We start from the raw sequence: 230,686 nt of genomic DNA, 5'->3' as shown, positions 1-230,686 counted from the left end.
TGGGGGATTGCTCTTCCAGCAGGTCCTGTATGAAGTCGTGAGTAACGATAAATTGGGCCCAATGTACCTTCAGTAGATCAAGTTCAACCATGAGTACATTTCGAATGAAAGGCTGTTGTCTGGATACTTGAATCTGGATGTGATGCAATTGAAAAGGTCGAAAAATCATGAGCATACCGGGTTCAAGAGAGAAAACCTGACCTTCGGTTATCAACTGCCCATATCCTTCGTGAATATAGGTTATCTCCAGCTGCGAATGAGCATGGAACACTTCGCGAGACGTAGTGTTGGATGTACGACGACAGACCAGATTAAATTGTTCTCCCAGAAAAATGGACTTCATAAATGCCTCCCTTATCATGCGCAAGATAGTTTTATTTTAGCACAAGATGAACGCATAAAAGCGCTTTATTATTGTGTATTGTGAAGGGAATAAGGGAGGTATGCAACGATGTTAAAAGTGGCGATTATCGGAGCAGGTGCAATTAGTGGAGCACATATCTCAGCATATTTGGCATTCCCTGAGCGATGTCAGATTGTTGCTGTGGTCGATATCTACGTGGAAAAAGCACAGAAGCGAATTAATGAATATGGTCTGGAAGGTGCACAAGCAGTCACGGATTACACAGAGTTACTTGCCCAAAACATTGATCTGGTATCAGTCTGTACACCACCGTATACGCATGCTCCCATTGCGTGTGATTTCATGCAAGCAGGTGCGCATGTGTTGGTCGAAAAACCGATGGCATCTTCCCTGGAGGAAGCGGATCTGATGTTGAGAGCAGCGCAAGAAAGTGGCAAGTTACTATCTGTAGTAGCACAGAATCGGTTTACGACACCGATGATGAAGCTAAAAGGTGTACTGGACAGTAAACGGATGGGACCGATTGTACATGTGCAGGTCGATTCGTTCTGGTGGCGGGGCCACAATTATTATGATCTGTGGTGGCGCGGGACATGGGAAAAAGAAGGCGGAGGCTGTACGCTTAATCATGCGGTGCATCATATTGATGCCATGCTCTGGATGATGGGACCTCCAGTGGAACTACAGGCGATGATGGCAAATACGGCACATGATAATGCCGAAGTTGAGGATATATCCATGGCGATGCTTCGCTTCCAGGAAGGGGCGCTTGGCATGATTACCAGTTCCGTCGTACATCACGGAGAGGAGCAACAGTTAATTTTTCAGGGCAAAGAAGCTCGGGTATCTGCACCTTGGAAAGTGGTTGCTTCTACCGCGCGGAATAACGGATTTCCGGAACCGAATCGAGAGTTGGAACACCAGATTCAGAAGCTCGCTGACGAATTACCGGAGGTCACTCATGTCGGTCACGCTGGGCAAGTTGAGAATGTGTTAAACGCTATTGAGACAGGATCACCCCTTCTGGTAGATGGCGAAAGTGGTCGGAATACGCTTGAACTGATTGTAGGCATCTACAAATCTGCAAGCACGGGGGAAAAGGTTGTTTTCCCACTAGGAGCGGAAGACGCATTTTACACAAGAGAAGGAATTATGCAACATGCCGTACACTTTTATGAAAAAAAGACGACGGTGGACAACTTTGAGGATTCGAGTATTACGCTAGGCAGCAAGTTGGATTCGTAGTATTTTACTTGAAAAAGATGCCCCTTCACATCAAAGTAAGAGCGGCATCTTTTTTTGTACTAGGTCGAGTACACCCACATGACCATAAAAAATCAATATACTTGGTTTTTCCATCCATTTAACTGGCAATCACTTCAAGATAATAATCTCCATAGTCAGGGATTGGATCAATGAGAGCTACAATCAGTCTCGTAGTCGTGTGGGGGAAGAATGGGGAGAATCAGTGCTGTTTTGTTTCAGCTTTTGAGTGTGTTGGATCAGCCGAAAGAGAGTGAAAATGTAGCGTTTTCACATTTAGCGGATTCACGTCATTTGAAACACTCGGAGAAGATGATGCGGTGGATTGAAGAGCATTTCGAATATGAGATGAGATTGGATCAGATGACGGCAGAAGTTTACCTGTTAAATCGTATGCTTCCCGCATTTTTCATCAAGAGACAGGTAGCAGCGTTACGGAACACGTTAAAGCTCGAAGGTTGCAGCAAGCCCACTTGCTCCTCTCCTTGAGACAACAACACTTTCGGTGGAGGAGATTGGCAGACGTGCCGGATCTCCGAACGGATGCATTTCATCCAGTTATTTCGCAAATCTGCCTGGGCGACACCACTGCATTATGGCAACAATTTGAACGGAACAGTAAGCATTAATTTGGATTGTAAAAATAGCGTTATTACGTCTCTACTACACAATTAGTATTTACCGTTTGAAGTAAATAAATCCCGGATGCGGATTGCACTAGCCAGTTGCTAAATGCGATACTCCACCTCCGGGATTGCACTTCGGTAATCTTCAAGCTAAATAAACATTAAGGATTCCTCAAGCTGTTACAACCACTTATCAGCCCAACGTTCCACGGCGCTTAGCGCTCTCCCCAGTTCCGTTCCTTTTCGTGACAACATATATTCAGTTCGAACTGGACGTTCCGTGACCACATGGCGAACCACAAGTCCTTCTTCCTCCAATTCCTTCATTCGCTCATTTAACACACGTTTGCTCAAGTCAGGGATATAAGCGTGAATCTCACTGAAGCGTTTGGGTTCCTCCATCAACGCATGGATAATGAGGGCTACCCATTTTCGGCCAATGATCTGATAAGATTGTTCCACTTTTGTGCATATTTGCTTGGCATTCTCATCATCGCTCATGATTGTACTCCTTTGATTTAGTATTGCTTGTAATATCATTAGTATACTTATTGTAACCTACTTGTCCACAGGCCATATGTGTAAAATGTCACATGCCAATTGTTCTTAATGTTACCACATAAAGCGTTATCATCAAATAAAAACCCTATAAACACTGGAGTTCACAGGTTCGACACGATTGTTGACGAATTGTGACGACAGGTGTAATATGGGTAACGTTAATTCAAATGGTTACAATTTATAACCTAAACACAGGTTGTGGAGAGAAGGAATGTTCCATGGTTGAATTCAGGTGCAATATATAAAACGGAGGCAAGGCGGGGAACACACCCACTTATTCCGTCTTTTGTCATGCTTGGATTTGAACATTTTGCAACATCATATACTATACTGCACAGATCACAGGAGGCACTCCAATGGATGCAATGACATTTGTCCTGTTCGGGGCAACAGGCGATTTAGCCAAACGCAAGATTTACCCTGCATTATATAACTTGTACATGGATCAGAAAATGCCGAAATCCTTCTCCGTTATTGGATTGGGACGACGTGAATTGTCGGATACGGACTTCCAAGCGAATGTTGAAAAGTCTCTGCAAGAATTCTCACGTCAGACGCCGGAAGAAGCATCTCAGGTTCGTGATTTCATTGGAGCTTTCCGTTATTGTTCTTTAAATAATACGAAGCTTGAAGATTACACCAAACTGTTGGAACTGGTTCAACAGCGTGAACAAGAGCTTAACATTCCCGAAAACCGCATGTTCTACATGTCGGTGGCACCAGAATTCTTTGAGCCAATCGCATTAAACATTCAAGAAAGTGGCCTGGGTAACACCAAAGGCTGGAAGAAACTGATTATCGAAAAACCATTCGGACATGATTTGCAATCGGCTCGTGATCTGAACGAAAAACTGAGCAATACCTTTGCGGAAGAAGAGATCTATCGCATTGACCATTTCCTCGGTAAACCGATGGTTCAAAATATTGAGACGCTCACCTATGCAAATCCGGTGATTCAGGCGTTGTGGTCTAACCGTTATATTGCCAATGTACAGATTACGGCAAGTGAGACGGTAGGTGTTGAAGAACGTGCCGCGTATTACGACCAAAGCGGTGCCCTTCGTGACATGTTCCAAAACCATATGCTTCAGTTGCTGATGATGATTGGTTTGCATTTACCAAAACGTTGCACACCCGAAGAAATTCAATTCAAAAAGCAAAAAATTGCTGAAGCACTTCGTCCGTTGACAAAAGAAAATATCGCTTCTGAAGTTGTTCGTGCGCAATATGCAGCAGGTGAACTGCAAGGTTCCTCGGTTGTTGGATATCTGGACGAGCCGGGCATTCCAGCCGGATCTCAGAACGAGACCTATGTTGCCGCAAGACTGTGGATCGATGATCCATTCTGGAGCGAAGTTCCTTTTTATATCCGTACAGGTAAACGCCTGGCTGAGAAATCCACCCGAATCGTTGTTGAATTCAAGGCACCACTGAAGACCGGTCATGAATCCGAAAATACAACGGAACCTAACCTGCTGACGATTGAAATTGGTCCGGGAGAAAGCATCTCGCTTCAATTAAATGCGAAGAATCCATTGAACCATGGTGAAGTGGAACCAATGCATATGACCTTCAACTCAGGTAAACGTAACATCCCTGAAGCTTACGAGAATCTGATCTTTGACGCAATGCGTGGCGATTCCACCTTCTTTGCTCACTGGAACGAAGTGGAGCTGGCATGGCAATGGGTGCAACCGATTCAGGAAGCATTCGAAGCAGGCAGCGTGCCACTGGATACGTACAGTGCAGGTTCGCATGGACCAGAGTCAGCAGATCGCCTGACCGCAGCAGACGGTTACCGTTGGTGGTAAGTGAAAAGAAAAAGTGAGCATAAGAGAGAAGAGAATAGTAAAAACAACAGTACAATCCGTCCTGCTCACCCATAAACATTTTGCCTTTTCAAAAGACCACCTTCCGCTCAGCGGGATATAGAAAACGAAATGCTCCTATTCGTCTAGAGCCTGTACTCCAGAGCGAGTTGGGTCGTATGTTGCAATTCAATTCTGATATAAAAACAGTATTAATTACGAATCATACCGTTCCAATTTTGCATAAGCCCTTCCGGTTATGTTTGCCGGAAGGCCGTGAAAATTTTTGAATATAGATTAGCGGTTCAATTTTTGAAAATGGGTTGGCTTGAACGCTGAGAATGTAGTGTAGGGGACGAAATCGATTCTGAAGAAGCGTAGCGTTCGCCTTTATCCTTGGATTTTCTCCTATATAGGAGATTCAAAAAATCTGGGGATAACAGCGATCAAAAGAACGATTCGTGACCGGAACGGATACTTCGCCAAACTTTAAGCACTTATTTCTAATTTTGAACGCAAATGAAATTTAAACATTGTTCATAACAGGAGGATTTTGAAATGAAACTTGGACTTGTCGGATTAGGAAAAATGGGATTGAACCTGGGTAGAAACTTGATTGATCACAAACACGAAGTGGTTGCTTTTGACCTGAACGCTGAAGCAGTTAATGAAATGAAAGAATATGGCGCTGAAGGCGTATCTTCTTACGCAGAGATGGTGGCTTCGCTCGAATCCCCACGTGTATTGTGGATCATGGTTCCCCACAACGTAGTAGACGCTGTGCTGGCTGAAGTTAGCCCATTGTTGTCCAAAGGGGACATCATTATTGAAGCGGGTAACTCCCACTACAAAGAATCCATCCGTCGTTACGAAGAGATGAAAACTAAAGGCATTCACTACATGGATGCAGGTACATCTGGCGGTATGGAAGGCGCACGTAATGGAGCATGTTATATGATCGGTGGAGACCCGGAAGCTTGGGCAATCGTTGAACCGGCATTTAAAGACACTTCCGTGGAGAATGGCTACCTGTATGCTGGTAAAGCGGGAAGCGGTCACTTCCTCAAAATGGTTCACAATGGTATCGAGTACGGTATGATGGCATCCATCGGTGAAGGTTTTGACGTATTGGAGAAAAGTGGGTTTGACTTCGACTTCGAACAAGTGGCTCGCGTATGGAACAACGGTTCCGTTATCCGCTCTTGGTTGATGGAGCTGACAGAACGTGCCTTCTCCAAAGATGCCAACCTCGATGAGATTAAAGGTGTAATGCACTCTTCCGGTGAAGGACGCTGGACGGTAGAAACGGCATTTGACCTTCAAACCGCTACACCGGTTATTGCGTTGTCCTTGCTGATGCGTTATCGTTCACTGGAAACAGATACATTCACAGGTAAAGTGGTAGCAGCATTGCGTAATGAATTTGGCGGTCACGCAGTAGAGAAAAATTAATTTTATATATAACTGTTAACATATGATGAACATCGGGTAATGACTTATATCGTGTTTACGAATTCATCAAGTGGAGGGAACATATCATGAAATTTTTCTTGGATACAGGGAATGTGGAAGAAATCAAACGGATCGAACGTCTGGGTCTGGTGGATGGAGTCACGACTAACCCGTCTTTGATTGCCAAAGAAGGTCGCGTATTTAAAGAAGTCATTCAGGAGATCTGTGGCGTTGTTAAAGGGCCGGTCAGTGCTGAAGTCATCGGTCTCAAAGCCGAGGATATGTTGAAGGAAGCTTATGAAATTGCAGAATGGGCACCGAATGTAGTCATTAAATTGCCGATGACCGAAGATGGGCTGTACGCTTGTCATGAGTTGACGCAAAAAGGGATTAAAACCAATGTAACGCTGATTTTCTCCGCAGCACAGGGTCTGATGGCGGCGAAAGCCGGTGCAACCTATATCAGTCCATTCGTTGGTCGTCTGGATGATATTGCGGTGGATGGTATGAAATTGATTCGTGATCTGCGTCTGATTCTGGACATGTATGATCTGCCTTCCGAGATTATCGCAGCAAGCATTCGCAATATCAAACATGTAGAGGATGCAGCCCTTTCCGGTGCGCATATTGCCACCATTCCGGGTTCGCTTCTGCCGACACTCTGGAAACACCCACTGACGGACAGCGGGATTGAACGTTTCCTGAAAGACTGGGAATCTGTTCCGAAATAAAAGGATAGACATGGCCTGAATCTTTGGGTGGTCTAAACGTAAAGCCTTTTGCCTTGCAGAGTAAACTGCAGGCGAAAGGCTTTTTTAGTCTCTGTTTATGTAGTTTCCGATTTGCGGTTAGTTTAAACAATGAGGAGTACTTGTCCCTTTCATGTTGTTGTTACTTTCTATCCAGTGTCCACGTACTGTCCTTCTTTTTCGGGACAACGGTGCATAAGGTTAACATATAGCCTATAGCTCATCCCGTAGGGGAGGGACACTTCGATGATGAGAAGAAAATGGCGAAGCCGGAGACGCCGTAAGCCACCAAGCGGCAAACGCAAAATGTGGTTGATCATTCTATTGGTCACCGCGTTTTGTTTGATGCAGGGCTTTGCTTATGTGGATAAAAAGATGAAGCCCCCCATCATGCACTTGGCCAAGATCAGAGTGAAGCAGATTGCGACTGAAGCGATCAACAAGGCGATTACAGCACAGGTTGCAGATGGCAAAACCAACGAAGGACTGATTGACTGGAAGACGGATACCGCCGGGAAAGTGTCCGGTTTCATGCTGAACTACAATGAGCATATGCGAATTACTGCAAGTACGATGAATATTGTGCAATCCACGCTGCAGAATGTACACATGTTAAAAGAAAAAATCCCGCTGGGGCAGGCGCTGGGCAGTCCGGTGTTGGCTTCATTTGGCCCGAGTATACCGGTTCGTATTGAGCCCCAAGGCGCTGTCAAAGTGGACCTGAACACCCGTCAGCAAAATGCGGGGATTAACATGATTTTGGTGGAAGTGTACATTCACATTATTGCTGAGGTCGCGGTCGTGGTTCCATTCGACATGGAGCCCGAAACGGTTGATACGGAGATCCCGATTTCCTACCTTCTGGTTGTCGGGGATGTGCCAATGTATTATTACGATAATCAGGGCAAGCCAGTGGGCACTAACGGCAGTAACGCCCCAGCTATTGCGCTGCCATCAGGTCATACGGGTGTATCAAGCGGTAATGGAGTAACTACGAATCCGCCTAGCCAGAACCAGCAACAAACGCCGTCAGACCATTTGCAAGGGAATGAACTTGAAATTGAACCGGATGATCTGCCTGATGTGAATGGGGGATTGCAGCTCAATAAGGACGCGCACCCATGATACACACAAATTTGAATTGTAAAACAAAGAAAGGGGCCTCTATTAAAGAGGTCCCTTTTTCGCTTTGCTGATCGTGCATATCCTTCTTTTACTTACTTTTCTTGTTCTTTTGTTTGCGTTCATCCTGTTCCCAATGTTTCAGCTGTGGATAAGGATCAAACGACCATTCGTGCAGTCCACTGTCCCGGTAGATCCCATAGTGCAGATGTGGAGGGAATTTGCCCTGTGTCCCAGGTTTCCCGTAACCCGAACTGCCCACCCAACCTACAACCTGTCCGGGGATCACAACTTCACCGATGCGTGCACTTTTGTCAAAACCCGAGAGGTGAGCGTAATAGTGATAATGGTTGTTCAAATCCCGGATACCGATGCGCCAGCCGCCAAACGGGTTCCAGCCTTTGATTTCCACGACTCCGTAACAGGTACTGCGTACAGGCAGGCCATGCGGAGCGAAAATATCTGTTCCCTCATGAATGCGATAACCGCCCCAGCTTCTTTTTGTCCCCCAGGTACTGCGATAGGAGTAGTTGGTTCCGAGCGGGACCGGAAAGGCATGTCCGAATAGGTCCAGATTGTCAAAATGCTCATATAACTTCGCGAATTGCTGTATCCGTTGCACAGCACGGGAGTTGTGATAATATTCCCACAAGGCAATGTTGAAGTCCTCTTGCTTGTTTCCGTAACCTTGAATAACAGAAGCCATGCTGTACAGCACATCCTGATCATTGTTGGCATCTGCTTTACCGTCTCCTGAACCATCACGTCCATATCCTTTGAAAAAAAGAATGGATTCCGGATGTTGATCCGTCTCATCGGGATTTAACCATCCTCTCCAGGCCGGAGGGGTCATGAAGATACCTGTAAGCCGTTCTGGATGCTTGCGATCCTTTGGGTGTGCACGAGTAATCGTTCGTTCATACTGATCAATTGCGGCAAGCCTGTACCAGGGAATCTGTGTCATCTGACCAATGGTTTCATATAAATGGCGACGTGCAGCAAAAATTTCTGCGGGTTTTAACTCGGCAGCCTGTGGTTTGGGAGCGGCCTCGGCGGGTTCACTGTAAACTTCAACAGGCAAGAATGGGAGAAGCAGAGTACCTGCAAGTAATGTTTTGATCCAAAAGCGGTATGTGTGCCTGAAGGTCAAGCGTTGTTGCACTGGGAAGCAGCCCCTTTCCATTAGAATGATACAAGGTACCCGATGAACCAAGCTAAAGGTTAGCGTTCTTCAAAAGTTCTCATTTTATCCATGTAAACTCTTGGGGGGAATCGAATTATACAAATTGTCCATATCGGGCATGAATGCACAAGATGTGACAAATGGGGGTTTTTCCAGCGCTTTCATGGTATAATATGTTCCGAGCAACAGCCTAACTTCAGTAGAAAGAAGGTTTATGCATTGGCTAAACGTGTTAAAGAACCGAAGCCGGATTGGATTCGGATCAAATTGACAACCGGCGATAACTATCAGGAAATGAAAACGATGATGCGTTCCAAAACGCTGCATACGGTATGTGAGGAAGCGCGGTGTCCGAATATTTATGAATGCTGGGCCAATCGAACGGCCACTTTTATGATTTTGGGCGATATTTGCACAAGGGCATGCCGTTTTTGCGCGGTGAATACTGGCTTGCCAACGGAGCTTGATTTGCAGGAACCAGAACGTGTGGCGGAAGCAGCAGAGCAGATGAATCTGCAACACTGCGTAATTACAAGTGTAGCCCGTGATGACCTGAAGGATGGGGGAGCTACGATCTTTGCAGAGACGGTGAAGGCCGTACGGCGGCGATTGCCATTGTGCAGCGTTGAAGTACTCATTCCAGACTTTCTGGGTGATCGGGAATCTTTGCAGATTGTAATGGATGCCAAACCGGACATCCTGAATCACAATATTGAGACAGTTGAGCGGTTGTCAGACAAAGTGCGTGCCAAGGCGAAATATAAACGTTCACTGGAATTGCTTGCTCGTGCCAAAGAAATGCAACCTAACATCCCTACGAAATCAAGCATCATGCTTGGTGTAGGTGAGGAATATAATGAAATTTTATCAACAATGGATGATCTTCGTGCGGTGAACTGTGATATTATGACGATTGGTCAATATCTGCAGCCATCGGAGAAACATCTGTATGTTGAAAAGTATTATCCGCCAGAGGAGTTTGCTGCATTGAAACAGGAAGGATTAAAACGTGGATTCAGCCACGTCGAGTCCGGCCCGATGGTACGCAGCTCCTACCATGCGCATGAACAGGTGAAATCGGCTACCAAGCATGCTGAACAGGCGGCAACACACGCGTGATGGAGGATACCGGATTGGAAGAAGAAAAAATTACAGAACAGATTCAGGACCAACTTCAGGAACAGATCAAGGAGCCGGTTCAGGAATCGGTTGTTGAATCAGTTGTTGAATCAGTTGAGGAAAAGCCCAAAGAACCGGTCATTGTACAGATCGGCGGCAAAAATTATGAAATCGTCCAGAACCACAAAGAAGGCTGGAATCCAGAGGTCTTCCGTGATCGTTACAGTGAAGTGCTGGAGCGTTATGATTATATTATCGGGGACTGGGGTTATAGCCAGTTGAGGTTAAAAGGTTTTTACCGTGATAACCATCCAAAAGCGACAAAGGATTCCACGATCGCCAGTATGGTGGATTATATCAATGAATATTGTAACTTTGGCTGTGCGTACTTTGTACTTCAGAAGAGCAAGGATCAGCCTCAAGCCAAAGCAAAAAGCGGTTCCTGAGAAGGACCGCTTTTTTGCTGTGTTTATTTTAGTCAAGAAATGCCGTGCGAACCCGGTTCCAGAATGGATAAGGGCGGAAACGTGCGAAACTGACCTTGTGACTGGATACCTGACAACGGACGGAGATCAGATCCTCCACCATCACATTCACATGATCAATGGTCATCAGTAACCGCTGATCCTTGCGGGAGAAAATATCACAATGATGATGCTTGGGCAAAATAACCGGTGAACCAAGTGTCCGATAGACCCGGTTATTAATCGATGCAATCTCCGCAATCTGAATTGCCTCGATGGTCGGATGAACCATGGCACCGCCAAGGGCCTTGTTGTATGCCGTGCTGCCTGATGGCGTGGATACACAGATGCCATCCCCACGGAACATCTCAAATGTCACATCGTTAATATCGACCTGGGCCACGACGGTACCGTCTACACCTTTTAACGTAAATTCATTAAGGGCGATGTATGAGGTATTCCCCGACTTTTTCCGAATCTCAAGCTCCAGTAGCGGGTATTGCACAATGCGTGGTTTGAGACGCTCCGGATCTCCTTTGCCACTCATCAGCCTGACTAACTCCCGTAATTCTTCCTTCTTCCAATCGGCGTAAAAGCCGAGATGGCCTGTATGAACCCCAACAAAAGCAATATCCGGAATACGGTCGATGAAATTGTGAAATGCCTGTAGCATCGTACCATCGCCCCCGATGGAGATAACAATCTCCGGCGATTCTGCATCCAGCTTGAACCCTTCTTCCTTCGCCAGCGCGTGAAACTGCTGACTGAGATCAATCGATAACTGGTCTCCGCGGTCTTGAACATAGTATCTCAAGATGAAAGCTCCTTTGTGGTCATTATACTACCGATGATAATCAATTCCGCGGAAGAACACAACGTTTGGGCGCATATTCAGTTAAATATAGATGAATCGTTGACTTATTTTTTGGCATGTCGTCTAGGCTTGAGAATGGAACTTAATATCGCAAGGAATAACAACAACACGATGAGGCTTACAAAAACAATCATTCCTGATAAGAAAATCAGTCCCCAGTCCGGTGTATACGTTGATAACGATGGGATGAAACCGGGCTCCATAAGAACGGGTGAAGAGGAACGCCCTATCATGGGTGTCCACAATAGCAGGACCAGCACAGGTGCGATTAGCGCATGAATTGCTCTGGCAAATAGAAAAGGACCGTATCTCATGGGAGTGTTGCTAAGAACACTCATAATCTGTGCATGGACGGATAATCCGCCCCAGGAGAGAACAAAGGCTGCTGCAGCTACTTTATAGACGAGTGGGATGGATGCCCCGGCACTCCCGGCCTCTTTGTTCCCCAGCGTTACTTCAAACAGCCCGCCAACCAAGCTAGGAGATAAGGATGGAGGCAGCCCGCTATGTCGTAACAATTGCTCGGTTATCCCGTATAACCCGCCAAGCCAACCGGTCTGGACAAGTAGCTCCATCATGACCGAGAAGAATACAACCAGCCCTCCTACGATAATAATAAGGCGAAGGGATGAGGAGACTGCCGTGCGCAGCAGTTCACCGAATGCCCGTCCGTCAGCCTTTCTTGCTTCATGCATCGCATAGATGGCCCGGACCAGTCTGTTTCTAGGTATCCCCTCCGATGGAGATGCAGAAGAGATGTCTGGTTGTGAGCTTTCCGCTGTACCCCCGTGAAAACGCATGAGCATACCCACCAGAAAAGCTGCAGCGTAATGGCTCGCAACCAATACTGGAGCAATGGCGACATTATGGAAGAATCCAACTGATACCGCTCCAATCATGAAGATCGGATCGGATGATGTAGTGAAGGCAACGAGCCGTTCTCCTTCTTCCCGGGTAACCAGCTTTTGTTCCCATAACTGGGCGGTCAGTTTAGCCCCTGTAGGATAACCGGATGCACAGCTCACGGCAAATACAAAACCACCGCTTCCGGGAACACGAAACAATGGACGCATCAGTGGATTCAGCAAGGTACCTAGAAAATGAACAATGCCAAAGCCGAGCAGCAGCTCGGACAGCACCAAAAAAGGAAAAAGGGAGGGAAACAATACGTCCCACCAGATGGACAGTCCGCGTACACCCGCATGCCAGGTTTCCGCTGGATACAAGACCATTAACACACAAAGGATCAGGAGAGCGAGTGTGACCAGGACATGGGTGAGTCGTTGTGAAGCAGCCATGAATTCTTCTCCTTTATTTTTGGAATGGTCGGTGTGCGAAGTCTGTGATGTTATTGCCATCAATATATGAAAAAAAGTGGACAAACAGTACAAAATTATACGTAGAAAGCGCTTGCAAAAGTGGCTGTGTTTTTGAGTGATGTGTGCTAAAATGAGAAAAACGCCTGAACGTCACCTAATTGTCTCCAAGGTGGAATTCAATTCGGATGGAGTGATGATCATGAGTCTTGTCACCGGAATCCTGGTCTGTGCTTTTGTATATGTGATACGTGCCTCGTTGGTACGCTCTGAGGAAGAGGACTGGCGGAGTTATTAATGGAATATCTAGTGCGCCAACCTATGCGGTTGGCGCTTTTTTTGTGTTATGTTTTGAAGAAAGTCCTATATACAGGTGGCAGGTTACATGTCCTGATGAATTCATGTTATATAGGACTTTTTGGTTTTTTTTGATAGAATGGAGATAAAGGCTTTTGGAGCCTGGTTATTGTTACTGTTTTCACAATGTTCACGGAACGTGTAATATATGGCAAAATTCGACATCAGAAAGGGGAATCAGACGAATGAATCCCAGTTTGAGTATTTATGACAATCTTGGCGGTGAGAAAGGTGTTCGCGCACTGGTCGAGGCCTTTTATCCAATCGTTCAGCAGAATGAGCAGCTGGCTCCGCTTTTCCCGGAAGATATTCAGCCGGTCATCGACAAGCAGTATATGTTTTTGTCTCAGTTTTTTGGAGGCCCAGGGCTGTTTTCCGAGGCGTTTGGACATCCGATGATGCGTGCCCGTCATATGCATTTTGAAGTGACGGTTGAACGGGCTGAGGCTTGGCTTGCATGTATGGATCAAGCCTTAACACAGATTGGTGTGGAGGAGCCCTTGCATTCGTTTATCCTGCAGCGTTTATCCGGGCCTGCACATCATTTTGTGAATACACCATAGTTCCGAATATGATTACGAGCGTACGGGAGAGGGATGGGAGAGATTGGAATTAGAGCCGCTGTATAAGGTGAAAGTGACCTGCCATTATTGCGAAACCGAGTATGAAACCTCACGGGTAAGACCGAGTTTGAAAAGGCCCTACCGGACGGATTCGGATTTTTGTGCGTACTACAAGCTGGAGAATCCAGATTTTTATGTGGTTCGCATCTGTCCGCAGTGCGGGTTTGCCTCGACGGAGAACGCAACGGAGCATTTGAATGATGCTCAGCGCAAGGCTTTTAAGGAACAGATCGGTAACCGCTGGGTTAAACGTGATTATAGCGGAGCACGAACACTGGAACAGGCGCTGGCTACGTACAAGCTTGCCTTGCTATGCGCACAGGTTATCCAGGAGAAAGATCGTGTCGTCGCTGGTCTGTTGCATCATATAGCTTGGTTGTATCGTTATATGGAGGACCATGCACAGGAACATCGTTTTCTTGAATTTAGCCTTGAAGCCTATGTAAAGGTGTTCGAACGTGAAGGAACGGGTGGCAATGAAGCCAAACTGTTGTATTTGCTCGGGGAATTGAACCGCAGGGTAGGGCGGTTTAATGAAGCAGTGCAATGGTTCAGCAAGGTCATTCATGACAAGCGGATCACAGATGCGGCCATGATTCGTGCTTCAAGGGAACAGTGGGCTCTGCTGCGTGAGCAGATGATTTCAAGTAAGTTGGAACTCCCTGAAGAGATGCTGGAAACAGACAAAGAGGCTGCAAAGCGCAGCCCCCTCTAAGTTGATCTTACATTAGTTACGGACAGGACGGCTGGATAACAAATAGTCACTGTCGTTGTCGATCACGGTCATGCTTGTATTACAGCAGGGAAAGACCAGTAATTTCTTTTTGCCTTCGCGAATGAGCACAAGCTCTTTGGGTTTGAGGGGGAGCAGCACGTTGCTTGCATGACAATAGGGACATTGCTGTACATAGATGTCTCCCATCACAATATCGTAAGGCCAGCTGTTCTCAAACGGAATCATTCTTGTTCGCCTTCTGATGCGGAAGGTTTGGAGGCTTCTTGTTTGGCAAGTTCCGCAATCTTCTGCATCAGGATATGTTGGGGCATGTGCATCAGGTGCTCCAAAGGTACGCCCAGGGATTCTGCTAATTTGACGGCTGTATCAGCCGATACTTGTAAAGGTTTCATACGTTTACCTCCTGAAAGTTACTATAAGTATTTCTCTAGTATAGAGATATGGCACACAGAAAACCAGTTTTTAATTCAATCCTAACCATCCAATTTATAGAGAGAGGTGCCTTATTAAATGAAAACGCCATTACACCCCGTATGGGATCTGGAGTCCATTTTTAGTGGAGGTTCTTCCTCCGAGACATTCGCTGCGTATCTGATTGAACTGGAAGAGGATGTACGTAAACTGCAAAATCTGTTGAACGAAACACCTGCACCGACTTCATTAGAAGAGACGGCTGCATTTGATCCGATTTTGGAACTGCTGCAAAGCTGTTATATCCGCATATCGGAAGGTTCTGCGTTTGTATCCTGCCTCTCATCGCAAAACCAGAAGGACAAAAAGGCAACCCAGCTTCAGGGCGCCATCAGTTCTATTGCAGCGATGCTGAACGGCAGCAAATCGAAGTTCGATAATACACTCAGTCAGACATCGGATTCGGTGTGGGACGCTTGGATTGCTCGGGAAGATATTCAGCCGCTGGCATTTGTACTGAACGAGAGTCGCACGCTGGCTCGTGAGAAGCTGTCGCCTGAACTGGAAGGTCTTGCTCTGGATCTGGGTGTGGATGGTTACCATGGTTGGGGCAAATTCTACAACACGATTGTCAGCAAGGTGAACATTCCATTTGAGCAAGATGGGGAAACGGTGATGCTCTCCGCAGGACAGGCTGCCAACAAGCTGAGCGATAGTGATCGGAATGTACGCGAGACGGTATTCGCAAACTGGGAGCAGGCTTGGACCGATGTCGAAGATTTCTGCGCTGACACGCTGAATCACCTCGCGGGATTCCGTCTGAAGTTATATGAGAAACGTGGCTGGGATGATATCCTCAAAGAACCTCTGGCCATTAACCGGATGTCACGTCAGACACTGGATACGATGTGGGATGTGATTAACGGTGCCAAACCTGCGCTTGTTCAATATCTGGAGCGCAAGGCAGAACTGCTGGGGGTAGACAAACTCAGCTGGAGCGACGTAGATGCACCTGTAGGTAAATCGAGTGGCAAAATCACTTACGATGAGGCAGCCATCAATATTGTTGAGCAGTTTGCCAAGTTCAGTCCTAAACTTTCCTCATTTGCAGAGATGGCTTTTGAGAAACGCTGGATCGAAGCAGAAGACCGTCCTGGCAAACGTCCAGGTGGATTCTGTACGTCTTTGCCACTTAGCAAAGCAACTCGAATTTTCATGACCTTCTCCGGGACACCGTCTAATGTGTCGACCCTTGCGCATGAACTTGGTCATGGATATCATCAACACATTATGGAAGAGTTGCCTGCATTGAATCAACGTTATGCGATGAATGTGGCTGAGACAGCGTCCACGTTTGCTGAACTGATTGTAGCTGATGCCCTGGTGCAGGCGGCAACAGATGAGCAAGAGAAGCTGGCTTTGCTGGAAGACAAGATACAGCGAAGTGTGGCTTTCTTTATGAACATCCATGCCCGGTTCCTGTTTGAGAATCGTTTCTATGAACAACGCAAAAAAGGCTTGGTCAACGCGGATGAATTATCAAAATTAATGGTGGAGGCGCAGCAGGAAGCGTTCTGCGGTGCACTTGCATCAGATCACCCTCATTTCTGGGCATCCAAACTGCACTTCTATCTAACTGGTGTACCGTTCTATAATTTCCCATACACGTTCGGTTATATGTTCAGTGCGGGAATCTATGCAAGAGCACAGCAGGAAGGTACAGCATTTGCAGATAAATATGATGATTTGTTGCGGGATACAGGGCGTATGACGGTCGAAGAACTTGCTCAGAAACATCTGGGTACCGACCTGACACAACCGGAATTCTGGCAAAATGCTGCGGACTTGGTTATTGCCGATATTGAGCAGTTTCTACAGATGACAGCAACCGAAAAATAGGTTGAACATATATAAAAAGGCTGAAATCCCGTGTTAACAGACTCGGGATTTCAGCCTTTTTTTGTACTGAATCCTCATTTTCGATTCTCGAAGATTTTGTCGTAATTAAGTGAAAAAGCTCAGTTTAAGGAAGTGAAATGGCAATTAATTGTGCAAATCATAGTTAGAAATACCCAACTTTGCCGTTCTTTGTTGAATGAGCACATATGATGTCATATAATGAGTCATAAGTCCTTGATGTATAGGACTATAAGCATATAAGGAGAGTGTTAATATGAAAATTGATGAGCTTTCATTAGCGAGACAGTTGGATTTGGTATTCAAAGAACTTGATCATGAGTTATCAGGGTTAGATTCAGGGGTAGTTTTTGTGCAAATACGAAACAACGTAATTGGGAAATTCGGTATTCGACATAATCCGATAGCTGGACGAGATGGGCAGATGGATGTGGAGGAAGGGGGGCTAAATGAAACCCAGAGAACTTCTTTCCGGGCAATGGCATTGGAGACGTTGAAATTCAAACGCAATTGGACACATGGCGAAATATCGTACGATTTCACAGTAAGACAAGGTATGATTTTGGTAGATGCAACGATGGAGTCTAATTACAATATGGCAAGCTTGATGATTCGTTACCCTAGAACCAATACATACAAGGATTCAGATATGGAGTCGACCTCATAATTAGTTACACAAGAGAAAGCGGCACTTCCGAAGAAGGCCGCTTTTGTTTTTTAACGCTACTTAAGCATTAATTACGAGCTTACGAACGACCCGATAATTGCTGCTCAGCGATTTGTACCAGACGTTTAGTGATGTATCCACCCAGAGAACCTGTCTCACGGGAAGTATAGTTACCGTAGTAACCATCTTGTGGAATCGTTACACCCAGCTCTTGTGCAGCTTCCATTTTCAATTGTTGCAATGCAGCATTTGCTTGGGGAACGACCAGGTTGTTGGAGCGGCTACCGCTACCTTGGTTTTGACTTCCGTACATATGTGTCACCTCCTTATGGCTTGGTGATGTTAGTATGGTTAGAGAATACGGAAATATACATGATATGGCGTAAGGGAAAATATGGATAAATATCAGTGCACAGGACACATAAAAAAGCCGACCCAATGCGGGTCGGCAAGTTGTATTTGGATATCAAAATATAGGGTGATATGCGTAAAAGTAACATAGAAGATGATCAGCTCGCTTAGTCGGTAGGAGGTATAACCTCAATACGTGTAAATAACTCAACAGGCTGTTCCGGTTCCAAACGAATCAACCCGGTTTGTTCATCCGATAAAGCCAAATTAGGTGCATCAGGTAGCCATGTGTACGGTTCAATGCACAAAAACTGATCGGATTCACCTTTGGTAAAGAGAACCCAATGTTTGAAAAATGCTTCATCTGCTGAATATTTCAATGTATATCCATCTTGCCTGCGTAAGTAAGCCGTAGCCGGTTCACCTTCGGTAGCTTTCAACAGGGTATCCCAGTTACGTCCCTGCAAATTGATGCCTTCGTTCAGAGCAGACCATTCACCCAGGGATTCCAGTTCACCTGTCGGTAGTTGTTCTTCATTCTGTCCGTATATTCCGGAAACAGGTAGTTGCAGTGTCCAGTCGGCAGGTTTGCCATCTAACAAAAACCATGTATGATATCCCATCCCGAATGGAGCAGGTGTTGAGCTCAGATTGGTGACTCGCAGACGCTGGCTAAATACAGCGTTTTGCAGACTGAACGTCATCTCAAGTTTCAGGGGAATCGGGAATTGGGCCATCCAATGCTCTTCATTTTCGGTCAGTAATTCAGTCGTAATAGCACAGCCGTCTTCATCTTCCTCAATGTCACTGACACACCAGGATTGGGTACGGTGGAGACCGTGAATATGGTTGTCATTCGCCGTGTTCTGATCGAACTGGTAACGAACACCTTCATATTCGAATTGTCCACGATGAATGCGCCCTGGTGGAATCAGAAGAGGAACGCCAAAATGGTACGGCTTCTGCAGATAAAAGGCAAGATCGTCTTCATCCGGACGGCGGACGACATCTCTGTCCTGCACTAAATCGCGAATAGAAATAATATTATTTCCAAGACGCGGCAGCAGGGTGATTTCCAATTCACGGCTATGTAGGATATACGTGTCGTAACCATTCCATTGGCCTTTGGTCACTTGTTTCATATCGATGCTCCTTTTCCCACTTGAAATCTGTCTGCAAGCAGTCGTGATGAAGCTACTGCTGCAGGCGTGTCGTTGTGTACATGCCAGCTATTTCCTGCGCTATTTCGTGTGAAGCAGGCAACAGGATAAGCAATTCCATCATAACAGATTTTGATGTCTCGGGTAAAAAAGTTCAACTCATTTTGACATTCGCGCCTGTGCGCATTAAGATGGAACTCTGAAAGCATTTATTAGAATTGAATGACATGAAATCGATGACAGGGATAAGTAGGCCAAGAGAATCCTCTTCAGAAAGCCGGTGGTTGATGTGAACCGGTGTGAGCTCTTTACCGAATGGACCCTTGAGTGTAGGTTTGAACAGGTTAAGCCAGAGATGGGCTTGCCTCACTAGAGTCTGCCGTATAATCCACGTTACGGAACAATGAAGGCATTTCATCGGCTTGACTTGATTCAGAGTCAGGAGCAATCGAAGAAATGCGAATAAGGGTGGCACCACGGTCTCACGTCCCTTGCGGATGTGGGGTCTTTTTGCGTTCGCAGAGAATAGCAGGAGTTTATATATATAATCAGGGAGGCGTTATGGGTAATGAAAACAGTACTTTCAGGTATTCAGCCAAGCGGTAAGCTCACATTGGGCAACTATATTGGTGCAATCAAAAATTTTGTAAAACTCCAGCATGACTATCAATGTCATTTCATGGTAGTTGATCTTCATGCCATCACCGTGGCTCAGGAGCCAGCAGCATTGCGTGAACAGTCAGAAGCAGTAGCTGCACTGTTTATTGCAGCAGGTATTGATCCGTCGAAATCTAACGTATTTTTGCAATCCCATGTACCGCAGCACGCAGAATTGGGCTGGTTGATGACAACGCTGACCTCCATGGGTGAGCTTGAACGGATGACTCAGTTTAAGGATAAATCATCCGGTAAAGATTCCGTTGGTGCGGGACTGTTCGTGTATCCATCATTAATGGCGGCTGATATTTTGTTATACAATGCTGACCTTGTGCCAGTAGGTGAGGACCAGAAGCAGCATCTGGAACTGACACGTGATCTGGCAGGACGTTTTAATCACCGTTATGGAGAGTACTTCACCATTCCAGATCCGTATATTCCGCAGGTGGGTGCTCGGGTCATGTCACTTGATGATGCCTCTTCAAAGATGAGCAAAAGTAACCCTAATGCTGGCAGCTATATTGCCCTGCTGGATCCGCCGGATGTGATTCGCAAAAAAATCAGTCGTGCCACTACAGATTCGGGACGTGAAGTCGTATATGATCCGGCAAACAAACCGGAAGTCAGCAATCTAATGAGCATCTACGCTGAATGTGCAGGTATGACGCTTAAAGAAGTGGCTGAGCGTTATGAAGGCAAGATGTATGGTCCGTTCAAAAAGGAACTGGCTGAAGTGGTTGTATCTGTGATTGAACCGCTACAACAACGTTATAATGAGATTCGTGAATCTGGCGAATTGGCGGATGTTCTGGATACGTCAGCCCGTCGTGCAGAAGAAGTTGCTGCTCAAACGTTGGATGCAGTGAAAGAACGTATGGGATTTGTTCCAAGACATAAACAGTAGTCCTGAACAAGACCTTCATATTTCACGCAATGAATAGTTAACATGAATAAAGAGGAGCCCTATTGAAGGACTCCTCTTTATTTTTGTGCGTTCATTATTGAACTTTATTGAACTATCAAATGACCTGCTCACGAAGTGGGCTCTGAAGCTGAAGCAGCCGATTGAACTTCCTGACGTTCTTTTTTGGCACGAATCACAAATCCCCAGCCAATGTTGGCGATGGACAGGACAAACAGTAGTGCAGCAAACCAACCGGAGTAGGAGATCATAATTGCTGAAACCGTTAACAAGATAATCGAAGAGAATGCGAACCATAAGGATAAGCCTTTACTCATTGGGAAAAACCTCCATCTACAAATTTAGTGAAATTCCGTATAACCTGAAGCCTACGAGCCATAATAATCTTGCAAGCTTGCAATACATTACAGACACAGATTGAAAGGAGATTATAAATTATGGCTCAAGGATCTCGTTCTTCAAACAACTTGGTGGTACCTCAAGCGACTGCAGCACTGCAACAATTGAAAATGGAGGCTGCACAGGAACTGGGTGTAACTATCCCACAAGACGGTTACTACGGTAACTACACTTCCCGTGAAACAGGATCTTTGGGTGGATATATCACCAAACGTCTGGTACAAATCGCTGAGCAGTCTCTGGCTGGGTCTGGCAAATAATTTATTTTAACCAACAGCAACAAAACAGGATAAACAGAAAGCCCGGGGCGGAAACGCACCGGGCTTTCTCGCGTATCAGTTCCTAAGTTTGATTGTGCCTTGCCATGCTCACTTCGTCAAGGGCGTGCAGATAAAAGTTTTTTATCCATCTTCTCATCGCTTAACCAGCCTACATACGTATCAATCGTTTCAAAATTCCGATCCATCACAATCACAGCGACAAATGGATATTGTTTCCGGTGTCGATAACGTACATCTGCCCACCGGACCTTGTAACCGGCAGGCAGTTCTTCAACCTCTGCCACCGCATAGGAGGTGAAATAGAGGAAGGCACTGACTTCCGGTGATTTGCGTGAAGCAGCAACGGCCGCATGAGTAGAAGAAGAGGCGTGCAGACTCCATGCCAGATTAGAACCATCCATTTTACCGATCACATAACTGCCGTCCTCAACTCGTTTAACCACATGCCAGCGGTTCCAGGATATCGTTGGAATGACGATGTATCTTGCCTGCTCTGGGCTGTTGTCGAGACGTCTGACTTTTCTGACTGCTTGTGCACGAGCAATCGTTCGCCATATATAATATAAAGCGGTCAAACTATACAACGTAACGAAGAGTGGTGCAGGGGCGATCAGATCAAAGGCCCATAACAGAATAGCTATGACATGTGTAGTGAATAGAAACGGATCAAAAATATGAATGATGTTCCAGGCGATCCAGCGTTCCGTAAAAGGCCGGGCGGCTTGGGTTCCGTAGGTGTTGAACAGATCGGTGAATACGTGAAAGCCTACGGCCACAGCGGTCCAGGTGGCAACGTGTCCAATAGGGACATCAGGGAATATCAGTGCAATGACGCCGGTGATGAGCAAAACCCATAACAGGAGAAATGGCAGAGAGTGTGACAAGCCCCGATGATTCCGGATGTAAAGCGAATTGCTTTTGAGACGTAAAGCAGTATCAATGTCAGGGGCCTGGGAACCGGCGATCGTGCCAATCATTACCGCAGCTGCAAGCATGGGACTCGCTGCGACGACAGGATCGACATAAGCCAGACCGGCTAGACCAATCCCCATGACAAAATGTGTAGAGGTATCCATAAACGTCTCCTTTGTGTGGTGTATCGTTCTAAGGCATATTACTTCTCTATCTAGGTGATACCCATATATAGTGTATAATATCCGTCTGTCAGGATGCAAAACATCCCTAATTTCAAATTTATGACAATAAACTGTATTATACCCAATAAATGTACGTAGTTTGTCAAACTATTTTGGTGTTTCCTATGATAAACTTTATATCGGATACTGAGAGAAGTTGCATCAGAGAATACGCGGTCGGATATGTTACATAAATATTTATGGGCATTGTTCCTTTTAACCGTTACAATAATATAGAATCTCATAAAAAGTAGGTTTCTTTGAATACATATGTCACAGTAGATGGATGAAGCGAAACAAACGTGATTTTGGGTTCACATATGTATGCGTATTCATAAGAGAAGATACAGAAGGGACGAGGAAGATGCTGAAAAAGTACAAATGGACATGGATGCTGCTCGGGCTCGCACTGATAATGGCTGTGTATCTGATGTGGGGCACCGTATTTGCCAGTAAGGAAAAATTACCCGAGATTCGTGAAATCCAATCCTTTTCTATGGAAAATGTAGATGGCAGTACGGTATCACTGGAGGATACGCAAGGGAAAGTCCGATTGTTCTACTTTTATTTCACCAGTTGTCCGGATGTCTGCCCGATTACGACCTTTACGTTATCCCAGGTGCAGGATCTGTTGAAAGAGGACGACACCTTTGGTAAAGATGTCTCATTTGTATCTATTTCATTCGACCCCAAAGTCGATACAAGAGAGAAGATTAAGACGTTTGCAGACCGTTTTCACGCGGATTATTCCGGATGGTACTTCTTGCGAGGGGATATGGACAAAACCAAACAGTTGGCCAGGGAATCATTCCAGATCCTGATCGATGGGGAGAGTAAGGATGATTTTGCCCATATGAACATGATTGGTCTGGTGGATGAGAACAACCAGCTGCGCAAGGTATATAATGCGTTTAATACAGAGGACGTTGTGCCAGCTGTCATTGCTGAGGATATTCGCAATCTGATTAAGGAATAATCATCTGATACTCATATTGTAAAGGCTGCCTTCAGGTTGGATATCAACCCAAAGGCAGCCTTTTGGTATTTCATTTTAAAAGGAAGGATGTTCAGGGTATTGGATGTATGTCTCTAACCCGGCTTTCTCCAGCTGGGCAATGATATACTCATCAGGTGTTCCTTCCACACCCGCATATCCTCGTCGTGTATACATCTGTACTGCATCCGGGAAAGCATCCCGAAGTACACCTCTAATTTTTTTGCCGGAACTGTCATTATCCATAAATAAAAAGACTTCATCGTAACCGACTTGCTTGCGCAGGGTCTCCAGCTTGAGGGAATTAAGTGTTCCAAACGTACATAGAATGTTGATTTCGGGTCCAACCAAACGTTTCAGTTTGCTTCGGTCATTCTTACCTTCCACAATGACATGAATAGGCATGATATTCACCTCTTGTTCGAGAGCTTATGTCGACATTCCCCGGGAAATGTTGCAGCGAAAATCGACTGATTATATAAAATGGACTCCTTTCTTTACGCGTTTGCTAACTGGAGAGAACAACCCATCAAGACAATTCTCTGAAATCTTATCTCATGTGCATCATTAGGTCAGTAATAGCTTGCAGTGGCCGTTCCGGTTACGGATCGTTCTTCCGATCGCTGTTGTCTCCATATATTTCTGATTTGCTTTTATAAAGTTAATATTTGGAGACAAAGGCGAACGCTACCGCTTCTTCAAAATCGATTCCGTCCCCTTCACTACTTTTGGCTAATTGTTCAACCTTAATGATCTTCAATAAGATAAAACCTTCGGTGATTGTAAAAGATAGATTTCCCAGTTAGCTTTTATCAACGTGTAAAACGTTAGTCCATTTTATATAGTTTAGCTGTAAATGGGGGAATGATGCAAAGCTAATGAAAATACAGGCCTAGTTGCTGTTATAACGGTAGGGAAGAAGAGATTGATACAGGCCTAATTTAATATACTTTTCGGATCGGACAGGGGAGCTTCGCGTTTGGATGTATAGTATGGAAGCAGTAGTATACCAATCATTAACAAAAGAAACGCGATGAAATAGGGTGATAACCCGACACGAAGTTGCCCGGCTGTGATGGGGCCGATGAAAGAGCCGATGGAAGTGGCGATGGATTGCAGCGAGAAAATGCGGCCTAACCTGCTTCCTCCGCTCAGACGGATAAATAGGGTAGCCATAGCTGGAAAAATAATGCCTTTGGACATCCCGAGTACAAATAATACGGTAGACAACGGGATTTGCGGAATGGCGGCCATTACAAAAAAACACAAGGACATCAACAGCACACCCGCAACCAGACGCAGTTTGGGGGAATACCGGTTGAGAAATAACATGCTGAGGGTGAAGAGTGCCCCAATACTGATTATAGAGAACAGCAGTCCGGTAGACATGATGGACGATTGTCCTCCGCCCCGCAGGGGTAATTCGAAGAAGAGAATCCCTTGGGCACAGGCAATCACCAGAGGCAAGGCAAAGTATCGCCAGGACACCGGCAGGAATGCACTTGTGGCATCTGCTGGTGCAACGTCAGGTTTGGCAGGTTCCGTTACTCTCTCCTGCTGCTTGATGATGCCACGAGGCATCGTCATGAAAGCAATAACACCAGTGAGAATAAGCAGATAGCCCAAGCCTGAAAATGTAGCCGAGAATCCCATGGAACCTACAATGATCGCACCGGCTGCTGGTGATACCACAGATGCGAGGGTATGTACTACCCCGTGACCCGACATATACTTCCCTTGTTTAACCGGATCGCTGGATAACTGTGCAAGCAGGGCGAGACATGCAGGAGACAGGAAGGCCAGTACAAACCCGCTGATGGAACGCAGCGCCAGTAGTTGCCATGGTGTCTGGACATAGGCTTGCAGGAGCAGGATGAATCCTGCACCGAGCAGACTGAATACAATGTAGCGGCGACTGCCATGTTTATCGATTTGTGTTCCAGCAATCAGATTGCCAGGAAGATGTGTTAAGGAATAGATGCCCATCATCCAGCCAATGAAGGTAGGGGCGGCTCCCAGCGAGATGGCAAAAGGAGTCAGAATGGGATACTGGGCGTGCAAATCAAATACGGCAAGGAACAAAAACAGGTATAGCCAGATGGCCGTTTTCACATAAGCCCCTCCTTGTTAAGCGATGCATGTTCAAACTACAGGTCTTGAACGTGTTCCCCGTTCTCCCGGAAGAACCTCATGGTACTACTTGTACGCCCGGCGGGACGAACTTAGACCGTTTATTTTTAAGGGAGAGGGCTTAGCTGACAGCAGCTTCGGAAATCATGTATAATATTCGGGAGTGTTACGAATGAATTCTAATACGGAAGGTGTAGTCATGAACATAGAAGTAATCAAAGAGTTTGTGATGCAGAACTGGCTGGTGATCGTGGTTGCATTGATCATATTGTTCTTTGTTCTGAATGTGGTCAAAACCGTATTGAAATGGGCGATTGCCATCATCATTATTGCGGCTCTACTGATATACAGCGGCATCTCCATTGATCAGATCAAACAGACAGTAACAGAAGTACAATCCAGCACGATGGATACATTGAAGAAGGAAGCAACCAGCATGATGCTTAAGGAGGCTTCCAAAGCGAAATACGTCAAAGGACAGGATGGAGCGTTCACCATCACAAGTCCCAATGTGGAGATTAAAGGCAGAACTCAATCGGATAAAGTCGATGTGACCTTCCGCGGAATTTCACTTGGCGAATGGAAACTCGACAATGAAACGATACGTACGTTTGTCGAACAGGCACAGGAGAACAACAAAACAGCACCAGCATCGTAGTAAAGGGGGAATCGGTACGTGCTGCAGAATTGGCTGGACAGCCTGAAGGAATTGAATGGCATCACGATTATGCTGTTGCTGATTGTGGCTGCTTCATTATTGCAGGGTTGGTCCAGAGGGGCTTCGCGTTCAGCAGGCAGACTCTTTGGGTTCCTGATGGATGGCATTATGGCGGTCATTGGTATTCTGTTGTCGATCGGTTTAACGTTGTGGCTTGCGCCATATGTACAGCAGTGGCTGTCTGAGTATGCTTCAGCCATGCCTAACCGTGAGTTGAACCGGTGGGAACAGATGTATTATACGTTGGTTACGGCGATTGCAGATTTTCCGCTAATGCGGTTCGCTGTATTATTTGTACTTAGCTATGGACTCATCCGACTGATTCTTGGGTTTCTCTCATCATTTATTTTTAGCAGCAGGCAGGGGTCAGCTGAGGAAAGTGCGCCTAAAGGTATGTTTAGTCGGTTGACGGGTGCAGTCATTGGCACGATCATAGGCTCCGTCCGCGGAATGATTGTCATTGCGGTTTTGTTCATGATTGTCAGTCTTTACCCTGGAAGCATGTTCAGCCGATATGTGGAAGCATCTCCGATCTATATGCAAGGGGCCAAATCGGTTATCGAACCTTTGTCCGGCACGTTCATTAAGGACAAGCTACCCGTATTTACGCAGGCTGTGCAGAAGGAACTGGGCGGCATCCTGCAACGCAAATATGAAGTCATAGACCACAATATTCCGACGGACATTGAATCTGCAGCGAGTGAGATTGTCAAAGGCCAATCGACAGATGAAGCCAAAGCAAAAGCGCTATACGACTGGGTAGGTTCACGTATTCAGTATGACTATGGTAAAGTGGATGACTATGAGCAAAAGGGCATATGGCATGAACAGAATCCACAGAATACATTTGATACACGTAAAGGCGTATGTATTGATTATGCACGTCTCTATGCGGTAATGGCCCGTTCACAAGGACTTGAAGTCAAAGTGGTTACAGGACTTGGTTATAACGGTCAGGGAGGGTACGGTCCGCATGCGTGGAATGAGGTGTATTTGAGTGATTCCGAGAGCTGGGTTCCGCTTGACCCGACATGGGCGATCAGTGGAGACTGGTTTAATCCTCCGAATTTTGCCGACACCCATCTAAAGGATCAATCAGCTTAGCAATACAACGGACATGGGTCCGGAATATGACGACGTTGCCAGGTTATCATGCCGCGAAGAATCAGTTTGAGCGGTATGCATCAAGTCATGAAAGAGGTAGGATGGATGAAAAAACATTCCAATGAGAAGGATGAACTTACGGACAAACGGCGCTTCAGTTACCGAATGAACGTATTTTTCTTCGCTTCCTTTGTTATTTTTAGCGTTATTATTGTACGCTTGGCCTTTTTGCAATTCGTGGAGGGCCCTGAACTTAGTCAGGAAGAAGCAAGTAACATTACCAAGGATGTACCACTTCCTCCTGTGAGAGGCACGATCTATGATTCTACAGGTGAGGTGAAGTTGGCTTACTCCAAGCCCATTCAGTCTCTCTACCTGACACTGTATAAAAACTATGGGGATGTTGATGGGAAACCGAGTCCTAACATAGGGGAAGTGCAGGATATTGCAACTCGGTTGCATGATGTGTTTGAACAGTACAAGCTGAAGGATTCAGAGTCACTTACAGTGGAGAAAATTATTGAAGAGATGGACTTGAACTCCCGCAAAGCGAACGGTTTTATGCCGCGTCTGATCAAGAGTGATCTGTCCGAGGAAGAAGTTGCTTATTTCCTACAGCACAAGGACGAGTTCAAAGGTATTCAGATCGTCGAGGAGAGTGTACGATTCTATGATCCGGATACGGTAGCGGTTCAGACCATCGGTTATCTCAAGAAGTTCAGAAGTTCGAAGTCCTTGAACAAATACAAAGAGGTGGATGAGGCCAATAAAACGCAAACGGATCCGGGCCTGGTGTATACGGAGAATGAATTTGTAGGTTTTGATGGACTGGAGTTGCAATATCAGGATGCACTCCGCGGCAAAAGCGGATATACATCCGTTGATGTTGATTTGCGTAATTTGCCTGAAGGTGTAGCAGGTTCTACCCCGCCGCAGAAAGGTTACGACCTGATTTCCAGCATTAACAAGAACGTTCAGGTGAAAACAGAACAGGCTATTACAGACCAGCTGAGCTGGCTCCATCGGAATCCGGTATCCGGTAAATTGCATCCAAATGCGAAGACGGGATATGCCGTGGCGATGGAAGTGGATTCGGGAAAAATTGTAGCAGCTGCCAGTATGCCTGATTACGACACCAATGTGTGGAAAACAGGCGGTGTAAGTACAGAAGATTATGAAAAAATAAAATATATTTATCAGAATGGTACGATTCGGGGCTTCCCGCCGGATGACTCTGGTAAACGGGCGGAATCTGTTGTGTTGCTCGGTTCAACGATCAAACCACTTAGTGTATTGATCGGTTTGAAAGAAGGTTTCTTCACTACAAATACCGTATATTCGGATAGAGGTTCAACGACCTTTGGTGGAGACAATCGCAGAGTGCAGAACTCATCAGGGCATGTGTATGGTGCAATGTATCCTCGTGATGCGATTCGTCATTCCTCAAACGTGTTTATGATCGACGAGATCGGGAAGAAACTGTATTCGAAGTATGGTGCAGAGGGTGTTGACGTATGGGATAAATATATGGAGCAATTCGGTCTTGGTGTATCTACAGAGGTAGATTTGCCTAATGAGCGGCCTGGTCTCAAAGAATACATGGAAAGCTCCGAGAGTTCCTTGACCAAGTTGGTATATGCCTCCTTTGGTCAGCAAGGAAAATATACAACTATGCAGTTAGCACAGTACACCACAATGCTTGCGAACAAAGGAAAACGGATGGAACCACAACTGGTTAACGAGTTCCGGGATTCGGAAGGCAACGTGGTCAAGAAAGTAAAACCGAAGGTACTGAGCACGGTGGAGTTTAACGACGCCTACTGGAACGAAGTGCAACGAGGCATGGCTACCGAAGTTTCGGCATTTAGCGGCTTCCCTTATGATTTCGCCAGAAAAACAGGAACATCGACGCAACTCGTCGGCGGTAAACTGGTGGATAACGGGGTGTTTATCGCCTATGCCCCACGTAATAATCCAAAGCTTGCTGTCGCTGTAGTTATCCCCGAAGGGGGCTTTGGATCAAGCAGTGCGGCTCCGGTTGCACGTGCGATCTTCGATGCCTATGACGAGGAATTCGGTCTCGACGGTGTACCGAAAAAGGACAAAAATAAAGAATCAGATTCGGAATCAGGCACACAGTGATGTGAGGCATTGGTTACAGAGGGGACCCTCCGTGGGTCCTCTTTTTTGTTTTTACGCGGAGAATGGATCGTAAGAGTGAACTAATTAGTTGCATTAATATGTAACCATATGAGCTGTACCACGTTTATATAAGGGAAGGGTAAACGCGATCCGGAGAACGGGATAACGTTGATATGTCAGTGTTTACATTGAAATCCGTAGATTGGGTAGTGTAACGGTTCTGTTTACGAAAATGTAACCAAATATTGAAAGACGTGACAGCTAACCTTTGGTAGACTTGTATGAGAAAGGATTAAATATGGATTGAACACGTTCACAAGACGGATTAAATATTTTATTTTTATAGAGGAACGGGAGAGGCTTAAAACATGTTTAACCGATTGAGGAAGAAACCCATGACTGAGGAAGATACACCCGTCAACAAGCCTTCCACCGCAAGGCTGAATCTGTTTTTTTTCGCGGCATTTGTCATATTCAGTATCCTTATTTTCAGGTTGGCCTTTGTGCAATTTGTGGAGGGTCCTGAACTGACGTATATGGAAACGAGTCGTAATACCAAAGACATTCCACTCGCACCTGTTCGTGGTCCCATCTATGATGCGACAGGGGAAGTCGCGCTGGCTTATTCCGAACCTGTACAGTCCCTGTATGTGTTGTTGTACGAGGATTATCGGAATGATGAACGTAGACAGGAAGCAGAGGAGCTGGCTCATGATTTGGCGGCTGTGTTTAAGCAGTTTAATCCAGGGGACAAAGAGCAGCCGGACGCGGAAGAGATCATCAAACGATTGGATCTGGATTACCAGAAAACGTTCGGGTATGTGCCAAGATTGGTGAAGTCGGATCTATCGACTAAAGAAATTGCCTTTTTTATGGAGAAAAAAGCAGAATATCCAGGTGTTATGGTGCTGGAAGAAAACATAAGAAAATATGACCCGGATGGCGTAGCGGTTCAGGTTGTCGGTTACACAAGAGAGTTCAAACGAGCACCAGATTCCATTGCCAAATATAAGGCAATCCGCGAGGGGGCAAGTACCCAGCGTGATCCTGGTCTTGTGTACCATGAAGAAGAGAAGGTTGGCTTCGATGGGCTGGAGCTTCAATATCAGGAAGAACTCCGTGGACGAAGCGGATATCAGTCCATTGATATTGACGCACGTAATCTGCCAGATGGGACGATGTTACAAACACCACCGGAGAAAGGCTACAGTCTGGTTTCCACCATTAACAAGGAAATTCAGATGGCTGCACAAGAGGCGATAACGGACGAATTGCGCAGACTTCCCAAGGCAATTACCGGATACGCAGTAGCCATGGAAGTGGATACGGGGAATGTGGTAGCTATGGCAAGTATGCCAGATTATGATCCGAACGATTGGGATTATGACAAAATCAAATATGTATTCCGGAACGGAACCACTGAATCGTTCCCACCGAATGATGCCAAGCCTAGTCGGGCGGAATCCGTTGTACTCCTTGGATCAGTAATCAAGCCGCTAAGTGTGCTTATTGGATTAAAAGAGGGATTATTTACAGCAGGAGAGACCTATCATGATCAGGGATATGCGGTTTTGGGGAAAGACGGGCGACAAGTGAAGAACTCGCATTCTGCGTATAATGGTTCTATTACGGCGAGAAGAGCGATTGAGAAATCCTCCAATGCCTTCATGATTGATATGGTGGGTAAACGTTTGTTACGTAATTATGGCTCAGAGAAAGGCATCGATGTCTGGCACAAACACATGCAGGAATTTGGCTTGGGTGTGTCTACGGGAGTAGATTTACCAAGTGAATACCTGGGTACACTGGAATATAAAAAGGATCATGAATCAGCTCTAACACGTTTGGCATTTGCCTCCTTTGGACAACAAGCCAAGTACACCACGATGCAACTCGCCCAATATACCACGATGCTTGCGAATAAGGGTAAACGGATGGAACCACATCTGGTGAAGGAAATTCGTGACGCGGACGGTAATGTGGTGAAAGAGATCAAACCTAAGGTGCTCAATGAAGTTGATTTTGCCGATGCGCACTGGAATGAAGTGCACAAAGGTATGGTTACCAAAGTAAGTTCATTTGACGGTTTCCCATACGATTATGCACGGAAAACAGGAACATCAGAGCAGGGGACCGGACCGAACAAAAAAGAGAATGGTGTATTTATTGCCTTTGCACCACGAGATAATCCGAAGCTTGCTGTAGCTGTTGTTGTACCGGAAGGTGGATTCGGGTCAGTCAGTGCTTCACCGATTGCACGGAAAATTTTCGATGCATATGATGAAGTGTATGGTCTCGATGGAACGCCGAAAGGTAAGAAAGACGAAGGAAAAGACAAAGAGTAATGCAAAAGAACCTCGCGGAAGTTAGCTCTTTTAACATCGTGACCGAAAGGTTTATGAAGTGAATTAAATATATTTGGACAGGCAGGGGAAATAATCCCTTGCCTTTTTTTTTGGCTTCGGATAAAATTTGCACAAGGGAAACATTATTAGTCTTGATTAAAATTTAATACCTTGTACAACAAAATTAGATGTAGACAAGTATTTTAGGAGAGGGAAAGGGGACGATTGAATTGTTAATGGTGAAAATGAGGAGTATTCAGAGGGGGGTCATTACGCTAGCGGCTCTGGTTCTGGTTATTGTACTTACGGCATGTTCCAGTGATGCAGAGACGAGCAGTGGTGGCAAGTTACAAGTAACCGCTACAACGGGAATGATCGCTGATGTAGCACGTGAGGTAGGCGGGGTATATGTTGATGTTACCGGGCTAATGGGCCCGGGAGTTGATCCCCACTTGTACAAGGCATCCCAAGGTGATATTCGCAAGCTGGAACAAGCAAAAGTCATTTTCTATAATGGACTGCATCTTGAAGGCAAAATGACAGACATTTTGGAGAAAATGTCCTCAAGCAAGCTGGTTACTGCTGTTACAGAGACTATTCCAGTCGAGGAGTTACACTCAGGCAAAGATACAGGCGGCACCGAATATGATCCACACGTCTGGTTTAACGTCAGCCACTGGATGCATGCGGCAGAAGCCGTACGCGATACGCTCGTGGAGGCGGACCCGGGCCATGCGGAAGAGTACAAGGCTCAGGCAGAGGCGTATCTGGCGAAGCTCGAAGCACTGGATGCCGAGGTGCGTGAGAAGATTCTGGAGATTCCGGAAGCAAGCCGGGTATTGGTTACGGCGCATGATGCATTTGGATATTTCGGTCAGGCTTATGGCATGAAAGTGATGGGGCTTCAGGGCATCAGTACAGCAGCCGAATATGGTGCAAAAGATGTTAGCGAACTGCGGGATTATCTCGTGGATAACCATATCAAAGCAGTATTTGTTGAATCGAGTGTACCTGCAAAAGCGATGGAAGCCATCATTGCCGGAGCAGCTCAAAAAGGCCATACGGTCAGCATTGGTGGAGAACTGTTCTCGGATGCCATGGGGGCTGAGGGAACGGAAGAAGGCACATACATCGGTATGATTCGCCACAATGTTGAGACGATTGTAGAAGCCCTGAAATAATGAATCACATGAAGAGAGGAGTTACAGGATTATGGAAGATACAACTTTATTGGAACAAACTCCTAAGAAACTGAACAATAGTCACTTGCAGGGAACGCAGCCAACATCGGCTCCTCTCAGTGTGAGGGATCTGGCCGTTGCGTATCACAAAAAGCCGGTGCTTAGCAGCGTATCCTTCGATATTCCGGAAGGACAGCTCATCGGAATTCTCGGACCAAATGGTGCAGGGAAATCAACACTGATCAAAGCGGTTCTGGGACTGGTACCGAAGATGCATGGTGAGGTACGGATCTTCGGACAATCGTACAGGGAGCAACGTCGCCGCATCGGTTATGTGCCCCAACGGGAATCGGTGGACTGGGATTTCCCTACACATGCGCTCGATGTGGTGATGATGGGACGGTATGGTCATCTGGGCTGGTTCCGTCGTCCGGGGAAAAAGGAGCGGGACTTGGCGGCACACTGCCTGGAGCAAGTAGGCATGGGCGACTACATGTACCGCCAGATCAGTCAGCTGTCCGGTGGACAGCAGCAGCGTGTCTTTCTGGCACGGGCACTGGTGCAGGACGCAGATCTTTATTTCATGGATGAGCCGTTTGCAGGTGTGGATGCTACAACGGAGAAAGCTATCATTTTACTTCTGGAACAGCTGAAGAAAGAAGGAAAGACGGTACTGGTCGTTCACCATGATCTGGCGACAGTCGAGGAATACTTCGACCATGTGCTGCTGCTCAATGGACGACTCGTGGCTGGCGGACCGACAAGCGAAGTATTTGTACCGGATACACTGCAAGAGACGTACGGAGGCCGGATTGCGATGATCGGAAGCCGGACGGAGAAAGGCCAGGTGTAGTGCATGTGGAACTGGATCATTGCCATCTTATCTGACCCCAATACACGTTGGATATTGCTTGGCTGTCTGTTGTTAGGATTCAGTAGCGGAATTATTGGCTCCTTCACCTTTCTTCGTAAACAGAGCCTGATGGGGGACACCCTTGCTCATGCTGCTCTGCCCGGAATCTGTATTGCGTTTATGTTAACGGAAACGAAGTCCGTAGGCTTATTTCTGTTCGGTGCTCTGGTGGCTGGCATTGTGGCTACATTTGGAATTTCGTGGATTACACGTTACTCCCGGATCAAGCAGGATGCGGCGATGGGGATCGTGCTGACCGTATTTTTCGGGGTTGGCGTAGTCATGCTTACGCGCATTCAGCATGGGGCGAGTGGAAGCCAAAGCGGACTCGATAAATATTTGTTTGGACAGGCGGCATCCATGGTCATGACGGATGTCTATGTCATGGGGGGGGTATGTCTCGTGTTACTGATTGCCTGTCTTGCCTGGTTCAAGGAATTTAAGCTGGTGAGTTTTGACCAGGGTTTTGCACGAGGCATGGGTCTGCCAGTTGCCATGCTGGAGCAGCTCATTCTGCTCTTGACGGTGATCGCGGTGGTTGCCGGGATTCAGGCGGTGGGTGTGGTGCTTGTCGCGGCCCTGCTGGTGACTCCGGCTGCAGCGGCACGCTGCTGGACCGACTCCCTTGCACTCATGGTATTATTGGCAGGCATATTTGGTGCATTGAGCGGAGCGACGGGTACCATCTTCAGCACGCTCGTGCCCAATCTGCCGACAGGACCTGTAACGGTTCTTGCGGCTACGGTGCTGTTTGCCGGATCAGCCTTGCTCGCCCCACGTCGTGGATTGTTAGCCCGACGGTTGCGTAGTATTCAGGCAAAGTCCGCATATATGCGTGAAGAGCGAGCTACACTCCAGACTCTCGCCGCACAGCGAAATCAGCAGGAACGGGGGGAGATGTAATGGCAACGTTTTGGATTATCTTGACGGCCGTTTTGGTATCTTCTGCTTGCGCCATTCTGGGTTGTTTTCTGATTCTGCGGCGAATGGCTCTGGTCGGTGATGCGATCAGCCATGCGGTTCTCCCCGGTATTGCGATTGCTTTCCTGTGGAGCGGTTCCAGAGATTCGTTATGGATGCTACTTGGTGCAACAGTGTTTGGATTACTGACGGTGTTCTTCATACAGAGTTTGCAGGCAGGTGGACTGTCGTCTGATGCCTCGATCGGAATTGTGTTCACAGCACTCTTCGCAGTAGGAGTCATTCTGATTAGTCTGAACGCCCAGCATATTGATTTGGATCTGGACTGTGTCTTGTTCGGAGAGATCGCTTATGTACAGTGGGATACGCTAACCCTTGGAGGTACCGATGTCGGTCCGAGGGCAGTCTGGATGCTGGGTATCACTTTGCTAGTCATCCTCGTCGTTATTGGGCTGTTCTACAAACAGTTCAAGCTGTGTGCCTTCGATCCGGCGCTGGCTGCGGCCTGCGGCATTCCAGTAGTGCTGTTCCACTATCTGCTCATGGGACTTGTTTCGATGACGTCCGTAGCTTCATTTGAAAGTGTTGGTTCGATTCTCGTGGTGGGCATGCTGATCGTACCAGCGGCGACGGCTTACCTGCTCACAGATCGTCTGGGCAAAATGATACTGTATGCCGTCCTGATCGGAGCAGCATCTTCGGTTGGAGGTTACATCATGGCATACGCCCTGGATGCTTCCATTGCGGGCTGCATGGTAGCTGTTGCTGGAATTCTGTTTGTTCTTGCACTGCTTCTGTCACCGAAACATGGCATCGTATTCCGTTACGTTCGTCGCAAATTCGCGGCACGTTAATTCATAGAGATTGTTAGCCGCCTGCTTTGCAGGCGGTTTTTTATGATTGGACTGTGAACGAAGAAAAATTCAATAGCAGCCCCTCCTGCTGGAGTGAGCTGCTATTGGGATGCCTAAAGGTGGCAATGAGGTAGATGAATATAACAATCCTTACGGTTTCAAAGGCACCCGATGAACCCCTTGGCTTCCTCCCGGTGCGGTTCCGAGATACACATATTTCCCTTGGTTTACGGCCGTGGTGATGCCATACAATGTTCCTTCTGGATCATGCCAACTACGAATAAGCTCTCCTTCTGGTCCATATTCTGCAACAAGTCCGTGTTTCACCGGGGCACTGGCTCCATTTAACAAGGACTGTGGAACTTTGGACATCGTCGCTGCTAACCAAGGGTGACTATGCATGTAATCGGCAAAAGACAGACGGGTTGTGAATACCCCTACCCAGAAGTGTCCCTCTGCGTCACGGGTGATATTGTCCGGAAACCCAGCCAGATTCTCCGCAAAAATATCAGAGGTGCCTTGTTTGGGACCCTTCAACCAGTACCTGGTCAACTGGTAATGATACGATTCTGCGACTAGCACGAAGTCTTCTTCGGCAGACAGTACCACCCCATTGGCAAAATATAAATCCTTAAGCAGAACGTTCGTCTGTTTGGTCAGTGGATCATATTTCAACAATCGTCCATGCGGTTTATTCTCGGCAATTTCTTTGAACATGACTTTGCCATAGTTAGAGGTATCGGAGAAATAAATAGATCCGTCTTGCGCGATGTCCAGTTCGTTCGCCAGGTAGATCGGCCCCCCATCTACTTCAGTGGTTAGTACTTCGATGTTTCCGTTCGGTCAATGGACAGGAGCCCTTTCTGAATATCCGCCACAATCAAATTTCCGGCAGCATCAAATTTCAGGCCGTTAGGTGTTCCATGGGTATCAGCGAATACCTCTGCTGGCTGTGCCTTGTCTTCGGCGTCAAAGGTTACTCTGTAGATTTTGCCGTCGGAGTCACCCGTATACAGTCGCCCTTCTTTGTCAAAAGTGATAAATTCCGGGAACTTCGCGCGGCCGGTAACCAATTCAGCGGAGCTAAGTTTGTTGTTCTCTTTCCAGGGACCCTCCTTCTCAAAAGAAGGAGCAGCAGGTGCAGACCAAACAGCGGGTTCTACCGGGGCGGGCATTAGCAGGAATACAACGATTCCCAGCACAATTACCCCTAGCAGAGTCAGGCTCCATTTACGAATTTGTTGACCAGTGGATCGTTTGCGTTGTTTTTGTTCTGTTGACATATTAATCCTCCTTAATACACTGTTTCTTTTGGGGAACAACGTTACCGAAACTCCAAAAAAATATAAAATGAACTCAAGACCATTTTCAGTAACATTGTTTCCTATAAGAATCATAGTAACCAAAAGAAAACGATTGTGTCAAATTCTTTTTTTTATCATGATGACTTCATTGACAACTTTTCTGCTAATGGTTAGAATGCCTGTTAGAAGTCGGAAACGTGATAACTAATTGAAGGTGATCCTTATAAGTAACGAAGACAAGCCCTCACCATCCAAGAGGCGGGCATTAAAAACATATCAGCAAGCTCGCCTGCAAAATACGGAAAATCTCCGTAAGCTTGTGGTTGATGCGGCTGCAACCATTTTGGAGGAAGAAGGTCCGGAGGCTGTTACTGTACGCAGAGTATCGCAAAAGATGGGCTGCTCCACCAAGATCATTTACAGTTTGTTTGTCAATAAAGAGGGCCTGGCCCAGCAGTTGTATCTGGAGGGCTGCAAATTGCTCGCCAAGCGTTTGGAAGAAGTGCCGCCGTCCTCTGACTTCTTGCAGCATTTACTGGATTTGGGGGAAGCCTTCTGGCAGTTTGCGCAGGATTATAGTAGCTACTATAAGCTGATGTTCGGAGGGGCTTTTGCAGAGTTCAAGCCGGATGCAGAGAGTATGCAGGGAACGATGACTGCCATACACCGCTTGCTGATTCTAATTAGCACTGCCCAGAAGCAAGGACAGATTTCGGACCAGGAAGAGACCGAAACTCTTGTTAGTACTATATGGGCATCGCTGCACGGTGTAATCCACCTGTATATGGGCGGGTTCCTTGGTGATGTAAAGGCAGCCCATACCGTATATAAACAAACCATGAATCTGATGTCCCAATCCTTGTTTGCAGTATCCAAGCAAGACAGAGGAGCGGACAGGGGATAATTGGATTTAATCTTGGCTACGGGTTAGGCAGGGAAAACAGGCAGATTGACTAAGGTTAAGCTAAAAGCGGTTCATCTGTAGGAGATGGATCGTTTTTTATTTAGGAAATTATATATTACATAAAATGTAATAACTTCGAAGTGTAATCCTGAGCGGGTTATTTTGTTGCAGGTCGACGATCTGTGGTAAAATGTCGTTAGCTGTGACGTCCGGAGCGTCCGATTTTGCGGATGCCGGGCGATCTTGTTGTGAGAGAATGTTTAAAATTATATAAAGAGAACCTTTAAGTTGAACTGGAGAACCATTGTGGAACGTAGAGGGCAGAAAGGATCTAGAGAAGGGAAATTTGTTTATGAATTTCCTTCTTGATAGTAGGTGTTATGAGCTCTAAATACAAAGGTGATGTAGTGAAGGGGGCGGAATCGATCTGAAGAAGCGATAGCGTTCGCCTTTGTCTCCGAATTTCTAACCTTTAAGAAGAGAGAATCTAGAAAATTCGGAGACAACAGCGATCGGAAGACGATCCGTACACGTAACGTTACCTCGTATAATCTCAATACACTAAAGAAAAAGGTAATTCTGAAACAAAGATACTACGACTCGAAAGGTTTTCTGCCCGCTTAGTGCCTGAATGGATATCCATGAGTTCAATTTGGAGAGAGACAACCTAGGAGGAAGAACTGTATGAGTGAATTGAAATACAAATTGCTTGCATTGGATATGGATGGAACATTACTTAACGATAATCATGAAATTACACAGGAGACCGCCAAGTGGATTCAGATTGCCATTCGTCGGGGTGTACATGTGTGCCTTTCTACGGGAAGAGCTGTATTCCATGCGATGCCTTATGCGGTCCAGCTTGGGCTGGAGACACCGATGGTAACCGTTAACGGTAGTGAAGTCTGGAAAGCACCGCATGATCTGCATATGCGTCATCTGATGGACCCGGCATTGATTCGTAAAATGCAGGAGATTGGTGAGAAATATAACAGCTGGTACTGGGCATACTCCGTGGAAGAGCTGTTCAATCGTGATCGCTGGACGGACAATATTGAAGGTCTGGAATGGCTAAAATTCGGCTTTAATACCGAAGTGGATGAAGCTCGTCACCAGATCATGATGGAACTGCAACAAATGGGTGGTCTGCAGATGACGAATTCTTCACCTGTTAATATCGAGATCAACCCTGCTGGCGTATCCAAAGCAAGTGGTGTAGCAGAAGTCTGCAAACTGCTGGGTATCGAGATGTCCGAAGTTGTTGCTGTCGGAGACAGTCTGAATGATCTGGCTGTCATTGAGGCGGTGGGTCTGGGTGTAGCAATGGGCAATGCGCAGGAGCAGGTCAAGGAAGCGGCTGATCTGATCGTAGCGAGTAACAATGAAGACGGTATTGTTGAAGTGATCCGTGAACATATTTTGAAGGGGGAGTAACCTTTGCTCGCAACCATTGCCTGGATTTTAATTGTGCTGCTGTTTGCAGTGGGGATGGCTGGAACGGTATATCCCATATTGCCTGGTGCTGTAGCGATTTTCTTTGCGTTTCTGGTCTACGGCTGGTTCTTCAGCTTTGATCCGTTTGGTGTGTGGTTCTGGATCATTCAGATTCTGATTGTTGTTGTGTTGTTTGTGGCTGATTATGTCGTCAGCGCATGGGGTGTGAAGAAGTTCGGTGGCTCCAAGTTATCGACCACGCTGAGTACCATTGGTGTTATCATTGGACCATTTGTCATTCCGGCATTTGGACTGGTGCTGGGACCATTTATCGGTGCTTTTATCGGGGAACTGATTGGAGGGTCTTCACCTTCCAAAGCGTCGAAAGTTGGATTTGGTTCCGTCGTGGGGCTATTTACGAGTACTGTGATGAAAATTATTTTGCAAATCGTCATGATTGTTCTCTTTATTATCTGGGTGGTAAGATTCGCCTAAACGTTCAGGATTAGCTTCAACGGGATGCACGTCCGGTGTGGAGGAAAGAAGGGGAATTCGTTTGTCTAAGAAAGAAACATTCATTAGGGGTACGCTCATTCTGGCGGCCGCTGCACTGATCGCAAGAGTACTCGGATTGGTTCAACGGGTGCCGCTTGAGCATATCCTTGGAGATGTCGGTAACGCATCGTTTACGATCTCCAATACGGTATATTTAATGCTGTTAACTGTAGCAACGGCGGGCATACCGAGTACTCTGAGTAAAATGGTATCGGAACGTTATGCGCTCGGACGCGCGGGTGAAGCTCAACAGATCTACCGTGCAGCCCTGATCTTTGCGGCTGTTGCCGGGGTAGTCATGTCTGCTTTATTGTGGTTCGCGGCACCTTATTATGCTACATATGTCTCCAAAGTACCGGAGTCGGTCAGCGCCATTCGCGCCTTGGCTCCAGCCTTGCTGCTGTTCCCGGCCATTGCGATGATGCGTGGATATTTCCAGGGACGCGGCAACATGACAGCGGGTGGTATTTCACAGATTGTTGAACAGTTCGCCCGTGTAGGTACAGCCATTATCGTGGCTTATGTCATGCTGCAATGGAATTATGATGACCAGACGATTGCTGCGGGTGCCTCATTTGGTGGGGTATTGGGAAGTGTGGGTGCCTTCGGTGTCATGCTGTACTTCACCTTGAAGCTGCGTCGTAGCGACCGTGCGGCCCAATTGAATTACGAGCGTGCAGAGCAACTGCCGATGCGAGGTATCTACAGTGATATCTTCAAGCTGTCTATTCCAATTGTGCTGTCTTCACTTGCGGTTCCAGCCATTAACTTCATCGATTCATCCCTTGTGGTACCACTGCTTAGCGGCCAGATCGGACTCGAAGAAGCGACTGGTGTACTTGCGATCCTTGGTGCGAAGGCCCAGAGTATTGCGGGTATTCCTCCGATTCTGGCGATCGCTTTGAGTCAATCGTTGGTGCCTGTCATATCGGCAGCATTTGCCCGCAAGGATGAAGCGCATCTGAAGAGTCAGGTTACACTAGCGTTGCGCATTTCGATTCTGACGGGAATGCCGATTGTCATTGCACTTTGTGCGGCAGCCTATTCGGTTAACGGATTGCTGTTTAGCAATCTGGATGGAACACCGATCATTGCCTTGCTGACATTCGGTACCATTTTCCAGATTACGATGATGACCACCAACTCCATTTTACTAGGGGTAGGGAAACCACGGATTACGATGATCAGTGTCGCAGCAGGTGTTGTGATCAAACTGATCGCAAGTCTGATTCTGGCGCCGATCTTCGGCATTTACGGCATCATTATTGCAACGGCCCTCTGCTTCTTGGTCATCACGTACCTGAATCTGCGGGTCCTTCGTAAAATCGTTGATTTCTCCATCATGGGAGAGCGTTGGAAAGGGTTTATTATTACAGTGTTGCTTGCAGCAGGTGTAGGATTTGCAGCGAACTGGATTGGCAATATGATCTTTGGACTCTTCCTTCCAGCACGTGTATCCTTCTTGCTTACCTGCCTTGTGGTTGGTGTGCTTGTTGTGGTGGTGTATCTGGTTCTCATGGTTGTGCTGCGTGTATTGCGCAAGGACGAACTGGGCAGTTACCCACGTATTCTGCAAAAAATTCTTCGTCCACTTATGCGTCTTCAACGTGGAGCTGGGCAAAGAGCTTAAAATGCAAGGAGTACCATTCAAGCATTACTATTTTGTGAAAATAGGATACAAGCTCTGTCTGCTGTTAAGCGGACAGGGCTTTTTGTATAGATAAGGAGAGCTGAGCGACTGAACTTTACATTAGTCCAGCAAGCGAGGACTAGCGGTACATCGGTGTTCACATCATCCGTCTTTGCCTGCTCTATATGATCTTTAGATTAGTGTGTGATGGCTTTAGCATCATGAGCCAGTGCTGTTTTCAGCATGCCATACCGGTGTTCGTGACTCATCTCGAATAGCCATGGACGCCGCGGTGCCGTCAGATAACCGAGACAATCCCGAGTCTGAAGCCAGTCCTGTCTGGTGATCGGTTCATAAGGCGTGTCTCCCCATACGGAGAGCAGTTCCGGACTATATAATCGTTGCCCTTCGGGTAGCCATTCCTCATCCAGTAATGCCTGAGCGTATAATGTATGTTCACCTGCCTCGTCTTCACGATTGGTAAACAGGCCAGGCCAATATTCAGCGCGCGAACCACGATGGGGAACCAAACGTGCGAACTCCAACACTTGGGTGTGTACCTGTTCCATACCAAACAACAGAGCATATAGGCCTTTGCCAAACATGATTCGCTCATCCAACTTGCCAAAATGTTCAATGACGCGTCCTGCGAGTCCTGCTCCCCGTCCAAGAGGAAAGACGATATGATTCAGACCCGCCAGATTATGCAGATGGAATGCGGGTTTGGAAAGTACTTCTTTTTGAAAATAAGGATGCTGCACGACTCGGCTCTCGATATAGTTCTGCTCATTAATAATTAATGCCACACTTAGCAGTGAACTGCATCGTTCCAGCCAAAAGCGTTCCCAAAACGGCGTCATAAACGCCGATACGTGAAAGTGCGACAAGAGATGGAAACAGCTTCGTCCGATGCGACGGCTGTTCATATACAGCAGAAGCTGGGGATATGCATCCTGGAAAATGAGTGCATTGCATCGCTCCAGCAGCCGATACATACGCTCGCGATCGCTTTGATTCTGCAGATTATGCATCAAGTCACTCTGAAGATCTGTCATGTGATATCCGCCGTTGCGAGAGACCATATGGGCCAGCAGTGCCCAATGCAGTTCGGGATATTGCTCATAACATTCCAGATAGGCTGCCGTGCGGGTGATATTACTCCGATTGTGCTCCTGGGTCAGTGTCTTAATCTCTTCCAGAATGATGCAATTTTCTTCACAGACGAGTGCGCTTTGAACCTGGTCCGTGCGTGCAAAAGATTTGCTGCTGCCAGGTAACAAACGCTCCACCTCAGACTGTAAGGCAGCTGCCGTATCGGTATCCCACTCGATGTCACGCAAGGGGTGACGCAGCTGTGCTGAAGCTTGCCATGCAGCCTGTTTGCCACGCCATATTTCCCGGGCAGCACCCGGAATTGAACGAACCATCTGCAGGAGGGACCCGTGATGTTGTTCGCTGGAAGAATCGGTTCTGGTGGAAGTCATGATGTGACATCCTTTCGTTATGTTCTGGGTTTAATTTCACAGACCATGTGGTTATTCTAAGTATGCGCTGATTATTTGACTTCCACTCGCCAATTTGCTTCACTTAGGGTAAGACAAGGTACAGAAAGGGAGATGAACCGAATGGAACAGATTACTTCCAAACCGGCTTTTGATGTAGCCATCCAATCCCCACGTTTGACGATTGCCGTATTCAAGGCAGACTGGTGTGGTGACTGCAAATACATCGATCCGTTTATGCCTGAGGTTGAAGAGAAATATGCACGTGAGCTGACTTTGATTGAAGTCGACGTGGATCAGGTTGGAACCGTTAGTGAAGAACAGAATATTCTTGGCATTCCAAGCTTTGTGGCGTATACAGATGGCCGCGAACTGGTACGGTATGTGAACAAGCTGCGCAAGTCGAGAGAAGAGATTGAGCAGTTCCTGGATCGCGCAGTTGAGGTGTACAACACGATCCATAAATAATGTTATATAAGTTTGATAAATTTACATAGACACTCCGATGACAGAATAACCTTCCGATCGCTGTTATCCCCAGATTTCTTTGATCCCTTTTATAAAGGGGGAAATCTGGGGATAAAGGCGAACGCTTCGCTTCTTCTGGTTATTTCTGTCCTCTCCGTTATTGTGTAAATGTTTAATTGAACTTATATAAAAGTATGACAGGTTCATGTCGTAAAAGGGTATAATAAAAAGAACGCCATTTCTCTTGAAATAGGGAAATGGCGTTTATGTGTTCGACATGTTCTATGTAAGAAACGTTTCTGTACATATCCCCAATGACCTGCGGGTCATTATTTCACCAGACGTTAACATTTTGTCACAAAGCGCGACGTCAATGAACATTTTATCCGGTATAATGAATTTAGTTGTGAAATAAGTGTCAAAGTACCGAAACAAGCGGAGAATATTCTTCGCCATCTTAAACCAACAGCGGGTGAGAAAAAATTGAAACACTTAACTTTGTTTAAATGGTTAACCGTATTAACCTGTCTTGTCATGTTTCTGGCCACTTTTGGTGGAGGCATTGTAACCAAAACGGAATCGGGCCTTGGCTGCGGAACGGAATGGCCTTTATGTAACGGAAAACTCGTTCCCGCACATACTGTGGCTTCACTCATTGAATATTCCCATCGCGCTGTAAGTGCACTGGCTGGACTGTTGTCCATTGCCTCGTTTGTGGCTTTTCTGCGATTCGGCAAGTCACGCCGTGACCTGCAATTGTTTTCTTTCTTAACTCTGGTATTTGTTATCGTCCAGGGAATCATGGGGGCTTTTGCCGTCGTCTTCTCCCAATCTTCAGCAGTCATGGCACTGCATTTCGGCTTTGCACTGATTGCTTTTGCCAGTTCCCTAATGATGGCGCTGGGCATAAGGCAGGAGGCCAAAGATGGTGGATTGGAGCGCCTGAACAAATACCCTCGGGTCACTAAAAAATTCAGGAATCTGGTCTGGTTCTCCACCATTTACACATATCTCGTGGTATACACGGGTGCATTTGTGAGCCACACGGATTCTGCCGGCGGATGTTCCGGATTTCCGCTCTGTAACGGGCAGATTATTCCTGAGCTTTCAGGTGGGGTAGCGGTTGCTTTTGCTCACCGTGCAGCAGCTGCGTCGCTCGTGATTGTTATCGCAATCCTGGGTCACTTCGCTTACCGTAATCATCCGGACAACAAGGAAATGCGTACTCTTGGTGTGGTATCCGTTGTTCTTATTCTGATGCAAGTAGTCATTGGTATTTTCATGATGGTGACAATGAACCGTCCGGAAGTATACATGTTCGTAGCTCTTGCTCATATGCTGGATATCGCCCTATTGTTCGGAGTCTTAACGTATATGAGTTTCCTGGTGTACAAGCTGCATCGCCCGGTTAATCGATTCTAAGATATAGCTCCATTCTTGTGGGCTAAACATGAAAGTTCACCATCCAGTGATGTACATCATTGGACAGGTGGACTTTGTTTGATGTCAGGGGGATCAGGGCAACCTATGGCAAGCAGCAATTACACGGAATGGATGATGTGTTACGTTTACGGTGATGAATTCTTGTTGATTTGGAAAAGAGGAGGTTAGATATGCTGCGAACGTTGTTGGGGGAAAAGCCACGTATAAACGAAGGTAAATTGAAGGCAGCGATGGACGCAATGGCGCATACGCTTGAGCTATTTCAACGACAAATGCATGTGGACCATGATCCCACGCATGACTATCGGAAGCTGTATGTGTGGACGCAGGGACTCATCTCCTCACTGGATGAACTGGAGCAAAGCTGTTTCGCTGCTGCTCATTTTCGCAAAAAGGTCGTTGCAGGTTCAACGGACGATATGACGCCGACTGAAAAAGCCGAGTATGCCCGGTATGTGTATTTCTACAAAGATGGCTTTATCCGCTGCTTTGCCATTCTGGATAAAGTAGGCACGGTATTAAATGAAATATTCCAGCTGAATACTTCCAATACCAAAGCGCATTTTTCTTATTTTACGGTGTTAAGGCAGTTCGATTATGCGAGGGAGCATCATGATCTTGCGTTGCAATTAATACAGATCAAGGACTCTTATCGTGAACCGATGAGCAAGCTGCGCAAACGACGTAATATGGAAATTCACTACATGAACTCTGAAATGCATGATGACCTGTGGCAGTTACATCAGACCCTGCAAGGTAAAGTGAAATTGGAGGATCTGAATCAGCATGTGCAGGAAATGCGTCAGGGCGTGGATATGGTCTGTGAAACGTTAACAGCCTCTTATAGTTATATCAACAAAATATGGAAAAGAAATAATTCCCTTTGACAAATCGGAATACTTGGAATATACTGAGTTTCAATTAGAATGTTACAGTGACAAAGATTGAACTGATATTTCAAAAGTTACGTTCACATTATAAAGCATAAACTACATGAACTTATAAAATCCTACAACAACATATTTCTTATCGAGAGCGGCGGAGGGACAGGCCCGATGAAGCCCGGCAACCGATTTGTAACGACATGATACATGTATCATTCGTTATAGATGTTAGGTGCTAATTCCTACAAAATGGTGCGAGACACGATTTTGGCAGATGAGAAGGTATATTCTTTCACGTAAAGAGCCCTCTTTGTATCTGCAAAGGGCTCTTTTTTTGTACTTTAAGGGGAGTTTTCCTTTAGATCGGGTAAAGATACATGTAGGTGGTTGGAAAGGGGCAAGTGCGATTGATTGAATTAAAAGGTTTAACGAAAACGTACGGCAAAGGGGCAAAATCTACAACAGCGTTGTCCAAGCTGAATTTGAGCATACAAAAGGGCGAAATCTACGGAGTGATTGGCCATTCCGGAGCGGGCAAAAGCACATTGATTCGCTGTATTAATTTGCTGGAACGGCCTACGGAGGGTGAAGTATGGGTTGACGGAATCAACCTGACTGAACTGAGCAAAACCGAATTACAGCAACAGAGACGCAAAATTGGGATGATTTTTCAACACTTTAATCTGTTATCCTCGGCAACGGTATATGACAATGTAGCTTTTCCACTAAAGCTTGTGAATACACCCAAGGAAGCCATTGATCGCAAAGTGAAGGAAATGCTGGCACTGGTTGGTCTGGAGCACCATAGCAGCAAATATCCGGCTCAATTATCGGGTGGTCAGAAACAACGTGTAGGGATTGCGAGAGCACTAGCAAGTGATCCGAATGTACTTCTCTGTGATGAGGCTACTTCAGCACTTGATCCGCAGACGACAAATTCAATCCTGAAGTTACTACTCGACATTAATGAAAAGTACAACCTTACGATTGTACTGATTACACATGAGATGCATGTCATTCAGAACATCTGTGACAAGGTGGCTGTCATTCATCAAGGTGGCATTGTGGAACAGGGACCTGTAACAGACGTGTTCCTGAAGCCGCAACATGCGATTACGCGGGACTTCATGATGCGTGACCAAGAAGCTGGACTTGCTCTGGAAGAGACCGCTCTGGCGAATGCAGGCGTTGAATTGCAGGCAGGTGTTGCTTCCAAACTTGTGAAGATATCTTTTCTGGGTAACAAAACATATGAAGCGATTTTGTCCAGAACGGTACGTAAAACGGGAGTGGATTTTGCCATCCTGCAAGGAACGATCTCTACGATTAAACAGGTTCCTTATGGACAGCTGACCGTTCGGTTCGAGGGTGATTCAAATGCGATTGATCGGACGATATTAGAATTAACCGCTGAGGGACTTGATGTGGAGGTGCTTCGTTAGATGGATTTTTCAACCGTACGTTGGGAAGAGGTTGGTAAAGCTTCCATAGAGACACTGCAAATTTTGGGTGTATCAGGCTTGTTTACCGTTATCTTAGGTTTACCGCTCGGAGTACTGCTGTTCATGACAGCCCGATCTGCTTCGATTAAGTCACGGGCAGTGTACACTATACTATCCCTGATTGTGAATATTTTGCGCTCAGTCCCATTTATCATATTGATTGTTGCTCTTATTCCATTCACTCGTATACTCGTTGGTACAGCTACAGGAGTGTTAGGTGTTATACCACCTTTAGTTATTTCAGCAGCTCCTTACTTTGCTCGATTGGTGGAGACAACGTTGCGAGAAGTTGATCGGGGTGTCATTGAAGCGGCACAGTCGATGGGTGCATCGACCGGACAGATTGTAAGACGGGTGTTACTGCCTGAGGCACTGCCTGGACTGCTTGCTGGTATAACGATCACCATTGTTACGCTCGTCTCCTATACGGCGATGGCGGGCATGGTTGGCGGTGGAGGTCTGGGAACACTGGCAATCAACTATGGATACTTCCGTTATCAAAATGAAATCATGATTATATCCGTAGTGTCGATGATCATTCTAGTGCAAATTCTCCAGATGGCTGGAGATCGCTTGGTTACATTTTTCACCAGGAAATAACACATAGATAACATGATGGATATGCATTTATGCGGATGCCACATGAAAAATGATTAGAGAAGGGGTTTTACACATGAAAAAATGGTCTTTTGCTTTACTTAGTCTTATGTTGATTGCGGTTCTCGCAGCTTGCGGAAACAACAAGGACTCGGATAGCGGCGCAGACAATTCAGCAGGTGCACCACGCACGGTTGAATTGAAAGTTGGAGCTTCACCTACACCACATGCAGAGATTCTGGAAAGCATCAAGCCTGAACTGGAAGCACAAGGTATTCGTTTGCAAGTCGTTACATTTAATGACTATGTACAACCTAACCAGCAACTTGCTGACAAAAAATTGGATGCAAACTTCTTCCAGCATCAGCCTTACCTGGACACAGAGAATAAAGAACGTGGATTCAACCTCGTTTCTGTAACACCTGTTCATGTTGAACCTTTTGGCGGCTACTCCAAGAAGATTAAGTCTTTGGATGAATTGGCTGACGGCGCAAAAGTAGCAATTCCAAATGACCCATCCAATGGTGGACGTGCACTGTTGCTGCTCGCGAAGGAAGGTATTATTACGCTGAAAGACAACACAAATATTTCATCTACGATTCAAGATATCACAGCCAATCCGAAGAACCTGGATATCATCGAGCTGGATGCAGCCATGATGCCTCGTCAATTGGATGAAGCGGATCTGGTATTCATCAACGCTAACTATGCGCTTGAAGCGAACCTGAATCCGGCTAATGATGCTTTGCTGATCGAAGATCTGCAAGGTAACCCATACGCAAACATCCTCGTTTCCCGTGAGGACAACAAGGATGCAGATGCAATCCAAAAACTGGCTGCTGCTTTGCACTCCGAAGAAGTGAAAACATTCATCAAAGAACGTTATAAAGGTGCAGTTGAACCTGCAACTGAATAATTCACAATATGTATGATATGATGTGAAGCTATTAACAATAAGCCGTATATCTCTCCAGAAGAGATATACGGCTTATTTTATGTTTCCTAAGTGGGTGCTGACGTGGGGATCAACTTAAGTCAGAGTTTTTCCGGTTTATCAGCGCTAGAGTGATGTCCAGATTGGCGGTAATAGGATAATTCATTCTGATCAGCATACTGCTGCTCATCTGCTTCTTGCAGGTACGTCCTCTCGGAGGGAGAGAGTGTTTCTTCTTCTGCGTGTGAGCTTTTGATCTTGTATCTGATCCAACCGATTAGCCCAAGAAGGACAACCAGGATCAAAGCCCATCCTTTTTTGAGCAAAAGAAGAGCACTGAATTTCTGGGAAGCCGTGTACCCGATCCCGCCCATCAGAAGACTGTTGAGCCCTATGGTGGATGTTTTGTCAGTCGAAGCATTGTACTCCTCGTAGGTATATCCTGCATTGATACTAATTTGATTAAGGACAGTTTCCTCGAATGCCTGGCGGCTCTGTTGAAAGTTAGCCGTATCTGTAACCAGAATGGCTGTAATGTACCCTTCACGCGTCAGGAGCTTTACATTGTAATTGACCATGGCTTGCTGATCAGCGTTCTTGAAACCAAGGGAGTAAACCAACTGATGTTTGGTACTGTCATATGCCGGTTCGATTTCCCACCCCGTTATGTACGTTCTATATTCAGGATCAAGTTCTCTGTTATCTTCTTCTGTGCCTCGGATATAACTGTTTAATAGTTCTTCGGCACTCAAATTCTGATCGTCATCATGGATATGACCTGTTTTCACGTACTCAAACACAACATACCACGAGCCAAATTCACTATTGCTGGTTAGGCTTCCGATTTCATTCCCATTAGGCTTCCCATCGCTGTTAAGTATCGAGCGTTGGGTATTGTCCTTATCCAGATAGGAATGGCTCTCAGGGACTTCCAGGGTGGCCTTACCGTCCAGAGAGACAGATGCTGGTCCAGTAATCCAATCATACTCATCAGGTGCTTGTTCAGTCTCATTTGCGGCTGATACCTGTAAGGCACTAGAGACTGTGAACAAACTCAACATTAAAAGTGTAAGAAATGATATCCATCTTTTGTTATTCATTCATGTAGAGGTCCTTTCGGGTTATATCCTCGACAGTACCATAGGTGTTTGATTTCGATCAAGATATATTTGGAATTAAAGGTGGATAATCCCTTGTGGATAAGTGAGTTGTAGGAGGACGATAAATCTTTTATACTGGATAGTGACTGCTCTTTGAAGAGGGGGATGAACGTGAAGGGAAAGATTGCCCTCATAACGGGAAGTGCCAAAGGTCTTGGTAAAATGACGGCCCTCAGTCTGGCAGATCAAGGGTGTCATATTGCCCTTAACTATGTACACAGTAGAACAGAAGCTGAGGCTTTAAAGGCTCAGATTATAGCCAAGGGTGTGCGGTGCATTGCCATCCAGGCTGATATATCCAAGGTGGAAGATATCTCTTCATTGGTTGAGCAGGTGGAAGGCAATCTGGGCAGCATTGATATTTTGGTGAATAACGCGGGTCCATTTGTCCGTGAACGACGATTATTTGCGGATTATTCTGAAGCTGAGGTCCAGATGCTTGTGCAGGGAAATCTGTTGGGACCGATGTTACTGGATCAGCGTGTATTGCCAGAGATGAGACGCAAGCAATGGGGACGCATTATCCATTTTGGCTTCAGTCATGCTGGAGAAGCAAGATCTTGGCCTCATCGCGCCGTATATGCGGCTGCCAAGGTGGGTCTGGTATCTTTTACAAAGACACTCGCGGTTGAAGAAGCCCCGTATGGAATTACGGTTAACATGATATGTCCAGGTGACATTCGTGGTGCGAACAAAGAGAAAACGATTGATGAAATGGCAGGCATCACCGATGTCGAAACGCCAAGAGGGCGACCAGGCAGCGGTGAAGATATTGCACGAGTGATTACGTATCTGTGCCTTGATCATTCCGATTTTATAACAGGCAACATTATGGATGTATCTGGAGGACTTGATCCGATTCGTCCAACCATACAGCGCGAGGATACTTAAAAGGTGAATTGAAGGATTGTACGTGGAAACCCGTCAATGGGACAGATGAAATGGACTCTCTGCATATGCACACAAAAAAAGAGCCCTCCGCTTCATGCGAAGCGAAAGGCTCTTGAGGTTTATTTCGTGAAGGATTGATTAGAATACTTGTACGACTTCTTGTACACCCTCTACTTCTTCGAGAAGGGCACGTTCAATCCCGGCTTTTAAGGTAATGGTGGAGCTTGGGCAACTGCCGCAGGCACCGACCAGTTTCAGCTTAATGATGCCGTCCTCCACGTCGACCAGTTCCACGTCACCGCCATCGCGCTGCAGGAACGGACGAAGTTTATCAAGCACATCAGATACCTCATCATACATGGTGCTTTGTGCGTTTTCGCTCATATTGTTCAACTCCTTTCCTTCCTATATTATATTACAAATGGCCACAAATTAAAATGGTCAAACAAAGCAGGTGAACCTAAATGAGACCGATTATTGAATTTTGTGCCAATAATATGCATTTTGGCACAGATGAAGTCATGGATCAACTGGAAGAAAATCCAGACTATGACGTGATTGAATACGGCTGCCTCACCAACTGCGGCCAATGTTCCATGACTCCGTTTGCACTGGTGAATGGTGAAGTTGTCATCACGGACAAAGTGGAAGATCTATATAACGCCATTCTGGCCAAAATTGCCGAAGCCGATGTCTGGGACGAGCTCGATCTCGACTAACCGAGATGGCGCTTGGACATCCAGAGCACACCACTTTTCAAAATACGAGGTACACGTCCCATCATGGACGTTTTGCCCATCAGCCCAAACCCAGACTTCTTGCCGAGTGCACCCAGTGTGCCACGAAGCTTGAGTGGATGTGGATTGGGCTTTTCGCCTTTCCAGAGGGCATGCTGAATATGGGCGATCTGCTCACCCTGTACTTCCGCAGCTTGACCGCTAGGTGCATAAGGTACACTGGCACAGTCACCAACGACATACACATCGGTATATTCCGGGATTTGGTAGTATTCATTCAGGACGACACGTCCTTGAGGGTCTTTGGTCACGTCCAGATCCTGTACCACTTTTACGGGCTGAATGCCTGCAGTCCACACGACAGCATCCGTTAGAATCTGTTCATCCCGGTTATAGATAGCATTAGGTTCAACACGTGAAATGGCGATATGCCCGCGTGTCTCTACCTGATGTTCGTTGAACCATTCATGCACATACACGGATAGACGTTGCGGGAAAGCGGATAATACACGTTCACCACGATCCAAAATGCTGATGTTTAGATCCGGTCTGCTCTCACGAAGTTCGGCTGCCATCTCGACACCACTTAATCCACCGCCTACGATATGCACATTGCCATAGGCTTTGACTTCATTAAGGCGAAGGTAGGTCTCGCGTGTTTTGCTAAAGCTCTGAATGGTACAGCTATAATCTTCGGCACCTAGTGTATTGTGGAAACGGTCCGTACAACCAAGTCCAATGACAAGTTTGTCGTACACGAGCGGGTCTTGGCCATCAAATTCAATCTGACGCTGTTCCAGGTCAATCGAAGTAACTTCTCCATAACGGTAAGTGACTTTATCGCTCACTGGAAATTGGATACGCAGGTCATAATCAGATACGGTTCCTGCTGCGAGTGCGTAATATTCGGTCTTTAATCCCTGAAAGGGGCTGCGGTCCACCAAAATAATTTGTGTATCGGATGGAATTTTACCCTCCAGAAGTTCCTTGATGATGGTGAGGCCGCCATAACCGCCTCCAAGAATGACGAAATTTTTCATGACTCGGCTTCCTTTCTGCATCAGTCCCACTGAAATGGGGCTGTAAACTGTGGAGCAGCTATGCAATAACATAGCTGCTCCTTTTGTTTGGTTTTGAATAATTGAAAAGTAGACATTGAAAATTGAAGATATTATTCAGCAGTTTGCACCACTCGAATTCAAACGTCTCCCTATAATGAAAGCTGCGTTCTGGAGTGGTGCTGGTGCAAATATTGTTTGTGGATGGAGTTATGTCCTATTCGTACACTTGAATTTCATTGTAGAACGTATCACGTTCTACCGGAATACGACCTGCACCCTTAATGAGCCATATGAGCTCTTTACGTGTAAGGCCTTCAGGTGTGAGTGCACCTGCCGCATGACTAATCCGTTCGCGAACGATCGTGCCGTGTGCATCCGAAGCACCGAATCCAAGGGCAACTTGAGCTAGCTGTGGACCGATATTAATGAAGTATGCTTTGATATGATCGATGTTATCCAGCATCAGACGGCTGATCGCAATCGTTTTGAGATCCTCATAAGCCGAGTTACGACGCATAATGCTCGCGTTTTTACTTTTTGGCTGCATGGAAAGCGGGATAAAGACCATGAATCCGTTGGTCTCGTCTTGCAATTCACGGATCTGCACCATATGGTTGACCCGGTCCTCATAGGATTCAATCGATCCATACAACATCGTAGTATGTGTACGCATGCCCAGGTTATGAGCAGTACGGTGCACCTCAAGATAACGATCGACGTTCGCTTTGTCTACACGCATTTTTTTGCGATATTCATCCGACAGAATCTCAGCGCCGCCACCAGTCAATGTTTTCAGACCTGCTTTTTGCAGCTCCTGCAGAACTTCCTTAATACTGAGTCCGCTGATGCGAGTGAAGAAATCGATCTCGGCTGCCGTGTAGGCTTTCAGCGTAACATCCGGATATTTCTCGTTTAAAGCACGCAGGGAATCGACATAATACTGAAAAGGAACATGGTTATTATGTCCGCCCACAATATGGAACTCACGCACGCCCGGATGAATATGCTGTTCTACATAATCGATCATTTCCTGACCGGATAATGTATAGGAGCCTTCTTCACCCTGGTCTTTACGGAAATTACAAAAAGCGCAGTGGGCTTCGCATACGTTCGTAAAATAAAGACTCATGTTTTCGATGAAATATACTTTCTTACCATTTTTCCGCAAGTTGGCCTCATTGGCCAGCTGGCCCAAAGTCAGCAAATCATCTGTTTCATACAGATATACGCCGTCTTCTACGTTCAGCCTTACGCCGTTCTGCACTTTCTCAACGATTTCAGCCATTCTTTTGTCTGTGAACGGTGTTACCAATGTAGACATACTGTTTCCTCCTGTTCTTAACCGGATTTGAGTTGTGTGTAGGATCTGTATACAGAACTACATAGCAAAGATGCGGTCAACTGCCGCCTTCTTATATGGACTAACTCTTATTTACCCGGTGCAGCGTGTGCTGCGTACGTAAAGCTAATTTTTTCATTAAAGTGAGTCCTGTGACTCTATATGCATTGGGGACTGCGGACAGTCTCGAAATGTGAAAAAAATTACAACTCTATATATGATCGTCACCTGAATAAGTCATAGCAAAATATCGACATTTCAGAGCGACCACCTATTCATTATAAACCTCGTGTCGCGGGGGTTCAATACACTGGGAAGAAAAAGGAGTAGAGGGGGAACGCGGAAAGAGGCAAACATGACTTGAGACCCTTGACGGGGTGGAGTATAATTTAAAGAAGAGTTAATGAAAGGTTGTTCAAAAAGTACGCTTTTGATTACGAAGGATGCCTAGCGGCATCTCAGCGTCGAATATGGGATTCAGCCGAAATGTCCGTTGCTCACGTAGTTTTGCCTACGCTCCGCTACTCCATTTCTATCTTCATCCCATCTTCTTGGTACTGAAAAGCGCCCTTTTGAACATGATTTTATATGAAAAAGGAGAGTGACCTGGCATGATTAACATCAGCGAAACGGCTGCTGACAGATTGAAAGAAATGCTTGCACAGCAAGAGACACCTGGTATGTTCCTGCGTCTTGGCGTAGCACCGGGCGGTTGCACCGGATTTTCGTACGCCATGGGCTTTGACGATAAAGAGTCCGATGAGGACCTGTATATGGATATTCAGAGCATGAAGGTTGTAGTCGAGAAGGAAAACCTGAAATACCTGGATGGACTTGAAATTGATTTTGAAGAGTCCGGTATGACGGGTGGTTTCACTATCCATAATCCGAACGCGGTAGCCACTTGTGGTTGTGGATCTTCTTTCCGTACGAAGGAAGACGCGGGCGTACCTGATAAAGATTGTTAAACTGGCGCGGTTTTGAGCGCATTCGGTAACGGATGACGGACGCAAGCATGTAACGGTAGCCTTACCAGTGCAGATTGTGAATTGCGCAGATATTTCGGTAGGTTAACAACCCCGGAAGATGAACGTTATCAATCCTTGAAATGGCATTTCAGGGTTGTGAATCACGACCTCTATGACGTATTAGTCTCGTACTAATTACGTTGTGGAGGTCTTTCTTTTATGGTCCGAAAAAAGGAAGGGTTCCACTCTGAGGCGGAAATCACCACTATCTTGCTAATGTACATAGAAATTCGAATGATATAGATTAAAACAACCACTCAAGGTTTTTCTAATTTCAGTCCTGTTTTCTATAACAATATGTAAGTATCGCTGAAACAAAAAAAGTACTGATTGAAGTTGTAAGTTGCAATCAGTACTTTACATTAGTTAATATGTTGTTCTCCAAAATATTCTTTAGCTAGCTAACTTCATTTGAATTATGGCTGCACGATTTTGTCGAGATAATAATTCTGAATCCATCCCCAGGCTTGATATTTGTAACTATAGACATAGAGGTATGTCATCCCTTCTGCAACAACACTTTCCGTTCCGCCATAAACTACATCTCCGTAAACATGCGAACCAATATTTACTCCAGTTGGTGAAGGTGTTTTTCTAAAATTAGAATAGTCATTCACTCTATAGTATGAAGATAGAGCCAGTATGGATACATCTGAATTAGGTAATTCTTGAGTGATAGATGTTGCCTGTGTAGGTTGGATTACTGTATTACTAACATCTTCAGAAGCAAAGACTCCAGAAACAGGGATTAACATCGATGCAACTACGGATGTTGCGATGAATTTTTTTAACATGGCTAAACTCTCCTTTTTTTTGAATAGATTATAATTCGCTAAAATGAGTAAAATCACCGAGTGAGATGAAATAGAGTTATCTCTGATTACAAACAAATGCAGAAGAGTAAACTTAAATTATAAAATCAATTAAACCTCCTTATGTTTACTTTTTTTCTTTTATATCCCATCCCACATATATAATGTAACATATATAATGTAACATATATATGATGGAAAAATATTGTAAAATATGTGTCATTTTTTCCATATCATTTAGGTTATCTATTCCAAATTAAAATGTAATTTATATAGCTGTATGTGGAAAACTCTATAACTACGCTCTTTTTCATAGTCTATAAATAGATAAAAAAGGAAAAATATCGAAGTGATTTTATTCATATCTTTATAAATTAGAAGATTAAGTTCAGTTTGTGGGTATCCTTTAATAAGAATACTGTCTGAGAGAGGAGAGTTGACAAACCTAGTTGTAACAACTATAGTTACAATATAAAGTTCAAACATAAACATTATCGATAATTTAAAGGAGAGATCATAATGAACATTGCAATCATTGGTGCAACAGGCAAAGCAGGAAGTGTAATTTTGAAAGAAGCAGCAGACAGAGGGCATAAAGTAACGGCAATCGTTCGTAATGCATCCAAATTGGAAGATAAAAGCCTGAATACGCTGGAGAAAGATGTATTCGATCTTACAGCAGAAGATGTTAAAGCATTTGATGTGGTTGTAAATGCATTTGGTGCACCAGCGGGTAAAGAAAACCTTCATGTGGAAGTAGGACAAGCGTTGATCAACATCCTGAAGGATGCACCAAACACTCGTCTGATCGTTGTGGGTGGAGCAGGAAGCTTGTTCACAGACGAGTCCAAAACATTGCGTGTCTTTGAATCCCCAGGATTCCCGGATGCTTACAAAGCAACTGCAACGAACCAAGGCCAAAACTTGCAGGATCTGCAAGCATCTTCAGGTATTCAATGGACATTCTTGAGCCCGGCTGGATTCTTTAATCCAGAAGGCGTACGCACCGGCAAATATCAAGCAGGCAACGACGTTATTCTCGTGAATAGCGAAGGCAACAGCTACATCAGCTATGCAGACTATGCAATCGCTTTGGTTGATGAGATCGAGAATCCACAACACAAAAACGAGCGTTTTACCGTTGTTGGTGAAGTGAAGTAACACTTTTAAATGATAATATGGAACATACAAACGGACGCTGATCTCCACAGATCTGTGTCCGTTTTTTTATGTTATCAAAGAGGGAAGTTCTGCAATAACGTTAGACAGGTTAGATGATCATCGCTCAACTTCCAACTACTCCTTTGAATCTATGTTATATTATTCTAAAGATGGGAAGATAATGTGATTACGTGAAAGCTATCTTCTCTTCATTGGAATTTCTGCGAGTTCAAAAGTATAAGGGAGTGAACAGTTGTGAAGATGTATTCTAAAGGAGTCATACTATTGATATTTGTGGTTTTAATGATTAGTGTATCGAGTGGTTCAGGGTTATCCCAATATACAAACGTTAAAAATACGATGAATCAATTTCACATTACTTCTCTTTATCCGAAAAATAAGAATGGACAGACATATGGTTCTGCCGCATATGCGACTTCTCCAGAAACGGAACCTGATTTAATCTTGGCTACTGGTGTGGATGGTACAGAAGGATATCTGCTGAAAAAAGACATGGATGGCGAGCAACCAAAAACACCTGAAGAAGCTATTGCGATACAGAACAGCAGATCACCAGACGGATGGGATATTCCACTGTATGACAAAGATGGTGAAACCGTAATTGGCGTGTTTCATGTTGGAGGAAAGTGAAAGTAACCAAAATAGGATCAAATGTGATGCTACCATACATAGACGATTCTTTTCTGAATGGCTTCCTACTACAGGATATGAACAGGTCGACGGAATGGAATTTGAAATTACTGGTGGTAAAGATGGACTGAATTTTGTTGAGTTATGGTTTGCTGTAAGAAAAATATCTTAGTTTTATTTCTTTTAGATTAGTCTTGAATGGTAACTTAATAAAGACAAATGGAGCAACCAACTGTGTCCGATTGGTTGCTTCGTTGTTCATTCACCTAACGGCCAGGGGAAATGCAACATTTTTCCTGTTAAAGAGGTCAATAAAGATGTACGAATTAATGTTATGAGAAGAAGGTGGATAAACTGAAGCTTCGTATAATCATGTTGATTTTTTTTATCTCTACCGTGTTTTTTATTTCTGATGTACAAGATGTTAAAGCCTTGTCATGTGCCGAATCGGGAGGTCCCCAAGAACAGTTAGAAATATATGATGGAGCTGTTTATGGTGAAGTAAAGCAAGTAAAGGTCGACTTGAAGCAAGAGGGGTTTACGGGAACCAAAGAGAAAATTAGATATATTTTAGTGGAAGTTGAGAGGAGTTGGAATACTGAAGTTGACTCTCAACTAATTATCGGAACTAACTTCACATGGGGATTTGATTTCAAGGAAGGTAACAAATACTTAATATACTTTAGCGAAGTGGATGGCGAATTAAGTAGTAGTCCGTGCAGTTCAACCATCGAAATGAACAATATTAATCAAGCAACTGAACTATTCGGGGAAGGCTTTCCACCAAAACAACAAGTAAACGTAGAACAAAAAATGTGGTTTATGTTTGAGCAAGATATTGATTTGTTTATCGTAGGTGTGGTCGTATTTGCGGCGATCTTTACCTTCATCATGAGAGTAAGAAAGAAAAAGCACAAAGTATAATTTGGTAGCGCTAAACGGGGAATTTTGCTCAAAGAAAAAGTCATTTGAACTAGGCATGGATTCCTGTATGACCTATTACCCCCTTTACTTAAACGAGGATCGAGGCGTATAATCCGTTGAGATATCAGAGCAATAAGAGGGGATACAGTTATGAATAGTGGATTAATCAACGCGATCATTGCGTATATCATGTGGGGAGTTCTCCCGCTGTATTGGAAGTTGTTTGAAAATGTACCGGCAGGTGAGATTTTATCGCACCGGGTTGTCTGGTCATTTGTCTTTATGGGGATTTTCGTTGCCGTCCAACGTCGTTGGAGTGACATGAAGCGCATTCTGACCAGTCGTTCGACCCTGCTGTCCCTTACCGCGAGTGGGCTGCTAATTGCTATTAACTGGCTTATCTTCATTTGGGCCGTTAACAACGGTCATGTCGTTGAGACAAGTCTGGGCTATTATTTGAACCCGTTGCTGAACGTGTTACTGGCGGTTGTCTTTCTTCATGAAAAGCCAAACCGTGGACAGTGGCTCGCGATTGCCATCGCTGGTGTCGCGGTGCTTATCATCGCCATCGACTACGGACGTTTCCCATGGGTAGCGATCTCGCTGGCCGTGTCATTTGGCTTGTACGGTCTGGCGAAGAAAAAGATTAAGCAAGACGCTTCTGTGGGTTTATTTTCGGAGACAGCTGTAGTTCTACCCGTCGCACTGGGCTACTGGATCTACTTAGCCATAGTAGGAAAAGCAACGGCATGGACGTTACCTGCGCCGATGTTCTTCGAACTGCTGCTTTCCGGTGTGGTGACGGCGCTGCCGCTGCTGTTCTTTGCAAGGGCGGCTGCTCGGATGTCGTTGTCCACACTAGGCTTCGTACAGTATATTGGGCCGACAATCATGCTGATCCTGAGTGTGTTTGTGTTCAAGGAAACGGTCTCGCCAGTTCTGCTTGTTGGTTTCGCACTCATCTGGACAGCGCTTATCGTATACGCTGCCGCATCGATACGTGCTACGAGACTCGCTAAGGTAAGCTGAACAGAGGTATCTGAATCGTTATAAATGCCCTTTCTGCCAATGAGGTGGAGAGGGCAATTTTTTGTTTGTTGGGGAGCGATAGGTCGATAAAAACTAAAAAGGAAGGCTGATCAACGTTATGGTAAAATACAGGAGTAGTAATCAAAAATAGTAACTAAAAATAGTAACTAAAAAGAGTAACCAAAAAGAGTAATCGAAAAACGAGGAGGCGACAGATAGATGATCGTTAATGACCGTTACCGCAAACATGATCCATTCTTTGTAAAGAATGCTGTAGTTCAGATACTATTTCAGTTTGCAGTTTCAGCGATAATCGGTATTATATATGGGTTCATGATGGTCAACGAAACGATAGGTAGATATATTAATAAACTATTACCAAGCACGGATGGTCCGGATCTTCATTTATATCTGCCCGTTGTGGTTACAGTGTTTATCTACTCGTGTTTAATTCAAAAGAGACAACGGATTTTACTTGAAAAAATCTCATTTAGTTGTCTCCATATTTTGGTTGCCCTGCTAGGCTGTATTTCTTCAGTTGTTGTGTTATTGGTGATCTAATCTAAATCCTACGTATCTACACCTTCAGCCCCATCAACTGCATCAATGACGCCGACAGCAAGTGTTGTTACCGCAGCAGCAGCTAAAAGATTCTTGGCACCAAGCTTCACTCGGTCCTTATCTTCCTCTTTCATGCCCACAACAACATCTTTACCGCTGTTATATACATACTTGGCTGATATCGCTACACCTTTTGCAGTATTGGTTACGGCACCTCCAATATCGGCAAGCCCCGCGTCTATGGCGGTATCATCTTTTCGAATTGCACCACTGGCAAGATCATATGTCCCGCTAGCCAGTTGTCCAACGGTTTTGCCTGTATTAATCGTAGCTTTTTCTACGCCGTTCCCGATTTCTTTGATAAAGGGGCTACCCGCGATTTCACCAACAACCCTCACACTGCCGCCCAACACTTTTCCGGTAACTTCCCCAGCTAACTGACCGAACCCTTTTAAAAAGCTCATCCATATGCCTCCTCTCCAATTAGAAGTTGATCCTATGTGTTATCTCAATAAACTTATTATATTCATATGTAAGCCAAAAGAACATCAGTCTCCAGCCCGAGTGATGCCCCCCTCCTCGATTGATTGCGACACGCTTTAGGAGTGCCCGATCAGGAGCAGCAAGGTAGTGGAGGGGGCGGAATCGATTCTGAAGAAGCGGAGCGTTCGCCTTTATCCCCGGATTTTCCCCTAATAAGGGAATTCATAAAAATCTGGGGATAACAGCGATCATAAGAACGATCCGCCACCGGAACGCCCACCACGCTACCCCCTCAACGCACTTCATCGCCAAAAGGCGCTAATCCCCCCGGGAACAGCGCCTCAAGCTCTTGTTTTACCTTACTACTTACCATTTGACTACCCACGGTTTTAGAAGTGTCTCAAGGAGCAGCAAGGTAGTGGAGGGGGCGGAATCGATTCTGAAGAAGCGGAGCGTTCGCCTTTATCCCCGGATTTTCCCCTTATCAGGGGAATTCATAAAAATCTGGGGATAACAGCGATCATAAGAACGATCCGCCACCGGAACGCCCACCACGCTACCCCCTCAACGCAATCCAACGTAAAAAAAGGCGCTACTCCCACCGGGAACAGCGCCTTCCGCCTTTCGGTACCCTAATAACTTGCCTACACACGGTTTTAGAAGTATCTCAAGGAGCAGCAACGTAGTGGAGGGGGCGGAATCGATTCTGAAGAAGCGGAGCGTTCGCCTTTATCCCCGGATTTTCCCCTTATCAGGGGAATTCATAAAAATCTGGGGATAACAGCGATCATAAGAACGATCCGCCACTGGAACGCCCACCACGCTGCCCACCAATTCACTTCTACCCACCGTACCTAGTCAATAAATCCTTCCATGACAACAGTCGGCATCATATTGGACTGCCATGCGCCTTTGCCGTAGCCGCCGTTGTATCCTGGTGTAGCCTGAGGCTCCCAGTAGAATACACCTTTACCTTTGCCATTGGGCAGATTACGGATTTGGTTTTTCATCGCAGCAACAAAACTTTTACCAGCTGCAGCCTGGTTATTGTCCATGCCAATTTCGGAGATGATGATCTCTTTACCATAACGGTTAATCATATCCTTGGCGTTGTTTACCGTATTTGTCACAGCAGTGTTCCAGCCGGAAGCTGAAGGATAGAGGGACATGGCAATCATGTCAAAGTTAGCTCCGTTATTAATCAGACCACCAATATTCCATACATAGAGGGCGTTATCATCTCCACCTGCCAGATGCACAATGGTTTTGGTGCCGCTGCTCAGGGACTTCACTGCGTTATGGCCTGTGTTCACCAGCCACGCATAGTTTTTCATGTTGGTGGATGCTTTGCCATCTTCCCATAACATACCATTGCTTGTTTCATTCCCGATCTGTACCCAGTCCGGGGTAACGCCTTTGCTTTGCATCGCCGTCATGACATCACGTGTGTGGTTCCACACCGCATCCATGAGCTGTTGAAACGTGTAGTTTTTCCAGGCAGCTGGTTTGGTTTGTTGACCAGGGTCTGCCCATGAATCGCTATAGTGCAGGGTAAGCATTACACTCATGCCAGCATTCTTGGCACGTTGTGCGAGTGCAGCCGCGCGATCCTTATTCATGTAACCGTTCCCATAATCATTCGAAGGATTAACGAATACCCGAATGCGAACGGAATTGATTTGATAGTCTTTTTTCAAAATATCAATGATGTCGCGCTGTACGCCGTTTTTATCTTTCCATTTGTAACCCTGGGCTTCCATTCCGGGAACCCAACTGATGTCGGCTCCTTTGGCGAAACTTGGTGCTGCGCTGGCATGCTGACCTGCGGGCAACATGATGGAGGTGAATAACAAAACAAAAGCCAACATGATGGATGTCTTGAAACCCCTTACATTTTTGAACATTACAAGATGCCTCCTCGGATTTAGGTTGAGTTGCATCCTAATTATAGCCATCCTGGTTTGCTCTACTAAAGGGTCCATTTCCAATATTTTGGGTGTTTTCTCAACCTCTCTACAGAAAAAGAGAAAACAAAAAGCCGTCCGAAGACGGCTTTTCTACCCGTGGCGCTTTTTGAAACATTGATCCGTATCCCGCGCCTCCACCAGACTCTTTTAATTTGAGCTAGTGGATCGGGTAAGGGACACGTTCAACATGACATTAGAAATGTTGACGCACCTCCTTTCCTTGTGGCAAGAGTATACAACACCTTGTTTCGGAAAGCTAGTCTTTTTTACGTATTTAAGCAAAATTATTTTTCAGTTTGGAACATCGTGATATCTCGTGCATAATGGCTCTTTGTTCCGTCATTGTTTCGGATGCGCACACTGTCTTCACTGATCCGCTCCACAATGCCACAACCGACCTCGCAATAGACACCAGCCGGGTCTTCCTGCCACGCGCTTACCATACATTGGGATAGTGCAGCCGTGAAAAACTCTATATTTTTTTGTAATGTTCTAGGTTTGTTGGATTTCATTATATACTCCTTTAATCAACTATATTTGGAATGAGAACAAGCAACCGGACCAAATCACACTGTACTTCACTTTACTCTGTCTATTGACCTTTGTAAAGGGATGGAAAAAGTTGCGGCCATGAGGTATCATTTACATAAATTTTACGTAGCGTTTACACTGCGCTGACGCTTGATGTTGATTACGAATAGTACAATTATATGAGAACTTCTAACCAAGAATAGATATGCAACACATTCGGAGGCCATACATGCATAGAGACGTCAAAACAGGTAACTACGTTAATCGTGATTTGAGTTGGGTTGAATTTAATCGGCGCGTACTTCAGGAGGCCCAGGATCCAACAACGCCTCTGCTGGAACGCATGAGATTTCTCGGCATTGTCGCTAGTAATCTGGACGAGTTCGTCAGTGTAAGGGTGGCGGAGACAAAAGAGAAGATCAAGGCCGGATTCACGCAAAAAGATTTTACAGGATACACGCCTTCGGGATTGTACCGCAGATTGATCAAACGAACCGGGACCATGGTCGCCGAACAGTATAAAACGTATCGTGAACTCATTCGTATACTCGCCAAGAAAGGCGTGAACATTCAGGAATATACAGATCTTAATGTGACACAGCAGCGCGCAATGGACCAGTACTTTCATGAAATTATTTTTCCGGTACTCACACCGATGGCGATTGACCAGAGTCGTCCGTTCCCGCTGGTACACAACAAGTCTGTCTATCTGTCCGTGATGTTACAGAAGGAAGGGGAGCAAGAGGGCGAGCCGTTTATGGCTATTGTTCAGGTACCTTCCAATCTGCCGCGGGTAGTTCAGGCTCCCATTCGGGCGAATAGCAAAAAGAAAACATTCATACTGATTGAAGATCTTATCAAACATCATATCCATACGCTCTTCAGCGGATATATCTCACTTGCTGCACAGGAATTCCGAGTCACCCGTAATGCGGATCTGTTCATTAATGAAGAAGAAGCGGAAGATCTGCTTGAGGCTATTGAAAAAGAATTGCGCCGCAGACGCCGCGGGGCTCCTGTACGACTGGAAGTCTGCAAGGATTTTCGTCCGGATGCTTTATTAGAATTGCAGGATGAATTTGATATTCAGGACCCGGTATATGAAATTGATGGACCACTTGATCTGAGTTTTCTGGCGGGATTCGTGGATAGTCTGGAAAGTTTCTCACATCTGAAATACAGTCCGGTGAAGCCAGTCTACCCCCTTGAGTTTCTGCCTAGAGAAAGTCATTTTGAGCTGCTGCGCAAACGCGATGTACTGGTGCATCATCCGTACGAATCGTTTGAACCAGTCACTGATTTTATATTGGAGGCTTCGGAAGATCCAAGAGTTCTGGCCATCAAGATGACATTATATCGGGTCAATGGCGACTCACGTCTTATTCCGGCACTTGCACTTGCCGCTGAAAGTGGTAAGCAGGTCACGGTGGTGGTGGAACTGAAAGCCCGGTTTGATGAAGAGCGCAATATTGCTTGGGCTCGGAAGCTGGAGAAGGCCGGTTGTCACGTGGTTTATGGACTAGTTGGACTCAAGACCCATGCCAAAATCATTCTTGTCGTACGCAGGGAACAGCAGGGTTTAAGACGTTATGTTCATGTAGGAACCGGTAACTATAATGAGAGTACAGCCAAAGTGTATACGGACGTGGGACTGTTCACCTCTAATCCGATTATTGGGGAAGATGCATCCGAATTGTTCAATGAGATTACCGGATACTCCGGTCCGAAGGCATTGCAGGCGTTCCGCGTAGCTCCAGATGGGATGAAGGATGAGCTGTTTGCACTGATTCGAAGAGAAACAGAGCATGCGCTGAAAGGCAAACCTTCCAGAATCATTGCCAAGATCAACTCCTTATCCCATCAGGAAATGATTGATGAATTGTACGAGGCTTCTCAAGCCGGCGTTCAGATCGATCTGATTGTGCGTGGTGTATGTTGTCTGCGTCCAGGGGTGGAGGGACTCAGTGAGAACATTCGGGTCATTAGCATTGTGGATCGCTTCCTGGAGCATTCCCGGTTGTTTTATTTTGAAAACAGCGGCAATCCCGATGTATTCATCTCCAGTGCAGACTGGATGACACGTAACCTGAATCGAAGAATTGAACTGATGTGTCCCGTATTCGATCCAGAGTTGAAAAAGATGCTGGTGGATATTCTTAATCTGTCGCTTATGGATAATGTCAAAGCCAGAGAACTTATGCCTGGTGGCAATTATGTATTTGTAAAAAATGAAAAGCCCCCGCTGAGAAGTCAGACGGAGGCCATGGGTATTATCCCTTGGAAGCCTGCTGAATGGAGTGCGTTAACGTAACTCCCCAGGCTTCCTTCAGATCCTTGACGGCCTCTTCCAGGCCATCAAGTTCCAGTAACGGCTCAGCTGTACAGGTGAATTGCACCTGCAGCGAGTCGTTTTCTTTTGTTGCTTTGATCGCAGCGATGCTCTCAGATCGATTAATGGCTTCGACTACGCGCAGCAGAGAGCCAATTCGATGAGCATGCCGCTCATCCGAGTTTTTCAGAATGTCCCGGTGCTTATTCAGCAGCTGGGGCGTTCTTTTTTTGGGATGATAATCAGCTGCACTGGCACTTAGAATGGTCTCCCGATGAGAAAGTCCATAGATGCTTGCATTCATAATCCAATAGGCCGAATGCTGTGTATAACGGAAATAGTTAATTTGCTTACCTGCCATGTGCAGCATGGAGGATGCATACAGGATTCGGGCATCTGCTTGATCAGGAGGGGTACCTTGTAATGCCGTATACAGGGTGACCATATCCTGATGAATCCGTTGCAGACGTTTCTCTGGAATAGGCGGACCAAAATGGATAAAGTTGCGGATACTGTCCTTCAGCGCGTCTGGAACGACCGGCTGACCTCCAGCCATGTAATCTCGCAATAACCCGTCTCGTAGACCCGCGCCACTAACCACATAACGATCTCCCTGTATTAACTGGAAGATTGTTCGCAGGATCAGTACGCCAGGCACAATGATGTCTGCGCGATCTTTGGCGAGCCCAGGTACCTTTTTGCGTTGTGCTGAGGTGAGATGTGGCAAGGAGCGAGCGATGTTCTCCATCGCTTCCTCACTGATCTCATAATGATGGCTGACAGGCAAAGAATACTGGGTACGCTTTTGTTCCACTTTGGCGAGTGTACGCATTGTGCCGCCAAGTCCGATGAGTGGCAGACCAGGATGCTCACGAATCCAATCCTGTCCACGGAGAGCCTCAATGACTTCGTTGCATAATGCATGTGCATTAACCTCGGTCCACTGATCTTCGCCCCCGTAACGGGCATGTGAATTCACTGCACCAATGGGGAGGGAGATGCTATGTAACCTTTTCCGATCCCGAAAGACCGTGATCTCTGTGCTGCCACCTCCAATATCCACGACGTAACCGTCTGCCAGATCAATGGATTGAGTGACACCAAGGAACCCATAATAGGCCTCCCGATCTCCCGATACACATTCAATGGTAAGTCCCGTCTCTGTCTCCAGCCATTCAATAATCTCCAGAACATTGCTTGCATTACGAATGGCAGCGGTAGCTGCTGCGCGAATCAGTTTGGTCTGATACGCTTCACAGGTCGCTTTGAATTGACGCAAGATGGTAATGGCTTTATCCAGAGAATGGCGCAGAATGGTTCCATCGGACTCAACAACGCTGCTCAGACGAGCGGCATATTTGTCTTCATGAATGATGCGATAGGCTGCGTCCTGATCCAGTTCATATATAACTAGACGAATGGAGTTCGAGCCGATATCAATAATTCCTAAGGTTTCATTAGTACGTGTCATAAGCATCTCCTTCTACAGAGTTCAACTACCCAAAGTGAAGAAGGGCAGCCATGGCTTCCGGTGAACCCGGCGGTGTGGCAGAGAAGGGCGTAGTTAACATAACAACAATGATAAAGACGATGAAACAGGCAAATATAAGACAACTCACGGCAAAGCCGCGATTACGCTTTTGCATAAACAGTCGAATACCTGTGACAAAGAGAAGTACCGTAACAGCTACCAGAACGATCGACATTGCAAAATAGGCTACGCCATAAAGTGATTTGAAAAATGCTTCCATTTGTTCTTAACGCTCCTTAGATCCTCATATTTAAGCCCTTCCAAGCCATTCCTTAGTAGCATACGACAGATTGACTTGTTTGAAAAGCAAACCGGGCGCTTGTTCCCGTTTCCGCCATCACCCCTGGGACAGGTTACATGGAAAAGGGGCCTTTGCCGTGGACAGACATCCAAGAAAGCAAGGCTTCTGTTGAGTATGTATAAGGAAGGACTATGGTTTCAAGGAAGGAGATCAACCCATGTCGAGACAACTTGCAAGCAAATGGCGGAAGACAGCGGCTCTGATGAAATACCCGATAGCTGCTGTCCATATCCCACAGACCAAGGCATTCAACCCGGGTAATCTGCTGCAAATGCTCAGTCGTTATGGAATGGTGTATGTCAAACCTATTGTCGGTGGTGGAGGTTACGGTGTCATCCGGGTATCGGCGAGCGGTGGGGCTTATCGATACACCCATATGAAAACGACCCGTTCTTTCGCCAGTTTCAGTCAGATGTATCGCTCTCTGGTGCGTGTAAAGGCTAGACGCAGGTACTTGATCCAGCAAGGCATTCATCTGGCAACGATTCAAGGGAGACCTGTTGATTACAGAGTCAAAGTAGTCAAAACCGAACGAGGCTGGGTATTCCGTTCTTTAGTAGGACGACTCGCTCGTCCCGGGCTCTGTGTGACGAATCTGAGCAAGGGTGGCACCATGTTATCAGGAAGGCGAGCTCTTGGTTTATCCCTGCCACATATATCCGGTCGGCACAAACGCCGGGAGATGCGTTCACTTACACTGACATGTACGTACATTATGGAAAGTCAGTTCCCTGGTGTAGGTCAGCTTGGATTTGATTATGGACTGGATTATTCAGGCAAGATCTGGATTTTGGAAGTAAATACCAGACCCCAATAGAAAATGAATGGGAAAGCTCAAGAAAATCCAAGAAAAACCGATAATATATAGAAGAAAACGTTATGAAAACCGTTTGAAATTTTACATTACCGGGTAATTTACTCGCAACAAGTCTTGAAACTATGAATTTATTCCAAAAAAAATACGCTGATAAACGTTCTGACAGTAGTACAAACTTCCTGTGCATAAATATTGTCCACACTATACACGTTGATTACTCTATATATTTTCCATTTATCAACAAACTATGCACAGGATTTCCACATATCGTTGTGGATAACAAGAACGCTTGTTCTCTATATGAATCTCTGATATGATAGTTTTGAGGAAAAAAAAGGAAAGGTTGTGGCGGGAAATGGCTATGTTATCCGATGAGATGTTGTTGGATTCCTACCATAAAGCGATTGAGTTGAATCTCGAACGAGATTTCATCGCACTGCTGTTGGCAGAAATCCATAAGCGCAAACTGGGTACCGACGTATCTGCCATTCTTCACTAGAGATCCTCATTGCAGGCAATGTTACAGGTTTCCGGACAAGTCCCATAGTGAGACAGGCCATGGCGTGCTCGTCTGACAATGGTGACAGTACATCACATGATTGCAAACGTTTTCGACTTCGTCTGCCGTGTCAGAGGAAGGTTGGAATACGTAGGGGCTGTATGGTCCGGTGTAATCATCCAATTTGCCGCATTCTAACAGTCCCTGAAGGCAGTGGGGGCAAGCCTGCTCCGGTACAACCAGACCGTTACACAGCGGGCATATATAAGACAAGGGTATCCCTCCTGATATGGATTCACTCAGGAGTAAGATACCCTTTTTTGTATCAATATATGTTATTTCAGCAAAACTAGCGTTTCATGTTACTGCTGTGTCCTGGGGACAACTTGGCATCCGGATCGAAGTATACCTTCGCATTGTTGACAGCTGTTGGAGCTTCGCCGAATCCGACAGCGATCAGTTTCAGTTTACCCGGGTATGTTGTGATATCACCGGCAGCGAAGATTCCTGGAATGGATGTTTCCATGCGGGAATCAACAACGATGGAGTTACTATCAATTTCGATTCCCCACTCGGCAATTGGTCCGAGAGAAGAGACAAATCCGAAGTTAACGATCACATCATCTACTTCGATTTCCTGAGTTTCTTTGGTTTTAACATGGGAAAGGGTTACTTTGGTAATCGTGTCATCTCCGTGAAGTTCCGTGATTTCGGTCGGTGTAACGACATTTACCTTGGAATTCATCAGGTTTTCGACACTGTGCTCATGCGCACGGAACTTGTCCCGGCGATGGATCAGCGTCACTTGCTCAGCGATAGGCTCCAGCATGAGTGCCCAGTCTACCGCGGAGTCACCGCCGCCACTGATCAGTACCTTTTTGCCAGCGAAGGCATTCAGATCACTGATGAAGTAGTGCAGGTTGCTCTTCTCGAACTTGGCAGCACCTTCAAGCTCCAGGCGACGTGGTTCGAATGCACCTACACCAGCTGTAATAATGACGGCTTTGGCATGATATTCATTCTCATCCGTCTTCACGATGAAATGTTGTTCATCCTTTTTCTCCACCGATACAACCTTTTCTTCAAGGCGGATGTTCGGGTTAAAATGATTCATTTGCTCAACCAGGTTATTCACCAGTTCCTGAGCCGTTACTTTCGGGAATCCGGCTACATCATAGATGTATTTCTCCGGGTAAAGAGCGGCAAGCTGTCCGCCAAGCTGTGGCATACTTTCAACCAGTGTAACGGATGCCTGACGCATCCCACCATAAAACGCGGCGAACAGACCCGCAGGGCCTCCACCGATAATAAGTAAATCAGTCATATCATGACTGGAATTTTGTGCAGTCAAGAATCAACAACACCTTTCATATTTTAATAGGTAGTTAACAGAAAGAATGTGCAGGCTACGGAAATCGTAACCGGCATGGGTGCTGAACTGTCTTTCCTATTATAAACGGTGTACTCAGGGTTGCAAAGTTAGCTGCATCACGAATCAGAGAATAATTGATGAAGATCAGATGAGAATAGGATGAAATTGGAAATGAAAGGTTATGAAAAATAACAAAAAAAACCTTGATCTTTACTTGAAATACAGATATCCTTGACCTGTACTATGTGTTTTTTTGTCTAATTTAGAGTCAATATGTAATATGAAGAGAGATCCCGTGTTTTGTAGAATCTTGTGGTTAATTTCACAACTTAAAACGATAACTTGCATACAAACGGATCAATTTTGATGCAAACGTTTAAATAAATTCGCGAAGTTAACATTTGTCGTCATAATGGGCAAGACCTCATCAATATTTGTAAGTATGTGCATTTTGCATCTCACCCAAGATCGGGCTGATGCAAGTGAAACCGGAAGGGGTATAGACATGAGCAGTATTCCCAAAATCGTCATCCTCGGCGCGGGCTATGGCGGGATTCTGACAGCCCAGCGGCTGCAGAAGGAATTGAACTATAACGAGGCCGATGTCACATTGGTGAACCGGCATGATTATCATTATATTACTACACATCTACATATGCCGGCAGCCGGCACGGATACCATTGAGCATGCAAGAGTGCCCATTTCCAAGCTGATTGATGAGTTCAAGATTGATCTGGTCAAGTCTTCCGTGAAGGAGATTCGTCTGCAGGATCGGAAGATTATTCTGGAGGATGGTACGTTATCCTATGATTATCTGATTATTGGACTAGGCGGTGAGCCTGAGACCTTCGGTATTCCGGGGATGCTCGATCACGCCATGACAATCCGCAGCATTAACTCGGTCAGACTGATTCGAGAACACATCGAATATCAATTTGCGATGTACAAAAACGATAATAAACGAAATCGTATTCGGTTTGTCGTAGGTGGAGCGGGTTTCAGTGGTGTTGAATTCGTAGCTGAACTTGCAGATCGTATTCCACAGCTGTGCAAGGAGTTCGACGTGAATCCAAAACATGTGCACATCTATAATGTAGAGGCAGCGCCTTCGGCCTTGCCTGGATTTGATCCGGAACTGGTAGAACATGCGATGAATGTGCTCAAGAAGAAGGGCGTTACTTTCAAAATTGGTGTTCCAATCAAGCAATGTCTCCCGGACGGGGTTATTGTGGGTGAGGGTGAAAAACTCGATGCGGCTACAGTCGTATGGACCGGCGGTATTCGCGGTAACTCACTGCTTGAACAGGCAGGTCTTGAAGTGATGCGAGGACGTGTGAAAGTAGACGACTACTTGCGTGCTCCAGGGCATGAGCATGTCTATGTCATTGGTGATAATTCACTTGTCTTCAACGCTGAAGGACGGCCTTATCCACCAACAGCCCAGATTGCGATGCAGCAGGGTGTGAACTGCGCCAAGAACGTCGTGGCATCCATTCGCAAGAAACAGCAACAACCTTTTGTATTTACGAGCAAAGGCACGGTTGCCTCATTGGGTAAAGGTGAAGCTATTGCCGTTGTAGGCGGCAAGAAATACAAAGGCTGGAAAGCAGCTCAGTTGAAGAAGCTGGTTGATCTGCGTTATCTGTTCATCATTGGTGGTATTCCGTTAGTCCTGAAGAAAGGGCGGTTTTTTGGATGAGACATTGCAGTGTTCAGGTCCGGGGACTATTAACACGTGAAGAGCTGGATCGTTACAACGCCCTGATGCAGGTCGGTGGTTATCTGGAGGAACAGGATCAATATGATCTGGCCTACATTGTGCAGAAAGAAGTGGATATTCTCATTATGCCTGCGATTGAGCGGCTTAAAGAGAAGGGACGTGACCGTGACCGGGCCACAGCCGAGTTCCTCGAGTCGCTGAAAGCGGTAGATGAAGAGGACGAGGATTAGAGACATAACCTTCCAATCGCTGTTATCCCCAGATTTTTTGATTCCCTTTTGTTAAAGGGAAAATCCGGTGATAGCGTATGCTTCCGATGCAGCTTTCTTTCAGAAAGCTTTTAGGCGAAGTGGATGCTTTCGAAGTAGCTTTCTTTCAGAAAGCTTATAGCTTCACTTTTTTAGGTTTTTTCTGTCCTTTCCGTTTTTATGTAAATAAATAGTTCAAACAATATAGATCTAAATCAAGCTTGAGGTAGTAGAATATTGATAGATAATAAAGCACCGCAGACAATATCCTTAATAGGAGATGTCGCGGTGCTTTATTGTGCTTTGTGCTATTTTTACAGCTTAAGCATGTCTTCCAGTGTTCCTTCGTTCAACAGACTTCCCACATAGAACGAACCGAATTCGCCATAACGGGCGCTAACTTCATCGAAACGCATCTCATAGACAAGCTTCTTGAACTGAAGTGCGTCATCCGCAAATAACGTAACGCCCCATTCCCAATCGTCGAAACCGACAGAGCCGGTAATGATCTGTTTTACTTTACCCGCATAGCTGCGGCCAATCATGCCGTGACTGCGCATCATGGTGCGACGCTCGTCCATGGACAGCATGTACCAGTTGTCATTCAGCTCACGTTTTTTGTTCATTGGATAGAAGCAGATGTATTGCCGTTGTGGCAGAACAGGTTTCAGACGGGCGATAATATCCGGATTTTGCATCGGGTCTTCGCCTTCTTTGCCAAGATAGTTGCTCAGTTCCACTACACTGACGTATGAATACGATTTGGTTGTGTATTGGGCAAACATCGTTTTGTTAAACGCGTTCTCAACAGCCTTCAGATCTTCCAGCGTTTCACGCAGGTGCATCATGACGAGGTCTGCTTTTTGACCTACAACCGTATATACAACGGTACTTCCTTTGGATGAATCCTCGACTTCTTTCCATTCTTTCCAGAATTCCTGAAGCTCGTCCAGTGCAACAGCGCGTTCTTCATCATCTGCTGCTTTCCAGGCGGCCCAGTTAATCGAGCGAAAATCATGCAGGGCGTACCAGCCCTCCAGTGTTGATGCGGCTTCGTTCATTGGTTGTGTTCCTCCTGCAAGGTATATTTCCAAATCCCTATAAGAGGTTGTTCAAAAAGTCCGCTTTTGATTTTGAACACGCACTATTAAGGGACGGGTGATTGCTTTATCGTTTACATTGTATCCCAACATGAAGCAGAAGGGCAAATGAACAGAGTATAAATATAGGGAAATTTGTCCAGAAAGTTCGTTGCTTCGCCACATTTTTTGCGGTACACTAACTACTATCCAGAAGTGAAACCTGAATGTGTGAAAGAAGAGGTGAATGTCGTCCGATGCAATTTATACCTGTGTTGGTATTGATGGTATTATTTTTCGTTATGATGTTTGGTATCGGTTTCATTCTGAACATGCTGATGAAGACAACCTGGTTTCCTTCCTATCTGTTCATTATTGTAATTCTACCTATTGTTGTGTACTCTCTATGGGATCAGTCGTCATCTCTGATGTCACATCTGGGTTCTTTCCAGATTGTAGACTATATGACGGGCATCGCTGGACTGGCTGGTGCGGTAATCAGTGGCTGGACGATTCAGAAGTTACGTTTGGGTGGGTACAGAATGTTTTAGATTGATGGAAAGAGGTAACACATGCCACTGTAATCGCGTGAAAGTCTTGTCTTTGTCGTAAACGCTTACGAGTACAAAGGGAAGGCTTTTTTGCTGTTCATTTATATTAGAAGGATTATTGTACACTTGTACTTCATATACATCTGGAGAACATTCTCTTTAGATATTCCCTTGTATTCTGCGGCTACAGCTTTTATAGTATTCTAGCGGCTCTCGACATTTTTATTTTAGAAATTTGCTAAATTCGGCGAAAACGTGAATGATGTCGACCTAGGACGAAACGGAGCGAGAACAGGCCATCTTTTTACCTGTTTTTGAGCATTTGATGATCAGACATTTATGATAGAATAGATAAACATACTTTTGGGGAGAAGGAGATCAGGCTATGCGCATGAAGAATCTGCACCATTATACTGAACATCATCGCTACTGCGTATACAGGGAGTTTGGACTTAGCGCCCTGGATGACCGTATGCTTACAGGAGCATATCAGCCCATGGTAGGTGCTTTTGCGGTTGGCTTGTATCGGCTGTTGTTTCAGCATCTTCCCGGTGAACAGGTCGGTTATTCGCCGCTTGAACAGCAACGGAGGCTGTTCATGACGCTTGGCTTGGAGCCAAGTGAGAAAGGGCGCAAATATTTGTTAGAGCAGACATCCAAGCTTGAGGCAGTGGGGCTACTTCAGACATCACGCCTATATATACCGGAAAATGATGATTACATCTACGAATATGAGCTGCAACCGCCGCTCTCTCCGGCAGAGTTTTTCCGGACACAGCATTTGACACTGCTGCTTCGTGACAAGATAGGTAAATTCGCCGTCCTTTCCCTGCGTTCGGGTTTCTCGGCAGTGGAAAATGGGGACGCGCCTTATCCGGCAGCCAATAAAGAGAATATTTCCGTTCCCTTTTACGATATATTTGAATTGAATACCCACGTGATTGATTACGAGTTGGAGCAGGCTTTGTCGGAAGTATCAACTACGGCCCAGCGGACAGGCACGAATGATGCAGCGGAAGAAAATAGTTTGAACTATGCCGACATTATTTTGCGTTTCCCGCGGGAGTCGGTCAATCGTCGTCATGTGGAACAGTTGCGATTTGATCACGAACAACTAGGCATTGTAAATTATGTAGTGAACAAATTCAACCTCAGTGTGCAGGATGTATGCCGTCTGTTGGACGAAGATGATATTTTCAGTCCACAGGGCCAGCTGATTCTGGATGATCTTCAGCATAAGGCGAGTATGCAGTTCAGACAGACGAAGAAGCGCCATGAGCAACAGACTGTACAGGCAGCCAAGGTCGTGGCACTGAGACAGCATATGGAGGAGCCTGAACGGAAAGAAGACTCCGGTGAACCACCCGTTGAGCATGGAGTGCAGATGGAATATTACGTCGAAGTGCCTCCACAATTTATGACCAAGTGTGATATTCATCAATATAATATGATGCTGCGCAATGAGCCATACACACGTCTGTTGCAGACATTTTTCCCGGGCGCAGTACCGGACAATCTGATCGATATATTTGAGAAAATTGATCTCAGCTACAAGTTACCTGGCGAAGTCATCAATGTACTGATTCATTATTTGATGGCATTACTTGTATCCGGCGGAGAGCAGCGGATTAACCGTAACTTTGTTGAGGCCATAGCCTCCAACATGTTGCTTAAGCAGGTAAACTCATATGAGAAAGCTGTGCAATATATTCGTGATCAGGCCAAGGTCAAAGGCAAACAGGCTGCTGGTGCAGCTGGAACCCGTACCCGTACATACGGCAAAGGAACCAAAGCCAAACCCGAAATTCCAATTGTACAAGATATAAGCACCGATGGGGACGCCGTATCCGAGGAAGAGTTCGAAGAGATGATGCGATTTGCCCAGCAGATGCAGGCGAGTAAGCAAAAAGGCACTTCTTAAATTTAATAATAAAGACAAAAAAGCGAGTCCCCGATTAATGGAGACTCGCCTTTTTGTTATATAAGTTGAACGAAAGAAACGTATTTTCCGTCCAATCCAATTTATTATTTATTTTGTAGGATATTTATCTAATTTGAACCACTGCTGAAATTCTTTTTTTGTGATTTTTTTTACAGGCTTAACTTTTTTGGTTTCTGTATCATATCTGAAAAGAATCCATTGATCTGAAGGATACTCACTAATATAATCCATATTCTTTCCGTTCTTATGCCATAAAATTAAACCGGTGCTAATATAGTTGGTTGTACGAGGGAGATAAACAAAACGGTCTTTCTTAGTGTCGTATATTGCTAACGTGCTTTTCTCCGTATTTCCGTAAGAAAATGCAATGATGTCTTCTTTTGGTGACCAATTATATGATGAAATGGTTTCTACATTTTGTTTACCTGCTTTTTCAAGACGTTCGTTAATAATTGTGTAATTTCCTGTTTTAAGGTTCACGAGAATGAGGTTGCTGCCAGCACTTTTTTCTACTTGGATAGCAATCCATTCATTTGATGGAGATTTAACAACACTAGTGATATCCAATAATTTAACCTCAAAATCTCCTGTTTGTAGGGTGTACTTTTCTTTATCATGAGTAACTACAATGGTGTCAATGATGTTCTGCTCAAAATCGGCAGCAGCATCTAGCTTTAAGATGTTCGCGGTTATCGTGATGTTGTCACCTTTCCAGACAATTTTATTTGAGCCGGTCGTTTTTTTTAACTTAGGTATACTCTGGTATGTCGAAGAGTTCACAGATGTTGAGTCAACAGCAATGTGTGCTACTTTATCAGAAGTATGAAACGAAGATGATGCTGTTGATAACGTGCCTAAGCTACCTAAAACAATGACGCTTGATAATAAAACATTGGTGTATTTCATTACTATCTCTCCTTCATTTTGGGAAGTCGGTTACATGATGTGATTCCCTCCAGAACTACTCCAATCTTTGCTTATCATTATAAATTTGTAAAGATATGAAATCATAGAGATGATATGAAGTGAGATTTCAAAAAAGGGTGATTAGTCCTGTAAGTAACAAACCTGAAAGATTGAATACATATTTATTTTATATTTATGTGGCCTTCTGACTCTCTCTGGTGTCTAATTCATTGTAAATCAAGAGGAGGTTCTTACCATGTCAGGAGCTCATGACACAAAACCTGTTTATCCGGATAAACAGGAAAGTATCACTAACTTTGAAAACACTTATGAGCTGTATCGTCAAAGAATTTGCAACTACTTTTCCCTGAAATTGAACCCGATGGTTGCAGATGATTTGACTCAACAGGTGTTTTTAAAAGCAGTCGAGAATCTTCACCGATTCCAAGGGAAATCAAATTTATTTACATGGATATTCAAGATTGCTCAGAATACAGTGAAAAACGAATATAGAAGATTATCGCGAAAAAAAGAAACGCCGTTTGATTTTACGGGATATGAATCACAGTCGATCTCCCTAGAATTTACGAAGTATGTTGATTTTCGAATTGATATCGGAGTTGCGCTGAAAAAGTTAAATGAAACCGACCAGGAAATCATTGCATTACGCTTTTTTGTGGACTGCACATTGCTTGAAATTTCTAAGATTGTAGGGATGCGTGAGAGTGCAGTAAAGAACAGACTCTATAGAGCTTTGGAAAAACTTAAAAAGGAACTGAAAGAATGGGGAGGCGTTACGATCATGTCTATTCAAGATTTGATTTCAATTGTTAATAAGGGTAAAAACGAGGGATTGAACAATACGCCTAATAAAGTACACCATGATTTGTTCAATGAACTAAGTGATCATATTGAACGAATCTCGTTAAAGTACAATTATCATCCATCGCGAAAAGTAACGATTGAAGTATATCCTGATATGCCATCGTTTCACCAAGCGGTCGGAGAAGCAGATGCTCCGAATTGGTTCATGGGTACCTATGAAGGGAGTATTCTTAAAATTGTATCTCCATTAAATCCAGGACCGGAGCATACCTATCAATCGATTCTTAAAGGTACGGTTCACTTGTTCACCATGTGGCTAATAAGTGAAATCAATCCGAAGGCTCCGAAATGGATAAGGCAAGGAATTGGTGGATATGAAGCCAAGCTGATGACTCAGGACTATATTGAAGGTACAACAGAAGAGGCTATTCACAATTTAGAGATCCCAACGTTCGAACAATTAGATAATGATACCTGGGATTTCGAAACGATGAAAGGTTTTCAGTTTTCGTTCCTATTTGTGGAGTTTGTTGTTCAACAATATGGAATAGACCAGTTAAACACATTGATCCGTAACCCTGAGGATTTTAATGGTATCTTTCAATGTTCCGAGAAGGAATTGCATCAGAAGATGGTAGAGTTTATAAGTAAGTAACCCATACAAAAATGTATGTTGCCCGGGGGAAGAACCGGGCTTTTTTTAACGGGGTTATAGTTATGTTAAATGTACTATCAATTAATTGGATTATTTTGTATAATGCATATAAAAAGAGGTTGTTTATGAATCCTATGGATGAATGTAAATAATACATATGGAGGTAATTAAGTTTGAAAACTCACTACTATTTCAGTTGGTTTAATCATTTTTTTCCTGAGAAGCTGGTCCATTGTTTGCAGGAGGATATACAAGACAGAAAATCGCTTGTTATGATTAGTGCTGATCCGTCTGGTTATACAGATGAGCAAGTTAACTTTGATGATATTTCTGAATGGACATGGTTGAATCAGGCTAACATTATTTTTGATGAATATCATTTCATCGATTACCGTATGCAGAAAGAAGATGCTCAGCGATTCATTCAGAACGCTTCTGTCATTTTTTTATGTGGTGGATATCCTGTTTTGCAGAACGATTTTTTGGTGGAATATGAATTATCGGATGTTATTAAGAATAGCAATGCCATTATAATGGGTGCCAGCGCCGGTGCGTTAAACATGGCTGCAAAATGGTTAAGCTTGAATAACACGGATGAAGTTGAAACAAGTACTATTTATGATGGTATTGGCTTTGATCATTTTGCCTACGAATCTCATTCTCAACGCGATTACGCAACGTTTGTTCAAGGCTACCTGTTCCCCTTGTCTGAAGAAATTGATATTTATGCGGCAGAACAGGAGAGCGCTATACGTGTCGAGGACGGCAAAATAGAAATAATGGGACCAGTATATTTAATTTCCCACTCAAAGATTCAGAAGTTGGTTGAGACGTTCTAATTAGGGTGAGTGGCTGGGGACCTTACATAAGTAATTCCTTTTGATGTATAAAATCATGACTTACAGCAACCTCTCTATGAGTGGAATACTGTTTGTAAACAGATGCAATCTTAACATTCCTAGGACCTATAGTCGGCAGGGTATCAAAGTGATCATCTGCTGTTTTCAACTAGCGGACGGACAATAGGAGCGTTGCAGAAATGGTGACGCTCCTTTTTTGTATACCTTTATAGAAAGTAGAGAACAGGAACAATATGATATTAGGATGATGAGCTCCTCATTAAGCTAACGGGCAGGTTAACTCAATGCCATCTTGCGAATAAGAGGTGTAATTTTTATTGACTGAAAGCGTTGTTAATACCCATGGCAAGCCAAGTTTGCACGGATTCGGCTTCAGGCTTCCAGCCAAGCAAGTTTCGAGCATGCACAGAGCGATTCGGCAATTCGTCGCAAGTGTATATTGAGCCAGAAGGCCAAATTCAGCAACCGCTTCTTCCAGAGACCAGCTCACCGTGCGTCCCTCATATCCAAGCGCCTCACTCACGTAACGGCTTAGATCACGGAACGATTCCTCGCCATTTTCTGCGAAAAAGTAAGAGGAGGAGGGCGCTTTGTCTAGCGCAAGAAGATACAATTGGGCCAAGTCACGAATATGGACATTCGACCATCTGTTCAGACCTTTGCCAATATATACTCCGGCCTTCATTTCTTTCGATTTCTGTACAATCATTGGAAGCTGAATGCTGTCTCTTGGAAGTCCGAGAGACGTTCCATATACCATCGAAGGTACGATGACAATACCTCGCACTCCTTGATCGACCCCTGCTTTACGCACCAGCTCATTGACTCGAATCGATTCCAAGTCCCTTGTTACAGGTGTTTCTTCGTTATAGATTTGCTCGCTCTGGAATTCGCCCTTGGCATCATCCCCAACGTTGCCTGAACCGGATGTGTGAATTAATGGCTTTCCTGTACCGCGCAAAGCGGTAATAAACGTCTCAATAGCCTTGCGGTGAGCAACGTCAGCTGTATGAATCACTCCATCGCTCCGTTTTGCGTAATCAGCCAGTATTTCCGTATCTCCAAGTGTGCCCACGACAGGCTCCACTCCAAGCTCTTTCAGCTCGTTTATTTGGCTGGTGTTCCGGGTCAGACCATAAATAGAATACCCTGCATCGAGCAATACTTTAGCTACAGAACTTCCTATATATCCGGTAACGCCTGTCATAAATATTTTCATCGTTCGTCATCTCCCTAATCTAAGTTCTTAAAAGTAAAGTGATACGATCTGTCACTGCCTCCTATACTTAAATTAATAATTAGATATTACAGATATTTTATATCTGTAATAGAGGTAAAAAAAGGTGCGTGATTCAGCTTGCATTCACACAAAGTCGAGTTAGGAATAATTCATTTGCGCTCCTATTATCGACTCATCGAGTCCATAATCGACGACTTAGCTCATTTTAGGGCTACGCATTACATATGTCAAGTACCGCGCTCGCCTAAACCGGCATAAAACTTCAAAGCTATTCGCAATTTCTTTGTTAGCTTTATATCGTTCTCGTGCCAAATGTTTTTAACAACGATTCCGGTTTTTCGTTCTGCAATTATCTCAGCTCGGCCGATGAAGCTATCAACATTAGGAAATCCTCTGCATATTATTTCAATAAATTTCTACTTCGGTTTCCTTTTGAAAAAATGAAGTGATTGCTGACCTCCTAGCAGTAAAGGATATTGAACTAACGAAGAAACGATAGCTCAATTTAACTAAGAAAGCAGCTGATCCATGTGATCGGCTGCTTTTGTTAATGCTAACAGGCAGTATAGCGAAATAAAGTGTGTTGATTCAAGATCGATTATAAATTCCTTTCTAACAACGCCCCCACTCGTTGTGCCATATAGTGAGGGGGGGAGGGCTTTCCATTCTTGAACCACCATTCCACTACCCCTACGATAGCAGCTCCAAAAAATTGAATAATCACATCTTCAGCGTCACCGTCACTTAATCCTTGAGAATCTCCTTCGGTTATGTTTTCAACATTCTTTAACTCTTGGAGGACAAACTCAAGGAACCGACTGTGAAAAAAAGGACCTCCTTGATTCGCCAACATCGTTGAAAAGAATAAATAATGACTCTCAAAGTACTCGAACCATAACAATACCGTATCATAAAAAACGGTATTATTAGCTGCTAATTCACAGAGTTTCCATAGTTCGTTAATATGTTCTTCCATTAGCTTATCTAGAAGATCAAATTTATCTATGTAGTGAAGATAGATGGTTCTTCGGCTAACATTTGCCCTATCGGAAATTTCTTGTATAGTAATTTGGTCGATTTTTTTTTCAATCATCAGTTCAATCAGAGCTTTTTTTATCGCTTCTTGAGATTTGATTATTCTTCTATCCACCTTAGACACTGTGATTCACCATGCTTTCTGATATAAATTACACAACTTCAAATGATTTGTGAATAAATGCACGAATTACAGTTATTTGGTAATTGCTGACGCATTATTTTTTTGTTTATGATTATACACAGTTGTTACCTAATACTCCAGAGTGCATTTTTCTTTGGATATTAACCAGTAGGAGCCGATCTTCTTCGCGGTTGGCAAGCTGCGTCAAAGCTTTGGCAGCCACCGGTGCTGTCTAGTAAAGCAGCTATGAATAGAAGTAATAATTATCACATTCGAAGGGGGAACTACTTAATGAAGGTAACAGTAATAGGAGCGACGGGTGCGACTGGCAGGAAAGTGATAGAGCGAGCACTTGATTTGGGGCACGAGGTTGTAGCCGTGGCTCGCCGGCCGGAAGTCATCGCCCCCACAGCGCGCCTCAGCGTCCGACAGGGAGATGTACTCGATATGCCGAGCATTGCCAAGGCCTTGGCCGATACAGATGTGGTAATTAGTTGCATAGGTCCTACCGGAAACTTTTCGCAGGGTACCGTCATATCGGAGGGGATCTCGAACATCCGCAAAAACTTTTCGCCAGGAACCATCATGTCGGTGGGCATTACAAACATCCTGGCAGCCTGTCAGAGCGCCGGAGTTAAGCGATTCGTCATGCAGAGCGGCATTGGTCTGAGCGATGGAAAAGAACTTTCAGCACTAAATCGCTTGGCCATAAACATATCGGGTCGTATTTTCACGAAGGCGGTTGAGGACAAGGCCATTGCCGAGCGTGCAGTACAACGGAGCGAATTAGATTGGATCATTGTACGACCGCCAGCTCTTAGCGACGTAGCCGCCACTTCGAAATATACGGCAGGCCCCTCGACCCGCATTTCTCCGCTACGGCCACTTTCCTTCGCTGACTGCGCCGACTGCCTCGTAAGGGCGGCGACGAATGAGCCAACCTGGGTCAGGAAGATCGTTAATGTTGGGCGATAATGGGGTTGTCTTAAACGGAACGTTAGTTTTCGTTATTCTAATTTTGATATTTCTAAGTATTGTTCTTTTGAACTCTTTGCCCGTTTTTGGAGCAAGACCGACCAGAAAGAAGAAAAGCCAATTCCAACAATCCAAGAACTTCGTAAAAGGGAATTTTAAATATCCTATTGAATCGCGTGTCGACTATAGACTGAAGGTGTTACTACCACTACTTTGTGAAATCGCGAAAGGAGATTCTAATGCGCGACCTAAAGAACAGCTTCAAGTTCAAAGGATAACAAAAATCTTTTTTCTCAAGAAGCATGGATAATGCATCGGTTACATGGTTCGGACACTCTACCTCATTAATCCAACTGGATGGCAAGTTATTATTGTTAGACCCGGTATTTACGGACTATACCTCTCCCTTTAGATTTGGTAGCAGGCGTTATAGTGAACAAATGCCAATCGAAATTGAGGAACTTCCAGAAATTGATGCTGTACTTATATCACACGATCACTATGATCATCTAGATTATCGAGCAATCAAGAAATTAACAAAGTAAGAAAGTTTCTTGTCCCTCTCGGAGTAGGCAGCCATCTTGAGAGATGGGGGGGGATCTAATTGGCTGTCTGTATGTTTTGATCCTTTGCGATAGAGTTTATTGTTACGGGGAACGTTAGTTGAACAAAACTTAAAATGGCATCAAAGTGATTAGCTGCTGATTTCAACTAGCGGACTGACAATACGGATCGTTGCAAAAATCCGAACGATCTTTTTGTATACATTTCGGGACGAGAATGATGATGCCAATTAAGCTAGAATGTAGGTTACGGCAACTTTGGTAAACTCATGCGTTAAATCTCAGTCGCTAACATACTCGAGATCAACCAATACAGCCCTTCAACTTCCTTTGGGAAGTGAAGGGCTGTACGTTTCTTTTTTGTTATGCAGGCGGGCGCGAAAATACCTTGTAGTGTTACCTCAAAATCGTAGTAGCCTGGTTACCCGCATAATCTTCAATGACCAGCTTCAATGAGCTGTTGCTGGACGATGGCGTGAAGGTCAGTTCACTCAGCTTTGTTCTTCCCCGAATGATATACGGGAATTTTTGCGATACGTAAGTGACTCCGAACTCGCGTGCCACCCCATTTTCATATACATAGATCTTATACCAGTCCTCCAGATCCGGGAGGGCTAATGTGTACTTTCCATCTTTTACCGTGACCTTTTCCTTGGCGTATGGTGTAATCTGAAGATCTGCCAGCTGTCCGGTATGGGTTACCGGGTTCTGCCCGCCAATGGCGATGTTCAGCACGTAATGCTCACCGTTGGTCGGAAGTCCGGTCAAGACGGCAGACTGTTTTCCTTTTTTAACCTGAAGTGACTTGGTGAAGGGTTCTTTTGTGTATTCGGTTTGTAATGTGAGCTGAATTGACTCGTTGCCTTTACCATTGTTTTTATTTTTATCCTTATCCGTATTCTTATCTTTATCTTTGCCCGTATCTTTCGCTTTCTTCGGGTTTTTCCAGCTTACAATAGCATCGCCATTCTTTTTGAATTTCACATCCATATTCTGAACGGCTGCATTCAGATCGTAAGACAGGACGGTTGCTTCACTTTCGGTACCATCTGCACCAACAGCACGTATAGACAGTTCACCAGACGGCTGTTTTAGCGATTTGATATAAAAAGTGGAATCATACACGCCGCCAACATAGGCGCCATTTTCATATAAATTGTATTGTTTGACCTCTGAATAGTCCTTCATGTCCCATGCAACAACCAGTTCGTCGGTGTTGGTCAGTGCCTTGGCAATATGGAATCCGGTCGGTGCATCCGGTACAGCCGCTGAACCGTCGAACATGCGGATCTCGCCAATATTCATCTGGTAATTCTCAATTGTCTTACCGTTCGGGTCGAAGGATAATCCTATAGCGGCAATGGTTTTTCCTTGATAGGCGCTCAAATCCAGCGAAGTTGTCTTCCAACCTGTAGTATGCTGGCCTGACTGAGGCACTTCCACATTGACCACGTTGGATGGATCATCTTCGAAGATCAACCCAACATGCAGGGAGGAAGCGTCACTAGTCGACGGTTTGTTATACGTCAGTTCCAGTTTCGATTGTCCGTTGACGGACAGGTCGGTCTTGTACAGGCGCAGGAAGTTCTCCGCGTTCAGTGTGCCGTTCACCACGAGAGAGCTGCCGCCATTAAACGCGCCAATGGAGTCATAGTTGTACCTTGCGCCTTTCTCATAAGAGGGACCATAGTCAAAATCAACACTGAGCTTGTCACCTTCGCTATCCATCCACCATTGCCAAGTGACAGGGATATCCTGAATGTTGATGTTCGACCATTCTTTATCGTTCGAGACAGCGCCGTCTTCATAATATTTCAGACCGTGGCCCGTATTGAAGCTGGTCGCAAAATTAGAGCCGTTGATAACGGAGCGTTCGGTCAGATACGCAGCGATTCCATCCCAATTTGCACCGGAAGCATACACATCCGACAGATCGGCAGACGCATTACGACGTGCATCTGTCGGGTCTTGATTTGGACCAGACCACCAGGCACGATTACGTACAAAGGTCATCCACTGGTACTCATCTTCCGCACGATGATTGGTGCTACCATCGCCCATCTCTTCATCCAGAGCGTTGTGGGTGAAGTCGGCACCTAATGTCGCGATGCTGTTCATGGGTTGACCGTTCTCATCCAGGTTATGGCGCAGGTCATAGGATTGCTTCCAGCGGCCGAACTTGTCATGTCCACCTTCGACACCAGCAAATACGGTTTCCAATGGATCCAGTCCCAGACTAAGGGCATGATCACGGGAATCGCGGAGCATCTTGTGGTTCCATACATAATTCAGGAAGATGGAATCCGAGACTCTGCCGAGAACGGAATCCTGTACAAAGGGGCTGTTGAGCCCATTGAATTGGTTCTGGTATTGAATTTTGCCTGTTGTATTGATGGTGGAATCATACCACTGAACGTACAGGCCTTCATCTCTTAGATATTTCATGAATTTCTTGTAGGAAGGGATATCCTCAGGGGCTACACCCCGGGCAACCTCTTCCTGATTGAAGAAATATCCATCGTAGTTGTAGTATTCTGCCATCTCGGCCAGTTTCTCGGCCACAGGGAAGTTACCGTTTTCATCCTGGATCAGCATTTGTTTGTACGTCTGTGGTCCACGGTCATTGTCCGAGAAAAAGATGTTGGCAATGGACTTAACGCCATTTTTGTGGGCTGCATTGGTGTAGGCCGGATTCGGAATGTTCAAAATACCAAACTCGAAGTATTTCTCCGTCCACTCTTTACTCGGGTCATACAGTTCCTCAGGTACTCCCGCAGAGGCCATGCCGTGCCAATAGCTGTAGTAGTCTGTATATTGCCAATAATTAAACAGATACTGGCTGAATTCATTGGTATAAGGTGTGCTATCAAAGAATGCATTGCCGTAATCACCACTCATCGTGAATAGCTGGGTGTCTGGACTAAGCTCAGGATAAGCCTGTGTAGCAGTAAACGCTTCATTACGGGGCTGCAAGGGAACATGGGCACGAAGCAGGTCACCATGGATATCACTTTCCGGTGTCCAGTTCAGAATCTGGGCCGAGGTGTACCCGTGTTGATAGGGCTGATTCACCCCTTTGGCACTTTCACCGGTGTAAGGGAGCGTGTCTCCGGCATAAACGGATGATGCAACAACTTGTCCAAGCAGAGCCGTGGTCAGGACCATGGCAGTGACCTTGGGAATGATGCCTTTTGCTTTGAGTTTGCGTGTCATGCTGTTCCTCCTTCAAGTGGAATGAATGTAAGGTATTCTTTTACACAAAGCTAAACTTATGGTTAACGATAGTGGATGAAAGCGTTTTTAAATAGGGTGAAATTAAAGAAACACAGATATAAACTAAAGAAAAGTTCCGGGTGACAAGTTAATGTCAGAAGCCTGGTGATATAATTCAATATAAGTCGAACTAATCATTTACACGAAAACGGAGAGGACAGAAGAAACCTGAAAAAGCGAAGCGTTCGCCTAAAAGCTTTCTGAAAGAAAGCTGCATCGGAAGCATACGCTATTACTGGATTTTCCCTTGGGAAAAGAGAATCGAAAAAATCTGGGGATAACAGGGATTGGAAGGTTATTCTGTCATCGTAGTGTCAGTGTAAGTAATCTTTAGTTCAACTTATATAGTCAGGAAAACAGCATCGGAGGGAACATGCGAATTGAAAATTGTTAGCGTTTACAATAATTTCTTCAAAAATAATATGTTTATGAAAATGCTCCTGATCTTTTCGATGATATCTATTGTCACGATCATTACGTTATCTTATATCATCTTCCTGTCGGTGTCCGACTCCACGATTCGCCGGGAACTGGCGATCCAGAAAGCGGCGATGGAACATGTGGATCGATACATTCATCAGCAGTATGAATCGGTGCAAAACATGGTGAGGGACATGCATCAGAATGAGGCGCTTTCCGCCAACATTACGTACCTGATGAATCATTCGTACGCTGAATATGTTCAGCACATGACCAATGGATATTACGCCAACCAGGACGACTATTCGGCCGATGTGTTGAAACATTTTCAGAATATTATGGATCGCAATTCGCAGATTAATCAACTCATGTTGTATAGTGCCGAGCAGCAGGATCTGTCTACCTTTAATCAACACAAGCAGTTCCGCAAGCTGGACGCCAATGTAGCTCACTCCTATATTCCGGACGTGATGGCGATGGAAACGCCCAATATCAGTGCACCCAATTACTGGATTCGCAAAGAGATCAATCAATGGGACCCTGCGCTCTACTCCATCCGCGTACCAATTAACAATACACAGACTCTTCGGAATCTGGGCCAATTTCTTGTTTTCTTTGACTCAGAAGGAATCGGTAATGCGCTGGATAACTACGAGAGTAATCTCAAGGGAGAAATCGTGGTGTTATCGGCGAAAGGGACCGTGTTATTCGACTCCAACAATCATTATTACGGGAAGAAGTATCCCTACGTGAATGTGGCCGATTCGCTGTTTGATCAGACGGATATGGATTCAATGAAAAAGGAGCAGAACATGTACGTGAACAAGTTTGTCTCCGCGGATCAGGGTTATGTGGTCATTGGTACCGTTCCGGTGGAAGAGATGGCTGAAACCTATGCGGGCATTCGCAATACCATCATCTCGATCAGTATTGTGTGTATTTTATTTGCTGTGCTGGTTCCGGCATTTTTCATTATTAACTTTGCCAAACGAACCCGCCGAATTATTCGCTTCACCCAAAAAGTGAAATACGGCAACTTCACGGCTCGGATTGATGATCCGCGTGATGATGAACTGGGGCAGATCTCCCATAGCTTCAACGATATGCTGGACGAGCTGAATCTGTATATTGAACGGGTCTACAAAGCCGAGATCAAACAGAAGGAGACCGAGCTGGTCGCATTACAGGCGCGCATCAACCCTCATTTTCTCTACAATACGCTTGAAGTGATTCGGATGAGGGCCATATCCCAAGGGGCGAGAGATGTTGGCGAGATGATCTATAGTCTATCCGTATTGTTCAAGAGCCTGGTACAGCAGAAGAAAAATTATACGCTGAAGGATGAGATGGAAGCTTGTCGCTTGTATCTGGAGTTATTCCGAATCCGCTACAAGGATATTTTCATATACACGATCCAGATCGATGCTGCTTATTATCAGCACCCTGTGGTCAAACTTTCGCTGCAACCTATCATTGAGAATTATGTTGTACACGGCATCCAGACAGAACGTTCGGATAACCGATTATCGATTGTTGTGGAAGAGACAGATGATGTGGTGCAAGTGGAAGTGAAAGATAATGGCAAAGGCATTGATCCGGCACGCCTGACGGAAATCCTTGAAGAACTGGAACGTCCTGAAGAGTCTGGTCAGATGTTCGGGCTGCGCAGTGTCCATAGTCGATTGCGCTTCCTGTATGGACCAGAGTTCGGTATCACCATAGAGAGCACCCTCGGAGAAGGAACACGAATCAGGGTGCGTTATCCACATACAGAAGGGACAGGTGTTTAACATGTACAAGGTGTTTATTGTGGACGATGAGCCATTCATCATTGAAGGTTTATACGATATTGTGGATTGGTCTTCATTTGGTATGGAAATTGTGAGCCATGCAGGTAATGGGCAGGCAGCGTTACAAGCGCTCTCCACTCAGCCTGTGGACATTCTGATCACGGATATATCCATGCCACTCATGAATGGTCTTGACCTGATTCGGGAAGCAAGGCGAGTGCAACCCGAGATTAAGGTCATTATCCTCAGTGGTTTCAATGAGTTCGAATATCTGAAGGAAGGCATGCAGCTGGGGATCGAAAACTATCTGCTCAAACCGATTAATGTGGAGGAACTGGAATCCACGCTGAGCAACACGGCGTCCAAGCTGGATCATACGTTATCACCTCAAGCCGATGATGCGTATGGTATCCAGATTCTAAAAGATAACATTCTTCATCGATGGCTTACGGGACAGATTGCAGCTACCGAATTTGAAGAACGTGCCCAGTTTATGAACCTTTCGCTAGATGCACCTTACGTTGCTGTGGCTGTCTTGCGGGACAAAGGGCAGACAGCTGGCATGTTTGAACGCGTTGAGGAAATGCTGAGAGACAAACGTCATTTGAACGTATTTCATGATATCGATGGAGACATCGTCATTATTGCCAATATTCAGGGTACGAGTGACGAGGAACAGGAGCTAATGGATGGCCTTCAGGCATTATCTGATGCGATAACCCTAACCCATCCGGCGGCACGCATTGGAGCAGGCAGATTGATGAAAGGGTTATACCATGCGCCGACCAGTTATGCGGAGGCCAAAAAAGCACTCCAGTATGTGATGATTTATCCCGACCTTAAAGTCATCGACCATGCCATGCTGGAAAGGTGCGGAAATTCAACGGCGAGCTTTTTCATTGAATGGAGGGAGTATGCCAAACTCATTCTGTCCCGCAATACAGAACAACTTGCCGACCGGATTCGCATGGATTTTGAACAGCATCGCGATGGGCTTACACCTGGGGAGTTACAAAATACCGCACTGGAAGTTGTGATTCGCTTCAAAATGGAACTGGAGAGTATCAAACACTCGGATGAGTCTGCCATATACCAACAAGGGCTTCAACTTGTACTGGACAGTGGCACTTTTGATGAACTCGTGCGGGCACTTCAGCAGGTTGGGTCGCAGACGATCCAATCCCTATTGCAGGATCTGAAGAATCCGATTGTGAACCAGGTGCTTCAGCATATCGACAAACACTACGCAGAAGAGCTTTCCCTGAAGCTGCTGGGTGCCCATTATCATCTGCATCCGGTGTATTTGGGACAATTGTTCCATAAGGAGACCGGGGAGACGTTTGCCGAATATATCAACAAATACCGGATTGAACGTGCAAAGGAGCAACTACGCAATTCCAATCTGAAGGTACATGAGATCGCCCGAAATGTGGGGTATTGGGAGACGGGATATTTCTATAAACAGTTCCGCAAATATGTGGGAATTTCACCGACTGATTTCAAGGTGTTTGGTTAATTCGGTGACGGGTAGATCCAACTATGCGGACAGAGAGCCAAGAGACATATCGGGAGCAGGAATGGCATGGATGAAAATCATGGCATATGTTACCCGGCATGTCTCTTTCATGTAAGCGATTTATTTAAACAGGTACAAAATAGTTGTCCAAGGACGATTTCTCTTTAATTTGTACCTCGAAAACTTAAGTTTATCTTCTTTTTGTAAATGCTTTCATTCGATAAGGTTAAAGCAGTTAGTAAGTAGAGCCTAAGGGAACACGAAAAGGGAGGATCAAAGAAATGAGTAAACAAAGAAAACGCTTCTCACTCGTTCTTGCATTGTTAATGGCCGTTACACTTGTTCTTAGTGCCTGTGGAGGAAGCAAAGATGCTTCAGAATCCGGGGGAGCTGGAGATGACGCGGTAGAGTTGATCTGGTATACCATCGGTACCCCTCAGAAAGACGTCAATAAAGTGATGGAAGAAGTGAGCAAGTATACCAAAGAGAAAATTAATGCCACGGTAACGATGAAGATGGTTGACTGGGGTGACTACCCGCAGAAGATGCAGGTTAACGTAGCATCCGGTGAGCCAATGGACATTCTGTTCACTTCTTCTGGTGGATTTGATTATGTACAAAATGCCAGAAAAGGTGCATTCCTCGAACTGGATGACCTGCTTGCTGAATACGGTCAGGATCTTACCAAGACCATTGATCCTGCATTCCTCAGCGGTTCCAAGGTAGATGGACACAATTACGGAATTCCAGCCAACAAAGAGCTGCCACAACAAGAGGTATGGCGCTTTAACCAAATGCTGGTTGATAAATACAAGCTGGATATCTCGGGCGTTCGTACGTTAGACAGTCTGGAGCCTCTGCTCAAAACAATTAAGGAAAACGAGGCAAGTGTAACACCATTTGCCATGGATAAAAACTATGTTCCTTACGTGCCTTATGACTATGTCATTCAGAATCTGCCGATGGCAATCAAGCTGGATACAACAGACTATAAGCTTGTAAACATACTGGAAACACCTGAAATGAAAGAAGCACTTACCACGATGCACAAATACTACAAGGCTGGTTATGTGTCGGCAGAAGCGGCAACAACAGGTTCCACGAACGACCTGACAACATCTGGTAACTGGTTCCTGGATCGTGCACAGACTCAGCCGCTCGCGGACAATCAATGGTCTGCAAGTTACGGTTATCAAGTCGTTTCCACACCTGCAAGTGAAGCAATTATAACAAATACATCTGTACAAGGTTCCATCATGGCCATCTCGGCCAACTCGGAATATCCGGAGAAAGCAATGGAATTCCTGAACCTGCTGAATACAGATCCTGTGCTGCGTAATATGGTGGACTCCGGTATTGAGGGCACACACTACAAAAAAGTGGATGACACACATATGGAAAATCTGCCTGAATCGAAAAACTACGATATGCCTTCATACTCCCTTGGGAACAACATGCTGCTCCATCTGAACAGCAATGACCCCGATAACAAATGGGATGAGTTCAAGAAGTTTAACGCTGAAGGTGTCAATTCCCCGATCCTCAGCTTTAACTTTGATGCAAGCAATGTATCTGCCGAACTGACGGCTGTGCAGAACGTGAAAGAACAATATTGGGCAGCACTGATGACAGGTACACTGGACCCGGCAGCTAATCTGGATCAAGTGATTGAGAAGTTCAATCAAGCCGGACTGGAGAAAGTAATGGCTGAAGCCCAAAGCCAGCTGGATGCCTGGAGAGCGGAAAACAAGTAACAGTACATCGTAAGGATCGGGCGGCTGCTTATCGCGTCCGGTCCTTTTTCATTCAAGCCTGAAGGAGGATATCCACAATGACTACATTTTTGAAAAACCTGATTAGAAACCGAGTCATGCTGCTCATGGTGCTGCCAGGCGCCATCTGGTTCTTCTTCTTCTCCTACTTGCCACTTGTGGGCACGGTGGCTGCTTTCAAAGAATATCGATTCAGCCGTGAAGGGTTCTGGGCAAGTCTGATGAAGAGTGAATGGGTTGGCTGGGACAATTTCAAATTCCTGTTCAGCACAAGTGACGCATGGCTCATTACACGCAACACCCTCTTTTATAACATCGCCATTATTTTCCTGGGACTGGTGTTTGCTGTGGCATTGGCAATCCTGCTCTCGGAACTAGTGAATAAACGACTCGCCAAACTGTATCAAACCGGCATGTTTCTGCCGTATTTTCTATCCTGGGTTATCGTTGGTTACTTCGCATTCAGCTTCTTGAGCATGGACCGCGGGATGTTGAATCAGATTATCGGCTGGTTCGGGATGGAACCGATTCAGTGGTACTCTGAGGCAAAATATTGGCCGTATATTCTGGTATTCGTAGCGTTATGGAAAACCATCGGGTATAGCAGCGTTGTCTATCTGGCTTCCATACTGGGGATTGATAAATCACTCTATGAAGCAGCCATGATTGATGGAGCAAGCAAATGGCAGCAGATTCGCAATATTACGATTCCGTTGCTGTCGCCCATCATCACGATTATGACCTTGCTGGCCGTAGGCCGCATTTTCTATGCCGACTTTGGACTGTTCTATCAGGTGCCAAGGGATTCGGGTACGCTCTATTCCGTGACCAATGTTATTGATACGTATGTATATCGGGGTTTGAAAACTAGTGGTGAGATCGGCATGAGTACGGCTGCCGGATTGTATCAATCCGTGGTGGGCTTTGTGCTTGTTATTATCTCCAACTATGTTGTTCGCAAAGTAGATAAAGACAGCAGCCTATTCTAGGACAGGGAAAGGAGTGAACCACTATGGCTCAAGCAAGGCTCGTTAAAAAACGCGACTTCCACCACGTATCCAACGGATGGAACGTGATCATGAACATCATCGCCGGTCTATTTGCTCTGATCTGTGTATTTCCTTTTATATTTGTAGTTATCATCTCGTTTACAGACGAGAAAGCACTGGCCCGTGATGGGTATCGTCTGATTCCGGCAGAATGGAGTCTCGCGGCATATCAGTTTGTCTGGCAGAGTGGGGACACGCTGCTGCGGGCGTATGGAGTTACCATTCTGGTGACGGTACTTGGTACCATCATCAGTCTGATTCTCATGTCGCTGTATGCGTATGCGATCTCCCGCAAGAGCTTCAGGTATCGGAGATTTTTCTCCATCTTTGCAATTCTGACCATGCTGTTCAACGGCGGGATGATTCCAACCTATATGGTCGTATCCCAGCTGCTTGGATTGAAAGATACGTTATGGGCACTGATTCTGCCGCTGGCGATGAATGCCTTCTATATTATGATTCTGCGTACATTCTACTCGACTAGTGTACCGGATGCAGTCATTGAATCGGCGAAAATTGATGGCGCTGGTGAGTTCTATACCTTTATGAAAATCGTGGTTCCACTTTCCTTGCCGGGACTGGCAACCATCGGGTTGTTCAGTACACTCGGTTACTGGAATGATTGGTTCAATGCGTTATTATATATCGATAATCCGAATCTGGTACCGCTGCAATCCATGCTGATGCGGATCGAGTCGAGTATCCAGTTTATCCAGCAGAACTCTGCTAACAGTTCGATGAGTCTGGCAGCCATGCAGTCCATTCCGCAGGATACGTCCCGAATGGCGATGGTTGTGCTTGCTACGTTGCCAATTATATTCGCTTATCCGTTCTTCCAGCGTTATTTCGTACAGGGTCTGACGGTGGGCGCGGTCAAAGAATAACCGGATCACGTTATAGGATTGGAGAGATGCAGATTGATGACTTATAAGGACCAAAGCCAATCCGTAGAGGAACGGGTACAACACCTGCTTAGCCTGATGACCACGGAAGAAAAGGTAGGCCAACTTACGCAGCCATTTGGCTGGCAAACATATACGAATGATCAAGGGAATATCACGTTAAATGAATCCTTTAAACAGCAAGTGGAAAATGGGGGCATCGGCTCCCTCTATGGTGCACTTCGCGCAGATCCCTGGACTGGCGTTACACTGGAAAATGGACTGTCTGCCAGAGAAGGTGCTGAGGCGGTCAATCTGATTCAACGTTATGCAATAGAACATTCCAGACTGGGGATTCCCATTCTGATCGGGGAAGAGTGCTCTCATGGTCATATGGCTATTGACGGAACGGTCTATCCAGTTCCTCTTTTATTGGGGAGCACCTGGAATGTGGATTTGTATCGGGAGATGTGCCAGGCAGTAGCACGAGAGACACGTGCCCAAGGTGGCGCGGTCACCTATTCTCCGGTACTGGATGTTGTGCGTGATCCGCGCTGGGGACGTACGGAGGAATGTTTTGGTGAAGATCCGTTTCTCATTGGAGAGCTGGCAGTTGCTTCCGTGGAAGGACTTCAGGGTGAAAGTCTTGACCGTGGGGATACAGTAGCGGCAACGCTGAAACATTTTGTTGGTTATGGTAGCTCGGAAGGTGGACGTAATGCAGGGCCTGTACATATGGGCTGGCGCGAACTGCTGGAAGTGGATCTGTATCCATTCCGCAAAGCGGTGGAAGCTGGCGCTGCGTCGATCATGCCAGCGTACAACGAAATTGATGGCACGCCTTGCACGGTAAATACGGAATTGTTGGAAGATGTTTTGCGTAAAAATTGGGGCTTTGACGGTCTGGTCATTACGGATTGTGGTGCAATCAACATGCTGGCAAGTGGGCATGATGTTGCGGCAGATGGAATGGAAGCTTCCGTACAGGCGATTGAGGCAGGCATCGATATGGAAATGTCCGGTGAGATGTTTGGGCAATATCTGGTGCAGGCGGTGGCAGAAGGCAAGCTTGATATGCAGGTTCTGGATCAGGCTGCCTCTCGCGTGCTGGCGTTGAAGTTCAGACTGGGCTTATTCGAACAGCCTTATGTGGATGCAGATCGTGCAGCAGAAGTGATTGGCAGTGAAGCTCATGTTGAGCTGGCACGCCAGTTGGCAGCGGAAGGTGTTGTACTTCTCAAAAATGAGGCTGACACGCTACCTCTATCGATAGCAGATGTGGGCCAGATTGCCGTGATTGGTCCTAATGCAGACCAGGCTTACAATCAACTGGGCGATTACACATCTCCGCAACCGAAGTCCAAAGTGGCAACGGTACTGGATGGGATTCGCAGTAAGCTGGCTAATCATGTGGATGGGCAAACGGAGAAGAGTTCTGTTGGTACTTTGACTGGTGACAACAGTACAGATCAGGTTCTTTATGCGCCAGGCTGCCGGATCAAAGGTGATTCGAAAGAAGGATTCGAGCGTGCGATCGAAGTTGCCAGTCAAGCAGATACGGTCATTATGGTGGTTGGCGGCTCCAGCGCGCGTGACTTTGGAGAAGGAACAATTGATCTGAAGACGGGGGCTTCCAATGTGTCGGATAACTCTTGGAATGATATGGAGTGCGGCGAAGGGATCGACCGGATGACGTTGGGTCTTGCCGGAGTACAGTTGGAACTCATTCAGGAGATTCACAAGCTCGGCAAGAAACTTATCGTTGTTTACATTAATGGTCGTCCCATCACTGAACCTTGGGTGGATGAACATGCCGATGCAATTCTGGAGGCGTGGTATCCGGGTCAAGAGGGCGGTCATGCCATTGCAGATATTTTATTCGGTGATGTGAATCCGTCAGGCAAATTAACGATCTCCATTCCGAAGCATGTCGGCCAATTACCGATCTATTATAACGGCAAACGTTCCCGAGGCAAGCGTTACCTCGAAGAGGACTTAGAGCCACGTTATGCATTTGGATACGGACTGAGTTATACCACATATGAGTACAGCGAACCGAAGCTGAGTGCTGCATCCATGACAGCTGGTGATATGGTTTCGGTATCGGTTAATGTGACCAACACTGGCCGTTATGCCGGTGCAGAAGTTGTACAGATGTACATCTCTGACGTGGTCAGCTCACTAACTCGTCCGGCCAAGGAACTGAAGGGGTTCGCAAAAGTGAACCTGGAGCCAGGAGAGACACAGACCGTGGAATTCCACATCGGGGCCGAGCAGCTTCAGTATATTGGTCGTGATTTGAAGCCTGTCGTTGAACCGGGACAATTCCATATTCATATCGGCAGCAGCGTGAACGATACGCAAATGGCCGAACTGACCGTAAGGGAGGCGTAAGACCTTGGAACGTATCAGACGATTTATTCGCGAGTTGTCCGAACATCAGTGGCTGGAGCAATTACAGCTGCGCAGCTGGGACATTACCCGCGCTTATTATAATGTGCCAGGACAGTATGAGGAGCAGGATGAATACCCGGAAGGCCAGAATTTCGAACGCTTTCCGAGCAAACAGGGAACGACCTATTTCTTTCGAACACGTTTAGAAATCCCTGCTACATGGCAGCAAACACCTTATGGGCTTGTATTTGAGACAGGCGGAGAAGGCTTGCTTCGGGTAAATGGACACTCTTATCAGGGTCTGGACCGCAATCACACGTACGTCACGCTTGATCCATCCAAAGTTGGAACCAATCCCGAACTGGAGATCGAGATGTTTGATCCGGTACCTGAACCTGTAGACCCGTTGAATCAACAGGGGGTTATTCAGCCGCCGATCACATCAATTATGAGCCTGCTGGTTAGGCCAAATGAATCGGTTCGCAGTCTGATGTATACGGTCATTATTGTGCGTGATTCGGCTGTGCTGCTGCCGGAAAGTGACTTCAGGAGGGTTCGCCTTTTAGAACTGGTGTATCGTGCGATGGATCAATTTGTAGGCATGTCAGCAGAAGAGATTAAGCAGGGAGAGGGTATTTGCCAGATTGAGAATAATCTGAAGCATCATGTGCGTGAGATTGGCGGAAACGCGGAAGGTCTGGAGCATATGGTGGGACAGTCCCATATTGATATTGCCTGGCTGTGGCCTGTACGTGAGACGGTACGCAAAACGAGCCGTACTTTCTCCACCGTGGATGCACTCATGAATGAATATCCGGACTATGTTTATTCCCAGAGCCAACCCTTACTATATGCGTTTCTGAAGGAGCATGATCCCGAGCTGTACGCGCGGGTGAAGCAGCGGATTGTAGAAGGTCGCTGGGAACTGGTTGGCGGCATGTGGGTTGAGCCGGATCTGAACATCCCAAGCGGGGAGTCCCTGATTCGCCAGATGTTATATGGTCAGCGTTTCTATATGGAGGAGTTTGGCAAGAAATCACAGATTGAATGGCTGCCGGATACGTTTGGGTACTGTGCCTCCCTGCCACAGATTTTGAAGCATGGCAATGTGGAATATTTCATGACAACAAAGCTCGGATGGAACGACACAAATGTGTTTCCATACGATCTCTTCCACTGGGTGGGCATTGACGGCACACCGATCCTGTCTTACCTCAATCATGGTGTTAACGAGCATACGTTGCCGAAGGACATTCATGATCACTGGCAGTCCTACCGTGAGAAAGCGGCTCATCCGGAGCATATGCTTCTATACGGACACGGAGATGGCGGCGGTGGCGTAACACGCGAGATGCTGGAGTATGTGGATCGCGCAGACCTGATGGTTGGACAGCCTGCGAGCCGATATAGCACAGCTGGAGCTTTCTTTGCCGGAATTGAAAAGGAGCAACCTGTACTTCCGAAGTGGCATGGCGATCTGTATCTTGAGTTACATCGGGGAACCTACACGACCCATGCGCGTAATAAGCGCAACAACCGGAAAGCGGAGGTTCTGTATCGAGAAGCTGAGCTGTGGAATACACTCGCTCTGCCAGATATGGAGGCAGATGCAGAAGCTGAAGTGCGTTCGAATCTTCATGAAGGCTGGAAATTAATTTTGCTGAATCAATTCCACGATATTATACCGGGATCGGCGATTACGGAGTCCTACGTCACTTCGAATGAGGAATATGTACAGGTATTTGAATTGGGAAGAACCGGACTGGGTCAAGGAATTGCAGCATTGACAACGGGTATCAACACAGAGGGACCGGAAGGTTCAGTAGCCTATGTTGTATTCAACAGCCTGGGCTGGAAACGGAGTGCAGTCGTTCAACTTCCTGTGCAGGATGGCTTGGATCGCTACGGCATCGATGAAGAAGGCCAGCGCTTGCGGATGGATCAGGAGGATGGCAGTATGTCTATTCTCGTGACAGACATTCCGGCGTTTGGATATAAGACGATATGGCTGGTACTGGAAAATACAAGGGAAACGAATGTACGGGAAATGACCAACCTTGCCGCACGACCAACCTTTAATGATACATGGGATACCGCCTTTTATCATGTGCAGTTCAATGAACGTGGGGAGATCATCCGCCTGTGGGATAAAAATGCAGAGCGTGAGATGTTGAAGCCGGATGAACGAGGCAATCAGCTTCACTTCTTCCACGATCGTCCAACGCTATGGGATGCATGGGATATCGACAGTCGTTATGAGGAACAGATTGCTGGCGAAGTGGAACTGTTGGAGAAAAAGCTGGTGCTGGCGGGTACAACGAAAGATGTCCTGCGTTTCCGCTGGAAGCTACATCAATCGGAAATCACACAAGATATCGTCTTTTATCATGACTCACGGCGAATTGATTTCCAAACACAGGTGAACTGGAACGAAAATCACAAACTTCTGAAAGTTGGTTTCCCGATTGATGTGGTGACCTCCAAGGCTACATTTGAGATTCCATTTGGTACACTGGAACGTCCAACACATCGCAACACAAGCTGGGAACAAGCGCAGTATGAAGTCTGTGGACATCGCTTCGCAGATGTATCCGAACATGGATACGGCGTGAGCCTTCTCAATGACTGCAAATACGGGTACGACGTGCAGGGAAGCACCATTCGTTTGTCCTTATTGCGCGCACCCAAATGGCCTGACCGCACCGCCGATCTGGGAGAACATGAATTCACGTATTCCCTATATCCGCACGACGGAGACTGGAGAACTGCACACACCGTACGTCAGGCAGCTGAGCTGAATCATGAGGTGACGGTACAGCAGGTGAACCAAAAGGGTCAGATACAACAAGAGCAACAGATAGAGCAGGTACAGCAGAGGGAAGAAGTACAGCAAAGCACAGGGACTGGAGTTGATCCAATTGCAGATGCAACTGCAATTGCGGCACCTGTACGTCCAGCAACAGGCTCCTGGATTAACTTTAATAGTAAACATGTTATTCTGGATACCGTCAAAATGGCAGAGGATGGACCAGGCACCGTGCTGCGTTTCTATGAATCGTCAGGCAAACGCGAAAACATCACATTGCAATGGCCACATGCCTTTGAACAGGCGTATCACTCCAACGCACTGGAAGAACCGATCAAACCACTGGCCCATACCAATGGCCAGATTACATTATCTTTTAAACCTTACCAAATACAAACCGTGCTACTGCGGTAAACCTGTTTGCAATATTTTTGAGCTATACATGTTCAACTAAAAATTCACACGATAACGGAGAGGACAGAAAGAATTCGAAGAAGCGAAGCGTTCGCCTTTATCCCCAGATTTTACCCTTTAGAAAAGGGAATCAAAAAAATCTGGGGATAACAGCGATCGGAGGATATTTCTGACCGCGCAGTGGTCCCGTGTAAATTTTTGTTTCATCCTGTATAGCTACACCATTCAATTTGTTTAAGGAGTTGCACTCATCCATGGAACAGTTCAGATTACCCAAAATACCCATGCCGCCTGTTATCTTGCCACAATCTATTCAGGCTGTGCTCGAAGAAGCAGAACAGAAACTGGCTCACCGGCCAAAACTGCTTCAATTATTCAAAAACTGCTTTCCCAACACTATTGAAACAACAACCAAGTTGATGGAGGACGGTACGACTTTTGTGATCACAGGAGATATTCCAGCTTCCTGGCTGCGTGATTCCGTGGAGCAGGTGGTACATTACATTCCGTTTGCAAAAGAAGACGAGGACCTGCAACGCATTATTGGCGGGCTGATCAAACGTCATATCCAGTATGTACACATCGATCCGTATGCCAATGCCTTCAATGAGACGGCCAACGATTGGCACTGGAACACCACGGACGAGACCGAGATGTCACCTTGGGTGTGGGAACGCAAATTCGAGATTGATTCATTATGTTTCGTTGTGCGCCTGGCGTATTTATATTGGAAGGAAACCGAACTGACTGACATTTTCGATTCAAGCTTCAAAGCAGCGATGCGTAAAATCGTGGACCTGTTCAAAGTCGAACAGCATCACATGGAACAATCTCCATATCGCTTCACTCGCAATAACGGTATCCCAACAGATTCCCTGCGCAATCACGGAAAGGGTATGCCAGTCAATTACACGGGTATGATCTGGTCCGGTTTCCGTTCCAGTGATGATGCGTGTGATTTCCACTACAATATCCCTGGCAACATGTTCGCGGTTGTAGCTCTGCGCCAAATGCAGGAGTTTGCCGAGTGGGTGTTCCGGGATATGGAACTTTTGCAGGAATTGAAGGATCTAGAGCAGGACGTGGATCACGGCATTCAGTTGTACGGGATTTATCGTCATCCGGAATTTGGACCGATCTATGCATACGAGACGGACGGTTATGGCAACCACTGTCTCATGGACGATGCCGGTACACCAGGATTGATGTCCATTCCATATCTGGGTTACGTCACAGCGGATGATCCAATCTACCAGAATACCCGCCGCTTCGCTCTGAGCAAAGAGAACCCATTCTATTATGAAGGCAAGGTTGCCAAAGGGATCGGAAGCCCGCACACACCACCAGATTATATCTGGCATATGGGCTTGTCCATGCAGGGACTGACTGCGCAGTCTGCCGAGGAGAAACTGGAGATTATTCGCATGCTTGAAGCGACAGATGCAGATACAGGTTATATGCATGAAGGCTTCCACGCTGATGATCCGACGATTTTTACACGAAAATGGTTTGCATGGTCCAACAGCCTGTTCTCCCAGTTGGTCTATAAATCCATGAAGGATGGCCTGTTATGAGTATCCAACCTAATGATAAAAAGCTGATTATCCTCGCTGACTCTACGTTTCCATTGGATGGTACTTTTCCAACTGAGCAGGCTCTGAATACATGGAAAGCAGTCGAAGAGATCACCGTTGTAAACGCCGAAGAACTCGCAGAGACTTTGAAGACTACAGCAGGTGAAGGATGTCTGGTGAATCTGCATGCACCCTATTTCCCAAAATCCGCCTGGACGGAGATTGCAGCTTACTTGCATCAGGGCGGAAGCCTGATCAGTGTTGGTGGTGCGCCCTTTAAACGTCCGGTTCGATATGAGAATGGGGCATGGGTTGTAGAGTCCGAGCAGACCGCGTATCATCAGGAACTCTATATTCATGAGGCACTGAACGTATCTTCTGCCAATGTGCAATCGTACACGTCATCCGAACAGATCCCGCTTCTCACTGGGAAAGAAGGACTGTTTGAGAAGGCAGATACATGGAATCTGGTTCCACATACAACCAAAACAAGTGATCTGCCTCATCAGATGGGATCATCCGGCCCGATGAGTACGCAGATTTACCCATTACTTCGTGGCATGAGTAAGGATGGACGCAGTGTCGCCGCTCCGGTCGTTCTGTGGGAGAATTCCCGCGGGACTTTCGTTGGTTCACGCTGGATGTTTGTACATCTGCCGCTGACCACCTCATTCTGGACGCAGGATGGAGCTGATGAGATTGTGAAGTGGGCGCAATTCTGTGCGCAAGGTGTAACCGAGTTATCCCTCAAAACGAATTATGCTTCGTATGAGCCAGATGAGCGGGCTGTACTCACACTTCAAGGTCAGATTTTACAGCGAGCAGGCAACAGACTTACCGAGTCCGAGCTGTGGACGTTTGACATAACGGTCGAGCATGAAGATCGCACAAGTGGCATGACAGAGAAGGTATGGAGCCATCGACTGGAGATGGAACTTTCCGGTGAGCAGCGTTTCGAACGTATACTTCTCCCGGTATCCATTGAAAGTGGGCTGTATCGGATCATATGCCACGCGCAGGCACCTGACGGGGAAGTTCGGACCTTGCGTCAAGGCTTCTGGGGACAGGATGCTGCACTGCTGGCAGAAGGGGAACTGATTACCCGCAGCAGGGACTATTTTGTAAAAGACGGACGTCCTCTCCCTGTTGTGGGCATGACCTACATGACCTCCGATGTGGCACGGAAATTTTTGTTTTTGCCAAATGCGGATGTTTGGGATCGAGACATGGCTCAGATGGCCAAAGCAGGCATCAACTGGATTCGGACGGGAATCTGGACCGCCTATCGCAACATGATGCAGGTGGACGGACATATGGCAGAGGATGTGCTTCGTGCCATTGATGCATTTATTTTAACGGCGAAACGCCACGGCTTACAGGTCACGTTCACCTTCTTCTCCTTTACACCGGAGACATGGGAAGGCACGAATCCGTATTTGGACCCGCAGAGTGTCGAGGCTCAGAAACGTTTTATCCGCAGCATCGTAAGTCGTCACACGCACACAACGCATGTGGACTGGGATCTGATTAACGAGCCATCGATGTTCGATCCAGTACGTATCTTCTCAGCTGGCCCACGCTCGGCGAGGGATTCGTATGAACAGCAGGCTTTTGTCGAGTGGCTTCAGCAACGTCATGAGACGATTGAAGCGTTGCAGGAGGCATGGAACATGTCGCCGAAGCAGCTCCCCAACTTTGCAGCCGCGGTGATCCCAGAGGCGGAAGAGATTAATTTTGATGTACAGGACATGCACAAGGCCAAAAAAGGAACACGCTGGCTTGATTATTGTCTTTTCTCCATGGAAATGCACAATGTATGGGCTAGAGAGCTTGTAGGTACGATCAAGGATCTGGTGCCGAATCATCTGGTCACCGTGGGACAGGACGAAGCCCTTGGTGCGCAGCGTCCTTCACCATTCTTCTATGAACGTGAAGTGGACTATACAACGGTGCATTCCTGGTGGTTAAACGATGATCTGATCTGGGATGGCATTTTCGCTAAAACGCCACATAAGCCAAATCTCATTCAGGAGACGGGCATCATGTATGTGGAAACCCCGGATGGACGAGCCAAACGTACGGAAGAAGAGCTTCGTGGCATTCTCGAACGCAAGTACGCCTATGCGTTCTCAACAGGCGGCGCAGGAGCGGTGCAATGGATCTGGAACACCAACTTCTATATGGATAATGCCAATGAGTCTCATATCGGAGCCCTTCGTGCAGATGGTACGGAGAAGCCAGAGGCGGATGTGTCTTATGATTTTGGCCGATTCATGCATGGCATTCGTGATCTCTTTGAAGACCGCGAGCTGGAGGATATTGCAGTGGTGTTCCCGTATTCCAATGACTTCTCCAACCGTGCCTTGGCCTATGATGCCACAACGAAGCTTACTCGCGTGATGTCTTATGATCTGAAACTGCCGTTCCGTGCGTTATCCGAATATCATCTGGAAGCACTGCAGCAGCAGCCACCCAAGCTGATTATCGTGCCGAGTCCACACAATATGGACAGCGATGCACTGCAACAATTGCTCAAGTTCGCGGAGAACGAAGGCACGAGCCTGCTCATCACTGGACCACTGGGGCTGGATGCGTACTGGAAGGCAACTGACCGAGCAGATCATATTGTAGGCAAACGCAGTCTGGGCAACGTGCAGCGGGAAGAATTGCTGAATATTAATGGCGTGAACCACCGGGTGACCTATGGACGGCGTCGGATCGCCGAGGTGGCAAAGGAGACGTTGCTTCATGGGGATAATGGTACAGCAGATGAAGTACACGTTCTGCCTTTGGGCAAAGGGAAATTAATCTGGACTCCACTGCCGCTCGAGTTAAATGGACGGGACGAGCCACTTGCTGAATTGTATCGTTATGCAACTGAAATTTCGGGCATCGAACAGGAGTTGGAATGGATATCCGGTGGGGATATCGCTGGGATCTACGGCCGGAAGCTTAGTTTTTCAAAAGGAAATCTGTATGTATTTGTATCGGAGTTTGTCTTGAACCATGAAGTTCATGTGAGAGATCAACGTACAGGTGTATCGTACTCGTTCCAATTGGAGAAAAATCGTTCGGTGCTGTTTGCCACGGATGCTTCTGGAAAGCTGACTGCGGTGTATCGCCCGGATGAGGTTGAGATTGTACAACAAGACGAAAGAGGTGGGATAACACGATGACCAAGAAAAAGAGAGCACATATTATTTCGCATACCCACTGGGATCGGGAATGGTACTTGCCGTATGAGAAGCATCATATGCGTCTTATTCAGCTCGTCGATTCACTGTTGGATCAGCTTGATGAGGGATCGGACTATAAAAGCTTTTATTTGGATGGACAAACGATTATTATCGAAGATTATCTTCAGGTTCGCCCGGAGCAGAAGGAACGACTGGAGAAGCATATCCGCAATGGGCGGATTGTGATTGGACCATGGTACATTTTGCAGGATGCGTTTCTGACGAGTGGAGAAGCCAATGTGCGCAACATGCAGGTTGGACATAAGGACGCCAAGCGTTACGGCACCCCTTCAAAAATTGGTTACTTTCCCGATACATTCGGATTGGTCGGACAGACTCCGCAGCTGATGCAACAATCAGGCATTGATAATGTGTTTTTTGGTCGTGGTGTGAAGCCTACGGGATTTAATAATACGGTATCGGATGCCGGATATGAATCAAGCTTCTCGGAGCTGATGTGGGAAGGGCCAGACGGATCGAAAGTGCTCGGCGTATTGTTTGCCAACTGGTACTCCAACGGAAATGAAGTTCCAGTAGACGAGGAATCGGCCCGCAAGTTCTGGGAAACCAAGCTTGCAGACGCTGAGAAATATGCATCAACGAATGAGTTGTTGTACATGAACGGATGTGATCACCAGCCGATTCAACGAGACCTGCCAGAAGCCATCCGTATGGCTGAGCAATTATATCCCGATATCGAGTTCATTCACTCCAACTTTCCAGATTATCTGGAAGCTTTGAGAGCATCGTCTGAACATGAGTTGTCCACGGTCAAAGGTGAACTGCGCAGTCAGCGTACTGATGGCTGGGGAACTCTGGTGAACACGGCCTCGGCTCGTGTGTATCTGAAACAGATGAACCAGCTAGGCCAGACTATGCTGGAAAAAGTGGCTGAACCCTTGGCATCCTACGCCTATCTGCTTGGACATGCCTATCCACATGATCAATTGACATATGCCTGGAAAACGCTGATGCAGAATCATCCGCATGACAGCATCTGTGGATGCAGTGTGGATGAGGTGCATCGCGAGATGGTGACACGGTTTGATAAGAGCCGTCATGTGGCAGAGGCGCTGATTGAAGAGAGCACCAGCCAGATTGCTACAGCTGTCGATACCTCCATATTTGAGCGCTACGGCGAAGGTGCCCGGCCTGTCGTGGTATTTAATACAACGGGGTGGGAACGCAGCGGTGTAGTTCAGATGGAACTGGACGCGGCTCGGTTGTATTTCCGGGATGGATATACATTGGAGGAAATGGCGGCACAGATGAAAGCCGTTGACCTGTCAGATCGCATACTGGTAGATGAAGATGGTAATCACATTCCATGTACGGTGGAGGATCTGGGTCTGCAATTTGGCTATGATCTGCCAGATGATCGCTTCCGTCAGCCGTATAGCTGTCGGCGCGTTCGTATTCGTTTTGAAACAGAGCATGTAGCCGCATTTGGCCTGAAAACCTATGCGTTGGTCAACGTTGCGGATGATGCTAAGAGTGGTACTCCGTCGAAAACGACTACGCTGTTGCGTGGTGAACGTGGCATGGAAAATCAACATATGATCGTCACGATTGCAGACAATGGTTCATTCACACTCACAGATAAACGAACAGGTCGGACTTTTAAAGAGCTCGGCGTGTACGAAAATGTGGGCGATATCGGCAATGAATACATGTTCAAGCAGCCAGAGAACGAAGTGGCGCGAACAACACGCGAGCTTCAGGCAGAGATTCGGGTCCTTGAGAATACATCATACTTGGCCTCATTCGAAGTGATCCATCATTGGGAAATACCGGAGTCTGCGGATGAGATGCTGGATCAGGAACAGCGGGAACTGATTTATTATCCACATCGCAAAGCCCAGCGTTCAGCGAAAATGACTCCACTTCAGATCCGTACAGTGATATCGCTTAGTCGTAGTGGAAAAGGTGTCCAGGTGGAGACAACCTTCAACAATCAGGCGAAGGATCATCGGGTGCGTGCTCTTTTCCCAACGGATCTTGTATCTGCTGTTCATCATGTGGATTCCATGTTCGAAATTGCAACACGTGATAACAAGCCTGCACCGGAGTGGCAAAATCCAAGCAATACACAGCATCAACAGAATTTTGTAGATGTAAGTGAACAAGACGTCGGATTGGTCGTTGCCAATCTGGGCCTGAATGAATATGAAGTCCTTCAAGATGGACGTAACACGGTTGCCGTAACGCTGCTTCGTGCGGTTGGCGAACTCGGAGACTGGGGTTTGTTCCCTACACCGGAAGCACAATGCCTTGGTGAACATACATTTCAGATCGAGATCATTCCGCATGATGGAAATGGTGCAGCATCAGGTGCATATATCGAGGCCTATCAGTTCCAGGTTCCTTGGACGCTGGCACAAACCGAAGTACACCCGGGTTATCTGACACCTAGTAACACACCATTTGCATGGCAAGGAGACGGATTGGCGTTTTCTTCACTCAAGGTAAATGAGGATTCCGGTGATGTGATGCTACGCTGGTTCAATATGACCACCAACTCTGCCACGTTAAATCTTGCTGCATCACAGGCGAATCCACAGCCATTCGAAACGGCATACAAGAGCAACATCTTGGAGGAAGAGGGCAAAATGCTCCATTCTCACAGCATAGAAGAGGCATCGACATTATCATTTGCCAGCAAGGAATGGAACATACAGACAGGTTCATGCGAGATCATCACTGTTGGCTTACGGCTCTAATAAAGGTTGTTCAAAAGGCCGAAAAACAGACTTTTGACCACGCACTAAAAGGTACCGGACTGCAAGTGTGCTCTAAACTAGGCATTATGTACGGTGGTGGAAGGGTTACGCTATTTACCAGATGTATCTGTTGAGTTATTGGTTGTTTTTCTATAGAATGAACAGTAGAATTGCTAATGATCGAAAGTTCCTATGCCATCAAGATGGCCATGGGTACACTTCAATTGTTCATTCTATATTGAAACATTAAGGGGGCTTGAAGCCATGGAATCCTTGGGAGGACTGCTTCAGCAGCTGAACCCTGCCTTTCGTGAGCAATCGCGGCGGATTGCGGCGGAATTGATGGAAAATCCGTACGTACGCGAATTCCGCGCAGGTCATCCTGAACTGCAAGATGCACAGCTCATGACCGATCTGAGCAAGCTGTTTCAGTACGCCAAAGACTCTAAGAACTGTGCGAATTGTCCGGGACTCGACAACTGTCCTAACGATTTTCAGGGCCACTTTTGCAAACTGGAAGTAGAACATTTTAACGGTAAACCCGAAATCATAGATATAAAAGCGCCTTGTTCCAAACATATCGCCCGGCAAAATGAACATATCATTAAGCAACGCATTCGCAGTTTCTATGTGGACGAGCGTGCGCTCAGTGCTGGATACAACGACGTGGAGATTATGGGCAAGGATCGGATGCGTGCTCCGGCAGTGAATCAGGTGCTTCGGTATATTAGGGAGACCAAGGAGAACGGATTATCTCCGCAAGGACTGTTTCTTGAGGGAACTTTCGGGACGGGTAAGACGTTCCTGATGTGTTATCTGCTGCATGAACTGGCGGTTGCAGGGCACACGGGTGTCATTATCTATATGCCTGACTTTGTGGAGGATCTGAAATCCATGATTAGTGAAGGGCAGAAGCTGAAGGAAATGACGGATATTTTGAAAAGCTGTGATCTGCTCATTTTTGATGATATTGGGGCAGAGAATCTGAACCCTTGGGTTCGGGATCATGTGATGGGGTCCATTCTGAACTATCGGATGAATCGCAAACCAACGTTCTATACGTCCAATTACAATCTGGATGGGCTTGAAAAACACCTGAGTTTCACCAATCGGGATGGCGAGGAAATGAATAAAGGTCAACGTTTGATGGACCGGATTCGTCCATTCGTGGATGTCATCTCCGTTCGGGGTGAGAATCAGCGTGGCAAACGTTAAACCGGTTAGCTTTTGGTCTGATTTACAAAATGTTCTTCTTAAACGATAAGTAGTCCCAAAAAAAGCCTGGCTTTCGCATTGTTGCGAAAACCGGGCTTTTCTGGTCCTGCGTGAGACCTGTGAGTGTCCTATTCGGTGAGGAATTTGAAGATAACCATACCGAAAAAAATCACTGTCATGAGACCGGCCATGCCGGCAACACCCGCGATCAGATCAAATAGATCGTTCCGGGGTTCCTCGTTCACATGTTCACGCGGGTCGCTGATCCGCACATTTGCATCCATGTTATTGCCTCCTTATGGGGAAACAGCTTGCCCTTATGGGGGCTGAAACCCGGAGTAATTTTAGTATACTTGGAAAAGAAAGCGTTTGTAAAGATTTTGCAGTTGGTATGCCATATCCTCTAATTGTGAAGATTTGATGTTGGGAAGATGAACATTGCAGCGTTCAATTCACAAGTTTGACGTACCTGTGTTATACTGGAAGTGTCGTTCACGACGTTACAGGTTAAAATAAACCGTAAGTATATATAAGGAGGACAATTTCATGGCTATTGTTAACGTATCCGATCAATCCTTCAACGCTGAAGTAGAAGGCGAAGGAACGGTTCTTGTTGATTTCTGGGCGCCTTGGTGTGGTCCTTGTAAAATGCTCGCTCCAATCCTGGAAGAGCTGTCCACAGAAGTTGGCGATGCAGTGAAAATTGCTAAAGTTAACGTGGATGAAAATCCGGAATCTGCTTCCCGCTTTGGCGTAATGAGCATTCCAACTTTGATCTTCTTCAAAGACGGTCAACCGGTAGATAAAGTGGTTGGTCTGAACTCGAAAGATGCGCTCAAAGGAATTATCGCAAAACACCAATAATTTACAGGCTTACACATACGCCTCCGGTTTACATGCCGGGGGCGTTTTGCGTCGAATACCTTTATATAGGGCAATATAAAGTAAAAATATTTTTTATACTTGAATGTAGAGTACAGAACCGATCTGGAGAAGCGAAGTGCTCGCGTTTATCCCGGATTCATCTCTGATATAGTTGGAACTATGTATTTACACAGTAACGGAGAGGACAGAAAAAACCTGAAGAAGCGAAGCGTTCCCCTTTATCAACAGATTTTTCCCTTGAGAAAAGGGAATGAAAAAAATCTGGGGATAACAGGGATTGGAAGGTTGTTCTGTCATCGTAGTGTCAGTGTGAATTATCTTTAGTTTCTTCTTATAGAAAAAGGTGACTCAGAGACAATACGATAACGGATTGGAAGACGGTACTGTAATCAGAATGGCTTAGTGTAACCTTTTATTTATACTTTTTTCGGGAAGGAGGATTCACCGAATTATGGATCAATTCATGAATGATTTGCAGGATCAGGAGAAGGCATTGGAGCAGATTCGCCACAAGCTCGCTTTGCTGCCAGACATGTCTGGTTGTTACCTGATGAAGAACAGTGAAGGCACCATTATCTACGTAGGTAAGGCCAAAGTGCTGAAGAACCGCGTACGCTCTTATTTTATCGGCAGTCATAATGGAAAGACTCAGCGTCTGGTGTCTGAAATCCGTGATTTTGAATATATCGTGACGGGCAGTAACATGGAAGCACTCATTCTGGAGTGTAACCTGATCAAAAAACATATGCCGCGGTATAACGTGTTGCTCAAGGATGATAAGACATTCCCATATCTTAAAATTACAAATGAAAAGCACCCCCGTCTGGAAGTAACCCGGCGTGTGCTGAAAGATAAAGCCAAATACTTCGGACCTTATCCGAACTCGTATGCGGCACACCAAACGAAAAAATTGCTCGACCGCATGTATCCACTGCGCAAATGTGGTGTAATGCCCAAAGAAGTCTGCCTGTACTATCACATGGGACAGTGTCTTGCCCCTTGTGTGAAGGAAGTGGAGAAGGAGCAGTACGACCAGATTTCACAAGAAATTGGTTCATTTCTGAGCGGCGGTCACGAAGAGATTAAGAAGGATCTGCAGCGTAAGATGCAAGAGGCTGCGGAGGATCTTTATTTTGAACGGGCCAAGGAACTGCGCGACCAGGTAATCGCCATCGATGCGATGATGGAAAAACAGAAAATTACGATGGCCGATGCCAGAGACCGTGATGTATTTGGTTTTGCCATTGATAAAGGCTGGATGTGTGTCCAGATTCTATATATGCGTCAGGGTAAAATGATTGAACGTCACGTATCAACCTTCCCGTTTTACGGTGAGGCGTACAGTGATTTCATGTCCTATGTAACACAGTATTACAGCGATAATCCGGCATTGCCACAAGAAATTTTGTTGCCGGAAATGCCCAAGGATCTTGCAACGGATAACGACAGTTTGGATACGGGTTCTGATGCTGATGGATCGGTACCTGCCGCAGTTACGGTGGAGTTCGATCAGACGGGACAAGTGGAGCACAGTTACGCTTCCCAGCCACTGGTTGCTGAGACTCGTGCAGCTTACGGAGGTTCCGCTGAGGCAGAAGGTGAACAACCTGACAGTATGCAAGAGGATGCTCCAATAACGGATACAACTGCTTCTACTGAAAAGCTTCCATCAGGACTGGAAGACCCAACTCAGGTTGCTGCTGCTTTACAGGAGTGGTTGGAGATCAAAGTGCTCATCCCGCAACGTGGATTGAAACGCCAGATGATCACCATGGCCGTGGATAACGCACGTGTGGCATTGGAAGAAAAGTTCCGTTTGATTGAGCGAAATGAAGAACGGACATCCAAAGCTGCCGAAGGGCTGGGACGTTTTATTGGATTGGATCAGCTTCACCGTATTGAAGCGTTTGATAACTCGAACATCCAGGGTACAAACCCGGTATCTGCCATGATTGTATTTACCGATGGTAAACCGGATAAGAAGGAATATCGGAAGTACAAGGTTCGTTCGGTTGAAGGGCCGGATGATTATGAAACGATGAGAGAGGTCATCCGTCGCCGTTACGAGCGAGTATTGAAAGAAAACCTGACCCAGCCTGACCTGATTGTGGTTGATGGTGGTAAAGGACAGATCTCGGCTGCGGTCGATATTTTGGAAAATGAGCTGGGGCTGTTTATTCCGGTATGTGGTCTGGTGAAGGATGCGAAGCATAAGACTTCACAGTTGATGATCGGTAATCCACCAGAAGTGATCTCCCTGCCTCGGGATAGCCAGGAATTCTACCTGTTGCAGCGGATACAGGAAGAGGTCCACCGTTTTGCGATCTCGTTCCACCGGGAACAACGTGGCAAATCGATGGTGACATCACGTTTGGATGCCATTCCGGGTATTGGAGAGAAGCGGCGTAAGTTGCTGTTGAAGCATTTTGGCTCTTTGCGCAAAATAAAAGAGGCCAGCGTCGAAGACTTCCGGCCTCTATCTATTGGTGACAAACTGGCAAATCAGATTATTGCAGCACTTCGTGATGAGGAGTCGTAACATACGGCTTCTCTTTTTGTTTTGGATTGAATTTGTAGACCACATATCCAACGATGGCCGGCAGTACAATCCAGAAGAGTCCGGCAGCCATATTCAGGGCATCGCCCATAAAGACCAAGCTGAGTCCCATCAGCAAGCTGTCGAAGATCACATGGGCAAATACAACGGCAATGAAGCCGTGACGCAGCATGATCAGACTGAACAGCAATCCAATCACCATCAGTTCAATGGGACGAGTGATTACTGGATAGATCGGATACAATGTGTGTCCAAGTGCCCAAATGATGGTTGGGATCAGACAGGCAATAAACGTGTTACGCACAATCTTTTGCATCATGCGAATGCCGAACAGTCGATAAACAGTTTCTTCACCAATACCGGCCATCCAGGCCATGATCGGGAAGAGCCAGGCATAGGTCATATTAAATGTAGATTGATCTGCTGACGTCGTTGACCATGTGCCGATGCTTCGCTCCAGAATGAAGAACAGGATGGATTGAACACCCAGTAGAATGAACGCCCACAGGTAACCAGCAACCATGCTGTGAAGTACATATTTTCCATATCCGGGTTCCTTGGCACGAGGCCATGGGTTCAGACCTATTTTACGCCACATGCCGTCACCAGCAACGAGAGACAGATAGATGGTTGCACTCATAACCAGTGTAATTCCTGCCTGCATTAACATCAGGAACGCTAACATGAAGCTGGAAAGTCCTTGTGCCTGAAAGAGTGGAATCATGTTCAGTGTACCAATTACTGAAGCTGCGAAATACACCAGCGAGAGAATGATTCCGCGTTTGAAAGATGTATGTGCTCGGGTCAGAATGCTATAGATGATTGCCAGCACGCCCAGAACAAAGGTCAGGAATGCATAGCCGCCATAAGTCATCCAATTGGCCTGACGTGTTTGATCTTTCACATAATCGGTATGGGATTCAGGGACCGAGAAGCCAGGATCGAACGATCGTACCGCACCCTCTTCAAACGTAAAGTTCAGTTCAAGCTTGGAGTCTCCGATGGCTTTTGCAGAATCTGTATACTTCAGTCCCGCTTCACCATCGCGAGTCTCCAGTTGAAGTGTAGGCACTTCATAACCGAATTCGGTCAGAACGCCAGCCGCGAGCTGTTGTTTCTCGTCCAGAGATATATTGCCTTCAGCAAGTACTTGCGATGTGGTCACTCGTCCACTAACCTGCTCCGCCTCAATGGCGGTATAGAGGGAAGAAGGCAGTTCCCGTTTGAAGCCGACTACTTTTCCTGTTTTCATATGTACGTCAACATTAAGATAACCGCCTTTGTGTTGATCAGGCAAACGAACGCGGAATACATCGTAAGGATAGCTAGTTTCCCATTTCTGGTTATAGGTATCAAGTTGTTTGGTTTTGGCCATATACCCGTAGATATCGGAATGTGTCTGGTAGGTTACCAGAGTTTTTTCATCATCATTTGGCAGTGAATAGTCATTCACAGAAGCTGCGAATGATCGTGCGGATTGCTTCGCCTGCTCCTTGGTTATGAAGGAGGTGGACGGAATTTCTGTCGTTTGTGATGAGGTAGCTGGAAAGATCTGAAATACAAAAAATAGAATCAGGCCAATCGCCGCAAGCAACCCCAGCCGCTTGAAGTTAGCCTTGAGTAGCAAAGGCTGCCCTAAGGGATTCATGTAATGGTGTTCCTCCTTAATCTAATATGGATATTAAAGTTAACATAGCACAGGGCAAGCACCGAATGCCAATGATGTAACGAAAACAGGTGTAAATCCTTGAAAATGAATGAAAAGGACCGAAAGAATCTGATCCATCCGTCGCCATATCTGAGTTCTTCCCTTTTTGGCGGAATTCGATGCTATTTACACAAAAAACGTTTTGTCTACAAACGTCGCAGCGCTTATAATTTTGAAGCAAATGTGCAATGATTCGCATGTCTTTCGCCCAACAAGGGAACGAATAGAATATATTCCAACTTCATTATATATGTCGTATTAATCTGAATCATACTTGTTTAACGTTTGGCAACAGCATTTCAAATGAAGAAGGCTCCACGGGTGTGGAGTTATTTTCATTTTAGAAGAGGTGGAAGATACTCAAGTGAAACTGAATGTTCAATGGATGCGATTATCGCCACCCCGTATTCTTGTGTTAGGATTTGCTGGCATCATATTGGTAGGTACACTATTGTTAATGCTTCCGGCATCCAACCGTAACGGTGACAGTCTTGCATTTATTGATGCGCTCTTTACAGCAACTTCGGCTGTTTGTGTCACCGGTTTGGTAGTGGTGGATACAGGGACTCATTTCTCGATGCTGGGTCAGGTTGTGATTGCGATTCTGATTCAGATTGGTGGACTGGGCTTCATGACAATGTCCACATTGGTTGCCATTGCGTTCAAACGGCGGATTTCGCTTAGAGAACGGTTGATTCTACAGGAAGCGATGAATCAGAGCACGATGGAGGGCATCGTCCGGCTGATTCGGAAAGTTGTGATCTACTCACTCATTATTGAAGGCATATGTGGCACACTGTTTGCCATCCGCTGGTCGTTCGACATGCCGGTCGGACAGGCGATCTATTATGGCTATTGGCATGCGATCTCCATGTTCAACAATGCGGGCTTTGATATGTTTGGCGATTTCCGCAGTCTGACCGGTTATGTGTATGACCCGTTGGTTAATTTTACAGCAATGTTCCTCATTGTCTCTGGCGGTATCGGTTTTGTGGTGTTGTCAGACCTGGTAGATTACCGCAAAACGCGAAAGCTGTCTCTGCACTCCAAAGTTGTACTGTTAACAACTGGATTGTTGATTGTGTTTGGTGCACTTGTCATTTTCGTATTTGAATTCAGCAATCCACGGACATTGGGTGGCCTGAACTGGGGTGGCAAAATTCTCGGTTCATTCTTCCAATCCATTACGCCGCGAACAGCAGGAGCCAATACGGTAGATATTGCGGGGCTGAGACAGGCAACACAGTTCTTTATGATCATTCTGATGTTCATTGGTGCTTCGCCGGGTTCTACCGGAGGCGGGATCAAAACAACGACATTTATGATTATGGCTGGAGCGGTCATCGCCATGATGCGTGGACGTGAAGATATCGTGTTTTTCCGCTATCGGCTCGTACAGGAACGGATTTTCAAGGCGCTTACCATTACATTGCTGGCGCTTTTGTTCATCATAGCTGTAACGATGGCACTGAGTACCACAGAAGACGCCAGTTTTATGATGATCTTATTTGAAACGACATCAGCTTTTGGTACTGTCGGATTATCGCTCGGACTGACGCTGAAGCTGACTACTTTGGGCAAACTTCTGATCTGTTTTACGATGTTTGCAGGAAGGCTTGGACCGATCACATTAGCGTATGCACTTGGGCAGAAAAAGGGTAAAGAGTTATACAGGTATCCGGAAGGCAAAATGATTATTGGATAAATCTATTATTAGTGAGTTATGAAATTGATCTGGATAAGGGGTTCGTGAAGAACAATGAAAACACAGCAGTTTGCGGTGATTGGGCTTGGGCGGTTTGGCTCCAGTCTGGCGCAGGAATTAATGGAACTCGGCTACGAGGTGCTCGGGATCGATAAAAATGAAGAAGTCGTCGAAGACATAAGTGAACTGGTCACCCATGCCGTTGTAGCTGATGCCACAGATGAGGAAGTGCTGCGCTCCCTGGGTATTCGAAATTTCGACTGTTGCATCGTAGCCATCGGGGATGATATTCAGACGAGCATTCTCACTGCCATCCTGCTGAAAGAGCTGGGTGTCAAGACGGTCGTTGCCAAGGCGATCTCCGTTCTTCACGGACGGGCACTCGACAAGCTGGGCATCGATCGTGTCGTTTATCCTGAGCGGGATATGGGCATTCGGGTTGCCCACCAGCTGGTTACCCCGAACTTGCTGGATTACATTGAATTATCCAATGATTACAGTATTGTTGAGATGAAGGTTCCCGCCTGTCTGCACAACAAAACCCTTTCAACCCTGAATGCACGCGTACGTTTTGGTTGCAGCATTGTGGCGTTACAGAAAGAAGCCGGGGTCATTATCGCTCCGACGGCATTGGACTCGCTTCAAATGGGGGATATCATGGTCATCATTGGTAATAATGCAGATATCGACCGATTTGAAGAAGAGGTTATCAGCCAGGAGAGCTGATAATTATCATAAGTTAAAATGGAAGAGCCAGGCGTTAGAGCCTGGCTGATTCAGATCAAAGCTAAGGCGTCGTAGTCCTCCGTGAGGGCAATGGCGCCTTAGCTGTAAAGAGTGCAGCCGTCTCCTTGACCCATTGTCTGGAGGTCTCGCTGAGGTCCTCTTTTTCCCCATATATCATGCAAGTTGTTCTGCGGGTCTGCTGTAATTGAGGCAAATGAACAGAAACCAGATCATTGTCCGCGAGCAATTGTGGACGAAGATATGACTTGGGCAATAGAGCAGCTGCTTTGGCGGAAGGCAGAAGTCGGATGATCGCTTCAAAGGAATCAATCTCCATGCGAATATCCGGCATCACGGCACAGCGCTGGAAGAGATCGTCCGTTAATTTGCGGTACCAGGTACCTTTGGAGAACGTGATCATCGGCAGATCCTGCAAATGCTCCATCCCGGCTTCCTTGCCGGATAAGGGGTGCGTGAGCGGTACAACCAGCTCCAGATGATCATCAAATAGCGGTACGCAGTTCAGCCCCACTTCGCTGATGGAGGAGGCGACAATGCCCACATCGGCTTTTTTGTCACGCACAAACGAGACAATCTCATGTGTTTTACCCGTCAACAGTTTCAGTTCGGCATTTGGATGTTTCTCCATAAAGGCATTGACGAGAGGTGGTAACGTAGTTTGAAGCGTCGTCAGACTGGCTCCGAGTGTAATGGCGCTCTGTTCTTCGTCTTTATACTGGGCCAGCATGGTGAGGAACTTCTGTTGCTGCTGCTTCTGTTCTACAGCGTAGGTATAGGTGAACTGGCCCACACTCGTTAACTCCAGCCGTTTGCCACGGCGGTGGAACAGTGCAACCCCGAGTTCATCCTCCAATTTGGCAATTTTACGTGAGAGTGCGGGTTGGGACAAGTTCAGTAACTTGGATGCACGGTTCAGGCTGGACTGCTCCACGACCGCTGCAAATGCATTTAACTCCTCAAACATGAACAATAACCTCTTTTCCATGAATGTGATTCTTGCCCTTGTTTAATCGTTTTCCATGTTGTATGGCCTGTAAACCCAATGTTTCACTGCTTATACCTATAGGTTATAACATTTAATAATTATATTGCAATTCCATTATAAGAAAAAAAGGAGTAACATGAACCGTGACACAAGTTGTTCACACCTGGGGAAAACGGAACAATTTGTCGAACCTTTTCAGGGAAAAGGATTCGTGTCATGATAAGTGAAATCATTTATGAAAACGTTGTATTTAGCGAAAGGGGATCGACATTTTATGAAAGGGTTTTACTCCAGAAAGCTGCACTCCTTGCTTGGCGTCATTCCGCTCAGTCTGTTTTTTGTTGAGCATTTGGTGACGAACTTCACGGCAGTTGAAGGCGGCAAAGAAGCTTTTTACGGTGCCGTTGCATTTCTGAACGGTTTGCCTCTTGTTATTGTAATTGAGGCATTACTTATCTGGCTGCCGTTGTTCTATCACGGTGTTTATGGTCTTTACATTGCCTATCAGGCCAAGCCTAACGTTGGGCGTTACGGTAATGAGCGCAACTGGCGCTACACGTTACAGAGGGTAAGCGGTATTATTACGTTTGTATTTGTCATCTGGCACGTATGGGAGACGCGAGTACAGATTGCGCTGGGTAATGTATCCCATGAAGAGATTGGCGGCGTTATACATGATGCGGTAACGAATCCGATAACCTTTGCGATATATATGATCAGTGTGGTTGCGGCGTCATATCACTTTGCCAATGGTCTGTGGTCGTTCCTCGTTAGCTGGGGAATCACAGTTGGTCCGCGTGCGCAGCGTGTATCCTCTTACGTATGTATGAGCTTGTTCGCTATTGTTTCCATCATGTTTATTGCTTCACTATTTGCTTTCCGGAGCATTGATTTCCAGACAGCTACTTCGATGATTGACGCAGTAAAAACAGTTCTAATTTAAGCATTTAGCGTATAAATGCTGACTTATAAGGGAGTGAACAGCAATGGCATCAACGAATGTAATTATTGTGGGCGGCGGTCTCGCAGGCTTGATGGCGGCGATCAAATCGGCTGAAGCCGGAGTCCATGTTCATTTATTTTCACTGGTTCCTGTTAAACGATCCCACTCTGTATGCGCACAAGGCGGCATTAACGGAGCGGTAAATACTAAGGGTGAGGGTGACTCCCCATGGGTACACTTTGACGATACGGTATACGGCGGTGACTTCCTTGCGAACCAACCTCCTGTTAAAGCGATGTGCGAAGCAGCACCTGGCATCATTCACTTGATGGACCGTATGGGCGTAATGTTCAACCGAACACCAGAAGGTTTGCTTGATTTCCGTCGTTTCGGGGGAACGAAGCATCACCGTACGGCGTTTGCCGGAGCGACAACAGGACAACAATTGCTCTATGCATTAGACGAGCAGGTACGTCGCTGGGAAGCAGCCGGACTGGTTACGAAATATGAGAACTGGGAGTTCCTGCAGGCGGTTTTGGATGATGAAGGCGTATGTCGCGGGATCGTGGCTCAGGATCTGAAAACGATGAAGGTACAGACCTTCCCGGCAGAAGCGGTTATTCTGGCGAGTGGTGGTCCGGGTATCATCTTCGGTAAAACGACCAACTCTGTAATTAACACAGGTACAGCGGCAAGTGCGGTGTATCAGCAAGGTGTAAACTACGCCAACGGGGAGTTCATTCAGATTCACCCAACAGCCATTCCAGGGGATGACAAGCTACGTCTCATGTCTGAATCCGCGCGTGGTGAAGGTGGACGGATCTGGACGTACAAAGACGGCAAACCTTGGTACTTCCTTGAAGAAAAATATCCATCCTACGGTAACCTGGTTCCACGTGATATCGCGACTCGTGAAATCTTCAGTGTCTGCGTAGACATGGGTCTGGGTGTGAACGGTGAGAACATGGTTTATCTCGATCTGTCGCACAAAGATCCGAAGGAACTGGATGTAAAACTCGGCGGAATCATTGAGATCTATGAGAAGTTCATGGGTGATGACCCGCGTAAAATCCCAATGAAAATTTTCCCGGCAGTCCACTATTCCATGGGCGGTATGTGGGTAGATTACAACCAAATGACTAACATTCCGGGGCTGTTCGCAGCTGGTGAATGTGAATATCAATACCATGGTGCGAACCGTCTGGGTGCAAACTCACTGGTATCTGCGATCTATGGTGGTATGGTGGCAGGACCAAAAGCGGCTGAATATATCAAAGGACTCAAAAAATCGTCCGCCGATATCCCATCTTCCGTATTTGAGAAACACACCAAACAACAAAGCGACAAATACGAAGGCATCTTGAAAATGCAGGGCACGGAGAATGCCTATGTCATTCATAAAGAGCTTGGCGAGTGGATGACAGCCAACATGACGGTTGTACGCTACAACGACAAGCTTGAAGCCACGATTGGCAAGATCAAGGAATTGAAAGAGCGTTATGGCAAAATCAACATGTATGACAGCTCCGGTTGGAATAACCCGAGCGCAGCATTCACTCGCCAACTGTGGAACATGATTGAATTGGCAGAAGCAATGACTCTCGGCGCACTGCTGCGTAATGAAAGCCGCGGCGCGCATTACAAACCGGAATTCACGGAACGTAATGACGAAGAGTTCCTGAAAACGACAATTGCGAGCTGGTCGAAGGAAGGCCCGAAAATCTCGTACGAGGAAGTAGACGTATCTCTGATCCCACCACGTATCCGGGATTACTCCAAGGATTAAGAAGTATCACACTATTCATGTAATGAATAGTTAAACACCTGAACGGAGAGGCAGGAGAACTTTGAAGAAGCAGAGCTTTTTCAAAGTTACTGCCATCAACGTGAGGGAAATGCCCAGAAGAAGCAAGCGCTTAGCGATGGTTCAGAACTTCAATACTGCCATCCACAATGAATTGGAGAGCAGTTTCCAGCAAAGTGACCCTGTATGCACGACGTAGCGGAGGAAGCGGAAATGCCCAGAAGAAGCGAAGCTGAAAGCTTTCTGAAAGAAAGCTACTTCGAAAGCATACTCTTCGCCTTTATCACCGGATTTTAACCCTGGGAAGGGTTGATCAAAAAAATCCGGGGATAACAGCGATCAGAGGGGCATTCCGCTGACGAAGCGTCTCCCGGGCACCAAACCAGTAACTTTGCGCATCAGCAACACCAATCATCGTCACCAGAGGAGGGGACAACGATATGGCGGAACAAGCTACAGCCAACAAAACCGTCAAGTTTATCATCACCCGTCAGGATAGCCCGGAGTCATCTTCGTACAACGAAGAATTTGAGCTTCCGTACCGTCCCAACATGAATGTGATCAGCGCCCTGATGGAGATTCAGCGGAACCCCGTCAATACAGATGGCAAATCCATTGCTCCCGTGTGCTGGGATTCCAACTGTCTCGAAGAAGTCTGCGGTGCCTGCTCTATGGTCATCAACGGCAAGCCACGTCAAGCATGTGCAGCCTTGATCGACAAGCTCGAACAGCCCGTTCGTATCGAACCGATGAAGACATTCCCGGTGGTTCGTGACTTGGTCATCGACCGTAGCCGGATGTTTAGCGCCCTGAAACGCGTAAAAGCATGGATTCCGATCGATGGTACCTATGACCTTGGTCCAGGTCCACGGATGCCTGAGAAGAAGCGTCAGTGGGCATACGAGCTGTCCAAATGCATGACATGTGGTGTATGTCTGGAAGCATGTCCGAACGTCAATGAGAAAACAGACTTTATCGGTCCAGCAGCACTGTCCCAAGTGCGTCTGTTCAATGCTCACCCTACAGGAGAGATGAACGCCGACGATCGTCTGGAAGCATTGATGGAAGACGGAGGCATTGAGGGCTGTGGTAACTCACAGAACTGCGTGCAATCCTGTCCAAAAGGCATTCCACTGACAACCTCCATTGCCGAAATGAACAAACAAACGACCAAGCATATGTTCAAACGCTGGTTGGGAGTTTAATCTCGTCATAACATGTGCAGAAGTGTAATCTGCAACTTAGAAGAAGTCGTGATCCCGTGCAGCAACATGCCGGAGATCCCGGCTTCTTTTTGTGATGAAGCAGAGGAACCGGGCTATCCATGCAGAATATGGTATACTAAGGGGATGGATTAAGAGCGTAGAAGGAGGGGGAGATATGGCAGAGACACCGCGTCAGGGCAGCAACAACTCGCCGTCCCAGCGCTCGCACAAAGCACCAGGTGCAGAAGAGTCTGTGTTTCCTGGAGAAGAAAAGGATCATGATCCCTCTCGCCGAAGTTTCTTATTGCGTATGGTTTTGATGACAGCAGGTGCCAGTTTGCTCACAGGAGGTTATGCCTGGCTTTGGGAGCCGCGTCGTCTGGAAATCAAGCAAGTGGAACTGAAACTTCCGAAGTTTCCAAAGGCATTTGACGGTTTGCGTGTAGTTCAGTTCAGTGATGCTCATCTTGGTTTTCATACTGGGGTGAAAGAGATGAAGAAGCTGGCAGCAACGATGGAGCAGTTGCAACCAGACTTGATTTGTTTTACCGGAGACATCGTCGAGAGGGAAGCAGAGCCGATGCGTGAATGTATTCCGATACTCGCCTCCATGCAAGCCAAGTATGGCAAATTTGCTGTTTTGGGGAATCATGATTATCGGGGCGGACAGCAGAATGAAGTGACAACCATGTTTCGTGAAGCCGGATTCACTTTGTTACGGAACGAACATGTGGTGATTAAACAAGGGGGCGAACGTCTGGCCATAGCTGGTCTGGATGACGCACTTACAGGCAGGCCTGATCCTGCGCAAGCCATCAAGGGATTGGATCATGATGTGTGGAAATTGTTACTTATGCATGAACCGGATTATGCCGATATTGCCACTCCCTATGGTTTCGGATTACAACTTTCCGGTCATAGTCATGGTGGACAGGTACGTTTCCCCTGGATCGGGGCACTGACAACTCCGCGAGGTTCACACAAGTATGTTCAAGGGTTGTATTACACGGATGTTCAGGGGGTATATTACACCACCCAGACACAGATGCCAGTGTATGTGAATCGTGGTTTTGGCATGACTCAACTGCCCATTCGTTTTCTGTGCAGACCAGAATTAACGGTGTTTGAGCTTAAAGGATTAACCACATAAAAGAATATAAGATGAATGTAAAACATAAAGGATTTAACATGAATGGAGGTTATCCAGATGGAACGAATTGCGATTGTATCCGACATTCATGGCAACATGACTGCCTGGGAAGCAGTGTTAGGAGATATCCGAAGTCGTGGCGTGGAGCGAATCTTTTGTCTTGGTGACCTCGTGGGCAAGGGGCCAGAACCAGTACAGGTTGTGGATCAGGTGAGAGCGACGTGTGAACTTGTTATCCGTGGCAATTGGGATGAACTGGTTGCGGTTAACCAAGACAACGAGAACTTTACGTGGCAAGCAGAGCGGCTGGGTGAGGAACGATTGGCTTACTTGGCGGGCCTACCCTTCAGTCATCAATTTCAACTGAGTGGTCGCACCATCCGTCTGGTTCATGCTTCACCTCAAAGTGTATACCATCGTGTACAGCCGTGGGACGCGATGGAAAAGAGGTTGGCAATGTTTGATCCTCCGGCTGATGAGCCTGAGCAAGGTGTTGCAGATGTTGTAGGTTATGGGGATGTGCATAACGCATACTTGCAGTATATGAACGGCAAGTTACTGTTTAATGCAGGCAGTGTTGGTAATCCACTCGATCTTCCCCAAGCTTCCTACTGTATTCTGGAGGGTGAAGACTGCAACGATAACAACACCCCATTCAATGTTCAATTTGTGCGGGTGCCTTATGATATTGAGCGAGAAGTACAGGTTGCGCAGTCGGCGAATGTTCCTGCATTGGATTTCTATATTCGTGAGATTCGTACGGGTATCTATCGTGGGCTGCAGGAGTAGTCAGCATCTGGACCTTTTAGCGTGAGAAATTGAATGATGCAATATATTAATACTAAAATGCGAATACTAAAGTTCGTGGATCAGTTCAAATGGTATTACGCCGGATCATCTTCAGAGCATGCTTGTCTTACCGGACTAGAGCCCGTTTAGGCAAAAGGAGCGATTGTCATGCTTACCCGAAAAATGCTGGTTCAAGGTCTGCCGGTTTTGTGGACAGAGCGTCTTGTCCTGCGATCATTACGTCAAAGTGATTACAGCACATTATCGGAACTCTTTTCCGATCCTCAGGTCATAAGATATGTGAATAGGGGAAGCCAGCCCACGCCAATCAGGGCGAGACGGTTATTGAACCAGATACGGAGCAGTAGTGCCAAGCTGGATTCGTTACATTATGGGATCTGCTGGAGAGGCAAGGAACAGGTGATTGGGATCACCTCATTCCAGCACTGGAATGATCAGAATGGTACCGCACAGATTGGTTATATCCTGAACAGGTCCTGTTGGGGCAAGGGTGTGGCTACCGAGGCGGTACAGCGGCTGCTGCAGTTTGGATTTGACGATCTTCATCTGGGGAGGGTGGAAGCACGTTGTTATGAGGCCAATGTATCTTCACAACGGGTGCTAAGCAAAATAGGGATGTCTTATGAGCGGTCTCTTCCCTCGTTTGGACTGCATGATGAGGATGACGAAGGATCAGAATCCCTGATGGATGTTAAAGTGTACAGTATGTACCGGGAACAATACGCCCGCCCTCTTCAGGAAAAAGACCTGCAAACCCTGGTATCTGACAAGCCGCAATGACATAGAGTAAGAGTAGTCAAACGTGAATGAATCGAACTTCAATCATTTGTTACACAATTGAAATATAGCTGCAATTGAACTCTAACAGACAGGGGGTAAACTTATCTCATGACCCCCTTTTTGATAATAGATAATGCTGTTGGGACCCGCGCGAGCGGGTTCATTTTTTTTGCCCATATAAGTTAACTGTGAAGTATTTACACTGGCCACTCCGATGACAGAATAACCCTTCGATCGCTGTTATCCCCAGATTCTTTGATTCCCTTTTGAAAAGGGTAAATCCGGGGATAAACGCGAACACTTCGTTTCTTCTGGTTATTTCTGTCCTCTCCGTTATCGTGTAAATATGTAGTTTAACTTTATATAATATTTTTTATTTAGAATTAAACCCAAAACCCCCACTGCGCTTGTTAACGCTGTGGGGGTTTCTATGTGGTCCTATATTTTACAGTGATACAACCTGCATCTGTTTCTGCTTGAAGTATACCCAGTCGGTGAATCCGATCTCCTTGAGACGTGTACGAACGTCATCCAGCTCGTCTGCAACGCGCTGTGGTTTATGAGCGTCCGATCCAAATGTCACCTTCACTCCATAATGATGGGCGCGTTCCAAAATGGCATCTGAAGGGTACCAGCCTCCGCTGAGTTTGGTTTTGCCAGATGTGTTAATCTCGATCGCTACGTTGGATTCTGCAATGACCTGCAACGTTTCATCAATAGCCTGATCAGCGATAATTTCGGAGAAAGGTGGATAATTTCCTTTCATTGCATCAATGTGTCCAAGAATCTGGAACATACCACTCTGAGCCGATTGCCGGATCAATGAATAATAACTCTCTTTCACTTCAACTTTGCGAGCATCGCTCAGTCCTTTCCACCGGGTTTTGTTGAAGATACTCACATCCTCGGTATGATGAACTGAACCGATAATATAGTCAAAAGGATACTGTCCCAGTGTGGTACGGTACAATTCTGCATAAGCAGGGAAGTAGTCGGATTCAATGCCGAGCAGTACATCGATTTTACCAGCGTACTCTTCTTTCAAAGCAAGGACTTCTTCCACATAATGCTGCAATTCCGACTTGCCCATTGCGATCCGGGGAAATGCCTGCTCAAGCTCACTGCCAAAGTATGGCGTATGATCCGAGATACCGATGGCCTGAAGTCCTGCCTTAATACCTGCCTCTATATAATCGCGGATGTTGCCGTCTGCGTGACCACAACGAAAATGATGTGTATGAAGATCAAATTTCATATGGAATCCTTCCTTTCTCATGGCTCATAGTCATTCTGAACTGATGAATTGAGTTTCCGGCATACCTTTGAGGTCACTTATGAATTGCTGCATCGCTGAATTAAGGTACCGACTGGACTTATAGATGACACCAACAGGATGACTGACCTCCAACTCACTTAAGGGTATCATTCGCAATGTACCTTGACGCAACTCATGCGCAACAGATTGTTTGGAGATGACAGCTGCTCCGAGATCAATCTCGACCATCCGTTTCACTTCTTCGCTGCTAGACAACTCCATTACAATATTAGGTTCAATGTTATGTTTCTTGAAGATGGTTTCCGTAAACCGTCGGCCTACTGTGTCAGGGGACAGCAGAATCAATGGTGTACTGCGGAGCACATCCACTGCAGCATGTTTTTTCTTCGCCAGCGGATGGGAAGGCGATACAACGAGTTCAAATGTGTCATAGTACAGCACAGATGTATTCAGGTTGGGATTACGCTCCGTGAGATAACCGATACCAATATCAACCAGACCATTCTCGACCTGGGTATAGATCTGTGATGAAGGAAGGGATTGGATACTGGTTTTGATCAGCGGGAATTGATCTTGGAAATAGGATAACACCCTTGGCAAGATCTGAATCGCAATGGAAGTTGTTGTGCCTAATACGATACGTCCCTGAGGCGTTTCATCGAGATCGGACAATTTTTGTTTCAACTCATCAACGATGTCGAGCATCCGTTCAGCGTGCTCCAGGAATACCTGTCCACGGTCTGTCAGGGTAACGGGTTGGTTCCGATCTACAAGAACGGTGCTGAATTCGTCCTCCAGACTTTTGATCTGGGCTGAGACGGCAGGCTGGGTCAGGTTCAGAAGTTCTCCCGCTTTGCGAAAGCTCATCGTTTTGGAAATGGTAATTAGTGTCTCCAGTTGGCTTATGTTCATAGGTGACCTCCTTGCAGGCAAAATAACTTGATTATGTAGTGTTTGGTGCGATGTAATCCCGTAACTGGTTATTGTTCCGTTATCTTAAATTATAGGTGATTCAGGACAGCAGAGCAATGAAGGTAATTCTCAGGATCAAAAGTAGTTCAAGAGACTGTGAAAAAAACGCGAATACAAGAATTTGATTTTTTTAACAGTTGTGAGAAAACAGTAATAAAGTCCTAAATGCCTTTTACCACGCACAATGAACGAAAATCTTTCTTCAAAAGAAGTAAAAAGCTCTGTTTATTCGCTAGAATCAGCTATAAACATTTGCCCCACGGATGACGATAAATTATAGTACACATGGTTTAACGAATTCTTAATGAATTCTTGTACGTGATAAAGTATAATAAATTTAATGAATATGGGACTTTTGGTGTGTGACCAATAACCCAGTGTGAGGGGGACATAGACAGTGAAAGCGGAAGTGATTAATCCTTTCCTGGAATCGGCACGGAACGTATTCGAACAGCTCATCCAGGTTTCGCCTTCCACCGGGAGTCTTGGCGTGAAAAACGTAGAGTACATTGCAGACCATGTCTGGATCGTGATCGGAATGACCGGACAACTTAGCGGAAACATTGTATTTGGAATCAATGAACAAGTTGCATTGAAAATTGTATCTGCGATGATGGGTGGTTTTGTCATTACAGAAATGGATGAAATGAGCAAAAGTGCGATTTCCGAACTGGGTAATATGATCAGTGGTAATGCCAGCACCATCCTGTCGAATCAGGGGGTTGTGGTCGATATTACACCTCCACAAGTAATGAAGTCCGAACACCTGACTGCATTTAGTGCAACGAAAGCACTGAGCATTCCTTTGCTGATGGACGGCATTGGTGAGATGGATATTCAGGTCATGATCTCGTAGAATAGAACCATACGCCTCAAAAGGCAATATGTGTTCAATACGGGAGGACATCACGGATGCTGAAAGATAAGGTAGTGTTTATCACAGGTGCATCGAGTGGTATCGGTGCGCTGTGTGCGCAGATGCTGATAGAAGAAGGAGCCATCCCAATTCTGGCTGCCCGTTCACGGGACAAGCTGGAAGAGATTGGTGCCTCGCTGAAAGGGCAGCATGAATTACTCACACTTGATGTTACGGATAGTGAGCAGGTTCAGGCAGCTGTGGATGCGATATTGCATAAATACGGACGAATCGACATTTTGCTGAACAACGCAGGTTACGGGAAATTCGCAGCGATGACTGAGATGTCTGTACAGGAATTCGATGAGATGATGAACGTTAATTACATGGGCATTGTCCGCTGCACCAAAGCAGTGCTTCCACAAATGCTGGAACGTGGCAAAGGTCAGATTGTGAACGTGGCCTCCATGGCTGGCAAAATTGGTACCGCCAAATCCGCTTCCTATACAGCTACGAAACATGCTGTACTCGGATTTAGTAATGCGCTGCGTCAAGAGCTTCGCAAGACTGGCGTCATGGTGACAACGATTAATCCAGGTCCGATTGATACACCATTTTTCCATCGGGCTGACCCTTCTGGCAATTATGTGAATAATGTACGCTGGATGATGTTGAAACCGGAAGACGTTGCGGGTCATATGATTCGGGCGATGAAAAAACGCAAGGAAGAAGTGAACCTGCCAAGACTTGCTTCTGCTGGCATATGGCTGTACCAGCTATTTCCTCGTCTTGCAGATCGATTGTCGCACGGTGTAATGAATCAGAAGTAAATGTGATACGAGGCATCATATACGGAATGAAAGAAAGGCTCCGCCGAGGGGCTTTTCTTTTTTTTGGCGTGTATATATACAATTCTGGAATAAGATTTGGTACACGGGCTTTTTTCGCATATAATGAAAGGTAATGTGATGACAGGCTTCGGTTTTATACAAGCAACTTATATGTTCAACTAAACTTTTTACACAATAGCGGAGAGGACAGAAATAACCTGAAGAAGTGAAGCGTGCACCTTTATCCCCGGATTTTTCCTTTTGGAAAAAAGGAATCAAAGAAATCTGGGGATAACAGTGATCGGAAGGTTGTTCTGTCCTCGTAGTGTCAGTGTAATTACTCATTAGTTGAACTTATATAACATCAAAATGAATAAATTAAAAGGATGGACATACATGACGAATCAAACATTTGCTTCAATTGGCGTGGAACAGGATCTGGAGGCCATTTTGGCGAAACATGGCATTAACGAACCTTCACCTGTACAGACTCAGACGATCCCGGTTATTTTGGAAGGCCGTGATGTCGTATCCAAATCCCAGACGGGAACAGGAAAAACGCTGGCATATCTGCTGCCACTGTTACAATCCATCAAAATGGATATCAAAGGTACGCAGAAACTCATTATTGCACCTACGCAAGAGCTGGCGATGCAAATTGTACGTGAAGCGCAGCGTTATGCGGAAGAACGTAAGATCGGTGTATTGGGTCTAATTGGTGGTGCAGCGGCTAAACGTCAGATCGAGAAGCTGCGTGAGCATCCACAATTGGTTGTGGGTACACCGGGACGACTGAAGGAATTGATTACACTCAAAAAACTGAAAATGCACAATGTTTCCACCATTGTTATCGATGAAGCGGACCAAGTGTTCCAACTTGGCGGCGTAAGTGACGTAAACTTTGTACTCAAGAGCGCATTGCGGGACCGTCAGTTGATCTTCCTGTCAGCAACCATTGATGAGCATACGGCTGGACTCGCCAAGCGTGAGATGAAAGAGCCTGTTCAGATCGGAATTGAACCGGATCGAGCTACGGCTGCGGGCCTTGAGCATTATTATTTTGTAGAAGAAAACCGGAACAAAATTGACATGCTGCGTCGTCTGGTTAGACAGTACAATCCGGATCGGGCAATCGTATTTGTGAATGCAACCGAAGATATTGGTGAAGTTGAAGCAAAAATGAATCATCTGGGCTTGTCCGCTGCTGCGCTGTATGGGGATGCTGACAAAGTGACCCGCAGTAACGTATTGTCTGCCTTCCGTAATGGAAAACTCCAGTTGCTGATTGCCAGCGAAGTCGCTGCCAGAGGACTGGATATCGAAGGCTTGCCAATGGTCATTAACTATGACCCTGCCTTTGACTCGGAGCACTATGTTCACCGTGCAGGTCGTACAGGCCGGATGGGACGTTCGGGTATCGTTTTGTCCATTGTGGATGAAACACAGATCTTTATTATGCGTAAATTCGCACGCGAACTCGGAATTGAACTGTCAGAACGTGTACTCTTTGGTGGTAAAGTACTGGAGGCTGACCCGCGTCCGGACACGCGGCCTGAGGGACATTCGTTCTCCAGAAAACCAGGACAATCCAGAGATCGCAAACCAGGGCAGGGCAATCGTGATGGGGGAACTAGAGCTACAATCTCCAATTCGCGTCCAGCAGGTAACAAACCAACGAGTAATACAGGCCGCACGGAGCGCGACCAGGATCGTAAAAACAAAGGAGCACCCAAGTGGAGTAAAGACAAAACGCCACGCTCCGAAGAATAGAATCTGACGAAAGGGGTGCAGGGATAGATGGAAAACGTTCAATCGCCTGTTCTGCAAATTAGCGGGTTAAGCGGAGGTTATAGTGCCAAACGGCCAGTCCTTCACGGCATCGATCTGGAAGTTGGACGTGGAGAGATGGTCGGACTAATCGGCTTAAACGGTGCTGGCAAAAGCACAACCATGAAACACATCCTCGGCTTGATGACACCTCAACAGGGCGAAGTGCGAGTGATGGGCAAGAAACGGGACGAGGATGCGCAGATCTACCAATCGGCTATGGCATTTGTACCGGAATCACCCGAACTGTATGATGAGATGACGGTGATGGAGCACCTGGAGTTTACGGCAAGAGCGTACAATGTGTCGGAGGCTGATTTCAAACAACGTACGGAGAAACTGCTGGAACTGTTCCGTATGAATGAGAAAAGTACAAGTCTGTCGACTCACCTGTCTAAGGGGATGAGGCAAAAGGTCATGATCATGTGTGCTTTTGTGGCAGGACCACCACTGTACATCATTGATGAGCCTTTCCTGGGGTTGGACCCGCTGGGAATCCGCTCCTTGCTTGATTTTATGCTTGAGATGAAAGCTTCGGGATCATCCATTCTACTCAGTTCACACATTCTGTCCACGATTGAAAATTACTGTGACCGTTTTATCGTTCTGCACCGTGGGCAGGTTATTGCTCAAGGGACGCTGAATGAACTGCGCTCCCAATTCGGGGAATCGGATGCCACGCTGGAGCACATGTTCTATTCCCTCGTACAAGGCAGGGATTGAGCATGGATCTCAAGCTGCTATGGAAGCAAAGACGCACAGGATTCTGGAACGGAATTCTTCCTTATCTGGGTTATGTGATCCAGAGCGGTGTAGCTATGGTCTTTTTATTTCTCGTCATTGCGTTCTCCGCCTGGTATACATCATTTGTCCAGAACATTCCCGCGGAATTTCCGATTCGCTGGATTGCATTGCTGCTGCTGGCACCACTAGTGTTGTTTAGCAGTTATCGTACATATCTGCTTCCGGCAGATATCGTGTTCCTGCGACCACAGGAATACCGGATGCAGGAATATTTGAAGAACAGCTTTGCCCGGGGCATCATCTATAAAACTCTGGGATTGCTGCTTGTGTTTGTTACACTGTGGCCGCTCTATGTCAGAGCAGATCTGGATGCACGGCCATTTGGCTGGTTCATCGTATTCCTGCTGCTGTGGAAAGGGTTGTCCAGTTATGGAGCATGGCAAGAGCTAAGAATGGTTCAGGTTGGGGCAGCAAGAGGATATCGTCTCTTGCGATGGGCTCTGGCAGTGCTGGCGGTTGGCGCCTGGTTATGGCAACAACCGCAGCGCAGCGTCTGGTTCCTGCTGTTGCTGGCTGTTGTCTACATCGTCGCCCTGCGTATACCGGTGAAACATCGTGTAGCGTGGGAACGACTGATTCAGGTAGAGCAGGGTCAGGCTGGCAGGGTTATGCGGACGCTTGGCTGGTTTGTGGATGTACCTTCATCCGGACAGAAAGTAAGTTCGCGTCGCTGGCTTAGCAAATTGGGGAGTGGTCTTCCCTGGAATGCAGGGAAAGCTTACCGTTACTTGATCACCAAAACGTTTGTTCGAACCGAAGTGTTCTCAATCGTGTTACGCCTAGTTGTACTGGGCGTGTTACTATCCTGGTGGACAGCAGGCAGCTACTTTGGTGTCGGGGTGTATCTGTTCTTCCTGTTGCTTGCAGGTGTACAGCTTGGTGCACTGCGTCGCAGTCATAGTGAATCGTTCTGGATTATGATCTATCCAATCTCGGGTGAGAGTCGTCGTTCTCAGGTGTTGGGATTCATATTCCATCTACATGCACTGGTTGCATTACTCATGTGGTTGCCTATGCTGGCTGCCGGAGCAAGCGGACTGACTGTCACAGGAGTAGCACTTATTTTGGGTATACTGGTGATTGTGATCATGCGGCGTTCGCAAGGTAACAAGTGGTTGAAGGAAGAAGAGGACGAGTAAACGATCGGACACCTGACCAACTCGGATTATTACATTGGGTTCATCAGTGAGAGGTACAAAAGATAACAAAAGAAGGGTATGCCGGGCTGTATCCCGGTATACCCTTCTTTGTGCTGTAATGGAATCATGCAATCAGATCACTTGGTTCTTGCGCAAGTGTGTATTGGTACTAACAGAGGAACGATTTAGTGATAATTACGAGCAAGATGAACAGAACGAGAATGGCACCTGTGTTAGTAAATCCTCCGTAACCGCCGCATCCATAACCGCCTCTTGTATCTTCAACTCCAGACATGGTCATTCCCCTTTCAAGTGGTTGTTTGGCACGCCCTTGCGTACATCGTATATTATGTGCCGTGGGGGTAGGCTGATTGGGCCGATGCCCGGTAAAGCCAGAAATTAAAGCTTTTGGGCAGATAAAACACAAAAGAACCCTTCGTATGTTTAGTGACATGAAGCGTCGCCGTTATACAAAGGGTTCTTATATCATTCAGGGTACAGGTCTGTGTTAACTAAGTCGTCCGCAGATCCTGAACTCCACGATAGATGGTTTCATACAGATCTTCCAATCCGGATTCTTCAATACAGGAGAAGGCGATTCGCAGATCCGATTCACCCAGCGCGATTGTACCCACACCATATTGGTGCAGCAAATGGCTTCGAAGTTCTTCAGCGCCAACTTCTTTCAGCTTCAGGCACATGAAGTAACCGGAGTTGAACGGATAATAGTCCCATGCATCTCCATACTTGCCGCTATCGAGAATGGCTTTTACCTTGTTGGCGCGGCCTTTCATAATCTCGAACTTCTCCTGTTTCTGTGCTTCAAACTCCGGTGCTTTGAGCGCATCCAGTACAAAAGTCTGGGAAGGATGCGGGCCACTGGAGATCGTTGCCCGGATAATACCGAGTGTTTTTTGTTCCAATGCATGCAGAACGGCTGCATCTTCATGAGCATACGTAATGAATCCAACGCGGAAGCCCCATACGAATTCTTCCTTGGTTGCACCATCCACTTTTACGGTCAACACACGTGGATGAATGTTGGCAAGTTTGCCAAACAGGGATTCATGAATGGAATCTTCGAAGAACAGTCCAAAGTAGGCATCATCTGTTACAGCAACCACGTTAACACCGGCTTCAGCTGCCTGAAGAATCGTGTTAACAATGGCATCTGCTTCTTCGGCTCCAGGCGTATAACCTGTAGGGTTATTCGGGAAGTTGAGCAGAACGATGGCTTTACCTTTGTCCTTTTGATCAAGCAAAGCCTGAAGCAGACCATCACTGTTGAAGTTCAACTGATCATCGAACAGGGGATAATGAACCAACTGGCCATGACGACGAATTCCGAAGGTCAGCTCGTAATTTTCCCAGTTTTTATCTGGATATATGACAGCGTCCCCTTCATCGGCGAACAGGTCGGCTACGATACTAAGTCCATGGGTTAATGCATTGGTTACAATCGGATTGCCAAACGTTTTGCCTTCTAGAGAAGGCGTTTCCTTCAGCATCTTGTCTCTCCAAACGGTCCGCAATTCAGGTTTGCCTGCAGGTGGAGCGTAAGGATACAGATCCTTTGGTTGGAATGCAGACAGCTTCTCCTGAATAACCTGAAGATGCATCGGCACACCACCCTCCAGGGCGATACCAATCGTGGCATTATGGGTCTTGGCCAAGCTTGCTGCTTCAGCAGATTGACTCAAAATCCCCTCTTTAGGAAAATAAATTTCTTTGCCAAGCTGTGACAGCATGGAGTAGACGTGACTGCTGCCTGTCTGAATACTTTCGTTCAACTGTTCAGCCAGTGGATTCATTCTTTTCATCCTTCCAAGTCTTTGTGATTCAACTGCCTAACATTATATCACCTTGACATGCCCCCGTCACGGAAATTACGCAATATGACAGTTATATCACTTTACCGCGTTGTTGCAGAGGGTTTTGGGGTGGGTTATCGTTGTATTCGACCTTGGAGTAATCCTCAAGAAATGAAACTTATTGCTGATGAAATGGACAGTATTTCCGCATCATTTCAGCAGTTTCGGCATCTCTTCCTTCATTGCGCTGTTCCAGTTCACCACTGATATGATCGAATCGTTCACTCGAGAGGTTTTGTCCAAATTTAAACTTGGCGCTGATCCGTTCAGGACTAATTCGCACTACGGCTACAGCTTTGAGGTTTCCTGTGTAACGCGAGTCAGTAGCGTCAATGGGTACATATCCGCCTTGCGGCTGGAGTTTCTCCATGAATCGTTGCAGTACCTTACCTTTGATGTCCAGATCTTTAACCGGTTCAGCCTGACCAAAGGCCATAACACTTTTGAAGAAAGAAGTCGCCGGACAAGCCAGCTCAGGATCACTGAAATAAGATGGAATCAGGGAGAACTCTTCAGCTACCGTGAAACTGACCGACGAATCCTGCTTGATCTGTTTCATCTTCTCACCAGCCAAACTGCCGTGAAAATAAAAGCAACCGTCCATATATACGAAATTCAGCGGTGTAACCCGTGGTTGTCCGTCCGGACTGACCGTCCCCAGAAACCCGAAGGAGCACTGATCCAGAAATGCGGTAATTTCCTGTTCTTCATCTACTGTGAATTCTTTCCGTCTCATGTGTATTCCCCCATTATTGAAATGTATAATAGAACGCCATATCTTATGGATAACAATAATTCATACATTGACAATGAAATAGATCCAATTTACATTCACTTTAGTAGGCCAATTAGTCGGGGATCACATAATGAAGACAAATGAGGAGAGGTGCATGATGGAATTGTGGCTGCCGATGGATACCTATGAACTTCAGCATCGATACAAGTATGAGGCACTGTACCATGCGTTACGTGATGCCATTCATGCAGGCACATTGGTGGGAGGCACGCGGCTTCCTTCCACCCGTGAGTTGGCAAAGCAATATGAGATGTCACGTGGTTCGGTAGCTCAGGTATACGACATGCTGCTTGCGGATGGTTATGTCCATGCACATCGGGGAAGAGGTACATTTGTCACCGAAACATTATCCAATCAGGAAAATGAGAAACAGGAAGCCGTTCTCAAGCTGTCTGCCTGGGGCGAACGAGTACAGATGTTGAATACGCAACATGAAGTCCTGCGGACTCAGATGTTTTCACCGAAGCCATCCGTCATTAATTTTCAAATGCAGCGCATGCCTGCAGAACATTTCCCGTTAGGGGAGTGGAAGAGTGCACTCGCAGCGGTTCATCGTAGTGGTTGGCGAGAATCGAGCGGTGCAGCCGGTGATCCGGAACTGCGTGAGGCCATCGCCTCCCATCTCAGATGGACACGTGGTATCCAGGCTGAACCATCTCAGATTGTATTGTTCAGTGGTTCAATGCAAGGCATCACCTTGTTATCTCAATTGCTGATTACGGAGAATACAGCAGTTGTATTGGAGAATCCGGGTTATCCGGGCATCGCCCATGCCGTCAAGTCCTGTGGTGGGCATATCATCCCGGCAGAGGTGGATGCCGCAGGCATTATTCCTCTGCCTTGGGAGGCACAGACGTTATTTGTCACCCCTACCCGGCAGTTTCCAACAGGGGCCGTATTGGGATTGGATAGAAGACGTGCCTTGCTTGCGTGGGCCTCAAAGCGGAATGCAGTCATCATTGAAGATGATTATGACAGTGAATTCCGATGGGGTGGAAGGCCGATTGAACCCCTCAAAGTGCTTGATCGTGAACAGCGCGTCATCTATGTCGGTTCATTCTCACAAACGATGGTTGCTTCGTTCCGACTTGGCTATGCCGTACTGCCACCTGGTCTGGTAGAACCTCTCCTTGCCGCCAAGGCGTTGTATGAACCGGTACCTCCGGCGCTGTTAGAGCAGCGTGCACTGGCAAAATTTATGACCAGAGGGGGTTACCTGAGGCACTTACGGCGGTTAACCCGATTATACGGGGAACGGCATGATTTTTTTGTCCGAGAGATGCAGCTACAGTTGCCGGAGGCATTCAAGATGCAGCTTGGTGATGCAGGACTGCATATCTACGCTACCTGGAATGGTGATGTGGACAGTTATCAGCGGTTTAAAAAGCTTGCTGAGGAGGATGGCATACTGTTTCGTGATGCAGAGCGATATCGGCTGACTTCAGGTCATCCGGCGGCCTGTTTTGCTTTTGCACATCTGGAGAAAGAAGAGATGACAGAGGGAATCCGGCGAATGCGGCTAGCCTGGGAGAAGTGCACATTTTCGTTTCGGTGAATTCCGCTGTATAATGGGATAAGACATTTCGCTCCTGTAGGAGCAGAGATCATATATGAGCAAGTTGTATTTAATCATGCTATACAAGTTGAACTAATTATTTACACGAAAACGTAGAGGGCAGAAATAACCTGAAGAAGCGGAGCGTTCGCCTTTATCGTCAGATTTTCACCTTTGTAAAAGTGAATCAAAAAATCTGGGGATAACAGCGATCGGAAGGTTGTTCTGTCATCGAAGTGGCAAGTGTAAATGTTCTTTAGTTCAATTTCTATAGATACTGAAATACATATGGCCTGGATTGAAGAAGTGAGATTCAGATCAGAATGATGCCATATGCAGAGAGATTAACTATCAAGGGGGAGTGGCGACATGCTGCAGGCATCGCCGTCATCATTTGTTATTTTGCCCGCTGTCGCCAAAATTGTCTGTGAACCGGGCTGGAAGTGGCAGAAGCGCGAAAAACCGATGCAAAACTATGATTTATTTTATGTATGGAGTGGTGAAGGAACGCTTGTACTGAATGACCAGTCGTATGAAGTTGGCAAGGGGAGTTGTTTTCTGTTCAGGCCAGGAGATCATCCTACTGCAACACATAATAAGCAAAAACCGCTGGTACTTACGTATATTCATTTTGATGTGGACGTGCCTGTTGCTGATGTTCCCCAGTCCTATCGCGAGGTACAGGAAACGGTGGAGTTTGAGCACCTGCTGGCACGTTATGTAAGACTGTTCTTATCGGATGTGTACGGACGTGATGAAGAGAGCCGATTGATTCTGAAACAATTGATGATTCATTTGCTGCGCGCCGATACGGAAGAACCTGTGGAGAAAAAGGTGAGCAACCAGTTGTCCGATGTGATCCAGGAGGTCGCCAATTATGTGCGTCAGCATCCGGGGATTACGCATCGGGTGGAAGATCTGGCTGCGCGGGCTGGCTTATCGCCCCGATACTTCTCGATCAAGTTCAAGGAACTGGTGGGATCATCGGTGCAATCTTATATTATCCGCATGCGTATTGAACGGGCGGAACATCTGCTGGTGCATACCGGCATGAATGTGACCGAAGTGGCGGATGCTCTGGGCTACCGGGATATTTTCTTCTTCAGTCGTCAGTTCAAGCAGTATACCGGCAAAAGCCCGTCTGAGATTCGTTGAAATTCTGATGAGAATAACAGGAAACCGTTTCAAGTCTGGAACGCAAGGGTAATGATCTAGCATTCCAGATGACCAAAAGGGGGAACTTGTGATGAACGGAAAACGTCGGGTCCGCAACCGGGGATGCTCTACGAAGGGATGCAATATTTTCCGGAACCGTCTGCGTCGCTTCAAACCGGCAGAGGACTTGCAAGATGTGTGGTTTTGAGGAGAACTCAGCAGACCAATAACGACGGAGCGAAGCTTCGTATTGCATGTATACATGGATGAATATGAATGCATAAAGAGGATGGCGCAATACCTGGTTACAGGTGCTGCGCCATCCTCTTTATTTGCGTATGGACTCATTAGTTCTTCGGTTTCAAACGACCAAGCAATGCGCCCATTTTGACCGAATCGCCTGGCTGTAAGCCCGGGTTTGGTTCGAATGTGCCACTCTGCGTCAGCAGAACAACGGTGGAACCGAATTCAAAATAGGCCAGATCATCGCCTTGTGCCCAGGTACTTGTGTCCGTATCAGCATACTGTATGCTACTCACGTTCATCGCACCTACTTTGACAACCGCCACTTCACCGTAATCATGTGCGATATACGTAATGAGCCGTTCGTTTCGACTAAGCACGGATCTCATATGGGTCAGGCCAAAGTCATTCACGGGATAAACTTTGCCCTTGATGTGTTCGCTCTCTATTTTGCGGCCGCTGACTGGTGCATGAATGCGGTGATAGTCGCGAGGGCTGAGATAGAGGACGAACCCGTACCCGTGCTTGTACTTCTCCAGATGGGGAGAATGGTTTAATAATTCAGCAAGTGTATAATTTTGTCCCTTAACATTCAGGAGTGTCCCTGCAGATATTGGACCGGCTGCCGTAATCTTGGCATCTACCGGGCTGATCAGTGCATGCTCTGAAAGTTCCAACGGGCGCATGCCCGGCTTTAATTTGCGGGTAAAGAAATCGTTCAGTGAACGGTATTCCTTCCAGTCTTTCTCGGCCTCCTGAACAGGGATGTCGTAGGTCCGGACAAAATAAGGGATAAATGCCTTACTTCCCCGGCTTTTGGAGAAGGCTCCCACAGTCCGGGAGATCCATTTGCGCGAAGAAAGCTCGGTCATTAATCGCAACAGCGTTTTTGCCATGAATATCCCCCTTAGGGTTAATGCGAACTTCAAGGCCGGCAAGACCGGCCGTTCTGCATAATATTGACACAGAATGCACACGAAATCAATATAGTCTCCTATCGTATGTCTGCGGTTGTCTCGGAATCCTCGAATTCTGTTCCAGCAGCAGACGCCCATAAGCCATTGGTTTGCTATACGTGGCCTTCCAGTGTTCCGACATTCCCGCCCTGCGAAAACCGTAACGCTGATCCCGTCCATTGCATTCAATAAAATAGATCTGGCCGCTGCGCGTTATTCCGAGATCAAGGCCCAGATCAGCCAGATGTGGCAGACTGGCCGCCAGGTTCTGGGCAATTCGAAGTGCAACAAGTCCGATTCTGTATTCCAGTCGAGCCAGGTCGAAGCCAGGTTCTCCTAATCCAAGGGCCTCTGCGAGCTTCATGACTTTACCGCCCTGTGCGATATTGCTGACAAACGTATGGGCAGGAGCCGCTTTGGCAAACATGCCTGTTATTCCCCAAAGACCATCGCTGCCACGTTGTACAGATACCCGCAAATCGACCGGCCTGCCCTCATAACGTACCAGTGGGATACGCTCTTCAATGAGGTAGGCATGGCGAAAGATCCGCCTTAGGGTGGCGGAAGGAAGCTGTCCTTTGCTCAATCGGAAGGTAGCCCACCCTTTGCGTGAAGCCTTCGTCTCACAGGTTAATTTCCACTGTCCATCTCGCTCGAAGACTCGCATAATACCATGACCGATGCTACCGCTGCATGGTTTGATGACGAGGTCATCATATTGTTCCATCATATAGGCCAGAGATTCTGGCGTAGCTTTAACTGCATGGGGCAGGTGTTCTCGCAAGGCGAGGTCCTGATGAAGCATGTCATGAATGTGATCTTTACGGTACCGGTTGCGAACGTTAAATACCTGAATACCCTGCAACATCAGCTTGGTAATCTGATGCTGTTCCGTCCGGCGAAGCTGGAGTGATCGGTTATGAATGACGGAGGGCAGTGGCATGCGCTCGCGAACATATCTGCCTTCTTTTTTTACATAGGCAAGACATGTTTTTTGATCCGAGTCGATATCTTCCAGCCTCAAAAAGCAGGGGGTTAATCCATAACTGGCCGCTGCCTGTTCATAATTCGCGAGTGATTCCTGACCGGTCCTTCCGGCCGGTATCCCCCGGTACATGCGTGAATCGAACATAATGCCGATCGTTTCTTGGAGCATGACCGTTCCTCCTTCGATGTTATCGCGACCATGGATCGTCCATTCATGGAATGCCGGCCTGTCACCGCATGGCTCAGACATCGCGATAACGCAGACCGGTGTATATATGCATAGCCATGCACTGGTGCTTGCTCAGCGCGTTTTCAGACATGACCTAGACATAATATCCTATGACATGACTGGGACGGGGGCGTGGACAGCCGCCTTTCCTCTGCTGTCCTGACACGCCTATTTCCACGAAGATCATCGAACCTTCCTGTTTTGACGCCTGTATCATTCGTGCTCTGGGATCCGCAAAAGTCATAAATGAAGTGGCAGATGCCCATATGGGAGCATATGATGCCGGAGATGAACGTTAGAGGAAGGAGCAAGCTGCATGAGTAAAAATGGCAAAAAGAAGGTTCCAACGCCGAAACTGCGGCATGTGAGCCCGAAATTTAAGGAATTGGAACTGACTGATCGCCGGGCAGACAAGATGAACTCAGGTTTCACTGTGAATAGGGAAGAACGCTTGAATATGAATAAAAGGGATTCGAGAGCTGTTCAGGAGTCGGAAGAACTCCTATTCGAATCAACGGAGCTACCTGCTTCAACAAACGAGCTGGAAGAGCTAGGGATCGAAGCCAAAATCAAGCCGGAACCCGTAGAGTCTGATCGCAAGGAAGTCGAGACACAAGATAGCTCGGAAAAGCAGATTCAGGTTAGCAGCCTGGCTCCGCTTGCTCTGGAAGAAGAGCAGGATATCAACAAACAGGAGATAACAAGCAAGGACCGGCTGCAGATCCTGAACCAAAACCAGATGCCGGGTCATACCGGACAATACATCTACACGGACGATTTGAGTGAATTTGCTGTTACGGAGAGCAAGTTGGCTCCTTTCTCTGTGGATGCCTCCAAGCTGAAACCGGATGCGGTTGGTAGTGAAGCATTGCAGGATTATGCAGTGACCAGCATTCACATTGCAGATGGGGCAATTGTTTCTGCCAAACTGGCAGAAGCGTCTGTATCCGATGAGCATCTCATTGACGGCTCCGTGTCCGGTCATAAATTACGCAACGCTTCTATTGCTGGTGAGAAAATCAGAGATGGCAGCATTACCTCGCAGAAGCTGGGCAACCAGGTAATCGATTCATCCAAAATTGCCGACGGTTCCATCGGCACAAGGCATCTCAGCCGCATGCTGGTCACGGAAGATTTAATTCAGAATCATGCCGTGACCGGAGACAAAATTGCGATTAGCGGCGTGGATACACGGCATCTCACGGGAGGGGCTGTGCACACGTCCAAATTGGCCGACGATGCGGTGACTACATCCAAAATTCGTGAAGGTGCTGTCTCAGGCAGCAAAATCGAAGAACAATCCATCGAGTCTCACCATATTCAGGCAGGTGCTGTTAAACAGACACATCTGGCAGAAGGGGCCGTCGGTCGTTCACAACTATCTAATGGCAGTATTGGAAGTGACCAAATTGAGGATGGATCCATACAAACAAGACATTTAGCCGAGGGTTCGCTAACTGGAAGACATCTACTGGACGGTTCAATCGGATCAAGCCAGATTCGCGCTCATGCAGTTGGCAAGGAGCAGATCGGCAATGGAGAAGTGGGCAGTGAACATTTGATGGAAGGTGCAGTAACCAGCAGCAAACTGGCAGACCAGTCTGTGGGAACAGCAAAATTGCTGGAACAGTCCATTACGGCCTCCAAGATTTCTGATCAGAGCGTCATTTCTTCCAAAATTGCAGATGAAGCTGTGCAGGGGAAACATCTTGCCAAAGGATCCATTCGTGCGGAACATATTGTCAATCGGGGAATTACGCCGGTACATGTAGACAATGCTGCAATTCACTCCATTCACATTGCAAGTGGAAGCATCGATGCAACACATCTGTCAACCGGTAGTGTATCCGGAGAAGCGCTTGCGGATGGCGTAGTATCCGAGCGGCATCTGGCTGAGGCGGCGGTGGGTACGTTTGAGTTACAGGATGCTGCAGTGACAGACGTCAAGCTCGCAGACGGAAGTGTGACAGAAGAAAAACTTGGAACGGCATCGATTAGTAGCAGAGCACTCGCTCCGGGAAGTGTCGCATCCTCGCATCTTGCGGGTGGTGGTGTTACGGGTACGCATCTGGCTCCAGGCAGCGTGGGGTCCGAGGCCCTGAGACCTTTTGCCGTGAAATCGGAGCATCTGACAGAACATGCCGTAGGTGTACCTCATCTTCAGCCGGGCAGTGTTGAAACAGATGCTATTGCACGGGCGGCGGTCACAACAGACAAATTGGCTCCTGGTAGTGTAACTTCAACCCAACTGGCGGGCGGGTCCGTTTTTCCGCCTCATCTGACGGATCATGCGGTTACCTCCCCCAAGCTCTCACCAGAGAGTGTTGCCACGGATAAACTGGCGGATTTTGCTGTCACGTCAGCCAAACTGGCCGACGGCAGCGTGACTTCTTCCAAGATCATGGCTGAAAGCATAAATGCCAAACATATTCCAGCAGGAACCATACGTGGATATCACCTGAAGCAGCATTCCGTATCCCTGGAACATTTATCGGAAGAAATACGCTCACCGGAATTATTTGCTGATGGCAGTATTACCGGCAACAAACTTCGGCATGGCTGCATAAGTGCGGACCATTTGACAGCAGACTCGGTATCCGGGACAGAACTGCAACAGGCTGCTGTAGGTAGCGAGCACTTGCAGCCATCCGTTGTACAATCCGTTCATCTGGCTGAAGGCAGCGTGAAGTCTGATCATTTGGGGACTCAAGTAGTGAGCTCACAGCATCTGAAGCCAGACATTATTCATGAGGAGCATATTGCTGAACAGGTGGTTACATCGCATCACTTGGCACCCGGATCTGTCGAAACAGACCATCTGGCACCTTTATCCATTACAGCAGCTCACCTTCAGCCAGGTTTGATCAGTGGTTTGCATCTTCAGGCAGAGTCGACAAGTGCTGTTCATCTGCAGCAAGGAGCTGTACATTCCCGTCATATTCAAGATGGTGAGATTCTTCCTCATCATATCCATGAACGCAGCATCGGAACATCTCATCTGGAAGAAGAAGCGGTAAGTACGATTATTTTGCAGGATGAATCTGTAACACGCTCCAAATTAGCAACGGGTAGTGTGGATGGCAGCAAATTAGCTGCAGGAACCGTATCGGCTACTCACATTGCCAATGAAAGTGTGCAAACCCGTCATATCCAAGAAGGCGCAATCCTTGCTGATCATATTCAAGAGTGCAGTATTGGCTCAGTTCATCTGGATGAGGAGTCTGTAAGTTCGGTTCATTTGCAAAATAGATCTGTAACAAGTGCCAAACTGGCGGATGGCAGTATAAACGGCAACAAATTGCTTGAAGGAGCCGTATCGGGGGTTCATATTGCGTCCGAAAGTGTGCAAACCGGGCATATTCAGGCAGGGGCCATTCATGCTGACCATATTCAGGAGCGGAGCATCGGCACAACCCATCTGGAGGAGGAAGCAGTAAGTGCGATTCACCTGCAAAATGGGTCTGTCATCAGTGCCAAACTGGCCGACGGCAGTGTAACCGGCAGTAAGTTGATTGAAGATGCGGTGTCAGGAATCCATATCGCATCGGAAAGTGTGCAATCCCGCCATATCCAGGCAGGAGTAATCCTTGCTGATCACATTCAGGAGCACAGCATCGGCATGCTTCACTTGGAACAGGAAGCAGTAAGTGCCATTCATCTGCAAAATGGATCTGTAACAAGTACCAAGTTGGCCGACGGCAGTGTAACCGGCAGCAAGTTGCTTGAAGGAGCAGTATCAGATATCCACATTGCAGACGATAGTGTGCAATCCCGTCATATTCAAGAGGGAACAATCCTTGCTGATCATATTCAAGAGCGGAGCATCGGCACAGCACATTTGGAAGAGGAGTCGGTAAGTGCCATTCATTTGCAAAATGGATCTGTAACGAGTGCCAAACTGGCGGATGGCAGTATAACTGGCAGCAAGTTACTCGAAGGCATGGTATCCGGGATTCATATCGCATCGGAAAGTGTGCAATCCGGGCATATTCAGGCAGGAGCTATTCATGCTGGTCATATTCAGGAACGAAGCATCGGCACTGCCCATCTGGAAGAGGAATCAGTAAGTGCGGTTCATCTGCAAAATGGGTCCGTCACAAGTGCCAAATTGGCTGATGGTAGCATTAGCGGCAGCAAATTGCTCGAAGATGCTGTATTGGGGAGCCATATCGCATCGGAAAGTGTGCAAACTCACCATATCCAGACAGGAGCGATCCTTGCTGATCATATTCAGGAGCATAGCATTGGTACGTCCCATCTGGAGGAGGAAGCAATAAGTGCGGTTCATCTGCAAAATGAATCCGTAACGGGTGCCAAACTGGCGGATGGCAGTGTGAGCAGCAGCAAACTGCTTGAAGATGCGGTGTCGGATGTTCATATTGCCAATGGAAGTGTGCAATCCCGTCATATCCAGGAGAGAGCCATACATGCTGACCATATTCAAGAGCGAAGCATTGGGATCTCCCACCTCAAAGCGGAATCGGTAAGTGCGATTCACCTGCACAATGGTTCCATAACAAGTGCCAAAATGGCTGACGGCAGTGTGAACGGTAATAAATTGCTTGAAGGTGCGGTATCGGCTATTCACATAGCAGACAAAAGTGTGCAATCTCGTCATATTCAGGATGGAACCATTCTTGCTGATCATATTCAAGAACGCAGTATTCGTACAACTCATCTGGAAGAGGAATCAGTAAGCGGGGTTCATCTGCAAAATGGGTCCGTCACAAGTGCCAAATTGGCCGATGGCAGCGTGAACGGCAGCAAACTGAGTGAGCAGAGTATTACCTCTAATCACTTGAATGCGGGGATTGTAGGTCCAGCGCATTTGAGCGAAGAGATATGGAATGCGATTCGTCAGTTCAGTGGAGAAACGCTGGAGCAACTGGCAGCTATCAAAAGACAAGAGGGATTGCTTCAACCAGAAAATAAAGGTGTACAGCAATCACAGCAGGTCATTGTCGAGGCATTACCAATTGCTGGTCTGGAGCAACAACAAGAGCTGATATCCCAAACAGATCAGCTTGGCGAACCATCGGCAGCTTTGTTCACGACGGAGCAGGCAGATCAGGCTCAGCAACCACAGCTTGAACGGTCACAGGAGATCGCTGGAACTACGGAGTTTATGTTAAGTGAACAATCGATTACACAGGAGCATCTGTGTGATGATGCCGTGGGCAGCAGCCAGTTGCAATCGGGGGCAGTTCAGGCCAAACATCTGGCCTTCCAACCCGTTCGCAGCGTAAGCAAACAACCGGTTGTACAACAATTCGGGATGGAAGCTTTTGTACTGCCAGAGAGTGAAGCATCCACAGAGGTAACTGTTGTTTTTGAAGAATCATTTGCTTCAGAACATTATGTGATTGTGGGCATGAGTAATGATCGGGGATTCCAGATTTCCCTGCTGTCGCAGAGTGAGGATGAAGCGGTACTTGAAGTGTCACGTACAGCAGATTGCAAGCATACGTACGGGTTGTTGTCATGGATTGCTGCGGGACCTTCGCAAGGATAGTGCAGGATTGTATCCGTAATAAACAAATGACAAAAGCGGTGTCCAGAGTTGTCCGGGACACCGCTTTTGGTTGATCTAAGCTTAATCCGTTCGGACGGTGAGGGGTGTCTGAACGTTTTGTTACCATTATGATGAGTACATTATAAGTTCAACCACAATAAAATAAGATTTTACAGGCCTACAGCTTGATACGCTTTGGTAATGGCAGTAGCTTCAGCGGAAGTTGCTCCGTACAGATCTTTGGCTGCTTGAATGGTAGCTGTTTTGGCAGCGGCAAATTTGGACGTTGGTGTCAGGTAGTTCACCAGTGTGCTGTAGAAAATCTGGATCGCTTTATCCCGACCGATTCCGGTAACAGTCACACCATTATGTGTTCCGCCTTGAGCAGCAAGGAAATAGGCTTTATTGATGATACCACTGTTGATATGGACACCGCCGTTGTCCTGTGAGCCTGTGTAGCGATCGCTGTATTTGTCAGGTTGACCGTACAATGTAGGGTTGGAGAGGGAGCGCAGCGCATCTCCTGGAGTGTTAGGTGTGTAGATATCATCACCGAGCAGCCAGTTTTTGCTTTGGATCGTATTACCGAAAATATCGGCAAAAGCTTCATTGAGTGCACCTGGTTCATTGCGATATTCCAGATTGGCTGTATATTCAATGACACCATGCGTCAATTCATGACCCACAACATCAAGGTCACCAGACAGGGATCGGAACGTCGTTCCATCTCCGTCACCAAAGACAATCTGTGCCCCGTTCCAGAAGGCGTTATTGTAATTGGAGCCGTAGTGCACGGTTGATCTGATCAGCAATCCGTTACCATTAATACCGTTACGGTTGAATTTGTTTTTGTAGAAATCATACGTAGCAGCCGCATGAGCATGAGCATCTACACCTGCACGATCGGTCCATACATTATCCGAATCCGTGAGCAAGCTACCAGGCAGTGAGGAGCCATTGTTCGCTGTGTACGTTTGGATGCCATTGCCGCGAGTGGTGTCTTTCAGTTGGAAGGTGCTGCCGGATTGGGTGGTTGTCAGGGTTTTGGTATCTCCAAGTACACCTGTACCTGTTCCGGTGGCAAAGTTAATGAGGTCAAACTGGGATACGATACTGCCATCCACTGCGTTAATGAAATATTTGGTCCGTAGAGGGGCAGGTTCCAGTACGTTTACTTCGGTAATGTAAACCAGATACGTCTGACCATCTTCTTCATGATGGTAGATGTTCAATTCAGCTTGAGGTGTGATTTCCGCGGCACCAAGCTCTCCGATCCGGGAGGTTGCTTCTTCGGTTGCAATACGGATCGCGTCTTCTCCGCTGATCTCGGCTACACCATCATTCGGAATGGCCTGCTCTTCAATCGGTGGAAGATCGCCAAGTGCGGAGCTAACGGCTCCGGTTTTGTCCAGGTGGACTGTCTGTTCTGCACCATAAACCGGGATACCTTTAATATACTGTTTCAGGCGGAAGTGTCTTACGCCAGATGTGTCTGTGTTTCTTTTGACAATTTTGAGCTGGGATTTCACATCGGAATTCAGGAATTGTTCCTGCTGTCCAAGATAATTAAAGATGGTATCATCTGTTCCACTGTTCAATGGAATACCCTCCTCAGAGGCATAAGGGGCCTGAAGTGGAATGGATTGATCAGACACTGGAGCTGCAGTAGCAGAGGATACGGAAGCGAGCAAAAGAGCTCCTCCAAGAATTGTTGGCATAACTTTGGCGAATTTCATAGTAAACTCTCCCATTCTTATACTTATTTTTTGGTTGGAAAATGTTCATGCCAGTCTCGGTTGGAATTCCGTCTGCAACTTGGGCAGCGCGGAGCGTGGGGCTGAACCTGAAGCGTGGAATGAGACAAGAAACGATTGGAACAAAACCGGCTTGGTCTTAGCTCGGGAAGTGTTAAGCACGACACCAAACAAAAGGATAACCGTTTATTCAGTTCAACCCGAAGGTTTAATCGTCTATTGTGTTCCTCTTTCAGCAAAGCCGGGGGTTGTCCAATTGCGCAGGTAGAAGATACGTTCACGGAAAACTGGGGTGTTCAATCCGGGTTTGCGTAAATGACAAATGCAGTGTGTTCTGAACCGCATCACTCCTCTCAAGAGTAAAATGTATCTGCTTAACAGGTTCTGTGAATGAGGTCATCATCTAATCAACCTAAGGTCAATAAATTGATTTAAAAAATATAGGGGAACTTACGTTCACCATAAGGTTATTTTTGTAAATAAAACTGCTTGGAACGTATATTATCACAATGTAAAACTTTGGAAAAGATACAATTTTAGATTTTTGTTAAAATTGTGTCTGAAGTAGGGGAGAGGTAGCGTTTTCCACATATTTTGACGTATTTTGTCTAAAAGCAAGGCCTGTACCCTCGTGTTCACAGGGAGAACCTGCTTAGTGCAAGGACAAACGCCGTTTCCACTGCTCCACGAATACATAGAATAACGTGTACTCCCTTGGCATGCCGATGATCGAATGCGGGAGGTGAAACTGTTGCGTAAAACCCGTGCCACAGCACGTTATGCAACTCGATCCAATGTGACACGAAGAAAAACAGTACTGAAGAAACGAAAATGGAAGTCTGGACACAAAAAGGGTACAAAGGCCTATACGTTCGTTATTCCATCCAAACAGCTGATGTCACAGGCTAAGGATGGAGTAGAGAATGGAGCGGAAAATGGCATGAGTGATGCTCCTTCACACAGGGATGTTTCTCGGCGACCGATGCTCTCGGTCATTATTCCTGCCATGAATGAGGAGAAAAGGATTGGTGCAGTTGTCCGTGAAGCGCGGCGGATATGCCGTGATGCTGAAGTGCTTGTCGTTGTGAATGGTTCAACAGACGGTACGGCTAACGCAGCCAAACGGGCTGGAGCACGAGTGCTCACGTATGTAGAAGCGCTGGGGCATGATGGAGGACGAAAAGTAGGCGCGGCAGCGGCCTATGGTCAGGTGTTGCTATTTACTGATGCAGATATCGCAATTCCCGCAGAGCATCTTGCGCCTTACGTGAAGGCTGTGCTGATGGGAACGGATGTGGCGCTTAACGACTACCATGGGCCGGTCACTCATCATCCCGTTCATCCGGTAGTGGAGGCCAAACACATGTTGAACAGCATACTCGCAAGATCCGATCTCCGGGGGGCATCCATGACAGCTATTCCACATGCAATAAGCCGAAAAGGACTTGAGGTCATGGGCATATCCTCACTGGAGGTTCCGCCACTCGCACAAGTCAAGGCCGTGATCGGTGGACTTCGGGTACGCGCTGTTCATCACGTACCTGTGGGTAGAATGAATGCAGTTCGAAACAAGAAGCGAAGCGGACCTGATCTGCTAAGTCAAGTGGTACTGAATGATCATATGGCAGCGATCAAGTGGATTACGGATACGCTCGGTCCCCGCGGAGGTTATACCGATCTGAAACGTGTTCGCAACCTGGCGAGGTAAGCATGTCGCATCGGATGATGCAGCATGCTGGAGGTGAGGAAATGAAGGGACGTTCAGGGGTTGTCCGCCGCAGGCGGACAACAAATAGACAAACGACAGCAGAAAGAACAGTAATGAACAAGCGTCTTAGGAACAAGAAGCATGTAGATATTCAAAAAAAAAGAAGAAGCCGAGCAAAGTCTGGCCAAGTAGATCTGCACTTGATGTGGAAAGCGGGGCAAGTTGCAGGAAGCGAGGCAAAGGCGAACAACACAGTATCAGAAAAACACGCACGTCTCGTATGGAATGCACACGCGGCGAACGTTGCGGAGCTAAGCAACTTCGAGCTAGCTCTGAAGGCAGGTAAGGCATTTATGCAGGGTTATGCTCAGGCCTCGGGACATTCATTCCAGATCGTGCCACTCCCTCTTCGTCATTCGGCTGCTGCCATTGTCTGTGCCTGTAATGAGGAACACACACTGGGGCAGGTGTTATTGCAACTCAAGCGGTTGCCTCTGACGGATATTATTGTGGTACTGAATGGAACGACAGATGACAGTTTGAAGCAGGTACTAAGGCAGCCGGGACTTACAGTAATCTATGAACCTGATCGGGCAGGACATGATGTCGGCAGGGCACTTGGAGCCAAGATGACGGATGCGGAGACGGTACTTTTTGTGGATGGAGATATGGTCGTCTCGGCTGAACAGCTTGCACCCTTTCTGTTCGCAGTTGATCGGGGACAGGATGTGGCGTTGAATAATCTGACGTCTTTGCTTCCTGCGTTTGCAGGGCAGGATGAGGTAAGCCGGATCAAAGCATATCTGAACCGAACATTAGGCAGGGCAGATCTGGGTTCCAATTCCATGACAGCCGTGCCCCATGCATTGTCTCGTCGTATGATTCAGACCGTGAAACCAGCATCACTGGCCGTTCCACCTAAGGCACAAAGTCTAGCTATTCAGCATGGAATGAACGTCTCGGCACCAAGTCAGGTGGATGTTATTCGTTCCAATCGGTTGCGTCCTGGTAACACGGGAAGTGGGAATGACGTCGCCAAATTGATCATCGGAGATCATCTGGAGGCACTGGCTACATTGCTGGGTACAGGTTGGAATCCAGCCCAGGCACATACACTCTCCCGTGTAGAAGTGGCTTACAGGAGGAACGCCTAATGACACTGACGAGTATGATTATCCCAACGTACAATGGTCTGGATCTGATCAGGCCCTGCATCGATGCCATACGTCAATACTCGGGCGATCCTGCGTCATATGAAATTATCGTGGTAGATAACGGTTCGACGGATGGAACGGCTGAATATTGTGCGCTGGAGCGAATTCGATTTGTAAGGTTCCCGGACAATCGGGGGTTTCCGGCAGCGTGTAACGCTGGACTTCGTGCAGCCTGCGGGGATGAGCTGTTGCTGTTGAACAATGATGTTACGGTCACGCCCCGTTGGCTGGAGAACCTGCGAACGGCGCTGTACAGTGACGCAAGCATTGGGATCACGGGTCCTGTTACGAATTATGCAAGCGGCATCCAGCAGATTGAATTGGCGTTTCGGGACATGGAACATTTTCAGGAGTTGGCCCATTCCAATAATGTTGCGGATTCTTCAAGGTGGAGGGAAGTACGTCGGATTGTCGGTCTGTGCATGCTGATGAAACGAGATGTCGTGGAATCGGTTGGACTGCTTGACGAGGCATATTCTCCGGGACACTATGAGGATGACGATTATTGTTATAGAGCAAGATTGCAGGGATATCGCCTGCTGGTATGTGGAGATGTTCTCGTGCATCATCAGGGAAGTGCCAGCTTCCAGAAGACAGATCCGGTAGCATGGAAACAGCTGCTTGAGCGTAATCGTTCGATTTTTATGAACAAATGGCATGTCGATCCGCTTGAATATATGGACATATCCGATGAAGGAGGGAACGTGGAATGAAAGGTGTAATTCTTGCCGGCGGAACAGGAACTAGACTGTATCCGCTGACCCGGCTCATTAACAAACATCTGCTTCCAGTCGGTAAACATCCGATGATTATGTATGGCATCGACAGGCTCCGCCAGGCAGGCATTGATGAACTATTGATTGTGATCAACAAACATTCCGCCGGGTTATATACAGAGTATCTTGGTGGCGGAGCGGATCATGGGGTGAAGTTGACTTATCGCATTCAGGAAAAGGCAGGCGGGATTGCGGAAGCATTGGACCTGGCAACTTCCTTTATTCTTCCTGGCGAAAAATTCGTTGTGCTTCTCGGTGATAATCTCTTCAGCGATGATCTGAAGCCTTATGTGGACCGTTACATGCAGCAACCTGCTGGTACAGCGCGAGTTCTGCTCAAAGAGGTGGATGATGCACGACGTTACGGGGTCCCTGTTTTTGATCCAAAGCATCCAGAGCGAATCTCTTACATTGAGGAGAAGCCAAGCCAGCCGAAAACCTCTTATTGTGTGACTGGCATATACATGTATGACGATCATGTATTTAACCTGATTCGCAACATTGCTCCGTCTGCGCGCGGAGAACTTGAAATTACGGATGTGAATAATCACTACGCATCTGCTGGCGGACTGGAATACGACATTTTGCAGAAATACTGGAGTGATGCAGGTACATTTGATTCGCTCCAGGAAGCAGCTGTCCGTATGAAAGGACAATTGCCCTAAAATATATGCGACTAATGCTGCCGCTGTGCGGTGCCCCATGGGAGCAGAACATTCTGCGCCGGAGCTGGAAGGATGCTCCGGCGCTTTGCGCAGCGACAATCCTCGTGCATGCCAAAGGAGGGAATGGCGTGAGAGTAGTGACACGCACCGGGGCCGCTAGGGTCTCCGTGTCGGGTAAACCCCGGGGCATCCACCCGGCCGTATTTATGGGCAGTGGCACTCCGGCAGCAGCAGGTACAGGTTCTGCTGGAGTCAAAGGTCTGAAGTCAGGGAAACGTAGTACCCTGACCAAAGCGGGTACATCTGCCGGCGCAGCGCATAAGGCTGCTGCAAGGAAAGCGAGCAGCACAGGCAGTGTTGTTGGCAGAGCAGGCAAAGCTGGCTCTGCGAGTGCGAGCAAAGCGGCAAGAGCCAGCCGCACCGGCAAAGGTAAAGCCGGCCTGCGCCAGGCCACTGCTGGGCGCAGGCGGGCACCAGCGCGGGGCCGGCGTGCCGCTGCCCGCGCCAAGCAGCGCACGGCGATGCGCCGTGCGCCCTTGCCAGCACCGCAAGCCAGCACGCCACCGGCGATGCCTGCCAGCGGTGCTGGCCCCGCCCCGCGCCAGGCGACACACCCGAAGGGTGTCGCCCCCGCGGGGCGGGGAGGCGCTGCCGGCGCGAATGCGGGCAGCGCGAAGGGCTTGCCGCCTCCGCCCGCGGAGCACGCAGTGCAGGCGGAGGCCGTGCCCGGCGGCTACGCCGAGGGCTACCGCGACGGCGTATTCGCCGGCGGGGAGGCGCTGGTGGCGCAGCACATCCCGCCGGATCACATTCTGCCTGCCGTGGCGGCGGCAGATCTGATCGCGGCGGGATTCCGCCAATACGCGCCCAGCCTGGCCCGGCTGTCCAGCCCTCATGAGATGGCTGGACACATCACGGCGGCGCTGGATGCGCAGCGCCCCTTGTCTGTCGTTCGCCTCGGAGATGGCGAACTGCTCACGCTGGCAGCCGATACGGTGCTGCCAGGCCAGGAAGTGCAGGAGCTGGCACCGTTTCTGCCCTATGCAGGGGTGCCATGCTCAACCCCCGACATCCGCGCGATGCTTGCGGAAGCCATACAGGCCGCCGACTGGGTTGGCGTGCCGATCTCGCGGGCACCGACCTTCCAGGGGCTGTTATTCCCGGTATTACGCCACTTCGGGATCGACTGGTCCCGGCTGAAATTGACCAGTTCCACGATCAATTACAGTCTGCATCAGTCCGGCCTGGTGTTGCCCTTGCTGCAAGGACGGCGGGTTCTGCTCATAGGCAGCCAGGCACCAGAGCTTGCGGCACTGCTGCATAGCCGAGGGATTCATGTCACAGGCATCATTGGTTCTGTGGCAGGAGTTATGGATATTCCGAGGGTGATGCAGCAAACCGCAGAACATGCTTTTGATATCGCGTTAGTGGCGGCGGGAATTCCGGCGGTCATTCTGTGTCGGCGAATTGCAGGTGAACTCGGCAAGGTCGCTCTGGACTTTGGACATTTGGCTGACAAACTGGTAACAGGAGAGCTTCAACTCTAGTGGACCGTCCGGGGGCTGGTTATGTGCGTGTTGGTCTCACGGACAAGTGGAAATGGAGGGAGCAACATGAACACACCCGATCAACAGCGCGGGGAAGGACGTCATGGTCGTAACAACAAGGTTAATGCTCGAAATGTTGTCCGTCGAAAGGGTCACAGTCATCTGAACATCATTCCAAATATCAGCACTCACAGTGACAACAGCCGCAGTGAAAACAACCGGAATGGCAGCATAAGCAGCGAAAAAAAAGCGGCACGCCGTGCCACACAACACGATGTCTCGCGATCTGACATGGCAGTCCTGCATGCAGCAGGTCGTCGCTCAATACGGAAATCCAGACGTAAAGGCAAAAGCAGGCGCACACCCAAAGGCGCCAGGCTCTACAAACAGGGGTATACCAGAGGATACAACGAAGGTGTCCGACAGGGACAGAGCTCGTTTGGTCTTGTTTTTGAAGGAGTTAGCATTATTATCCCCACGTACAATCAGCGGGAGTATGTGCTGAAATGTGTGTCCAGTATTGAAAAGCATACCCCTGCCCCCTTCGAGATCATTGTTGTGGATAATGCCTCCAAGGATGGAACTGCCGAGGCCATGCTCCGCAAAGGAGGCATGGTGAGGGTGGCTGCCCTGGATCAGAACCGGGGGTTTGCCGGAGGTGTCAATCATGGGCTGATGATGGCGAGAGGACGACATATCATCGTGCTGAACAACGATACGCTTGTTACTCCGGGCTGGCTGGATAACATGATGACTTGTCTTGCCAGTGATCCAAAGATTGGTGTGGTGGGTCCGGTGACCAACTATATTGGTGGGGATCAGCAGATTGAGGTTCCGTACCGTGAGGTAGAAGAGATGTGGTCTTTTGCCGCCACACATAATCGTCCGGATGCAGACAAACATCGAATAACCGATCGCCTGGTCGGATTCTGCTGGCTGTTCTCACGGGAGCTGCTGGAACGGGTAGGTTATCTGGACGAAGGGTACACGGTGGGCAATTTCGAAGATGATGACTGGATCATCCGGGTGAAGCTGGCAGGATACCAGCTTGCGGTAGCCGGGGATGCTTTTATCCACCACTTCGGAAGTGTCAGTATGAAAGCCTTGGGTGAGCAAGACTTTGCTGTAGTGAATAAGGATAACGAGCAGTTTTATAGCCAAAAGTGGGGAGATCCTCATGCGCTGGTTGCCGAAACCTCTCGCTTGGCTAGAGAACAAACCTCTGGTACCCCATCCGGTCAACAAGAGGATGGTGACACAACCCCAATGGATCCGCGTCAGCGAATCTCAACGCAGGGCAGCCAAGATCCAGCATTACAGTTCAGACACAGTTATGACTTCTACCCGGAAGGTTCGTTCCTGTCCGATGCCAAAGGAGATGTCTATACTCTAACTGGCGGTCGGCGGCGTAAGCTGAACATCCCTGTACCGCGTGGAATATCTCCTGTTCAGGTTGCCAAGCCGGATCTGCTCGCCATTCCTGCCGGAGAAGCACTGATATCAGCGGGGGACGTGCAAAAATGGCCGAGGGAATCACAACAGGTGCATACGACAGCGGTTCATGGTTCTCACAATGGATGGGCAGAAGGAAGTATTGTTGCCGCAGTGGATGCACCCGAGATTCGATATCAGATCAGCGGAGACAAGCGGAGACGATTTGTATCGGTCTATGCCGCAGAACGCTGGGGTGTACATTCCGGGCATATTGTCAGCGTGTCTGCGGACCAACTGAATGCGATGGAAGAAGGCTGGCCCATTATCGCCCCACCTCAGCTCTTGAACCCAGATCTGTAATGTCAGGCAATCTAGTTATGCGAATCAGCAGCATGATGCGGAATGGAAAATGTAGCGGTACCCTGTGGAATCGCTCTGATTCATTCCGCATCCGAATAATTGAAAGATCAACGAATTCTTTTTACAATATGACCAACGCAGTTATCATCAAGCGTAACTTGGGATCATGATATAGGGATAGGGAGGATGCGGGATGAAGAATTCTATAGTCAGACAAGCCGAACAGATTGCCAGTGATTTTTTGCTGGAAAAAGTAACATGCTCACATCATATCATCGGTAAAGGTTTTGTTAATCAGGTCTGCCTGGTGGAGACGGCAAGTCATAAAGTGGTTGTACGCATGAACGATCCAGATACATATTCTACCTTTGTGAAAGAAAAATGGTGCATCGAACAAGCGGCGAGTGCCAGTATTCCTGGGCCAGAGACATTGTCCGTTGGGGTCAACGCTGAACATGCCTATATGATTCAAACGTATGTGGAAGGGGATAACGGGTTGGACACGACAGTGCCCACGTCTGTGATTTGGAGGAAACTCGGTGAGTACACACAACGTATGCAATCCATCCCGGTGGCAGGTTTCGGAAGGGAAATGCATGATCCCGTACAAAACCAATTTTACTCTCCCCCTCATGCAGGATCAGATGGCAGTTGGCAAGGATATGTGCAATACAATATCAATAGTCTCACGGAGCAAGATCCATTGATTGAGCTTGGTGTCATTACGATGAAGGAATCACAGCTCGTAAGGCAGTGGTTCGAACAATTGAAATTGCAAAAGTTCAGCTTTGGTTTATGCCATGGCGATCTCTCCTTGAAGAATACAATCGTAAGTTCAATGGGTGAGATTACCCTTCTGGACTGGGGGAATGCGGAGGTCACCGTCGTGCCGTATGGCGATATCATTCAACTCATGCAATGCCAGCTACGGGGTGAAGGTCCTGACAAGGAAGAATTGAAAGCGTTTTTAGAAGGATATGGGACAGGCACACAAGAGCAAGAGCGCGAACTGAATCAAGCGAGCCGTGTGTTGTTATTGAAAGCTTTTGATACCCTGAGGTGGGCTATAGATCGAAGTCCGGATCAGATCGAGTTCTACACTGATTTAGCAAAACAAGCTTTTAAACAGGTTAAGAGGGGCCAATAGTGATTCATTCCTGTAAAATAAACCATCTTTCAAATTTATAATTTAATCTTTCTATTTGGTTATAGGTTTATTCTATTAGCAGATCCATTGACGCAGGAAGGGCACGGGAGTACATTTAGAGCCATAATTCTTATTTAACAGATGGGAATTGAAGGTCTAGGGCGTTCATATTCAATCGCCCAGATCTTGATCTTAAAACTAATCAGGAGGTATGTCGATGTCATCATCAACCAAAAAAGTCGTGCTGTGGAGCAAAACAGGCTGTCATTTCTGCGGGGAAGTGAAAGCATTTCTGACAGAGCAAAACCAGCCTTTTGAGAACATTGAAGTGCAGGGTAATGACGTGCTGCGTGATGTGCTTGAAGCAAAATATGGCATTCGGCATGTACCTGTCATTGAAGTGGGAGGGGATGGCAAGTTTGAAGCCTTGCTGGAACCTGATCTGGAGAAGCTGGCGGAACTTCTGGCACGAGCGGACGAAGCGGCAGCAGTCTAACGGGAGTTGATATATACCTTTGGAGCAAGCCGTTCCGGCTGCTGCATGATGCAAGATCGCAATTGTACAGCAGCTGGAACGTTCATAAGTTATGGCTTACTTGGGATGTAAATGGTCTTATTTACATCTTCAATGTTCATATAGAAAAAATCTATTAGTCACGCTGTTGACCCTTTAACGGGGCAGTGATAAGATTTGTGAAATTAAAACAAACCAAACTCATAGGAATAGTTAACTTTTAAGTTATTTCGCATACTTAATCAGTTCAGTTGGCCCTTGATCATTCTTTTGAAGATTCTAATCCAAGGAAGGCGGAGTGCATATGACAGCGAAACGCAGTTTGAAATTTGGAGCCATTATTCATGGGGTTGGAGGAAGCAACACCACATGGAGACACCCGGAGGTTCTGTCGGATGCCAGCGTTAACTTTGGATTCTACAAACGTCAGGCACTGAAAGCGGAGGAAGGCAAGTTCGATCTGGTCTTTATCGCAGACGGTCTGTATATTACCGAGAAATCCATTCCCCATTTCCTGAATCGCTTCGAACCAATCAGTATCCTCTCCGCTTTGGCTGCCGTTACTTCACGCATTGGACTGGTGGGCACCCTCTCGACATCCTATAGTGATCCGTTCACCGTAGCCAGACAGTTCGGTTCCCTCGATCAGATCAGTGATGGCCGTGCAGGCTGGAACGTCGTGACTTCTCCGCTGGAAGGTACAGCAAAGAACTATAGCAAGAGCAGTCACCCTTCGCATCCGGAACGTTATCGCATTGCCGCGGAATATTTACAGGTAACCAAAGGGTTGTGGGACTCTTGGGAAGATGATGCCTTTGTAAGAGACAAAGAGAGCGGTGTATTCTTCGATCCATCCAAGCTGCACACGCTTAATCATGAAGGAGAGTTTTTCTCCGTACAAGGTCCGCTCAATATTGCCCGTTCACGGCAAGGACAGCCGGTGATTTTCCAGGCAGGTTCATCGGAAGATGGCAAAACGCTGGCAGCGCAAGAAGCGGATGCTGTCTTTACTGGACACGATACAATTGAAGATGCACAGGCATTCTATAAGGATGTCAAATCACGGGCGGCTTCCTATGGACGTTCTGCACAGGATATTGTTATTCTGCCAGGTATCAATCCCATTGTTGGGCAAACCGAAGAGGAAGCTGAACAGAAATATCAGGAGATCGCGAGCCTGGTTACCATTGATAAAGCGCTGGATTATCTGGGACGTTTCTTCGAACACCATGATTTCTCCCAATATCCGCTGGATGAACCGTTCCCGGAGCTGAATGGCATTGGAAGCAACAGTTTCCGCAGTGGAACCGACAAGATCAAGAAGGATGCCAAAGAGCAGGGATTGACCTTGCGTGAAGTGGCTCTGCGGGCAGCAACACCGCGCAGCAAATTCCTGGGCACACCGGAGCAGGTCGCTGACAAGATTCAGGAATGGTTTGAGACGGAAGCAGCGGATGGTTTCATTATTGCTTCGGAACTGCCAAGTGGATTGTCTGATTTTGTGGAACTCGTTGTGCCGATTCTGCAAGAACGCGGCCTGTATCGTACGGACTATGAACACGATACATTGCGAGGTAACCTTGGGGTACAGATTCCGGTTAACCGTTATACGGCTGCGAAGAAGCAAGTTGTATCTGATTTGGCATAACGGATAGGGAGCGAACGAGCATCTGATGTTGTCTGGCTGTTTTCTCCAACCGGTAATGAAATCAATTACTACGTTTTGTACTGCTTTAAAACCGACTTAATTCATAGGATATATAGAGTATTGGTATAAACATCAATTAAATGACACCTGTATACACAGAGGGGGAAGCGATATGAACAGGTCTATCTCATGGATGAAATATATGGCATTGGCAGCAGTATTGGTGATGGTATTATCCGGTTGCGGAGCGGCGGGAGGCAGCACGAACGTTGCAGCACAGGCTTCGGGCGGGAATCAGGCCGGGCAAGCTGAAGGAGGCAACCTGACTTTTGCACTCGCGACTTCACCGGATACGCTTGACCCTCATCGTAGTGGGCTTGCCGTAACGGTACGCGCCATCCGGACGATCTACGACAATCTGGTCGTGCAGCTGCCTGATGGTTCCATCAAACCTTGGCTTGCCACGGAATGGAGCGTATCTGAGGACGGCAAGAGTTATACATTCAAGCTGCGTGAAGGTGTGAAGTTCCATGATGGTACACCGTTTAATGCGGAAGCCGTGAAATACAATCTGGACCGGGTGATCGACCCAGCCACCAAAGCTGCCAATTCTCTGGCCCTGATTAGACCCTATAGCTCCTCCGAAGTCATTGATGAATATACGATCAAGGTAAATCTGGAATCACCATCGCAAGCCTTTCTCGGCAATTTGAGCCAGGCGCTGCTGGGGATCGTATCCCCTACGGCTGCCCAAAAATATGGCGATCAGCTGGGTAAAAATCCGGTGGGAACAGGTCCGTATACCTTTGTGAAATGGGATGAAAATGCGGATATCGTCGTTGCCAAAAACAAGGATTACAACTGGGGACCTGAGACGGTTGAAAATAAAGGCGCGCCCCATGTGGATACGATCACATTCAAAATTGTACCGGAAGAAGCGACGCGAATCGGAAGTGTACAGAGTAGTCAGGTACTCGCTGCCGAGACGGTTCCACCGCAGAATATCGCTGCATTAAAAAACGATCCGAACCAGCAACTGTTGCAGGCCAACACAGTTGGACTGCCATACACACTCTTTTTCAATCTGCGCAAAGCGCCTTGGGATGATGTGAAAGTAAGGCAGGCGGTACAATCCGCCGTAGATGTGGAATCGATTGTCAAAACATTGTATCTGGGCAACTACGAACGTGCGTGGTCCGCACTGTCTCCTGGAATCCTGGGTTATAATGCATCGCTGGAAGGAAGCATCAACCCGGACATTAACAAAGCCAATCAGCTGCTGGACGAACAAGGCTGGGTGAAAGGTGCTGATGGTATTCGTGCCAAAGACGGGCAGAAGCTGACCCTTCGGTATGTTGATGGTTCGCCCAATCGGGAGAAACGCAATGACATTGCTGCCATTATCCAGCAACAGTTGAAACAGGTTGGCATTGCCGTTGAAGTCGAGATTACAAAAGATATCGCAACAGTCATCTATCAGAACTGGGATTATGATCTCTATGGCAACAGTCAGGTCAATTCCGATCCGAATGCCTTGTATGCTTTCTACCATACGAGTGCAGAGGGCGAGCGTCCGACATTGTCCGGTTTGTCTGATCCAAAGATCGATGAACTGTTAGAGCAGGGAGCGGTCGAGACGGATCCTGATAAACGTGTGGAGATCTATAATCAGATCCAACAATACCTGATTGAGCAAGCGGTAATCTTGCCAATCTATGTATTTCCGTATACGGTCGCAGCATCCAAAAAGGTCGAAGGCATCAAGTTCGATTCGCTGGGGTATCCACTCTTTAACGACGTCCGCATTCAGCCCTAACATGAACGGCCAATCCAGATTCAGGAAGGAGATATCCCGGTATGGTTCAAACGATACTGTCACGACTTGCAACATCGCTTCTGGTTATTTTCGGAGCTTCGGTGCTGGTGTACTGCATCATGTATCTTCTGCCGGGTGATCCGGTTCTGCTCATGCTGGACCCGTCCTCGGCTACCCCGGAGATGATCGAGAATCTGCGGGTCCAGCTTGGACTGGATCAGCCGTTTTACATCCAGTTTGCGAACTATTTCGGTGATATGCTGCGTGGGGATTTTGGTAAATCAATGATCAATTCCGATCCGGTTCTGCCCAAAATCCTGGAACATTTTCCGGCTACGCTGGCTTTGACCGCACTCAGCTCAATCATTGCCATCACGATTGGAATAACACTTGGTGTATTGTCTGCGATTCATCGCAATGGCGTGATTGATTTCGTCGCCCGGCTCGTTGGACTGTTTGGCATTTCCATGCCAACCTTCTGGACGGGGATTCTGCTCATCCTGTTATTCTCGGTACAGCTTGGCTGGTTCCCGGCCATGGGGTCCGACGGATTCAGCTCACTGGTTCTTCCGGCGGCTACGCTGGGTCTCGTGGGTGCAGGATTTATCGTTCGGATGGTGCGGAACAGCATGCTGGAAGTGATCAATGAACCGTTTATTGTGGCATTACGGGCCAAAGGACTTTCGGAGCGTGCCATCATGTATGGTCATGCACTGCGTAATGCGCTTATTCCTGCTGTAACGGTAATCGGCATGCTGATCGGTGATCTGCTTGCGGGCACCGTTGTGGTGGAAACTGTCTTCTCCAGACAAGGAATCGGCCGAATTATTGCGGATGCGCTAATGGCCAAGGATTTGCCAGTGGTGCAAGGGGTTGTCTTCTTTACATCCATTATCTATGTGGTCTTGAACCTGCTGGTGGATATCTCGTATTCGTACATTGATCCCCGGGTTCGGCGTGCAGTCCGCACATGATCATGGATAGAACAGTCAGATGTGTCCTGACGCGGAGTTATGAAAGGAGGAGTTGTTGCTCATGAGCATGAAACCTTTGGCTGGTGACAAAAAAGCATGGGCCGGCAGTGTAGGACGTATCCGTCTGTGGAATCGCCGCCCTTGGCGCTATCGCGTCTCATTCGCGGTATCCCGATTATTCTTTTATGCAGCATTGCTGGTGGTGGTGTTTACTGTGGCATGTGCGATTGTACCCGGCTGGATTGCGCCCTATGATCCAACTCAGATGATGACGGATGCCATTCTGCAGGCTCCTTCTGCTGCGCATCTGTTCGGGACGGACTATTTCGGTAGGGATATCTTCAGTGTGGTTGTGCATGGAAGCAGGGATTCGCTGCTCATTGGATTTACTTCCGTTCTTGTGGGCGGTATTGTCGGTAGTGCTCTGGGTATTATCTCCGGATATGCCGGAGGATTTGTTGATACCATCACGATGCGGGCTGTCGATATTCTGATGGCTGTACCCGGCGTGCTCCTTGCATTGTCTGTAGCAGCTGCTCTCGGGCCAGGACTGATGAACATTGCACTGGCTGTTGCGGTTTCCTCCATTCCGGGCTACGCACGGGTGATGCGTGGGCAGGTCATATCAGTTAAAGGTCTTCCTTTCATTACAGCGACACGTTCACTGGGCGGTTCCAATGCACGTATTTTCTGGAAACATGTACTGCCACATTCGTTGTCACCCCTGCTGGTCATGGCTACGCTGGGCGTAGGGACATCAATTCTAACGGGCTCCGGACTCAGTTTTCTGGGACTAGGGGTGTTGAAGGAAATACCGGATTGGGGCTCATTGCTCTCGCAAGGTAGAGGGTATCTGACGGTTGCCTGGTGGATCTGTACGTTCCCGGGTCTGGCGATCACGTTGTTTGTACTGGCGGTTAATCTGATTGGAGACGATATTCGCGATCGGCTGGACCCCAAAGTAAAAGGAGCGGCTTGACCGCTATTCCAAAATATAAGAATTTATAAGTTTCACCCTATCCATTTTTATATTTCACTGCGAAACGGTAGCTGTGCCACCAGAGGACAGCGACAGCCGTTTACGCTTGAGGAGGAGAAATTCATGTCACATGTTGTCATTATTGCCGGATCACCTTCCAAGCGTTCGCGTTTGACAGGTCTGACGGATTACAGCAACCAAAAATTAACGGAGGCAGGCATCACCGTTGAAGTCATTCATGTTGTGGATCTACCCGCTGAGGATCTGGTGCAAGCCCGGTTTGACAGCTCATTCATTCGTGATGCACTTGCTGTCGTGGAAGCGGCGGATGCAGTTATTGTGGCTACACCGGTATACAAGGCATCATTCTCGGGAGTACTCAAGCTGTTCCTGGATCTGATTCCGCAAGAAGGGTTACGGGGCAAGTTGATACTCCCACTCGTTATCGGTGGCTCTATTGCTCATCTGCTCGCCATTGATTATGCATTGAAGCCTGTTCTGGCAGCCCTTGGTGGAAGACATATCTTGGGTGGCGTGTATGCTGTGGATCAGGGAATCGAACGACTGGATGATGGGAAATTTGTGCTCTCGGCGGATATTACTACACGTCTGGATCGGTCGCTGGATGAATTGTTATTGACACTGGAAAAGGATGGGATTACGATATCGTAAAACCAAGTAAATTTATTGGATAAATCAATATAAGATCAAACGTCTGCGGACGTGGATACGGAGGCGCTCATGAATATCGAGAATATTGAAGCATTTGTATATATCAATCATTATGGAAGCTTCAATAAGGCTGCCGAAGTACTCTTCTTGTCCCAACCTTCGGTCACAGCTCGCATTCAGTCACTGGAAAGGGAGCTGGGCTGCAAGTTGTTTGATCGGCTTGGCAAACAAATCGTGCTGACAGAAGAAGGTCGGAAATTCCTGCCGTATGCGCAGCAAGTGCTGCAAGTGATTCAGAAGGGCAAGCAGAAGATTCAGCAGCGCCGGACAACACCGGATGCTCTTCGGCTTGGTAGTACAGTATCGGTATCCAACTATGTCATTCCCGATTTTCTACCCAAGATCAAGGAAGCTTACCCCGAAATTAATATCAAATTGACGACAGCAACGACGGATCAGCTGATTGCCAAACTGCTTGGTCAGGAGATCGATCTTGCTTTTGTGCGCAAGGTCATGCATCCTGCGATCCGTACAGTTGCTTTTTATGAAGATCCGATCCAGCTCTATGTGTACAAAGGGCATCCATTCATTGAGAGCGGGCATGTCAGCATGGAAGCCATCCGGAATGAGCAACTGGTCTTTTTCGAATGTGGTTCACTGGACTGGCTTCGCATTCACCGGGCTTTCGACTCGCTGGAACATCCGCCGAATATTACATATCATGTCGATAATTCGGAGACGGCGAAGAAACTGGTTATGCAAGGGGCAGGCATTGCCTTTCTCCCGGGACTCACGGTGAAGAAGGAAGTGCAGAATCAGGAGTTGTTCCCCATTCAGGTACATGAGGTGGCTGGTGTATCGTTGCAGATCAGCGTCGTCACGTTAAAAGAAGAATATTCGCCATTGGCAGAGCCCTTCGGGGAACTGCTGCGAAAGTTATAGAGCGTCTAACGATGAATCTGACTTTTACACCAAAACGGAGAGTGCAGAACCAATCTGAAGAAGCGAAGCGTGCGCATTTATCAACAGATTTTTCCCTTGAACCAAGGGAGTAAAGAAAATCTGGGGATAAGAGTGATCGGAAGATGGTACTGCAATCGGAGTGATAAAGTGTAACATCTCCAGTTCAACTTAATAGTGATTCAAGAATAGTGGTTCAGCACAATCAAGGAGGAGAAGGATATGAGTATTCGTGTTGGCATTTTGGATCAGACCCCGATCTATGAAGGGGAAACGGCAGTGGATGCTTTTCGACATACGATTGAGCTGGCACAACGGGCAGAGCAGCTGGGATTCCATCGGTTCTGGGTATCGGAGCACCATGATTCAGGGCATGTTGCAGGTTCCTCCCCAGAGGTACTCATCTCCCACTTGCTTGCGCATACAAAGCGGATTCGGCTGGGGTCCGGCGGAGTAATGCTCCAGCATTACAGTCCATACAAAGTCGCCGAGAATTTCAATATACTCGCAGCGCTCGGACCAGGAAGAGTTGACCTGGGAATCGGCCGTGCACCAGGCGGGTTACCACGTTCGACACAGGCGTTGCAGGAAGGTATTCAGGAAGCCGCATCTCTTCAAGAGAAAATCGTTCAGGTGAAACGATACATCCACAATGAGCCGCTTGAAGATCAGTCGCATCCACTTGCAGGTCTCAGCGCTTCGCCTGTGTCCGACATTCCAGCGGAGCTGTACGTACTTGGAGCAAGTGTTGATAGTGCGGGCATGGCTGCGGAACTGGGACTCCCATATGTCTTTTCGCTGTTCATTAACAGTAATATAGGGGTAGCGCTTGAAGCGATCCGTGTATATCGTGAACAATTCGATCGTTCCCAGGGACGAGAGCCTTATGCTGCACTAGCCATATCGTTAATTGTGGCCGAAAGTGAGGAAGAAGCGGAAGGACTTGCGAGCGAGCATATGCTGGTGAAGATCCATCTGGAGAGTGGGAAGGTGCTGACGGTTGGTTCTGTGGAACAGGCGGAAGAATTCGGACGTCAATCAAACGAAACCTATCGGATCGAGATTTTGGAGCCAAGTGTGACCCGGGGTACGAAGGAAAGTGTAGGTCAGGCGCTGCTGAAGTTCCAGCAGGAGTTTGCTGTGGAAGAGTTCATTGTGACTACAGCTACACGGGACTTTACCAAGCGAATTCGTTCATTCGAATTGTTGCGTGAAATTTTGGCAGAGCAGGGACTCAGTGAATTTGCACTGGAATCCAAGGAAGAAGCAGCAATCGGATAGAAGTAGGCAGTGAAAATAGCAGTGAATATATACGAATGGGAGGCCATGTGATGAAAAGTGATCTGGAACAGCCCAAGCAGCATTCTGAGCAACAAGTACAGGGCCCCGAGCATGAACTGGACGGTGAACGGGCGGAAGAATTCGCGGAACGTTTAATCACCATTCGACGACATTTGCATCGTAACCCGGAATTGTCCGGCGAGGAAAAGGAGACGACAGTTGCCATTCGCGGTTGGCTGGAAGAGGAAGGCGTTCGTATTGCAGACGAATATGTGCTGCGGACAGGGCTTGTCGCTGAAGTGGGTCAAGGGGACGGTCCTGTTGTTGCCTTAAGAGCGGACATTGATGCGCTGCCCATTCAGGAAGAGACAAAGCTGGAATTTGCCTCCCAAGTAGATGGAAAGATGCACGCTTGCGGACATGACGTGCACACGGCAATTCTGATTGGTGCTGCACGATTACTGAAACAGCGCGAGTCCATTCTACCGGGAAAAGTACGGTTGATATTCCAGCCATCGGAGGAAAAAGCAACGGGTGCTCGGCAAGTGATCCAGACTGGCGCATTATCCGATGTTCGGGCGGTATTCGGGTTACATAACAAACCTGATCTCCAGGTAGGTACGGTGGGCATTCGGGAAGGCGCATTGATGGCAGCAGCAGACGGTTTTGTTGTCAAAGTGGAAGGTGTAGGCACCCATGCAGCCGTGCCTGAAGCCGGCATTGATCCAATCGTGGTTGCCGCACATATTGTTACGGCATTACAGGCCATTGTGAGTCGCAATGTGGGAGCACAGGAGAGTGCTGTAATCAGTGTCACCAAGCTCCACAGCGGCACAGCCTGGAACGTCATTCCGGATGAAGCGATACTCGATGGCACAGTGCGTACCTTTGATGAGAAAGTGCGTGCACGGATTCGCGAGCGTTTCAATCAGGTAGTCGCCGGTGTGGCAGCAGCTTATGGCACACGGGCTACGGTTCGCTGGATTCAGGGACCACCTGCCGTGGTCAACGATGAGTCTCTCGCATCTGCGGCGGAGCAAGTTGCAAGTGAGATTGGATTGAATAGTGTTAGACCGCTACCTTCTCCAGCAGGTGAGGACTTCTCTTTTTATCAAAAAGAAGTTCCGGGCCTGTTCCTCTTCCTGGGCACCTCTGGCCCGCATGAGTGGCATCACCCTGGCTTTGATATGGATGAACGGGCTCTGCCGCTGGGAGCACATCTTCTGGCAGCACTGGCTGAACGGGCATTGCACAATGTGCAAGCACATCAGGAGTGAGGGACGCAGTTTATCCCTGGATCATATCCAGATCGAAACGGTTCCGTTCTGCGGCAACCGTTTTTCGTATTTGTTGAATCTTATCAGACGGTGTAATTATGGCTAGGGCTGGCGCAGAAGCGTCAGCTCTGTTTGAGTTTTCTTACAGGAAGAGCAGCTAAAGGTATTGTTAAATTTTATTTTTTTAATGGAAATATTTGTTGACGCTTCCCAAAAAGATGTGCTATATTTTTCTCGACGTTTAATCGTAATAATTACTATTAGATAAAAAAGGAGAACAGGAGTAGTCGCTGCGATGAAACAGGAGATCGATTTTATCAAGTTCAGTCCCACCCAAAACATGACGATTCTGGTTAAAACAGATCATGCAGCCGAGCAATACAGTCATATTGCTACCCGCCTAATGTCGTATGACAACGTTTACGCTGAGCAAGTGGGATTCATTGAACCAACGAGGAGACCGGAAGCTGCTTCTCATCTGGAAATGGCCGGAGGAGAGTTCTGTGGCAATGCCTGTATGGCACTTGCAGCACACCTCGCATCTGAAGCAGGACTGGCACATCAGGAATCTATGGATATCATGTTGGAGGTTTCCGGAACTGACCAATTGATCATGTGCCATGTGAAGAAACAGCAGAACGAATACGACTGCCAGGTAAGCATGCCGATTCCGAAGCAGATCGAACAACGAACAATCCGATACGAAGGCATCGAACTCGATATGGTGATCATCCGGTACGCTGAGTTCATCCATATCGTGATCGAAGTTGATGACTTCGACGATACGATGAAGAAGAGGGCACAGACCCTTGCAAGATTACTGGGACTAACCCTGGGGGATAAGCTGATTGGTATCTTGTTATATCAATCACACTTGGAAGAAATGGCCCCACTCATCTATGTTCCGGAGCTGGACAGTCTGATCTGGGAAAGAGGGTGTGGTTCGGGTACGGCCTCCGTAGGAGCGTATCTCGCATGGAGCCAGCAGAGAGGAATTACTCAGTACATCAAGCAGCCCGGTGGTGCAATCAAAGTGGTGGCCGAGTGGGATGGCGCAGAACTTGGGAGCATTACGATTGAGGGATCTGTTGGCATCGTGGCTCAGGGCAAAGCCTTCATAGATGCTCCAGCAGAATGGAGCGTTGTAAACGCATGAGGGACATGATACATGATCGAGACAACGTATAGGGGGAAAAGAAATGATCACATTGGTCCATTTTCAGACATGTTTGAGTGAATTTGCAGAGAAATTCGATAAGCTTGCGAACAAGTATGATCATACGATTCAGCATAGTGCAGAGCTTGAGGCTGTGATCAATGACTACTCCCGCTTTGTGACTGATCAGAACAATAAGGCAGCCTGGGAACAGTTGGAGCATTCGGAGTTGGAAGAACTGGATTCGCTTGTATGGCAGTTAAGAAATAAATCCGCCCAGTGTGTGGCGATCATGGAGAAATATCGTGCATTGAAGTTAGAGAACGGGGATGTGCAGATTGCCGATTATTTCAAAAATATAGAAGAGTGTATCGATAAAGAATTTGGTAGTTTCCATGTCACCTCCGATTCCAACGTATTGCTGGTAGGCTCCGGTTCATTCCCCATGACACCATTACTCATTGCCAAGCGAACAGGTGCACAGGTTGTCGGGATCGATATTGATGAAGAGTCCATTACACTCGGGCGAAAAGTGGTGGATACACTGGGTACGGGTTTGAAGATTCGTTTGGAGTCAACATTGCTGGAGGATCTGGATTATACCAGGGAAGCAACCCATATCATTTTCAGCTCTACGGTGGCCCCTAAATATGAGCTGCTTGATCAACTGCATGCCCTGACGAATGCGCAGGTGGTTGTAGCCATGAGATACGGTGATCAGTTGAAGTCCTTGTTCAATTATCCCATGAGAGAGACGGACAGCAACAAGTGGAAGCTGGTGGATACGATCCTGCGCCCGGATGATGTGTTCGATATTGCGTTGTATCAAAAAGCATAACCATCCAAGTCAATCCCGATGGAGTCCAGATTGAACTTTGAATATAGGAGGCATATATGAGTAATCTTCAGCGAATTCTGATACTCGGAACCGGACCTGCATCCATTCAGCTTGCGGCAACGCTCAAAGATCATCTCAACTGCAGTATAGGCATTGCGGGGAGACAATCGGTTCGTTCAGCATCCGTATTCTCAGCCCTTGAAGAGAACAATCAACGTATTCAGGTCAGCATTCAAAATGAGAAACATCAATCGCTCGCAGGTGAGTGTTACGTTGATCATGTGTTCAAGGGATATGACACCATTGAGGGTGAATGGGATACACTCATTTTGGCGGTTACCACCGATGCTTATATCGATGTATTGGAACAAATGAAAAATGAATTCATTAAACAACTGAAATGTATCATTTTGATTTCTCCAACGTTTGGGTCGAATCGACTCGTGACCCATTACATGAGAGAGCGGAATGCAGAGCCGGAAGTGATCAGCTTCTCCACCTACCTTGGAGATACCCGTTGGATGCACGAACATCCGTCCAATCATGTGATTACAACAGGGGTTAAGAAAAAGGTCTATATCGGTTCCACTCGTTACCCGTCTGAACAGGTCAGCAAGCTACGCCAAGTGTATGATCGTTTGGGTATTGTGCTGGAAGTGATGCGATCCCCACTGGAGGCGGAAACGAGAAATATCTCGTTGTACGTGCATCCACCCTTGTTCATGAATGACTTTTCATTAGAAGCCATCTTTGGAGATTCGGATATTCAGAAGTACGTATACAAGATGTATCCTGAAGGTCCGATTACACAAGTTTTGATACGGGAAATGCGGGCACAGTGGCAGGAGATTATGAATATTACGGACCGACTTGATATTCAGGGAGTCAACCTGCTTCAGTTCATGACGGATGACAACTATCCGGTTCGATTAGAGAGTATATCACGCCAGGATATCGAGAATTTCAATCAGCTGCAGGTCATTCATCAAGAGTATTTATTATACATACGGTACACCTCATTATTGATTGATCCATTCTCGGAACCCGATTCGGGAGGGAAATATTTCGACTTTTCAGCAGTCCCATTCCGTAAAACGTTTATGAACCGCGAAGGGGAATTGGACATTCCTCGTATGCCCAAGGAAGATTACTACCGCATCAAAATCATTCAGGGCATAGCCAGACACCTCGATGTGAGCTGTCCAACCATTGATCAATTTATCGCCAGGTATGAGGCGAAAATTCAGGAAGTGGTTGACGCACACCCGGACCAGCGCTTGTCCAATGCCTTTGTAATCCAATCCTTTGACGAGGATATTCGCATGATCTGCACCGGACTTGTAAGTAACAAGGTTTAATTACATCTCAAATTAATCAAGTTGAACCTGATGTTTACATCATAACGGAGAGTGTAGAACCAATCTGAAGAAGCGAAGCGGTCGCCTTTATCCCCAGATTTTCTCTATGGAAAAGAGAATCAAAAAAAATCTGGGGATAACAGCGATCGGAAGATGGTACTGCAATCGGAGTGGTCCGATGTAACCTACAAGGTCTGCTTGTAACTTAATCATCAGGAGGAAATGTTGTGAAAAAGGGTCTTACTTTTACATCCATACTATTGCTGGTGTCTGCCATTGCGCTGCTCGCCGGATGCGGACAGAGCCCAAAAGAGAAAGAGAGCGCACAAACGGAGCCTGCCAATAGCCAAGTACAAACGGAACTTATCTATGCTTCTGCCAAAGATATTAATGATATGAACCCTCATCTGTATACAGGCTCCATGCCTGCGCAAGGGATGGTATATGAGTCTCTGGTGGAAAACACCCCTGACGGAATCAAGCCATTGCTGGCTGAATCATGGGATATTTCCGAGGATGGCAAGACTTATACCTTTCATCTGCGACAAGATGTGAAATTCCATGATGGGGAGCCGTTCAACGCAGAGGCGGTTAAACAAAATATCGATGCAGTACAGGCAAATGCCGAAAAACATGCTTGGATCAAGCTGTCTACCAAAATCACGAGTGTAAAGGTAATCGATGAGCATACGGTGGAGCTGACGCTGTCGGAAGCCTATTATCCGGCACTGGTGGAATTGTCAATGACAAGACCTTACGTCTTCATATCACCCAAGGATTTCAAGGATGGTGGAACCAAAGACGGAGTAAGTGGTTTCCACGGCACAGGACCATACAAGCTTACTGCTCATAAAGTCGAAGAGAATGCCACGTTTGAAGCCAATGAAGACTATTGGGGTGGTGCACCTGCAATCAAGAAAATCACATCCAAGGTTCTTCCCGCAGGTGAAACGACATTCCTGGCACTACAAAAGGGAGAGATCAACTTTGTGTTCACCGATGACCGGGGAGCAGATAGTATCGATGTCGAAGCCATGGATCAATTGGCTGAATCTAGTGGTTATCAAGTGGTCCGAAGTGAAGCAATGAATACGAATATGATCGTAGCCAATAGCAGTCGCCAGAATAGTCCGGTTCAGGAAACGGCAGTGCGGGAAGCGTTATGGGTGGGCATTGATCGGGAAACGATCAGTAAAGATATTTTCAACGGAACGCAGACTGTAGCGGACACGCTATTTTCAGCCAATGTCAATTACGCCAAGGTAGACCTGAAGAAACGGGAGTATGATCCGGAATTGGCTAAAAATCTTCTGGACCAAGCTGGCTGGACATTGGCAGATGGTGGAGGGGTGAGAACGAAGAACGGTCAGCCTTTAGCCATGAAATTATACTATGACAGCAACTCGTCTTCACAGAAAATACAGGCCGAATTGATCCAGTACTCCATGAAAGAATTGGGAATTCAGCTTGAAATCTTGGGCGAAGAGTCCACTTCCATTGCGAATCGGAGAGCCACCGGGGAATATGACCTGCTCTTTAATCAAACCTGGGGGCTGGCCTATGATCCACAGAGTACCATTGCTGCATTTACGTCTGATTCAGCATACAAACATACGACAAGCGGAATTGCCGAAGCAGATGAACTATATCAGAAAATCGATGCGGTTATGGTCTCCACGGATGAGGCTTCACGCCAATCCCTGTATGCTGACATTATGAAGATCGTCCATGATGAAGCAGTCTTCATCCCGATTACCAACGGGCGTGTCACCGTAGTCGCTCCTGAGAATCTTGATGGAATCTCATTCAAACAGACCCAATATGAACTACCTTTTGAAAAAATGAATTTTAAATAGAGCGGAGATGGCTATGGGAAGTTATATCGTCAAAAGGATTCTGTTAACCATCCCTTTACTGATTATCATTTCATTTATAACGTTTGTTCTGATTAATCTATCTCCCTTGGACCCGGCGGTTGTGGTGTTACAGGCACAGGAAGTTCCGCAGATCACAGAGGAATTAATTGCCCAGACGAACAAGGCATTGGGGTTCGATCAGCCGTTCATGATCCAGTATGTGAACTGGATCATGGCTGTTGTGCAGTTGGACTTTGGTAACTCTTATGTATCTGGTGAACCCGTATGGTCATTGATGGGGCCGGCTTTTATGAACACATTGAAGTTAACGCTTGTCTCATCGGTATTCATTATTGCGCTGTCCATCCTGCTGGGTGTGATCTGTGCCATGAGAGAAGGCAAGCTGCTGGATCGATCGGTCAGAGGTGTATCATTTTTCCTTACCGCCATGCCATCCTACTGGCTTGCAGCCATGATGATCTGGTATTTTTCCGTCAAGCTGGACCTGTTACCTACTAGTGGCATGGACTCGTATCGAAGCTACATTCTGCCGGTGATTGTAATCACGGTGAGTTATACGGGCATTTACTTCCGAACGGTTCGAAGTTCCATGCTGAGCAATATGAATGAGGACTATGTGTTATATGCACGGGCAAGTGGTCTGAGTGAGAAGAAAGTTACTCTGCATATTCTAAGAAATTCATTACAGGTGGCTGTGTCCATCTTTTGCATGGCGATCCCGATTGTACTAGGCAGTACGGTAGTCATCGAAAATGTATTTGCCTGGCCGGGACTCGGTAGGCTCAGTGTAAAATCCATTTTAAGCAGGGATTTTCCGATTATTCAGGCGTATGTTCTGATGTTGGCTGTAACCTTTGTCTTATTTAACACGTTATCCGACATCATTAATGCGGCGATGAATCCTCGTTTGAGAAAGGAATTCTGATGCGAATATTGAAGAATCTGAGCAAAGACAAGCTTGCGTTGACCTCTTTGGTAGTGATTATGGTCGCGATTATGGCGGGCGTACTGGCTCCGCTTATTGCGCCGCATGATCCTGGACAAGTGAATATGAAGCTTCGTTATGCCTCCTCATCCTGGGATTATTTATTAGGCAATGATCATCTGGGCAGATGTGTATTATCCCGGCTTATCTATGGTATCCGTCCAAGTGTGTTATGGGTTCTTGTTGCGCTGAGCCTTTCTGTTCTGATTGGAGCTATTGTTGGATTCGTCGCGGGTTATTTCAAGGGGAAAGTGGATGCATGGATCATGAGAGTCTGTGACATTATGCTGTCTTTCCCCGGATACGTGATGACACTGGCGGTGGTCGGTATTTTGGGTGCAGGACTAGAGAATATTTTGATTGCCTTTGTGTGGATGAAATGGGCGTGGTTTGCCCGCGTTATTCGAACGTCAGTGATGCAATTCTCCGATATGGATTATGTAAAATTCGCCAAAGCCTCCGGCACACCCAGTCTGAGAATTATAACCAAACATATTGTTCCAGTTACCTTTGCCGATATTGCTGTCATTGCCAGTGGTTCCATGTGTTCGATGATGTTGCAGATCTCCGGCCTTTCCTTTCTGGGGCTTGGAATCCAGGCTCCGCATGCGGAGTGGGGGATGATGCTCAATGAGGCGAGGGAAGTTATGTTCTCCAGACCTGAATTGATGTTGGCACCAGGCCTGGCCATTGTGGTGGTGGTGTCTGCTTTTAATTTTTTATCGGATGCCCTTCAAGTAGCTCTGGACCCCAAATTGATGACCTCTCAAGGTAAGTCTGACAAGTCTTACGAAAGTGAGGTGAGAAAGACGGCTTATGAATATAGTCGAGGTTGAACATTTGAAAGTATGGGATACCAATACAGGTAAAGTGATCATTCATAACAGTTCATTCGAAGTTAAGCAGGGAAGCTGTATGGCCATCGTGGGGGAAAGTGGTAGCGGGAAGTCCGTTACGTGCAGGGCTATCATGCGACTGAACAAGCCATGGATTCGCCAATCGGGCACAATGTTATTTCAGGGCGAAGACCTGAACCAGCTTTCGGAACGGGAGATGCGGCGTAAGCGGGGCAAACATCTGTGTATGATTTTGCAGAATGGCATGAGTGCATTTGATCCCTCCTGTGTTATTGGTGTCCATATTCGGGAGACGCTTCAGCAGCATTTTGGCTGGAATACCCGCGAGATTGAGCGGAAAATCATCAATGCCATGGAAAGCGTCATGCTCAGACATCCGCGCGAGATTCTGAATCAATATCCACATCAGCTGTCCGGTGGGATGCTGCAACGAATCATGATTGCACTGGCATTGGTGCTTGAGCCCGATCTCATTATTGCGGATGAGCCGACAACGGCGCTGGATACGATCTCCCAATATGAAGTGGTGGAGCAATTGATTCAATTACGCGAACGCATGGGCTGTTCCATGATGTTCATCTCCCATGATCTCGGCGTCGTTCAGAAGATTGCAGATGACGTGATGGTCATGAAAGACGGCAAGATCGTCGAGCGTGGTAGCATGCATTCTGTTTTGACAGAGCCGGAGCATGCCTATACGAAGTATCTGGTCTCTACCCGATTGGAGCTGAGCAATCATTTTAAGGCGTTGATGCAGGAGGACTTATAGATGCTAAAGGTGGAAGGTATTGAAAAATCATATAACCAAGGCGGACTGTTCTCCAAGCACAGACAACAAGTTTTGAAACAAGTTACCTTTGAATGCCGGCATGGCGAATGTCTGGGCATCATCGGTGAAAGCGGAAGCGGCAAATCGACGTTGGGCCGTCTGATCCTGGGCATTGAACGGGCGGATCGTGGAACGATCTCGCTGGATGGTAAAGACGTACAGGATCGACGTGTACGGATGGGTAACCTCAGCGCCGTTTTTCAAAATTATACGTCATCCATCAATCCATTTCTTAATGTGGAAGCTGCCATTATGGAACCTATGCAAGCGCAGCAGAAGCTACGGAAGGATCAGGGCAACTCAGAAAAGGTAGATCTGTTGCTGAATCAAGTTGGACTGGACCCTTCCTATAGATCCAAATATCCGCATGAACTATCCGGCGGGGAGGCTCAGAGAGTGTGCATTGCCAGGGCCATCTCGACAGCCCCAAAACTTATCGTGTTCGATGAAGCGATCAGCTCACTGGACGTGTCTGTTCAGATTCAGGTACTGCAATTGTTGAAAGAGCTTAAGGAAATCTACAAGCTGAGCTATGTCTTTATCACGCATGATATACAGGCGGCAGCTTATATCTGTGACAGGGTTATCATTTTCAGAGAGGGTCAGATTGAAGAGATCGTTCCTATTGAGCAGCTAAAGGATGTTCAGTCAGACTATGCGAAGAAATTATTGAAGCATTTAATTACATTTTAGGGGGAACACCCATTGTGAGTGGAGCGATGTCTTGGCCTTTTCTACGCTTGTACATACTGGTTCTTCTGTATTTTAGTGCCAATGCCATTCTTAACGTGATCATCCCATTGCAAGGGGCGTCTTTGGGCGCGAGCGGTACAACGATTGGACTGATCATGGGCGCTTATATGTTCACAACCATGTTTTTCAGACCCTGGGCAGGTCGGATTATTCAAAAGCACGGTCCGATCAAAATATTGCGTTTGATTCTGATCATCAATGGATTTGCGCTGATTTTATATACCTTTACGGGACTCGGAGGTTATTTGGTTGCTCGTATTTTACAAGGTGTATCAACAGCGTTCTTCTCCATGGCCTTGCAGATTGGCATTATTGATGCTCTTCCGGAGAAAGATCGGTCACAGGGAATTTCGTATTATTCGTTGTTCAGTTATATACCGGGGATCGTGGGGCCTGTAATCGCGTTAGGAATCTGGCAGACGGGTGGTATGGATTATTTTACAGTGGTTCTGATCGGCATTGCCGTCTGTACGGGCGTCTTCGGATATACCGCCAAAATGGAACCAAGCAAAGAGCAATCTGCTGAGAATCTTTCGGAGCAGAACGTGAGTATGTGGGAATCCTTTGCTCAGTTGGTGAAAAATCCGTTTCTGTTTCGATGCAGTGTATTGATGCTTGCGGCTTCCGTTGTATTTGGTGCAATTACAACTTTTATTCCGCTGTATGCGAGCCAAGTACCAAATGGGAATGCGGGTGTGTATCTGATGCTTCAGGCCGGGACGGTTGTGCTGGCTCGAATCATGCTCCGGAAAAGGATTCCTTCTGATGGGAGATGGCATTCTCCTTTTATCATGGGTACCCTGTTTCTTTTGGCCGTTGCTGCCCAATGTGTGAGTTTTTCGGTGACAGGAGGCGTAGTCTTTTTCTATGTCGGGGCTATATTCATGGGCATTGCTCAAGCCATTCTGTATCCGACGCTCACGACCTATTTGTCTTTTGTGTTGCCTAAGCTGAACCGGAACGTCCTGATCGGGTTATTTATCGCGATGGCTGATCTGGGGATTTCTCTGGGTGGTGTGATTATGGGACCCGTCGCTGACTTCTCTTCCTATTCATTTATGTACATGATCTGTGCTATCCTAGGAGCGGTAATGATCGTTTTTGCCTATGAACGGCGAAGACCCGTGACAGGTACATCTGTGAGTTGACTGCCAGGAGAGAAAGTGGTGACGAACGTTTGAAGGCTTCAATGACAGCAACATCCAATGGAAAATTAAATCCGGTATCCTTTTCGTTTATCCGGTTTTATATGCTGGCCTTTTTATTTTTTGCGGCAAATTCAGCTTTGACGATTATTCTGCCTCTGAGAAGCGAAGCCGCTGGATTGAATCAGGCTGAGATTGGTCTGATGATGGGGGCATATATGTTCACCTGTATGCTCTTGAGACCTTTTGCAGCGCAGCTGCTGGGTAAGCATGGGCCGCTTCGAGTGATGCAATGGCTGTTGCTTTTGCATGCGGGAACGCTGCTGCTGTTTGTTGTTTTTGGTGTGGAGACGTATCTGTGGTTGCGGGCCCTGCAAGGGGTAGCTACGGCCTTTTTCTCCATGACGATGCAGGCAGGCATTGTGGAAAAGCTGGAGGACAAAGACCGGGCACAGGGGCTGTCCATGTACACCCTGTTTACGATGGTTCCTTCTCTGGTCATTCCGATCCTCGCCATACAAATCTGGGAAAATGCCAGTGATCTGGCGTTTACGCTGCTGATGATCGGACTGGCGGCGCTGCCACTTCTGATTGGATATAATGTGGATTTGCCGCGGAGTACCGTGCAGAACAAATCGTACACCTTGGGCGATATGTTTCGTTCATTCGGCGGCATCTGGCGCAGTACGCCACTGCTGATTAGCAGTGTGGTGATGTTGTTTGCGTCCTGCGTCTTTGGGGCGACAGCGACCTTTCTTCCCCTGTATATGGTATCCACCGGAATGGCGAGTGCAGGGGTATTTCTGACGATACAGGGATTGGTTGTGATCCTGTGCAGGTTTATTTTGCGCAAAAAAATTCCGTCCGACGGTAGCTGGAATACCTGGCTGATGGCAGGGTTAATGCTGTGTGCAGCACTGGGTACCCAATTACTCAGCTTAATGGAGATCATCGGGCCATTGGTGTATCTCTCCGCGGTGTTCAGCGGCTTTGCCCTGGCACTGTTGTACCCGACATTAACCACATATCTGTCTTTTGTGCTGCCTGCGGATTCCAGATATGTACTCATGGGGATCTTCATGTCCTCGTATGACCTCGGATTCTCTCTGGGAGGACTTGCGATGGGATTCATTGTACAGGTGAGTTCTTATTCGACCATGTTTATGATCTGCACGTTGCTCTCTATTGCGGCTATGCTTCTGGTGTTGATGTTCAGGCAACGGATGGAAGCGGGGAATAAGGCTACATCTGTGGTGTCTGTATAAATTGAACTAAAGAACATTTACACGGATCACTTCAATTTCTAATTTATATTGATATAGTCCGCTGTCTAGCCTATCCCGCATGTATTGCGAACATTTACAGAGGAGGTTTATGACTCACTTCTTGCCAAAACGTATCCTCAGGATGCGAAAGTGCAAGGGCCGGTCATGAGCCTTTTTTTTGTTTTTTTGCAGCTTGAATCAAAAATAGTTTGACAACGACCGTCCAACAGGATTATAGTCATTATTATTAATCGTAATAATTACTATTAAGATCTGAATTACACAGACTGCACATATAAGGAGTAGAGATCTATGACACAAAAGCAAGTTCCGGTAACCGTACTGAGTGGTTACCTCGGTTCAGGGAAAACGACGGTTTTGAATCATGTGTTGAACAACAGACAGGGGCTTAAGGTTGCCGTAATCGTCAACGACATGAGTGAGGTGAACATTGATGCTGCGCTGGTCAAGGGGGAGGCAACCTTGTCTCGTACTGAAGAGAAGTTGGTGGAACTGTCCAACGGCTGTATCTGCTGCACCTTGCGGGATGATCTGATGCAAGAGATTGAGAAGCTGGTGAACGAAGGCAAGTATGACTATATTTTGATCGAATCCACCGGAATCAGTGAACCTGTTCCAGTTGCACAGACCTTTACATACGCCGATGAGGAGTCGGGTATTGATCTGACTCGCCTGGCCCGATTGGATTGTCTGGTAACGGTGGTGGATGCCAATCGATTCTGGCATGATTTTGGATCAGGACAGAGTCTTCTGGATCGTAACCAGGCGACCGGAGATGAGGACACCCGTGACGTCGTAGACTTGTTGATCGATCAGATCGAAACCTGTGATGTACTGCTGCTGAACAAATGTGATCTGGTCGATGACACCGAGCTGAACAAGCTCGAAGGTATCATCCGCAAGTTACAGCCTAACGCCAAGATCATTCGGACCGAGAATGGACAGGTGAATCCGTCTGAGATTCTGAATACAGGCCGCTTTGATTTCGAGAAGGTGAGCATGTCCGCTGGATGGATTCAGGAACTGGAGAAGGAGTCGCACACACCGGAAACCGAGGAATATGGCATTGGTTCCTTCGTATATCGCCGCAGAAAGCCATTCCATCCTTCCCGTCTGGCTGAGTTCATGAGTTACTGGCCGGAAGAAGTGGTACGTGCCAAAGGTTTGGTATGGCTCGCGGCTGAAGGGGACGTTGCTGCAAGCCTCAGTCAGGCAGGGCCATCCATTCAGTTCGGTCCTGCGGGACATTGGGTCGCGGCGTTGCCAGAAGCGGACAAAGAAGAGATTTTACGTAACGAACCGGATGTTCTGGAGAAATGGGATGCCCAGTGGGGAGATCGTCAGACGGAACTTGTCATGATTGGGATCGAAATGGAGCGTGAGAGCATTGAAGACGAGCTGGACCAGTGCCTGCTTAGTGATGAAGAAATGCTGGCTGACTGGGGCCATTTCGACAATCCGCTGCCATGGCCTGTGGAAGTCGTATAACTCGGAAGATGATGTTTTGCATTGGGAGTAGCGCTGTATAAGCACATCTATATAAATTGAAATAAACATTTACACAAAACGGAGAGGACAGAAAGAACCTGAAGAAGCGGAGCGTTCGCCTACAAGCTTTCTGCAAGAAAGCTACATCGGAAGCATACGCTATCCCCGGATTTACCCTTTGTAAAAGGAATCAAAAAAATCTGGGGATAACAGCGATCGGAAGGTTGTTCTGTCATCGGAGTGTGCAGTGTAAATATTCTTTAGTTCAATTTATATAGATAAATAAACATAAATTCAATGGATAAAGGAGCTGTCATTCATGGCTAAAAAATCTAAAGTGGTACGTGAGAAGCAACGTCAGGCAATCGTGGCAAAATATGCGGACCTGCGCCGGGAGTTGAAGGAAAAAGGGGATTATGAAGCATTGCAGAAATTGCCGCGTAATGCATCTCCGACCAGACTAAAGAACCGTTGTGAAGTGACAGGCCGCCCGCGGGGTTATCTACGTAAGTTCAAGGTGTCTCGGATTAAATTCCGTGAATTGGCTCATCAAGGACAGATTCCTGGTGTAACGAAATCCAGTTGGTAAAATGATCAAGGGTGTATTTGGCTGAAAGGATGTGCATCTTCATGCTGGACTCGTTTACGTTACGAAGAATTCAGTCCGTAATGAACGGATATATTCACGAGAAGGTTCCTGCGCCACTACGTACGATGGTGAAGTTGACATATGAGATGAATGACAATGAATTGATCTTGACCGAAGAAAGACCCGCCGAGGAACGGTATCAATGGGACAAGATGCATATTGCCCGATTTTACTGGGAAGAAAATCAGTGGAAAGTGTATGCCAGAGATGAACAGAGCAGCTGGAATCCGGTAGATGTTATTACACCTTGTTCCGATTTTGAGAATGTTCTCGAGCAGGTGGAACGGGATGAGGCTGGACTGTTCTGGCGTACATGAGCGAGTTCAAAGATAACCACATGCAGTGGCTATCTTTGGGCTTTTTTTATGTCCAAGAAACATTGAAGCAAAGAGGGGGCTATTCTTTTGGTCTTTCTTCCTTAATGGGCAAAAGAATAAATAAAATCTGTTTTGCAATAAAAATTTATTGTAAAACGATAAATAATATGATAAATTCATATCACTTAAAACAAGTGAGGTGCTTTTTGTGAAGCGAGGTACGACCCTCTTTTTAAAATTGGCAGTGTTGCTTATTGGTGTTCCCATTCTTGCCTTATGTATATTCGGCATACCCTGGTTAGCGAACAATCCGGTGAATCCGAATTATGCAGGTGCACTATACCCCATAGTGATTATTATGTATGTGTCCGTTATTCCGTTTATCGTTGCATTGTACCAGGCATTCCGTCTGCTAAGTTACATCGACAAAAATGAAGCATTCTCTCTAATGTCGGTGAAATCCTTAAAAACAATAAAATATTGTGCTATTGTAATCAGTAGTCTCTATTTTGTGATGTTGCCATTTGTTTATGTTGTAGCAGAGAAAGATGATGCCCCAGGCCTCATTCTTATGGGGATGGTTCCTGTTTTTGCTTCATTGGTCATTGCAGTATTTTCCGCTGTGCTCCAAAGATTGTTACAGGAAGCGATTGATATCAAATCAGAAAATGACCTAGTGGTCTGAGGTGAATATATGGCCATTATAATCAACATTGATGTGATGTTGGCAAAGCGGAAAATGACGGTTACCGAGCTTGCCGAGAGAGTTGAGATCACGATCGCCAATATTTCCATATTAAAAACAGGAAAAGCCAAAGCGATCCGTTTATCGACTCTCGATGCCATCTGTAAAGCACTGGATTGTCAGCCTGGAGATATATTGGAATATAAGGCTGACGAGGAAGAAGATACAAATGAGCATATATGAAAAATGAGCGAAGAAGACTCTGCATGTTGTATGCAGAGTCTTCTTTTACGTCAGCTTGATAAGAAATACGTGCCGTGCCTATAACGAATGATTGTGCATCATTCGAAATTGCATAGGTGTTACGTTTTCCTGGGTTTTAAAACAGCGGATGAAGTAGCTTGACTGTGAAAATCCCGTTTCCAGCGTAATTTGTTTAATGGAAAGGTTGGTTGTTGCGAGCAGCTGTTTCGCATGTAATAACCTGGATTCCATCAGGAATTCCGGGAAGGAGATGCCAAACGTCTGACTGAACTTTCGGCTAAAGTATGTTGTACTGTATCCTGCAATCCCGGCAGCGTGGTCTAGTGTAATGTGCTCGTTACTATGGGAACGAATATAATTCCCTGCTTCACGAATTCGCTCTGAAGTGTGATTTAACGAAACATTGATTTGGCTCGCAGCGGATTGCAATCGGGTCAGAAGCTCATATAGAGTAGCTGACACACTGTGCTCGTCCTCCACCTGATAGCCTCTGCCTAGCTCCAGTAATCGATCCATCAGTTTGGTAATCACCGGGAGGTTGGAACATTGAAACAGCCACGGCTCGTCAATCCCTTTTCCATTTAACAGCTCTTCGAGACGAACGCCGTAAAAGTGAATCCAACGAATATTCCAAGGGTCATCCAAATCTGAATAGTAGGTTTGTCTGAGACCGGGACCATAGAGGAATCCCTGTCCACGCGTTAGCTCATAACAAGTGGTTCCAGTGTCCAAGTAGCCTTTACCGTCAAGTACAAGGTGCAGATTGTAGCAATGATCCAAGTTGATATCTTTCGTTTGATATTCCCGATCCACACGATGCTTTGGAAAATCACTGTACCCTCCAATAAAATCGGGAAAGCATACATGTCTGGGGAAAACCGGCTTGGGGAGAAAGAGGTGTTCTTTCACGTGTATCCTCCATTTGAACGCAATATTTTTATGTAGTGAACTGAAATCGATTCAGCCTACTGTTATTCGAATCTTGGACAATGACAATATTTTATTATAAGTCGCATAATCTTGTCATTTATTATATGTGAAGGTTCCAATAGAATGGAGGCAATATGGCAGGTTAAGGGGGCAATTAAAGGTGGCAAAATCAATCCAAATGGATGAATTAAAAATGGGGGTCTGTTATTACCCTGAGCACTGGTCGGAAGCGTTGTGGGAGGACGATTTCCGTAGAATGAAAGAGATGAATATCACAGTTATTCGGATGGCTGAATTTGCATGGTCCATCTTTGAACCGGAAGAAGGCCAGTTCGATTTTAGTTTTTTCCAGAAGGCACTGGATCTGGCGCATCAATATGGTTTAAGTGTTATTTTGGGAACACCTACTGCAACTCCACCAGCGTGGTTAACATCCCAATATCCTGAAGTATTAAACGCAAATAAGGACGGGGTGTTGTATCAACACGGAATGCGGCGTCATACCAACTACAGCAGCCCAATCTTCAGACAGCAATGTGAAAAAATCGTGCGCAATATGGTGATTGCCTATAAAGATCATCCGGCTCTTATTGGCTGGCAGATCGATAACGAATTCAATTGTCATATGGATGTTTTCTACGCTGAGGCAGATCATGTCGCCTTCCGTGAATGGCTTAAGAATCGTTATGAATCGTTGGAGAATCTGAACCAGGCATGGGGAACCGTTTTTTGGAGTCAGACCTATACCGACTGGGCTCAAGTTCACCTTACCCGAAATATGGTTAGTCCATCGCCCAATCCTCACTTGGCATTGGATGAAAAGAGATTCATATCAGCCAATACGATTTCATTTGCCAAGCTTCAGGTGGACATCATTCGGGAACTGGACCCGGAACATTGGATCACAACAAACGGTACGTTTGGACATTTGGATAATCATGAAATGACAGAGGAGCTATTGGATTTCTTCTCCTATGATTCGTATCCGCAGTTTGCTACGATCTTCCCAGGGACAGATGATAACTCATTACAAGATCGGGCCTGGAGCATGAAACTGTCGAACGTACGTAACATGTCACCGAACTTCTGCGTCATGGAACAACAGTCTGGGCCAGGAGGCTGGGTTGACAGTATAGGCATGGGTACGCCAAGACCGGGACAGATCCGATTATGGTCGTATCAATCTGTTCTTCATGGAACAGATCTACTCGTCTACTTCCGCTGGCGGACGGCAACATTTGGCACTGAGATGTACTGGCATGGCATCAATGATTACCATAATCAACCCAACAGAAGGGTACGCGAGGTTGCGCAAGTAGGGGAAGAGTTTGCCGAGATCGGGCGTGTTATTGCAGGTACTACATATCAAGCCGATGTTGCGATCCTACAGGATTACGATAACCAGTGGGACGGGGAATTGGATGAATGGCACGGCCCGCTTCAGCAACAGAGTGTACGCTCCTGGTATAAACAGCTCCAGTATCGTCATATTCCGACGGACATGGTTACACTGCAACCAACGACAACACTGGAAGAGTTATCCGATTATAAGGTGATCATTTATGCTCACCCGGCCATCATGACAGACGAGACAGCAGAACTTCTGCAAGCCTATGTCAGTCAAGGGGGAACCCTGTTTTTCGGTGCGCGCACCGGATATAAGGATCTCAGGGGGCATTGTTATATGAGACCGTTCCCTGGGGCTGTCGCTGAGTTGTGTGGTGTAACCGTAGAGGACTTTACCTTAATCAAAGGAACCATTCCAGCAGCCAAACTGCAATGGAGTGGGGCGAGTGAGCGACTTCAGGAGGGAACGTCAACGGCCGGATTTAATGAAGTTCTTCATGTGGAGCATCCTGACGTACAGGTTGTGGCTGAGTATACATCCGAATATTATGCAGGTAGTCCTGCATTGACCAAACGTGTGGTAGGTCAGGGGCAAGTATGGTATTATGGAGCGGCTTACAATGAACCGGTCGTTGATGCTATTCTGGATGAAATAGGGCTATCTTCACCTGTGGGTGACCTGGTAGAGGTACCGTCCGAAGTTGAGCTTGGTATCCGTTCCGGTAAGGATAAAGCTTATGTATTTTTACTGAACTACTCGGATCAACAAGTGGCTATCAAGCTTAAGAAGCAAGCAAAAGAGTTACTGTCCGGTACAACACTTCAGAATGAGATCAACATGCCCGCGTATGGTGTATTCATCCTGGAGATTGATTTGCCACATTAAGAAATTCATTCATCCACATATGGTTTATATATAGAAAGAAACACCAAAAACGCCTTGCAGCTATTGCAAGGCGTTTTGTATATGCATGATGTAATGTGTAATACACGTTGAGCATGGGCTGTTATTGTCTACATTTGGTATACCTATGCTTCGTACAAAATCTCACCTGTCCGGGATACATCATATCCCTCGAATGATTGCAGTTCCTGCCTAAACTCCGGCGATTGGAGAATTCGCAGGACTGATTCAGTCCAGGCTTCATTACCTTGTTTCCTCAGCATGACCAGATCATAGCGCTCCTGAGTGAGCGGGACAAAATCAACCTGACCCACAAGTCGTGCAGCTTTCTCAATGCCAACTCCGACATCGGCTTCACCTGAACTGACTTTGGCAGCCACGCCCATGTGACTGGTTTCTTCCGCTTCATATCCAATAAGACTTGCAGCAGGAATTCCGTGCAGCCGAAGTTGCTCATCCAGCAAAACCCTCGCGCCAGAACCTTTCTCCCGATTAGCTAGTCTCAGTTCAGGCTTGCTCAGATCGGTCCAATTCTGTAAGTTCTGCGGATTACCACGCTGTACATATAGTCCGGCAGGACGTGACAGCAGGTTTACCACAACATAGGACCGCCCCGTCAGAATTTTGCGAATATACGGCAAGTTATATTCACCCGTATCTCCGTCGAGCAGATGGGTGCTGACCAGATCGGACTCACCGCGATACATCGAGATAAGCCCATCCAGACTACCCATGAACGAGCGTAGCGGACGAATATCCCGAGTTTGTTTTTCCATATGGCGCATTAGAATATCCAGACTGACATCCTGACCTGTTATGACCAGATGCCGTGGTGCAGAGGTCATTGTATGGGTAGAACTCGCTGGAGTAATTGTATGCGGAGAACCAACGGGTACAGTCGATTGTAAGGAAGTTCCCTGAAAATCACCCTGACCTGGCTGAGTTCCTGACGCCGAGGTCTGATGAGGAGTCGGGATACGCTGACCTGAGGAATGAAATTGCTTGGAGCGACGTTTATATGCCTCCAGATCGGTAGCATCAATCCGCATTTGTTTACCTACACGGTATGCGACGAGGTCTCCTTTTTTGATCAGGTCATAAACTGTCAGTTTCGATATTTTGAGTAGCTTGGATATTTCTTCGGTTGTGTAGGATTGCTCCTCCGTCATAAGTGAAGATCCTCCTTCAAAGGTATAGAGCAATGATGGTTTTGTTATGAATGTTTCTTGTACTATATCATTAATTGAGGGATGCCATAAACCTGAGAACACGCAATAAACGCGTAGGACAGATAACAAAAGCCAAATGTGATCTTAATCACCTTCCCATTTTTTTTGTCTTGTGTATAATTAGATATAATCAATTATAACTAGTTATATCTAAAGATAACGTTGGGGGAGAAATGAATGAGAAAGAGAATCGGATATGTGTTGGGAAGTATGTCACTGGGACTGGCTCTTGTATTGGCTGGTTGCGGCGCAAACACGGGCACTACGGATACATCCACGGGTGCAGAGCAAACGACCTCAACGCCAGCGGCATCAGGTGAAAGTTCATCAGCAGAAAATACCGATCCGCAGGAAACGGTAGATCTGACAATCTCTGCGGCGGCAAGTCTGACCGATGCGATGAAAGAGATTGAAAACAATTATGAGCTAGCTAATCCTTATATAGAACTTAATTTTAACTTTGGCGCCTCGGGTGCCTTGCAACAGCAGATTGAACAGGGTGCCCCAGCTGATGTCTTTGTATCGGCGGCAACAAAAAATATGAATGCGCTAGTGGATGAAAACCTGATTGCATCGGGCGATCAGAAGAATTTGCTACAGAATTCACTGGTGGCGATTGTGCCAGCAGATGGGACCCACACAGTAACCAGTGAAACGGATCTCACCAGCGACTCCATCAGGACGGTAGCGATTGGGATTCCGGAAAGTGTGCCTGCGGGAACCTATGCCAAGGAAGCTCTGACCAATGCCAAGCTGTGGGATGAACTGGAAAGCAAACTTGTGCAGGGGAAAGACGTTAGACAGGTTCTTCAATATGTAGAGACAGGTAATGCAGATGCAGGATTTGTATATAAAACGGATGCTTTTACTTCGGATCAGGTGAAAATTGCGTTTGAGGTGGACAAGAATAGCTACACACCAGCCAATTATCCGGTAGGTATTATTGAAGGAACGAAACACCGTACGGAAGCCGAACAATTCTATGCGTATTTACAAACCCCTGAAGTGCTCGATATCTTCAAGAAATACGGATTCACAATTCCGGAATGAATGTGAACGCCATAGACTGGTCCGTATTCTGGTCACCGGTTCGCCTATCGCTTCAGGTTGCGTTATTATCCAGCGTAGTGGCCACTGTGCTCGGAATTGCGATAGCCTGGAAGATGTCACGTTCTTCATTTCGGGGAAAGATTCTGCTGGAAACGGCATTTATGCTGCCGCTAGTCCTTCCTCCGACGGTGGTTGGATTTCTGTTACTTGTCATACTGGGGCGTAAAAGTCTGTTTGGACAATGGATTGAAGCCATATTCTCCGTACCGGTTATTTTCACCTGGTGGGCTGCGGTGATTGCTTCGGTGGTGGTTGCTTTTCCACTGGTGTATCAGACGATGAAATCGGGATTCAGTGGTGTGGATCGTGATCTGGAGGATGCGGGTCGTTCGATTGGGGCGAATGAGTGGCAGGTCTTTCGTTACATTTCCTTGCCGCTCGCAGGCAGAGCATTGATGACCGCCTTCATCCTGGGCTTTGCCCGTGCACTCGGTGAATTCGGAGCCACACTTATGATTGCAGGCAATATTCCGGGCAAAACACAAACGGTACCCACGGCAATCTATGTCGCTGTGGATTCGGGCAATCAGACCATGGCTTGGGCATGGACTGTCTCCATTATTATCATCTCATTTCTCATGTTACTGATGACCAGACAGCAACGAGATGGAAAAAGCGACTGATTTGATATGTGTTAATATTATATATAAAATGATGAAAAAACCGTTTTGAGGAACAAACTTTTTTCCTTAACGCGGGTTTTTATTACCAATTTTATATGTACCAATATCAATATCCTGCCAAATTGGTCTTTATGGAAATGTAAAGCTGTTTTAACATAAAAAAATAAAAATTTTCCCGAAATTTAATCGTTCAGTACTCGCTTTCAGTGGGCTTGTTCCTGTAAGATAGAAGTAATGGATTCCAGCCAAGTACTGAAATAAGGAGAGACGACGATGAACACTAAATCTGATTGCGGCGTTTCGTTGCAAATTGATGACTATCTGGATCTTTTGCATTTTGCCATCCAAATTCAGGATCAGGAATGGCAACAATCCCTTATCCGCCAACTCAAAATATTTCAGACGGCGACGGAGCAGCAACGCACACCTGAAGAGGAACTATGGACACGGTTTGATTACATCAACAGCAAACTGACAGGTCTGTGCCACCAGATTCATGCCGCTCATTCCATGGACGAACGCAAGAAGTTCGAGGAACGGATCGGTCTCTTACAATTACAGCGAGTGGAAGTTGCACGTAAAATTAAATGGGCGAGTCGCAGATAGATGAGTAGTGTACACACCAGGTGATGCACCGCCAAAATGGTATAATCAGTGAGAGTCATACAAGAAGAAGCCATCCACCAATTGATATGGGGGATGGCTTTTTCTTATACTATAGAGAAGTCCTATAACCATATCAGGATGTCCTATTAGTTTAGTTATTGCCCTAAGATGACTTGTAATGATATTCTTTGTTCAACCTAATTCCGAGTATACAAGTGTGAATGGTTTGTTAAGGGGTTTGAGGATGGGGAGTACACATTATATTCGCTGTGATAACAGCCTGTGGAGGAGATTGGGAATGGTTAAAAAACGGGGGATTCAAAAATTCCGGGCAGCACTGCTGTTCATTACAATGCTGGCGGTACTGGCTGGATGCAGCACAGGAACTGCAAGCAATGATTCAGAATCTGCTTCGGCAGCAGGCGACACCAAAGTGAAAAAGATCATTGTAGGAACAGGTACACAGTTCCCAAATGTCTGCTTCATTGATGAGAATGGCAAGTTAACAGGTTATGATGTGGAACTGATCCGGGAGATCGACAAACGTTTGCCTGAGTATGAATTCGAATTCAGCACGATGGATTTCAAAAACCTGCTGCTGAGTCTGGAAACGAAAAAAATTGACCTGATCGCTCACCAGATGGAAGTGAATGATGAGAGACAGGCCAAGTTCCTGTTTAATGATGAAGCCTATAATATTTTTCCAAATAAAATTGTCGTAAGTCAGAAAAATGAGGAAGTAAAATCGATTGAGGATCTAAAAGGGAAAAAACTGATTGTTGGTGCTACAAGTAATGCGGCTGTACTTGCTGAGAAATGGAATGCAGCGAACGGTAACGGGATTGATATCGTCTATTCCGGAGCGGGTGAGGATACCAATACCCAGATCAAAACAGGCCGGGTGGATGCCACCATCAGCACGCAGTTTGCCATTGATTATCAGAATAAGGCGGTTGATGCTCAGTTGAAAACGGTAGGAGATGCCCTCTCCAACTCCAAAGTGTACTTCATTCTGAACAAGGATGAGCAGGAGCTCAAAACCAAAGTGGACGAAGCGCTCAAAGCGATCAAAGAAGATGGAACGTTAGGCAAACTGAGCACAGAGTGGCTTGGAGCTGACTATACGGTTGAAGAGTAGTCTGAGAAAGGTGTGCAGCGGTAATGGGAAAATCATTTGATCTGTCATTGGTTCTGGATTTCATCCCGGAACTGCTACGATATTTGCATATAACACTGATTGTACTGGGGGGTTCCATCGTGCTCGGACTGGTGGGCGGCGTGCTTCTGGCCGTTCCCCGGCTGTATCGGATTCCGGTACTAAGCCAGTTGGCTACCCTGTACGTCTCATTCATGCGGGGCACACCGATCCTGATCAAATTATTCCTGGTGTATTACGGACTTCCCGAGTTGCTCAAACCCATTGGCATCGACCTGTCGAGAACCGACCCGTTGTTATTTGTCATTGTGACCTATGCGCTTAATGACGCGGCGTCCTTTGCCGAGATCTTTCGCGGAGCGGTGCGCAGTGTGGATAAAGGCCAGACGGAAGCAGCCTATGCTGCGGGTATGACCACATTCCAGTCTTTTCGGCGGATTGTTGTTCCGCAGGCACTGATTGTTGCTTTTCCGAACATGGCCAATACGTTAATTGGTTCATTGAAGGATACTTCTCTGGCCTTCTACATTGGTGTCATGGATATGGTGGGCAGAGGGCAGACGTTAATTTCGGCTACATCGCACGCACTTGAAGTGTATATCAGTTTGTCTGTGGTCTATTATGTCATTGTTATTGTACTTGAAAAAGGATTTGCCTTTGCAGAACGCAGACTCCAGCGTCATGAACGCAAGAGAGTTGTACACAAACCGGCAATTCGAGCCAAACGCCTGAAAGAGGTTTGAACTCTCACTGAAACGAATAGCGGGGTGAGCATATGTCGATTGATCTCCAGTTTATCTATACATCTTTTTTTCAAATCCTGAAGGCATTGCCACTGACACTTGTCATTACGATTGTTCCGTTGATTGCAGGCTTCGGAATCGGTCTGGCTACGGCTCTAATCCGTATTTATCGCGTGCGGTGGATTCACCGCATTGCTGAATTCTACGTTTCATTCCTACGTGGAACACCGATGCTGATGCATCTATTCCTCATCTATTACGGCATTCCGATGATTATCGATAAGCTGGCGGAACGTTACGGTTGGGCTTTCCAATCCTCGTCGATTCCTATTCTCGTATTTGTACTGATTGCTTTCTCGCTCACTGCGGGCGCCTATATGTCCGAGATTATCCGTTCAGGCATTCTTGCTGTGGATATCGGCCAGATGGAGGCGGCTCACGCTGTAGGCATGAGCACATTCCAGGCTTTAAGGCGCATCATCATCCCTCAAGCGATCGGGGCTGTATTGCCTAACCTGTGCAGTATGTTTGTTGGGTTCCTGCATGGATCAACACTCGCTTTTACCGTGTCGCAGATGGACATCCTCGGTAAAGCGGATGTGGTGGCATCCGTCAGTCTGAAGTTTCTGGAGGCCTTTATCGCCGCAGCTTTCATCTATTGGGGGTTAACCATCATTGCCGAGCGGATCACTGCTCTGCTTGAGCGTCGGGTTGCCGTGTATAGCAAAGGAGGCGTGTCATGATTACACTAACCAACATACACAAAACTTTTGGCAAGCAGGAAGTATTGAAGGGAATTGATCTGACCGTGGAACAGGGCGATGTCGTAGCGATCCTTGGACCGAGCGGATCAGGTAAAACAACGCTGCTGCGCTGCGTCAATTTTCTGGAACGTGCCGATGAGGGCGAGGTTCAGATCAGTGGATTAACCGTTGATTGCAAGCATGCACGCAAACATGACATTGTGCAGTTGAGACGAAAAACGGCGATGGTGTTCCAGCATTATAATCTGTTCAAACACAAGACGGTGCTGGATAACGTCACGGAAGGTTTAATTATTGCCCAGAAAATGTCCAAAGCCGATGCCCGCACGCGTGCCTTGCGAGTGCTTGAACAAGTCGGACTGTCTGCCAAAATCAATGAGTATCCAAGTATGTTGTCAGGTGGACAACAACAACGGGTGGGCATCGCCAGAGCACTGGCACTGAATCCCGAAGTGATTTTGTTTGATGAACCGACCTCTGCGCTGGACCCCGAGCTTGTGGGTGAAGTGTTGTCTGTCATCCGCTCCATTGCTCAAGAGGGGATCACCATGATTGTAGTCACCCATGAAATGGGGTTTGCCCGTGAGGTGGCAAATCGGGTTGTTTTCATGGATGGAGGTTCCGTTGTGGAGGAAGGAATCCCGGAGGAGGTGTTTGTACGTCCCAAGCAGGAACGTACTCGCCAATTCCTCAGTCGATATTCTTCCGACTGGAGTTATGTCATCTGACGATATAGGCGCAAGCTGTAGTAACTGACGATCCCGGCCCGGCATATGCTGTAACAGGCAAATGCTGATAGGCCGGGTTTTTCTATGGGTGAAGCAGGCCGTGACGGTAAGGAGGAGGACCATGCAGAGCAAAATCGATGAAATCATCACACATATTGCACACTCTCACCAGCAGATCGCACGTGTGCTGGATGCCAAACGCCAAGTCGCTGTACGCATGTCTGAAATCATCAATCATTTGCCAGATATCGAACCGGAGTTGGATGGCGTTGACGGTCTGCTGGATAGCTCTGGGCAAATCAACAAAAGCATTATCTCTTACTTGGGGGGCCTTGCAGATCTGGAAGAGGCTGTAGCCGAAACGCTGACCCAAGTCATGCGGGAGATCGCGGTTCAAGAAGAAGAATAAGCCCGGAAGGCGGGTGAAGGAACATGAGTAGAGAACAGAGCCTCATTCTGATGCTGGACGCAGCAGCCAAAATGCAGTGGAATATTGCCCTGATCCTGGAGGCAAAAGCGATTGAGGCCGAGAAGGTACGGAACTGGACGCTGAATCATTTGAATGGGGATACCTTTCTGACGCATGGGGATCAGGTAGGGGAGCCGCTCAAAATGCATGATCAGCTGGTGGAATTGCTGGAAGGTTTAACCCGGATGGAGACTGGACTGTGCAACAATCTCAAAGCGGTGATGGTACAGAACGATAGCGAAGATGGCGGCGGTATGGACGGCGGCATGTTTGGCGGCATGGATCTGGGAGACATGGGAAAATGAGTCTGATGCGGCGTGAGCAGGAAGCCAAACTGGCGCTTATCGAATCCATTGCACACAGTCAGCAGGCGCTGGCACGCATTCTGGACAGTGTAGCCAGTGTAACCGCTCATTCGGAAGTATCCGCCCGCAGTCTGGCCGAGAACATTCGTTTGCTGAGTCGCTATCAGGAAGAAATGTCTCGTATGGTTACGGGAATCAGGCTGGCCCGAATCCAGCATGGGGAGCCTGGCTTGCCGTGGCTCAAAGACCCCGGGTGTGCAATTCGTATCGTTCGGGACATACAGGAGGAATGTTGACATGTTAAAGAAGAAGAAAATACGACTGAGAACCAAAAGAGCTTTGTTAATCCGTGGAGCCCGTCTGCGCAAAATTCGCAAACTGCGTGCGCTCAGAGCCAAACGTGTTCTTCACAAACGCCCACTTAAAGGACGCAGTGCGTGGCTCAAAAAAAAGAAACGTGCGGTACGGCGGCACCGGAGTCCAAAGCCCGTACAACCAGTCGTCCCGGCTACCCCTACCGATCCGAACCCGGACGGTGCGTACAGCCAGGGATACAACGAGGCGTACAACGAGGGATTCAACGCGGGTTTCGCCAAGGGATTCGAGGACGGACATCAGCTGGCGTACAAAGCACAGTAACCGAGTAGACACGATTATTCCTGCATCGAATGATACCTGTCTAGCAGTTAGCCCGGGGGACAGATCCCTCCGGGCTATTTGCATCGCCGCAAAAGCGGACATGCCCGTACAGGCGGATGTGGAGGGCATGCGCCAATTTTGCGCCTTGCAGGACACCCGTCCATGATGCATCTGACCCCGAGGCATATCCTTTAGAGGGAAGACCAATCTCGGGGAGAGTCTGGAAGTGAGATCTCCTGAAGGAAGACAGGGTGAAGAATGTGGCAAAACGAAGGCACCGTCCGCTGACCGAAGCGGAAACGGCTTACCGCGGCGGATATGCAGAAGGCCGCAGATTCGGCGGCTGTCAAGCCATGATGGAGCGGGTGCAGATGTTTGAACCGACCCTGCGGGACATGAAGGTGTTATATATCCCGCAAGGATTCGATGCCATCGATGAAGGTGTCACCTTGGCTCTGCAGCAATCTGTACGTGAATGCGTTGTTGGATCGCCAGCAGCGATGTTGCAGGAAGCCACTCATCATCGGCCCGATGTTGTGCTCGTCATGAATGGTCTGCATGTATTTCCCGCAGATCATGTGGAGCAGGTGAAAGGCATACGTGCACTCGGTATCCGAACTGCCGTGTGGTTTGTGGATGATCCGTATTTCACCGAAGATACAACGTCCCTTTGCCAGCATTATGATGTCGTGTTCACGCATGAAGAGGCCGCCGTACCCTTCTATCTGGGACATGGAGCGAACCAGGTCATCTATATGCCACTCGCGGTGAATCCAGGCATGTTTCAACCGCGGCGCGCCGCACCGCAGCATCAGCACGACATTTGTTTTATCGGTACCGGATTCTGGAACCGGATTGCCTTGTTTGATGAGCTGGCCCCTTTTCTTGCGGACAAAAAGGTATTCATTGCGGGTAGCCAGTGGAACCGATTGACACGCTATGATGTACTAGGCCGTTTCATCCACGAAGGATGGATTGCTCCTGGAGAGACAGTAGATTATTACAATGGCGCCAAGATTGTCATTAACATTCACCGGACTTGCGAGAATGGGGAAGACAATCGCAACACACATCATCTTGAAGGTCACTCGATTAATCCACGCACGTATGAGATTAGCGCATGCGGCACAATGCAGATTACGGATGCACGTGCAGATTTACCCCGTTATTATAAGCCGGGATATGACATCGAGACGTTCACCAACGCAGCGGAACTTCAGCGCAAGATCCACTATTATCTGAAGCATGAAGAAGAACGACAGGCGATGGCGTGGCGTGGACTTCTCACCACGATGAACCAGCATACATTCACTCGCCGGATCGGTCAGTTGCTGGAACATTTGTAATCCACGTCTGAAGTGCAGCATCAACAAGAACCCTATCCCAAAAAATAAAGGAGTGGCGGTATGTCTCTCAAACACCGTAAAACCAAAAAGGTTCATGCACCCGTACTGAGCCTGGCTGATCAAGCGCGCAAAAATGGGCAACATGCCGGATATGACGCAGGTAAGGAAGAAGGATATCTGCGCGGTCGCGCCAACTATATTGTGAATTGTGCACAGGAACCGTTGCCTTTCCGACAGCTTCATGTGCTGTATGTATCCTCGGGTAAAGGCTTCCCTTATTCCCCGTTGGATGAGGCCATTATGGCCACGTTACAGGGTATGGTAGCTCAAGTAACCCTCTCTGATCCGCGTCAACCGGTTTCTGAAATTGCGCTGCAGACGCGTCCTGATCTTGTGCTGGTGCTGGATGGAATGGATATCCCCATCGAGCATATCGATGCGATTCGCCAAGCGGGCATTCAGACGGCGATCTGGCTGACGGATGACCCGTACTATACAGATATGACGCTGGATATTGTGACACATTTTGACCATGTCTTCACGCTGGAACTGAACTGTATCGATCTATATCGACAAATCGGCTGCGCGTCAGTACACTACCTCCCTTTTGCCGCATTCACTAATCATTACTTTCCAATTACAACCCCTTCCCCGTTAAAACGGGATGTCAGCTTTATCGGCTCGGCCTACTGGAACCGGGTATACTTCTTCAATCCGATCATGCCTCAGTTGATGTCACACAATACGGTATTTAACGGAATCTGGTGGGATCGCCTGCCTGACTATACTGCCTATGGCGAGAAGATTGAACTTGGTCGCTGGATGAGTCCGCCGGAGACCAATGATGTGTACAATGGCACCAAAATTGTCATCAACCTGCATCGATCCCACGAAGATGATTCCGTCAATAATAATCACCTCAAAATCCCGCCAGCCTCACCGAACCCTAGAACGTTTGAAATTGCCGCGTCCACGACGCTGCAGCTGACCGACGCCCGGGATGACATTGCGCGTTTCTACAAACCGGGTGTGGAGATTGAGACATATTCCTCGCCGCAGGAGTTACTCGACAAAGTGGAATATTATCTTACTCATGAAAAGGAACGCCGTGAGATTGCACTTCGTGGACTCGAACGTACACTGAAAGACCACACGTATGGCAAAAGAATTAATGAAATGTTAACCATCATATTCCCTTAATTCTGGCCGGGAGGAGGTGTGCACAGTACCCTGTATCGGATATCCGTGTACAGGGTCCGTGCGGCCATGGCAACGAAACCAAAGCTGATGTTATTTTCACATGTGTGTAATACTCGCAGCATTACAGGCGCCGAGAAGCTGCTGCTTCATTTTATGAGAGAGATCGGTGCGATCTTTGAATGTGTGCTCGTAGCCCCTCAGGAGGGGAAGCTTGCGGGGCTTGCGCGAAGATTCGGCATTCAGGTCAAAATATGCACTCTGCCGATGCTTCACGGTGTGTACACACCTTACTTGGGCATTGCAGATGATGCGGAGCATCTTCGCCATACACCAGCGTATCAGGAAGCGGTCTCCCTCATACGGGAGACTGCTCCCGATATGGTGTTAACGAACACCTGCGTTAATGTGATGCCGGCTGTAGCGGCAAAGTCCCTGCAGATTCCAGTCATCTGGAAGATTACCGAGATCATTCATACGAATGAACATACAACCGAGGCGATCCAGATGATTGGGCGTTACGCGGATTGGATTATCGGTATATCCGAGACAGCTGTAGCCCCATTCCAAGAAGCCGGCATAGGTGACAAAGTGACCATTATCTCCCCAACTTGGGAACCCGCGCTACCAGCCCCGGACCGCTGGGTTCATCTGCGCGAACGCAAGCGTAAGGAGCTCGGTTTCAAATCATCACAGACCTGTATCGGTTATATTTCTTCATTTATATATGATGCCAAAGGGTTGAAACCTTTTGTGGATATGGCCTTGAGGATCTGTGAAACGCATTCGCGTTGTCGCTTCTGGATCATCGGGGCACCATCGGATAAAAAGTATTACGACGAGTGTGTATCACGGGTGAAAAAATCCGGGTATTCACGCCGGTTTACCTTCACTACGTTTGAAGAGAACGTATCTCTGGCATATACCGCGATGGATATCCTGGTCATCCCAAGCATGGTCAAAGAAGGATTTGGCATGACCGCACTGGAGGGTCTCTATTTTGCCAAACCGGTCATCGCTTTTGCTCAGGGTGGACTGAAGGAATTAATGGAATCTGTAGGCAGTGATGCATTTCTGGCCCCGCCGGGCGATACCGAAGCGCTTGTCACCTTGGCAACAACCTTGCTGAATGATGCAGAGCTGGCCTCCACTACAGGATGGCGCAATCGGACAGAAGCGGAAAGGCTCTACGGCGTTGAAACCTACCGAACAAAATTGCATACGATGGTGACACAGTGGTTATTGCGTTTTCCCGGATGGTTTGCTTATATCCAACCTCCGAATGGACCTGTGTATGCCCATGGAGAGGGCGGACTACGCACTGTACTGGTTCTGGAGCCGGCTACGGTTCGGGCACTGTTATTCCCGCTGACCGTCATCCAGGCGTTGCCACATTCTTCATTACCTCCAATCGCATTGGGTCACGATGCTCCTGTTGCCTCAGGTACTGTCCCAGCTGCAAAGCTGATTCCACGGAGGGGCAAAACACGGAAGCGTCGTCGCAAGCCACTTGCACCTCATTCTCGCCGAGACCGTGAGGGACTGAAACGTACTTCCGGAACTGGCAAACGTAAGGGGAGACTCCGTACAACGAAGGGACCGCGTCCACATATGGGGAAATCGGCTAGTCGCAGACGCAAATCTGCCAAGGCAGGACGTAGCCGAGCAGGGCGCAAGGGTTCCAATACAAGATGAAGGCAGGGATCACGATGAAGATCATGACGGTGCTGGGTACGAGACCTGAGATCATACGGCTCAGCCTGATCATCTCCAAGCTGGACCAGTATGCGTCCAAACATATTCTGGTGCACACGGGACAGAACTTCACGGAAAGTCTCAGCGGTCTCTTTTTCAAGGAAATGGGCCTGCGCGCACCGGATTACGTTCTTCAGGATGAAGCGGCCACTCTGGGACGACAGCTATCCTCGATGTTTACGCAGATGGAAGATCTGATATTGCAGGAGAAGCCCGATAAATTGCTGCTGCTCGGCGATACCAATAGCGCATTATGTGCAATATTGGCTGAGCGCATGGGTGTTCCTGTTATTCATATGGAAGCAGGCAATCGTTGCTTCGACCTGGATGTGCCTGAAGAGAAAAATCGTAAGGTTATTGATGCCATCTCCACCGTTAATATGCCTTACACGGAACAGAGCAAGAAACATTTGGTCAGTGAAGGGGTACCAAGCAGGCGCATCGTGCTCACGGGCAATCCCATCTATGAAGTAATGCAGCACTACGACGCGCAAGTAAGTTCCAGCAAAATACTGAAAAAGCTCAAGCTGAAGTCTGGGCAATACTTCCTGGTTACTGCCCATCGAGCCGAGAATGTGGATCATGCCCCTCATTTGCTGGAGATTATGAAAGGACTGAATCAGGTCGCGGAGGAACACGGGTTGCGTGTGATCTGCAGTATTCATCCGCGTACCGCGATCCGGATTGCGGAGCATCTGCAACTGGAGATGAACCCGCTGGTGGAGTTTCACGAGCCGTTTGGATTCTTCGACTTTGTAATGCTTGAACGTCATGCACGCTGTGCACTTACGGATAGCGGTACCGTGCAGGAGGAGTGTTGCATTATGGGCGTGCCGACCGTAACGATGCGTCGAACTACCGAGCGGCCGGAAACGGTCGATTGCGGCAGTAATGTAGTCTCCGGTCTGGATGCCGCGCGCATCGCTGATTGCGTGCAAGTCATGACAAAGATGTCTAGCGACTGGGATTGCCCGCAAGGTTACAAAGCCACAGATGTATCCAGTAAAGTGGTTAAATTTCTGCTTGGAGGGAAAATGCATGTTTGAAAATAAGCGTATACTCGTGACTGGCGGTACGGGATCATGGGGTTATGAACTTGTGGCTCAACTACTGCCCCAGCAGCCCAAAGAAATTATTGTATATTCCCGGAACGAGTCCAGCCAAGTGGCTATGAGTCGTGAATTCGAAGACCCACGTCTTCATTTCCGGATTGGAGATATTCGTGACAAGGACGCCTTGACGGCGGCTTGCCAGCATGTGGACTATGTATTTCATCTGGCTGCGCTCAAGCATGTTCCGGTGTGTGAAGACCAACCGTACGAAGCACTCAAAACCAATGTGATTGGTACACAGAACGTGATCGAGGCCGCTATTGAGAACAAGGTGGAAAAAGTAATCTATATCTCAACTGACAAGGCTGCCAATCCGTCCAACTTCTATGGCATGACAAAAGCGATCGGCGAGAAATTAATTGTATATGCAAACTTGTTACACAGTGATACCAAATTTGTTACGGTACGGGGTGGGAATGTACTGGGAACAAACGGCAGTGTGGTACATCTGTTCAAGAATCAGATCCGCCAGAAAGGGCAGGTCTCCATCACGGATATGAGTATGACTCGATTTTTTCTTACGCTGAAAGATGCAATTACCTTGCTGTTCAAAGCTTCGGTGGAAAGTGTCGGTGGAGAGATCTTTGTCATGACGATGCCTACCTGCAAAATTGTTGATCTCGCGGAAGTGCTGATTGAGGATTCCGGTGTGGAGAATGTGAGCATTGTGGAACGTGGCATTCGTCCAGGGGAGAAAATTCATGAAATATTGATGAGTGAATTCGAGAGCATGACCACCGTTGTCTACGATGAGCAGTACCTGGTTATTCTTCCTACCCTGGGTATACCGGGTCTGCGTGAACATTATACCAATTGTCCCCCGGTCTCCTTTAACAGTTTCAGTTCTGAACACCAACTCATGAGCAAAGAGGAGATTCGTGAAATTCTGAAACGCGGAGGATTCCTGTCATGAAACTGCTGATACTTGGTGGAAACGGAATGGCCGGCCATATTCTGGTCGACTATTTCCGCCGTCAAGGTGTACACAGCGTCTTCTACACATCTCGGGATGTAACGGACCCCAATGGTCTGCTCCTGGATGTGAACGACAGCTTCATGGTTGATCGATTGGTAGAAGCTGTGCACCCGGATGTGATTATTAATGCTGTAGGTGTGTTGAACAACTTCGCAGATGAGGACAAAATTACTGCATATCATATTAACGGTTTCCTGCCACATCGTCTGCGTCGGGTTGCAGATACGATTGGTGCACGCCTGATTCATATCAGCACAGACTGTGTGTTCAGTGGAGAACGGGGAGCATATCGGGAAGATGATGTTACGGATGGGACTTCAGCTTACGCCATCACCAAAGCCCTAGGTGAAGTTCAGGATGAAGGTCATTTGACGATCCGTACGTCCATCATTGGACCCGAGATTCGCCAGGGCGGCATTGGTCTGATGCAATGGTTCATGTCCAGCACAGGTGAAGTCGGGGGGTATACCCGCGTATTCTGGAACGGTGTGACCACACTTGAGCTGGCCAAATGGGTAGATCATTACCTGGCCTCATCGGTTAGCGGCCTGATTCACTTAGCTCATCCGGCACCTGTCAGCAAGCATGACCTGCTTGTATTGTTCAAGCAGACCTGGGATAAGCAGGATGTGACGATTGTTCGTGATGACAGTGTCGTGCAGGACCGTACGCTGGTGTCCACTCGCGAGGATGTGAAAACAGACCTGCCGGATTATTCTACAATGCTGAAGGAGTTGGCATTATGGATGGAGCAGAGCTGAGAGGCAAGAAAGTGCTGATTACAGGCGCATCCGGTTTTACCGGGCGACATGCCGTATCTTATTTTCGGGAAGTTGGTGCAGTGGTTGCGGCGGTAGTCCGGAGGCCGAATGTGTTTTCATTTGGTAAAGGTACTCAGGTCCATGTCTGTGATCTGAATGATAAACAGCAAGTGCGTCATCTGATCGGCGAGGTGCAGCCCGACTATGTGCTGCATCTCGCTGGCAAAAATTCAGTGCCTGATTCGTGGTCTGATCCGCTACTGGTCCTGGAGACCAATGTGATGGCCGTGCTGTATCTGCTGGATGCGCTTCGCAGTTGTCCGACAGCACGAACCGTTATTGTAGGATCGCGGTTAAAATATACGCCGGAACCTGGCCAGATTCCCCAGCCTCCGCATCCATACAGCCTCAGTAAAGCGCTGGAAGAGATGGTGTCCTTGTCGTGGATGTCGCTCTTCGGACAACAGATCATGCTGGCGGAGCCAGGCAATCTGATTGGTGCGGGTCCTTCCACAGGCATCTGTTCACTGCTTGCACGCCATGTTGTTGCTTGTGAGCAGGCAGGCAAAACCGAGGCATTCCGTCTGTCCGGACGGGACAATACGCGTGACTTTCTGGATGTGCGGGATGCCGTCAGAGCATATGCGACCCTCCTGGTACACGGGTCCAGCGGTACAGTATACCCGGTGGTGTCCGGAGTCGAGCGCAGTCTTGGTGAAATTGCAGATCTGCTGTTGTCCATGACAGAAGCGGAAGTCCCTGTTCGCTGGGATGGGGCATCTTCTGGTCCGGATGGTTCGGGGAAACAGGAGGAATTATCACTGCTGCGCAAGCTTGGCTGGCAGCCGATGATTCCATTTGCCACATCACTTCAGGATATCCTGAGTGATGTTCGTGTCCAGCAAGGGAGGACGACAAGTTGAATCCAAGAGTATCCATTGTCATTCCATTCTACAACTGCCCTTATGTGCCTCAGGCAATTCATAGTGCACTGAACCAGACGTATCCCCATGTGGAGATCGTTGTTGTGAATGACGGTTCAACCCGGCATGCAGAGTTGCTTCAACCCTATCTTCCTTATATTAATGTGCTTGGCAAAAGCAATGGCGGGACGGCTTCGGCACTTAATCATGGCATCCGCCATGCTTCTGGTGATTATGTGGCCTGGCTCAGTTCGGATGATTATCTGTACCCGGATAAAATTCGTTATCAGCTGGAGTTTATGCAACGCGAGAATGTGCTCGTCTCCCATACGAACTTTCATTATATCAACGAGCATTCGGCAGTTACCAGAATGCATGGTGGGCCTGAACCGATGGCCGATCTGGATTGGCTGCGAGTGTTCGTTAACAGCAATCCGGTCAACGGTTGTACTGTCATGATCCGCAAGGATCTGTTCAGCGGAGTGGGATTGTTTGATGAGCTTCTGCCCTACACCCATGATCTGGATCTCTGGATGCGGATTTTGCTAAACGGTCATCGGTTCCCATACCTGAATGAACCACTTACTGCCTATCGGTGGCATGGGGGAATGGGATCGGTACGTCATGCGGATGTCATCGGTAGAGAGGCATCCATGGTATGGTCCAGATATCGCGAACCGCTGTTGCATCGAATAGCGACGCTTGGCGGGTAGCGTAGGGAGGGCAGTTAAGAAAGCCAAAAGATGGCTGATTAACGCCCTCTTTGCGCAGCATTTTATCTAAGACAGTAAGAGGAGGGGAAGGCCCGAATGGAGCCAAAAGTATCGATCGTCATTCCTTTTTACAATTGTGCTTATATCGAGCAGGCTGTTCACAGTGCCATTCACCAGACGTATCCGCATATCGAAGTCATCGTGGTGGATGATGGGTCAACCGAGCACGTGGAGAAGCTACAACCATTCATGGATTCCATCCGCTATATTCACAAAGAAAACGGTGGAACCGCGACAGCATTAAATGAGGGCATCAAACATGCAACAGGGGATTACTTTGTCTGGCTCAGCTCGGATGATGTGATGCTGCTGGATCGGGTGGAGAAACAACTAAAGTTTATGCGAGAGGTCAAGGCTTCATTCTGCCATGGTGCCTACCATTATGTGAATGAGAAGAGTGAATGGTTGGATACGGTGCATCCGGAAGTGGGAAGTCGTCTGGAGATGTTGCAGGTACTGCTGGAAGGTTGTCCGATCAACGGCTGTACTGTCATGTTAGAGATGGAAGCATTTGAGCGGTTCGGATTGTTCGACACTGATTTTCGCTACACCCATGACTATGAGATGTGGATGAGGCTGTTTCCAATGTATGAGCTGTTCTACTACAATGAACCTCTGATGTGTTACCGATTGCATGAGTCCATGGGGACCAAACGCCATTTCAAGGAGCTGGTTGCCGAGATGGAACGGGTTCAGGCGACGCATAGACCTATTTTGCTTAATCTGCTGTATGTGGGTGGATATTGGAAATAGAGTAGTCACGACTGGTGGATTCAGAGGTTCAAATGGGAAGAAAGTACCTTTATGCTATTACTGGGTAAGGGTACTTTTTTTGTTGAAGGAGTAAGTGTTAATTGTTTCGACTACGAGATATGAAAACTGATTTAGAATTATTATACAGGAGAATAGTTACGGTATCATTTGTAAAAAAAATCAATTTATTCAAAATATTAACTAGGAATATACTGACAGTAATCTGATGGTATACTAGTATTTTACTTATAGAAGAATGGCATCCATATTTTGGGGAGGTAAAAAATTGAAAAATTTCAAACGTGGTCTGACTGCTTTATTTGCGGTAGTAGTCTTCGCATTAACATCTGTAACTGTATTTGCTGGACCGGTTGCAGGAGGAGACTTATGGTATGATGGGGGTCAAACAGGAACCCGCGTGTTCTCTGACATCTATGATAATAATAAAGATGATGGAAGATTCTATGAGGTTAAAGCTAGTGTAAAGGTATGTTCGAGTGTAACTACGTCAGGATGGCTTCCAGATAAAGCGTATATAACTGCTGAGAGAAGTCTATGGTGTAATGAATCATCTTATTATGATTATCGGCTTCTTTCTGGTGGCGGTAGTAAATAATCCACATAGTTAATGTTTGATTATACTTAGGTGCATCAAGGATGCCATTCTTCTTGTTTCATAAATGATTGCTTAAAGGTGGTAAAACATGGTAAGGGCAATTTTTATTTTCATATTAGGTCAACTATTATTATTATCAATTATATTTAATCAGACAATCTATCCAATTTTTGAACTCAACCATCTTGGAGATGATTCGTTAAGTTCCTATAGTGTGGAAAATTACAACGGAGATAATCTGAGAAAATTATATAAGAGTTTGAATGAGCAATGTAAAATCGATAACAAATGCAAATTTCAATTGATAAAAACTCCTGTATCTAACGATAACAAAATGATTTATGAAATATATCATAGCGATTTGGCAAATCTAAATTTATTGAACTCAACTTCATCTAATAAGACATTCAATTATTATGTATTAACGGAAGAAGAGTTCATAGATAGTGATGGGGCCTTTTCCACCAATCTCGATGAAGATATATTAAACGATATCTCGAGTGATATTGGAATCGCATTGAAAGCAGATTCAGCTATGATCGAATATCAGCAGATATTTCAATCTAATTCAATTAATTTTGGGATACTTTTAATACTTTCTCAACTTATCTTTTTTATTTATACCTTTACAAGAGTAAAGGTGAATGCAGTGAAAAAGGTTCTAGGGTTCTCATCTTTACGTATGGTTATGACTTCTGTAAGAAAACTTATTTTGCTACAGAGTATTCTTATTCCGATTATATTTGGTGTACATATCGTTTATTACCTGAGTCTCAATAATATTGTGACACGTTACTTTTTCATGTTGTTTTTCTACTTGACAGATTGTAATATGAAGTGCGACACCCGCTGGAAATAAATAAATAATGGCCCATGGCCGGATTCGTGTAGAATGAAGTCACCACAACAACCATTCACACAAGGAGAATCCACCATGAGCTACAGACATCTTAGCATAATCGAGCGCAGCAAGCTAGAAATCCTCCATCGGCAAGGTCAAAGTTCAAGAGGCATCGCAAAAGAATTAGGAAGACATCCTTCGACGATTTGTCGTGAATTGAATCGTGCTACTTCATCGCAAGCCTATCAGGCAGAACAGGCTCAGAGCGCGTATGAGGAGCGTCGTAAGGCTTCTGTCTCACCTGGTAAATGGTCCGAAGTCTTAGCTATTTCCTTGGAGGAAAAACTGCAAGCCACGTGGTCTCCGGAACAGATCACGGAACGTTTCCGCATCCAAGGCCTGCCGTCGGTCTCCTTTAAAACCATCTATCGTTGGCTCTATGCCGGACGTCTAGTTCGAGGCGTGTTACAGGTCCTTCGACACAAAGGGAAGCGTCAGAAACCCACAGAAACTCGCGGTAAATTCGCTATCGGCAGATCCATTTCGGATCGCCCCAATGAGGTTCGTTCCCGAGAAACGTTTGGGCACTGGGAACTGGATACCGTCGTATCAGGTCGTGGGAAAAGTAAAGGATGCGTAGCCACGCTCATTGAACGCAAAACCCGGCTGTATACCGCCATTCTCATGCCGGATCGTACCGCTTTGTCCATGGAAATTGCGCTTGGTGTAGCCATCTCCCAGTACCCTAAAGGCACCTTCCTTACAGCCACGGCTGACAGAGGCAAGGAATTTGCTTGCTATGCAAACCTGGAAGACACACATGGCTTTCACGTCTATTTTGCTGACCCGTATTCTTCCTGGCAACGCGGTTCCAACGAAAATGGGAATGGACTACTGCGGGAGTTTCATCCCAAGGGTACCGACTTCGCTCAAGTAGAGGATGAAGATCTCGGCCACTCACTGGATCTGATTAACCACAGACCCCGAAAATGCTTGGGCTGGAGAACCGCTCACGAATCTTTCACAGAGGAACTGTCGCACTTGGTTTGACAATCTGTCACTTATTAACTATTGGGATTTTAAATCTAATGATGCTACTGATTACCCAAGTTAGCCTCAAATATATAGATATTAGTTTAATGATAAAAAATAAAGTATATTCTAGCCGATTAAATTTGAGTTTATATGCTGTGAAAATTATATTGATTTTATCAATCACAGTATCTGCCTCCATTTTTTCGCAAAATTTTGTTAAATACAAAGAGGCACTACATACGTATGATAAGTTTTCAAATCTAGAAAACTATTATACGTCCATTGGATACAATTCAGACGAGTATGAGAAAGCTCTTCAGAATAAAGATCTGCTTGTTCATTATGGGAGTTCTGTAAAAAAACTATTGCAATATTTTAGGGAATCGGATCAATTATATGTTCACAATTTTTCCAATGTATTATCTCAGCTCTCTTTTAGTTTATTAGAACGAAGAGGAACTACACGAGAAAATGTTTTGGCAGATTTCAGAGAAAATCATATCATTGTGAATGATACTTATTTAAATGCTTTTGTTGATATTCTAGACCCTCGGGGCAGACCAATTAATATGAAGAGTATCAAAGTACCAACAATTCTGGTGCCTGAAAAGCATAAGCGACATGAACAAGAAATCATTGAATACTATACAAAAAGATACAATGCATTATTAAGTTATAATGAAAATTATGAAATTGAGAACGCCAACTCTAATTTGATAAAGTCAGTGGACATTCTATATATTGCAAACGGCCTGAAACCTGAATTACTTGGTAAAGGGGACAGAGGAGAGCTTTCAGGGGAAGAGATTGAAGACCCAATTATAATCTTGGATCAGGGAGAATTTGATGAGCTATACTATTATGACCAATTAAATCAAGGAAACATCATTATCAAAGCAGACAGCAGAGAAGAATTTTCGACTCAAGTCAAAAACTTCAATTTATCGAACCTAATTATTGAAGGTTCATTGATTACACCTTTTCAAAGTCAAATAAGTTCTACAGAATTTTACATGCAACAATCCTTTATATTTGTTGTTTTGTTCTTAATTACATTAGTCTTTGTTATTTATATTTCTAATTACATTGATGTAATGTTCAATAGAAAAAATCTGGCTAACAAGTATGGTTTGGGATTTAGTGATTTTAGAATACTGAGATCACGCTTTCTAATTACACTCATTTTGTTATCTGCTACGTTTTTGAATTTCTTCATCCCATTTAATTTAATAGTATATTTATTAATTTTATTGGTAGACATTATTATTTTATTTATCCTGTATAGGTTGGTTATTGTGAGAAATATTCATAAAATATTACGGGGAGGATCATGATGCATGAAATTGAGCTTGTTAATATTGGAAAAAGTTATGAAGGTTCAGCCATACTATCTGGGATGAATCTAACCATAAATACAGGTGAAATGGTCGCCATTACAGGTGAAAGCGGAAGAGGAAAAACAACTTTATTAAATATTATCGGTTTGATTACGAGTAAAGACGAAGGAAACTTGCATCTATTTGGGCATCAGAACCCTAAAATTCATTCCAAAGAAGCAATGATGCTGAGGAGAAAGAGGATAGGGTATTTATTTCAGAATTATGGTTTGGTGGATGATGAAACTGTGCTTTGGAATCTGAGTTTGGCTCTGGAATATAAGAAGATGAACAAAAAAGCCAAGAATGAGTTGATTGATCGTTATCTGGATGAATTTGCACTCACCACACTTAAAAAAAAGATGGTGTATCAGCTAAGTGGAGGGGAACAACAAAGAATTGCCATTATAAGACTTATACTGCAAGATAGTGATCTGATTCTTGCTGATGAGCCAACTGCAAGTTTAGATGAGCAGAACGAAAAATATATATTAGAACATCTAAAAGAATTAAATAGGAAGGGAAAAACAATTGTGGTTGTTACGCATAATACCAATATACTCACTTACTTTGATAGAGTCATTCGTATTGAAGAATTATAAAGTACAAATTTAGAAAAAAATTTTTAAAAAAATGAGGAAACATATAATTGTTGTTAGAAAGGTAGGTTCCTTGTCATGTTAGGGACCTACCTTTTTTGTTATTCACTTATTTTTCAATTTTTGATTGCTATAAGGGAGGGCTCTCTTTTTGGTGAAAAAGTGGTAGCATCCTGTGGTTTTTTAATATAATGATTATAAGTTGAGAAAAGAAGGGACTGGACTATGCGCAGATATCAATATCTTAAACCCAACTATTAATAAACTAATGGAGGTAAGAGTATTGATTACAGAGTTATACACAGAACGGTTATATTTGCGAAAAATGAACGTATCGGATGCGGCCAGCTTGTTTAAAATTTGGTCTGATCCGGATGTAACTAGATTTATGAATATCACTCATTTTACGGATGAAAATCAAGCTATAGCCATGATTAATCTTCTGAATGATCTTTCTCAGGAAAACAAGGCCATTCGGTTCTCTATCTTTGCGCAAGAGTCCAACGAAATCATAGGTTCCTGTGGTTATAATTCACTGGATTTTGACAATCTTAAAGCAGAAATTGGGTATGACATTGCCAGATCACACTGGGGGAAAGGATATGCTACGGAAGCGATCTCTTCTTTGTTAGCTCATGCATTCTCGACTATGAAGCTGAATCGAATGGAAGCAAAGGTTGATCCCGGTAATGTGAATTCTATCAAGCTATTACAAAAGCTCAATTTCACATATGAAGGTACTCTCAGAGCATACGAGAGGGTAGGCGAAACGTTCAGTGATCTGAATATGTATTCCAAGTTGGCGACAGATTAAAACGATCTGTAATAGCGTGTTCTCGGTCCGTTAGAACACATTTGAAGCGAGCAAGGGGTGTCCTCAGTCATTCATATGACAGATGGGACACCCCTTGTTTGATATTTCGGCATGTTATATGAAGACGGCATATCATTGGACAACTCAATCTTTTGAATTCATGATCGCCATGGATGCAGGATCGGGAAATATATATCCTTTAGGCAGCTTATTCATCAATTCATTCATTACAGCGTAATCCACGTCGATGTGAGGTGTGGAAACTGGAGTCGAAAACCAGCGATTGTATAGATCACTTGGTACAAGTAACGTCATATTGTATGTCCTCCTCTGTAGATGGCTTCTTGGTAGACTTGAAATGTACGAAATCCCATCACTTCCAGTGAACGATTTTGTTCAGCCCAAGCTTTCGCCGCCGCCCCCACTGTTCTTCGGGTAACATCATCCTCAAGTAGTGCATCCAACAGTTCACGGAGCGAGTCGACATCCTGCGGAGGAACAACCCATCCCGTACGTCCAGGTTCAACCATCTCGGGCATGCCGGCTGTGCCACTGACGATAACAGGTACACCCGCCAGTTGCGCTTCGGTAACGGAGAACGGCTGGGTGTCCTGCAGGCTGGGCTGGACATAGATATCTGCATGGCGCAGGAAGGAAGGAATATTGTCCAACTTGCCCCAGAACACAACATCGGCTCCAATACCCGTTGACGCGGCCTGTGACCGCAATTCATCGGTTAGATTGCCTTCTCCTGCGATCCAGCAGACCCAATCGGAACGTTTGTTTTTCAGACTGGCTAAGGCCTTGATTAACACATGAACGCCCTTGATGTATTCAAGTCGTCCGGTAAAGGCAATGACTTTCTTGCCCGCAGGTGGTCGCTGGCGGAACTTCACAGCTGCTGAGGCGCGGTAGGCTGGGAGATCTATAGCATAGGGAATCTGTCTGAACTTTGATTCAGGAACGGCAAACTCTGTAAGCGTACTCTTGATCCAGTGGCTTGACACGAGAATGAGCTCGGACTGTGCTGCGCTTCGCTCTTCCAATGAGAGAAAATAACGTCCACGCTTGGATTGCAAATATGAAGGGAGAGTAAGCTGTGGGTTGGAATTTTGAGCATCGTAAAAGGCTTCGCGTGCAAGAGCGCCATGATAGCTTGTAACCAGTGGGATATTGCGGTTCAAGATGCGTTTTATGGCTACCGCAGCTACCGGATCTTGAGCATGAATAACGTCATAATGGTCCACCCCCAGATAAGCGGCCGCCATCTCGAAGGCATATCTATTCAGTTCATAATAAGCGAGAAGAGGATCGGCAGTGAATTGTGGCAGATCAGTCGGATTGAGTTTGGCTTGCAGCATGGGCCACACCTTATCCTTGGAGAAAGCGCGGTTGAGATTACGAACATATACTTCGTTATTGGCACCATTTGTGCCCATGATATCAACCTCTACACCAAGTGCGATTAACCTGTCGGCCAGTTGTTTAACATATGTCCATATGCCTCCCATATGTGTAAGCTCCCAATACGTAACGAGCAGAACCTTCATAGCTACCTCCTTGTCACGGCCTGCACCGGCCGAGCTTCGATCCTTTTATTCTATGAAAAAAGAGGACCGGAAGGTCGGGCATTTCCGTGTAATTGGTCGAAAATGGGTGAATGCAAATGGCAATGGACGAGAGGAAGCATATCCTATGTACAGGAAGGTTCATGTGCTCCGAAGGAGGGATCTACAGTGGCGGTATATTTACTTGAGATTCATGAGAATCTGTTACAGACATTTGTTCCCGTCAAGTACATGGATGTGGAGTTGGCCTATGTGGGCGGCGAGGAAGGGACGGATGTATATGTTGGTGGAGCCAGTATTCACGGAGAACTGTACCGGCACCTTTTTCACCTAACGTCAAATTCAGGGGGGGCGGGCGGTAATCAGGTCATTCATAATCTGGATGTCACATCCGAGCCTTATGAACTGAGGGTTATCAGCAACAGTTCTTCACCGAATCATCTGGTTATTCGAATATATTGCAGAAGTATTCACGGTCAGACATTGGGCATACTGTCAGAATATCAGATGATGAAGCTTGCAGATTGATATGGACATCATTGCATAGTCATGATTAACCAACGTGTGGAGCAGGGAAGGTGCCTGTTCCATTTTTTTGTGAGCATCCATAGTAGAAATGCTTAAAAAAATAGCTTGACAGCAAAGGTATTTTCATTAGAATTAGATCAGTATTAAACGAAAGTTTAAAACGATAGTTTGAATTTAGTCGTCAATATAGGCTGAGTGAGACGCATGAATACGCCTGCGATCTCCTGCCGGAAAAGAGTGTGGAGAACGTGAAAGAACAAACAGCAGGACTTCAGGAGCCCGCAGAGTTTTCAATCAAAACGATTATACTGCCACTCCTGGCTATTATCGTAGGTATGATCATGGTTATACTGGACAGCACGGTGGTGAACGTGGCCATTCCCAATCTGGTTCAATATTTTGAGACGGATCTTAAAACGATCCAATGGACGGTTACGGGTTACACCTTGGCTTTGTCTGCAGTTATTCCACTGGCAGGCTGGTTAACGGACCGTTTTGGTGCCAAAAGAGTATTCCTGTTCACCATTGCCATGTTTACCTTGGGTTCAGTGTTATGCTCGATCGCTCAATCACCTGAGCAATTAATCATTTACCGTATCATTCAAGGCCTTGGTGGAGGCATGGTTGCTCCTATTGGTATGGCGATGGTCTTTCGTCTGGCTCCGCCTGAGCGAAGAGGTTCCATCATGGGGATGCTGGGAATTCCCATGCTGCTTGCCCCCGCATTGGGTCCGGTGTTGTCCGGGTGGTTTATTGAATCACTGAGCTGGCACTGGATCTTCCTGATTAACTTGCCCATTGGTATTGCAGCTTTCATTCTATGTATCAAGTTTTTGCCGGATACAGATCGTGGACGCACACCTGCACTGGATCTGCTCGGCATGATTCTGGCGCCAATTGCGTTCTCGATGCTGGCTTACGGTGTGAGTGAGGGTGGAACGAGCTGGACGTCTGCAACAACTTTGACGGGTGTCATTGTGGGTGGTGTAGCGCTCATTTTGTTCATTATTGTGGAGCTTCGTCATCAAAATCCATTGCTCGAACTCCGGGTATTTAAATCATCTGATTTCTCACGAGGAATTATTCTCGCATGGGTGTCACAAGTGGCGCTGTTCGGTGCGATGATCCTGATCCCGCTTTATTTGCAGCAGATCAAAGGATACACTGCCCTGGAAACGGGATTGATTCTGCTGCCACAGGCGTTGGCATCCGGAGTGGGTATGCCGCTTGGTGGTCGGTTGTTTGATAAAATCGGTGCTAGACCTCTGGCCTTCGTGGGTCTGGGTATTATCTCGGGAGCATTGTTTATTCTGTCCTCCATTACGGCAGAGACAGGTCTTGGCCTGATTATAACGGCTCTGGTCATGATGGGTCTGGGTATGGGCTTGTCCATGATGCCACTCAATACGCATGTATTAAATGCTGCACCGCGTAAGTTGGTTGGACGGGTTACACCGCTCACGGCCGCTGCACAGCAAGTGGTCGTGTCCTTTGCGGTTGCAGGGCTTACAGGCTTCCTGACTTCAAGAATCGCAGACAATACAACGAGTACAGAGCCGACCGCTATCGTTCATGGTTTGGTGGCTGGTTTCAATGATACGTTTTTCCTGGCCGCTTGTATTGCATTGTTCGGATGTTTGCTCAGTCTGATTCTGCGCAAACCTAAGCCGATGCAGGAAGAAGAACTTCAGAATGGCGACAAGCCTGATCCTGCGATGATGATGGGACACTAACATTCTATAAAAACCATAATAGGGCAGTTCAGAGAAATTTTGCTGAACTGCCTTTTTTGCTATGATCAATGGAAAATTCGCAGTGCTGTCATCATTTCACGAAAAGAAATGGCATATCGATCTGGTGAAAAAGACAAGCTCATATGCTGTCTGCCCTGAATGCGAATATACTCACGCAGTTTCTTGTTTTTCATAAGGTCCCTTGCTTCGGCTACAGCGGCCTCTACATTTCCAATTGGATAAAACTTACCAGTCTTATTATGTGTGATAAATGAACGCACACCATCCGAATCCGTGCTGAGCACCGGGCAGCCACAAGAGATGGCTTCAGCGACGGCATAACCGAATCCTTCAAGCAGGGAAGTGGACAACATGATACCTCCTGAAGCCGCGATCATGGAATAGTAGGTAGGCATCTGAGAATGGGGAACATTGATAAAGATGCCAATCTTATCTTGAAGCCCGTATTCTGCCAGCGTGTGCCGGAACATGACTTCATCTTCTGGATTAGCCAAAGTTGGATCGTGGAACAACCATAGTCTGGCTTTTGGATTTTTTTTGACGATTTCACTTGATATGATTAGATATTCACGCCAGTTTTTGTTGTGTTCAAGTCGTCCTACCCAAGCCAGCACCGGATAGGGTGGGGTATCCACCAAGATTGGTGCGAAGGTGTCGGTATCCAGCATATTGGGAATAACAAACCGATGAAGCCAGGGACAGATATGAATGAACATATCCAGCAGGTGGTCTGTGGGAGGTATAACGGCAGCATCACAATGAGCTTGAAGGTAAGGGACACCCATCTGTATCGTTTCCAGAGCCTGATCGCGTGTTCCGAGTCCCTGCGCTTCAAAAATGATTCGACCTGTATACCCAAGTCCTCTCAAGCGGCCGGGCATAGCGATGTCTGAAGTGGCAATGATGGCATCATAATGATGAGTATGGATGATATGATGGATATCCTCGTCACTGGACGCGGTGAAAATGGGCGTATCACTGTTGTTCTGCAATCCCGAGCCTGTGTTGAGATACAATAGGTGCGCTTCAATGCCATGGCGTTTCAGAACAGCGGTGCGCAGTCGATTTAACGTATCCACGCCACCGCTCGGAACATAAAACGTGAATAATACTTTCACACGATTCACCCTCTGACTTTTGGTCAGGAGCACATTCTCCTGTACTCTATGTTACGTTGGCTTTAAGCGCAGGGTGTGGGTGTTGGTCAGAATGTTCACATTTTGGACAAAAATTTTTAAGCTGTCTTTTAAGTGTCATTAAGCTGAGGCTAGGATAGCTCACGTAAGATACAAGGAACTTCCCGTGTCTATCATCTATCCTAAACGATGGTGCACGGGTATTTTAACGGGAAAGGATGAATGATGTGCTCGAAGTGAAACAGGTCAGCAAAGTTTACGAAGGGCAACGCGGCGTACATCAACTGGATTTCACCATGGAACGTGGTGAGATTGTTGGCTTTCTCGGACCCAATGGTGCCGGAAAAACAACAACGATGCGTATGATTACGGGCTATGTGCATCCAACCGCGGGTTCCATTATGGTGGATGGGGTATCGGTGCATGAGCAGGGTCAGCGTGTTCGTTCCAAGATTGGGTATCTGCCTGAAACGCCGCCGCTCTATCCGGATATGACGGTGCAGTCTTATCTTAAATTCGTGGCCAATTTGCGAGATGTGCCGGCACGTGAGGTTAAACTGCGGGTCAGTGAGATGGTTAGCAGACTGGGACTTCAGGGTCGGGAAAGGCAAATGGTACGTGGGTTATCCAAAGGATACAAGCAACGCCTTGGGCTGGCAGGAGCCATTATTCACAAGCCGGATCTGCTGGTCCTGGATGAGCCAACATCGGGCCTTGATCCAAATCAGATTATCGAGATTAGGGATCTGATTCGGGAACTCGGGGAGAATCATACGGTGCTGCTCAGTACGCATATTTTGCCTGAAGTGAGCACGCTCTGTAATCGAATGTTGATCATCAATCAGGGACAGCTCGTGCTGGATGGTTCACCTCAGCATTTCGGATCAGCAATGGGGGATCAGTTCAAGGTGTCGATTGAAGTGAAGGCCACTGCGGAGCAATTACATAATGTGCTGACACCATGGGAGAAGGTGCGGAGTGAAGTCATTCAAGCGTCGGATGTGAGTACCAGCAAAGATACTTCACTTACTTCAGATTCAGCGGATACGGTTAAAATGCTGCTTACTGGAGAAAACTCGGAAGATTTCCGGGAGGAGCTGTTCTACCTTTTGTCAGGTGCAGGATTACCGATACTGGAGATGAAGAAGGAGAACCTGAGTCTGGAGCAAATCTTCCTGAAGCTGACCACAACCGAGGCAACAGACACAGACGCAAATTCGGCAGATGTGGATAAGGTTGCTGGGGCAGAGATGGATCACGACGTAACTTCGGACATCGACTCGTCGGGTATATCGGGAACATCAGTTAGTTCAGCAGCCGATAATTCGCCCCAAGCTCACAAAGGGGAGGACTCCAAATGAGACGAATGATGGCGGTATGCAATAAAGAGCTGCAAGCTTATTTTCTGTCACCAACGTCCTATTTTGCTTTTGCCGTATATGTACTGATGACCAGTCTGTTGTTCTATTCAAGCTTTGTATATTACCAGCCGAGTATTGTCGATTATCGTCTCGTGTTGGGCGATACGTTGTCCATGCTGCTGTTTGTCGTGCCGTTGTTAACGATGCGACTGGTTGCAGAGGAATTTAGACAAGGAACGGATGAATTGTTACTGACTTCTCCGGCACGTGTAACAGAAATTATTTTTGGCAAATATCTTGCTTCTCTGGCCATTCTGGTCGTGCTTATCCTGTGCAGTCTGGTGTACCCATTCATCATGTCGTTCTATGGGACATTGGACATGACGACCGTATGGATGTCTGCGCTGGGGTTATTTTTCCTGGGCGGAAGCATGATGGCGATTGGACTGTTCGCTTCTACATTATCCCAGCATCAGATGGTGTCTGCGGTGGCGGGTTTTATTATTTTGCTCGTTTTGTGGATGCTTGATTCATTCGCAGGCAATACAGGATCTGCTTTGCAACAGTGGCTGGACCCGTTTGCTCTGACCAACCGGTTCGACAGCTTCATGAAAGGTGTGCTTAGTGGGCCGGATATCTTGTATTATGTCACCCTTTCGGGTGTGTTTCTGCTGTTAAGCATTCAAATTGTGGAACGGAAGCGGTGGAGGTGAGAAGATGAAAAAATGGTTAAGTCATACCAACAGTACCGTGCTGTCTGTAGCGGTGATTGGCATCTTTATTTTGCTAACACTGTTCCTGAATTCACTTGGCGGCTTCCAGCTGGATCTGACCTCGAACAAACAATACACGTTATCTGACCAGTCTCTTACTGCGATCAAAAATGTGAAGGATGACGTCAACATTCTGGTGTTAACCGTCGAAAATGCCAACAACACCGTCCTGAACCGTGAGGTCACGGATATGGTCGAGGAATACACGAAACGTAACAGCAAGTTGAAGGTAAAACAGTATAATCTGACGCAGGAACCTGCGCTTGCATCCAAATACGGCATAACAGGCAGCTCCATTGTGCTGGAGCAGGGAGATCAACACAAAGTGATTGATATCGCCAGTTTGTTCACCGCGACAGGTGACGGAAGTGACGGATCATATCAATTCACAGGTGAGGAAAAACTTACGCAGGCCCTCATGAATATGTCATCCACGGAGATGCACAAAATGGTCTTTTTGACTGGACATGAAGAGTTGAGTCTCGCTCAGATGACCACGCTGCAATCCTCCTTGGAACAAAATAATGTGCAGACGGAAGAGTTGCAGTTGAATCAAGCCGGGAAGGTTCCTGAAGATGCAGATGTGCTCGCGATCATTGGCCCACAACGTGATCTCAGTGATACCGAAATGAAGGCTATTCGCACATATCTGAGTAATGGAGGCAAGCTGTTATTATCCCTCGGATTCGTAGAAGATATGAAATCCAGTTGGAAAAACATCGATGCCCTCATGGCTGACTATGGCGTCGTTGATGAGCACGCAGTCATGGTGGATAATCAGCAAGCCAGTACGATGGGGCCACTCTGGGTGGTGCCGGAGTATGGTACACATGCAATTACGGACAAACTTGATACAAGCCAATTGTATCCGATGTTGTCGTTGTCGATTGCGTTGACCAGCAAAGAACAGGATAAATATACCCTTTCACCGTTAATGCATTCTTCGAATGACAGTTATGGGGAGACGAATATCGGCGGTTTATTGCAGAATGAAACAACCAATGATGCCGAAGAGGACATTCAGGGACCCGTTGAATTAGGGTATGCAGCCGATACGACGGATGGTAAACCGAAGGCGGTTATTCTGGGCTCGTCCATTTTCATGCAGGATTCGGAAATTGCAAATGGTGGCAATCGGGACTTTATATTGAATACGGTAAACTATCTGAGTGAGAAAGAAAATGGATTGACGATTCGCCCACGTGTACAAGCTGGGTATGAGATGGCATACCTGAACGGCGAACAGGCAAGAACAATTTTCTTCGTGGCTATTGTAGCATTCCCACTTATCTTTGTTATCATTGGTGTACTCTTATGGTGGAGGCGCAGACGCGTATGAGAAAATGGGTCCCAACGATTCTGGTGGTCATCGTACTGATTGTGGGCTGGGTGTACGCGGCCAGTCAAAATTATTTTCGGGAAGAAGAAGCGGTGCAAGCCAAGTTGCTCGGTATTCAATCCGGGGATATCCAATCTATTACAATTCATGACACAACGGAGGAGACATCCGGTACAGCAGCATCTTCAACCCTGACGCTTGATAATGGCGTATGGCAGATGGTTGAGCCAAAAGCCTATCCTCTGAATGGTTACAGTGTTAGCAGTTGGTTAGATGCTCTGAGTGATGCAAATCAGGAACTGGTGGTGGAAGAAGCGCCGACGGATCTGGGTAAGTACGGATTAGGAACAGATGCTACACGTATGGATATCAAACTCAAAGATAATCGGGAGATCAAACTGGCTATTGGCGGCCAGCTTCCAGCAGATGATGCACGTTATGTGCGTGTTGATTCGGGCCCTGTGGTTGCCGTGCAGACAGAGGTGATTACCAGCATAGCTTTGTCTCGTCGTGATTTGTTGGACACGACACCTTTCAACATGGATGAGACAAATGTTGGGTCTCTGGAGTGGGAGGGTGAGGCAGCTACCTGGATGTTAACATCGACATCGGAGAACGATGCGGCAGAACAGACCTGGACACTGAATGGAAAAACGATTGAAGCCACAGATGCCGTATCTCTTATCGGCAAAATCAAAAACTTGTCGACAGCAGATGATGTGCGTAAAGCGTCCGAGCTAAAGAATTCCGTTCCACGATTTACACTGTCTGTTGAACAGACGGTCAATGGGCAACAAGTTCGAGATGTGTATCGAGGAATTACGGTGCCATCCGAACCGGATCAGATCTGGGTCATTACGCCGGATGGTCAATGGGCATATGGCATGGATACGACAAGTCTAACGGAAGCTGAGAAATTTCCAGATACAATTAAAGCATCCACAACTTCTTCGGAAGAATCATCGAGTTCTGCAAATGACGCAACGACATCCTCATCAACAGACGGGAAATGAGCGGGGCGGAAATAAATGATATTATTGCGTTGAGATGCAAATATTATTTCGAGGCAGTGCTGCGAACAAGCAGCACTGTTTTTTTATTTTATATAGCGAAGAATCTCACGGTCCACAGATCAAAACCAAAGATCAATAAGCAAAGCCCAAAGAACAAAACCAGAAGACCCAAATCTACAGGGTAAGGTACCATATCCTTTCAGCATATCGGTACGTACAGAAGCGCATCCTATCTTTGTGACCAAAACCAACAAACATTGGAGGATGAGTACATGCCAGCAGTCAAAAAGGCAACAGCTATTACGTTATCATTATCTACTGCAATCTTTGTAATGGCCGGCTTGACAGGTTGTGGCACGAATCGGGATACCAACAATATGCATACGCAAAGTGTTCGTCAGCAAGCCAACGGGATTAACCGTTATGGTGTGGAAACAAATGGAATGGATGGCATCCGTGCGAAAAGTTATCGCATGCACAATGTGACTGACCTGAAATCCAGTGAAGAGCTGGCAAAACGTATCACGGAGATGAAGGAAGTTAAATCCGCCCGTGTCATGTTAACGGATCGTAATGCTTATGTGGCGGTTCGTTTGGCAGATGGTCATGCAGGTAAGTTGGAAAGCAAGTCCAATGGTCGTACGAGCATGCTGAATGGAACGATGCGTAATCATGCCAGTGATACCATGCGTGGGGGCAACATGAATCACGATATGGGTGGTATGCGTGTGAATGGCGGTACGGGCACAATGTCTCCGTACAGCACTAGCGGAATTGCTCCAGGACTGAACACAAATTCGGCAACGGATCGCAGCCATATGGGGAATGACCGTAGCATTTATGGAACCATGGGCACAGGCACAATTGGCATGATGCGTGGTCTGACAAACAGCGGCAAAGCACGTGGGACGGACGATGGGCATTATGGTATGAAAAGTGAAGGACAACGTGTAGATAGCACGGACGATAACACATCAGCTGAGATTAAGGGTAAGATTTCAGCCAAAATCAAGCAGTTTGCACCAAACATCGAGAATGTATATGTATCAGCCAATCCGGATTTTGTGGAGCATGTCGAGAACTATGCCACAGATATTCGTAACGGTAAGCCCGTTAGTGGCATGATCGATACGTTCCAATCGATGGTGGAGCGCATCTTCCCAACGAACGGAACAGATACGAATCACCGCGATGGCATCCTTGATGATGGCCTGATGAACCGTAATAATAACGATGGCATGATGAACCGAATGAATCGGTAGTTCTGAAGACAGATGAACAAGTGTGCCTTTGCGCAGATGGTAACATCCGCTGCAGGGGCATGTTTGTTTTACATGATCAAATACATAGACAATTGAATACGTTCTCTTTGGACAATGAATCACATGTTTACTGCCCATTTTTCTTATAAAACTGAACCAACGCCCTTGACCTGACATAAGATGAGTTGACTGTATCCCCTTAACCTTGTTACACCAACACAACCCGAGCAAGGAGGGGTGAACATTGAAGGGTATCGATCATAAAAGCAAATTTTTGTTGACCCACCGTGAACGCGAAGTATTCGAATTACTGGTTCAAGACAAAACAACGCGTGACATCGCAGGGCAGTTATTCATCAGCGAGAAAACGGTGCGTAACCATATTTCGAATGTGATGCAGAAACTCAATGTTAAGGGTCGTTCGCAGGCAGTTGTCGAGCTGATTAAGCTTGGAGAACTGAAGATTTAGTTGCGAATTACAGTTAGGATTAAGTAGCAGCATGAAAGCCTTTCTCTATTCTTTGTCATGAAGAATGGGGCAAGGCTTTTTTGCTGCTGATTTATAGTTTATTACATCAGATGATCCGCTGTTCCGGAATTGAGTCACCCAACCATGGTGTACAAAAATAAGCCACGCAACGACAACCATCAAAGGTTATCATTACATGACTTATGTTGAAAATTGAATATTCATTAATTCAAAGTCAATTTTGCATGAGGCTCCTGAGAAAAATTCCTCTACTACCTCAACATCGCTTCTGCTCGTATGAAATACATATAACTCGCGTGTCGGATGGAGCTTGTGCAGTTCTTTATAACCGCTCCAGGCTTCTTGAGGATTATCATAGTTTTGAATAACAGCTATATCCTCTAGTTGACGGACACGGTTGCTGGAGCTTGCCTTGATTGCTTCCACAAGCACAAAACGGTCTGGGTGTAATTCAGTAATCTCTCCCCATTTCATCGGCGTCACCTCGCTTGGATAGTTGTATTTTTATTATAGCATAGTCGTTTAAGGGTGTAGGAAGTAAGCGCGTTAATTTCGATTATGTGGTACCTTGTAGTTATCGAGAGACCTATATATTATGAACCAATTGAATCTTAATCTACATTAATAATGTAAGGATGAGCTAAATGGACGGTTTAGTAAATGAATTTGAAAACCAATTTCGAGCGGCTTTTCTAACCGATCTGGAAGAAACGCTGGCTAAGGTAGAGCGCGAGAAAGTATATGCTTGTGTATTTGGAACAGACAGCGACTGGATAACGCTGTTCATGGCGGTAAATACAGAGGAATCCCTGGCTAGGCATATTACCAATATGAAGGAACAGGGGTTGTGCGACAGCGAGCAGGACGAGATCTATTACAGATGGGGCTGCTCCGAATATCAATATGGCGAGGATACGCACTTTAACCACATCAGCCGATTGTTGTATGCAACAGAGGAGGTCCAGGAGTATAAGGATGAGATCATTCGAATCATCGCCAAAGTTGTGAATGAGACAGTAGATGACGTTTTTGCCCGATATGGACAAGCCAAAGCAGACATTACGTTCTTTGTTTCTCTAACAGATGACGATCTGGCAGAGGAGATTGAAAATCAATCGGTTCATCAAATGACTGTCCCCAGCTTAGCCAGCAAGTTCTTAAAACGATATGATGGCATCAACTAGAACGAGTTAACTTTAGTTAAATTGAATCAAAAGAATTGAATTGTTGTACCGCGAAAGTCTTTCCTATTCTTTATTTAAAAAGAAGGGAAGAGGCTTTTTTGTTTTAGCGTGAAAAAATGAAACAACCGAATCCACATTACTTATAGATTCCTATTCGTTTGAATGAACATTCTCCATCTTTTCTTCGAAAATGGCCGATAAAAAAGCTGCTCCAGTTGCTCAAACTGCGCTTCGTTCAGATGAATTTTTTTCGCTCTTTTTGCAATCTTGGCGGCAGGTTGGGAAGAAAATTTCCGGCCTACAGCTTTTCGTTTGATCGGAATATGAAATTGCAGCAAGTCTTCAAGTTGATTCCAGCCTTCCCAACTCAGCCGACCTCCGCGTTTCCAATCAATAGCATAGAGGGCATGATAGGCACGTGCTTCTGTTTGTTTGGTAGCCATAATCCAGGTGGAAGGAATGAACTTTCTCCGTTGTCTTCGATTCATTGAATTGCTCCTTCTTTTATTACGATCATATCTCGATTCTCAATATAAAGGATACTCACTATATGCGACAACTCCTGGAAAGGGGCAGAACGTGGAAGAACAATAGGCAAAGATTGCGGAACGTATTAAGTCTAATAACGACGCAAGAAAAGTTTACGAAGATAAAATAGTTTATAATGAAAAGATTATTGAAGGGTTAACCACCCAAGCTGAAAAGGGACTTTATCTCGCGGCAATTGAAAGCTACAAATCGAACATTTAAAACTTTGGATGAAGGAAACGCGAAGCTCGAAGCTCGACTGATTGCGTTAGACAAGTAAGTAGTTGCAACGACGTTCGCGAAGCGCTAATATTATGTTATCGGATGTTCCAACATTTGGTCTATCCTAAAAAGTAGCATATCTCGTATATGTGGGGTTTTCACTTACTAGTGGGAATCCCTTTCGTGTACAGAGATTCATCTATATTTAGATGCTTGGTGAGAAGCATACAACTAGATATAGATTATGGAAAATATTTCTTTTAAATCTGGTAAGCAGTGGTTATACTCTTATTAAATTTATCTAGGGTGGTGTACATATATGATAGAAGCGACAGAGACTCAAATTATTAAATACATTGATAGTAAAAGTAGTGATTACAAAAAAACATATGCAAACGGTGCTTCCCTAACTGTGAACCCTCAAGGAGATATCTCAATTTATTTCTTCGAGGAATCAATTAAACCACTTATGATTACTGAAAGGCCTCTAGAGGTTCATTATGAAGAAGATGTTAAATTTAATCACCCACGAAATGTACTAGAGGTTGAAAGAGAAATGAAAGTAACAGTTACCATGGAAAGAGAACAAGCAAAAGAGTTAGCGAAATGGCTGCTACATAACATCCTGGAAGAGGAGGATCTACTATGACGACTAAAGCAGAATGGATTGCAAAAGCGGACGAACAACTAACTATGGGAATAAGGTTAGGTACCGTTTCCTCAAGTCATGTATCCTCGACAGGCACTTTTGTTACTGGCAGTGGTAAGAGCGGAATCGTGATGAAACAGCTTATATCAAGAGCTTCAAGAGGGTATGTTGAAGCGGTTTCGAGAGGTGCCCGAATTCTTGGAGACAGTTTTGAAACATCTGCCCAGCTTCTTGCAAGGTTAGGAGTTAAAGATCCTGAATATACACCGATTGATGATCATATAGTGGTTTCAGGCGGTGATGATGCAATGCTGAAAACAATAGCTACTGCATTCATGGGATTGGAAGGCGCGAGCGAAATTTATTATTGCAAAGAAGACGGTGACCATTTCTTTACTGTCGTATTTGACGAGAGTGACGCTAAATTAGGTAGAAAATTAGCTGAAGTTCAGGTAAGGGCCTTTAAAGAATTTAAATTATACGTTGAAGCAACTTATGTTGTTAAAGGTTCGGAGGGTTGGAAGAATCTCCCTGGTAATAGCGTTAAGCTAGATGTAGGGAGGTAGTAATTGTGCCAACAGCTTTTGAACATCTCCGTAAATCAAATGAAAATAGATCTGCTATTGAGCATCTAGCTTTAGGGGTTCCAATTAACCCTCCACCTAATGCTTGGCTTGTCACAATGTATTTCTACACGGCATTACATCTAGTTGAAAAAAAACTAGCTGTAAAAGGATTGCATTCAAGGAGACATGCAAAAAGATTTGAACATATCGCAGGTCATCTATCTGAAATAGATTCTGTTTATCTAGCAATGTATAACGATAGTATGAAAGCTAGATATGGTTGTGACCCAATAGAAGATGATTTGGTCAGAGAGGCAAAAGAGAATCTCGAAACAATATGTTCAGAACTTGGTGAAACACTTGTAATACCTGAGGTTGTCGTTATACCTACTTCTGATATTGATCTGAGCGATGCTAAATAAACAAATATCAAAGGACGCTTAGTGTAAAAACTAGGTGTCCTTTTTCTTATGATTGCTTCCGTAGGAAACAAGACAAGAAGAATCCTCAGTTTGAGACGTCCTTTTTTACATCTATCAGATTGACGGGCATGAGCTGGGCTGAAAAGTCAGCCGAGCTAATCTCCTGAAATTTCAGGAGAACTCAGACATGGTGATTCGCCATATCCGGAACTCTAACCTTCTTAATCGGAATGTTAGATACATTTTCCATACTCACTTTATGAGTACTTCGAATTTGGGACCTTCTGAATCGATGGGTCCGAAAGGAGGCGGTTTTTAAAACACCGCCATTAGTAAGAAAAAACGAAATTTTGTTCCCCTTTGCTTCGTACGTATTAAGTACGAAGTAATCTGCAATATAGTGACAATGTGTACTGAGTGAGTCAGGGAGAGGTTTCCCTATTGATAAGCAATTTTGATTTTTTTGTTTAAATTCGAAAACAACATAAATAGGAATATAAACAGAAAAAGAACCCCTGAGATTCAGAAGTTCTTTTTTTAGACAGTACTTTCTTGAGCACTTTGGAGATTCTTAACAAGAAAAAAGTAATGTTAATACCTATATCGCTTAGTCTTTCTCATCATTGTTAAGTAGATTATGGAAGGATTCATCGTTTTCATCGAGTATAGCCAAATCTCGAGGAAGAGATTCAATATCCTTTAAATTAGAAATGATTGCATAATAAGCGAATACTAAATCTACAAAATGATTATTAGGCATTGCTTCAAATTTATTTAAAAATTCAAATGTTACAGCAACAATGAATTTTTCAAAGTCAGGTTGAACGCCACAAAAAAATAATTCCACTTTGAGGCTGCTCGTTAATTATGGCATCTAGTTCGATAACAAGTGTTTTCAAACTTGGCAGGTGTTTTCTTATGAATCATTAATCCAGCTGTATAGTGAGAAATCAATTCTCCTGGAGTTATTTCTAGTGCTAAGCAGATTTGGTCCATTTGTATCAAGCAGGTGAGGGTCTTTATACGCTCAGCATACTTGCAAAAGCCATGTTAAATTCCTCTTGATTTGCAGGATCGTCTTGATTAAAATGAAGTTATAAAAATAGTTTTCTTAATTTATTAAAAATAAATAAAAATAATTTTCATAAAGGGAGGTCCTCATGGCAGCCATATTACGTGCGTTGCAGCAAGAACTGAATAACCTTCCGTCTCAGGAGCGACGTATTGCCGAAGTCATTATGCAATCTCCATCGGACATTCCCGGCTGGACGATTAGTCATCTGGCAGAGCAGAGTGGCACAAGTGCGGCGACGGTGACCCGCTTTTGCAAGTCGTTTCATTTCAAAGGCTTTCCTGATTTCAAAATGAAGCTCGCCGCAGAATTGTCCCACGCATCTGATGAAACGGCGTATCAAGATATTGTAGCGGGCAATTCACTATCCAAAATTGTTGAAGCTATCGAAGCCAACCACCTTGCGTCTATTTCAGATACCACCCGTTTGCTGGATTTGGGCAGATTGGAGCAAGCCGTGCAATTATTGTGCCAGGCTCGCCGCATCGATCTGTACGGTGTGGCTACCTCTTCGATTGTTACACAGGATTTCTATCAGAAACTGGTGCGGATCGGCAAAAGCTGTACGGCTTTCTCCGACTCACACATGCAGATTACATCCGCATCTTCGCTCGCCGAGGGAGATGTGGCGATGGCCGTATCCTATTCAGGCGAAACACCAGAAACCATCGATGCCCTGCATTGTGCCAAACAGGCCGGAGCTTCTACGATTTCACTGACTTCCTATGGTAGTAACACGCTTGCAACTGTATCCAATATCCCACTGTTTACGTCTTCTCTGGAAGAAGGCATGAGGCGTGGAGATATGGCTTCACGTATTGCACTGCTGCATGTGGTCGATATTTTGTTCACAGGCATGGTAAGTGCCGACTTCGACCGTTTTATCCCCAGACTGGAACAATCCTATCACAACGTGCAGTCCTATCGATTCCAACACAACGGAGGTGCCTGACAGATGAAGATGAATATACGCATTTTTGAAAATGAAGAAGATTTAAACGCCACGGGTGCTGGCCTCATTGCCAGCTTGTTGCAAACCAAACCACGGGCTGTATTGGGGCTTGCGACAGGAAGTTCTCCTGTGGGCATATATAAACAGCTTATCACGTTATATCAGAAGGGGCTTGTCAGCTTCTCACAGGCTTCTTCTTTTAATCTCGATGAGTATGTCGGACTTCCAACAGAACATCGCGAAAGTTACCGCAGTTTCATGAACGAACAATTATTCAATCATATCGATATAGATATTGCTAGAACGCAAGTACCTGATGGTCAGGCTGCAGATCTGGAACAGGAATGTAATTCCTATGAACAAAGGCTGGACGATCGTGGACCGGTAGACCTTCAACTGCTGGGCATCGGACATAATGGTCATATTGGCTTCAATGAACCGGGAACTGAACTTACAGGACGAACACATGTCGTGGATTTGAAAGACGAGACGAGAAAGGCAAACGCACGCTTCTTTGACAGCATCGATGAAGTTCCGGCTCAGGCGATTACGATGGGTGTCGGTACCATTTTGAAAGCAAAACAGATCCTGCTCATTGCCCGTGGAGAGGAAAAAGCCGAGATTATCCGCGAAGCGTTCATGGGGCCAATCACTACGGCCTGTCCTGCATCGCTATTACAATGTCATCCAAATGTGGTGGTATTGCTGGACCGTGCAGCAGGGAGGCTGGTGAGATGACCGAGGTGAATAGCCATGAACCTAGGAGCCAGCGTGATGAAAATAATTCTCTTCTTCAGGGCAAGCTGCTCCTTTCAAATGAGATATTGGAAGACGGTGTATTAGCCTGGAGGGATGGGAAAATCCTCTATGCTGGGATAGCGGAAGGTCTGTCTGAACAGATTAGGAAAGAGGCCTTGCCTGTACCTGTACCCGAGGGTGGTCTCATTGTGCCTGGATTCATTGATATCCATGTCCATGGTGGGAACGGAGAAGACTTTATGGACGCAAGCCCGGAGGTATTGGACAAGATCACTTCTTTTCATAGTACGCAGGGAACAACAGCGATGCTTGCGACTTCCATGACGGCTCCGAAAGAGCGCCTGGACAGCGTACTTGCCGAAGTCGACCGCTATCGTTCGAGTGAAATGCCCTATGCACAGCTTGAGGGTGTGCACCTGGAAGGTCCGTTTTTTAGTCCGAAATGGCCTGGAGCGCAAAATCCAGAACACATCATTCTGCCTGATGTATCCTGGCTTGAAGCGTGGGAGAAGCAATATCCTGGCCTAATCCGTCAAGTTACATTGGCACCGGAACGTGAAGGCGCGCTGGAAGTCATCTCGTGGTTACGTGAACAGCGGATTACAGCGGCACTCGGTCACACGGATGCGACCTATGAAGAGGTGGGGCGGGCAGTCGAGGCAGGACTGCATCATGCGGTACATACATTCAATGCCATGACACCGTTGCATCACCGGCTACCCGGGGCTGCTGGAGCCGTGCTGAGTGATCCACGCATCAGTGCTGAGGTAATTGCTGACGGCATTCATGTTCACCCTGCGGCGATATCAATCCTCGCTCAGCTGAAGCAACATACCGATCAACTCGTGTTGATCACGGATGCCATGTCTGCTGCGGGATTGGATGACGGGGAATACAAGATCGGCGACCTGCCCGTAATCGTGAAGCATGGCGAGGCCAGACTGAAGGACGGCGGCGCATTGGCGGGAAGCACACTGACGATGATTCGCGGTTTCCGTTACCTGATACAGGAAGTGGGCTTGAGTCTGAACGCTGCATCACGTGCAGCAAGTCTGACCCCGGCACGCCTGCTGGGCATTGATCACCGGACAGGCTCCCTGGCTCAAGGAAAACAGGCAGATATTGTTTTGCTGAATGCGGAGCTGGATATTGAGGGTGTGTGGGTGAAGGGTAGATCAATAATATAACATTTATTGTGATATTATTTTGTTCTAGTGGTTCAGCAATGAAAACTTAAGTACAAATAATATTAATAAAATCCAAAAAAGAGACAGAAAGTCTCTTTTTTTTACTTTTGTTCCAACTCTAGATGAATTTTTTGAATTCATCTTTTCTATTCCTGAAATAAAAATCCTGATAGGATAAATAAGTTGAATTAAAAATCTACATATAGTATATTCTTATTGAGTTTAATACTATATTTAGATTGTGAGGGGAACTGATGTCAATATTCGAGGCGGTTTTTAGAGATGCATATGCAGATACAGAGGAACTAATATTTGTCGATTCGATTGAAAAACACAAAGAATTTAATAGAGTAAGAAGTAGTATTTTTTGTACATATGAGAACTGTGAAGCCCAGTTAGAATATGTGCCTCAGGGAAAACGCAAAGCTCATTTTAAGACATGGCCCAAGCAGGACCATACTCCAGATTGTATTGATTATTTTGAACGAGAAAAGAAAGCTAGAGGGCAAAAGAACTCAGCGACCACAACCATGGCGCTTTCAGATAAGCATATTGCCGATGTGCTTAATGATATGAAGCGTAAACGGAAAAGCCAAGAAGATGGTTTCAATGGGCAAAGTAGAAAAACAAAGAAAAATAAAAAAAATAAAACTGTTGATCCTTCACAACCTTCAACCAATGGAGTTAACATTGTGCCAACTACAGGATTAGGAGCAGATATGCAGGAAGGCGAAGTTAAGGGTAAGTCACCATCTGTTAGGAGAAGAACTTTGTTACTCCTTAACGATGATGATATCGGGTTTACAAGGGCAATTCCTGATGGATTAATTGAGTCTATTGATATTAATACAGACAGGGTGGTTATCGCAATAAGTAGTGGTAGTAAATCTTGTAATATTTATTTTGAAGAGTTTTTCTTTTCATCGGCACCTGCTAATTTTATCGAAAGATTCAAAGATCTGGAGAAGATAGTTGATTTGAATATAAAATTAAATTTAAGTTGTGTTGGTGAAGTAGTTCGAAGAAATAATGAATTACATTTACTTGTAAACAAGCATATAGCTTTTAGAGTAGAAGATTTATATTTAACAATTTTTTTAGATAATTATAATCGCGGTCAATAATGGTAAACTTCGAGTCTAGGATCTTTTGAGAACATTTAGTAGTAAGCTGAGTTTCAACAATTACTGTCCCACAGGCAACACCTTGCACAATATGTTAAAATAGATCTCAAAAAGACGGGATCTGCGGATCACGCATAACGGAGGCGTGAAACATGGAACGTAACGCTATGCTCGAACATGATCCGTTCATCACAGTGTTGGCGGAGAAGTTGCACATACACGGATATTATGCCTTTTATGGCGAGCATTACAATGAGACCGATATGGAGCTGTACCGCAGGCATCTGTTCACATCATTCAGCAACATCGTATGGGTAGAGCTGGATGCACGCAAAAAGTATATGATTGTCGATCATCGTGGACGCAACACGGTCATGAAACTGATCGAAGGTATGCTGAACACACGTAGGACGCTGCGAGCGAATCAGGCCATGGCAGGTACGGACACCGCTGGAGTCCAGCAAGAAATTGCACACTTATCCAAGCTTGTGCACATACTGAAGTTCACAACATTCCGCACATAAGCGAAGTGTGATATGTAGGCTGTAACAAGTGGCGCGAGTAGCGCAAATGAATCTGTGAAGCCTTATTCCAATGATTTTGCAGTCATACAAAATGTAACGAATTTCAGACACGCTATTTAATGCAATTTAGCGATATTCTACTGCCCAAGCATGCATACAGCACAAATAAAGTGTCTACGATTCGTTAGATTTTCAAACCTGCGAGATTTCAAGTAATAAGGCTTGTGAGGTTTTTTAGACGACTGTTGTGCATTCTCGATTAAGGTCATGTGTGTTATGTGTCACGCTTAGATAGTAAACGAAAGAGAGAGTCCTGTCATCGCTGACGGAACGCTCTCTATTTTCTTTATACAACGACTTTTCAGTTCAGCAACAACCATATTCACTCATGGACTCGTTCAACGGGGATGCAAGCTTCTGAAGCTAACTCATGTAGTAACTCATATCTTACTAACTTGGCACAATCAATAGAATTAAGATAACAAAGCTTCCTAAAGATCACAAAGTTACTCACCGAATTCTATAGATATCTCCAAAGATCTATCCCCATCCACAGATCCATCCAACATTCCTTCATTCATCTAATGTCTGAATCCTCATGAAAAGTGGTCATCTAAACGAAGTCACAAAACTGCTGAACAGCGTCCGGACATCATACTGATACTGGTTGATCGGCTCAATTGGACGATTTTCTCCAAGTAAAGTGTATACCGCGATTCGTGCTGCTCGGACCGAATATTCTTCTGTGAATACCACGTCATCGGGAATCTCGCAGAATTGGCTAATGAAGGCCAGGTTAGTGGAGCCATCAGGCACAACCTTTGGTCGATCGCTGTTCAGTCTTGGCATGAATTGCGCTGTAATGTAAGGCATCATGCATGGAATACAGTTGGCGGTAGCCATGATGGCCTCTTGATGTTCCTGGAAATGAAGATGGCCGATTAACTCCTGCATAATCTCTTCCCCGGTACAATCGCACATTCTTTTTTTCACGTAGTCGCCCACGTTATCCGGGTATAATCCGTATCCCCAGAATACGTTGACATGCTCAGGCTGACCACGGAAGTGCGGTTGAAAGGCCAGAACGACAGACATGAACCAGTTGGAATCCTTGAAAGTAACCAGAGCGCCGGTACCTGCCCGGTTGCGTGTAAATTTCTCCATCAGATCAAAGAAAACCGAATCCTGGAAGGTGACCGTAAACGACTCCCATTTGGACTCATCCACATGATCATTAAAAGAAGAAGGGTTGCCTAGCAACGGTTTCTTGGCGGCAATGTTCTCCCACAGCTTCCATGAGCTGCCCTTGCCGTTCAGTTTTGGGGCGGAAGTCATGGAGCCGATATCGGCCCCTTCGGTCATCGAACCGTTTGTGACAATGACGAGATCACCTTCGAGGATGTCGATGACCTCCTCGGTACCGTCGCGTCTTACATGCATCCGACTTACCGTAATGCCCTCGCCGTCTTTGAAATCCAGATCGGTAACCGTGCATTTCAGCGTGAAATCTACGCCAAACGGCTCCAGGTAGTTATGCAATGGGAGGATGATCGAGTCATATTGGTTGAACGGTGTGCGGGTGACACCTTCCAGCGTTTGAATTCTTGGGAATTCGTGAAAAAAGCGAAGCATGTATCTTTTGAATTCCACGGCGCTATGCCAAGGTTGGAAGGCGAAGGTGGTCGCCCACATATACCAGAAGTTCGTTTTGAAAAAATGAGGGCCAAACCAGTCGTTGATTCGCAATTTCCCTAGCGTGTCTTCAGGAGTAATAATCAGTTTGCCCATCGCCAACCTGTCCGCCATATCAAAACCCATGGAGAGCACATCTTCGACCTTACCGTCACGGTTAATGAGCCGCGCATTGGAATGTGTGGGATTGGCATCGCCAAATTTGGTAATTTCCTGTCGGACAGATATGCCCGGACGGTCGATGGAAGGGATGGAAGCCAGCAACTCCCACAGATTCTCATAGGCCTCGTCATTGAGCATCCGTCCGCCACGGATGATATATCCTTGATCGGGATTACCAGCTCCGTCATTGCTGCCGCCAAGAATCGGCATTTCTTCGATAATGTGAATATGTTCTCCGGGAAAGTCACAATCTCTAACCAGATAAGCTGCACCCGCCAAAGATGCAATGCCGCCGCCTACAAAATAGACCTGTTTATTACCATGTTCTTTCTTCACGATCATTCGCCTCCAAAAGTTACTGTAATCACATCCCTAATGTAAACCTTGCAGGTCCCGTAAGGTATGATCAAAAGAAAGGGAGTGTCCAGTTTTTGGTCACTTTTGGAAAAGTGTCTAAAATCTAGGCTTAGATCACATACGAAAAAAGCCGCGCATCCTAATCAGATGGCAGCTTATTCTCATACTTGTGCAGTGCCCTCAGGACATTGCCTTCGATCAGCTCGCTGAGCTTCTCAATAATCTGTTTTGGCGGTTCTTGCATGTCGCCTCTCATCCACTGAATGATCAGCCCAGTAAAGGCCAGGGTATAGAAGTTGGCGACAAACTCTTTGTCTTCACTGCGGACCTTAATCCCACAGGCCAGCTCATCAATAACACCCATGATCAGATCATGAGTTACTTCATAGAGGTATACATCCAAGTGGGTGCGCCCGAGCGAGTTGAGCGTGTTGCAGCAGAACGTTTTGTTGTTCTCGATGTAACAAAAAATTTTATAGAATCCGTCCGTCCATGTGCTGTAGCTTCGGTACTCCGTAAGACTCTCCACCGCTTCAGTCTGATAGATCCACCCAAGTAGCGCGTAAATATCCTGAAAATGATAATAAAAGGTTTGCCGGTTCACGCCACAATGGTCAACCAGATGTTTGACCGTAATCTTGTTCAGCGGGGTGTGCTCCATCAGTGATTTAAGCGAGTGAGCCAGCGCATTTTTGGTTAGGTGAGAAGCAGACACAACATTCACCTCATCATTTTGGATTAGCTTGCTGGGGCGCAACAGCAGGTGAACACTCATGGTAAAAGCCCCGCGCCGAAGTCGCTAAGCACAAACAAGTCAAAACGCGGGAATCCCGAAAGACCCTCTCATCTACAAATGCCCATGTAGCAATCAACAATATCCGTTACCCGATCCACATCATACTCCATAAGGTTCATTCTAAATACTTAGTATCAATCGATTCAACCAAACAGCGGAAGAGCACCGCTTGAGTTATCTCTATCACAAATCCTTAAAGATTAATCGTCGTCTAAAACCAGTCACAATAAAGCAACCACGGTAAAAGCTGAAATCTAGTGAAGGAGACCGAATCAAAAAAAAGGACTATAAGGTCGCTTATGTTATCTCTAATATACTAAACCATTAAAACCGAGACCCCGTCTATAAAATCAGTCATAGGAACAACGATAACGAAGTTATCGAGAAAAAAAACGAAAAAAACGAAAAAAACGAAAAAATCTAAAAAGTGTTCAGCAGCCCATCGTTAAGGTAATCTATCACACTAACCCATCAAAGTGAGACCCAATCCTTCGAAGCAGCCGCGATAAGGCTCAGACGTAATGATCAATACACAATTCAAAGAAAGCCTATAGGGCTGCCATGTTGTTATCACTAAAACACTAACCCATTTAAAAGTAAGCCTTCATCGTCTCCATCATAAAAAGCAGCCATAAAAAAACTACAATTTCACCAAGAATCAAAGAATCAAAGAATCAAAGAACCAAAGAAAAAAACAAAAAACAAAGAATCAAAATCAATTCAAAAAAACGACCCGAAGGCCGTTCTTTGTTTTCCCCATTACACTAACCAATCAATAGTTAGGCTCAATCTTTAAAATCAGTCATGCGAGAAGCTGCAACGTAGTGGAGGGGACGAAATCGATTCTGAAGAAGCGGAGCGTTCGCCTTTATCGTCGGATTTTACCCTTTGAGAAGGGGAATCCAAAAAATCCGACGATAACAGCGATCTAAAGAACGATTCGGCCCCGGAACGTCCACTCAGCACGCTCTCATGAACTGGTTTTAAACACGATGATTACAAACTCTTCAAGAACTGAACAATCGTCAACAACCCTTTATCAAAGTTCTCCAGGTTGAAGTGCTCGTTTGGTGCATGCAGATTCTCATCCGGCAAGCCAAAACCCATCATGACAGCAGGGATTTCGAGTACACGTGAGAGTTTCTCAACAATTGGAATGGAGCCGCCATCTTTGGTAAAGAGGGCACGAACACCATACACGTGCTCATATGCATCTGCCGCTTTTTGCAGAATTGGATTGGAAGGATCGGTATTGAAAGCAAAAGCTTTCTCGATCTGTTTCACATGCAATGTTGCACCCGGTTGAACGTGAGCGCGCAGATGTGCTTCGATACGATCCAATACATGCTGTGGATCTTGATCCGCCACGAGGCGGCAGGTGATTTTGGCATG

At 46.5% G+C, this 230,686-nt stretch carries 212 protein-coding genes, 1 riboswitch and 1 other annotated feature (2 of these 214 cut by a window edge); of the genes, 157 read left to right on the top strand and 55 right to left on the bottom strand.

Translation table 11 applies throughout. The features are described 5' to 3' along the window. Positions 1-343 carry the 5' end (the start) of an AraC family transcriptional regulator gene (locus MHB43_RS27135; protein WP_405130816.1) on the bottom strand. 533 nt of this gene lie to the left of the window's left edge, so the window shows 343 of its 876 coding nt (coding positions 1-343); the start codon lies at positions 341-343; its stop codon lies beyond the left edge, outside the window. A gap of 108 nt (positions 344-451) precedes the next feature. Between MHB43_RS27135 and MHB43_RS27130 the strand changes: the two genes are divergently transcribed. Further along, entirely contained in the window at positions 452-1,609 is a 1,158-nt protein-coding gene (locus tag MHB43_RS27130; protein WP_237178518.1) for a Gfo/Idh/MocA family protein, read from the top strand. A 210-nt stretch (positions 1,610-1,819) separates the two neighbouring features. Continuing rightward, positions 1,820-2,116: a hypothetical protein gene (locus tag MHB43_RS27125; RefSeq protein ID WP_405130815.1), complete on the top strand. Its 297-nt coding sequence runs from the start codon at positions 1,820-1,822 to the stop codon at positions 2,114-2,116. Between the two features lie 317 nt (positions 2,117-2,433). Here the strand turns inward: MHB43_RS27125 and MHB43_RS27120 are convergent, their stop codons facing one another. Continuing rightward, positions 2,434-2,754, bottom strand: a complete 321-nt coding sequence (locus MHB43_RS27120; RefSeq protein ID WP_036605715.1) for a helix-turn-helix domain-containing protein — start codon at positions 2,752-2,754, stop codon at positions 2,434-2,436. A 416-nt stretch (positions 2,755-3,170) separates the two neighbouring features. On the opposite strand from MHB43_RS27120, the gene zwf reads away from it, so the two are divergent. From zwf to yunB, 4 genes are all read left to right on the top strand, one after another. After that, positions 3,171-4,625: a glucose-6-phosphate dehydrogenase gene (gene zwf / locus MHB43_RS27115; RefSeq protein WP_237178520.1), complete on the top strand. Its 1,455-nt coding sequence runs from the start codon at positions 3,171-3,173 to the stop codon at positions 4,623-4,625. 555 nt (positions 4,626-5,180) lie between these two features. Beyond that, complete coding sequence (gene gnd, locus MHB43_RS27110; RefSeq protein WP_062838007.1) at positions 5,181-6,074, top strand: phosphogluconate dehydrogenase (NAD(+)-dependent, decarboxylating); 894 nt, start codon at positions 5,181-5,183, stop codon at positions 6,072-6,074. A gap of 86 nt (positions 6,075-6,160) precedes the next feature. Then, complete coding sequence (gene fsa, locus MHB43_RS27105) at positions 6,161-6,805, top strand: fructose-6-phosphate aldolase (protein ID WP_036605718.1); 645 nt, start codon at positions 6,161-6,163, stop codon at positions 6,803-6,805. A 264-nt stretch (positions 6,806-7,069) separates the two neighbouring features. After that, positions 7,070-7,948, top strand: coding sequence for a sporulation protein YunB (gene yunB / locus MHB43_RS27100; protein ID WP_237178522.1), 879 nt, complete (start codon positions 7,070-7,072; stop codon positions 7,946-7,948). Positions 7,949-8,036: 88 nt separating this feature from the next. On the opposite strand, the gene MHB43_RS27095 is transcribed toward yunB, so the two are convergent. Continuing rightward, positions 8,037-9,107, bottom strand: coding sequence for a M23 family metallopeptidase (locus tag MHB43_RS27095; RefSeq protein ID WP_339297985.1), 1,071 nt, complete (start codon positions 9,105-9,107; stop codon positions 8,037-8,039). A gap of 240 nt (positions 9,108-9,347) precedes the next feature. Between MHB43_RS27095 and lipA the strand changes: the two genes are divergently transcribed. Beyond that, entirely contained in the window at positions 9,348-10,247 is a 900-nt protein-coding gene (gene lipA / locus MHB43_RS27090) for a lipoyl synthase (RefSeq protein WP_017692371.1), read from the top strand. Between the two features lie 14 nt (positions 10,248-10,261). Next, positions 10,262-10,693, top strand: a complete 432-nt coding sequence (locus tag MHB43_RS27085) for a YutD family protein (RefSeq protein ID WP_405130814.1) — start codon at positions 10,262-10,264, stop codon at positions 10,691-10,693. Between the two features lie 28 nt (positions 10,694-10,721). Here the strand turns inward: MHB43_RS27085 and MHB43_RS27080 are convergent, their stop codons facing one another. Then, complete coding sequence (locus MHB43_RS27080) at positions 10,722-11,525, bottom strand: NAD kinase (protein WP_221823620.1); 804 nt, start codon at positions 11,523-11,525, stop codon at positions 10,722-10,724. A 104-nt stretch (positions 11,526-11,629) separates the two neighbouring features. Continuing rightward, complete coding sequence (gene ylbJ, locus MHB43_RS27075; RefSeq protein WP_405130813.1) at positions 11,630-12,883, bottom strand: sporulation integral membrane protein YlbJ; 1,254 nt, start codon at positions 12,881-12,883, stop codon at positions 11,630-11,632. 151 nt (positions 12,884-13,034) lie between these two features. Here ylbJ and MHB43_RS27070 point away from each other — a divergent pair, with 151 nt between their 5' ends. From MHB43_RS27070 to MHB43_RS27060, 3 genes are all read left to right on the top strand, one after another. Beyond that, on the top strand, positions 13,035-13,199 hold the full coding sequence (locus tag MHB43_RS27070; RefSeq protein WP_155984997.1) for a hypothetical protein: 165 nt from the start codon (positions 13,035-13,037) through the stop codon (positions 13,197-13,199). Positions 13,200-13,443: 244 nt separating this feature from the next. Next, the gene (locus MHB43_RS27065; protein WP_036605723.1) at positions 13,444-13,821 is read left to right on the top strand and encodes a globin; all 378 of its coding nucleotides are present in this window, start codon (positions 13,444-13,446) and stop codon (positions 13,819-13,821) included. A gap of 43 nt (positions 13,822-13,864) precedes the next feature. Beyond that, positions 13,865-14,596 (top strand): DUF2225 domain-containing protein, encoded by a 732-nt coding sequence (locus MHB43_RS27060; RefSeq protein WP_237178526.1) that lies wholly within the window; start codon positions 13,865-13,867, stop codon positions 14,594-14,596. A gap of 12 nt (positions 14,597-14,608) precedes the next feature. Here MHB43_RS27060 and MHB43_RS27055 read toward each other — a convergent pair whose 3' ends face one another. Together MHB43_RS27055 and MHB43_RS27050 are read right to left on the bottom strand one after the other, a co-directional pair. Next, complete coding sequence (locus MHB43_RS27055) at positions 14,609-14,842, bottom strand: hypothetical protein (protein WP_017692378.1); 234 nt, start codon at positions 14,840-14,842, stop codon at positions 14,609-14,611. Further along, a complete protein-coding gene (locus MHB43_RS27050; protein ID WP_338588501.1) occupies positions 14,839-15,009 on the bottom strand; it encodes a YycC family protein in 171 nt (56 codons plus the stop codon). Before MHB43_RS27050 ends, MHB43_RS27055 begins: the two co-directional genes overlap by 4 nt. A 118-nt stretch (positions 15,010-15,127) precedes the next feature. Between MHB43_RS27050 and MHB43_RS27045 the strand changes: the two genes are divergently transcribed. Further along, the gene (locus MHB43_RS27045; RefSeq protein ID WP_339179181.1) at positions 15,128-16,927 is read left to right on the top strand and encodes a M3 family oligoendopeptidase; all 1,800 of its coding nucleotides are present in this window, start codon (positions 15,128-15,130) and stop codon (positions 16,925-16,927) included. 274 nt (positions 16,928-17,201) lie between these two features. Beyond that, positions 17,202-17,612, top strand: coding sequence for a hypothetical protein (locus MHB43_RS27040; protein ID WP_036605727.1), 411 nt, complete (start codon positions 17,202-17,204; stop codon positions 17,610-17,612). A gap of 79 nt (positions 17,613-17,691) precedes the next feature. Here the strand turns inward: MHB43_RS27040 and MHB43_RS27035 are convergent, their stop codons facing one another. Then, a complete protein-coding gene (locus MHB43_RS27035) occupies positions 17,692-17,925 on the bottom strand; it encodes an alpha/beta-type small acid-soluble spore protein (RefSeq protein WP_076211017.1) in 234 nt (77 codons plus the stop codon). A gap of 205 nt (positions 17,926-18,130) precedes the next feature. Continuing rightward, a complete protein-coding gene (locus MHB43_RS27030; protein ID WP_036673298.1) occupies positions 18,131-19,105 on the bottom strand; it encodes an aldose 1-epimerase in 975 nt (324 codons plus the stop codon). A gap of 245 nt (positions 19,106-19,350) precedes the next feature. Continuing rightward, positions 19,351-19,618: a binding site (T-box leader), on the top strand. Positions 19,619-19,691: 73 nt separating this feature from the next. On the opposite strand from MHB43_RS27030, the gene trpS reads away from it, so the two are divergent. Further along, on the top strand, positions 19,692-20,684 hold the full coding sequence (gene trpS, locus MHB43_RS27025; protein ID WP_339179173.1) for a tryptophan--tRNA ligase: 993 nt from the start codon (positions 19,692-19,694) through the stop codon (positions 20,682-20,684). Positions 20,685-20,812: 128 nt separating this feature from the next. Here the strand turns inward: trpS and MHB43_RS27020 are convergent, their stop codons facing one another. Continuing rightward, a complete protein-coding gene (locus MHB43_RS27020; RefSeq protein ID WP_076211019.1) occupies positions 20,813-21,019 on the bottom strand; it encodes a hypothetical protein in 207 nt (68 codons plus the stop codon). Positions 21,020-21,139: 120 nt separating this feature from the next. Here MHB43_RS27020 and MHB43_RS27015 point away from each other — a divergent pair, with 120 nt between their 5' ends. Next, entirely contained in the window at positions 21,140-21,361 is a 222-nt protein-coding gene (locus tag MHB43_RS27015) for an alpha/beta-type small acid-soluble spore protein (protein WP_056702318.1), read from the top strand. Between the two features lie 116 nt (positions 21,362-21,477). Here the strand turns inward: MHB43_RS27015 and MHB43_RS27010 are convergent, their stop codons facing one another. After that, positions 21,478-22,458, bottom strand: coding sequence for a metal-dependent hydrolase (locus MHB43_RS27010; RefSeq protein ID WP_339179167.1), 981 nt, complete (start codon positions 22,456-22,458; stop codon positions 21,478-21,480). Between the two features lie 424 nt (positions 22,459-22,882). On the opposite strand from MHB43_RS27010, the gene MHB43_RS27005 reads away from it, so the two are divergent. Continuing rightward, entirely contained in the window at positions 22,883-23,494 is a 612-nt protein-coding gene (locus MHB43_RS27005; RefSeq protein ID WP_339179165.1) for an SCO family protein, read from the top strand. A 75-nt stretch (positions 23,495-23,569) separates the two neighbouring features. Here the strand turns inward: MHB43_RS27005 and MHB43_RS27000 are convergent, their stop codons facing one another. Together MHB43_RS27000 and MHB43_RS26995 are read right to left on the bottom strand one after the other, a co-directional pair. After that, on the bottom strand, positions 23,570-23,917 hold the full coding sequence (locus tag MHB43_RS27000) for a toprim domain-containing protein (RefSeq protein ID WP_062837991.1): 348 nt from the start codon (positions 23,915-23,917) through the stop codon (positions 23,570-23,572). Positions 23,918-24,448: 531 nt separating this feature from the next. Then, positions 24,449-25,624: an MFS transporter gene (locus tag MHB43_RS26995; protein WP_339179162.1), complete on the bottom strand. Its 1,176-nt coding sequence runs from the start codon at positions 25,622-25,624 to the stop codon at positions 24,449-24,451. Between the two features lie 190 nt (positions 25,625-25,814). Between MHB43_RS26995 and MHB43_RS26990 the strand changes: the two genes are divergently transcribed. The 8 genes from MHB43_RS26990 to MHB43_RS26955 all read left to right on the top strand — a co-directional run bounded on the left by MHB43_RS26990 (position 25,815) and on the right by MHB43_RS26955 (position 35,820). Continuing rightward, a complete protein-coding gene (locus tag MHB43_RS26990) occupies positions 25,815-26,300 on the top strand; it encodes an ATPase (RefSeq protein WP_339179161.1) in 486 nt (161 codons plus the stop codon). An 18-nt stretch (positions 26,301-26,318) separates the two neighbouring features. Further along, on the top strand, positions 26,319-27,464 hold the full coding sequence (locus MHB43_RS26985) for a transglutaminase domain-containing protein (RefSeq protein ID WP_221823598.1): 1,146 nt from the start codon (positions 26,319-26,321) through the stop codon (positions 27,462-27,464). A 105-nt stretch (positions 27,465-27,569) separates the two neighbouring features. Then, the gene (locus MHB43_RS26980) at positions 27,570-29,606 is read left to right on the top strand and encodes a penicillin-binding protein 2 (protein WP_221823595.1); all 2,037 of its coding nucleotides are present in this window, start codon (positions 27,570-27,572) and stop codon (positions 29,604-29,606) included. A 368-nt stretch (positions 29,607-29,974) separates the two neighbouring features. Beyond that, on the top strand, positions 29,975-31,951 hold the full coding sequence (locus MHB43_RS26975) for a penicillin-binding protein 2 (RefSeq protein ID WP_076211027.1): 1,977 nt from the start codon (positions 29,975-29,977) through the stop codon (positions 31,949-31,951). A gap of 236 nt (positions 31,952-32,187) precedes the next feature. Then, on the top strand, positions 32,188-33,132 hold the full coding sequence (locus MHB43_RS26970; protein WP_076211030.1) for a metal ABC transporter solute-binding protein, Zn/Mn family: 945 nt from the start codon (positions 32,188-32,190) through the stop codon (positions 33,130-33,132). A gap of 31 nt (positions 33,133-33,163) precedes the next feature. Further along, positions 33,164-33,985 carry a metal ABC transporter ATP-binding protein gene (locus MHB43_RS26965; protein WP_260632921.1) on the top strand — a complete coding sequence of 274 codons (822 nt, stop codon included), beginning with the start codon at positions 33,164-33,166 and terminating at the stop codon, positions 33,983-33,985. 3 nt (positions 33,986-33,988) lie between these two features. Further along, entirely contained in the window at positions 33,989-34,948 is a 960-nt protein-coding gene (locus tag MHB43_RS26960; RefSeq protein WP_221823592.1) for a metal ABC transporter permease, read from the top strand. Beyond that, positions 34,948-35,820 carry a metal ABC transporter permease gene (locus MHB43_RS26955; RefSeq protein WP_221823591.1) on the top strand — a complete coding sequence of 291 codons (873 nt, stop codon included), beginning with the start codon at positions 34,948-34,950 and terminating at the stop codon, positions 35,818-35,820. The genes MHB43_RS26960 and MHB43_RS26955 overlap by 1 nt, the downstream gene beginning before the upstream one ends. Positions 35,821-35,970: 150 nt before the next feature. Here MHB43_RS26955 and MHB43_RS26950 read toward each other — a convergent pair whose 3' ends face one another. Together MHB43_RS26950 and MHB43_RS26945 are read right to left on the bottom strand one after the other, a co-directional pair. Further along, positions 35,971-36,609, bottom strand: a complete 639-nt coding sequence (locus MHB43_RS26950) for an SMP-30/gluconolactonase/LRE family protein (protein ID WP_405132474.1) — start codon at positions 36,607-36,609, stop codon at positions 35,971-35,973. A 29-nt stretch (positions 36,610-36,638) separates the two neighbouring features. After that, entirely contained in the window at positions 36,639-37,103 is a 465-nt protein-coding gene (locus MHB43_RS26945) for an SMP-30/gluconolactonase/LRE family protein (protein ID WP_405130812.1), read from the bottom strand. Between the two features lie 229 nt (positions 37,104-37,332). Here MHB43_RS26945 and MHB43_RS26940 point away from each other — a divergent pair, with 229 nt between their 5' ends. From MHB43_RS26940 to MHB43_RS26925, 4 genes are all read left to right on the top strand, one after another. Further along, the gene (locus MHB43_RS26940) at positions 37,333-38,028 is read left to right on the top strand and encodes a TetR/AcrR family transcriptional regulator (RefSeq protein ID WP_405130811.1); all 696 of its coding nucleotides are present in this window, start codon (positions 37,333-37,335) and stop codon (positions 38,026-38,028) included. Between the two features lie 684 nt (positions 38,029-38,712). Further along, the gene (locus MHB43_RS26935; protein WP_405130810.1) at positions 38,713-39,462 is read left to right on the top strand and encodes a Cof-type HAD-IIB family hydrolase; all 750 of its coding nucleotides are present in this window, start codon (positions 38,713-38,715) and stop codon (positions 39,460-39,462) included. 54 nt (positions 39,463-39,516) lie between these two features. Further along, entirely contained in the window at positions 39,517-39,957 is a 441-nt protein-coding gene (locus MHB43_RS26930; protein WP_047841365.1) for a DUF456 domain-containing protein, read from the top strand. A gap of 61 nt (positions 39,958-40,018) precedes the next feature. Continuing rightward, positions 40,019-41,647 (top strand): polysaccharide biosynthesis protein, encoded by a 1,629-nt coding sequence (locus MHB43_RS26925; protein WP_339297971.1) that lies wholly within the window; start codon positions 40,019-40,021, stop codon positions 41,645-41,647. A 197-nt stretch (positions 41,648-41,844) separates the two neighbouring features. Here MHB43_RS26925 and MHB43_RS26920 read toward each other — a convergent pair whose 3' ends face one another. Further along, on the bottom strand, positions 41,845-43,131 hold the full coding sequence (locus MHB43_RS26920) for a DUF2515 family protein (protein WP_405130809.1): 1,287 nt from the start codon (positions 43,129-43,131) through the stop codon (positions 41,845-41,847). Between the two features lie 141 nt (positions 43,132-43,272). Here MHB43_RS26920 and MHB43_RS26915 point away from each other — a divergent pair, with 141 nt between their 5' ends. From MHB43_RS26915 to MHB43_RS26890, 6 genes are all read left to right on the top strand, one after another. Further along, entirely contained in the window at positions 43,273-43,617 is a 345-nt protein-coding gene (locus MHB43_RS26915) for a thioredoxin family protein (protein WP_017692403.1), read from the top strand. 483 nt (positions 43,618-44,100) lie between these two features. Next, the gene (locus tag MHB43_RS26910; protein ID WP_237178541.1) at positions 44,101-45,039 is read left to right on the top strand and encodes a heme A synthase; all 939 of its coding nucleotides are present in this window, start codon (positions 44,101-44,103) and stop codon (positions 45,037-45,039) included. Between the two features lie 191 nt (positions 45,040-45,230). Then, positions 45,231-45,947, top strand: coding sequence for a Cthe_2314 family HEPN domain-containing protein (locus tag MHB43_RS26905; protein ID WP_017692405.1), 717 nt, complete (start codon positions 45,231-45,233; stop codon positions 45,945-45,947). A gap of 136 nt (positions 45,948-46,083) precedes the next feature. After that, positions 46,084-46,225: riboswitch (SAM riboswitch) on the top strand. A gap of 126 nt (positions 46,226-46,351) precedes the next feature. Continuing rightward, positions 46,352-47,386, top strand: a complete 1,035-nt coding sequence (locus MHB43_RS26900) for a methionine ABC transporter ATP-binding protein (protein WP_405130808.1) — start codon at positions 46,352-46,354, stop codon at positions 47,384-47,386. Continuing rightward, complete coding sequence (locus MHB43_RS26895; RefSeq protein ID WP_036673326.1) at positions 47,387-48,046, top strand: methionine ABC transporter permease; 660 nt, start codon at positions 47,387-47,389, stop codon at positions 48,044-48,046. A gap of 73 nt (positions 48,047-48,119) precedes the next feature. Further along, on the top strand, positions 48,120-48,959 hold the full coding sequence (locus tag MHB43_RS26890; protein ID WP_339179139.1) for a MetQ/NlpA family ABC transporter substrate-binding protein: 840 nt from the start codon (positions 48,120-48,122) through the stop codon (positions 48,957-48,959). 119 nt (positions 48,960-49,078) lie between these two features. Here MHB43_RS26890 and MHB43_RS26885 read toward each other — a convergent pair whose 3' ends face one another. Then, entirely contained in the window at positions 49,079-50,077 is a 999-nt protein-coding gene (locus MHB43_RS26885) for a DUF2167 domain-containing protein (protein WP_405130807.1), read from the bottom strand. Positions 50,078-50,248: 171 nt separating this feature from the next. On the opposite strand from MHB43_RS26885, the gene MHB43_RS26880 reads away from it, so the two are divergent. Then, entirely contained in the window at positions 50,249-51,028 is a 780-nt protein-coding gene (locus MHB43_RS26880; protein ID WP_405130806.1) for an SDR family oxidoreductase, read from the top strand. 138 nt (positions 51,029-51,166) lie between these two features. On the opposite strand, the gene MHB43_RS26875 is transcribed toward MHB43_RS26880, so the two are convergent. Further along, positions 51,167-51,412, bottom strand: coding sequence for a NifU family protein (locus MHB43_RS26875; protein WP_053783253.1), 246 nt, complete (start codon positions 51,410-51,412; stop codon positions 51,167-51,169). Positions 51,413-51,492: 80 nt separating this feature from the next. On the opposite strand from MHB43_RS26875, the gene MHB43_RS26870 reads away from it, so the two are divergent. After that, on the top strand, positions 51,493-51,747 hold the full coding sequence (locus MHB43_RS26870) for a YuzB family protein (protein WP_036605750.1): 255 nt from the start codon (positions 51,493-51,495) through the stop codon (positions 51,745-51,747). On the opposite strand, the gene MHB43_RS26865 is transcribed toward MHB43_RS26870, so the two are convergent. Next, positions 51,744-52,805, bottom strand: coding sequence for an NAD(P)/FAD-dependent oxidoreductase (locus tag MHB43_RS26865; RefSeq protein ID WP_405130805.1), 1,062 nt, complete (start codon positions 52,803-52,805; stop codon positions 51,744-51,746). The two genes, MHB43_RS26870 and MHB43_RS26865, sit on opposite strands and share 4 nt — an antisense overlap. 235 nt (positions 52,806-53,040) lie before the next feature. Then, entirely contained in the window at positions 53,041-54,147 is a 1,107-nt protein-coding gene (gene mqnE, locus MHB43_RS26860; RefSeq protein WP_047841294.1) for an aminofutalosine synthase MqnE, read from the bottom strand. Between the two features lie 629 nt (positions 54,148-54,776). Here mqnE and MHB43_RS26855 point away from each other — a divergent pair. Next, complete coding sequence (locus MHB43_RS26855) at positions 54,777-55,133, top strand: iron-sulfur cluster assembly accessory protein (RefSeq protein WP_036605753.1); 357 nt, start codon at positions 54,777-54,779, stop codon at positions 55,131-55,133. A 476-nt stretch (positions 55,134-55,609) separates the two neighbouring features. Here the strand turns inward: MHB43_RS26855 and MHB43_RS26850 are convergent, their stop codons facing one another. Beyond that, positions 55,610-55,987, bottom strand: a complete 378-nt coding sequence (locus MHB43_RS26850) for a hypothetical protein (protein WP_221823572.1) — start codon at positions 55,985-55,987, stop codon at positions 55,610-55,612. Between the two features lie 537 nt (positions 55,988-56,524). Between MHB43_RS26850 and MHB43_RS26845 the strand changes: the two genes are divergently transcribed. The 5 genes from MHB43_RS26845 to MHB43_RS26825 all read left to right on the top strand — a co-directional run bounded on the left by MHB43_RS26845 (position 56,525) and on the right by MHB43_RS26825 (position 60,331). Then, positions 56,525-57,166, top strand: coding sequence for an NAD(P)-dependent oxidoreductase (locus MHB43_RS26845; protein ID WP_047841293.1), 642 nt, complete (start codon positions 56,525-56,527; stop codon positions 57,164-57,166). A gap of 285 nt (positions 57,167-57,451) precedes the next feature. Next, positions 57,452-57,817, top strand: coding sequence for a hypothetical protein (locus MHB43_RS26840; protein ID WP_221823570.1), 366 nt, complete (start codon positions 57,452-57,454; stop codon positions 57,815-57,817). Positions 57,818-58,162: 345 nt separating this feature from the next. Beyond that, positions 58,163-58,741 carry a hypothetical protein gene (locus MHB43_RS26835; RefSeq protein WP_405130804.1) on the top strand — a complete coding sequence of 193 codons (579 nt, stop codon included), beginning with the start codon at positions 58,163-58,165 and terminating at the stop codon, positions 58,739-58,741. Between the two features lie 150 nt (positions 58,742-58,891). Further along, positions 58,892-59,770: an EamA family transporter RarD gene (rarD, locus tag MHB43_RS26830; RefSeq protein ID WP_017692421.1), complete on the top strand. Its 879-nt coding sequence runs from the start codon at positions 58,892-58,894 to the stop codon at positions 59,768-59,770. Between the two features lie 219 nt (positions 59,771-59,989). Further along, entirely contained in the window at positions 59,990-60,331 is a 342-nt protein-coding gene (locus MHB43_RS26825; protein WP_221823566.1) for a hypothetical protein, read from the top strand. Between the two features lie 8 nt (positions 60,332-60,339). Here MHB43_RS26825 and MHB43_RS26820 read toward each other — a convergent pair whose 3' ends face one another. The 3 genes from MHB43_RS26820 to MHB43_RS26810 form a co-directional block, all read right to left on the bottom strand. Continuing rightward, positions 60,340-60,795, bottom strand: coding sequence for a hypothetical protein (locus MHB43_RS26820; protein ID WP_221823564.1), 456 nt, complete (start codon positions 60,793-60,795; stop codon positions 60,340-60,342). Positions 60,796-61,668: 873 nt separating this feature from the next. Further along, positions 61,669-62,718 carry a glycosyl hydrolase 53 family protein gene (locus tag MHB43_RS26815; protein ID WP_221821025.1) on the bottom strand — a complete coding sequence of 350 codons (1,050 nt, stop codon included), beginning with the start codon at positions 62,716-62,718 and terminating at the stop codon, positions 61,669-61,671. A 347-nt stretch (positions 62,719-63,065) separates the two neighbouring features. Then, positions 63,066-63,293 (bottom strand): hypothetical protein, encoded by a 228-nt coding sequence (locus MHB43_RS26810; protein WP_017692425.1) that lies wholly within the window; start codon positions 63,291-63,293, stop codon positions 63,066-63,068. Positions 63,294-63,541: 248 nt separating this feature from the next. Between MHB43_RS26810 and ppk1 the strand changes: the two genes are divergently transcribed. Further along, positions 63,542-65,623, top strand: coding sequence for a polyphosphate kinase 1 (ppk1, locus tag MHB43_RS26805; RefSeq protein WP_221821024.1), 2,082 nt, complete (start codon positions 63,542-63,544; stop codon positions 65,621-65,623). On the opposite strand, the gene MHB43_RS26800 is transcribed toward ppk1, so the two are convergent. Together MHB43_RS26800 and MHB43_RS26795 are read right to left on the bottom strand one after the other, a co-directional pair. Then, positions 65,583-67,112, bottom strand: a complete 1,530-nt coding sequence (locus tag MHB43_RS26800) for a Ppx/GppA phosphatase family protein (RefSeq protein ID WP_221821023.1) — start codon at positions 67,110-67,112, stop codon at positions 65,583-65,585. The two genes, ppk1 and MHB43_RS26800, sit on opposite strands and share 41 nt — an antisense overlap. Positions 67,113-67,137: 25 nt before the next feature. Further along, a complete protein-coding gene (locus MHB43_RS26795) occupies positions 67,138-67,392 on the bottom strand; it encodes a hypothetical protein (protein ID WP_017692428.1) in 255 nt (84 codons plus the stop codon). A 238-nt stretch (positions 67,393-67,630) separates the two neighbouring features. Between MHB43_RS26795 and MHB43_RS26790 the strand changes: the two genes are divergently transcribed. Beyond that, positions 67,631-68,290 (top strand): YheC/YheD family protein, encoded by a 660-nt coding sequence (locus MHB43_RS26790; RefSeq protein ID WP_221821022.1) that lies wholly within the window; start codon positions 67,631-67,633, stop codon positions 68,288-68,290. Between the two features lie 355 nt (positions 68,291-68,645). Continuing rightward, on the top strand, positions 68,646-68,789 hold the full coding sequence (locus tag MHB43_RS26785; protein WP_017692430.1) for a sporulation histidine kinase inhibitor Sda: 144 nt from the start codon (positions 68,646-68,648) through the stop codon (positions 68,787-68,789). Between the two features lie 21 nt (positions 68,790-68,810). On the opposite strand, the gene MHB43_RS26780 is transcribed toward MHB43_RS26785, so the two are convergent. Then, positions 68,811-69,062: a hypothetical protein gene (locus MHB43_RS26780; RefSeq protein WP_074096361.1), complete on the bottom strand. Its 252-nt coding sequence runs from the start codon at positions 69,060-69,062 to the stop codon at positions 68,811-68,813. A gap of 76 nt (positions 69,063-69,138) precedes the next feature. Further along, positions 69,139-70,113: an NAD(P)/FAD-dependent oxidoreductase gene (locus tag MHB43_RS26775; protein ID WP_218639193.1), complete on the bottom strand. Its 975-nt coding sequence runs from the start codon at positions 70,111-70,113 to the stop codon at positions 69,139-69,141. Positions 70,114-70,666: 553 nt separating this feature from the next. Here MHB43_RS26775 and MHB43_RS26770 point away from each other — a divergent pair. Together MHB43_RS26770 and MHB43_RS26765 are read left to right on the top strand one after the other, a co-directional pair. Beyond that, positions 70,667-71,860 (top strand): NAD(P)/FAD-dependent oxidoreductase, encoded by a 1,194-nt coding sequence (locus MHB43_RS26770; protein ID WP_221821021.1) that lies wholly within the window; start codon positions 70,667-70,669, stop codon positions 71,858-71,860. Then, a complete protein-coding gene (locus MHB43_RS26765; RefSeq protein ID WP_017692433.1) occupies positions 71,857-72,111 on the top strand; it encodes a hypothetical protein in 255 nt (84 codons plus the stop codon). The genes MHB43_RS26770 and MHB43_RS26765 overlap by 4 nt, the downstream gene beginning before the upstream one ends. Before the next feature lie 332 nt (positions 72,112-72,443). On the opposite strand, the gene hemQ is transcribed toward MHB43_RS26765, so the two are convergent. Then, entirely contained in the window at positions 72,444-73,190 is a 747-nt protein-coding gene (hemQ, locus tag MHB43_RS26760; RefSeq protein WP_036605768.1) for a hydrogen peroxide-dependent heme synthase, read from the bottom strand. Positions 73,191-73,465: 275 nt separating this feature from the next. Here hemQ and MHB43_RS26755 point away from each other — a divergent pair, with 275 nt between their 5' ends. Together MHB43_RS26755 and MHB43_RS26750 are read left to right on the top strand one after the other, a co-directional pair. After that, on the top strand, positions 73,466-73,759 hold the full coding sequence (locus MHB43_RS26755) for a YuiB family protein (RefSeq protein ID WP_221821020.1): 294 nt from the start codon (positions 73,466-73,468) through the stop codon (positions 73,757-73,759). A 385-nt stretch (positions 73,760-74,144) separates the two neighbouring features. Further along, positions 74,145-75,680, top strand: coding sequence for a helicase DnaB (locus MHB43_RS26750; protein ID WP_036605770.1), 1,536 nt, complete (start codon positions 74,145-74,147; stop codon positions 75,678-75,680). Positions 75,681-75,788: 108 nt separating this feature from the next. Here the strand turns inward: MHB43_RS26750 and MHB43_RS26745 are convergent, their stop codons facing one another. After that, positions 75,789-76,607, bottom strand: a complete 819-nt coding sequence (locus MHB43_RS26745) for a hypothetical protein (protein WP_405130803.1) — start codon at positions 76,605-76,607, stop codon at positions 75,789-75,791. A 256-nt stretch (positions 76,608-76,863) separates the two neighbouring features. On the opposite strand from MHB43_RS26745, the gene MHB43_RS26740 reads away from it, so the two are divergent. Both MHB43_RS26740 and MHB43_RS26735 read left to right on the top strand, forming a co-directional pair. Beyond that, a complete protein-coding gene (locus MHB43_RS26740) occupies positions 76,864-78,087 on the top strand; it encodes an RNA polymerase sigma factor (RefSeq protein ID WP_221821018.1) in 1,224 nt (407 codons plus the stop codon). Between the two features lie 173 nt (positions 78,088-78,260). Further along, positions 78,261-78,926 carry a cyanophycinase gene (locus MHB43_RS26735; RefSeq protein ID WP_221821017.1) on the top strand — a complete coding sequence of 222 codons (666 nt, stop codon included), beginning with the start codon at positions 78,261-78,263 and terminating at the stop codon, positions 78,924-78,926. 280 nt (positions 78,927-79,206) lie between these two features. Here MHB43_RS26735 and MHB43_RS26730 read toward each other — a convergent pair whose 3' ends face one another. Beyond that, a complete protein-coding gene (locus MHB43_RS26730; protein WP_405130802.1) occupies positions 79,207-80,166 on the bottom strand; it encodes an NAD-dependent epimerase/dehydratase family protein in 960 nt (319 codons plus the stop codon). 619 nt (positions 80,167-80,785) lie between these two features. Beyond that, positions 80,786-81,346: a TetR/AcrR family transcriptional regulator gene (locus tag MHB43_RS26725; protein WP_405130801.1), complete on the bottom strand. Its 561-nt coding sequence runs from the start codon at positions 81,344-81,346 to the stop codon at positions 80,786-80,788. A gap of 291 nt (positions 81,347-81,637) precedes the next feature. On the opposite strand from MHB43_RS26725, the gene MHB43_RS26720 reads away from it, so the two are divergent. Next, the gene (locus MHB43_RS26720) at positions 81,638-82,321 is read left to right on the top strand and encodes an NAD(P)-dependent oxidoreductase (protein ID WP_405130800.1); all 684 of its coding nucleotides are present in this window, start codon (positions 81,638-81,640) and stop codon (positions 82,319-82,321) included. Between the two features lie 302 nt (positions 82,322-82,623). Beyond that, the gene (locus MHB43_RS26715; protein ID WP_405130799.1) at positions 82,624-82,866 is read left to right on the top strand and encodes an MBL fold metallo-hydrolase; all 243 of its coding nucleotides are present in this window, start codon (positions 82,624-82,626) and stop codon (positions 82,864-82,866) included. Between the two features lie 414 nt (positions 82,867-83,280). Here MHB43_RS26715 and MHB43_RS26710 read toward each other — a convergent pair whose 3' ends face one another. Next, the gene (locus MHB43_RS26710; protein WP_405130798.1) at positions 83,281-86,097 is read right to left on the bottom strand and encodes an endo-beta-N-acetylglucosaminidase; all 2,817 of its coding nucleotides are present in this window, start codon (positions 86,095-86,097) and stop codon (positions 83,281-83,283) included. Between the two features lie 440 nt (positions 86,098-86,537). Between MHB43_RS26710 and MHB43_RS26705 the strand changes: the two genes are divergently transcribed. From MHB43_RS26705 to dnaI, 11 genes are all read left to right on the top strand, one after another. Next, positions 86,538-88,367 (top strand): histidine kinase, encoded by a 1,830-nt coding sequence (locus tag MHB43_RS26705; RefSeq protein ID WP_169480610.1) that lies wholly within the window; start codon positions 86,538-86,540, stop codon positions 88,365-88,367. Position 88,368: 1 nt separating this feature from the next. Beyond that, positions 88,369-89,883, top strand: a complete 1,515-nt coding sequence (locus tag MHB43_RS26700; RefSeq protein ID WP_405130797.1) for a response regulator — start codon at positions 88,369-88,371, stop codon at positions 89,881-89,883. A 281-nt stretch (positions 89,884-90,164) separates the two neighbouring features. Further along, a complete protein-coding gene (locus tag MHB43_RS26695) occupies positions 90,165-91,637 on the top strand; it encodes an ABC transporter substrate-binding protein (protein WP_405130796.1) in 1,473 nt (490 codons plus the stop codon). Between the two features lie 77 nt (positions 91,638-91,714). Next, complete coding sequence (locus MHB43_RS26690) at positions 91,715-92,644, top strand: sugar ABC transporter permease (RefSeq protein ID WP_036605780.1); 930 nt, start codon at positions 91,715-91,717, stop codon at positions 92,642-92,644. A 23-nt stretch (positions 92,645-92,667) separates the two neighbouring features. After that, positions 92,668-93,588, top strand: coding sequence for a carbohydrate ABC transporter permease (locus MHB43_RS26685; protein WP_221821009.1), 921 nt, complete (start codon positions 92,668-92,670; stop codon positions 93,586-93,588). Between the two features lie 36 nt (positions 93,589-93,624). After that, positions 93,625-95,979, top strand: a complete 2,355-nt coding sequence (locus tag MHB43_RS26680) for a glycoside hydrolase family 3 N-terminal domain-containing protein (RefSeq protein ID WP_405132473.1) — start codon at positions 93,625-93,627, stop codon at positions 95,977-95,979. 4 nt (positions 95,980-95,983) lie between these two features. Then, on the top strand, positions 95,984-99,199 hold the full coding sequence (locus MHB43_RS26675; protein WP_405130795.1) for an alpha-mannosidase: 3,216 nt from the start codon (positions 95,984-95,986) through the stop codon (positions 99,197-99,199). Positions 99,200-99,453: 254 nt separating this feature from the next. Continuing rightward, positions 99,454-100,773 carry a glycoside hydrolase family 125 protein gene (locus MHB43_RS26670; protein WP_405130794.1) on the top strand — a complete coding sequence of 440 codons (1,320 nt, stop codon included), beginning with the start codon at positions 99,454-99,456 and terminating at the stop codon, positions 100,771-100,773. Beyond that, on the top strand, positions 100,770-103,949 hold the full coding sequence (locus MHB43_RS26665; RefSeq protein WP_405130793.1) for a beta-galactosidase: 3,180 nt from the start codon (positions 100,770-100,772) through the stop codon (positions 103,947-103,949). Before MHB43_RS26670 ends, MHB43_RS26665 begins: the two co-directional genes overlap by 4 nt. Then, positions 103,946-106,729 (top strand): alpha-mannosidase, encoded by a 2,784-nt coding sequence (locus MHB43_RS26660; protein WP_405130792.1) that lies wholly within the window; start codon positions 103,946-103,948, stop codon positions 106,727-106,729. Before MHB43_RS26665 ends, MHB43_RS26660 begins: the two co-directional genes overlap by 4 nt. Positions 106,730-106,993: 264 nt before the next feature. Then, positions 106,994-107,944 carry a primosomal protein DnaI gene (gene dnaI / locus MHB43_RS26655; RefSeq protein ID WP_076319793.1) on the top strand — a complete coding sequence of 317 codons (951 nt, stop codon included), beginning with the start codon at positions 106,994-106,996 and terminating at the stop codon, positions 107,942-107,944. A 128-nt stretch (positions 107,945-108,072) separates the two neighbouring features. Here the strand turns inward: dnaI and MHB43_RS26650 are convergent, their stop codons facing one another. After that, positions 108,073-108,228 (bottom strand): hypothetical protein, encoded by a 156-nt coding sequence (locus MHB43_RS26650; protein WP_017692450.1) that lies wholly within the window; start codon positions 108,226-108,228, stop codon positions 108,073-108,075. Positions 108,229-108,490: 262 nt separating this feature from the next. On the opposite strand from MHB43_RS26650, the gene trxA reads away from it, so the two are divergent. Together trxA and uvrC are read left to right on the top strand one after the other, a co-directional pair. After that, the gene (trxA, locus tag MHB43_RS26645) at positions 108,491-108,808 is read left to right on the top strand and encodes a thioredoxin (protein ID WP_017692451.1); all 318 of its coding nucleotides are present in this window, start codon (positions 108,491-108,493) and stop codon (positions 108,806-108,808) included. A gap of 472 nt (positions 108,809-109,280) precedes the next feature. After that, complete coding sequence (gene uvrC, locus MHB43_RS26640; protein ID WP_221821005.1) at positions 109,281-111,368, top strand: excinuclease ABC subunit UvrC; 2,088 nt, start codon at positions 109,281-109,283, stop codon at positions 111,366-111,368. On the opposite strand, the gene MHB43_RS26635 is transcribed toward uvrC, so the two are convergent. Further along, positions 111,337-113,034 (bottom strand): CPBP family intramembrane glutamic endopeptidase, encoded by a 1,698-nt coding sequence (locus tag MHB43_RS26635; protein WP_221821004.1) that lies wholly within the window; start codon positions 113,032-113,034, stop codon positions 111,337-111,339. The genes uvrC and MHB43_RS26635 overlap by 32 nt on opposite strands. Positions 113,035-113,479: 445 nt before the next feature. On the opposite strand from MHB43_RS26635, the gene MHB43_RS26630 reads away from it, so the two are divergent. After that, complete coding sequence (locus MHB43_RS26630; protein ID WP_405132472.1) at positions 113,480-114,799, top strand: TrkH family potassium uptake protein; 1,320 nt, start codon at positions 113,480-113,482, stop codon at positions 114,797-114,799. A gap of 54 nt (positions 114,800-114,853) precedes the next feature. Continuing rightward, complete coding sequence (locus tag MHB43_RS26625) at positions 114,854-115,525, top strand: TrkA family potassium uptake protein (RefSeq protein WP_017692455.1); 672 nt, start codon at positions 114,854-114,856, stop codon at positions 115,523-115,525. Between the two features lie 61 nt (positions 115,526-115,586). Here the strand turns inward: MHB43_RS26625 and MHB43_RS26620 are convergent, their stop codons facing one another. Beyond that, entirely contained in the window at positions 115,587-116,510 is a 924-nt protein-coding gene (locus MHB43_RS26620; protein ID WP_221821003.1) for a LysR family transcriptional regulator, read from the bottom strand. A gap of 295 nt (positions 116,511-116,805) precedes the next feature. Between MHB43_RS26620 and MHB43_RS26615 the strand changes: the two genes are divergently transcribed. From MHB43_RS26615 to MHB43_RS26590, 6 genes are all read left to right on the top strand, one after another. Further along, complete coding sequence (locus MHB43_RS26615) at positions 116,806-117,474, top strand: succinate dehydrogenase cytochrome b558 subunit (RefSeq protein ID WP_036605792.1); 669 nt, start codon at positions 116,806-116,808, stop codon at positions 117,472-117,474. Positions 117,475-117,517: 43 nt separating this feature from the next. Beyond that, positions 117,518-119,260, top strand: coding sequence for a succinate dehydrogenase flavoprotein subunit (gene sdhA, locus MHB43_RS26610; RefSeq protein WP_221821002.1), 1,743 nt, complete (start codon positions 117,518-117,520; stop codon positions 119,258-119,260). Between the two features lie 458 nt (positions 119,261-119,718). Then, positions 119,719-120,483 carry a succinate dehydrogenase iron-sulfur subunit gene (gene sdhB / locus MHB43_RS26605; protein WP_036605794.1) on the top strand — a complete coding sequence of 255 codons (765 nt, stop codon included), beginning with the start codon at positions 119,719-119,721 and terminating at the stop codon, positions 120,481-120,483. 175 nt (positions 120,484-120,658) lie between these two features. After that, entirely contained in the window at positions 120,659-121,633 is a 975-nt protein-coding gene (locus MHB43_RS26600) for a metallophosphoesterase (protein ID WP_221821001.1), read from the top strand. Positions 121,634-121,690: 57 nt separating this feature from the next. After that, positions 121,691-122,422, top strand: coding sequence for a metallophosphoesterase (locus MHB43_RS26595; protein WP_221821000.1), 732 nt, complete (start codon positions 121,691-121,693; stop codon positions 122,420-122,422). A 168-nt stretch (positions 122,423-122,590) separates the two neighbouring features. Then, complete coding sequence (locus tag MHB43_RS26590; RefSeq protein ID WP_221820999.1) at positions 122,591-123,223, top strand: GNAT family N-acetyltransferase; 633 nt, start codon at positions 122,591-122,593, stop codon at positions 123,221-123,223. Between the two features lie 445 nt (positions 123,224-123,668). Here MHB43_RS26590 and MHB43_RS26585 read toward each other — a convergent pair whose 3' ends face one another. Together MHB43_RS26585 and MHB43_RS26580 are read right to left on the bottom strand one after the other, a co-directional pair. Further along, positions 123,669-124,478, bottom strand: a complete 810-nt coding sequence (locus tag MHB43_RS26585; protein ID WP_221820998.1) for a histidinol-phosphatase — start codon at positions 124,476-124,478, stop codon at positions 123,669-123,671. A 30-nt stretch (positions 124,479-124,508) separates the two neighbouring features. Further along, complete coding sequence (locus MHB43_RS26580; RefSeq protein ID WP_036605798.1) at positions 124,509-125,411, bottom strand: LysR family transcriptional regulator; 903 nt, start codon at positions 125,409-125,411, stop codon at positions 124,509-124,511. A gap of 457 nt (positions 125,412-125,868) precedes the next feature. Between MHB43_RS26580 and MHB43_RS26575 the strand changes: the two genes are divergently transcribed. The 5 genes from MHB43_RS26575 to MHB43_RS26555 all read left to right on the top strand — a co-directional run bounded on the left by MHB43_RS26575 (position 125,869) and on the right by MHB43_RS26555 (position 130,927). Beyond that, complete coding sequence (locus MHB43_RS26575; protein WP_211082998.1) at positions 125,869-126,327, top strand: chemotaxis protein CheX; 459 nt, start codon at positions 125,869-125,871, stop codon at positions 126,325-126,327. Between the two features lie 56 nt (positions 126,328-126,383). Then, a complete protein-coding gene (locus MHB43_RS26570; protein ID WP_221820997.1) occupies positions 126,384-127,157 on the top strand; it encodes an SDR family oxidoreductase in 774 nt (257 codons plus the stop codon). A gap of 396 nt (positions 127,158-127,553) precedes the next feature. Then, positions 127,554-128,927: a DEAD/DEAH box helicase gene (locus MHB43_RS26565; protein WP_405130791.1), complete on the top strand. Its 1,374-nt coding sequence runs from the start codon at positions 127,554-127,556 to the stop codon at positions 128,925-128,927. A gap of 27 nt (positions 128,928-128,954) precedes the next feature. Next, positions 128,955-129,707: an ABC transporter ATP-binding protein gene (locus MHB43_RS26560; protein WP_036605802.1), complete on the top strand. Its 753-nt coding sequence runs from the start codon at positions 128,955-128,957 to the stop codon at positions 129,705-129,707. A 2-nt stretch (positions 129,708-129,709) separates the two neighbouring features. Continuing rightward, entirely contained in the window at positions 129,710-130,927 is a 1,218-nt protein-coding gene (locus MHB43_RS26555) for an ABC transporter permease (protein ID WP_221820995.1), read from the top strand. A gap of 169 nt (positions 130,928-131,096) precedes the next feature. On the opposite strand, the gene MHB43_RS26550 is transcribed toward MHB43_RS26555, so the two are convergent. From MHB43_RS26550 to MHB43_RS26540, 3 genes are all read right to left on the bottom strand, one after another. After that, positions 131,097-131,222, bottom strand: a complete 126-nt coding sequence (locus MHB43_RS26550) for a YjcZ family sporulation protein (RefSeq protein ID WP_206759599.1) — start codon at positions 131,220-131,222, stop codon at positions 131,097-131,099. A 217-nt stretch (positions 131,223-131,439) separates the two neighbouring features. Then, positions 131,440-132,738 carry an aminotransferase class I/II-fold pyridoxal phosphate-dependent enzyme gene (locus tag MHB43_RS26545; RefSeq protein WP_221820994.1) on the bottom strand — a complete coding sequence of 433 codons (1,299 nt, stop codon included), beginning with the start codon at positions 132,736-132,738 and terminating at the stop codon, positions 131,440-131,442. A gap of 178 nt (positions 132,739-132,916) precedes the next feature. Beyond that, positions 132,917-133,534, bottom strand: coding sequence for a pyridoxamine 5'-phosphate oxidase family protein (locus tag MHB43_RS26540; protein WP_221820993.1), 618 nt, complete (start codon positions 133,532-133,534; stop codon positions 132,917-132,919). Between the two features lie 154 nt (positions 133,535-133,688). Here MHB43_RS26540 and MHB43_RS26535 point away from each other — a divergent pair, with 154 nt between their 5' ends. Both MHB43_RS26535 and MHB43_RS26530 read left to right on the top strand, forming a co-directional pair. Then, on the top strand, positions 133,689-135,149 hold the full coding sequence (locus MHB43_RS26535) for a PLP-dependent aminotransferase family protein (protein WP_313771448.1): 1,461 nt from the start codon (positions 133,689-133,691) through the stop codon (positions 135,147-135,149). A gap of 369 nt (positions 135,150-135,518) precedes the next feature. Then, complete coding sequence (locus tag MHB43_RS26530) at positions 135,519-136,304, top strand: AraC family transcriptional regulator (RefSeq protein WP_036605807.1); 786 nt, start codon at positions 135,519-135,521, stop codon at positions 136,302-136,304. 347 nt (positions 136,305-136,651) lie between these two features. Here MHB43_RS26530 and asd read toward each other — a convergent pair whose 3' ends face one another. After that, positions 136,652-137,443, bottom strand: a complete 792-nt coding sequence (asd, locus tag MHB43_RS26525; RefSeq protein WP_047841263.1) for an archaetidylserine decarboxylase — start codon at positions 137,441-137,443, stop codon at positions 136,652-136,654. Between the two features lie 85 nt (positions 137,444-137,528). Then, the gene (locus tag MHB43_RS26520; RefSeq protein WP_221820991.1) at positions 137,529-138,659 is read right to left on the bottom strand and encodes a YheC/YheD family protein; all 1,131 of its coding nucleotides are present in this window, start codon (positions 138,657-138,659) and stop codon (positions 137,529-137,531) included. 376 nt (positions 138,660-139,035) lie between these two features. On the opposite strand from MHB43_RS26520, the gene MHB43_RS26515 reads away from it, so the two are divergent. Continuing rightward, positions 139,036-144,231 (top strand): WIAG-tail domain, encoded by a 5,196-nt coding sequence (locus MHB43_RS26515; protein WP_405130790.1) that lies wholly within the window; start codon positions 139,036-139,038, stop codon positions 144,229-144,231. A 170-nt stretch (positions 144,232-144,401) separates the two neighbouring features. Here the strand turns inward: MHB43_RS26515 and MHB43_RS26510 are convergent, their stop codons facing one another. Further along, positions 144,402-145,967 carry a M4 family metallopeptidase gene (locus tag MHB43_RS26510; RefSeq protein WP_221820987.1) on the bottom strand — a complete coding sequence of 522 codons (1,566 nt, stop codon included), beginning with the start codon at positions 145,965-145,967 and terminating at the stop codon, positions 144,402-144,404. Between the two features lie 769 nt (positions 145,968-146,736). Between MHB43_RS26510 and MHB43_RS26505 the strand changes: the two genes are divergently transcribed. From MHB43_RS26505 to MHB43_RS26355, 31 genes are all read left to right on the top strand, one after another. Then, positions 146,737-147,693 carry a glycosyltransferase family 2 protein gene (locus tag MHB43_RS26505; protein WP_405130789.1) on the top strand — a complete coding sequence of 319 codons (957 nt, stop codon included), beginning with the start codon at positions 146,737-146,739 and terminating at the stop codon, positions 147,691-147,693. A gap of 41 nt (positions 147,694-147,734) precedes the next feature. After that, positions 147,735-148,847: a glycosyltransferase family A protein gene (locus MHB43_RS26500; RefSeq protein ID WP_405130788.1), complete on the top strand. Its 1,113-nt coding sequence runs from the start codon at positions 147,735-147,737 to the stop codon at positions 148,845-148,847. Next, a complete protein-coding gene (locus MHB43_RS26495) occupies positions 148,847-149,620 on the top strand; it encodes a glycosyltransferase family 2 protein (protein ID WP_221820979.1) in 774 nt (257 codons plus the stop codon). Before MHB43_RS26500 ends, MHB43_RS26495 begins: the two co-directional genes overlap by 1 nt. After that, positions 149,617-150,348, top strand: coding sequence for a sugar phosphate nucleotidyltransferase (locus MHB43_RS26490; RefSeq protein ID WP_133387054.1), 732 nt, complete (start codon positions 149,617-149,619; stop codon positions 150,346-150,348). The genes MHB43_RS26495 and MHB43_RS26490 overlap by 4 nt, the downstream gene beginning before the upstream one ends. A gap of 707 nt (positions 150,349-151,055) precedes the next feature. After that, positions 151,056-151,895 (top strand): GT-D fold domain-containing glycosyltransferase, encoded by an 840-nt coding sequence (locus tag MHB43_RS26485; protein WP_405130787.1) that lies wholly within the window; start codon positions 151,056-151,058, stop codon positions 151,893-151,895. Between the two features lie 66 nt (positions 151,896-151,961). Continuing rightward, a complete protein-coding gene (locus tag MHB43_RS26480; RefSeq protein ID WP_339179060.1) occupies positions 151,962-153,689 on the top strand; it encodes a glycosyltransferase family 2 protein in 1,728 nt (575 codons plus the stop codon). A gap of 193 nt (positions 153,690-153,882) precedes the next feature. Next, a complete protein-coding gene (locus MHB43_RS26475; RefSeq protein WP_405130786.1) occupies positions 153,883-154,836 on the top strand; it encodes an aminoglycoside phosphotransferase family protein in 954 nt (317 codons plus the stop codon). Positions 154,837-155,053: 217 nt separating this feature from the next. Next, positions 155,054-155,332: a glutaredoxin family protein gene (locus MHB43_RS26470; protein WP_405130785.1), complete on the top strand. Its 279-nt coding sequence runs from the start codon at positions 155,054-155,056 to the stop codon at positions 155,330-155,332. Between the two features lie 322 nt (positions 155,333-155,654). Further along, the gene (locus tag MHB43_RS26465; RefSeq protein WP_405130784.1) at positions 155,655-156,998 is read left to right on the top strand and encodes an LLM class flavin-dependent oxidoreductase; all 1,344 of its coding nucleotides are present in this window, start codon (positions 155,655-155,657) and stop codon (positions 156,996-156,998) included. A 172-nt stretch (positions 156,999-157,170) separates the two neighbouring features. Continuing rightward, on the top strand, positions 157,171-158,814 hold the full coding sequence (locus tag MHB43_RS26460) for an ABC transporter substrate-binding protein (RefSeq protein WP_405130783.1): 1,644 nt from the start codon (positions 157,171-157,173) through the stop codon (positions 158,812-158,814). Between the two features lie 41 nt (positions 158,815-158,855). Then, the gene (locus MHB43_RS26455) at positions 158,856-159,788 is read left to right on the top strand and encodes an ABC transporter permease (protein WP_036605816.1); all 933 of its coding nucleotides are present in this window, start codon (positions 158,856-158,858) and stop codon (positions 159,786-159,788) included. Between the two features lie 61 nt (positions 159,789-159,849). Beyond that, positions 159,850-160,767 (top strand): ABC transporter permease, encoded by a 918-nt coding sequence (locus MHB43_RS26450; RefSeq protein ID WP_405130782.1) that lies wholly within the window; start codon positions 159,850-159,852, stop codon positions 160,765-160,767. A gap of 123 nt (positions 160,768-160,890) precedes the next feature. Continuing rightward, complete coding sequence (ssuE, locus tag MHB43_RS26445) at positions 160,891-161,439, top strand: NADPH-dependent FMN reductase (protein WP_405130781.1); 549 nt, start codon at positions 160,891-160,893, stop codon at positions 161,437-161,439. A 69-nt stretch (positions 161,440-161,508) separates the two neighbouring features. After that, positions 161,509-162,381 carry a LysR family transcriptional regulator gene (locus MHB43_RS26440; protein ID WP_145325170.1) on the top strand — a complete coding sequence of 291 codons (873 nt, stop codon included), beginning with the start codon at positions 161,509-161,511 and terminating at the stop codon, positions 162,379-162,381. Positions 162,382-162,621: 240 nt separating this feature from the next. Continuing rightward, a complete protein-coding gene (locus MHB43_RS26435) occupies positions 162,622-163,680 on the top strand; it encodes an LLM class flavin-dependent oxidoreductase (protein WP_405130780.1) in 1,059 nt (352 codons plus the stop codon). 50 nt (positions 163,681-163,730) lie between these two features. Next, a complete protein-coding gene (locus tag MHB43_RS26430; RefSeq protein WP_405130779.1) occupies positions 163,731-164,957 on the top strand; it encodes an amidohydrolase in 1,227 nt (408 codons plus the stop codon). Between the two features lie 295 nt (positions 164,958-165,252). Then, complete coding sequence (locus MHB43_RS26425) at positions 165,253-166,113, top strand: diaminopimelate epimerase (protein ID WP_339179045.1); 861 nt, start codon at positions 165,253-165,255, stop codon at positions 166,111-166,113. A 43-nt stretch (positions 166,114-166,156) separates the two neighbouring features. Further along, complete coding sequence (locus MHB43_RS26420; RefSeq protein WP_221820963.1) at positions 166,157-166,951, top strand: SAM-dependent methyltransferase; 795 nt, start codon at positions 166,157-166,159, stop codon at positions 166,949-166,951. 56 nt (positions 166,952-167,007) lie between these two features. After that, a complete protein-coding gene (locus tag MHB43_RS26415; protein WP_339179041.1) occupies positions 167,008-168,309 on the top strand; it encodes an opine metallophore biosynthesis dehydrogenase in 1,302 nt (433 codons plus the stop codon). 227 nt (positions 168,310-168,536) lie between these two features. Then, positions 168,537-170,165, top strand: a complete 1,629-nt coding sequence (gene cntA / locus MHB43_RS26410) for a staphylopine-dependent metal ABC transporter substrate-binding lipoprotein (RefSeq protein WP_339179038.1) — start codon at positions 168,537-168,539, stop codon at positions 170,163-170,165. 13 nt (positions 170,166-170,178) lie between these two features. Beyond that, the gene (gene opp1B / locus MHB43_RS26405; RefSeq protein ID WP_133387061.1) at positions 170,179-171,111 is read left to right on the top strand and encodes a nickel/cobalt ABC transporter permease; all 933 of its coding nucleotides are present in this window, start codon (positions 170,179-170,181) and stop codon (positions 171,109-171,111) included. Then, positions 171,111-172,007, top strand: a complete 897-nt coding sequence (gene cntC, locus MHB43_RS26400; protein ID WP_405130778.1) for a staphylopine uptake ABC transporter permease subunit CntC — start codon at positions 171,111-171,113, stop codon at positions 172,005-172,007. The genes opp1B and cntC overlap by 1 nt, the downstream gene beginning before the upstream one ends. Then, a complete protein-coding gene (gene cntD, locus MHB43_RS26395) occupies positions 171,988-172,797 on the top strand; it encodes a staphylopine uptake ABC transporter ATP-binding protein CntD (protein WP_405130777.1) in 810 nt (269 codons plus the stop codon). The genes cntC and cntD overlap by 20 nt, the downstream gene beginning before the upstream one ends. Then, on the top strand, positions 172,798-173,550 hold the full coding sequence (locus tag MHB43_RS26390) for an ABC transporter ATP-binding protein (protein ID WP_405130776.1): 753 nt from the start codon (positions 172,798-172,800) through the stop codon (positions 173,548-173,550). A gap of 14 nt (positions 173,551-173,564) precedes the next feature. Then, positions 173,565-174,758 carry a staphylopine family metallophore export MFS transporter CntE gene (gene cntE / locus MHB43_RS26385; protein ID WP_221820958.1) on the top strand — a complete coding sequence of 398 codons (1,194 nt, stop codon included), beginning with the start codon at positions 173,565-173,567 and terminating at the stop codon, positions 174,756-174,758. A 41-nt stretch (positions 174,759-174,799) separates the two neighbouring features. Then, entirely contained in the window at positions 174,800-176,020 is a 1,221-nt protein-coding gene (gene cntE, locus MHB43_RS26380; protein WP_339179028.1) for a staphylopine family metallophore export MFS transporter CntE, read from the top strand. A 312-nt stretch (positions 176,021-176,332) separates the two neighbouring features. Beyond that, complete coding sequence (locus MHB43_RS26375) at positions 176,333-177,529, top strand: GTP-binding protein (protein WP_221820957.1); 1,197 nt, start codon at positions 176,333-176,335, stop codon at positions 177,527-177,529. A 319-nt stretch (positions 177,530-177,848) separates the two neighbouring features. Continuing rightward, a complete protein-coding gene (gene rpsN, locus MHB43_RS26370; protein WP_036605831.1) occupies positions 177,849-178,118 on the top strand; it encodes a 30S ribosomal protein S14 in 270 nt (89 codons plus the stop codon). A 41-nt stretch (positions 178,119-178,159) separates the two neighbouring features. Beyond that, the gene (locus MHB43_RS26365) at positions 178,160-178,495 is read left to right on the top strand and encodes a DUF3024 domain-containing protein (RefSeq protein ID WP_169480557.1); all 336 of its coding nucleotides are present in this window, start codon (positions 178,160-178,162) and stop codon (positions 178,493-178,495) included. Positions 178,496-178,703: 208 nt separating this feature from the next. Continuing rightward, entirely contained in the window at positions 178,704-179,180 is a 477-nt protein-coding gene (locus MHB43_RS26360; RefSeq protein WP_076211191.1) for a DUF2975 domain-containing protein, read from the top strand. 9 nt (positions 179,181-179,189) lie between these two features. Then, complete coding sequence (locus MHB43_RS26355; protein ID WP_405130775.1) at positions 179,190-179,423, top strand: helix-turn-helix domain-containing protein; 234 nt, start codon at positions 179,190-179,192, stop codon at positions 179,421-179,423. Between the two features lie 78 nt (positions 179,424-179,501). Here the strand turns inward: MHB43_RS26355 and MHB43_RS26350 are convergent, their stop codons facing one another. Then, entirely contained in the window at positions 179,502-180,353 is an 852-nt protein-coding gene (locus MHB43_RS26350) for an AraC family transcriptional regulator (RefSeq protein WP_405130774.1), read from the bottom strand. Between the two features lie 181 nt (positions 180,354-180,534). Here MHB43_RS26350 and MHB43_RS26345 point away from each other — a divergent pair, with 181 nt between their 5' ends. Beyond that, the gene (locus MHB43_RS26345; protein ID WP_405130773.1) at positions 180,535-182,607 is read left to right on the top strand and encodes a beta-galactosidase; all 2,073 of its coding nucleotides are present in this window, start codon (positions 180,535-180,537) and stop codon (positions 182,605-182,607) included. A gap of 143 nt (positions 182,608-182,750) precedes the next feature. Here the strand turns inward: MHB43_RS26345 and MHB43_RS26340 are convergent, their stop codons facing one another. Next, positions 182,751-183,794, bottom strand: a complete 1,044-nt coding sequence (locus MHB43_RS26340; protein ID WP_405130772.1) for a substrate-binding domain-containing protein — start codon at positions 183,792-183,794, stop codon at positions 182,751-182,753. Between the two features lie 237 nt (positions 183,795-184,031). On the opposite strand from MHB43_RS26340, the gene modA reads away from it, so the two are divergent. From modA to MHB43_RS26210, 26 genes are all read left to right on the top strand, one after another. Then, a complete protein-coding gene (modA, locus tag MHB43_RS26335; protein ID WP_405130771.1) occupies positions 184,032-184,904 on the top strand; it encodes a molybdate ABC transporter substrate-binding protein in 873 nt (290 codons plus the stop codon). Further along, positions 184,901-185,587 (top strand): molybdate ABC transporter permease subunit, encoded by a 687-nt coding sequence (gene modB, locus MHB43_RS26330; protein WP_405130770.1) that lies wholly within the window; start codon positions 184,901-184,903, stop codon positions 185,585-185,587. The genes modA and modB overlap by 4 nt, the downstream gene beginning before the upstream one ends. A 273-nt stretch (positions 185,588-185,860) precedes the next feature. Continuing rightward, the gene (locus MHB43_RS26325) at positions 185,861-186,193 is read left to right on the top strand and encodes a hypothetical protein (RefSeq protein WP_017692504.1); all 333 of its coding nucleotides are present in this window, start codon (positions 185,861-185,863) and stop codon (positions 186,191-186,193) included. A 316-nt stretch (positions 186,194-186,509) separates the two neighbouring features. Further along, positions 186,510-187,331, top strand: a complete 822-nt coding sequence (locus MHB43_RS26320) for a transporter substrate-binding domain-containing protein (RefSeq protein WP_405132471.1) — start codon at positions 186,510-186,512, stop codon at positions 187,329-187,331. 23 nt (positions 187,332-187,354) lie between these two features. Next, the gene (locus MHB43_RS26315) at positions 187,355-188,092 is read left to right on the top strand and encodes an amino acid ABC transporter permease (protein WP_405130769.1); all 738 of its coding nucleotides are present in this window, start codon (positions 187,355-187,357) and stop codon (positions 188,090-188,092) included. A 32-nt stretch (positions 188,093-188,124) separates the two neighbouring features. Then, complete coding sequence (locus MHB43_RS26310) at positions 188,125-188,835, top strand: amino acid ABC transporter permease (RefSeq protein WP_076319761.1); 711 nt, start codon at positions 188,125-188,127, stop codon at positions 188,833-188,835. Next, on the top strand, positions 188,832-189,584 hold the full coding sequence (locus tag MHB43_RS26305) for an amino acid ABC transporter ATP-binding protein (RefSeq protein WP_405130768.1): 753 nt from the start codon (positions 188,832-188,834) through the stop codon (positions 189,582-189,584). The genes MHB43_RS26310 and MHB43_RS26305 overlap by 4 nt, the downstream gene beginning before the upstream one ends. A gap of 121 nt (positions 189,585-189,705) precedes the next feature. Further along, a complete protein-coding gene (locus MHB43_RS26300; protein ID WP_017692509.1) occupies positions 189,706-189,993 on the top strand; it encodes a hypothetical protein in 288 nt (95 codons plus the stop codon). A 23-nt stretch (positions 189,994-190,016) separates the two neighbouring features. Continuing rightward, positions 190,017-190,358, top strand: a complete 342-nt coding sequence (locus MHB43_RS26295; RefSeq protein WP_017692510.1) for a hypothetical protein — start codon at positions 190,017-190,019, stop codon at positions 190,356-190,358. Continuing rightward, positions 190,355-190,654, top strand: coding sequence for a hypothetical protein (locus tag MHB43_RS26290; RefSeq protein ID WP_076211204.1), 300 nt, complete (start codon positions 190,355-190,357; stop codon positions 190,652-190,654). The genes MHB43_RS26295 and MHB43_RS26290 overlap by 4 nt, the downstream gene beginning before the upstream one ends. A gap of 1 nt (position 190,655) precedes the next feature. Further along, the gene (locus MHB43_RS26285; RefSeq protein WP_051446920.1) at positions 190,656-190,997 is read left to right on the top strand and encodes a hypothetical protein; all 342 of its coding nucleotides are present in this window, start codon (positions 190,656-190,658) and stop codon (positions 190,995-190,997) included. Positions 190,998-191,248: 251 nt separating this feature from the next. After that, complete coding sequence (locus tag MHB43_RS26280; RefSeq protein WP_339178996.1) at positions 191,249-192,343, top strand: glycosyltransferase; 1,095 nt, start codon at positions 191,249-191,251, stop codon at positions 192,341-192,343. Between the two features lie 60 nt (positions 192,344-192,403). Continuing rightward, positions 192,404-193,543, top strand: a complete 1,140-nt coding sequence (locus MHB43_RS26275) for a glycosyltransferase (RefSeq protein ID WP_091020900.1) — start codon at positions 192,404-192,406, stop codon at positions 193,541-193,543. A 66-nt stretch (positions 193,544-193,609) separates the two neighbouring features. Next, positions 193,610-195,235: a glycosyltransferase family 4 protein gene (locus tag MHB43_RS26270; protein ID WP_405130767.1), complete on the top strand. Its 1,626-nt coding sequence runs from the start codon at positions 193,610-193,612 to the stop codon at positions 195,233-195,235. Positions 195,236-195,249: 14 nt separating this feature from the next. Then, the gene (gene wecB / locus MHB43_RS26265) at positions 195,250-196,341 is read left to right on the top strand and encodes a non-hydrolyzing UDP-N-acetylglucosamine 2-epimerase (RefSeq protein WP_405130766.1); all 1,092 of its coding nucleotides are present in this window, start codon (positions 195,250-195,252) and stop codon (positions 196,339-196,341) included. Then, positions 196,334-197,320 carry a polysaccharide biosynthesis protein gene (locus tag MHB43_RS26260; RefSeq protein ID WP_221820943.1) on the top strand — a complete coding sequence of 329 codons (987 nt, stop codon included), beginning with the start codon at positions 196,334-196,336 and terminating at the stop codon, positions 197,318-197,320. The genes wecB and MHB43_RS26260 overlap by 8 nt, the downstream gene beginning before the upstream one ends. After that, positions 197,317-198,144: an SDR family oxidoreductase gene (locus MHB43_RS26255; RefSeq protein ID WP_036605842.1), complete on the top strand. Its 828-nt coding sequence runs from the start codon at positions 197,317-197,319 to the stop codon at positions 198,142-198,144. The genes MHB43_RS26260 and MHB43_RS26255 overlap by 4 nt, the downstream gene beginning before the upstream one ends. Next, positions 198,126-199,067 (top strand): NAD-dependent epimerase/dehydratase family protein, encoded by a 942-nt coding sequence (locus MHB43_RS26250; RefSeq protein ID WP_221820938.1) that lies wholly within the window; start codon positions 198,126-198,128, stop codon positions 199,065-199,067. The genes MHB43_RS26255 and MHB43_RS26250 overlap by 19 nt, the downstream gene beginning before the upstream one ends. Beyond that, the gene (locus tag MHB43_RS26245) at positions 199,064-199,780 is read left to right on the top strand and encodes a glycosyltransferase (RefSeq protein ID WP_339305513.1); all 717 of its coding nucleotides are present in this window, start codon (positions 199,064-199,066) and stop codon (positions 199,778-199,780) included. The genes MHB43_RS26250 and MHB43_RS26245 overlap by 4 nt, the downstream gene beginning before the upstream one ends. A gap of 96 nt (positions 199,781-199,876) precedes the next feature. Next, positions 199,877-200,593 (top strand): glycosyltransferase, encoded by a 717-nt coding sequence (locus MHB43_RS26240; RefSeq protein WP_405130765.1) that lies wholly within the window; start codon positions 199,877-199,879, stop codon positions 200,591-200,593. A 286-nt stretch (positions 200,594-200,879) separates the two neighbouring features. After that, the gene (locus MHB43_RS26235) at positions 200,880-201,209 is read left to right on the top strand and encodes a hypothetical protein (protein ID WP_405130764.1); all 330 of its coding nucleotides are present in this window, start codon (positions 200,880-200,882) and stop codon (positions 201,207-201,209) included. 88 nt (positions 201,210-201,297) lie between these two features. Beyond that, positions 201,298-202,068 (top strand): hypothetical protein, encoded by a 771-nt coding sequence (locus MHB43_RS26230; protein WP_405130763.1) that lies wholly within the window; start codon positions 201,298-201,300, stop codon positions 202,066-202,068. 75 nt (positions 202,069-202,143) lie between these two features. Then, entirely contained in the window at positions 202,144-203,100 is a 957-nt protein-coding gene (locus MHB43_RS26225; protein ID WP_076210700.1) for an IS30 family transposase, read from the top strand. 38 nt (positions 203,101-203,138) lie between these two features. Then, entirely contained in the window at positions 203,139-204,419 is a 1,281-nt protein-coding gene (locus tag MHB43_RS26220; protein ID WP_405130762.1) for a hypothetical protein, read from the top strand. Continuing rightward, entirely contained in the window at positions 204,416-205,063 is a 648-nt protein-coding gene (locus MHB43_RS26215; RefSeq protein ID WP_405130761.1) for a putative bacteriocin export ABC transporter, read from the top strand. Before MHB43_RS26220 ends, MHB43_RS26215 begins: the two co-directional genes overlap by 4 nt. A 280-nt stretch (positions 205,064-205,343) precedes the next feature. Next, positions 205,344-205,874 (top strand): GNAT family N-acetyltransferase, encoded by a 531-nt coding sequence (locus MHB43_RS26210; protein ID WP_405130760.1) that lies wholly within the window; start codon positions 205,344-205,346, stop codon positions 205,872-205,874. A gap of 144 nt (positions 205,875-206,018) precedes the next feature. Here MHB43_RS26210 and MHB43_RS26205 read toward each other — a convergent pair whose 3' ends face one another. After that, positions 206,019-206,189 (bottom strand): hypothetical protein, encoded by a 171-nt coding sequence (locus MHB43_RS26205; RefSeq protein ID WP_405130759.1) that lies wholly within the window; start codon positions 206,187-206,189, stop codon positions 206,019-206,021. Beyond that, entirely contained in the window at positions 206,186-207,424 is a 1,239-nt protein-coding gene (locus tag MHB43_RS26200) for a glycosyltransferase family 4 protein (RefSeq protein ID WP_405130757.1), read from the bottom strand. Before MHB43_RS26200 ends, MHB43_RS26205 begins: the two co-directional genes overlap by 4 nt. 186 nt (positions 207,425-207,610) lie before the next feature. Here MHB43_RS26200 and MHB43_RS26195 point away from each other — a divergent pair, with 186 nt between their 5' ends. After that, the gene (locus MHB43_RS26195) at positions 207,611-207,970 is read left to right on the top strand and encodes a hypothetical protein (RefSeq protein ID WP_339305506.1); all 360 of its coding nucleotides are present in this window, start codon (positions 207,611-207,613) and stop codon (positions 207,968-207,970) included. A 248-nt stretch (positions 207,971-208,218) separates the two neighbouring features. Then, a complete protein-coding gene (locus MHB43_RS26190) occupies positions 208,219-209,703 on the top strand; it encodes a DHA2 family efflux MFS transporter permease subunit (RefSeq protein ID WP_339305504.1) in 1,485 nt (494 codons plus the stop codon). A 65-nt stretch (positions 209,704-209,768) separates the two neighbouring features. Here MHB43_RS26190 and MHB43_RS26185 read toward each other — a convergent pair whose 3' ends face one another. Beyond that, the gene (locus MHB43_RS26185) at positions 209,769-210,842 is read right to left on the bottom strand and encodes a glycosyltransferase family 4 protein (protein ID WP_237177817.1); all 1,074 of its coding nucleotides are present in this window, start codon (positions 210,840-210,842) and stop codon (positions 209,769-209,771) included. A 245-nt stretch (positions 210,843-211,087) separates the two neighbouring features. On the opposite strand from MHB43_RS26185, the gene MHB43_RS26180 reads away from it, so the two are divergent. From MHB43_RS26180 to MHB43_RS26155, 6 genes are all read left to right on the top strand, one after another. After that, a complete protein-coding gene (locus MHB43_RS26180) occupies positions 211,088-212,221 on the top strand; it encodes an ABC transporter ATP-binding protein (RefSeq protein WP_405130756.1) in 1,134 nt (377 codons plus the stop codon). Beyond that, positions 212,218-212,934, top strand: coding sequence for an ABC transporter permease subunit (locus tag MHB43_RS26175; RefSeq protein WP_017692528.1), 717 nt, complete (start codon positions 212,218-212,220; stop codon positions 212,932-212,934). The genes MHB43_RS26180 and MHB43_RS26175 overlap by 4 nt, the downstream gene beginning before the upstream one ends. Positions 212,935-212,938: 4 nt before the next feature. Further along, on the top strand, positions 212,939-214,333 hold the full coding sequence (locus MHB43_RS26170) for a GldG family protein (protein WP_405130755.1): 1,395 nt from the start codon (positions 212,939-212,941) through the stop codon (positions 214,331-214,333). Then, a complete protein-coding gene (locus tag MHB43_RS26165) occupies positions 214,330-215,346 on the top strand; it encodes a DUF4340 domain-containing protein (RefSeq protein ID WP_405130754.1) in 1,017 nt (338 codons plus the stop codon). Before MHB43_RS26170 ends, MHB43_RS26165 begins: the two co-directional genes overlap by 4 nt. Before the next feature lie 272 nt (positions 215,347-215,618). Beyond that, positions 215,619-216,608 carry a YhcN/YlaJ family sporulation lipoprotein gene (locus MHB43_RS26160; protein ID WP_405130753.1) on the top strand — a complete coding sequence of 330 codons (990 nt, stop codon included), beginning with the start codon at positions 215,619-215,621 and terminating at the stop codon, positions 216,606-216,608. A gap of 244 nt (positions 216,609-216,852) precedes the next feature. Continuing rightward, positions 216,853-217,077: a helix-turn-helix transcriptional regulator gene (locus MHB43_RS26155; protein ID WP_017692532.1), complete on the top strand. Its 225-nt coding sequence runs from the start codon at positions 216,853-216,855 to the stop codon at positions 217,075-217,077. 201 nt (positions 217,078-217,278) lie between these two features. Here MHB43_RS26155 and MHB43_RS26150 read toward each other — a convergent pair whose 3' ends face one another. Further along, on the bottom strand, positions 217,279-217,572 hold the full coding sequence (locus MHB43_RS26150; protein WP_405130752.1) for a hypothetical protein: 294 nt from the start codon (positions 217,570-217,572) through the stop codon (positions 217,279-217,281). A 170-nt stretch (positions 217,573-217,742) separates the two neighbouring features. Here MHB43_RS26150 and MHB43_RS26145 point away from each other — a divergent pair, with 170 nt between their 5' ends. Beyond that, the gene (locus tag MHB43_RS26145; protein WP_405130751.1) at positions 217,743-218,282 is read left to right on the top strand and encodes a DUF4303 domain-containing protein; all 540 of its coding nucleotides are present in this window, start codon (positions 217,743-217,745) and stop codon (positions 218,280-218,282) included. A gap of 140 nt (positions 218,283-218,422) precedes the next feature. Here MHB43_RS26145 and MHB43_RS26140 read toward each other — a convergent pair whose 3' ends face one another. Then, entirely contained in the window at positions 218,423-218,770 is a 348-nt protein-coding gene (locus MHB43_RS26140; RefSeq protein ID WP_405130750.1) for a hypothetical protein, read from the bottom strand. A 581-nt stretch (positions 218,771-219,351) separates the two neighbouring features. Between MHB43_RS26140 and MHB43_RS26135 the strand changes: the two genes are divergently transcribed. The 3 genes from MHB43_RS26135 to MHB43_RS26125 are packed head-to-tail and all read left to right on the top strand — an operon-like array spanning position 219,352 to position 220,669. Next, the gene (locus MHB43_RS26135; RefSeq protein WP_405130749.1) at positions 219,352-219,681 is read left to right on the top strand and encodes a hypothetical protein; all 330 of its coding nucleotides are present in this window, start codon (positions 219,352-219,354) and stop codon (positions 219,679-219,681) included. After that, entirely contained in the window at positions 219,678-220,247 is a 570-nt protein-coding gene (locus MHB43_RS26130) for a hypothetical protein (RefSeq protein ID WP_405130748.1), read from the top strand. The genes MHB43_RS26135 and MHB43_RS26130 overlap by 4 nt, the downstream gene beginning before the upstream one ends. Positions 220,248-220,252: 5 nt before the next feature. Continuing rightward, positions 220,253-220,669, top strand: a complete 417-nt coding sequence (locus MHB43_RS26125) for a hypothetical protein (protein WP_405130747.1) — start codon at positions 220,253-220,255, stop codon at positions 220,667-220,669. A 607-nt stretch (positions 220,670-221,276) separates the two neighbouring features. Here MHB43_RS26125 and MHB43_RS26120 read toward each other — a convergent pair. Beyond that, positions 221,277-221,516 (bottom strand): hypothetical protein, encoded by a 240-nt coding sequence (locus tag MHB43_RS26120; RefSeq protein ID WP_405130746.1) that lies wholly within the window; start codon positions 221,514-221,516, stop codon positions 221,277-221,279. 313 nt (positions 221,517-221,829) lie between these two features. Here MHB43_RS26120 and MHB43_RS26115 point away from each other — a divergent pair, with 313 nt between their 5' ends. From MHB43_RS26115 to MHB43_RS26095, 5 genes are all read left to right on the top strand, one after another. Further along, entirely contained in the window at positions 221,830-222,693 is an 864-nt protein-coding gene (locus tag MHB43_RS26115; protein WP_405130745.1) for a MurR/RpiR family transcriptional regulator, read from the top strand. A 9-nt stretch (positions 222,694-222,702) separates the two neighbouring features. Then, the gene (nagB, locus tag MHB43_RS26110; protein ID WP_210109933.1) at positions 222,703-223,431 is read left to right on the top strand and encodes a glucosamine-6-phosphate deaminase; all 729 of its coding nucleotides are present in this window, start codon (positions 222,703-222,705) and stop codon (positions 223,429-223,431) included. Then, positions 223,428-224,639: an N-acetylglucosamine-6-phosphate deacetylase gene (gene nagA / locus MHB43_RS26105; RefSeq protein WP_405130744.1), complete on the top strand. Its 1,212-nt coding sequence runs from the start codon at positions 223,428-223,430 to the stop codon at positions 224,637-224,639. Before nagB ends, nagA begins: the two co-directional genes overlap by 4 nt. 254 nt (positions 224,640-224,893) lie before the next feature. Beyond that, entirely contained in the window at positions 224,894-225,763 is an 870-nt protein-coding gene (locus MHB43_RS26100) for a hypothetical protein (protein ID WP_405130743.1), read from the top strand. Between the two features lie 152 nt (positions 225,764-225,915). Further along, positions 225,916-226,287, top strand: a complete 372-nt coding sequence (locus tag MHB43_RS26095) for a hypothetical protein (protein ID WP_405130742.1) — start codon at positions 225,916-225,918, stop codon at positions 226,285-226,287. A gap of 609 nt (positions 226,288-226,896) precedes the next feature. On the opposite strand, the gene MHB43_RS26090 is transcribed toward MHB43_RS26095, so the two are convergent. The 3 genes from MHB43_RS26090 to MHB43_RS26080 form a co-directional block, all read right to left on the bottom strand. Next, the gene (locus tag MHB43_RS26090; RefSeq protein ID WP_405130741.1) at positions 226,897-228,483 is read right to left on the bottom strand and encodes an oleate hydratase; all 1,587 of its coding nucleotides are present in this window, start codon (positions 228,481-228,483) and stop codon (positions 226,897-226,899) included. A gap of 154 nt (positions 228,484-228,637) precedes the next feature. Beyond that, the gene (locus MHB43_RS26085) at positions 228,638-229,273 is read right to left on the bottom strand and encodes a TetR/AcrR family transcriptional regulator C-terminal domain-containing protein (protein WP_405130740.1); all 636 of its coding nucleotides are present in this window, start codon (positions 229,271-229,273) and stop codon (positions 228,638-228,640) included. 1,017 nt (positions 229,274-230,290) lie between these two features. After that, a protein-coding gene (locus tag MHB43_RS26080) for a dipeptidase (protein ID WP_340387382.1) crosses the window boundary here: on the bottom strand, positions 230,291-230,686 show its 3' end. It continues 960 nt past the right edge of the window; the window shows 396 of its 1,356 coding nt (coding positions 961-1,356); the start codon falls outside the window, past its right edge — the gene reads right to left on this strand; it ends in the stop codon at positions 230,291-230,293.

Origin of the sequence: Paenibacillus sp. FSL H8-0317, from assembly GCF_045040685.1 — a bacterium.
Taxonomy (GTDB): Bacteria; Bacillota; Bacilli; order Paenibacillales; family Paenibacillaceae; genus Paenibacillus.
Note: the sequence above shows the minus strand (reverse complement) of the source record. Positions and strands in the feature narration are given on the sequence as shown.

Coding starts and splice junctions, on each gene's coding strand:
- MHB43_RS26520 (WP_221820991.1), bottom strand. CDS start 138,659: ATGCTCCAAGAAACGATCGGCATTATGTTCGATTCACGCATGTACCGG.
- MHB43_RS26100 (WP_405130743.1), top strand. CDS start 224,894: ATGTCAATATTCGAGGCGGTTTTTAGAGATGCATATGCAGATACAGAG.
- MHB43_RS26745 (WP_405130803.1), bottom strand. CDS start 76,607: ATGAAATACACCAATGTTTTATTATCAAGCGTCATTGTTTTAGGTAGC.
- MHB43_RS26815 (WP_221821025.1), bottom strand. CDS start 62,718: ATGTTCAAAAATGTAAGGGGTTTCAAGACATCCATCATGTTGGCTTTT.
- MHB43_RS26255 (WP_036605842.1), top strand. CDS start 197,317: ATGAAACTGCTGATACTTGGTGGAAACGGAATGGCCGGCCATATTCTG.
- MHB43_RS26755 (WP_221821020.1), top strand. CDS start 73,466: ATGCAATTTATACCTGTGTTGGTATTGATGGTATTATTTTTCGTTATG.
- trxA (WP_017692451.1), top strand. CDS start 108,491: ATGGCTATTGTTAACGTATCCGATCAATCCTTCAACGCTGAAGTAGAA.
- MHB43_RS27120 (WP_036605715.1), bottom strand. CDS start 2,754: ATGAGCGATGATGAGAATGCCAAGCAAATATGCACAAAAGTGGAACAA.
- MHB43_RS26700 (WP_405130797.1), top strand. CDS start 88,369: ATGTACAAGGTGTTTATTGTGGACGATGAGCCATTCATCATTGAAGGT.
- MHB43_RS26650 (WP_017692450.1), bottom strand. CDS start 108,228: ATGGATGCAAATGTGCGGATCAGCGACCCGCGTGAACATGTGAACGAG.
- MHB43_RS26685 (WP_221821009.1), top strand. CDS start 92,668: ATGGCTCAAGCAAGGCTCGTTAAAAAACGCGACTTCCACCACGTATCC.
- MHB43_RS26460 (WP_405130783.1), top strand. CDS start 157,171: ATGAACAGGTCTATCTCATGGATGAAATATATGGCATTGGCAGCAGTA.
- MHB43_RS26305 (WP_405130768.1), top strand. CDS start 188,832: ATGATTACACTAACCAACATACACAAAACTTTTGGCAAGCAGGAAGTA.
- MHB43_RS26300 (WP_017692509.1), top strand. CDS start 189,706: ATGCAGAGCAAAATCGATGAAATCATCACACATATTGCACACTCTCAC.
- MHB43_RS26905 (WP_017692405.1), top strand. CDS start 45,231: ATGCTGCGAACGTTGTTGGGGGAAAAGCCACGTATAAACGAAGGTAAA.
- MHB43_RS26475 (WP_405130786.1), top strand. CDS start 153,883: ATGAAGAATTCTATAGTCAGACAAGCCGAACAGATTGCCAGTGATTTT.
- wecB (WP_405130766.1), top strand. CDS start 195,250: ATGAAGATCATGACGGTGCTGGGTACGAGACCTGAGATCATACGGCTC.
- MHB43_RS26435 (WP_405130780.1), top strand. CDS start 162,622: ATGAGTATTCGTGTTGGCATTTTGGATCAGACCCCGATCTATGAAGGG.
- MHB43_RS26670 (WP_405130794.1), top strand. CDS start 99,454: ATGGAACAGTTCAGATTACCCAAAATACCCATGCCGCCTGTTATCTTG.
- MHB43_RS26660 (WP_405130792.1), top strand. CDS start 103,946: ATGACCAAGAAAAAGAGAGCACATATTATTTCGCATACCCACTGGGAT.
- MHB43_RS26310 (WP_076319761.1), top strand. CDS start 188,125: ATGTCGATTGATCTCCAGTTTATCTATACATCTTTTTTTCAAATCCTG.
- MHB43_RS26315 (WP_405130769.1), top strand. CDS start 187,355: ATGGGAAAATCATTTGATCTGTCATTGGTTCTGGATTTCATCCCGGAA.
- MHB43_RS26825 (WP_221823566.1), top strand. CDS start 59,990: ATGATCGTTAATGACCGTTACCGCAAACATGATCCATTCTTTGTAAAG.
- MHB43_RS26580 (WP_036605798.1), bottom strand. CDS start 125,411: ATGAACATAAGCCAACTGGAGACACTAATTACCATTTCCAAAACGATG.
- MHB43_RS26240 (WP_405130765.1), top strand. CDS start 199,877: ATGGAGCCAAAAGTATCGATCGTCATTCCTTTTTACAATTGTGCTTAT.
- MHB43_RS26930 (WP_047841365.1), top strand. CDS start 39,517: ATGGCTGGAACGGTATATCCCATATTGCCTGGTGCTGTAGCGATTTTC.
- MHB43_RS26895 (WP_036673326.1), top strand. CDS start 47,387: ATGGATTTTTCAACCGTACGTTGGGAAGAGGTTGGTAAAGCTTCCATA.
- MHB43_RS26550 (WP_206759599.1), bottom strand. CDS start 131,222: ATGTCTGGAGTTGAAGATACAAGAGGCGGTTATGGATGCGGCGGTTAC.
- opp1B (WP_133387061.1), top strand. CDS start 170,179: ATGGGAAGTTATATCGTCAAAAGGATTCTGTTAACCATCCCTTTACTG.
- nagB (WP_210109933.1), top strand. CDS start 222,703: ATGAATATACGCATTTTTGAAAATGAAGAAGATTTAAACGCCACGGGT.
- MHB43_RS26175 (WP_017692528.1), top strand. CDS start 212,218: ATGAGACGAATGATGGCGGTATGCAATAAAGAGCTGCAAGCTTATTTT.
- MHB43_RS27070 (WP_155984997.1), top strand. CDS start 13,035: ATGAGAAAAACGCCTGAACGTCACCTAATTGTCTCCAAGGTGGAATTC.
- MHB43_RS27020 (WP_076211019.1), bottom strand. CDS start 21,019: ATGAGTAAAGGCTTATCCTTATGGTTCGCATTCTCTTCGATTATCTTG.
- MHB43_RS27050 (WP_338588501.1), bottom strand. CDS start 15,009: ATGAAACCTTTACAAGTATCGGCTGATACAGCCGTCAAATTAGCAGAA.
- MHB43_RS26625 (WP_017692455.1), top strand. CDS start 114,854: ATGAAAACACAGCAGTTTGCGGTGATTGGGCTTGGGCGGTTTGGCTCC.
- MHB43_RS26480 (WP_339179060.1), top strand. CDS start 151,962: ATGAACACACCCGATCAACAGCGCGGGGAAGGACGTCATGGTCGTAAC.
- MHB43_RS26710 (WP_405130798.1), bottom strand. CDS start 86,097: ATGACACGCAAACTCAAAGCAAAAGGCATCATTCCCAAGGTCACTGCC.
- MHB43_RS27015 (WP_056702318.1), top strand. CDS start 21,140: ATGGCTCAAGGATCTCGTTCTTCAAACAACTTGGTGGTACCTCAAGCG.
- MHB43_RS26375 (WP_221820957.1), top strand. CDS start 176,333: ATGACACAAAAGCAAGTTCCGGTAACCGTACTGAGTGGTTACCTCGGT.
- MHB43_RS26090 (WP_405130741.1), bottom strand. CDS start 228,483: ATGATCGTGAAGAAAGAACATGGTAATAAACAGGTCTATTTTGTAGGC.
- MHB43_RS26975 (WP_076211027.1), top strand. CDS start 29,975: ATGTTTAACCGATTGAGGAAGAAACCCATGACTGAGGAAGATACACCC.
- MHB43_RS26355 (WP_405130775.1), top strand. CDS start 179,190: ATGGCCATTATAATCAACATTGATGTGATGTTGGCAAAGCGGAAAATG.
- MHB43_RS26115 (WP_405130745.1), top strand. CDS start 221,830: ATGGCAGCCATATTACGTGCGTTGCAGCAAGAACTGAATAACCTTCCG.
- MHB43_RS26365 (WP_169480557.1), top strand. CDS start 178,160: ATGCTGGACTCGTTTACGTTACGAAGAATTCAGTCCGTAATGAACGGA.
- MHB43_RS26470 (WP_405130785.1), top strand. CDS start 155,054: ATGTCATCATCAACCAAAAAAGTCGTGCTGTGGAGCAAAACAGGCTGT.
- mqnE (WP_047841294.1), bottom strand. CDS start 54,147: ATGTCTACATTGGTAACACCGTTCACAGACAAAAGAATGGCTGAAATC.
- MHB43_RS26795 (WP_017692428.1), bottom strand. CDS start 67,392: ATGGAAGCATTTTTCAAATCACTTTATGGCGTAGCCTATTTTGCAATG.
- ylbJ (WP_405130813.1), bottom strand. CDS start 12,883: ATGGCTGCTTCACAACGACTCACCCATGTCCTGGTCACACTCGCTCTC.
- MHB43_RS26600 (WP_221821001.1), top strand. CDS start 120,659: ATGGCAGAGACACCGCGTCAGGGCAGCAACAACTCGCCGTCCCAGCGC.
- MHB43_RS26630 (WP_405132472.1), top strand. CDS start 113,480: ATGCGATTATCGCCACCCCGTATTCTTGTGTTAGGATTTGCTGGCATC.
- MHB43_RS26085 (WP_405130740.1), bottom strand. CDS start 229,273: ATGAGTGTTCACCTGCTGTTGCGCCCCAGCAAGCTAATCCAAAATGAT.
- MHB43_RS27030 (WP_036673298.1), bottom strand. CDS start 19,105: ATGAAACAAGTGACCAAAGGCCAATGGAATGGTTACGACACGTATATC.
- MHB43_RS26425 (WP_339179045.1), top strand. CDS start 165,253: ATGAAACAGGAGATCGATTTTATCAAGTTCAGTCCCACCCAAAACATG.
- ppk1 (WP_221821024.1), top strand. CDS start 63,542: ATGCATAGAGACGTCAAAACAGGTAACTACGTTAATCGTGATTTGAGT.
- MHB43_RS26530 (WP_036605807.1), top strand. CDS start 135,519: ATGCTGCAGGCATCGCCGTCATCATTTGTTATTTTGCCCGCTGTCGCC.
- MHB43_RS26590 (WP_221820999.1), top strand. CDS start 122,591: ATGCTTACCCGAAAAATGCTGGTTCAAGGTCTGCCGGTTTTGTGGACA.
- MHB43_RS26270 (WP_405130767.1), top strand. CDS start 193,610: ATGGCAACGAAACCAAAGCTGATGTTATTTTCACATGTGTGTAATACT.
- MHB43_RS27125 (WP_405130815.1), top strand. CDS start 1,820: ATGGGGAGAATCAGTGCTGTTTTGTTTCAGCTTTTGAGTGTGTTGGAT.
- asd (WP_047841263.1), bottom strand. CDS start 137,443: ATGGCAAAAACGCTGTTGCGATTAATGACCGAGCTTTCTTCGCGCAAA.
- MHB43_RS26150 (WP_405130752.1), bottom strand. CDS start 217,572: ATGAAATGGGGAGAGATTACTGAATTACACCCAGACCGTTTTGTGCTT.
- MHB43_RS26135 (WP_405130749.1), top strand. CDS start 219,352: ATGATAGAAGCGACAGAGACTCAAATTATTAAATACATTGATAGTAAA.
- MHB43_RS26750 (WP_036605770.1), top strand. CDS start 74,145: ATGCGCATGAAGAATCTGCACCATTATACTGAACATCATCGCTACTGC.
- MHB43_RS26790 (WP_221821022.1), top strand. CDS start 67,631: ATGTCGAGACAACTTGCAAGCAAATGGCGGAAGACAGCGGCTCTGATG.
- MHB43_RS26215 (WP_405130761.1), top strand. CDS start 204,416: ATGATGCATGAAATTGAGCTTGTTAATATTGGAAAAAGTTATGAAGGT.
- zwf (WP_237178520.1), top strand. CDS start 3,171: ATGGATGCAATGACATTTGTCCTGTTCGGGGCAACAGGCGATTTAGCC.
- MHB43_RS26560 (WP_036605802.1), top strand. CDS start 128,955: ATGGAAAACGTTCAATCGCCTGTTCTGCAAATTAGCGGGTTAAGCGGA.
- modA (WP_405130771.1), top strand. CDS start 184,032: ATGAGAAAGAGAATCGGATATGTGTTGGGAAGTATGTCACTGGGACTG.
- MHB43_RS26715 (WP_405130799.1), top strand. CDS start 82,624: ATGGATAATGCATCGGTTACATGGTTCGGACACTCTACCTCATTAATC.
- MHB43_RS26990 (WP_339179161.1), top strand. CDS start 25,815: ATGAATTCTAATACGGAAGGTGTAGTCATGAACATAGAAGTAATCAAA.
- MHB43_RS26260 (WP_221820943.1), top strand. CDS start 196,334: ATGTTTGAAAATAAGCGTATACTCGTGACTGGCGGTACGGGATCATGG.
- MHB43_RS26870 (WP_036605750.1), top strand. CDS start 51,493: ATGAGACCGATTATTGAATTTTGTGCCAATAATATGCATTTTGGCACA.
- rpsN (WP_036605831.1), top strand. CDS start 177,849: ATGGCTAAAAAATCTAAAGTGGTACGTGAGAAGCAACGTCAGGCAATC.
- MHB43_RS26615 (WP_036605792.1), top strand. CDS start 116,806: ATGAAAGGGTTTTACTCCAGAAAGCTGCACTCCTTGCTTGGCGTCATT.
- hemQ (WP_036605768.1), bottom strand. CDS start 73,190: ATGAACGAAGCCGCATCAACACTGGAGGGCTGGTACGCCCTGCATGAT.
- MHB43_RS26295 (WP_017692510.1), top strand. CDS start 190,017: ATGAGTAGAGAACAGAGCCTCATTCTGATGCTGGACGCAGCAGCCAAA.
- MHB43_RS26665 (WP_405130793.1), top strand. CDS start 100,770: ATGAGTATCCAACCTAATGATAAAAAGCTGATTATCCTCGCTGACTCT.
- MHB43_RS27010 (WP_339179167.1), bottom strand. CDS start 22,458: ATGGATACCTCTACACATTTTGTCATGGGGATTGGTCTAGCCGGTCTG.
- MHB43_RS27005 (WP_339179165.1), top strand. CDS start 22,883: ATGCTGAAAAAGTACAAATGGACATGGATGCTGCTCGGGCTCGCACTG.
- MHB43_RS26440 (WP_145325170.1), top strand. CDS start 161,509: ATGAATATCGAGAATATTGAAGCATTTGTATATATCAATCATTATGGA.
- MHB43_RS26635 (WP_221821004.1), bottom strand. CDS start 113,034: ATGAATCCCTTAGGGCAGCCTTTGCTACTCAAGGCTAACTTCAAGCGG.
- cntE (WP_339179028.1), top strand. CDS start 174,800: ATGACAGCAACATCCAATGGAAAATTAAATCCGGTATCCTTTTCGTTT.
- MHB43_RS26945 (WP_405130812.1), bottom strand. CDS start 37,103: ATGTCAACAGAACAAAAACAACGCAAACGATCCACTGGTCAACAAATT.
- MHB43_RS26980 (WP_221823595.1), top strand. CDS start 27,570: ATGAAAAAACATTCCAATGAGAAGGATGAACTTACGGACAAACGGCGC.
- yunB (WP_237178522.1), top strand. CDS start 7,070: ATGATGAGAAGAAAATGGCGAAGCCGGAGACGCCGTAAGCCACCAAGC.
- MHB43_RS26680 (WP_405132473.1), top strand. CDS start 93,625: ATGACTTATAAGGACCAAAGCCAATCCGTAGAGGAACGGGTACAACAC.
- nagA (WP_405130744.1), top strand. CDS start 223,428: ATGACCGAGGTGAATAGCCATGAACCTAGGAGCCAGCGTGATGAAAAT.
- MHB43_RS26495 (WP_221820979.1), top strand. CDS start 148,847: ATGACACTGACGAGTATGATTATCCCAACGTACAATGGTCTGGATCTG.
- MHB43_RS27040 (WP_036605727.1), top strand. CDS start 17,202: ATGAAAATTGATGAGCTTTCATTAGCGAGACAGTTGGATTTGGTATTC.
- dnaI (WP_076319793.1), top strand. CDS start 106,994: ATGGAATCCTTGGGAGGACTGCTTCAGCAGCTGAACCCTGCCTTTCGT.
- MHB43_RS26290 (WP_076211204.1), top strand. CDS start 190,355: ATGAGTCTGATGCGGCGTGAGCAGGAAGCCAAACTGGCGCTTATCGAA.
- MHB43_RS26275 (WP_091020900.1), top strand. CDS start 192,404: ATGTCTCTCAAACACCGTAAAACCAAAAAGGTTCATGCACCCGTACTG.
- MHB43_RS26250 (WP_221820938.1), top strand. CDS start 198,126: ATGGATGGAGCAGAGCTGAGAGGCAAGAAAGTGCTGATTACAGGCGCA.
- MHB43_RS26465 (WP_405130784.1), top strand. CDS start 155,655: ATGACAGCGAAACGCAGTTTGAAATTTGGAGCCATTATTCATGGGGTT.
- MHB43_RS26220 (WP_405130762.1), top strand. CDS start 203,139: ATGATGCTACTGATTACCCAAGTTAGCCTCAAATATATAGATATTAGT.
- MHB43_RS26765 (WP_017692433.1), top strand. CDS start 71,857: ATGAGACATTGCAGTGTTCAGGTCCGGGGACTATTAACACGTGAAGAG.
- MHB43_RS26855 (WP_036605753.1), top strand. CDS start 54,777: ATGATTAACATCAGCGAAACGGCTGCTGACAGATTGAAAGAAATGCTT.
- MHB43_RS26200 (WP_405130757.1), bottom strand. CDS start 207,424: ATGAAGGTTCTGCTCGTTACGTATTGGGAGCTTACACATATGGGAGGC.
- MHB43_RS26340 (WP_405130772.1), bottom strand. CDS start 183,794: ATGACGGAGGAGCAATCCTACACAACCGAAGAAATATCCAAGCTACTC.
- MHB43_RS26140 (WP_405130750.1), bottom strand. CDS start 218,770: ATGAATCGAAGACAACGGAGAAAGTTCATTCCTTCCACCTGGATTATG.
- MHB43_RS26165 (WP_405130754.1), top strand. CDS start 214,330: ATGAGAAAATGGGTCCCAACGATTCTGGTGGTCATCGTACTGATTGTG.
- MHB43_RS26740 (WP_221821018.1), top strand. CDS start 76,864: ATGTCAGGAGCTCATGACACAAAACCTGTTTATCCGGATAAACAGGAA.
- MHB43_RS26555 (WP_221820995.1), top strand. CDS start 129,710: ATGGATCTCAAGCTGCTATGGAAGCAAAGACGCACAGGATTCTGGAAC.
- MHB43_RS26230 (WP_405130763.1), top strand. CDS start 201,298: ATGGTAAGGGCAATTTTTATTTTCATATTAGGTCAACTATTATTATTA.
- MHB43_RS26935 (WP_405130810.1), top strand. CDS start 38,713: ATGAGTGAATTGAAATACAAATTGCTTGCATTGGATATGGATGGAACA.
- MHB43_RS26695 (WP_405130796.1), top strand. CDS start 90,165: ATGAGTAAACAAAGAAAACGCTTCTCACTCGTTCTTGCATTGTTAATG.
- MHB43_RS26390 (WP_405130776.1), top strand. CDS start 172,798: ATGCTAAAGGTGGAAGGTATTGAAAAATCATATAACCAAGGCGGACTG.
- MHB43_RS26455 (WP_036605816.1), top strand. CDS start 158,856: ATGGTTCAAACGATACTGTCACGACTTGCAACATCGCTTCTGGTTATT.
- MHB43_RS27130 (WP_237178518.1), top strand. CDS start 452: ATGTTAAAAGTGGCGATTATCGGAGCAGGTGCAATTAGTGGAGCACAT.
- MHB43_RS26490 (WP_133387054.1), top strand. CDS start 149,617: ATGAAAGGTGTAATTCTTGCCGGCGGAACAGGAACTAGACTGTATCCG.
- MHB43_RS26915 (WP_017692403.1), top strand. CDS start 43,273: ATGGAACAGATTACTTCCAAACCGGCTTTTGATGTAGCCATCCAATCC.
- MHB43_RS26595 (WP_221821000.1), top strand. CDS start 121,691: ATGGAACGAATTGCGATTGTATCCGACATTCATGGCAACATGACTGCC.
- MHB43_RS26535 (WP_313771448.1), top strand. CDS start 133,689: ATGATGGAATTGTGGCTGCCGATGGATACCTATGAACTTCAGCATCGA.
- MHB43_RS27045 (WP_339179181.1), top strand. CDS start 15,128: ATGAAAACGCCATTACACCCCGTATGGGATCTGGAGTCCATTTTTAGT.
- MHB43_RS26885 (WP_405130807.1), bottom strand. CDS start 50,077: ATGAATAACAAAAGATGGATATCATTTCTTACACTTTTAATGTTGAGT.
- MHB43_RS26865 (WP_405130805.1), bottom strand. CDS start 52,805: ATGAAAAATTTCGTCATTCTTGGAGGCGGTTATGGCGGCCTCACCATC.
- sdhB (WP_036605794.1), top strand. CDS start 119,719: ATGGCGGAACAAGCTACAGCCAACAAAACCGTCAAGTTTATCATCACC.
- modB (WP_405130770.1), top strand. CDS start 184,901: ATGAATGTGAACGCCATAGACTGGTCCGTATTCTGGTCACCGGTTCGC.
- MHB43_RS26540 (WP_221820993.1), bottom strand. CDS start 133,534: ATGAGACGGAAAGAATTCACAGTAGATGAAGAACAGGAAATTACCGCA.
- rarD (WP_017692421.1), top strand. CDS start 58,892: ATGAATAGTGGATTAATCAACGCGATCATTGCGTATATCATGTGGGGA.
- MHB43_RS26570 (WP_221820997.1), top strand. CDS start 126,384: ATGCTGAAAGATAAGGTAGTGTTTATCACAGGTGCATCGAGTGGTATC.
- MHB43_RS26170 (WP_405130755.1), top strand. CDS start 212,939: ATGAAAAAATGGTTAAGTCATACCAACAGTACCGTGCTGTCTGTAGCG.
- MHB43_RS26160 (WP_405130753.1), top strand. CDS start 215,619: ATGCCAGCAGTCAAAAAGGCAACAGCTATTACGTTATCATTATCTACT.
- MHB43_RS27000 (WP_062837991.1), bottom strand. CDS start 23,917: ATGCCTATTCATGTCATTGTGGAAGGTAAGAATGACCGAAGCAAACTG.
- MHB43_RS26415 (WP_339179041.1), top strand. CDS start 167,008: ATGAGTAATCTTCAGCGAATTCTGATACTCGGAACCGGACCTGCATCC.
- MHB43_RS26420 (WP_221820963.1), top strand. CDS start 166,157: ATGATCACATTGGTCCATTTTCAGACATGTTTGAGTGAATTTGCAGAG.
- MHB43_RS26515 (WP_405130790.1), top strand. CDS start 139,036: ATGAGTAAAAATGGCAAAAAGAAGGTTCCAACGCCGAAACTGCGGCAT.
- MHB43_RS26620 (WP_221821003.1), bottom strand. CDS start 116,510: ATGTTTGAGGAGTTAAATGCATTTGCAGCGGTCGTGGAGCAGTCCAGC.
- MHB43_RS26095 (WP_405130742.1), top strand. CDS start 225,916: ATGGAACGTAACGCTATGCTCGAACATGATCCGTTCATCACAGTGTTG.
- uvrC (WP_221821005.1), top strand. CDS start 109,281: ATGGATCAATTCATGAATGATTTGCAGGATCAGGAGAAGGCATTGGAG.
- MHB43_RS26875 (WP_053783253.1), bottom strand. CDS start 51,412: ATGAGCGAAAACGCACAAAGCACCATGTATGATGAGGTATCTGATGTG.
- MHB43_RS26225 (WP_076210700.1), top strand. CDS start 202,144: ATGAGCTACAGACATCTTAGCATAATCGAGCGCAGCAAGCTAGAAATC.
- MHB43_RS26890 (WP_339179139.1), top strand. CDS start 48,120: ATGAAAAAATGGTCTTTTGCTTTACTTAGTCTTATGTTGATTGCGGTT.
- MHB43_RS26450 (WP_405130782.1), top strand. CDS start 159,850: ATGAGCATGAAACCTTTGGCTGGTGACAAAAAAGCATGGGCCGGCAGT.
- MHB43_RS26960 (WP_221823592.1), top strand. CDS start 33,989: ATGTGGAACTGGATCATTGCCATCTTATCTGACCCCAATACACGTTGG.
- gnd (WP_062838007.1), top strand. CDS start 5,181: ATGAAACTTGGACTTGTCGGATTAGGAAAAATGGGATTGAACCTGGGT.
- MHB43_RS26500 (WP_405130788.1), top strand. CDS start 147,735: ATGAAGGGACGTTCAGGGGTTGTCCGCCGCAGGCGGACAACAAATAGA.
- trpS (WP_339179173.1), top strand. CDS start 19,692: ATGAAAACAGTACTTTCAGGTATTCAGCCAAGCGGTAAGCTCACATTG.
- MHB43_RS26585 (WP_221820998.1), bottom strand. CDS start 124,478: ATGAAATTTGATCTTCATACACATCATTTTCGTTGTGGTCACGCAGAC.
- MHB43_RS26205 (WP_405130759.1), bottom strand. CDS start 206,189: ATGACGTTACTTGTACCAAGTGATCTATACAATCGCTGGTTTTCGACT.
- MHB43_RS26130 (WP_405130748.1), top strand. CDS start 219,678: ATGACGACTAAAGCAGAATGGATTGCAAAAGCGGACGAACAACTAACT.
- MHB43_RS26730 (WP_405130802.1), bottom strand. CDS start 80,166: ATGAAAATATTTATGACAGGCGTTACCGGATATATAGGAAGTTCTGTA.
- MHB43_RS26690 (WP_036605780.1), top strand. CDS start 91,715: ATGACTACATTTTTGAAAAACCTGATTAGAAACCGAGTCATGCTGCTC.
- MHB43_RS26850 (WP_221823572.1), bottom strand. CDS start 55,987: ATGTTAAAAAAATTCATCGCAACATCCGTAGTTGCATCGATGTTAATC.
- MHB43_RS27065 (WP_036605723.1), top strand. CDS start 13,444: ATGAATCCCAGTTTGAGTATTTATGACAATCTTGGCGGTGAGAAAGGT.
- MHB43_RS26325 (WP_017692504.1), top strand. CDS start 185,861: ATGAACACTAAATCTGATTGCGGCGTTTCGTTGCAAATTGATGACTAT.
- MHB43_RS26565 (WP_405130791.1), top strand. CDS start 127,554: ATGACGAATCAAACATTTGCTTCAATTGGCGTGGAACAGGATCTGGAG.
- MHB43_RS26820 (WP_221823564.1), bottom strand. CDS start 60,795: ATGAGCTTTTTAAAAGGGTTCGGTCAGTTAGCTGGGGAAGTTACCGGA.
- MHB43_RS26430 (WP_405130779.1), top strand. CDS start 163,731: ATGAAAAGTGATCTGGAACAGCCCAAGCAGCATTCTGAGCAACAAGTA.
- MHB43_RS26970 (WP_076211030.1), top strand. CDS start 32,188: ATGGTGAAAATGAGGAGTATTCAGAGGGGGGTCATTACGCTAGCGGCT.
- MHB43_RS26965 (WP_260632921.1), top strand. CDS start 33,164: ATGGAAGATACAACTTTATTGGAACAAACTCCTAAGAAACTGAACAAT.
- MHB43_RS26920 (WP_405130809.1), bottom strand. CDS start 43,131: ATGACTTCCACCAGAACCGATTCTTCCAGCGAACAACATCACGGGTCC.
- MHB43_RS26775 (WP_218639193.1), bottom strand. CDS start 70,113: ATGACTGATTTACTTATTATCGGTGGAGGCCCTGCGGGTCTGTTCGCC.
- MHB43_RS26845 (WP_047841293.1), top strand. CDS start 56,525: ATGAACATTGCAATCATTGGTGCAACAGGCAAAGCAGGAAGTGTAATT.
- MHB43_RS26810 (WP_017692425.1), bottom strand. CDS start 63,293: ATGAAATCCAACAAACCTAGAACATTACAAAAAAATATAGAGTTTTTC.
- MHB43_RS26510 (WP_221820987.1), bottom strand. CDS start 145,967: ATGAAATTCGCCAAAGTTATGCCAACAATTCTTGGAGGAGCTCTTTTG.
- cntC (WP_405130778.1), top strand. CDS start 171,111: ATGCGAATATTGAAGAATCTGAGCAAAGACAAGCTTGCGTTGACCTCT.
- MHB43_RS26800 (WP_221821023.1), bottom strand. CDS start 67,112: ATGACACGTACTAATGAAACCTTAGGAATTATTGATATCGGCTCGAAC.
- MHB43_RS26955 (WP_221823591.1), top strand. CDS start 34,948: ATGGCAACGTTTTGGATTATCTTGACGGCCGTTTTGGTATCTTCTGCT.
- cntD (WP_405130777.1), top strand. CDS start 171,988: ATGAATATAGTCGAGGTTGAACATTTGAAAGTATGGGATACCAATACA.
- MHB43_RS26285 (WP_051446920.1), top strand. CDS start 190,656: ATGTTAAAGAAGAAGAAAATACGACTGAGAACCAAAAGAGCTTTGTTA.
- MHB43_RS26545 (WP_221820994.1), bottom strand. CDS start 132,738: ATGAATCCACTGGCTGAACAGTTGAACGAAAGTATTCAGACAGGCAGC.
- MHB43_RS26720 (WP_405130800.1), top strand. CDS start 81,638: ATGAAGGTAACAGTAATAGGAGCGACGGGTGCGACTGGCAGGAAAGTG.
- ssuE (WP_405130781.1), top strand. CDS start 160,891: ATGTCACATGTTGTCATTATTGCCGGATCACCTTCCAAGCGTTCGCGT.
- MHB43_RS27035 (WP_076211017.1), bottom strand. CDS start 17,925: ATGTACGGAAGTCAAAACCAAGGTAGCGGTAGCCGCTCCAACAACCTG.
- MHB43_RS26145 (WP_405130751.1), top strand. CDS start 217,743: ATGGACGGTTTAGTAAATGAATTTGAAAACCAATTTCGAGCGGCTTTT.
- MHB43_RS27055 (WP_017692378.1), bottom strand. CDS start 14,842: ATGATTCCGTTTGAGAACAGCTGGCCTTACGATATTGTGATGGGAGAC.
- sdhA (WP_221821002.1), top strand. CDS start 117,518: ATGGCATCAACGAATGTAATTATTGTGGGCGGCGGTCTCGCAGGCTTG.
- MHB43_RS26770 (WP_221821021.1), top strand. CDS start 70,667: ATGAGCAGTATTCCCAAAATCGTCATCCTCGGCGCGGGCTATGGCGGG.
- fsa (WP_036605718.1), top strand. CDS start 6,161: ATGAAATTTTTCTTGGATACAGGGAATGTGGAAGAAATCAAACGGATC.
- MHB43_RS26785 (WP_017692430.1), top strand. CDS start 68,646: ATGGCTATGTTATCCGATGAGATGTTGTTGGATTCCTACCATAAAGCG.